This is a genomic window from Streptomyces sp. AP-93, assembly GCF_022808175.1.
In the GTDB taxonomy this organism is placed as follows: domain Bacteria; phylum Actinomycetota; class Actinomycetes; order Streptomycetales; family Streptomycetaceae; genus Streptomyces.
In genome coordinates this window covers 1-226,353 of sequence record NZ_JALGBX010000012.1, presented here as the reverse complement: position 1 = coordinate 226,353, position 226,353 = coordinate 1, and the positions used below count along the sequence as shown (strand labels likewise).

Sequence of the window (226,353 nt, the reverse complement as noted above, 5' to 3'; positions counted from 1 at the left end):
GTCAGGGCGGCGAGAGCGGTGACGGCGGCGCGGCGGCGGGTGGTGGAGGGCGAAGAAGGCATGGCTGTGCTCCTTGACGGGGCTCCTCGCGGGAGGGGCGTGCGCGGCTCGGCGGGAGGCGGGCGGCGGGCCTGCGGCCGAGGGGGCTGGGACGTGCGTGGTGCCGACGGCCTGCGGGGGCTGCGCACGGCCCCGGCTCGGTCAGGCAGGTCAGGCAGGTCAGGCGGCGGTGGTGGCCGTCGGGGCGGTGTCCCAGCCGATCCCCGAGTCACCTGTGGTGGCTGCCGGAGCGACGTCCCAGCCGATGCCGGTGTCACCCGCCGGGGCCGTCGGGGCCGTGTCCCAGCCGATGCTGGTGGTGCCGTCCGCCGCTGCCGCCGTGGTGGTGGCGAGGCCTGTCATCAGCAGGGAGAGCACGGCGGTGGCGAGCAGGGACTTGGTCCGGGACATGGCGGTTCCCCCAGCGAGAGTCAGTGGTTTCGTGGACCGGACCGCCGCGTTTCCGCCGCCCTCCCGGTGAACCAAATCCTGCTCACTCGCCCCGCTCCGGAGAAGGGATTGCGTGTGTCACCAAGCGTCCTGACCTATTGGTGACGTCCGGGCGGTGGCGTCAGAGCCAGCCTCGCTGGGCCGCCTTCAGTCCCGCCTCGAAGCGGCTGCTGGCCTCCAGCCGCTCCATGAGGGCGGCCATCTGCCGCCGTACCGTCCGCATCGAAACGCCCAGGCGCCGGCCCGCCATGTCGTCCGTCATGCCCGAGGCCAGCAGTTTCAGGAGCTCCCGCTCCGCCGGGGTGAGTCCGGTCGCGGACTCCTGCGGCCGGTCCGCGCCGAGCGGTACGGCGGCGCTCCAGGTCTGGTCGAACAGCGCCGCCAGTGAGGCCACGATGCCCGGCTCGCGCGTACACAGCGCGCCCAGGCGGGTGTTGGCCGGGTCGATGGGGACGACGGCGGTCTCACGGTCGAAGAGGAGGAGCCGCGGGGGCAGTACCGGGCAGGTGCGGACCATCCCGCCCTCCCGGGTCATCCACTGGGCGTACGCGTGGGTGGCCGGGTCGTTCCGGGCGCTGTCCTGGTACAGCGTCAGCATGGAGATGCCGCGCCGCAGCGCCTGTTCGTCCAGCGGGCGCGAAGCGTCCAGGCTCGCCTGCGACTGCGCCCCGCCGGGCATCACCGAGAGACACTCCCGGCCGACCTCCTCGGCGAGCACCTCCAGCTTCGCCTGGATCGCGTCCAGCCCCACCAGCCGCTCGGTCCCGTCTCCGTCGGCCGTCCCCGGGCGCAGGTCGGCGTACTCGGCGACCGCGCGGGCCGCCGCGGCCTTGTTCAACTCCAGTTCCCGCTGTCTACGCAGCAGCTCTGTTTCCTGGCGGCGCAGCAGCAGTTCCAGCCCGCGCTCCGGGCTCACGGCCCGCAGGGCGCCCGGTTCGTCGCGGGAGGGGCGGACGAGGGCCAGGTCCGCGAGCTGGTCTAGGCAGGCCCGTACGGTCGCCTCGGGCAGCGCGAGGCGCAGCCCGATCTCGGCCACACCTCCTGTGGGATCGGTGAGGAGTTCCCGGTAGACGTTCTCGGTGTGCGGCTCCAGCCCCAGCATCTCCAGCACGTGCCCAACCCCCCAGATGGACGCTTGCGCAGCAGCTCCCGCGTGCTCGCTGCGCGCGATGGTCTCAGCAGGTCGCGGCCGCGACAAGGAACGTCGTCACCGGCGGCCGGTAATCATCCGGAAGTGGCCGGGTTGGTACGAGCCTTCCGGAAGGTGCCAGGCCGCTTGGTGCCAGGGGTGCGCACTTCCGAGCACCCCCGGGGCCGCGCACGCTGGAACCACCGTGTCCGGCCGGTCGGCTCCTCGGAAGGGAACCCTCATGCGCATGGTCCAGGCATCCTTGCTCCGCATGAACGGCGGCCCCGGTACGGCGAACGAGGCACACATCCTCGACGAACTGCTGTGGGCCCACGCCTCGGCGGACCACCACCTGGAACACCTGCGCGCGCGGCCGGCCCCGTACGGCCTGGGGCTCGTGGTCTTCGTGCGCGCCGACACGGAAGCCCGCGCTCTGGACCGGGCGCACGCACTCCTCGAGGCCGTCCGCCGGCCGCTGCACGCCCTCGGCTACACCGTGGGCACGGCGCCCTCCCCGAACGCCCACGGCTAGGACCTGGCCGGTCGATCACGTGATGACCGCGCGTCGCCGAGGGCGCGCATCCGCCGAGCCCGGAAGGGGGCCGCCTCGGCAGAGTGTCTGCCGGAGCGGCCCCCTTCGGGGTGGTGCGGGTGGTGGGTGACCGGCCGGGGATCCGTGGCCGGTCGGCGGATGATCAGGCGTTGGTCCAGACCGGTGCGGTCTGGCGGGCGATGCCGTAGACGAAGTTGGAGAGGGTGCCGTTCGCGTTCAGCACGATGATGGTGTTGTTGTCCTGGAGGATCACGGACTTGCCCTTGGCGAAGTAGGTCCAGTTGCTCCAGCTGCCGTGCGAGGTCATCTGGACGCCGTACAGACCGTCCTTCTTCACCAGGCGGACCTTCGTGCCGCCCGCGACCTTGTAGACGCCGAGCTTCGGGGAGACGGTGGTGGCACCGGTCCAGCTGTGGATCTCGCCGTCGGCGGTGAGGCGGACGTAGCGCTGGCCGACCTTGCGGACGTCCTGGTAGGCGGTGGCCGCCGGGTGCAGGAAGCCCACGCGCTTGCCGTTCTCGACGATGTGCGAGCTGAAGAGCTGCGGCCCGGCCTTGTAGGTCTTGACGGTCAGGCTGCCGTACTTCGTCGTGGAGTAGAGGCTGCCGGCGGTGTTGCAGTCCTTGGGCAGCTTCGGGAACGCGGTGGCGGTCCACGGCATGTCGCCGCCCTGGGTGCGCTGCTTGAAGACGGGCGCGGTGGACAGCACGCCGTCGATCCGCAGGCCGCTGGCCAGGTCCACCGGCTTGGACTGGTCGACCGTGCCCAGCACCTTGCCGCTCTCGTCGCGCAGCTGCGCCTTGGCGCCGGTGTGGGCGCTGTTGGTCAGCTTGACCGTCAGGCCGGCGAACAGGGACGGGATGACCTTGCTCTGGACGCAGTTCTCGGCGACCACCAGGGTGCGCGCGGGGGAAGCCTGCTGGGCCGGGGAAGAGGCCGCGAAGGCCGTGGCGGGGGCGGCGATCACCGCGCCGATGAGGGCGAGAGCGGTGGTGGTGGCGCGGAGGGCGGTACGCATGACGACTCCTTGGAGCTTTGGTGTGACTGAAGGAGAGCCGTATGCCGTGGTCTCTTCCGGTGGAGGCCGTTGAGTTCGGGCTGCTGGCTGCAGACAGAAAATTAGTGATCTTGTGTGGGTGGAATGGTCCGGTCCGCGTCACAGGCGTGTGACAGACCATCGGGGAGCACCGGCCGTACACACTCCCGCGCCGCCGTGTGGCACGGCACATGCGTGGCGGCGGGGCTACCGTCGAGGTCATGACTGCTGACTCCCTTGACTCCCTGCGCTCCGTCACCGTCGAGCGAACCGGTCCGGGCCTGTTCACCGCGACCAACTCCCGCGGTGACACGATCACCTTCGGCACCGGGTCCGTCGGGGGCTTCACCCCCGTCGAGCTCTTCCTCGCCGCGATCGGCGGCTGCTCCGCGGCCGACGTGGACGTCGCCACCAGCCGGCACGCCGAACCCGGCGAGTTCTCCGTCGCCGTCCACGGGCACAAGGCCGAAGATGCGGGCGGCAACCACATGACCGGCCTCGAGGCCGCCTTCACCGTCCGCTTCCCCCCGGGCGGGGCCGGCGACCGGGCCCGCGCGATCCTGCCGCGCGCCGTAAAGACCTCCCACGACAAGCTCTGCACCGTCAGCCGGACGGTGGAGGCCGGAACCCCGGTCACCGTCAAGGTCGCCGACGTGGACTGACCGTACAACCATGCCGCGGGCGCGTGAGTCTTGCTGCCGGCCGATGTGTGCGGGGCAGGAGCGCCCTTACGGAGGAACTTCATGCGTGTGCGTTGTGCAGTGGCGGCGGCTTTGTGCGCCGCCGTGTCCGCCGGACCGGCCTTCGCGCAGCCCATGGCTGCCTCCGGGGCCGTGCTGCCGGGTGATTTCAACAGCGACGGCTACCCCGACGCGGTGATCGGCGCCGCAGACGGGACCGTGAACGGGGTCGCGGGGGCGGGGTACATGACCACGCTGAACGGGTCGTCCCGTGGTCTGACCACGAGCGGGGGCAAGCTGCTCAGCCGGGCCAACCTTCCCGGGGATCCGCTGCCGGCCGAGAGGTTCGGCTCGGGGCTGGGCAGCTCCGGGGACCTGAACGACGACGGGTACGCGGATCAGGTCGTCATCGCGCAGGGGTCTCCACACATGATGATCGTGTGGGGCGGCAAGAGCGGGCTGTCCGGCGGCACCCGGGTGCGCGGCATCCATCCCCTGATGGTGCGCGTGGCGAAGTCCGACGTGGGCGACATCAACGGCGACGGTCACGCCGACATCGTCGTGGAGGGCGGCTTCGCCGACAGGGCCGGACAAGGCGCGGGCTTGGCTCTGTTGTACGGCCCGTTCAACCGCACCAACGGCTACCCGGCTTCCTCGGCCTTCCACCCCACCCAGAAGAAGGACGGCATCCTGCCCGGGCAGGTCACCATGGGGGACGTCAACCATGACGGCAAGGCCGACGTGGTGGTGCAGGGCATGACGGTCACCGCGGACGGCGCTGCCTCGAAGCAGACGGTCGCCCTCTTCTTGGGGAGCAAGGACGGTCTGGCCTACGCCGGCCAGCCCTTCGGTGAGGTCTACGTCGGCGACATCGCCATCGGAGACCTGAACCGCGACGGCTACGGCGACTTCGTCGGCGGCATGTCCGGTACCGACGGTGTGCCCGGCGGGCTCGGCGGGACCGTCGCCGTCGCCTTCGGCGGCCCGCAGGGGATGAGCACCACGCTGAAGCCCCGGCAGATCACCCAGGACACCCCCGGGGTACCGGGCACGGGCGAGGAATCCGACGCGTTCGGCCGCTCCGTCGCCGTGGGTGACACCGATGGGGACGGGTACGCCGACCTTGCGATCGGGGTCTCGGGAGAGACCGGAACCGACACCACCGCCACCAAGCGCGCGGGCGCGGTGACGATTCTCCGGGGCAGCGCCAGTGGCGTCACGACCGTGGGCGCCCGCAACTTCACGCAGGACTCCGCGGGCGTGCCCGACACTTCGCAGCCCTGGGACCACTTCGGCGCCGTGGTCTCGCTGATCGACGGCAACAGCGATGGCAAGGCGGATCTGGTCGTCGGGGCGTGGCACGACAACAACTACGCCGGGCGGGCCTGGGTTCTGCCGGCGGCGCCCGGCGGCATCACCGGCACCGGCTCCATCAGCTTCACCGGCACGACCTTCGGCGCCCCCGGGGGCCGCGCGTTCTACGGCGCTGCCGTGTCCGACTGACGTCGTGTCATTGCTCGCCGGTCCGGTGGGCCCGTACCTTCGTGCGCCCTGGGCTGTGGTGGCGGTGCTGGTCAGAGGCTGCGGGCGGTGATGTCGCCGTAGGAGGCGGTCGCGTGGATGTCGAGGACGGTGGCGATCGGGGCGGTGGTGGCCGCCGTCCTCAGGCCGGGAGGCCCGCGCGCATGCGGCGGTCTCGGGGGGCCTGGGTGCGTTCCAGGCGGGCGTCCAGGAGGCGGGCCGCCGCGTCGCAGCGGCCGTCCGCCGTCAGCGCGTACAGCAGGGTCTCCTCGACGACCTCGCGCTGCGCCGCGCTTCCGCCGACCCGGCGCAGGACGGGCAGGAGCGCGTCGAGGCCGCGGGCGGCGTCCCGGAAGCGTTCCTCGACGAGCGCGGCGAACGCGTCGCACAGGGGGGCGATGACCTCGCGCTGGACCTCGTCGGCGGCCGCCGCGTGGTCGCGCAGGCGGCGCAGGGCGGCCAGGTCGCCGACGGCGGTGAGGGTGATGGCGCAGTGCAGGGCGGTGAAGGCGGTCGCGGGGCGTTCCAGGATCTCCGCCTCCACCGCGTCCAGGACGTCCGCGACGGGCAGGTCGCCGCGCCAGCTGTCGCTGAGCCGGGCGCGCCACAGCAGCGACCCCGAGTCCACCAGGGCCCGTACGCCGGTCACCCGGGCCGGGGCGAGCTGGGTGAACCAGCGCTTGCGTACGGCGGCCGGGTCGTCGAGGGCCAGTTCGTGCAGGGCGATGTGCCAGGAGAAGTGGGCCCGGTGCACGGCGCCGCGGCCCCGCCCGGCGATCCACCGTTCCAGCCAGTCGCGGCCCTCGCCGTGCGCGCCGGTCTCGTAGTGGACGTGGGCGAGCGCGTGCACGGCGTGCCCGGAGGCGGGCTCCGCGGCCAGGGCGCGGTGGGCGAGTTCGCCGGCCTCGTGCAGGCGGCCCTGCTCCTGGCGAAGGAACGCCAGCAGGGAGGTGTGGAACCAGTGGCCGTCGTAGGCGGAGGAGGTGCGCTCGACCAGGCGCAGCGCGTAGTCGTCGTCGAGGTCGTCGACGCCGGAGAAGGCGATGGTGGGCACGGCGACGGCGAGGGCGAGCACGTCGGCCGGGTACTGCTCCAGGTGCCGTACGAGGGCTGCGTCGCCTCCGTCTCCGTGGACGCGGCGGGTGACGACCTCCACGAAGGAGCGCTCGCGTTCACACGCCCGCTCCCGGGCGCAGCGTTGCGCCTCCGCCAGGGCCCGGGGTACGTCGACGGCGGCTCCGCACTCGTGTCCCAGCAGGGCGAGGGCCGCGTGCCCGACGGCGAAGCCGGGGTCGAGGGCGACCGCGCGGCTGAGGGAGTCCTCGGCGCCCGCGCGGACCTTCAGGATCCGGTCGAGTCCGGTGCGGTAGGCGGCGGCCGCCTCGGCGTGGGTGGACAGGGCGACGCCGTGTCCGTCGAGCGGGCGGCGCGTGTTGCGGCGTCGGGGGACGAGCGGTGCGAGCAGTTGCTGGGCGAGGGCCGCCGCCTGTACGCGGATCTCGGGGATGGCGGTGGTCTCCCATAGCTCGCCGCGGCGCGGGGCGCCGAGGGTGTACAGGGGCAGGCCGGTGGCTCCCTGCTCGTCGAGCAGGCGCCCGTCGAGGGTGGCTACGCCCATGCCGAGCGGGCCGGACACCGCGGCGCCGGCTTCGAACAGGGAGCGCCACACGGGGTCGTCCGGGCGCGGACCCGGCCCTGTGCAGTCGATGACCCAGCCCACGTGCAGGTCGCGCCCGCCGGAGAGCCCGATGTCCAGGGATCCGTCGGAGCGGACGTCGGCGTGGGTGACGGTGCCGGCGTGGACGGCCAGGCGGCGCGAGGTGCGGGCGCGCAGGACGGACTCTCCGGTGGCGGGCGCCATGCGGTGGCGGTGGGTGTTCCACAACGCGCCGTCGCGGGCGAGGAATTCGGCGCGGTCCTCGGGGGTGAGGCGGCTCCACAGGTGCGCGGTGTGCGGGCGCAGGCTGTCGAGCGCGGGACGCCAGTCGCCGTGCAGGCGCACGGCGCGGGCGATGTGGCGGTAGACGGTGCGGCGCAGCTGCTGGAAGGACGTGTCGTAGAGGCCTTCGGGGGCGGGCATGGGGCCGGCCGGGGTCAGGGCGTGCGGCTGGGGCAGCAGGCCGTTGCGGGACACGGCGTGCACCGTGCGGCCGGGGCGTTCGAGGGTGAGGGTGAGGTCGACGGAGGTCAGGCCGGTGCCGACGAGGAGGACGTCGCTGTCGTCGGCGAGGGGACCGTCCAGCGCGCCGGCGTCCCAGGGCGCCGCGATGAAGCGGGCGGCGGCGCGCAGCTGCGCGGGAGCCCAGGCCGCGGTCGGCGCTACGGGGCCGGTGGCCAGGACCGCGACGTCGGCGGCGAGGCGCGTACCGTCGGCGAGCCGGAGGGTCACCCCGCCGGCGGGGGCGCCGGCGACGTGCTCGGCGCGTGTGGTCAGCCGGCGTACGGACACGATCCCGTGCGCGCGGACGACGGCCTGGGCCAGCGTGTCGGCGAGGTAGGCGCCGAAGCGGTGACGGGTCGCGAAGTCGGTGGCGGTGGCGGTGGGTTCGCCGTGGCGGCAGAGCCACCGGGTGAAGTGGCCGGGGTCGTCGGGGTAGCAGCTCATGCCGCCCGCGGGCACGTTGAGGCGGTGCCCGGGGTCCCGGGTGGTGTATGCGGTGCCGCGGCCCGCTTCGGGGGCCGGGTCGACCAGGACCAGGTCGAGGGGGGTCCGGCGGCGCGTGGCCGTCTCACAGAGGTGGACGGCGGTCAGCGTGCCGGCCGCACCCGCACCGACGACGGCCACCGTGTACCGCTTACGGACTGGACTCACGTAGGCCTCCGGCAGTGATCGGCGGCGGGGCCGGTGGAACGGGGCTCCGCCTTCGGGTCGCGCGCACTTTCCCGACCGGGGAGTAGGAAAAGGTGTCGTTAGAGGAATCCCACCCGGCGCTCGAGGACCGCTCGAAGACCGGTCGTCGCAGGCCTGATCCGGAACCGGGGCCCTCTCGCCCGCCGCGCGCCGGGCCGCCGCTCCCGTACTGGTGGCGCGGCGCCTCCGCCGGCTCCCGGCCGGGCGAGCACCGCAGACCGGTGGGGCGGGAGGGGCGGCCCAATGGCCGAAACGCACCGGGGCGTCGCGCGGGTCGGCGGGACGTCTGCTACGCCGGGCCGGTCGGCCGGATGCGTCGGCTCGCTGCGGCCCGCGCTGCGGCCCGCGGTGTGGACGCGGCGGCCGAGGGCCCCGTCGGCGAGGGGATGTGCGGCGGGACATGGCCGCACTCCGCGCCGGTGATGATCGGCGCGGTGAGGGACCCCACCCAGGGGGTCGAGGACGGGCTCGTGTCCACGCGGACGGCCTCGTGTCCAGGCGGACGGCCTCGTGTCCAGGCGGACGGTCAGGCCGTCCGGGGAAGGGGCGCACAAACGCAGCGGCCGTCCCTCAGCGCTTCGTTGCTTGACCCTCGAAGCGTGAGGAACGGCCGCCTGCTCACCGCAGATCAGTACGTCTGGTGACCTGCGAGGTCGTCACGAACTCAGACGGTGGACGGCACGTCGGCCCGGCTCTTCTCGGGCTCGCGCGGCGCCATCTCCTCTTCCGTCAGGCCCGGCCGCCAGAAGCGCGGCCCCAGGTCCAGGGCCAGCGCCGGAACCAGCAGACTGCGTACCAGGAACGTGTCGAGGAGGATGCCGACCGCCACCAGCAGACCCTGCTGCAGTGCGCTCACCGTGGGGATGGCCGCAAGGACGAGGAACGTGGCGGCCAGCACCACGCCCGCCGACGTGATGACACCGCCGGTCACGGTCACCGCGGTGAGGATTCCCTCGCGGTGCCCGCGCAGCCGCACCTCTTCCCGGGCGCGCGTCACCATGAAGATGGTGTAGTCGACGCCCAGTGCGACGAGGAAGATGAAGCCGAACAGCACCAGGCCTCGGTCGATCTTCGCGTGGTCGAGTGCGTGGAACAGCAGCGAGGCCGTGCCGACGGCTGCCGCGAACGACAGCACCACGGACACGAGCAGCACCACCGATGCGATGACCGCCCGCAGCAGGATGAAGAGCATGATCAGCACCACTGCGAGGATCAGCGGGATCAGCAGCTTCTCCTCGGCGCTCTGCCCCTCGGAGACGTCGAGCGCCACCGCGGTCTGGCCCCCGACGACCGCGTCGGCTGCCGGCCCGGTCGAGCCGTCCAGCGCCGTCCTGATGTCCCGGACGGTGTCCTTGGCGGCCGCGGAGTCCGGAGCGTCCTTGAGCACTGCGGTCAGGTGCGTCCAGCCGCCCTTGGCCACCTGGGTGCCGACGGAGGAGACACCGGGCACCTTGGCGATGGTGGCCGCCGCGGATTCGGCCCCGGCGTCGCGGACGTACACATCCGCGGGAGCGGACGAGCCCGCGGGGAAGTGCTTGGCCAGCAGCTGCTGGCCCGTGACCGAGTCGACCTTGCTGGTGAACTGCTCGGCCTGCGTCTGGCCGGTCTGGACGCCGGCAATGCCCAGCGCCATGACGCCCAGCACCAGCGCCGTGCCGACCCACACCGCGCGCGGGCGCCGGCCCACGGCAGCGGCGATCTTCGCCCACTTGCTGTGCCCCTGCGCCGAGTTCGGGTCGTAGCCCGCGGTGACGCGCGGCTTCACGGGCCAGAACACCCAGCGGCCGAGGATCACCAGCAGCGCCGGCAGCAGCGAGGTCATGGCGAAGAACACCAGGACCACACCGATGGCGACGACCGGTCCCAGACCCTTGGTGCTGTTCATGCTGCCGAACACCAGGCACAGCGTCGCGATCGCCACCGTCGCGGCGGAGGCGGCCAGAGCCGGCAGCGAGCCGTTCACGGCCAGCGCCATCGCCGTGTGGCGGTCTTCGTGCCGGTGCAGCTCTTCCCGGTAGCGGGCGATGATGAGCAGGGCGTAGTCGGTGCCCACGCCTACGGACAGCACCATCAGCACGTAGGCGCTCTGACCGTTGACCACCAGCCCCGCGTGCTTGGCGAGGAGGTAGACCACGCCGCTCGCCACCTGGCTGGCCAGCCCCACGGCGATCAGCGGGATCAGCCACAGCACCGGGCTGCGGTAGGTCACGAGCAGCAGCAGCGCCACCACGCCGAGCGCGGCGCCCAGCAGCGCGCCGTCCATGCCGGAGTAGACCTCGGCGAAGTCGCGGATGCTCCCGGCCTCGCCGGTGACCTTGACGTCGAGACCGGCGGGGGCGCCGTCGGCGGTGAGCTTGCCGGCCTCCTCCACCTTGTCGGTGAGCACCTTGTTGTCGCTGGGCGAGGTGCGCAGCGGAACGCTGACGAACGCCGCGACCTTGTCCTCGGAGACCACGGCGGGGGACACCTCGCCGACGGCCACCTTGTCGGCGAGCCCGGCGCGGTCGCTGTCGATCTTGGACAGGTCGGCCTGGGTGAGGCCGCCCTCGCGTGCGTAGACGATGACCGCGGTGCTGGAGTCCTTGTCGGCGAAGTACCGCTCCGCGAGCTGCACCGCCTTGGTCGACTGCGCGCTCGACGGCAGCCAGGTCTCCGGGTCGTTGTCCTGTACGTCTGCCAGGCCGGCGGCCAGCGAGCCACCGATGCCCATGAGCAGGAGCCACAGCACAAGCACGACCCACTTGGAGCGCCGGCCTGCGACGAAGGCGGCGTAGCGGCTCGCAACGGTGGGGGAAGGAGCGGGCGGTGAATCCGTTTCCGTGGGGGATGGTGCCGGGGTCTGGGTCGTCATGTGACTCTCGCTGAGGGTCAGGAGCCGTGGAGCGGGGGCTCGTACGGGACTGGACTTATATAAAGGTTCTTCACCAGAGGGGTGGAGCCCTGGTGGAGCCCCCCTCGAGTTGGCTTGAACCCGGATTCCCGTGCCCTATGGCAGTCCCGTTCTGGCTGATTCCCTACTCGAGTCCTGCCTCCTCGTTGCCGCCGGTCCCGTCGAGCAGACCGTACGACCGGGTGCCGACCGGGTGCCGCGACGGGTGAACGTCGTGGTGCATCGCGCTGGTGGACCGGTCGCCCCTCGGCTGAGCGGTGGTACAGGCACGCTCGAGGCTCCCTTGAGGAATGGCATGGGCACGCTTGAGGCTGCCTAATTTCCGCAGGTCGCCGGAGGGGTCGCGCCGCCGCTCGAAAGCTTGTTCCTGTTCGCCGGTCACATCCGTAGGGCAGGCTCGGTCAGTGTTGTGACGAACGGAAAACACCCCTGAGGGAGCACCCGATGAAGGCTCGTATGCAGAACCCCGCCAAGCTTCTGCCGGACGCCATGAACGGCATTCAGAACCTCTACAAGGCCATGCACCAGGGCGGGGTCGAACCGCGCACGCTGGATCTGGTGCACCTGCGCGCGAGCCAGATCAACGGCTGCAGCGCCTGTGTCCACGGCGGCGTCACGGGCGCCAAGAAGGGCGGGGAGACCGACGAGCGCCTGCACGCCGTCGCCGCCTGGCGCGAGACGCCGTTCTTCTCGGACTCCGAGCGCGCCGCGCTGGCACTGACCGAGGCCGCCACCCGGCTGGCCGACCGCAGCGGGCAGGCCGTGCCGGACGCGATCTGGGACGAGGCCGCCGACCACTTCACGGAGGAGCAGCTCGCCGCGATCATCCTCATGATCGCGACGACGAACTTCTTCAACCGGCTGAACGCCACCATCCAGGAGCCCGCGGGCACCAACTGGGGCTAAGACTTGATCCGCAATTCACCAGAGGGTGAGCTGCGGGTTGCGGCCGGGGCGGTGTCCGGGCTTTCCGGCGTGGTCACGCTTGGGGCGTGGCTCATCCGGGGTTGCTCGGGACCGTCGTCCGGCGGTTCGGGGAGCAGAGGTTCCACGGCGTTGCCGTGGAACTGCCACGCGACCAGCACCGCAAGCGGTGGTCTGGCTCGGTGCGGTTGACTCCCGCAGGGCTTCTTCCAGCCCTTCGGAGAATGTGATCTGTGCGTGCCGGGACGCGGTGGTGTCCAGGTACGCGGTGGTGGGGTCGTCCACGTCGGTGAAGCGGACGAAGGAGGCCAGCGCGGCGGACACGAGGTCGCGTTTCCCGGCGAGGCCGCAGGCGATGCACTTGTGCTCCCGTTCCCGCAGCGACTTGTTTACGCGCTCGCCGCACAGGCAGTGCTGGGACAGGGCCGTGGACCAGGTGGAGGCCCGTACGAGACGACCGCCCGCAGCCGTGCACTCACGCTCCAGAGCTGAGATCAGCAGACCGGGGGTGGTCTGGGAAAGCCGCTTGCCCCACAGCCGGTACCAGGTACGGATGTCGCAGTCCTCGACCACCAGCGTGGGGCCGTGGGCGGCGATGATCTGCCGGGCGAGGAGGCGGGCGCGGTGGCGTCGGTGCTCGGCGGCCGAGGCCGCGGCTTCGGCCTGACGGGCACGCAGTTCCCGGTAGCCGTACGAGATCCGGTCGCGGCGGAACGCCTGCTTCGGCACCCCGTCCGACCGGGCAGAGCGGGCGCCACCGGGAACGGTGACCGCCTTGGGCGTCAGGCCTTTGAGCCGGCAGTTCCGGGCCGCCTACGGCGAGTCTCCGTACGCCTACCTGATGACGCGTCGCATCGAGCGGGCGGCAGCGCTGCTGCGGCGGGGCGACCTCAGCGTCACCGAGGTCTGCTTCGCGGTCGGCTGCGCGTCGCTGGGCACGTTCACCACCCGTTTCACCGAGCTGGTCGGCATGCCGCCCGGTGCCTTCCGGCGCCAGGCGGCGGATGCGGCGGCCGACCATGCCGATGCCGCGGGTGCGGGTGCGGCCCGCGATGCCGGTCCGGCGGTCCAGGTGGAGGGGATGCCGGCGTGCGTGGCGAAGCAGGTCTCGAGACCGGTCAGGAACCGAGAAGCCCGCAGGAGGCCGTCGGCGGCTCCGTCGACGGCTTCGTCGGCGCCGCCGTGGGCCGTCGCGCCACGGTCCTGAAGCCCGCCGCCCAGTCGCCGTGGGGCTGAAGCGTCGTCCTCCAGGCCCCGGACGGGACGATCGAGGGGGGTCCGTACAAGCGCCGCGCCCCGGCCGAGGAGGCCGGCGTCCCCGCCGGCGGCACGGGCCTTCTCACCTGCGGCCGGGGCCACCGCCGCAGCCGCACGGCCCTCTCGGGCGCCGCCGGGGGCGGCAGGCGGTGCAAGCGGGCCGCTAACGGTTCTCGACCGGTTATGCATCGACGCGCTCGAAGCTGCAGACACAGGGCGAGGTGAGATCACCTCCGGTCGGCATGAGGAGTGCGTGATGCTCAAGGTCGTTTCGCGTGACGGCACGACGATCGCTTACGAGAAGTCGGGCGAGGGCCCCCCACTCGTGCTGCTCAACGGTGCGTTCCGCGACCACACGATCTTCTCCGAGCTCGTTCCCGAGCTGGCGCAGCACTGCACCGTGTACGCCTACGACCGCCGCGGGCGCGGCCAGAGCGGTGACGCTCCCGAGTACGCCGTCGAGCGGGAGATCGAGGATCTCCAGGCGGTGATCGAGGAAGCGGGCGGCTCAGCGGCCGTGTTCGCCGGGTCCACGGGCGCGAACCTGGCGATCCAGGCGGCGCTCACGGGCACGCCGATCACCAGGCTGGCGCTCCACGAGCCGTTCTTCCGGGTCGACGGGTTCCCGAAGACCCCGTGGAACGCCGCGCGGACGCTCCAGGTCCTCCTGGAGGGCGACCGGCGCGACGAGGCGGCCGAGTACTTCCTCGGCCCCGTCCTGGGCCTCACCCCCGACACCGTCGCGGAGTGGCGCCGGAGCCCGATCTGGGCCATCAACGAGGCGAACGCGCACACGCTGCTGTACGACGTCACGATCTGCGGCGACTTCACCGTCCCGGCCGGCCCGCTGGCTGGATTCGAGACGCAGGCGCTGGTCCTCAACAGCGACAGCACCAGCGCCTGGCTGCGTGCGGCGGCGCAGGCGACCGCGGCGGCCCTTCCCAACGGCCGGGTCCTCGAACTGCCCGGGTCCTGGCACCGGATCGACATGGACGTGCTCGGCCGGACGCTGATCGAGTTCGCCACCGCCTGAAAGGTCCCGCCAACCCTGCCCGCGCCGACGCCCTGCAGCGCGGGAGACGTGCTCGACCCATCCCTGAAAGTCCGCATCTACCTCCCGGGAGAACACCACCGTGACCACGGCTCACACCCTGGCCGCCCGGTACACCGCGGAGGCGGCCCCGGCCGCCGCCCCCAGCGAGCGCGGCGCCACCGTGTGGCTGACCGGGCTGCCCAGCGCGGGCAAGACCACCCTCGCCTTCACCCTCGCCGAGCGCCTGCGCGCCGAGGGGCACGAGGTCCAGGTGCTCGACGGCGACGAGATACGCGAGTTCCTCTCGGCCGGCCTGGGCTTCACCCGCGAGGACCGGCACACCAACGTACAGCGGATCGGCTTCGTGGCCGGGCTGCTGGCCTCACACGGCGTCAAGACGCTGGTACCGGTCATCGCCCCGTACGCCGAGTCCCGCGCCGCCGTCCGTGCCCGGCACGCCGCCGGCGGCACGCCGTTCCTGGAGATCCACGTGGCCACCCCGGTCACGCTCTGTTCCCAGCGCGACGTGAAGGGCCTGTACGCCAAGCAGGCGGCCGGCGAGATCTCCGGTCTCACGGGCGTCGACGACCCGTACGAGACACCCGAGAGCCCGGAGCTGCGCATCCAGACGCAGGGCCGCTCGGTGGCCGATTCCGCAGCCGAGCTGCACACCTTCCTGACCGAGAGGGGCCTGGCATGACGACCGCGACCCATCGCCTGATCGAGGCGTCGGGGAACCCCTTCGCGCTGACGCACCTGGACTCGCTGGAATCCGAGGCGGTCCACATCTTCCGCGAGGTGGCGGGCGAGTTCGAGAAGCCGGTGGTCCTCTTCTCCGGCGGCAAGGACTCGATCGTCATGCTGCACCTGGCGCTCAAGGCGTTCGCGCCGGCTCCGGTGCCGTTCGTGCTGCTGCACGTCGACACCGGGCACAACTTCCCCGAAGTCATCGAGTACCGGGACCGCACGGTCGCCCAGCACGGCCTGCGCCTGCACGTGGCCTCCGTCCAGGAGTACATCGACGCCGGCAAGCTCACGGAGCGCCCCGACGGCACCCGCAACCCGCTGCAGACCGTCCCCCTCACGGAGGCGATCCAGCAGCACACGTTCGACGCCGTCTTCGGCGGCGGACGCCGCGACGAGGAGAAGGCCCGCGCCAAGGAGCGCGTCTTCTCCCTGCGCAACGAGTTCTCCCAGTGGGACCCGCGCCGCCAGCGCCCCGAGCTGTGGCAGCTCTACAACGGCCGCCACGCGCCGGGCGAGCACGTGCGCGTCTTCCCGCTCTCCAACTGGACCGAGCTGGACGTGTGGCAGTACATCGCCCGCGAGGAGATCGAACTGCCGGACATCTACTTCGCCCACGAACGGGACGTCTTCCTGCGGGGCGGCATGTGGCTGACCGCCGGTGAGTGGGGCGGCCCGAAGAACGGCGAAACGGTCGAGAAGCGGCTCGTCCGCTACCGCACCGTGGGCGACATGTCCTGCACCGGCGCCGTCGACTCCGACGCCGCCACGCTCGACGCGGTGATCGCCGAGATCGCCGTCTCCCGGCTCACCGAACGGGGCGCGACCCGCGCCGACGACAAGATGTCCGAGGCCGCGATGGAAGACCGCAAGCGCGAAGGGTACTTCTAGGGATGACCACAACCACCGAGCAGCTCAGCGCCACGACGCTGCTGCGCTTCGCCACCGCGGGTTCCGTCGACGACGGCAAGTCCACCCTGGTGGGCCGCCTCCTGCACGACTCCAAGTCGGTCCTGGAGGACCAGCTGGAAGCCGTGGAGCGGGTCTCCGCCGACCGCGGCCAGGACGCCCCCGACCTCGCGCTGCTGACCGACGGCCTGCGGGCCGAGCGGGAGCAGGGCATCACCATCGACGTGGCCTACCGCTACTTCGCGACCGCCCGCCGCCGGTTCATCCTGGCCGACACGCCGGGGCACGTGCAGTACACCCGCAACATGGTCACCGGCGCCTCCACCGCCGACCTCGCGGTCGTGCTCGTCGACGCCCGCAACGGCATGGTCGAGCAGACCCGCCGGCACACCGCGGTCGCCGCCCTGCTGCGGGTGCCCCACGTGGTCCTGGCCGTCAACAAGATGGACCTGGTGGGCTACAAGGAGTGCGTCTTCGCGGAGATCGCCGAGGAGTTCACCTCGTACGCCGCCACGCTCGGGATCAAGAACGTCGTGGCGATCCCGCTCTCCGCGCTGGCCGGCGACAACGTCGTCGAGCCGTCCGCCACCATGGACTGGTACGGCGGCCGGACCCTGCTGGAGCACCTGGAGACCGTCCCGGTCGGCAGCGACCCGAGGGAAGAGCCCGCCCGCTTCCCCGTCCAGTACGTGATCCGCCCGCAGACCGCCGACCACCCCGACTACCGGGGCTACGCCGGCCAGATCGCCTCCGGCGTGCTGCGGGTCGGGGACGCCGTCACCATCCTGCCCTCCGGCCACACCACGGCCGTCGCGGGCATCGACGCGCTCGGCACGCAGACGGACGTCGCCTGGGCGCCCCAGTCCGTCACCGTCCGCCTCACCGAGGACATCGACGTCTCGCGCGGCGACCTGATCGCGGCCACGGGCACGGCCGGGGCGCCCACCACGGACATCGAGGCGAGCGTCTGCCACCTCAACGAGCGCCCCCTGCACGTCGGTGCCAAGGTCCTGCTCAAGCACACCACCCGCACCGTGCGCGCCCTGGTCAAGGACATCTCGTACCGGATCGACATCAGCACGCTCGAACGGCGCCCCGGCGCCGAGGGTCTGCAGGTCAACGACATCGGGCACGTCGTGCTGCGCACGGCCGAGCCGCTCGCGCTCGACCCCTACGCCGACAACCGCAGGACGGGCTCGTTCCTGCTGATCGACCCGGCCGACGGCACGACCCTCGCCGCCGGCATGGCGGGCGAGCCCTTCGGGACCGCACGGCCCACGGCCGCGGAAATCAACGAGGAGGACTGGCTCTGATGCACCACCAGACGATCGGGCGGGTGGCCATGGCGGCCGTCGCGGTGACCGCGGCCGCCGGACTGCTGTCGGGCTGCGGCTACGGTGCCAGTGCCGGCGAAGCCCCGGCGGGGCAGACCGCGGGCGTCGTCTCGGGTGCGAAGCTCTCCGCCGACACCGTGAAGATCGGCTACTTCCCGAACCTCACTCACGGGACCGCCCTGGTGGGCCTGCAGGACGGACTGTTCCAGAAGGAGCTGGGATCGACCCGGATCAAGTCCCAGTACTTCAACGCCGGTCCGGCCGAAATCGAGGCGCTCAACGCCGGTTCGATCGACATCGGCTGGATCGGCCCGAACTCGGCGATCAACGGCTACGCCAAGTCGCGCGGCACGTCCCTGCGGATCATCGGCGGCTCGGCCTCCGGCGGTGTCAAGCTGGTGGTCAACCCGGCGAAGATCGGCTCACTGGACGACCTCCGGGGCAAGAAGATCGCCACCCCGCAGCTGGGCGGTACCCAGGACGTCTCCCTGCTCAACTATCTGGCGGGCAAGGGCTACAAGGTGGACCCGGCCTCCGGCGCGGGTGACGTCAATGTGCTCCGTACGGAGAACAAGGTGGTGCCGGAGGCGTACAAGTCCGGCTCCGTCGACGGCGCCTGGGTGCCCGAGCCGACCGCCTCCAGGCTGGTCACGCTCGGCGCGAAGGTCCTGCTGGACGAGAAGTCGCTGTGGCCGGACGGCAAGTTCGTGACCACCAACATCATCGTCTCGCAGAAGTTCCTGACCGCGCACCCCGACGTGGTCGAGGCCGTGCTGCGCGGCGCGGTGGCGGCCAACGCCTTCATCAAGGCCGACCCGGAGAAGGCGAAGGCCGACGCCAACCTGCGGATCAAGGCCGACACGGGCAACGCGCTGCCGCCCGCCATCCTCGACCCCGCGTGGAGCAGCATCGACTTCATCGACGACCCGCTGGCCGCCACCCTGCAGACCGGGGCCGACCACGCGGTCGCCGCGGGCCTGCTCGACAAGCCCGACCTCGCCGGGATCGTCGACCTGACCCTGCTCAACAAGGTACTCGCGGCAGCGGGCCGGCCCGCCGCGGCGGACGCCGGGCTCGGCGTCAAGTGACGACCCGCACCCCGTAGCTCCGCGCAGCGCCCCGTCCACTCCCGCAGGAGGTGTCCGCAATGACCACGGCACTGACCATCCCGAAGTTCGCCCCCGTCGTCGAGACCACGGACGAGTACCCGGCGGTCCGGCTCTCGCACGTCTCCAAGGCCTTCGGCCGCCCCGGTGCGGACTCCGTCGTGCTCGACGACATCAGCCTGGACGTGGCCCCGGGGGAGTTCGTCACCCTGCTCGGCGCTTCCGGCTGTGGCAAATCCACCCTGCTGAACCTGGTGGCGGGGCTCGACGAGCCCAGCACCGGAACCATCGAGGTACCCGGCACCCGGCCGTCGCTGATGTTCCAGGACCACGCGCTGTTCCCGTGGCTGAGCGCGGGTCGCAACATCGAGCTGGCGCTGCGCCTGGCGGGCGTGCCGCGCGAGGAGCGCAGGCCCGAGGCCGAGCGGCTGCTGGAACTGGTCCGCCTCGGCGGCGCGCACCGCAAGCGGGTCCACGAGCTCTCCGGCGGCATGCGCCAGCGCGTGGCCATGGCGCGCGCGCTCGCCCAGGGCAGCACCGTACTGCTGATGGACGAGCCGTTCGCCGCACTGGACGCCATCACCCGGGACGTCCTGCACGAGGAGATCACCCGGATCTGGAACGAGCGCAGGCTCACCGTCCTGTTCGTCACCCACAACGTCAGAGAGGCCGTGCGGCTCGCCCAGCGCGTCGTCCTGCTGTCGTCCCGGCCCGGCCGGATCGCCCGGGAGTGGCGCGTCGACCTGCCGCATTCGCTGCGGGGCGAGTCCCGCGAAGTCGCGGCGCTGTCCACCGAAATCACCGAGCACCTGCGTGGGGAGATCCGCCGCCATGTCCAGCAGCACTGACACCCTGCCCGCGGCGGGCGGCCGCGCCGCCCGCCGCGACGGCGTGGGGACCGGCTTCGACACCCTGGGGGCCGGACTCGACGCGCTGGAGGCCGGCCACGCGCAGCGCGCCCCGTTCAGCCAGGTGCTGAAGAAGAAGGTGCTGCCGCCGATCCTGGGCATCGTGCTGGTCGTCGGTGCCTGGCAGCTCGCTTACAGCCTGCACCTGACCAGCCCCGAAAAGCTGCCGAGCCCGGCAGGCGTGTGGCACTCGCTCACGGTCCTCTGGGACGAGGGCACGCTGTTCTCCATCATCTGGACCAGCCTGTGGCGCGGCGTCTCGGGCTTCCTGGCGGCCGTCGCGATCGGTACACCGATCGGCCTGTTCGTCGCCCAGGTCAAGCCGGTACGGGCCGCCATCGGGCCGGTGCTGGCAGGCCTGCAGTCGCTGCCTTCGGTCGCCTGGGTGCCGGCCGCCGTCATCTGGCTCGGCATCAACAACTCGGCCATGTACGCCGTGATCCTGCTCGGCTCGGTGCCCTCGATCGCCAACGGCCTGATCGCCGGGATCGACCAGGTGCCGCCGCTGACCCTGCGGGCCGGCCGTACGCTCGGTGCGAGCGGTCTGCGCGGCGCCCGGCACGTACTGCTGCCCGGCGCCCTGCCCGGGTACCTGGCCGGGCTGAAGCAGGGCTGGGCGTTCTCCTGGCGGGCGCTGATGGCCGCCGAGCTCATCGCCTCCTCCCCCGAGCTGGGGATCGGCCTCGGCCGCTACCTGCAGAACCAGCGGGAGTTCTCCGACATGCCGGGTGTGATGCTCGGCATCATCCTGATCTTCGTCGTCGGCGTCGCCATCGACCTGCTGTTCTTCAGCCCGCTGGAGCGCCGGGTGCTGCGCAGCCGCGGGCTGCTGGCCGCGCGCTGAGGCGCCCGTCCTCCAGCGGAACTCGACACGGTCCCGATGTCCTGTTGAGCCACGTTGCACAAGATGACGTTGGGCGGTCCCCCTGCGAATGGAGATCGACATGGGCGCGAGGCCCAGGTCCGCTATGCGATCCCTGTGGAAGAAGTTCGGTGAAGGCCTGATGTGGACGGGGTTCGCGTGGCACGGCCTGTATCCCCCCTGCGCATGGAAGGAATCCGCCGCCCTGCCTGCCGGCCGGCCGTACCCGCCACCGCTGTCGGAAGCGGAGCTCGCCCAATGGGCGGCGCTGGTCAGGCAGCTGCAGTAGGCACGACCTGGATCGACTGGAACCGACCACATAGAGAAGGAGGCCAGGGTGGGCAGCGCCAGCTCGGGCATCACGCGTCCCCAGGCACTGATGAAAGACGGCCAGCTGCGACGCGTCCTCGGGCTGTTCCGCCCGTATCGCAGGAAGCTGCTGTCCGTCGTGTTGCTGGTCGCGGGCTCCGCCCTGGTCTCCCTCGTCAACCCGTTCCTGATCCGTGAGGTCATGGACACGGCGCTGCCGCAGGACAGGCTGGGGCTGCTGTCCCTGCTCGCCCTCGGCATGATCTTGGTGTCGGTCACCACCAGCTCGTTCAACGTCTGGCAGACCCACATATCGGCCAAGGTGGGCCAGCTCGTCATGCACGACCTGCGCACGGCGGTGTACGGCCACCTCCAGCGGATGTCGCTGGCCTTCTTCGCCCGTACACGTACCGGCGAAGTGCAGTCGCGCATCGCCAACGACATCGGCGGGATGCAGGTCACCATTACGAGCACCGCCACGGCGCTGCTGTCCGACATCACGATCGTCATCGCCTCGACCACCGCCATGTTCCTGCTCGACTGGCGGCTGACGCTCGCGTCCATGCTCATGCTCCCGGCGTTCGCCCTGGTGAGCCGTCGCGTCGGGAACGAGCGGCGGACCATCACCCGTGACCGGCAGAACCAGCTCGCCGGGCTGTCCTCGACCATGCAGGAGTCGCTGTCGATCAGCGGGATCCTGCTCAGCCACACCATGGGCCGTTCCCGCTCCCTGACCGACGACTTCTCGCGGCAGTCGCGCAAGCTCACCGAAGTCGAGGTGCGCGTCACCACGGCGGGCCTGTGGTACCAGTCCACGATCTGGATCGTCATCGCCTCCATGCCGGCGGTGATCTACTGGGTCACGGGGCTGACCTCGAGCAACGGCCACATGGCCATCTCCATCGGCTCCCTGGTCGCCTTCACGTCCCTCCAGCAGAGCCTGTTCCGCCCGGCGCAGCGGCTGCTGACCGTCGGGATCGAGATCCAGGGCTCTCTCGAGCTGTTCGGCCGCATCTTCGAGTACCTCGACCTGCCCGTCGACATCGCCGAGCCGGCGCGGCCGGTCGAGCCGGCCGCCTTGCGGGGGGAGGTGCGCATGCGGGGGGTCGGCTTCTCCTACGCGGAAACGGACCAGCCGACGCTGGCCGGCGTCGACGTGACCGTCCCCGCGGGCCGCAGCCTCGCGATCGTCGGGGAGACCGGCTCGGGGAAGACCACGCTCAGCTACCTCATCCCGCGGCTGTACGACGTCACGTCCGGTTCCGTCACGATCGACGGGGTCGACGTGCGCGACCTGTCCTTCGACACGCTCACGTCCGCGGTCGGCGTCGTCTCCCAGGAGACGTACCTGTTCCACGCCACGGTCGCGGACAACCTGCGGTTCGCCAAGCCGGACGCGACCGACGAGGAGCTGTTCGCGGCGGCGCGGATCGCCCACATCCACGACTATCTGATGCTCCTGCCCGACGGCTACGACACGGTGGTCGGCGAGCGCGGGTACCGGTTCTCCGGCGGCGAGAAGCAGCGCCTGGCCATCGCCCGCACCATCCTGCGCGACCCGCCGATCCTGGTGCTCGACGAGGCCACCAGTGCCCTGGACACCCAGACCGAGCTGGCCGTTCAGAAGGCCATCGACGCGGCCAGCGTGGGCCGTACCACCATCACGGTCGCCCACCGGCTGTCGACCGTCCGCAACTCGGACGAGATCATCGTGCTGGACCGGGGCCGGGTCTCCGAGCGCGGCACCCACGATGAGCTGCTCCTGCGCGGCGGCCATTACGCGACGCTCATCAACCGGGACAGCGAGCCGATCGCGGTCTGAACTCCTCCCCGGACGGCCCTGTCGAAGGGGCGGGGCCGTCCACCGGCGCCGGTCCGGGGCGGAAGGACACGTCCTAGAGCCGAGCACGAGTTCGACGAGAGCGGCCGCCCCTAGCCTCGGGCGAATGGATCCCACAGCCTCCGAAACGTTTGAGCCATCCGGGCCGGACCGCCGCACGCTGCTGCGTTACGGCACCTTGGCCGGCCTGGGCGCCCTGGTCACCGCGGCCCCCTTCTTCAAGTCGGATGGTGCGGCCGCCGCGACGGCCGGCGGGCCCGAGACCTCCGCGCCCGAGCTGAAGCTGACCAAGTTCCGGGATCCACTGCGGATCCCGCCGGTCATGCGCCCCCGCGACCGCGGCAACCACGACGAGCTGACCGTCCGCATGCGCACCGCCGACGTCACCGTGCACTCGCAGATGCCGCCGGTGAGGATGTGGACGTACGAGGGCGTCTACCCGGGCCCGACGATCAAGACGGTCAGCGGCCGTCCGCTGCGGGTCGTCTGGGAGAACCAGCTCACGGGCAGCATCCCCGTCAGGGCCGTCGACTTCAGCTCGCCCACGGGCCGCTCACCCGACCCGCTCACCAACTACCCCGGCACGGCGGGGACCCAGGTGGTCCCCGGTGTGTCCGACCTGGCGCCGTGGGCCGCGGTGCACCTGCACGGCATGCTGACCGGCGGCGGCAACGACGGCTGGATGGAGAACCTGATAGGTCCGGGCGACGTGCAGCTGTCGGCCTATCCGAACGACCAGGCCGCGACGACGCTCTGGTACCACGACCACACCCACCACGTGAGCCGCTTCAGCGTGTACGCCGGGCTCGCGGGCATGTTCCTCTCCCGCAACGAGGAGGAAGAGGCGCTCGGCCTGCCCGAGGGCGCCCGCGACGTGCCGCTGTTCCTCAGCGACCGCAACTTCGACGTGGACGAGTCCGGGGCCCTGGCCGGCCGGCTGGTCCACAAGGTGGAGATGATCGGCCCGCAGCGCCTCATGCGCACCCACTCGGCCCCCTACACCCTGGTCAACGGGGTGGTCTGGCCGTACCTGGAGGTCGCGCCGCGCTGGTACCGGTTCCGGATCGTCAACGGCGCGAACTCCCGCATGTACCGGCTGATGCTGCTGGCCGACGGTCAGCCCGTCCCCGGGGCGCTGCGGGTGATCGGGACCGACCAGGGTCTGGTCGGCAAGCCGGTGGCCGTCGAGGGGGCGCTCAACCTCTCCCCCGGCGAGCGCGTCGACGTCCTGGTCGACTTCAGCGCGTTCCGGGGACGGGCCCTGAAGCTGGTCAACACGCTGGAGGGCATCACGCCCGGTACCTCCAACAAGCTCAACGACCTGCTGGAGCCCGACGTGATGCAGTTCCGCGTCACGGACCAGAGGCCGTCCAACGGGTTCGTGCTGCCGCAGGCCCTCTCGCCCACGTTCAAGCGGCTCACCCACGACGACCTGCCCCACGACCTCGCCCAGAGGTGGGTGGTCGTGGTCGGTCCCGGCTCGACGAACATTCCCGAGCTGTGGGAGATGGAGGAGGTCGACGCGGCGGGGATCACGTTCCCGTCCGCCGGGATCGTTCAGGTCCAGGACGCCGAGGGCACCGTCAGGACGCTGCGCAGGACGGCGATGGCGTACGACGACGGCAAGACGTTCACTGCCGCGCACGGCAGCGTGGAGATCTGGAGGTACCTCAACCTCGCCGCGTCCCCGCACCCCATGCACATCCACCTGGCGCACTTCCAGGTGCTGTCCCGCGAGAGCTACGACATCACCGGGTTCCACCGGGTCACCCGCGGCTCGTCCAAGCCCATCGCGTTCAAGGCCGCGGGGGTGCTGGAAGCGCACGAGCTCGGGGAGAAGGACGTCATCCGGGTGGGTACGGCCGGCCAGATCACGCCGAACGCCACGCTGGGCGAACTGGTCACCGTGGCGGTCCGGTTCCCTGTCGTCGGCAGGGGCGTCCACCACTGCCACATGCTGGAGCACGAGCAGCACATGGTGCGGCCCCTGGTGGTGTCGCCGGGCGCCCATGTGCAGGCAGCCGCGCAGATGCACGCGGGCGGCCACCACTGACGCACAACAACGCCGTGGGCCCGCGCCGGTGAACGGCGCGGGCCCGCGGGGCGCGCTACGAGCCTCGCCGGCTCAGCCGGCAGGGACCGGCCCGGGGCCGGCGGCGGCCGCCTGGGCTATCCGCCGACGCATCTCCTCGGTGCTGTTGGCGCGCGGGAACTCCTCGTCGGGAACCTCGACCCCGAGGAACGCGCACAGCGGCTCCCACCCCTGCTTCACGTCGTACACGAGGACGTTGTCCGCGCCGAGGGCGCGCACGACGTCCTCGGTGTGCCGGTGGTAGACCTTGATGGCGTGGTCCTTGTCCGAGAACCGGCCGTCGAAGAGGCCGTCCCAGACCAGGGCGTTGACGACGCGGAACAGCCGGGCCTGCCGGGAGCCCGGCTCGGGCGGGTGCTCCGTGGTCCGCAGCGCGAACTGGTACAGCGTGTCGTACGTGCTCTTGTACCAGCCCTCGGCGTCGCGCACCGTGAGGACCACCTTGGTCCCGGGGAGCGCCTCGCTGATCTGCTGGTAGTAGACCGTGGAGGGGCCGTCCACCGCTGAGGCGAAGCCGTCGTACAGCGCGGCCCAGTCGGGGCGCTCGCCGTCGCAGATGATCCGCTCCCACTGGGCGAGGCGCTGCTCGTCGTCGACGATCTGGAACATGTGGAAGCAGGGCCCGAGGCCGAGCCGCTCCAGGGCCACCTGGAGTGATGTGGTGCCGGTCCGGCCCAGGCCGGCGTTGATGAGCTTCAACACGGTGATGGGTCCTCTCCCTCAGCGCCAGACCGCGTCGTCCTGGTGGGTGGCGACGTTCACCCGGTTCCAGAAGTTGACCAGGCTGATGTGCATGACCAGGGCGCCGAGCTGCACGTCCGTGTAGTGCTTGGAGGAGTTCGCCCAGACCTCGTCCGACGGCGCGTTCTGAGCGTCGGTCTGCAGGGTGACGGCTTCGGCCAGCTCCAGGGCGGCGCGCTCGGCGTCGGTGAAGGAGGGCTCGGTCCGCCACGCGTCCACCAGGGGCAGGCGCTTGTCCGCGGGCTCGGTCGGGAAGGTGTAGACCCGGCCGTTGAGCCCGGCGACGCGCAGCCGGATGAAGTCGAGGGTCGACTGCGGCACGCCGACCTTGCCGATGACCTCGGACAGGTCGAGCAGGGGCTGCAGGGCGCCGGGAACGACCAGGGAGGGGTTGCCCATCCGTTGAGCCATCGGGAGTTCTCCTGTGTGATAGCGGTGCGCTGGAAGGTGAGAGGACGTCGGACAGGGCCGTCGGTCGGGGCCGTCGGACAGGGCCGTCAGACCGGGATCGCCTCGATGATCGAGATCGGTGACGCGGTGGGGATCGCCCTGGTGATCTTGAAGCCCGCCCTGGCGAACAGCTCGGTGTACTGCGCGAGGGTGCGGTCCTGGGAGCCGATCATCAGCATCAGCCAGAGGTCGATGGTGTGGCCGATGTGGCGCTCGTTGTTCTCGGGGAGCAGGTACTCGATGCAGAGCAGCTTCCCGTCGGGGCCGATCGCCTCGCGCGCGTTGCGCAGGGCGGTCAGGGCGTCTTCCTCGGAGAAGTTGTGGATGATGCGCTTGTACAGGTACGCATCAGCGCCCTTGGGCAGCTCACCGAGGTAGCTGCCGTGCTCGACGGTGTAGCGGTCCGCGACGCCGGCCTCCTCGAAGAGCGAGGCGGAGTCCACGGTCGCGATCTCGAAGTCGTACAGCACGCCCTTGGCGTCCGGCGCCTGCTGGAGGACGCCCGCCAGGAGGTAGCCGCGGCCGCCGATGACGTCCACGACGGTGCCGAACCGGGAGAAGTCGTAGGCGGCCAGGACCGGGTCGGTCTCCGACTCGGAGACCTTGCCGAACGCCTGGAAGAACGCGGCGGCGTAGGCGTGGTTCGCGTGGAAGAAGTCCAGCGTGCTCATGCCGCGCAGTTTGGGCAGGTTGGCCTCGCCGGTCTGCACGGTGGTGAGCAGGTGGCCCCACTCCTCGTGCAGCAGGGGGTGGCTCATCAGCTGGGCGAACTTCCGCATCGAGTCCTGCGCGTCCTCGCGGAGCTTTTCGGACAGCGGCGTGTTCTCGTACCGGCCGTCCGGACGGACAGCGAAGACTCCGTGGCCGGACAGCGCGCGCAGGATCCGGTGGGTCGCCTGCGGGTCGGCTTCGACCCGCAGGGCGATGTCCCCGGCGGACAGCGGCGCGTCGGCGAGCACGTCCGCGATGCCGAGCCTGGCCGCGACGGAGATCGCCTGGGTGATGACGGCACCCTGAATCAATTCGAGCAGCGCGTAGGAATCCGACTGGTCGCGGACCTCGGCCGATGCGGGCATCGCTTTCCCCTCAGAGTGACTTTCTCGGATTCCAGACCATAGGTCGGCGCTTCTCCCCGCCGCAACCGGCCGAGTTTCTCAGATCATTGACAAGAAGGGTTCAACCGGGGAATTCTCGCGTTTGAACGGAGCCCAGCTCTACTAACACTCGACCGGGAATCCGACCCCGCTTGTCAGGCTGTGCCGACCGCGACCGTGCAGTCGCCTTGAGGAGGCCGACGTTGGCGCACGACACCACGACCCCGGTGGATTTCTGGTTCGACCCGACCTGCCCCTGGGCCTGGATGACATCCCGGTGGGTCCTCGAGGTCGCAGAGCGACGGCCCCTGGAGATCCGCTGGCACATCATGAGCCTGACGGTGCTCAACGAGGGACGTGCGGACCTGGACGAGCGCTGGCACCGGGACCTGGCCCTGCGCATGGAGCCGGTACGGGTCTGCGCCGCCGCCGAGGACGCGTACGGACCCGGGGTGCTGCTCCGGCTCTACACCGAACTCGGCACCCGGTTCCACCTCGGGAAGGCGCCCAAGGAGCGGGCCACTTACGAGGCGGCCCTGGCCGCCTCGGGCCTGGATCCCGCCCTGGCCGGCGCGGCCGGGTCCGACGCGTTCGACGGCGCGGTGCGCGCTTCGCACCACGACGGCATCGCCCGCGTCGGCACCGATGTGGGCACCCCAGTCATCGCCGTGGGGGACGTGGCCTTCTTCGGCCCCGTGGTGACGCCGACCCCGCGGGGGGAGGCCGCGGTGAAGCTCTGGGACGGTGTGCTCGCGGTGGCCCAGACCGACGGGTTCTTCGAGCTCAAGCGCACCCGGACCCGGGACCCGATCTTCGCCTGAGCCCCGGCGTCCGCCACGGCCGGCCCGGGCGTCAGCCGCGGGCCGCGGCCGCCGGGGCGGTCCAGTTGTCCTTCAGCCACGCCTCCACGGAGACCAGGTTCGGCCTGTTCTTGCGCAGTTCGGTCAGGTCGGCCTGGAAACCGTCGCGCTCGAACCAGTCGAACATGTTGGCGAGGTCCGGGCGGCCCGCGCGCAGCGGCTCGATGGGCAGCTGCTGGAAGCGGGTCGGGATGCCGGAGACGGCCTCGAACGCCGCGGCCATCTGCGGCCCGGTCAGCTCCTCGCTGGCGATGTCGACCGTCCGGCCGATCCATTCCTGGGGGTTCTCGAAGGCGTCCGCGGCGAAGGCTCCGATGTCGCTCGGCGCGATGACCTGCACCGAGGTCTCGGGGTCGAGCCACATGGCCAGGACGAGCTCGCCCTGCCTCGGGCGCGGGGCGATGTCCAGGAGGATGTTGTGGAACATCGCCGGCCGCAGCACCGTGACCGGCAGGTCGAGCGTCGCCAGGTACTGCTCGCCCACCAGCTTGCTCTCGAAGTGCGGGACGCGGGTGTCCCGGTCCGCACCGCCGACCGAGCTGTAGACGAAGTGCTTCACGCCGGCCCGCACCGCGGCGTCGGCCACCGCCTTGCCCTGGCGGATCTCGGCCTCGATGCCGCCGGGTCCCCGGAAGGTCTGCACGCTGAAGACGCCGTACGCACCCTCCGTCGCCGCCGCCAGCGAGGCCTCGTCGTCCATGTCACCGCGGACGAGGACCGCGCCCGCCTCCTCCAGCGCCCGCGCCTCGGCCTTCTGCGGGTCGCGGACCAGGGCGCGCACGGAGAAACCGCGCCGCAGCAGGTCGCGGGCGACCTCTCCGCCCTGCCGGCCGGTGCCGCCCGTCACCAGGATCGTCTCTCCAACCGCCACTGTCTGCCTCCATGTCGTGTGCCCGCCGGGCCTCGCCCGGCCCGGCTATCGGGTGTGATGGCCGCGAACGGCCGCGGTCCCTCGCGGGATGGTGACGTTCCGCGCTACCAGGGAACGGGGCCGTCGTCCGCCAGGCACTGGCCCGACGGGCCGGTCTCGTCCAGGGTGGCGAGCCGTACGGCGATCTCCGCGCCCTCGGCGGGGGTCCGGAACCCGCGGTGGTGGTTCATGTCGGTCGCCACCACTCCGGGGAGCGCCGCGTTGACCTTGATCGGGGTCTCCCGCAGCTCCTTCGCGTACGCGAGCGTCACCGCGTTCAGGGCGGTCTTCGAGGACTGGTAGGCGATCATGCTGAGGCCCGCCAGAGGGCCGCTCGGAGCCGATCCCAGGGTCAGCGAGGCCACGTGGCTGGACAGGTTGACGATGCGGCCGGCCGGGGAAAGACGCAGCAGCGGCAGCAGCGCGTGGGTCACGGTGACCACCCCGAACACGTTGGTCTCGAAGACCTCCCGCAGGTCGGCGGCGGTGGCCTCGCTGGGCGTCCCGGTGAAGCCGCCCGCGGTACCGGCGTTGTTCACCAGGATGTCCAGGCGCCCGTACCGCCGCTCGATCTCGCGGGCCGCCTCCTCCACGCAGGCCGGGTCCGTCACGTCGAGCCGGAGCGGCACGGCCGTGATGCCGTCTTGTGCCAGCGCGTCGGCGGCCTGCTTGCCGAGCACCTCGTCCCGGGCGCCGACGAGAACGGTGATCCCCTGCTCGCCGAGTTGCCGCGCGATGGCGAAACCGATGCCCTTGTTGGCGCCCGTGATGAGCGCGACCTTCTCGAACGGCACGTTTTTCCCTTTCGTGAGGTCCGGGTCCGCTGCCCCCGGAACGCCACTTCGCCGGATACGCAGAGGCGGCGAGCGGAACGTCGTGCGCCCGGTTTTCAAGCAATGAATTAATACGTTCACGGTACGAAACGCAAACGCCTGGGCACCTTCGATGATGCCGTCGGAACACTCTGTTCAAATGCGATGAGTCCGCAGTCGAACGGACGGCCTGCGCGCAATTGCGAGAGACGGGCCCGCCTTCTAGGCGTCCTCCACCCGGGTTCCGGGCCGCTCGGCCAGACTGCCCACGCCTGTCTCGGCGCCGACCGTACGGGCCTTACAACGCCGTAACCATGAAGGAGCTGGTGGAATGACTGGGAGCGAACAGGCTCAGGCGAGCGGTAAGCCCCACGTGGTCATCGTCGGTGGCGGGATCTCGGGACTGGCGGCGGCGTTCCACCTGCGGAACGAACCGGTGCGCGTGACGCTCCTCGAGGGCTCGTCCCGGCTGGGCGGAAAGCTGCTGGTCTCCGACGTGGCAGGGGTCGCGGTCGACGAGGGCGCCGAGTCGCTGTACGCCAACCGCAAGAAGACCACCGGCCTGATCAAGGAGGCGGGACTCGGCGAGCAGATCGTGTCGGCGGGCCCCGTCACCGCGTCGGCGATCTGGACCCAGGGCGCGATCAGGCACCAGCCCGACCGTCAGTTCATGGGTGTGCCCTGTGACATGGACGACCTCGCCCGGTCCGGGGTGCTCTCCGCCGAGGGCATGGAGCGGGCGCGGCAGGACCTCGTACTGCCCTCGTTCGACGTGGAGGGCGACCTCTCGGTCGCGTCCTTCGTCGGCGGGCGGTTCGGCCAGGAGGTCGTGGACCGCCTCGTCGAGCCGTTCCTCGCCGGTGTGTTCGCCGGGCGTGCCGCGGACCTGTCGTTCGAAGCCACCCTGACCCCGCTGGCGCGGGCCTCCCGCGATCACATCTCGCTCGCGGACGCGGCCGGCTCGCTGGTGCCGCACCTGCAGGAGGGCGAGAAGCCCCCGCCGGTGAGCGTCGCCACCCTCGAGGGCGGCTTCGGCACGCTGCCCGCGGCGATCATCCAGCAGGTGCTGGACGCCGCGCCGGACACCGCCCTGCGCACCGGGACCACCGTCCGGGAGCTGACGCGCAGCGGTGACGGCTGGCAGGTGACCGTGGGGTCGGCCACCGACCCGGAGGTCATCAACGCCGACGCGGTCATCATCGCCACCCCGGCCGGCCCGACGAGCAGCCTGCTCGCCGGGGTCCCGGGTACGGCCACCGCCGTCTCGGCGCTCACCGAGGTGCCGTACTCCAGCACGGTCATGGTGACGCTCGCCTACCCGAAGACGGCGTTCCCCGGCGGGCTCTCGGGCCGCGGCTACGCCGGTTACCGGGTGCCGGCGGAGGAGGGCAAGGCCGTCAAGGAGGTCACCTTCACCACGGTGAAGTGGCCGCACCTGGCGGGCGAGGTGGAGATCGTGCGCTGCTCGCTCGGACGGTTCGGCGAGGAGCACCTGCTCCAGCGCGACGACGCCGACCTGGTCGCGCTGGCGACGGCCGAGCTCGCCGAGGCCACCGGCGTGACCGGTGTCCCGGTGGCGTCCCGGGTGAGCCGCTGGGAGAGCGCCCTGCCGCAGTACACCGTCGGCCACGTGGACCGCGTGCGGCGGATCCGTGAGACCGTGGCGACCCAGTCCGGACTCGCGGTGTGCGGTGCGGCGTACGACGGCGTGGGCGTCGGTGTCTGCATGATGACCTCGCGCAGGGCCGTCGACCAGATCCTCCCCTTCGTGAAGAAGGCGGCGGCCGCCGCCTCCTCGGTCGCGGTCGGAGTGTGAGCCTCGAATCCACCGGAGTGATCCCGAAGTGGTCACTCCGGTGGATTCGGCATGTGTGCGCCCGGTTTCCGGGCAAGACGAGAAGGGGCCGTGCCCGATCGGGCACGGCCCCTTCTCGTCTTGCCCGTTCCGCGTCGCGGAAGCGGCGGTCAGCGGTCCAGGATCGTGGCGAAGACGTCCGCCAGCTCCTGCTCCGCGTCCGCGCCGGCATCGGTGCTGCGCCAGGCCACGTGCTGGTCGGGGCGGATCAGGAGTGCGCCGGCGCCGGTGATCTGCCGGACGGCCTCCCACCCGCCGTCCACGTCGGCGTACTCGGCGCCGTCGCCGATGCTGACCGCGTTGACCGGGACGGAGAACTTCTCCGCCACGCGGGCGGCCGCCTCGCACCACGCCGCCCCCTCCGGGCCGGTGATCAGCGTGAAGCCGGTCCTGCCCGTCAGGTCGAGGGTGGACAGCCGCTCACCGTCCCTGGTGATCCAGGCGTGCGGCAGCCGGTGGCCGGGGCGCGACGTCGGCGTGTGCTCGTCGCGCATGGGGACGCGGGCCGGGCGCTCGGTGCCGTCGGAGAGGACCGCGCCCTCCTCGTAGGCGAAGCCGATCTCCATCTCGAACGACTGGCAGCCGCCGCGGTGGGTGTGGAACACCTCCAGGGCCCGCGCCCGCACGGTGTCGCCGAGCGGGGACGGGTCGAAGTACGCCGCCAGACGCTGCCCGCGGCGCCCCGCGGGGATGTTGTGGCCGCCGCCGATGGCGTCGATGACCACCTGGTGGTGCTGGGCGGCGGAGACCGCCCAGTCGACGTTCTCGCGGCCGACGGGCCGGCGCTCGTCCTCGTAGGTGTCGATCAGGCTGTCGGGCGCGGTGCCGTTCAGCACCGCGGCCAGCTTCCACGCGATGTTGTGCGCGTCCTGGATGCCGGTGTTGAGGCCGAGGCCCACGGCGGGCGGCTGCTTGTGCGCGGCGTCGCCGGCGATCAGCACCCGGCCGACCCGGTACTTGTCGGCGAGGATCGCGTTCACGATCCAGTCGGTGACCTTGTGCACGGTCACTTCCAGGTCCGGCACCTTCAGCACTTCGCGGATGCGGTCGATGACCGTCTCGTTGTTCCAGCGGCCGGCCGGGCCGGGGGCCATGTGCAGGCCCCACTGCTCGCAGGCCTTGCCCCAGCTCGGACCCATCTCGATGAGGTTGACGGAGAGGTCGGGGTCCTCAGGGCTGAGGTAGTGCGTGATGAGCGTGCCCTCCTCCCACCACTGCGAGAGGTCCGCGGAGAAGTACACGGTGGTGGTGTTGATGTCGCTGGGCGGGCCCTGCATCTCGATGCCGACCTTGTCGCCGACGAAGCGGCCGCCGTCGGCGCCGAGGAGGTACTGCGCCTTGACCGTGATGGTCTCGCCGGTCTCGAGGTTGCGCACCTCGGCGAGGACGTGGTCGCCCTCGTCGGAGAAGTCGATCACCTCGTGGCCGAAGCGGATCCGCCCCGGATTGCGCTGCTCCGCGTGACGGCGCAGGATCGGCTCCAGCCACATCTGCGGCAGCTTCGCGGGCAGTTCCGGCCCGGCCGCCCCGTAGCGCTCCGTCAGTTCGCCACCGCCGAAGGCGTCCATCTCATGGATCTGGCGGGCGTCCAGCGGACCGTCACCGGCGAACGTCGTCGCCCAGCGCACCTTGCCGAACTTGTCCAGCGGCGCCGCCTCAGCGAGGACGTCATCGCGGATCCCGTGCTGGCGGAAGATCTCCATCGTGCGCTGATTGAGGTAGTGCGCCTTCGGCACCCTCGACGTGTCAGCGTGCCGCTCCACCAGCAGGTGGTCGACGCCCTGGTCGGAAAGGAAGACGGAGGCGGACAGGCCACACCCGCCGCCGCCCACGATCAGGACCGGAACCTCGATTGACGTCATGTTCGCCCTTCCAGAATTCAGATGGCTTTTCCCGCACAGCCTGACAACGTCATCCGCAACCCTGGTCAAGGACGACTCGACTCCGGAAGGCCGCCGGCCGGTCACGCGGGTGACCGGCCGGCGGCGTGCCTCGGGGAAGGGGTCCCTCCGGGTCTCCCCGGGGCACCTCCGATGCGCTTTTCAGGTGCTCAGCCGAGCCAGACGCCGTCCTTCATCAGCGTGCGTCCGGACAGCTCGTTGGCCTCCCGCCAGGCCTGGATGCGCCGGGGCAGTAGGCGGAAGTACTGGTAGGGCTGGTCGAGTTCGCGCGGGTCGAACCCGGTCTTGGCCGCGAAGGCGTCGGCCGTGGCGCCCAGTTCGGCGGCGTCCACCGGCTCCGCCTCGCCGTCGACGATCACGACGTCGCGCGTCAGGCCGAGGCCGACGCGCACCCGGCCGTCCGCCAGCAGGTTGCGACCGGTGACGGAACCGCGCGGAGTCGAGACGAGGAAGGCGGTCCCGTCCCAGAGGAACGAGAGGGGGATGAGGTAGGCACCGTCCGAGTCACCCGCCGAAGCGACCCAGAGATCGACGTCGTTCTCCAGCCTCTTGCGAGTGTCCTGCAGCCGCTCTTCGAGCCCACGCGGTGGCAAAGCCGTCATGCTTCCTCCGTCGATGTCGTGGAGAGTCCCCGTCCGAGGAGGTCTCCTCCGGTGTTCGTACGGGCCACCGGCGCGGTGGCCGCGACGGCCGCCAGCGCCCTGACGGCCGCACGCACACCGATCATGTCGTGTGCCCGGTGTACGGCGAAGCGCACGAAGCCGTTGGGCAGGGGCAGGACGCGCACCCGGTGGCCGGCGAGGCGGCCGGCGCATTCCTCCGGGGTCAGCCCGGCGACGCGTGCCATGACCATGTTGGTCGGCCGCGGCGGGTAGATCAGCCCGACGCCGGGCACCGTCTCGAAGCCGGCGGCGAGCGCGGCGGCCGTGGCGTGGTCGGCCGCCAGGTCGGGCAGGCGTTCCAGCGCGACGAGGGCGGGCGCCGCCACGACGCCCGCCTGGTGCATGGAGCCGCCCAGCGCGGCCCTCAGTTCGCGGGCGCGGGCGACGTACGCGCGCGTCCCGCACAGCAGCCCGCCGACCGGCGCGCCGAGCCCCTTGGAGACCGAGAAGGCGACGCTGTCCGCGGGCTCCGCCAGCTCCGCGGGGCGGACTCCGAGCGCCACGGCCGCGTTGGCGAGCCGGGCACCGTCGAGATGGACGTGGGCGCCGTACCGGTGGGCCAGGGCGGCCAGGGCGCGGGTCGCCGCGGCGTCGAGGGCGTTGCCGGAGCGCATCATGCTCGTGTTCTCGAGGCAGACCACGGTGGGCCGGCCGCCCCCGGTGGCGAGCAGCTTGTCCACGGCCTCGAGGTCGGGCAGGCCGTCGGGACGCTGCGCCACCGGCAGCAGCTCGACCCCGGCGAAGCGGCGCAGCCCGTCCGATTCGAGGAAGGCCATGTGGGTGTCTTCGCCGACGACCAGCCGTGGCGCGCGCGGTCCCGGGGAGCCGGCCGCGGCGAGCGGGGCGAGCAGGTTCGCCATGGTGCTGGTGGGCGTGAGCAGCGCGGCCTCGGTGCCGAGCAGCTCGGCCACGCGCGCCTCGAGGAGCGCGACCATGGGGTCGTCCCCGTACACGTCGTCCCCGACCTCGGCCGCGGTCATCGCCGCGCGCATCCGCGCATCCGGCACGGTGCGGGTGTCGCTGCGGAAGTCGAGCCGGGGCAAGTCGAGCCGGGGGGCGTCGGTCCGGGCCATCGCGGCCTACCCCTGCGCCCGGTGGGCCACCCAGACGGCGCGGGGCCTGGTGTAGCCCTCCACCGCGTGGATGCCCAGCTCGCGGCCGTATCCGGACTGGCCGAGCCCCGAGACGCTGACCGTCTCCTCGGTGTCACCCCAGGTGTTGACCCACACCATGCCGGCGCGCAGCGCCCGGCTGAAGCGCTCGACGCGGTGGGCGTCCGAGGTCCACACGGATGCCGACAGGCCGTACGCCGTGTCGTGGGCGAGTGCCAGGGCCTCGGCGTCGGTGTCGAACGCCGCCACGGACAGCACGGGGGCGAAGATCTCCTCGCGCCAGGCGCGGCTGTGGGACGGCGGGCCGTCCAGGATGACCGGGTTGACGAAGAAGCCGCCGCCGAGTTCGTGGCGGATCCCGGCCCGGCCGGGCGGCACGATGACCTTCGCCCCGAGGGTCTCCGCCTCGTCGACCACTTCGGCCGCGCGGTCGACGGCCGCCCGGCTGATCAGCGGGCCGAGGTCGGTGGCGGGGTCCTGCGGCAGGCCCACGCGCAGGGCGGCGGCCAGTTCGGCCACGCGGCCGACGAACTCTGTGTGCACGGCCCGGTCGACGATCAGGCGCGTCCCGGCCACGCACACCTGGCCGGTGTTGCCGGTGAAGCCCGTGACGACCGCGCGGGCGGCTTCGTCGAGGTCGGCGTCGCGGAAGACGACGACGGGGCTCTTGCCGCCGAGCTCCAGTGAGACGGGCTTGAGGCCGTCCGCGCAGCGGCGCGCGACCTCGCGTCCCGCCGCCGTCGAGCCGGTGAAGGAGACCATGCCGACGGCCGGGTGGTCGCACAGCCGTCGCCCGGTGTCGGCTCCGCCGTAGACGGCGGTGAGCACGCCTTCGGGGAGCACTTCGGCGGCGCGCTCGACCAGCCGGCGGGTCGACAGCGGTGTCTCGGGCGCAGGCTTGACGACGATGGTGTTGCCGTACGCGAGCGCCGCGGCGATCTTCCAGACGGCCAGCAGGAGCGGGAAGTTGTTCGGGGCGATGGCCGCGCACACCCCGACCGGCACGCGGTCGCTGTACGTGCGCATGCCGGGGCCGGCCGGGTGGGTCTCGCCGACCGGGTACCGGGCCGCCGCCGCGAACCAGTCGACCACCTGGGCGGCGAATTCGACCTCTCCTGCGGCGCGCGCCGTGGGCTTGCCCGCGTGTCGCTGCTCCAGGGCGGCGAGTGCGTCGCGGTCGTCGCGCAGCAGGGCGGCGAGCTCGCGCAGCCGGCCGGAGCGGTGGGCCGGGGAGGTGTCGGCCCAGCCCTCGTGGAACGCCGACGCCGCCCGGGCCACGGCGTCGCCGACGCCGGTCGCGGACGTGTCCGGTACGTGGTCGAAGCCGCGCCCGGTGGCGGGGTCGAGGATCGCGCGTCCCACCTCGGTCATCCGAGCGTCCCGGCGCGGCCGCCCAGCCGCAGTCCGGCGTCGATCTCGGTGACCAGGCCGAGGAAGGCCTCCCGCCCCAGGCCCGTGCCCGCGCTGCCCAGCAGCCTGAGCTCGTACCCGTCGGGGTGCTGCCACCAGGCGTCGCAGGCTCCGAACTCGGCGTCCGTGTAGCCCAGGTACAGCGGGCGGCCGTCGAGTTCCAGGAGCTCGTCGGTGGCGGGGTGCTTGTCCCGTTGCGGCGGGAACTCCAGGCGCCCGCCTCCGGTGCGCTGGGCCGTCAGGCGCAGCTCGCCGCCGGACGCCGTGGTGTAGACGACGTCCAGCTCGCGGACGGCGGCGCCGTCGCCGAAGGTCGCGGCGCTGTCGGCGTGGTATCCGCCGGCCGACACCGGCACCCCCTGCGCGGCGAGGAAGGCGGTGACTTCCCCGGACGCGACCCAGTCGCCCTCGTGCTCCGTCCCGCGCCGGTGGAAGGAGAAGACTCCGGTGGGCACCGACACCATCTCGGCCGGCTGCCGGGCCCAGTAGCTCAGTTCGGCGAACGGGGTGGCCGGCACCCGCGCCGCCGCCTGCGGTACGGCCGGCCGCAGCGCGGCGAAGAACGCGACGAGCTCGTCGTCGGTGAACTCGCCCTCCAGCACCGAGAGTTCGACCGTGGTACGCAGCATGCGGGCGCCGGCGGCCCGGTGGCCCATGTAGTCGGTGCCGAGCCAGACGACCCTGCCCTCGCCGATCTCGTACGCCCGTGTCTCGCTGCCCCACAGGCACGGGTGGTCCGCGGCGGGGAACGCCCAGTCGTACAGGAACTGCTTCAGGCGCAGCCGCCGTCCGCCGCCGGAGATCTCGGTGCGGTAGCCGGAGGGGTTGGCGTCGGTCCACGGGCTGCGGCCCTCGGCTTCGACGCGTCCGGGGGGCGCCTCGCGCCGGATCGTGCCGGTGCTGGTGTCGCAGCCCCCGGGCAGTTCGGACGGCCGCCACACCACGAAGTTGCACCAGTCCTGGGCGAGCTCCTCCGTGATCACCGGCGGTACCGGGTCAAGATCGGCCGCGCTGTCCAGGGTGTGCCAGCGCCAGTGGGGGACGGGACTGCTCACCATGACTCCTCGTGTCGGTTCGGAGCCCCGCGAGGTGGTCGAGCCAGGCGGAGCTTGAGGCAAGGAACATCCATTCCCCGACGCCCAGTTCGGCGCGGAGCCCGGCCGGCAGCTTCGGCAGCCCGAAGGGGGTGCCGAGCCCGTCGGCCAGGTCGGTCAGCCGGCGGACGTAGTCGGGGTCGGTGGGGGTCGGGAAACCCTGCTTGCGGCGGAGCTGCACCGATTCGGGCAGCAGGTCGGCGAGCGCGGCCTTCAGCAGCCCCTTGTGGGTGCCGGGCTTGTTGCTGTCCTTCAAGTGCTCGGGGCAGCGGAAGGCCAGCTCGGCGAGGGTGACGTCCTGGAAGACGGGCCGGTCCTCCAGGGTGAAGGTCGAGGACGTGGCGTCGACCATGTCGTTGACGTAGACCAGGAACCGCCGCATCAGGTGGTGCCTGCCGCGTTTGAGCGGCGATGCCGTCTTGAGCGCCCGGTACTCGGCCATGGTGCGCTCCCACACCATGTCGGTCACCGTCTTCATGTCGACGTCGAGCTCGTGCGCCATCCACTCGACGAGCCGGGACCAGACCGGGCGTTCGTCGGCGTGGAGGCTGTGCGTCAGGTAGTGGCGTCCGTGGATGAAGGTGGGCGCGTAGGGGTCGACGATGGGGAAGTACCGGCCGGCCTGGTACCCCCAGAACTCGTCGGCTCCGTGTCCCGAGTAGACGACCACCTTCCCGTCGGCGGCGATGGCCCGGTAGAGGTGGTGCATGGCCAGTTCGGCGCCGTGCAGCAGCGGCCGCATCAGCCGGGTGGGCAGGACCGGCAGCAGGTCGGCGGCGGCGTTGCGGTCGAGGTCGAGGACGGTCAGCGGCACGCCCAGGTGCTCGGCGACCTCGGTGGCGTACGTGACGTCGTCGCCCGAGCCGCCGATGCCGTTCTGGTAGCGCATGACGTACGTGTCGACGGGCAGTCCCAGGGCGGTCATGCCCGCGACGATCGCCGTGCTGTCGACGCCGCCGCTGAGCACCGCCGCCCGGGGGACGTCGGACACGGACCGCTGCTGGATCGCCCGGTCGAAGGCGGCCCTGATCTCCTCGGGCTCGATCGGGTCGTCCACCGCCCCGGGATGCCAGTAGCGGTGTTTGGTCGCGCGGGGCCGGTCGATGGCGAGGTACTGGGCGGGCGGCAGGACTTCGATGCCGCGCAGCCAGGTGCGGTCGTCCGCGGCGTCCATCCGGATCCAGGAGCGCAGCAGGAACTCCTCGCGGTCCACCTCGGGGGTGATGAGGCCGGTGCTGAGCAGCACCCCCTGTTCCGAGGCGAACAGCAGGCCGCCGTCGGTGTGGGCGTAGAACAGCGGCTTCACGCCGAAGTGGTCGCGGGCCAGCACCACGCGTCCGGTCCAGGTGTCGTGCCAGGCGAGCGCGAACATGCCGTCCAGCGGCAGCAGCGCGGCGGCCGGATCGCTCTCGCGGCAGACCTGCTGGAGCACGAACTCGGTGTCACAGGTGGTGCGGCGCGGCCACAGCGGCGGCGCGGGCGAACGGGAGCCGTAGACCTCGCCGTTGTGCACCAGGACGATCCGGCCGGTGGGGTCGGTCATCGGCTGGTCGCCGGCGTGGCTGCGATCGCGCACGGCCAGCCGCGTCGCGCAGAGCATGACGGTGCCGCAGGGCGAGACGTACGGGGCGCAGGCCGCCTCGCCGCGGTGCGCCATGGCACCGGTCATGGTCCGGCCGAGCGCGTCCAGCCAGTCGGGATCGCGCCGCCCTTCGAAGCTGATGAAGCCCGCTATGCCGCACATGCGTCACCCTCCGGTTCCCGCTCCCGCCACATCTTCCAGAGCCCCGCCAGAGCCTCGGTGTAGACGTACTCGATCCCTTGGTGCCCGCCCTCGTGCTCCAGGTAGTGGTGGGGGACCCGGTGTGCGTCGAGGGCCGCGTGCAGCGCGCGGGCGCCCCAGTGCATGCCGTACTCGTCGCGCCGGCCGACGCTGAGGTGCAGCAGGCCGAGTCCGGCGAGCCGGCCGGCGTACGCGGGGAGCATCCGTACCGGGTCGTGGGTGAGCCAGCGCTGCCACACCTCGTCGCGGAACACGCCCGTCACGGGGTCGCACGGCAGCGCGTCCGCGGCGGTGGTCCGGGGGTCGTCGGCGTAGCACATGCCCATCGCGATGATGCTCATCGCGACCATGAAGGGGGCATCGATCGGGCCGCTGTCGCGGCGGGCGAGCAGCGCGTCCATGCCGCCGGCCGCCCTGACGGTGTCGAGCGTGCCGGGCAGCAGCGGCAGGTAGCTGTGCTCGAACCCGGCGTCGGGCGAGCAGGCGATCACCGCCCCGAACAGCTCGGAGGTCATGCCCGCGACGAGCGCGCCGTAGCCGCCGCTGGACTTCCCTCCGATGGCGCGCCACTGCGGCTGCGGCCGGGTCGCGAACCGCCGGTCGATCTCGGCGACGACCTCGGCCAGGTAGCCGGCGTACGGGCCGGAGGCGGCGGAGTCGATGTACTGCGAGCCGCCGTAGGCGGTCGTGCAGTCGGGCACGACGAGCAGCGCGGGCGGCACGCGGCCGTCCGCCATCGCCTGGCGGAGGCGGTCGGCGACGGACGCGCCGAAGGCGAGCGCCTTGCCGGCGAGGCTGGGGTGGGCGCCGAACCCTGGCAGCCAGTACACGACCGGGAAGCGCCGGACTCCGTCGTACCCGGGCGGCAGGTGCACCTCGATGCGGCGCCGGTGGGAGTCGCCGAGCGGGTTGCCGCGCAGGCAGGTGCTCTCGTGATCGAGCACGACCAGGTCGCTCATGCCTCGTTCGCCTCCTGCAGCGTGCGCTCCACGTGGCGCGTATAGAAGGACGGGTGGTGGAAGACCGCGGAGAGCAGCAGGCCGTTGCTGGCCCACAGGCCGTAGGAGCTGCCGATCAGGAGGGCGGCGCCGAGCATGGCCTCCAGGGTGCTCGCCGCCATCTCGGTCCAGCCCTCCGCGCCGGTGACGTGGCTGCGGGCGGGGCCCGGGCCGAGCCGGGTCACCCGGTCCGCGACCGGGTCGAGCAGGAAGGAGGTCTCGGTGCCGTCGTCCTCGTGCAGCGAGACGACGTGCCGTCCGGCCCCGTCGTCCAGCGCGTGGTACCAGTAATCGGTCGCCACGAGCCGGTCCAGCAGGTCGCGGAGCAGGTCCTCGGCGCCGCGCGTCTGGCGGCCGTACCGGTCGAGGGAGGCGTCGAACGGTGGCACGGGGGTGGCCGGGTCGAGCGTGATCTCGGAGTAGACCTCGTCGAAGTCGTACGCGTCCGGCGAGACCGGCCCGTCGACCAGGGCGGCCTTGCCGTGCGCCACCTCCATCACCTGGCCGGGGCCCCACAGCAGGCCGTCGCGGCCCAGCTCGTCGAGCCGGCGCAGGGCCTGGGCCGGGGTGAAGGGGAACATCGTCTTGTTGCACCAGGAGTAGTCGCGCTCGCCGTCGCCGCTGATGCGCCAGCCGAACGAGGAGGGCACGGCCACGGTCGCGGGGATCGAGGCGATGTACCGGTCGAAGTTCGCGACGGCGCGGGCGCGGACCGCGTCGGAGTCGGTCAGCGGGCGGCGCTCGGTGAGCACGCCGGGCGGCGAGATGCTGTGCGCGGGGACGAACACGGCGTCGATGCGCGGCGCGTCGTCGCGCCCGAAGGCCGCGACGGTGTCCTCGTGGAGGAGCGCGTCGCCGCACAGCATGACGGCCGCCTCGGCCGTCTGCACCAGCACGCTCATCTCGGGGAACGACACGGCCGAGGGGAACGTCCGCAGGGTCGTCCCGCCCGGGGTGGTGATCGTGTCGCCCGGCGTGACCGGGCGCAGGCGCTCGAAGCCGAAGCGGCGCAGCGTCCAGGAGATCGCCTGGTGTCCGAGTCCCGAGGCGGTCAGCGTCGGCGGCACCGGTCCGGCGGGGTAGACGCAGGTGACCTCGGAGCTCTGGCGCGGGCTGTCGTCGAAGTCCACGTCGGCGCCGTCGGTCAGGCGGAGCAGGGAGGGGAAGTGGTGGTGGTCGTAGTGGTGGTGGCTGAGGACCACGTAGTCGACGCCTTCGTCGAGCACCGTGCGGACCAGGTCGTCCGGCAGCGGCGGGTGGTGTTCCCAGAAGCGGTCCAGGCGCTGGGTGAGCCACGGGTCGAAGAGGATCCGCTCCGTCCCCGTCTCGATGAGGACGGCGGCGTGGCCGAGCGAGGTCAGGCGCATCAGCCGGTCCCCTCGTACACGCAGCGGAAGCCGACCTCCATGTGGCGGTCGGTGATCAGGTCCTTGCCGCGGTAGAACGTGGTGAGGCAGGCGGGCGGCGAGGTGAAGGTGCCGCCGCGCAGCACGTGGAAGGCTTCCTTGCGGTTCATGAAGTCCAGCGGGTGGCGTCCCCTGAAGAAGGGGTCCATGTCCTCGCCGGTGTAGAAGTTGGTCCGGGTCAGCTCCCAGACGTTGCCCGACATCTGCAGGACGCCGTACGGGCTGGCGCCCTCCGCGAGGGCGTCCGCGGCCAGCACGGGGTGGGCGGGGTTCTCCCCCAGCTCGATGGTGACGAGGAGCGCTTCGAGGGAGTCGAGGTCGGCGACGGCCTGGCCGAAAGCCCGTTCGACGTAGTTCACCCGGTCGGGGTCCCAGTCCTCGCCCCACGGGAAGCGGCGGCCGTCCACGCCGCGCGCGGCCTTCTCCCACTGGACCTCGCTGGGCAGCGTGCCGCCGGCCCACTTCGCGAAGGCGTAGGCGTCGTACCAGTCGATGCCCACGACGGGGAGGCCGGGTGCGTTGAAGCGCGGGTCGTGCCAGTGCGCGGGGCGGTGCGAGCCTCCGAGCGGCTGGTCGGGGTGGTCGAACCGGCCGGAGTCGCCCACCTCTTCGAAGAACTCGCGGTAGCGGGCGTTGGTCACGGTGGTGCGGTCGATGAAGAAGGCGGGCACGTCCACAGCGCGCAGCGTGGTGTCGTCCTGCGCCATGCGGAACGCGTCGGGCTGCTCGTCCGCACCGATGATCGCCGGACCGGCCGGCACGAGGGCGACGTCGTCGTTGCGCCGGGGGCGCGTGCGGACGGCATCGACCCGGGCCCGCATGTCCGTGAAGTACTCGTCTTCCAGACGGCGCAGTTCGGCGGGGTCGCGGGTGCCGAAGACGGCGATCAGGGCGCGCTTGGTGAGCGCCGCGCCGCAACCGACGGGCTTGCGCGCCCAGTCGGGGCGGGTGAAGTTGCTGGGCCAGCCGGAGATGCGGATGAGGTCGGGCACGGCGGCGGCGATCCGGTGCTCCGTAATGACCTTGAGCGCGGTGAACGCGACCCAGTCGACCGTGTCGTGCGTCGCGGAGGCCACGGCGGTGTCGGCGGCGGGGTCGCCCGCGTGGTGCGCGGCCAGCAGCCGCACCGCGCCGGCGCGCACGGGCCACTCGGGGTGGGCGACCACGAGGCTCGCCAGCAGCGGTATCCCGTCGGCGGTCCGGCCCTTCTCCTCGGCCAGGTCGACGACGCGCTGCACCGATGCCCAGTAGCGGGCGTCGGTGGAATCGTCGATCTCCAGCAGGTCAGCGGGAACGTCGATGACGCCGGAAACCTGATTGCCTACCATCTCTACCTCTCTCGGACGACGAGCCGCCCGTACGGAATTCTTCCCGTACGGGCGGCTAATTCTCGGCTCAGCGGATTACCACTTGGAGCACTCCTGCTTGGCGTCACGGGTCTCGATGAAGTCACGGTCGCTCATTTTTTCTCCCCCCTTCTGCATAGGCGATTCGAGTGGGTGTTTGCGTGGCCTCTCGGCCTCACGACTCAAACACTGACAGGGCACGGAAGGCACCGCAACGGTGAACCAGGAAAAGAGCATTCCTCGATAACCTGAGGGTAAGTTCATATCGATCTTGACGTTCGGAGAAGGAGGAAAGAATGGTTGACACCGCTTCCCGGGACATACGGGAGAACGGGTTCACACGGCTCCCGGGGCTCGCGGCCGGCGACGCGCTCGTCCGGCTGCGGCGCGCGGTGGGCCGGATCGAGGAGCTCGCCGCCGACCGCACGGCCTCCAGCGGGGAGTTCGTCCTGGAGGCGCCCGGCGTCGGCGGATGGGCAGCCTGGCAGCAGGGCGCCGGCGCCCTCAAAGGGGTGCTGCGGTCGGCCGACCGCATCCATGAGCACGTACCGGAGTTCGACGCCGTGCAGCGCTCGCTGGGCCTGGCCGACGGGCCGGTCGCCCGGGGCGTCGGCGCCCCGGGCGAGCTGGTCAACGCGTTCCTGTGGGCCAAGCCGCCCGTCGTGGGCTCGGCCAAGCCCTGGCACCAGGACATCGCCTTCGCGCCGCCCGGCTTCGGCGCCGGGGAGCACGGCATCGTGACGATCTGGATCGCGCTCGAACCGGCGACCACGCGCAACGGCTGCCTCGAGTTCATCCCCGGTTCCCACGCGCTCGGGCTGTTCCCGCACACCGGGGACCGTGAGCGGCTGCCGGGTGAGGCCCCGCCGGAGAAGGCGGTCGAGCCGCACATCGCGGACGCGCACCTGCCCCGTACGGCCGAACCGGTCGCCGTGCCCCTCGACCCCGGTTCGGCCGTCATGTTCGACGGCCTGGTGGTGCACCGCTCGGCGCCCAACACGACGGCGACGGAGCCCCGTACCGCCGTCAGCTTCGTCTACAAGGTGCCGCGCCCGTCCTGGGCGCGGTGAGAGCCGGCCGCGGCTCCGGTATGACGTTCGACCGCGGCAGATCCTCAGTCGAACGTTGAGTTCCGGTGCTCGCCCCCGCGGTCGAGGGCGTAGAACCCGGTGCCGTCGAGGTGGCGGATGGTGTTCAGGTCGCGCTGCACGACCTCTTCGAGGTCGTGCAGCAGCACCACGATGACCGGGTAGGTGAGGTCGTCGACCGTCCGGCGGATCTGCTGACCGGGCTTCACCGGGGTCAGCAGGGTGCGGAAGCTCTCGAGCCCCTCGATCTCCTCGATGCCGCGGTACTCGCTGAGCACGCCCTCCACCGGCGAGACCATGCCGGCGATCGCGCAGTACTTGCGCACCTCGTACGGGGTTCCGGCGCGGGCGTGGAACCGCTCGGGACGCAGGTACGCGTCGACCGTCCACTCCAGTTGCGACTCGCCGATGCCGAGGCTGGCACCGGCCGGGATGCCGCCGCCGGCTATCCGGGCGCCGACCTCGACCAGGCACGGCCCGGCGGGGGTCATCCTGATCTCCACGTGCGCCGGGCCGTAGTGGATGCCGAGGGCGTCCAGGACCTGGAAGGCGTACTCCCTGAGCGCCTCCACGACCCGCTCCCCCGAATCGATCAGCAGGAGGGCGTCGCAGAGGTCGACGACGCCGTTGGCGCTGACGCGGGTGGTCCGCCAGACGTCGCACAGGTGATGGCGGCCGTCGTGGCTGACGGTGTTCACCATGTACTCGGTGCCCGGAAGGTACTCCTGCGCCACGGCCCCGTTGTTGGGCTGGGAGAAGACGTCGTCGGCGGGGGCCAGGGACAGGAACGCGGCGACGGACTCCTCCGGGGAGTCGCAGAAGGAGACCCCCTGGCTGCCGGCGCTCCGCGGCGGCTTGACGACGACGCGGCCGCCGAGCTCGCGGTGCCAGGCGGCGAGCTCGTCCGCATCGGTGGCCCGCAGCTGACGGGCCGCGCGGAGCCCGGCGGCGCGCACGGTCTCGACCATGAGGTGCTTGTCGCGCCGCGCGGCGCTGAGGCCGGTGCCGTTGCCCGGCAGGCCGAGCCGCTGCGCGAGCAGGTCCGCGAGTTCCACCCCGACCTCGCCGCCCGAGATCACCGCGATCGGCTCGAACGCCGCGACGGCGCCGGCCGTGGCATCGACATCTCCCTCGTGGATGATGTCGGCGATGAAGTCGTCCGGGACGTACGGTGACGCGAGGTATACGAAGGGCACATCGCGCGTGCTCTGCACCCGGACTACGGAACATCCCTGCTTCAGGAATTCCAGAACGAGCGAACGGGCCGCGGCGTAGGCATCGACCATCACGATGCACGGGTTGCTCTGATTGCTCTGATTGCTCTGATCGGCTGCTGTCATGAGTTCAACATAGACAGACCCACCGCTCGCCGAAATCCGTTCAGCTCTGCCATCCTCCGACCCTGGAAGGATGAGTGATGACATCTTATTTCGCGAGTGTTCGCTCGCCGCATATCACGCCCGTATTGCTGTTCGTCAACACGTGCGGCAATTTCCTGGTCCTCGTGGCCCTGTCCACGCACGTGGGATCGACCACCGGGTCGGGACTGCTCGCGGGAGGCGTGCTCAGTGCGCCGTGGTTACCCGCGCTGCTGCTGGCCGCTCCGCTCAACCGGCTGCTCAGCAAGCGTGCCCCCGAAGGCCTCGTCCGGCTGGCCGAGGCGGCGAGCCTGCTGGTGACCGCGGCCGCGCTCCTGGCGCCGGACCGCGCGCTCCTCGTGGTGGCCGCCTCCGTCCTGGTCGCCCGCGGGTTCTTCGAGTCGGTCACCCGCTCGGCCACGTCGGTCGTCCTGCGCAACGTAGTCCCGTCGCAGCGCCTCGACCAGGCCAACACCGTCGCCGAGATCTGCAAGTTGACCGGTGTCAGCGTCGGGGCGGCGCTGGCGGGGCCGGCCGCATCGGTCCTGTCGCTGCGTGGCCTGATCGCGGTGAACGTGGCCACGCTGGCGCTCTCGGCGCTCCTCGCCTGGGCTCTGCCGTCGGCCCCCGGAAAGTCCGTGGCCGACGCCAAGGACGGCGCGGCATCCAAGACCGGTGCACGCCTGCGCGTCCAGGACCCCGTACTGCGCCGGCTCTTCGCCCGCTTCCTCCTGGTGGCGTTCTGGCAGGGATTCCACACGGTGGCCGTCACCGTGATCCCGCTCCACTTGCTGGGAGGCGGAACCCGCCTGGTGGGGGTGTTCGTCGCGGTGTCGGCGGTCGCCATATTCGCCGGCTCGCTCGCCTCCCTGCCCGCCCAGCGGTACCTCGCGCACGTGCCCTCGACCACATGGCTGCTGCTGCCCATGGTGCCCTTGCTGGCGGCGGTGGCGGTCGCCCGGACCGCGGCGACGATCGTGCTGTACGCGCTGTTCCTGGTGCTCTTCGAGGTGGCGTTCGTCCACTACAACAACCGGCTGCTGGCCTCGGCATCCGACGAGGAGCTCCCGTCGGTGGTGACGCTGCGAGCCACGCTGCTGCCCTCGGGCGTGGCGGTGTCCATCCTCGCCATGGGCGCGCTGAGCGACCTGGCGGGCCCGCTGACCGCGGCCTTCGTGGTCGTCGGCATCACGGTCGTGGTCACCGCTGCGACCGCGGACACCGGGCAGGCCCGGAGAAGACGTCTGCGCAGCGCACGGTCGGGACGGAGTCGGCGGCCGGCCTCCGCAACGCGCTGACGGCAGACGACGACGGGCCCCGCATGGTGATCATGCGGGGCCCGTCCGACGTTGGGATCAGACCGTCGGCGGCACCGGGTCCGCGGCCGCCTGGCAGGTGGCGTCGATGCCCCACCACGAGGTGGGACGGGTGCCGTCCCTCAGGTAGTCGCCGACGTGGGTGTTGAGGCAGGCGTTGTTGTTGGCCGACAGCGCCGAGCCGACGTTGTGGCCGCCCAACTCCACGATGAGACGGGAGTTGGGGAACCGGATGCGCATGTCGAGAGCGCCGAACATCCCGTGTGCGTTGTCGTACTGCGGCTGCACCAGCAGGACGTTGACGCTGCTGTTTCCGACCTGCGCCGGGGCCTTGGCCTGCACCGGCCAGAAGGCGCACGGCGCGCTGTACCAGCCGTTGCTCCAGGTCAGGAGGTGGTTCCCGGCGGCGTACTGGCTGGCGAGGGTGGCGCTCCACACCTTCCAGTCCTTCGGCCACGGGCCGTCGGTGCAGTTGACCGCGTTGGTCATCGCGACGCGGTTCTGCTGCGGGAAGCCCGGGGTCGGGGAGTCGGCCCGCAGCGCCGTCGCGTCACCGCGCACCACGAAGTCGGAGAGTATCTTCGCGCGGCTCACCCAGGTCCAGTGGCGGTAGACGACCTGTTCGAAGACGTTCGCCCACTCGCCCGGTCCGATCTTGCCGTCGACCGGCGCCGCGCGGAGGGCGTCCTGGCCCTTGTAGTAGTTCGCCTCGACCGCGTCGGCGGTCGTGCCCAGGTGGTAGACGGAGTCGTACTTGGCGACCCAGGCGAAGAACGTCCCGGCGTTGTGCTCGGACGTGATGGCCTTGGACATCTGGTTCTGGTAGCCCACGCCGCTGGGGCTGGGCACGCTGTCGAGCACCATGCGCTTCACCCGGGTCGGGTACATGGTCGCGTAGACCGAGCCGAGGTAGGCGCCCCAGTCGATGCCGTAGTAGCTGATCTGCTCCTGGCCGAGCGCGATCCGCATCTGGTCGAGGTCGCGCGCGGAGTCCTTGGTGGTGAAGTGGCCCAGCACGTCGCCGTACTTGTCACCACAGCTCTTGGCGTACGCCTTGGCCTTGGCCACGGAGTTCTGCTCGTCCGCGGCGGTCTTCGGCACGGGGTCGGGCAGCATCTGGTTGATGTAGGACGGGTCGCAGACGAGCGCCGGCTCGCTGGCCCCGACGCCGCGGGGGTCGAAGCCGATCCAGTCGTAGGCGGCGCTGACGTCCGGCGCCAGCCCGGTCGTGCCCTTGGCGTACCGGGTGGGCATGTCGCGGCTGATGGGGCCGGGCCACTGGCCGCGGTGCAGCAGCACGACGCCCTTGTACTGGTCGTCGGTGACGGTGTGCTTGGCACGGGTCAGCGCCAGCTTGATCTTCTGGCCGCCGGGCTGGGCGTGGTCGAGCGGGACCTCCACCGAGCCGCATTCCAGGCCCTTGAGCAACGCGCCGAGGTTCGGGTCGGTGTCGGGACACGGCAACCAGGCGATCGTTCCGGCGGCCGTGGCGGCAGCCCCCTCGGCTGCCGCCACGGGGGTGACGGCCGGAACCAACAGGCCGGTCACGATCACCGTAGTGACCAATGCGAGCTTTTTCATGGATTCCCCTTCTGAATGCACGGCGCTCAAAGCGTGGCAAGGGGGTCTTTGAATCGGCTCGAAACCTGCTGGAGCAGCACGAGATCCTGGAGCGAATACGAGACGGACAGCCGATTTACGGGCGTCCGGCGGCGTGCACGAGTGCGTGGTGAAGTCGTTGATCGGGCGTGAAGCCCGCTTCCCATTGCACGCCGACGGCGAAGGGGTGATCCGTGACTTCGATGGCCTCGACGGTCCCGTCCTGCGCCCAGCCGGTGGCGGTGAGGCCGGCACCGAGCCGGTTGACGGCCTGGTGGTGATGGCAGGCCGTCACCGGCGCGTCCTCGTCGAGGACACCGGCGATCCGGCTGCCCGGCTCCAGCTTCAACGGGTGGGGGCCGAGGGTGAAGGACGGCGTGTCCGGGCGGTGGCCGTCGTGGCCCGTGATCTCGGGCAGGTGCTGGTGCAGCGTGCCGCCGTGCAGCACGTTGAGCAGCTGCATGCCGCGGCAGATGCCCAGCACGGGCAGCTCGGCGTCAAGTGCCGCACGGATCAGCGCCAGCTCGGCGCGGTCGGCGTCCGGGGTCATCGCCCGCGTGCCGGGGTGCGGGTCCTCGCCGTACAGCGAGGGGTCCACATCGGGGCCACCGGGGATCAGCAGGCCGTCGATCCGGTCCGCCATGGCCTCGACGCCGGGCAGCAGCGGAAGCAGCAGGGGCGTGCAGCCCGCCGCGGCCAGGAAGGCCAGGTGGGCCTGGAGCGCGAAGCTGACGACCATGTCGTCGCCCTGGAAGGTGACCGGCGCGGTCCGCGCACAGATCCCGATCACCGGCCGCCCCGTGCTCACCGAACCATTCACGAATGATTTCATAACCACCTTCACGGGTTTACGGGTTCAACTGAGGAAAATAGGCAGATGAAACAACCGCTTCCGCGGAGGGCCACCACGGCAATAAAATAGCCGTGCGCGTAAAGCGGCGGCCATCGTTCAAAACCCGGCAGGCCGACGCCTACTGAACGCGATGACCCTCCTGATACCACCGTCGACGCGGTGCCCTCCTGCAGCGCAGGGACGCCTGACGCGCGGCGCGGGGGCACTTCCCCGCCGCACCCGCAGCGGGTGTCCGCCTGACCGGCGGACACCCGCTGTCCTGCGTTTCCAGGAAGCGTCGATCTCTCCTCGACTGCTGCTAGAGCCCCTCCTGCGACGCTCATCGGCAGCGGCAGCAGAGAGGAAGTGAAGGAATGGCTCAGAGCAGCGCGCAGGCCATCTTGATCACGAACGCGTTCGGCTCCGTCGGAACAGAGAGCGCCGACGCGTCGGCCCGCAGCGAATTCGATCTGAAGAACCTCGAGCAGCTTCCCGCCTGCGACGTCCTCGTCAACGCTCTGTCGGCGGGCGTGCTTCTGCGCCGGAGCGGCACGGACGCCGCGCACATCCAGCTTCTCGTCGACGCGGCCGGCTCGACGGAGCTGCCGCCCGTTCTGGTCCAGATCGACGGCTACCGCATCATCGACGGCCTGCACCGGCTGGAAGCCGCCAAGCTGCGCGGCGACAGCAGCATCAAGGCGCGCTTCGTGGACTGTTCGAACTCCGAGGCGCTCGTCATCGCCATGCAGGCGAACGGCTCGCACGGGCTGCCGCTGTCGAAGGCCGACCGGGTGTCCGGAGCCCAGCGCGTCCTGAGTTCCCACCCGGACTGGTCCGACCGTGCCGTCGGCCGCATCACCGGGCTGAGCGCGAAGACGATCGCGTCGATGCGCGAGAAGTCGGGCGAGGGAGCACCGCTCGACGGCAAGCGCATCGGCCAGGACGGCAGGCGGCGTCCGGTGGGCCCGGGCGAGGGCCGTCGGCGGGCCGCCGAGTACATCGCAGCGCACCCGGGCGCCCCGCTCCGTCAGGTCGCCCGGGAGACCGACGTGTCGCTCGGCACGGTCCACGACGTGAGCGCCCGGCTGCGGCGCGGCGAAAGCCCCGAGCGCAACGGCAGCCGGACACCCGACGCGGCGCCGCAGCCCCTGCGATCCGTCCACCCCGCCCACCCCGTGCGGTCCGTACGGCCGGCCGGGGAACCGTCGCGGCCCGCACCGGCGGATCCCGGCGGCGCGGATTCCCGTGGTGCGGGTTCCGGTGGTGCGGGTTCCGGTGGTGCGGGTTCCGGTGGCGCAGCCCTGGTGTCACTGCGGGTGGCACCGACGAGCAGCATCAACAGCGCGCCGCAGCGCAGGAACCGCACCGACGAGATTCCGGCCTGGACGACGGTGGCGGCGAAGATGGCCACCGATCCCGCCGTCCGCTACACCGCGGGCGGCCGGGAGTTCCTCCGCTGGATGCAGCTGCACGCCGCCGAGCCGGACGACGGCTGGCGGGAGCTGATCGACGCGGTTCCGGCCCACTGGCTCGGCGTCATCGCCCCGATCGCCGAGCGCATCGGCAAGGAATGGAGCCTGCTCGCCGAGGGGCTCAAGACCAAGCAGGACACGATGCCGTGAACCGCGGGCACGCCCGTCACGGCACCGGTGCCGCGGACACCAGCCGGAGGTGGCCCGCGGCCTGGCGCCGGCCGTCGGCGCCCTGACCCGGGGCGGTGGAGGGACATCCGGGGGGCGGCACGAAGGTCACCGGGGGCACGAGCTCGGGCAACGCCAGCAGCACCGGCGGATCGGTCGGCCGGCTCGGGCGCAGCCGCACCGCCGCGCTCGTGACGCCGTCGGCGGTCACCGTCACGGGCGTCACGCCGCGCCCCCCGACGAGCGGGGTCCGGCGGGCCGTCCGGTCGGGCCCGAGGGCGTCGGCCACCGCCACCGCGAGCAGGTGCCAAGTCCCCTCGGGGACGTTCTTCAGGGAGTAGCAGGACGGCCGGCCGCTCGGTACGTCGAAGACGGCCGAGGCGACACACGGGTGCTGGACGACGGGCGTGGCGAAGGCGCCCAGGAACACGCGCGCGTTCCCGTGGCCCTCGGGCAGGCTGACGGTTCCGCCGACCGTGCCCTGTCCCGGCTGCGGGACGGACTCCGTTGCCGGGAGGCCCTCACCCCCGTCCCGCGCCTGGCGGCGGAACCGGCTGGGGGACACTCCGACGCTGGCCGTGAAGTAGTTCGTGAACGAGCCGATGCTGTTGTATCCGACCGCGCAGGAAACCTCGGTGATGCTCATCGAGGTCATCTCGATCAGCCGCTTGGCCTCGTGGATGCGGACCGCGGCCAGGAACCGGCCGGGGGTGAGCCCGGTCTCCTCCTTGAACAGCCGCGTGAAATAGAACCGGCTGAGCAGAGCGCTTTCTGCGATCCGTGCAAGGGCCAGGGGCTCACCGTGGTGCTCCCGCATGCACTCGATGGCCCTGTCTACTGCCGTATCCATACGCACCTCACCACGTGTAGGCCGACCAGCAGCCTGACGTGTGCACATCGCGCTCAGCTCGAGCGGCGCTAGCGATCCGGAGCCGCCGGTTCCACGAAGCGCGGCCGTTGCGGAGTCCCCCCTCCCACCGGACTCCGTCCTTCCGCTCGGTGTGACGCTCCAGCACGCCCCGACCGGGGTTCAGGAGTTGGTCGAGAGGAACCCCGGATGCTCGAAGCGTCCGTTCGAGCCGTCATCGACACGACGTCTAAGGGGTCCCATGCCCGTGGAAAGCAACGCTTCGTCAGATGTGCCGTCCGGGCGCCCTCTGAGGATCGCCACGCGCAGCCGCGCCGGCAACTGGACCAAGCCCCCGCGGCGCATCGAAACGTCCGAGTGCATCACCTGCGACACCTGCCTGCGCAGCTGTCCGGAAGAATTCGGCGCGATCTTCGACCGCGGGCTCGACGTCGTGATCATCCCCGAGCTGTGCTCGGGCTGCCCCCGTTGCGTCCTGGAGTGCCCGGTCGACTGCATCTACGTCGACGAGGACTGGACGCCCACCGACGACGCGATGTGGAGCCACATCGCACTCACCGGGGAAGGTGCCGCATGACCGCGCCCGTAGACCGCGAAGGCTCCCGTCGAGCCGCCAACGCCCGCAAGCGCCAGAGCCGGCGGCCCAGCCGCCTGGGCCTGGCGGCCGGCGCGACGCCCAAGCCGGACCGGGTACGCGAGGAGGACGCCGGGTTCCCCGGGCTGCTGGCCCGGGTGTGGCGCAAGGCCTCGGCCGCCGCCGACGTGCGCTCGGCCCTGGACACCCTGCTCACGCTCGACGGACACGTGCCCGCGGAGGTCCAGGCGGGCGGCCTGCGCACCGCGGACGCCGCCGCGCTGAAGGTCGTCGCAGGCCTGTCCGCGGGCGCCCGGGAACCGGCCGGGGCCGTCGCGGACCCTGCGGGCCCCGTGGACCCCGCGGAGGCCACCGTGTTCCTCGGTGAGATCGGTCTGACCACCGGCGGCCGGGTCGTCGTCCGCGTCCCCTCCCAGCAGCCGCTCGCCAAGCAGCACACGCTGGTCGGCGGGGTGCTGCGGGTTCCGTGGACCCAGCGGCACCTGGACGACTACCGGCACGAGGTGACGACGGCTCAGGAGCGCTTCGACCGCTACGCGGCCGACAGCCGCAGCTGGCTGGCGGAGCAGGGGCGCGAGGGCCGCGAGGCGCTGCTGGCGCAGCTGACCGAGGGCGCGCAGCGCACCGCCCCGTTCATGCTCTACATCGAGGACAAGCAGTACACGAACTTCCGCGACACCAACACGGTCGTGGGCAAGACGCTGTGGCCGGGCCACCCCGACTGCGTGTTCGGCAGCCTGGCCGGTCTGCCGGTGGAGCTGTGGTCGGACCACGACGCCCTGCTGGTCGTGGGCATCAGCCTGCTCATCCGCTCGGCCGGGTACGGCCGCATCGAGGAGGCCAACGGCTCGCAGCTCACCCTGGACAACGTGGGCCGGCTGCTGGAGCACACCCGCCGCAACTACAACGGAGCCCTGGGCGGGGAGCGGATCCCCGCGGCCGGTCCCGACGCCGGCCTCGACGCGCTGATGGCCCTGGCCACGGCGCTGGGCGCGCACCGCCCCGAGGTGACCCGCACCGTCCAGCTGTACCGCGAGATCCACGGCGCCCTGATCCACAAGGTGGAGAAAGTCGCGGCCCCGTACGGCGAGGTGGCCGCGGACCGGGACCGGCAGGTCACCGACCACCTGCGCGCCACGCTGCCCGTGACCGGCGACCGGCTGGCCGAGCTGCGGCTCGCCGACGACGCCGACCCGGCCTGGCTGGCCCGGCCCCACGGCGATTTCGGCACCGGTCTGGAGGCGGTCGTGTACGAGGCGGTCGCCGCCACCACCGCCGCGTTCAAGGCCGACTTCTCGATGAGCCGCGGCATCCGGTCGCTGCCGGAGCTGGTCCGCGCGCTGCGCGCGGAGGCCTGGGACGAGATCACCTCCTGGGGCATCACGGACTTCTTCTGCTGCGTGGTCCCCGCGCAGGAGGCCAGGCGGCACTACGGCGACTCGCTCGCCACGCTCGCCGACACCGCCTGGGCGATGTCCTCGCGCATGCAGTACAACTCCTGGCACTTCATCGCCGGCAACCTGCCGCGGACCCAGAAGGTCCTGGAGCGCGACCACTTCGTGCCGCCCACCATCCCCGACATCGCCCACTTCTCCGACCAGCACCACCACGGGCACGTCAACAACATGGTGCGCTTCACGATCCGCAGCCCCCAGTCGGTCGAGGTGTGCGGCCGGCCCTTCAACGGGTTCATGGACCTGCGCATCGTCCGCGCCGACGGCGAGCCGTACACCGAGCAGGAGATGCTCGCGGCGCACCAGGTGGCCGCCTTCATCGCCCGGATGACGCAGCAGGCCGCCGCGCTCGCCGAGCAGGGGGAGCAGGCCGAGGTGACGGCCTTCGACTCGGCCTGGCACTGGGAGTCCGTCACCGGCACCCCGGTCGAGGTGGCCTCCCCGGAGCCGGCCCGGCCCCGGGTCGCCTAGTGCCGGCGCCCCTGGCGCCCCTGACGCCCAGCACCCCGGTCGGCCCCCAGCCAGCCCCCTGTCGGCCTTCTGACGAAAGGACGCTCCCCGTCATGTATTCCAGGTCATGGTCGACCCCTGCCACGGAGGGCAGCGTCGGGAGCCCCGCGTTCGTCGCCGAACACGGGCTGTGGGACGACGCCCGGCTGGCGGCCGCCGAGCAGATCCGGGCGGGGCTGGACGGAATCGACTTCGTCCGTCTGGTGTGGGGCGACCCGCACGGCCTGGTGCGCTCCAAGACGCTGACCGCCCGCACCTTCCGCGGGGTGCTGCGCAACGGCATGAACTACAGCCCCGGCCCGTTCCTGAAGGACACCGCCTGCACCACGGCGGTGGACTACCGGGGCGAGCACGGCACCGGCGTCGACGAGATCGCCGGCCTGGGCAACTTCGTGCTGGTGCCCGACCCGCTGACCTTCCTGGTGCTGCCCGGCGAGGGTGCGCGCACGGCCTGGGTGATCGGCGACGAGTACCTGCGCGACGGCCGCCCCCACCCGCTGTCCTCGCGGCACGTGCTGCACCGGGTGCTGGCCGGGTACGAGGAGCGCGGGCTGACGCCCGTACTCGGCCTGGAGGTCGAGTGGTACCTGGCGCGCCGCCTGGACGACGAGCCGGGCAACGAGGGCAACGGCTTCGGCCTGCAGGGCCCGGCCCCGCGGGTGGCCGCGATGAACGCGGGCTACCAGTTCAACCTGGACGCCGCCTACGACACGGTCGCCCCGGTCACCGACCCGCTGGCCCTCGCCCTGCTCGAACTGGGGCTGCCGGTGCGGTCGATGGAGCACGAGATGGGCCCGGGGCAGGTGGAGACCACGTTCGACCCCATGGCGGCGCTGGACACCGCGGACGCGATGCTGTTCTTCCGCGTCTTCACCAAACGCTGGTGCGCGGCCCGGGGCCTGCACGCCTCGTTCATGTCGCAGCCGGCGATCGCCGGGGCGGACCCGAGCGGCTGGCACCTGAACCAGTCCGTCCTGGAGACCGCCACCGGCCGCAACGTCTTCAGCGCCGAGGGCCTCTCGGCGGGGCTGTCCCCCACGAGCAAGGCGTACGCCGAAGGCCTGCAGGACTGGCTGCGCGACCTGTTCCTGCTGTCGGTGCCCACGGTCAACGGCTACCAGCGCCTGGGCACGCGGCACGCCCTGTCCCCGACCCGGGTGGGCCTGAGCCTGGAGTCGCGCACGGCCATGCTGCGCGTGGTCGGCTCGGGGGCCGGCGCGCACATCGAGAACCGCATCGGCGAGCCGAGCGCGAACCCGTACCTGAACATCGCCGCCCAGCTCTTCGCCGGCCTCGAGGGCCTCGGGGCTTTCGACGGGGCCGCCGGGGGTGCGGCCGACGGGCCCCGCGAGGGCTCCGACACCGTCCCGCAGTCCCTGCGCGAGGCCTTGGAGGCCTTCCGCACCGGGCGCGCGGCCAAGCTGCTCGGCGACCCGCTGGCCATCGTCCTCACCAAGGTCAAGGAGAGCGAGGTGAGCCGCTACGAGGCCTGGGCGCGGGGCGCGTCCCCGGTGCCGGGCCAGGTCACCGAGTGGGAGCAGCGCGAGTACTTCGCGGCCTTCTGACCCCGCCCGGCGCTCCTGCGTCACGACGGCCGGCCCCGCGCCGCCGTCCGCCGGGCCGGAATCCCTCACCGGCCCGCCCCCCTGTTCCACCGTTCCTCCCTCCGACGAAGGCCTGTGATGATCCCCCGTTTCACGCTCCCCGAGATGGCGGCGCTCCTCTCGGACGAATTCCGCTACGAGACCTACGTACGCGTCGAGATCCTCGCCACCGAGGCCCAGGTCAAGCTGGGCCGGGTGCCCGCCGAGGTGCTCGACGACATGCGCCGGGCACCCGTCCCGACGCCGGAGAAGGTCATCGAGATCCAGCGGCAGCGCGACCACGAAGTGCTCTCCTTCCTGGCCGCCTACTGCGAGGACATGCCCGAGTCCTCGGCCCGCTGGGTACACGTCGGCATGACCAGCTACGACCTGGTCGACACCGCCCTCGGGCACATCCTGGCCCGGGCCTGCGACGTGCTGATCGCCGCCGTGAAGCGGCTGCGCAAGGTCCTCACCGACCGGGCCGCCGAGCACTGGGACACCCCGACCGTCGGCCGCACCCACGGCATCCACGCCGAGCCCACCACCTTCGGCCACAAGCTCGGCGGCTTCGCCTTCGCCATCGACCGCTCGCTGGCCCGCCTGGAGGCCGCCCGCGAGGCCGTCGCCGTGGGCACGGTCTCGGGCTCCGTCGGCACGTACGCGCTCATCGACCCGGCCGTGGAGAGTTACGTCTGCCAGGAGCTGGGCCTGGGCATCGAGCCCTGCCCCAGCCAGGTCGTCGCCCGCGACCGGCACGCCCAGCTCGTCCAGGCCGTCGCACTGCTCGGCGCCTGCGTCGAGCAGATCGCCCTGGAGTTCCGGCTGCTCCAGCGCACCGAGGTCCGCGAGGTCGAGGAGCGCCGCACCTGCGCCTACCAGGGCTCCAGCGCCATGCCGCACAAGGCCAACCCGTCCGGCAGCGAGATGCTGGTCGGCCTGGCCCGGCTGCTGCGCGGGTACGCCACCACGGTCCTGGAGGACGTCGCGCTGTGGCACGAGCGGGACATCGCCCACCAGGCGGTGGAGAAGGTCGTGCTGCCCGACGCGCTGACCGTCGCGCACTTCCAGGTCAGCAAGGCCGCGGACATGATCGAGAACCTGTACGTGGACACCGGGCGGATGCGGGCCGGCATCGACCACACCAACGGCCTCGTGTGGAGCTCGTCCGTGCTGGTAGAGCTCCTGGAGCGGGGCGTCGAGCGGGAGCAGGCCTACCGCGCCGTCCAGGCCGCCGCGCGGCGCACCGCCGAGCAGGGCGAGAACTTCGCCGACGCACTGCGCGCGGAGGGCATCGAGACGGCCCCCCGCCGCCCCGAGGACTTCCTCGTCAATCACCACGTCATCCACAACCGGCTGGAGGAGCTGCGCGAGCAGGCGGGCTGAACCGCCGGGCGACCGCACTCCCCCCGCCCCACACCCACCACCGGAGTCAGAGCATGAACTGGGCCGAAAACGCCGCCACCCGCCTGGAGAACGACCACGTCCTGTTGACCCCGCTCGGCGAGGCCGACCGCGAGGGCATCCGCGCCGTGGCCATGGACCCCGACATCTGGCGCTACTTCACGGTCGTCGTCGGCGACGAGGCGGACTTCGAGACGTTCTTCGCCTCGAACCTCGCCGAACACGCGGCCGGCCGCCGCGCCGTCTACGTGATCCGGGACAAGCAGAGCGGCCGGATCGCGGGCAGCATGAGCCTGCTGAGCTTCGCCGAGAAGGACCGCCGGCTGGAGATCGGGGCCTCCTGGCTGGGCCACGACTTCCGCGGCAAGGGCATCAACCACTGGGCGAAGCTGCTGCTGCTCCAGCACTCCTTCGAGGTGCTGGAGGCCGAGCGGGTGGAGTTCAAGACGGACGAGCTCAACGTCCAGGCCCGCAAGGGCCTGCGCAACATCGGCGCCACCGAGGAGGGCACGGCGCGCTCCTACAACTACATGCCGGGCGGGCGCCGCCGCGACGCGGTCTTCTACAGCATCCTGCGCGCCGAGTGGCCGCAGGTGCTGGGCGCCCTCTCCCAGGGCCCGAAGCAGGCGGTTGCCTCCGCATGAGCGTCGCGTACGTCAAGGCCGACGGCACCCCCTTCGAACTGGGCCGCGCCCACGGGGCCGCACTCGCCGGCCCGCTGCGCGCCTTCCTCAGCGACGGCATGGCGCGGCTCGACCACCTCGCCGACGGGCCGCTGACGCTCACGGGGCTGCTGCCGTCGATCTCCGCGTACCGGTCGGAGATCACGGCGGCGGCCCCGGACCTGGCCGAGGAGGTCGCGGGGCTGGCGGCGGGGGCCGGGATCTCCGAGGACAAGGCGTGGCTGCTGCAGCTGCGCCGCGAGGTGATGGGGTACACCGGCATGCCGAGCGCCGGGGACTGCACGGGGTACGCGCGCACCTGGCCGGCGGGCCGACCGGTACTGGCGCAGACGGTGGACCTCAACGCGTACATCGACAGCCACATCGCCGTGCTGTCGCTGGCCCGGGCGGGGGCGCCCCGCCGGGTGACGGTGCTCAGCTTCGCGGGCATGCTCGGCTACCTGGGCATGAACAGCGACGGGCTGGCCATCGGGGTGAACCTGACGACCGACGGCCAGTGGCGGCCGAGCCTCACCCCCTACCTGGCCATCCGTCACCTGCTGGACGGTGCCGGAAGCGTGGACGAGGCCCTGGAGATGCTGGCCGGGCTCACCCTGTCCAGCTCGCGGAACCTGATGCTGTGCGACCGGCGGCGCGCGGTGTACGCCGAGGTGTGCGGGACCGAGCTGCGGGTGACCGAGCCCGCCTCGCGGGAGGCCGCGCACACCAACCACTTCCTGCACGCGGACTTCACCCCGCTCGACCGGCAGTCGGCGCCCGACCGCGTCAACTCCGACGCGCGGCTGGAGGCCGTGACGAAGGGACTGACCCGCATCGGCCCGGTGGCCACGGTGGAGAGGCACTTCTCGGTGCTGTCCCGGCCGCCGGTGTGCATCGCCGACCACGGGATCTACAGCCTGGAGAGGACGGTGGCCTCCGTGGTCATGCTGCCCGGGGTGGGCGAGATGCACCTGCGGGCGGGCGACCCGAACCACGCCGTCACCGAGGTGTTCGCGGTGTAGGGGGCGGGCCGGCGCGGACCGGACCGGCGAGCGGCCGGGCGGACCCTGGACCGGCGCTGCACCAGGATTCGACCGCACACCGCTAGCCTCGGCGCGGCAGGCGGCCGAACCGGTCCCGCCTCGCCACGACCCCCCGGGGGAGGCATGAGTCAGGTTCAGACGCAGGCACTGCCGGAGCACCAGACGTCCGCTCCGCACCCCGAGCACGACGGGCCGCCGGCCCGCGCGCTGGTACGGGAGACGCGGCCGCCGCGCTCCGGATCCCCTGGCGTGTGGCCCCCCGGCCAGCACGCGCTCGGGCAGCACGCGCTCGGCCAGAGGAGCCCCGTCCAGAGCGTGCCCGGACCGGCCGCCCCGGGTCAGACGTCGCTCCCGGGCGGACTCGGCGTGGCCGCCCCCCGGCCGGCGCCCGCGGTCTCCGGCCGGCGCATCCTGATCGTGGGCGCCGATGCCGGGGACGGGCTGTCGCACCAGTTGCGCCGGCACGGCCACACCTCCAGCAGGGCGGCCCACGGCGGCGCGGCCCTGCAGGCCTACGGCAGCGCCGACCTCGTCCTGCTCGACCTCGAACTGCCGGACCTGGACGGGCTGGAGGTGTGCCGGGCGATCCGGTCGGTCAGCCGGGTGCCGCTCATCATCGTCACCTCCCGCGAGTCCGAGATCGACTGCGTCCTCGGGCTCCAGGCGGGCGCGGACGACTACGTCACCAGGCCCTTCGGGGTCCGCGAGCTGATGGCCCGGATCGAGGCCGTCATGCGCCGCACGCAATGGCAGCCGGCGGCCGCCGCGGGCCCGGCCCAGGAGATCCGGCACGGCCGGCTGCGCATCGAGGTCGGCTCCCGCGAGGTGACCGTCGACGGCGCGCCCGTCACCCTCACGCGCAAGGAGTTCGACCTGCTGTGCCTGCTGGCGCAGCATCCCGACACCGTCGTCCCGCGCAGGCAGCTGCTGCAGCAGGTGTGGGGCAACTCCTGGTCGCGGCGCACCGTGGACACCCACGTCAGCAGCGTGCGCGGCAAGCTGGGCAACCCCGGCTGGATCGTCACCGTCCGCGGCGTCGGCTTCCGCCTCGGCACCGTCTGAGTTCGGCACCGTCCGACGCCTCAGCACCGTCTGACGCCTCGCCCCCGCGCCCGCGCCCGTCCTCAGAACACGCAGGCGGTGCGGCCCACCGCCTTCCCGGGCGTCGGCGGCGAGGCGGCCAACGCCCCGTCGCCCGGCGGCCGGTCGGCCGGCGCCCGGTCGGCCAGCGCCCGGTCGACCAGCGGCCCGGCCGCACCGGTGTAACCGGCCGGGTCGAGCAGCGCGGTCAGCTCCGCGGGCGTGAGCACCCCCCGCAGCTCGTCGGACTCCGCCAGTACGTCGGCCAGCGGGCGGGCCGTCTCGGCCGCCCGCAGCGACGCCCGCGTGAGCAGTTCCTTCGCGGCCGCCCTGCCCAGTTTCGGGGCGAGCACGGCGCAGACCCGCTCGGAGACGAGCTGCCCGCCGGTGGCCGCCAGGTTGACCGCCATCCGGCCGGGGCACACGGTGAGCCCGCGGACCAGCTCCACGGCGGTGTGCGCGGCCCCGCCGGTCAGCCGCAGCGCCTCGCGCAGCGGCTGCCACTCGGCGTGCCAGACCCCCGCCGACCGCTCGTCCTCGTGCGGCAGGCACTGCGCGAGTACGGCTGCCAGCGCCGGGACCTGGAGGGCGGCGGAGCGGATCAGCGTCGAAAGCACCGGGTTGCGCTTGTGCGGCATCGCCGAGGAGGCTCCCCGCCCGGCCACCGCCGGCTCGGCCACCTCCCCGATCTCGGTGCGGGCCAGCACCAGCACGTCCGCGGCGATCTTCCCCAGGGCCCCGGTGGTGTGCGCGAGGGCCGCGCCCAGGTCGGCGACCGGCGTGCGCAGCGCGTGCCAGGGGAGCACCGGTGCGGCCAGCCCGGTCTCGTCGGCGAAGGCGGCCACCAGTTCGGCCAGGACGGCCGCGGGGTCGGCGTCGTCGCCCGCGTACTGGAGGTAGCCGGCCAGGGTGCCCGCCGCGCCGCCCAGGGAGACCGGCAGGCCGCCCCCGGCCAGCCGCTCCAGCCGCTCGGCGGATTCCAGGACCAGCTGGCGCCAGCCCGCCGCCTTCAGCCCGAAGGTGGTGGGTACGGCGTGCAGGGCGAGGGTGCGTCCCGCCATCACCGTGTCCCGGTGCTCGGCCGCCAGCCCGGCGAGGGCGTCGGCCACCGCATGGAGGTCCGCGACGATCAGCCGCAGGGCCCGGGTCGCCACCAGCATCGCGCCGGTGTCGAAGACGTCCTGGCTGGTGGAGCCGCGATGCACGTACTCGGCCGCCTCCGGCGAGCGGGCCGCGACCCTCGCAGTGAGCGCCGCGACCAGGGCCACCACCGGATTGGCGGTCTCCCGCGAGGCCAGCGCCAGCTCCCTGGTGTCGAAGTTCGAGGCCCGGGCGGCGGCGGTGATCACGGCGGCCGCCGCGGGCGGGACCGTGCCGCACCGCGCCTGGGCGCGGGCCAGCGCTGCCTCGGCGTCGAGCATCGCCTGGACCCAGGCGTCGTCGGCGACGGCGGCCTCGACGGGCGTGCCGGCCCGGACCGGGGACAGCAGCCCCGTGTCCGGGCAGGTGGTGTGGGCGGCGGTCCGGCTCACGCGACCGCTCCCGCACCCGCGTTGCCGGACAGCGCCGGCCCCGCCGCGACCGCCGGCGCCCCGGGCAGCCGCAGCGCGGGGCGCGGCTCCGGCAGTGCCAGCACCGCCGCCGCGATGGCGTCGGAGTCCTCCAGCGTCACCGAGCCCACGCCCGGCCGGATGCCGGCCGCGGTCACCCAGTGCACGGACTCGGTGGGAACCCCGTACGCGAACCGCCGCAGGTGCGGCACCCCCTGTCCGTAGAGCAGGTGGTACGGGCGCTGCGAGACGGCCAGGCCGCCGGTCTCGTAGGTCGAGCCGTCGGCGCCCGCGATGCGGTGGGTCCGGGCCTGACCGGTGCTCAGCAGCCGGTTCATGAGCGGATCGGCGGTGCGCCGCACGTCGATCTCCGGCAGCCGGGCCTCGATCAGCACCGTGGCCCGCACCCGCAGGTCGGCGATGTCCGAAGAGGTGCCGACGAAGGCCGGGCCCGCGGGGTCGAGGGGGTCGGTGGCCACCCGCAGCCCCGGACCGGTCACGTCGAGGATGCCCGCGTCGATCAGGGCGGCCATCTCCTCGATGCGGGAGGCCGGCGGACCGATCGACAGGAAGGCGTTGAGCGGCGTGTACCAGCGGTCGAGCTCGTCGCGGTGCGAGTCGGCGTCGAGGCCGCCGTGGTCGATCGCCAGGCGCAGCTCGTTGCGCAGGTCCCGCAGCAGGTCCAGGGCCGCTTTGTACGGGCCGCTGACGTTGCCCTCCCGGGCCCGGCGCACGTCCTCGTCGAGGTAGCCGCGCAGCCAGCCGCGGAAGGAGGCCAGCTCCCGGAAGACCTGCTCGCCGTACGGCCGGGCGACCGTGTCCCAGTCCCAGGTCTCCTCGTCGCCGATACCGGCCGCGGTGAGCAGCACGTCCTCGGCCGCGTCCCCCTCCGCCCGCAGGAACGCCTCCGCGAAGGCGGCCACCGCGGCCGGCTCCGCGCGCTGCGCGAGCAGCGTCTCGTAGTAGAGGGTGCGCACTTCCTTGGAGATCAGCGGCCACAGTTCGGCGCCGAAGCGGATCGGCTCCCCGCCGCGGTCCCGGGCGCGCAGGGCCGCAACGAATGCGGTGGTGAGCAGCCGCGGGTGGTAGCGGCCGTGCGCACCCTTCTCGTTCTCGCCGCGCGCCTGGTAGGGCACGCCGCGGCGGGATCCCGCGTACAGCCGTGGTTCGCGGCCCGAGGGGCGGTACACCAGGCGGCCGTCGACGCGCTCGAACAGCCCGCCGCGGGCGTGGGTGAACAGCGCCATGTAGTCGAAGAAGTTCAGGCCCAGGCCGCGCAGCAGCACCGTCTCGCCGGGGGCGACGGTGGACAGGTCGACGTCCGCCGGGTTGCTCGGCGCGATGTAGGTCAGCCCGTGCCGGGCGGCGTACGCGGCGAACTCCCGCTCCCTGTCGGTCGGACGCACCTGTACGTGGCCCTGCGCGAGCACCACCGCGCCCAGGCCCGTCAGCCGGGTGCCGTCCTCCAGGAGCACGGTCTGCGCCCCGGCGGGGCCGGCGCCGGGCTCGGCGTCCTCCAGGGCCACGGCGCGCGAGGCGTGCACGCGGATGGTGGTGTGCGCGGCCGCGCTCGCGGTCACCCGGCCGAACACCCAGGTCAGGTACTGGCCGTACAGGGCGCGGGTGGGGTACGTGTCCGGACCCAGGTCCCGGGCCTCGGCGAGGGTCTCGTCGTCGTACGCCGTGCCCGCTCCGGGCGTCAGCGCGCTGGGGCCCAGCGCCTTGGCCCACTGGTACAGGCTCGGGCCCTCTTCCAGCGGCCCTTCGATGGCCACACTGGCGTCGGTGTAGACCGTGACCTGGCAGGCGACGGTGTTCATCAGGAGGTGCCGGGACTGGGAGGGACGCCAGACCCGGCCGGAGCCCGGTGGGTCCGGTTCCACGATGTGCACGGTCAGCTGGTCCCAGCGGGGGGACCTCCGCTCCTGTGCACAGAGTCGTTCCAGTACGGACAGCCCGCGGGGTCCGGCGCCGACAAGGCACACTTCCATACGTCCGCTACTCACGAAGCACTCCGCTCAGGAGACGGGGGACGGCTGGACCGCGGCGCCGCAGCGTCGGCCCCGCCGGTGTGCCGGCCCGGCCTGCTCCCCGGGGGTCAGGGTGGTGTCCGCCAACGGTCGGTCCCGCCGCTCAACCAGGGCTCGGATTCGAGTGGAAGACCGGTCCTGGACCGGTTTCGGGCGCCTTCCGAAACGGTCGGGAACGCGTGACACGCGAAAGCACCGTTCCTAGCCAGTGTGCAGGAGTGAGTCTTGGACCCACTGGTGCGTACTGGGTGCATCCCGAACGGTTTTGGATGCACTGGGTCCCCGCTTTCTCTTCCCACTCGGCGTCGGCTCTCCGTGGAGCCGGTCCGTTGCGGGTGGGCGGTTTCCGTCACGCCTGCGGGTGCCTGGTGCGGCCTGGGCGGTCCGATGCCCCACACGATCGCTCTGGTCGTGTGGGGGCGGTGCCGTCCGACGCCGGATCGGGTTTCCGAGGGCGCGTCGTCCGATCGCGATGCCTGCGGCATCGTGACGGGACATCTTGCGGCGCGGGGTGACCAGCGGCTTTTGCCAGTGCCGGCCTCCCCACTTGGAGGTGTAGGCCGGGTCGACCGCGACGATGGCGAGGCCGTGTTCGGCGGCCATCGAGACGAGTCGGGCCTTGAGCTTGCCGGTCGGGATCCCGGAGATGAGCTGCCGGAAGCGTTTCCTGCTGCCGTGCTTCTCCCGGGTCTTCTCGGTGGTGAAGTCGAGGTCCTCGATTGCGATGGCGCGGACGCCGGTGTTCTTCGCCCAGTGCAGCAGCCTCGTGATGGCGTGCCGGATCTGGGCGTCCCGGTGATCAGCGGTGCCGGACAGGCTGTAGGGGAAGCGGTGCGGATCGCCGATCGGGTTGCCGTGCGGATCGAGCAGGTAGGCGGCGAAGTGGCCGGCGTTGGTATCGACACCGACCATCCCGTTCGCGCGGGCAGCAGCGAGTGGCACGGTCTGAACGACGGGGCGCTGCCAGGAGGCGGTCAGGTACCAGCGGCCGCGTGTGACGTCCAGGTGGATGCGGTAGGCCACGGCCTGATTCAGCGTGATGCGGTCGGCCCATTCCGCGCCTCGGTGCGCGAACGCGATCCGGCAGGCCAAGACGTACCGCCCGTGCCGACCGTTGGCCAGGTGCGCGAGCGGGGCGGGGAGTTTGATGCTGATCTCGCCGTCGGGGGTGACGCGGATCGTCTCGTTCCCGAACCGCTTCCCGGACTCGCCATCAGCGGCGAGAAACCAGCGTGCGGCTTCCCAGCGGGCACGCCACTGCTCCTCCCTGAGCTGGGCCTCGGCCAGGTTGTGCCGGGTGTTCGCCAGACGCTTCCCACCCCGCACCACCCGGACCCGACCCGCCCGCCAGTCGGCCACACCAGCCGCATGCCGCGCCTCTAGGGCTACGAGACGCCGGGACTTGTTGAACCACTCGCTCCTGGAGCGGTAGCCGCCCGCCGCACGCTTGCTGCCCTTCTCCCCGATGGACAGGGCGAGACGGTGCTTCAGCGTCTTGATACCGGCAGCCAGGTTCTGGATATGCGCGGCCTGGCAGCGGCGGGCGAGTGCCCACTGATCGTGGCTGGCCTTGGTGATCGCCCCGGCGATCCGCGACGAGGATGCCTTCGTCAGCCCCCGCTTCCGGGCCGCCCACGTGTCGGTGGAGTGGTCTGTGCCGTCCGCGCAACGCTGCTTGAGGTCACGGGAAGCCAGGGCGCCCTGATGCGCGCCCACCAGGTGGAGGACTTCCTCGTCCTCGGCAGTCAGGCGCTTGAGGCGGTCGCGTACCGCCACACCGGACGGACCAAGCGCCACAAAGGAGGGAGCGATCGTGCGCAACTTCTTGGCCGACTCAGCCATCTCCGGCCGCCGCCTCCAGCGCCCTGCGCGCCCGGTTCCTTGCGGAACGCTGTCCGTGCAAGGTGGCACAGAATACTGTCAGCCAACTGCCCTCACGGAACCAGCGATACGCACCTTGGGGACGTACACCCCGTACCCTCGCCGACTCCTTGAGATCCATACAGACGACCGTAACGACACTCACCCAAATGGACCATCACTCACAAGAGTGGACCCAAGAACCAACGGTTGCCCACCCCTCGCGTGAGGCGGGGGTGCTCTCGGGGTGCTCTCGGGCCGGACTGCGGGGCGAGCCGTCAGCCCCGCGCGCCGCGGCCCTGGCGGCGGGGCGTCCTCACCGGGGGAACGTCCCTCAGACGGCTCCGAACCAGCGCTCCAGCGCCTCGTGCAGGCCGGCCTCGTCCGGGGCGGCCCAGGCGATGTAGCCGTCGGGGCGGACCAGCAGCGCGTGCGGGGCGTCCGACGTGTACCCCTCGCCCTCGGCCCAGTCGCCGGTGACCGTGTCCACCCGGTCGCCCCAGCGCGCCGCGGTGGCGCGCAGCGCGTCCGCGCCGGCCGCCGCGGGGGTCACGAACAGCACGCCGCGGGCCGGCCCCAGCAGGTCCCGCACGGTGGCGGGGCTGCCGTCGGTGAGCTTGAGCGGGGTGTCGGGGCGCAGCCGCAGGCCGAGCCGCGGATGGCTGCCGGAGCCCATGTCGTAGCGCACGTCGAGGCCGGAGACCTGGCCGGCCAGGTGGCGGGCCACCGCGACGTCCTGGACGAATTCCTGCATGACCGCGCGCAGCGGCTCCATCTCCTCGCCGGAGAGGTAGAGCTTGGTCTGGGCGCGGGTGTTGCGCATGAGCAGTTCCCCGACCGGGTGCCGCTCGGAGTGGAAGGTGTCGAGCAGGCCCTCGGGCGCCCAGCCGTTGAGGGTGGCCGCCAGCTTCCAGCCGAGGTTGACCGCGTCCTGCACGCCCACGCTCATGCCCTGCGCGCCGGCCGGCATGTGGATGTGGGTGGCGTCGCCGGCCAGGAAGATCCGGCCCTTGCGGTACTGGGCGGCCTGGCGGGTGGTGTCGGTGAAGGAGCTGACCCAGCGGACCTCGGCGTCGTGCAGGCGCTCGCCGGTCATGTCCTGCCAGGCGTCGGCGATGGTCTCGAACGTGAGGCCGCTCTTGTCCTCCGGCGGGCGCAGCGACTCGTTGTGGATGACGATCCGGTGGACGCCGTCCTCCAGGTTGAAGGCCATGACCATGCCGCCGGGCACGCGCTCGCCGATGGGGCGCTGGCGTACGTCCGCCCCGACGATGTCGGCCATGTACATCCCGCGGGTGGGCTCCCAGCCGGGGAAGTCGATGCCGGCGAGCCGGCGGACGATGCTGCGCGCCCCGTCGCAGCCGACCAGGTAGCGGGCGCTCTCCTCGCCGCGGCCGGCGGGGCCCTCGTACTCGACGACGATCTCGTCCCCGGTCTCGCGGAAGCCGAGCACCTCGTGTTCGCGGCGGACCTCGACGCCCAGCTCCTTCAGCCAGCCTTCGAGGATCTCCTCGGTGCGGAACTGCGGTATGCCGCGGACGCTGAAGTGGTTGTCGTCCAGCTTGGAGAAGTCGATGTGGACCCCGCCGAAGTGGCCCTGGGCCCATTCGACGTCGCCGAAGCGCTCCAGCAGGCCGCGCTGGTCGAAGACCTCGGCCGCTCGGCGGGTGAAGCCCACGCCGCGGGACTCGCCGCTGGGGGCGGGGAGCTTGTCGAAGACGACGACGTCCACGCCGCCCAGTTTCAGTTCGCCGGCGAGCATCAGCCCGACCGGCCCGGCGCCGACGATGATCGCGCCCTTTGCCATGTCCTACTCCTCAAACATCAAAGCTGCGGGGTGGAGCGGGGTGTCGTGCGGCGGCCGTCAGAGGGCCGCGGGCGCCCCGAACCAACGGGTGAGGGCCGCTTCGAGGTCGTCGCCGGTCGGCGCCGCCCAGGCGATGTAGCCGTCGGGGCGGACCAGCACGGCCTGCGGGGCGTCGTGGTGGTCGGCCTCCTGGTCGGCCCAGGCGCCGGTGACGACGTCCACGCGGCCGGCCCAGCGGGCGGCGAGCTCGGCCGGGCCGCCGTCCCCGCCGGTGACGATGAGCACGCCGCGGCCTGCGTGCAGGAGCTCGGCGACCTTCGTGCGGCTGCCGTCGGCGCGCTCGACGGCTCGGTGCGGGGCCAGGCGCAGCCCCAGGAAGGGGTGTCCCCCGGCGCCCACGTCGTACTTGATGTGCAGGCCGGAGACGCGGCCCGCGAGCCGCCGGGCGGCCTCGGGCAGGGTGACGAGTTCGCGCACGACGGTGCGCAGCGGCTCCATCTCCTCGCCGGCGAGGTACAGCAGCGACATGGAGTGCACGTCGCGCATCAGCTCCTCGCCGATCGGGTGGCGCTCGGCGTGGTAGGTGTCGAGCAGGGACTCCGGGGCCCGGTCCCCGAGCACGGCGGCGAGCTTCCACCCGAGGTTGACGGCGTCCTGGAGGCCGACGCTGACGCCCTGGGCGCCGAGCGGGGCGTGGTCGTGGGCGGAGTCGCCGGCGAGGAAGACGCGGCCCTTGCGGTACTGGGCGGCCAGGCCGGTGGCGTTGGTCAGGGCGCACATCCAGGAGGCGGAGGCGCCGTGGATGTCCTCGCCGGTCAGGCGCTGCCAGGCCTCGGCGAGCTCCGAGAACTCCAGCTCGCCCTCGCCGTGGTGCGGGCGGACGCCGGCCTCGTGGATGACGATGCGGTCCACACCCGGCTCCAGGGTGACGGACAGCACCATGCCGCCGCCCTCGATGCGCTCGCCGATCGGCCGCATGCGCACGTCCGCGCCGACGACGTCGGCCAGGTACATGCCGCGGGTGGCCTCGTCGCCGGGGAAGTCGATGCAGGCCAGGGTGCGCACGGTGGACTTGCCGCCGTCGCAGCCGACGACGTAGGTGCCGGTGGCCTCGGTGTACCCGTCGGGGCCCTGGAAGCCGAGGACCACGCCGTCCTCGGTCTCGGTCAGGGTGGTCAGCTCGTAGCCGCGGCGCACCTCGACGCCGAGCTCGGCGACCCAGGCTCCGAGCGCGTCCTCGGTGACGGACTGGGCCAGGCCCATGACGCCGAAGTGGCTCTCGTCCAGGAGGGAGAAGTCGATGCGGACACCGCCGTAGTGGCCCTGCTTGCCCCAGCGGATGTCGCCGAGCCGGTCGAGCAGCCCGCGCTGGTCGAGGACCTCCGCGGTACGGCTGGTGAATCCGAGGCCGCGCGACTCGCCGCTGGGGGCGGGCAGCTTGTCGTAGACGACGACGTCCGCGCCGCCGAGCCGCAGCTCACCCGCGAGCATCAGACCGACCGGCCCAGCGCCCACGATGATCGCGCTCTTTGCCATTTTCGATTCCTCCATACAGACGGTTGATCAACAGGAAAGAACAGGGGGGTCGCAGGGCGGTGCAGCGGGACCGCAGGATCGCTCAAGCGATCCTTGAGGTCTCTTCCTCACCCGCGCGAGGCGACTGCCGGTGCGCGGTGCGCGGCGGGGCCGCCGCCGGGGCGGTGGGGGGGTCACGGCAGTTCCTTCAGGCCGTGCTCCGTCAGCAGGTCGCGGGCGAGGGCGAGTTCGGCGGCGACGGCGTCGACGAGCTGCTCCGCGGTGCGCGGGCGCAGGGCGGGCGGCAGCGCCTGCCAGGCGTAGGTCTCCACTTCCAGGTGCCCGGTCAGCGCCCGTTCGCCGCCGACCAGGTGGGCCAGCGCCTCGTTCACGACGGGCAGGGTGGTGGTCAGGGGCGCGGCGGGGGTCGCGTGCAGCGGTACGTGGAACAGGGCGCGCCAGGGCCGGATCTCGGGCAGGGCCCCGCCGGCCAGGGCGGGGCCGAGGTCGTCGGTGCCGCGCAGGCCGTCGGCGGCTGGGGTGCGGGTCTGGTGCAGGAACCGGGACTCCCCGCAGGCCGCGAAGTCCGCGAGGGCCGCGCGGACCTCGGGGCGGCCGGGGTGCTCGGCGTGGAGGGCGGCCGACAGCTGGCTCTTGACGACCGGGACGCCGGCCTCGGCCAGGGCGGCGAGCGCGGGCCCCGGCTCCTCGAAGGAGGTGGCCAGGTGGCAGGTGTCGACGCAGATGCCGATCCGGTCGTGGCCGATGGCCCGCAGGGGCGCGATGGCCTCGGCGGTGGTCTCGACGGCGCAGCCGGGTTCGGGTTCCAGGGCGATGCGGATGGAGCGGCCGGTGGCGTCGGCGAGGTCGTCCAGACGGGCGCCGAGGCCGGCCAGGGCCGTCCGGGCGCGGGCGGCGCGCTCGTCGTCGTAGACGGTGCGCCAGGCCAGCGGGAGGGTGGAGATCGTGCCCTCGGCAGCGTCCTCGGGCAGCAGGGCGGCCAGGATCCGGGCGAGGGCGAGGGTGTGCTCGTAGCGCTGGGCCTGGGCCCAGTCCGGGCGGTAGACCCGGTACTTGACCCGTTCGCCGCCGAAGCCCTGGTACGGGTATCCGTTGAGGGTCACGACCTCCAGGCCGCGCCGGTCGAGGTCGCCGCGCAGGGCGGCGAGCGCGCGAGGGCCGGCGTCGAGGGCGCGGACGGCGTCCGCGGCCAGCCACAGCCCGATGCCGAGCCGCTCCAGGCCCAGTCGACGGCGTACCGGCTCGCAGTACGCGCCCAGTTGGGCGAGGAGCCCGTCAAGGGTCTCGGCCGGGTGCACGGTGGTCGAGTACGAGAGGTGGACGGTGGTGCCGTCGCGGTGGCGGAAGCGCACGGGCCTACACCTCGGCGGGGGCGGTGGCCCGCTCGGGCGCGGCGCCGGCCCCGGTCAGCCACACAGCGGTCCGGTCTTCGGCGAGGGGGGGCTCGGTACGAACGGACACGGACGGCCTCCAGGTGCGTCGGACTGCGCAAGGCGATGCCGGGCCAAGGATGCCGAGTACTTCGTCCCGGACGAACCGGTCTCCGGCCCGCGTCGAGCGGCCGCCGAGCAGTTCTGGGCCGGCCGTCCGGCGTCCGCGCCGCTCCAGATGGCTCCAAGTCGCTTTCCAGGGCGGGTCCACTCCCCCTCCCTATGGTGGCGGGACGGGTCCCTTCCGGCGGTTGGGACAGAACTCTCGCTCTTCTGCCATGGAGGAAACTCATGCCCGCTGTGCCGCCCCCCGAAGTCGTCCGCGCCGCGGAGAAGACCCGGGCGGACCTGCAGAAGCAGGTCCGGGAGCTGGCCCCGCCCCCGTTCGCCCTCCTCGAACTGGCCATGGGCTCCATGGTGACCCAGGCCCTGTACGCCGCCGCCGAACTGCGCGTGGCCGAGGCCCTGCAGGCCGGTCCGCGACCGGTCGAAGACCTGGCCGCGGAGGTCGGCGCGAACGCCGAGGCGCTGGGCCGGGTGCTGCGCCTGCTCGCCACCCAGGGCGTGTTCACGCGCCAGGACGACGGCCTCTGGGCGCTGACCCCGATGGCCGACGCGCTGCGCGCCGACCACCCGATGACGATGCGCGACATCTGCGTGCTGATGGGCCACCCGACGCACTGGGACGACTGGAACGGTTTCCTGGAGGCGGTGCGGACCGGCGAGCCGAGCCTGCCGAAGCGCCGTGGAATGGGCGCCTTCGAATACCTCATGCAGAACCCGGAATACGGTGCGGTGTTCATCGGCGGGATGGGGAACATGTCCTCCACCGAGACCGTACCGGTCGTGGCCGCCTACGACTTCTCGCAGTTCGGCACGGTCCTGGACTTCTGCGGGGCCAACGGCGGGCTGCTGGCCGGCATCCTGGGCAGCGCGCCCGAGACCAAGGGCATCCTCTCGGACCCGCGCGTCGCCGGGAACGGCGCCGCGGAGTTCCTGGCGGCGCAGGGCGTAGCGGACCGCGTGGTCCTGGCCGACGGCGACCTGTTCGACCCGATGCCGTCGGGTGCCGACGCGTACGTCCTCAAGCACATCGTGCACGACTGGCCGGAGGAGCAGGCTCTGCAGATCCTGCGGAACGTGCGCGCCGCGATCAAGCCGGGCGGCAAGCTGCTGCTGGTGGAGATGGTGGTCCCGGAGGGCGACGAGCCGCACTCGGGCAAGCTCGTCGACCTGTGGCTGCTGCTGCTCGTGGGCGGCAAGGAGCGCACCCGGTCGCAGTACGCGGAGCTGGTGGCGAAGGCCGGCTTCAAGCTGGAGCGGGTCGTGGAGACCGCCGCGGCCGTCTCGGTCGTGGAGGCCGTCGCGGTCTGACGCACCCCCTGAGCAGCCCCGGTTCCGCGACACCCCCGACGCGGAACCGGGGCTTTCCGCGTGCCACCGGCGCGGCCGTGCACGCCGCAGCCCCCGCCCCGCCGGTCGGCCGGCGGGGCGGGGGCTGCGGCGCTCTGCGGAGGTCAGGCGGAAGCGGCTCCCAGCCACCGCTCCAGTGCGGCCGCGAGTCCTTGCGCGGGCTCGCCGGCCCAGGCGACGTACCCGTCGGGACGGACCAGCAGCGCCGGGACGCCGGCCAGTACGTCCGGGCCGTCGACCGGCTTGGCGGACACGGTGTGCACGTCGAGGCGGCCCTGCCAGCCGGCTGCCGTACGGCGCGCCCCGGCATCGTCGGCGAAGTCGAGCAGCACGGCCCGGCCCGCGTGCAGCAGTCGCGCGGTGCGCTGCTCGCCGTCGGCGCCGACCAGCAGCCGCGGTGGCATCCGGCGGCCGACCAGCGGGTGGGCGTCCTCCCCCGCGCCGAGGTCGTAGGCGATGTCGAGGTGGCTGACCGCTCCGGCCAGGTGCCGCTTGACGTCGTCGTACCGGACCAGTTCGGCGAACAGCTCGCGCAGCGGGTCCGACTCCGCGCCGCCGAGGAAGACGATCCCCTGGGCACGGGTGTTGGCCAACAGGCGGCGGCCGACCGGCCACCGCTCGCAGTGGTAGGTGTCGAGCAGCGCCGCGGGGGCGTCGCCGCGGACCACGGCGGCCAGCTTCCAGCCGAGGTTGGCCGAGTCCTGCACGCCGGTGCTCAGGCCCTGGCCGCCGGCCGGCAGGTGGATGTGCGCGGCGTCGCCGGCCACGAACACCCGGCCCCGCCGGTACTCGGAGGCCTGGCGGGTGGCGTTGGTGAAGGAGGAGACCCAGTCGGCGCCGCCGTGCGAGATGTCCTCGCCGGTGATGCTCTGCCAGGCTTCGGCGACCTCCTCGAAGGTGACGGTCCGCTCGCGGTCGTGCGCCGGGCGGCCGTCGGGGCAGACGATGATCCGGTCCACGCCCTCGGCGAGCGGGGCCGCCATCACCATGCCGTTGTTCAGGCGCTCGCCGAGGAACCGCGGCCGCAGGGCGCAGCCGGTGACGTCGGCGAGGTACATGCCCTGGGTGGCGTCGGTGCCCGGGAACTCCAGGCCGGCCGCCTTGCGGACGCGGCTGGAGCCGCCGTCGGCGCCCACCAGGTACGCGGCGCGCAGCCGCTGCTCGTCGCCCTCGGGCGTACGGACGGTGATCTCGACGTGGTCCCCGTCGAGGAAGCCGTCGGCGAGGGAGACGAAGTCCCAGCCGCGCCGGATCTCGGCGCCGAGTTCGGCGGCCCAGCCCTCCAGCACGGCCTCGGTCTGCCCCTGCGGGATGCCGCGGGCGCCGAAGTGGGCGTCCTCGAGGACGGTGAAGTCGAACTGGGCGCCGCCGAAGTGCCCCACGGGGCTGGTGGCGAGGGTCTCGCCCTGGCCGAACCGGGGCAGCAGCCCGCGCTCGTCGAACACCTCCATGGCACGGGCGGTGAAGCCCAGGCCACGGGACTGCCCGGTCGGCGCCGCCAGCTTCTCGATCACGACGACGCGGGCTCCGCCCAGGCGCAGTTCGCCCGCGAGCATCAGTCCGGTCGGGCCGGCGCCGACGACGATGACGTCGGTGTCCGCCGCGGTCCCTTCGGTCCCTTCCATGGGGGTGTCCTTCCTAGCAGTGAAGATCACTGGAGACTGGGTTGTGAGTGGGTGTGCGGCGGGGTGCGGACGTGCTCGTGGGGACGACCCTCAGGGGGCCGGTGGGCGGGCCGGGCCGAACCAGCGGTCGAGCGCCTCGGCCAGCCCGTCGCCGTACCGGCCCACCCACGCCACGTGGCCGTCGGGCCGTACGAGAACGGCTCCCGGCTCACCGGGGAGCGAGCCGGGCTCCGGGTCGCCGGCGACCGCGGTGACCCGGTCGGCCCAGCCGGCGGGCACCCGTACGCCGGTCCCGCCCACGTCGAGCAGCAGACCGCCGCGGGCGCGCAGCAGCTCGGCAGTGCTGCCGAGTTCGCGCCCGCCGGACCGCACGACGGTGTGCGGCAGCCGGGCGCCGAGCAGCGGGTGCGCGGGGCCGGGCACCGGGTAGCGCACGTCGAGTGCGCTGATCATCCCGGCCAGGTGGGCCCGTACGTCCTCCAGGCCGGTCAGTTCGACCACCAGCTCGCGCAGCGGCTCCACCTCGGGGCCGCCGAGCAGCAGCAGGGCCTGGGCCTGGATGTTGGCCAGGACCTGGCGGCCGATCTCGTGCCGCTCCTCGTGGTACGTGTCGAGGAGGCCCTCGGGAGCCAGCCCGCGCACGGTGAGCGCGAGCTTCCACCCGAGGTTGAAGGCGTCCTGGAGACCGAGGTTCAGGGCCTGGCCGCCGACCGGCATCTGCCGGTGGGCGGCGTCCCCCGCGAACAGGACGCGCCCGTGCCGGTAGGAGGCGAGCTGCCGGGAGGCGTCGCCGAAGGAGTTCACCCACAGCGGGGTACCGCCGCTGATGTCCTCTCCGGTGACCCGCTTCCAGACGGTGGCGACCTCCTCGAACGAGGCGTCCGCGGTGCGCGGGCCGGCCGTAGAGCCGAACTCGTGGACCATGACGCGGGTGACGCCCTCGTCGTTGCGCCAGGCGATGGCCAGGCCCCGTTCCAGGCGCTGGAAACGCCGGTTGGGGATGTCGATGCCGTCGACGTCGGCCCGCAGCAGTTCCCGGCCGGCGTCGTGGCCGGGGAAGTCCACCCCGGTCAGCCGCCGTACGGTGCTGTCCTCGCCGTCGCAGGCGACCAGGTAGCGGGCGCGCAGCCGCAGGACTCCGTCCCGTCCGACGGCCTCGGCCTCGACGTACTCGCCGACCTCGCCGGCGGCGGCCAGTTCGTGGCCGCACCGGATGTCGACGCCGCGCGAGATCGCCCACTCCTCCAGGACCGCCTCGGTCTTGGTCTGCGGCACCTTCCACTGGCCCGGGTGGGTGCTGGGCAGGGAGAGGTCGAGCGGGAGGCCGCCGAAGTGGCCGCGCGGCTCGTTGGGCGCAGTGCCGACGTCGGGCAGCAGGTCCCGCGCGTCGAGGATCTCCATGGTGCGGGCGTGCAGCGTGGAGGCCCGGGACTCGGTGGAGGGGGCGTGGCGCCTCTCGACCACGACCACGTCCACGCCGCCGCGGGCGAGTTCGGCGGCGAGCATCAGGCCGACGGGGCCGGCCCCGACGACGAGCACCTCGGTGTCGAGCCGGTCCGGGCGGCCCGCGCCGCCCGGTGCCGGCTCGGCGCCGCCCGTCACACGGTCGGGCGCCACGCTCAGGAGGCCTTCGACTCGGCGTAGGCCTTCGCGTGCGCGAGGGTGGCGGAGCTGTTGGTGGACAGCGCCGTGTGCACGTACGCGCGGGCGTCGGCGACGGTGGCCTCGTCGCCGAGGATGCGCGCGATGTTCTCCGTGTTGATGGTGACGGTGTGCTGCGAGGACGCGGCGGTGCCCTCGTCGGTCTCGGCGAAGATCCACTCGCCGGTGTGCAGGGTCATCAGCGCCGGCAGGGTGACCTGCTTGTAGGCGATCTTGTCGTGGGGGAAGACCACCCGGTACGACTTGGTGGTGTGCACCGAGCCGTCCTTGGCGCGGGTGTCCATCTCCAGCTCCTGCAGGCCCGGGGTGTCCTCCTCGAGGCGCACCACGGCCACGTGCGGGAGCCGTTCGGCCCACAGCTGGGCCTCGTTGATGAAGTCGAACACGTCCTTGGCGGAGCCCGCGACCTGGACGGTGTCGGTGAACGAGAAGGTCAGCTCCTCGGTCTCCGCGGCGTGCGCCGCCTCGACGTTGACCTTGAGCGCGGCCAGCTCGGAGGTGCTGTTCTTGTCCACCGCCCGCTGGATCCACAGCAGGTCGTGGGGATCGTCGTTGATGGCGCTGTAGTCGTGCAGCAGCCGGACGCGGGACTGCGCCTCGCCGAGCGGCTCGATGATCCAGGTACCGCCCATGTGCTTGACGGGCTCCGCCGGGACCTCCTGGCGGAAGGTGATGCGCAGGCCCTCCGGGTCCAGGGTGCGGCGCGAGGTCCAGTTCTTCGGCTGGCCGTTGGCGGTCGCCCAGATCCGGATCTTCTCCTCGGCGCCCTCGGCCTCGACCCGGTCCACGTGGATGGTGGGCGGGAAGATGCGCGGCCAGTTGGTCACGTCCGCGAGCAACTGGTACACGGCGGCGGCCGGGGCGCCGACGGTGATCTCGTGCTCGACCTCACGCGTGGTCATGGCGGGTTCTCCTCAGGTGGTGTGCGGTGGGTGCGTGGGGGCGGGCCCTGCTAGAAGTTGCCCAGGCCGCCGCAGACGTTGAGCGCCTGCGAGGTGATGGAGGCGGCGGTGTCCGAGGCCAGGTAGCCGACCAGGCCGGCGACCTCCTCCGGGGAGGAGTAGCGGCCGAGCGGGATCTTCGACTGGAACTTCTCGAGGATGGCGTCCTCGGAGGTGTCGTAGGCGGCCGCGTAGCCCTGGCGGACCTTCTGGGCCATCGGGGTCTCGACGTACCCGGGGCAGACGGCGTTGACGGTGATGCCGGTGGGGGCCAGCTCGTTGCCCAGTGCCTTGGTGAAGCCGACGACGCCGTGCTTGGAGGCGGAGTACGGAGCGCCGAGGACGACGCCCTGCTTGCCCGCGGTGGAGGCGATGTTGATGATCCGGCCGCGGTCCTTGCCCCGCATGCCGCCGGTGGTGAGCACGGCGCGGGTGACGCGGAAGACGCTGTTGAGGTTCGTCTCGATGACGTCCTGCCACAGCTCGTCGGCGATGTCGGCGGTCGGTCCGCCGCCGGACCGGCCGGCGTTGTTGACCACGACGTCGACGGTGCCGAAGCGGTCGACGGCGGCCTGGACGAAGGCGTCCACCGAGGCGGTGTCGCGGACGTCGACGACCGCGCCGTCCACGTCCAGGCCCTCGGCCTGGAGCTCCTTGACGGTGGCGGCGATGTTGTCGGCGTTGCGGGCGCCGATGAACACCTTGTGGTTCTGCGAGGCGAGCAGACGCGCCGAGGCGAGGCCGATGCCGCTGGTGGCGCCGGTGACGACGGCGACCTTGGGGGTGGCGTGCTGGGTCATGTCCGGGTCCCTTCAGGCTGCCGTGGCCGGGGCGGCCAGCTGCGTGTTGACGACGTCGATGAAGGTCCGCGGCGTGTGGGCGTCGTTGACGGCTTCCTCGTCGAGGGATATGCCGAACTCGCGCTCGATGAGGCTGCCGGCCTCCAGCAGGGCGAGGGACTCGTAGCCGAGCACGTCGAACTCGGTGTCGAGGATGTCGCCGTCCAGGTCGACGCCCTCGGTCACGCCCGCGGCCTCCTTCAGGATGCGCTTGAGGTCGTCGAGGGTGAACGCCTTGGTGGCCATGGTGGATGTCCCTTTCATCATGATGCTGCGTGGGTGGTGGCGTACGTGCGGACGAGTCCGCCCTACTCGGCGGCGCGCACGACCATGGCGGAGTTGAACCCGCCGCTGCCGCGGGCCAGGACCAGCGCGGTGCGCACCGGTGCCGGGCGCGGCTGGCCCAGGACCAGGTCGAGCGGGTAGTCCGGGCACGGGTCGACGTGCACGGTGGGCGGGATGACCCCGTCGCGGATGGCGAGGAAGGCGGCGGCCAGGTCCAGCGGGGCCGCGCCCGAGTACAGGCGTCCGGTCATCGTCTTGGGCACGGTCACCGGGACGGCCCGGGCTCCGAGGACGGCGCTGATCGCCTCGGCCTCGATGCGGTCCAGCGCGGGGTCGCCGGCGCCGTCCGCGAAGACGACGTCGACGTCGCCGGCGACGGCGCCCGCGTCGGCGAGGGCGAGCTCGATGGCCTTGCGCAGGCCCGGCTCGCGGCCGCTGCCGGGCCTGGGGTCCATCGTCGAGCCGTGGCCGGCGACCTCGCCGTAGATGCGGGCGCCGCGGGCGCGCGCCGCGTCCGCGTCCTCGGTGATGAGGATCGCGCCGCCCTCGCCCGGCACGAAGCCGCGGGCGTCGCGGTCGAAGGGCAGGTAGGCGCGGGCGGGCTCGTCGCTGGTGGACAGCTTGCCGGTGGACAGCTGGGCCACCCAGCCCCACGGGCAGATGGAGGCGTCGACGGCTCCGGTGACGATCAGCGCGGTGCCCTTGCGGATCTGGCGGCGGGCGTGGGCGACGGCGTCGAGGCCGCCGGCTCCCTCGCTGACCACGACGCCGGCCGGGCCCTTCATGCCGTTGCGGATCGAGATCTGCCCGCTGTTGACGGCGTAGAACCAGGCGAAGGACTGGTACGCCGAGACGTACTGGCTGCCCCGGCCCCACAGGTTCTGCAGCTCGCCCTGGCCGAACTCGAAGCCGCCCGCGGCCGAGGCCGTGATGACGCCCATGTCGAACTCGGACATCTGCGCGGGGTCGACGCCCGCGTCCTGCAGCGCCCAGTCCGTGGCCACCAGCGCGAGCCGGGTGACCCGGTCGGTCTGCGGCAGGATGCGCGAGGGCAGGTGGTCCTCGGCGACGAAGCCGGGGACCTCACCCGCCAGACGGGCGGGGTAACTCGACGGGTCGAAGCGGGTGATCCGGCCGATGCCGTTCTTGCCGCCAAGAGTCGCCGACCAGTAGTCCTCGACGCCCAGCCCGTTGGGGGAGGCGATACCGAGGCCGGTGACCACCACCGACGCGGTCATACGAGGCTCCTCTCGGGGCTGGCCAGCACCATGGCGCTCTGGAAGCCGCCGAATCCGCTGCCGACCGTGAGAACCGCGTCGACCAGCTGGTCGCGCGCGTTGACCGGGACGTAGTCGAGGTCGCACTCGGGGTCGGGCGTCGTCAGGTTGGCCGTGGGGGGTACGAGGTCGTACTCCATGGCCAGGGCGGACGCCGCGATCTCGATGGAGCCGATCGCGCCGAGCGAGTGCCCGACCATCGACTTGATGGAGCTGACCGGCGTGCGGTAGGCGTGGTCGCCGAGGCTGCGCTTGAAGGCGGCCGTCTCGTGCCGGTCGTTCTGCTTGGTGCCCGAGCCGTGCGCGTTGATGTAGTCGATCGCCTCGGGGTTCAGGCGGGCCTCGCCGAGGGCGATGTTGATGGCCTCGGACATCTCCAGGCCGTCGGGGCGCAGGCCCGTCATGTGGTACGCGTTGGAGCGCGTGGCGTAGCCGGCGATCTCGGCGTAGATGTGCGCGCCGCGCTTCTTGGCGCTCTCCAGCTCCTCCAGCACGAAGAAGGCGGTGCCCTCGCCCAGCACGAACCCGTTGCGGGTGCCGTCGAAGGGGCGCGAGGCGCGCTGCGGATCGTCGTGGCGGGGGGTGGTGGCCTTGATGGCGTCGAAGCAGGCCATGGTGATCGGGGAGATCGGGGCGTCCGAGGAGCCGGCGATCACCACGTCCGCCGAGCCCTCGCGGACCAGCTCGACGGCGTAGCCGACCGAGTCGAGGCCGGAGGTACAGCCGGTGGAGACCACGGTGGAGGGGCCCTCGGCGCCCACGGCCCAGGCGACCTCGGAGGCGAAGGAGCTCGGCACCATGTGGTTGTAGAGGTGCGGGACCGCGTAGGTGTGGTCGACCAGGTCGAGCCGGCCGCCGTCACTGACGACCCGGTACTCCTCGTCGAGGCCCATCGTGGCGCCGACCGCGGAGCCCACGGTGACGCCGATGCGGTGCGGGTCGATCCCGCCCAGCTCGATGCCGCTGTCGGCGACCGCGCCGCGCGAGGCGACCACCGCGAACTGCGCGGCCCGGTCCAGGCGGCGCACCTCCTGCGCGGTCAGCCCGTGGGCGTACGGGTCGAAGTCGATCTCGGCGGCCACCCGGGAACGGAAGGGCGAGGGGTCGAAGAAGGTGATCCCGCGCGTGGCGGTGCGGCCCTCGCTCAGCAGGTTCCAGAACTTCTCCTTGCCGACACCACCGGGGGCGATCACCTCGATTCCGGTGATGACAACGCGTCGGCGGGTCACGCGGGCGTCTCCCAGCTGTAGAAGCGTGTGGCCATCGCGTCGGCCGGTGAGCGCCAGGTCTTGGGGTCGTAGGCCTCGATGAAGGGCTTGAGGTCCTCGCTGATCCCGACGAAGCGCGGGTCGCCCTTCGCCTGCTCGATCAGCTCGCCGCCGTTGTCCTCGTCGAAGTCCTGGAGGTGGAAGTACAGGCCCCGGTACGAGAACAACTGGCGGCGCCGCGTTCCCATGCGCTGGGGCATGTCCGTCGCGTCGAATTCGGAGAACAGCTTTGCCACATCGGCGGACGAGGCTGCTGCCATCCGGGCGACAATCAACGTGCTGTGCATACGATTTGGCTCCTCAGCGTGTGCGCGGGAGAGCGCGGTGCAGGCGCGGCCTGCGTGGCCTGAATTCGCCACCGACCTCGACGGTCCCGCCTGGCGATAGCGCGCCGCACGGGGGATTCTCGAATTCCGCCGGAGCGGGTGCGCCGCGCGCCTTCTCATGGATGGGGGGCATGTACGCGGGACGCCCGGCTCCCCGAGCGGGGTGCCGGGCGTCCGGGGCATTGCGGTCCCGTCTTGCCGTGGGGAACGCTCCGGTTCACTCGCCGGCGGAGCGGGAGTGCACCACGGTGTACGAGTTGATGTACGGGGCGCCGGAGGAGACGGCGGCGACGCGGTTCTGCGCCTCCTGGCGCGCGGCGGACTGCTGCTCCGAGGCCCGGTCGCGGTAGGCCTCGTAGGCCTCCTTGCTGTCCCACTGCGCGTAGGAGACGACGAACTTTCCGTCCAGACCGCGGGCGCGCAGGCCCTTGAGGACCACGTGCGAGCGGAAGCCGGGGACCTCGGCGAAGAAGTCCTGGCCCTTGCCGAGGGCGTCGATGGCCTCGTCCTGGCCGTCGTCGGTCACGGAGTAGACGCCGAGGACGGTGTAGTCGTCGCGGTGCGGGCCGATCTCGACCTTGCCGCCGAGGGCGTCCGAGGTCAGCGTGTAGGCGACCTCGTTCTGCAGCAGCTTGATCGAGGTGGTGATCTCGCCGAAGACGGGGAGGGTGCGGTGCTTGAACTCCTCGCCCTCGTAGCGCCGCTCCAGGTCCTCGCCGCTGCGCCACTGGATGAAGTTGCAGGTGCCCAGGCTGTCGACGCCCGCGTGCACGGTGCTGTTCATCCAGCCCTCGTACGTCGCCGCGTCGACGATCTTCCGCATCTCCTCGACCAGGCTGTCCTGCTTCTCAGGCGCGTCGGTGGTGAAGAGGTTGAGGACGGTCAGGTGCTTGTCCTCGAGGGAGATGAAAGCCATTTTTGTTCGCTTCCTATGGAGGGTTCGGACGGGCGGGACGGGGCGCGCTCAGTTGGCGGGACCGAACCAGCGGTCGAGAGCGTCGGTGAGGCCTTCGGAGCCGGCGCCTTCGGGCGCGAGCCAGGCGACGTAGCCGTCGGGGCGGACGAGGATGCCGGCCACCGGGGCGTCGCAGTCGGGCTGGTCGGCGCGGACCACCTCGACGCGGTCGGCCCAGCCGGCGGCCGTCTCGCCCAGGCCGTGGTCTGCGCCGATCTCGAGGAGCACGGCGCGCCCGGCGTTCAGCAGCGCGAAGACCGAGGTCTTCTCGCCGTCGACGACGAGGGCCCGGTCGGGCAGGCGCCGGCCGAGCAGCGGGTGGTCGCCCGCGCCGACGTCGTGGCGGATGTCGAGGCCGGTGACCATGCCGACGAGGTGGCGGCGGACCGATTCGTGGTGGTCCACCAGCTCGGCGAAGACCTCGCGCATCGGGGTGATGTCGTCGCCGCCGAGGTAGAGGATGCGCTGGGCGAGCGTGTTGGTCAGGATCCGGGCCCCGACCGGGTGCCGCTCGGCGTGGTAGGTGTCGAGCAGGCCCTCGGGCGCCCGGCCCTGGATGTCCAGGGCGAGCTTCCAGCCGAGGTTCACCGCGTCCTGGACGCCCGCGCTCATGCCCTGCGCACCGATGGGCAGGTGGATGTGGGCGGCGTCGCCGGCCAGGAAGACCCGGCCGCGCCGGTACTCGGCGGCCTGGCGGCTGTTGTCGGTGGTGGAGCTGACCCACAGCGGCGTGGCGCCGCTGATGTCCTCGCCCGTCAGGCGCTGCCAGGCTTCGACCACCTCGTCGAAGGTGATCGCCTCGGGGCTCTTGCGCAGCGGCTCGGCGCTGTCGAAGTAGATGACGCGGCTGCGGTCCGGGCCCATGGGGATGACCATCACCATGCCGCCGGGGACGCGCTCGCCGCTGAAGCGCGGGCGCAGCGGTACGCCGGCCACGTCCGCGAAGCGCAGCTCGAGGGACGGCTCGGTGCCGGGGAAGTCGATGCCGGCGAGCTTGCGCACGATGCTGCGGGCGCCGTCGCAGCCCACCACGTGGCGGGCGCGCAGGGTGAGGGTGCCGTCCGCGCCCTGCGCGGTGACCGTCACACCCTCGTCGTCCTGGGCCAGGCCGGTGACCTCGACGCCGCGGCGGATCTCGGCGCCCAGTTCGCGCGCCCAGCCGCCGAGGATGCCCTCGGTGCGGGCCTGCGGGATGCCGCGGGCGCCGTACGAGCCGCCTTCGATGACCTGGTAGTCGAGCGGGACCCCGCCGAAGTGGCCGACCGGAATGACGCCGACCTCGCCGAAGCGGGCTATCAGGCCGCGCTGGGCGAATTCCTCGATGGTCCGCGCAGAAAAGCCGAGAGCCCGGGATTCCCTAATTGGCTCGGCAAGTTTGTCAAGGACTATCACCGAGGCTCCATTGAGCCTCAGCTCGCCTGCGAGCATGAGTCCGGTGGGCCCGGCTCCCACAACAATGGCATCTACATCAAAGCTGCTCATCCCGCCTCTTCCCACTGGTGTTCGGCTAGTATCGCGAGGGGCCGGGCGGGGCGTAAAGAGCGAGTGATACAGACCTTCGACAAATCAATGACAGAAAAGCGTCGGCAATGTCAGATCTTTGTCAGGCGGGCTTGCCCGGACGGGCCGGGCCGGGCGAATCCTCAGGGATGACCTCCACCGAAATCCTCGAAGAATCCGGCACCGCAAGCCTTCTTGTGGCAGCCCTTTTGAACCGCTATCTGGTCTCCCTCGACGACGAAGAGCTCGACGACGCCTGGGCGGCGGAGCTGTTCACCCCGGACGCGGTGGTGGCCTTCCCGCCGATGAGCCGGCACGAGGGCACCGAGGGCATGGCCGGGTTCCACCGCAAGGCCCTGTCGGCCTTCGCCGCCACGCAGCACCTGGGCTCCCCGGCCGTGGTCGTCCTGGACGGGGACCGGGCCACCCTGCGCGCCAACCTGATCTCCACGCAGGTGCACCACCCGCGCCACGTCCCGCCGCAGGGCGTGCTCGCGCCGCTGTTCACCACCGGCACCTTCGTCAACGGCGAGGCCCTGCGCACCCCCGCCGGGTGGCGGCTGACCCTGCTGTCCTTCCGCCTGCTGTGGGCGGACGGCACTCCCCCGCCGGCCGCGTAGGCGCGCGGTACGGGTGAGCGCGCGGCGCAGGCGGGAAGGCTGCGGCCGCGCGCTCGGGTGTTGCTCAGGGTTGCTCAGGGTTGCTCAGGTGTTGAGGGTCAGTACCCGGTCGACCTCGATCTCGATGACCACCCGGCCGGGCGGGTTCGGCGGCGCCGACCAGTACCGCTTGGCGTACCGCTTGACTCCCTCGGCCACCCGCCCGGGCTCGCGCACCACCGTGCCGGGGCCCTCCAGCGTGACCCAGGCGAAGCCCTGCACCTGGCAGATCGCCACCCGGCCGCCGGGGTCGGCCAGCAGGTTGCGCGCCTTGCGCGAGGAGGCGACGGTCATGACCCGGACGAGGCCGGCCGTGCCGTCCCAGGTGAACCGTACGGGCGCCGTGTGCAGCGTCCCGTCGGGCCTGACGGTGGTGAGCACGCCCACGTGCTCGGGGTCGTTGAGGAACGCCTCGACCGAGGGCGACACCTGCGGTGCGCCGGCGCGCTGCTTCGACAGCGGCATCGATTCCTTCTTTCGCTGGGACCGCCCGACCGGGGCTGGAGCGGAGCTACGCGAGGGGTCGGTTTCCGCTCGGAACCGTCTGGTTCCGGCCATGGGTCGCCCAGGGGGCCGGACCGACGGGGCGGCCGACGGCCGGATCCGCACCCCGTACGGCGAGCCAGACGACACGGCGCAGCCGCGCGACGCGAACGGCCAGGTGAGCGGGGAGGTGGGTGGAGAGCTGAGTGGAGAGCTGGGTGGAGACGGGGTCGGCAAGCCGGTCGACCGGTGGGGTTCCGTAGGACACGGGCTAGTCGATACCGCGGACGATGCTGAACTCCTCGTGGAACTCCGCGTCGTCCTCGTCCGCTCCGGCCAGCCGCAGCGGCGGCGCGACCCCCACCGGGACCAGGCCGAAGAAGTACATCTCGACCTCCCGGAGATCTTGCCTGATGTCGTAGGTGAACATGGGCGGCTCCTTCACGATGAGTCGCCCCACGGTGTCAAGACCCGCTAGGGATCCGCTCGACGTCGGATCGATCACCGATCGAGTGAAGGCGGAAGCGGGCCGCCCGCTGGGCGGCCGAGCCGCGCCGCTGGGCGATCCGCGGCGGCTCGTCCCCTTCGAGGATGGCGAGCACCTGGGCGAGCGTCGTCTCGGCGCTGGTGGCGGGCAGTTCGCGCAGCAGCCGCGCGCAGTGTCCCACCAGGCGGCCCGCATCGGCTGCCGACATCCGGGACCGGTCGTGTGCGGCGGTCAGCGTCAGCGAGCCGTCGGGGCCGCGGTGCGTGAGCAGGGCGACGGGGAAGGCGGTGTGCGCGCCGCTCGCGTACAGCGGCTCGATCCGCACGCCGTGATCGGCCAGCCCGGCGCGCAGCTCCCGCGGCGGGCGCGGCACGCTCCCGACGGCCACCAGGCTCGCCAGCAGCGGCCCGCCGCCCGCGGCCCGGCCGGTCCACTCGTGGATCTGCCCGGCGGAGACCCATTCGTACGCCGCCATGTCCAGCGCGCGGTCGCGCAGCCCCGTCAGCAGGCGCCCCAGCCGGTGCGCCGGATCGACCTGGACGGACATCGGCAGGCAGTTGCGCATCGGCGCGGGCAGCCGCTCAACGGCCTCCAGGGCGATGCCGCGCCCCGAAACGGTGACGCCGAATCCGACCTGCGCGGGGCCGCTGACGCCCGCGCCGCGGTACAGCAGCATCGCCCAGACCGCCTGCAGGGCAGTGGAGTCGGGCATCGCCAGGGCCGCGGCCCAGCGGTGCAGCCGCTCGGCCTCCCGGGCCGACAAGCGCGCCTCGGCGCGGCCGCAGCCGCTCTCCAGGGTGTCCGGGCCGGGCGCGGCGGGCAGCACGGCAGGCGCGCCCTCGGGTACCGTCCGGGTCCAGAACTCCCGTGCCGGGCCCGGGTCCTGGTGCTCCAGCCAGCGCGCCCAGTCGCGGATGTCGGGCCGCCTCTCCCCTCCGGGCAGCGCGCCGCCGGCCAGGTAGGCCCGGTAGAACTCGTCCAGGAGGACGAACACGCTCCAGGCGTCCAGCAGTCCGTGGTGGAAGGTGAGCAGCACGCGCGTGGCGGGGGCGCCGGGCGCCGGGTCGTCGACGAGGGTGACCCGCAGCGGTCCGGGGCCGCGCAGGTCGAAGCCGCGCAGCCGGTCGTGTTCCACCAGCTCGTCCCAGTCGACGCCGCCGGCCCGGTGGTGCACGACCTCGGCGGCGGCCCGGTCGTGCAGGACCACGCGCGGCCACGGCTCCCAGTCGACGGCGGCGCGCAGCACCGTCTCCCGGTCGGTGACGGACTGCCAGGCCGCGGTGAACCGCTCGGTGTCCAGCGGTCCGGTCCAGCGCCAGGACAGCTGCTCCACGTGGCGGCCGGTGCCCCGGTGCTCCAGTGAGTCCAGCAGCAGGTCGTGCTGCCACCAGGTCAGCGGCAGGGCGGAGGCTGCCTGGCGGCCGCCTCGTCCCCGTCCCGTGCGCGGGCGGCTCGACCTGGCCATGCGGTCGCCCTCCTCCGGTCCTGCTCATCCCGTACGGGGCCCGGAACGCCGGACGGCCCGGGGAGCGGGGCGCCCGAGGGCGCGGTACTCCCGGGCCCACCGTGGAGCAACCCGCTGCCGGGCACCTGTCGATGCGCTGACGCGCCTCGAAGTCCGCCGCAGAACGGCTCAAGGCCCGGATCGACCCGGGCCGCAGACCCGGGCCGCAGGTCAGCTCGCGCTCTGGTTCATCGCCGACAGGAACCCCTGGTCGAGCATGGTCCCCACCGACGTGTCGTTCGCGGTGGACAGCCCCGCGTCGTGGCAGGCGGTGCTCAGCAGGTAGCGGCCCATCACCGGGTGCGTGGCGAAGCCCCACTCCCCCCGGGTCGCCGCGCTGCCGTCCGGGGCGTGCAGCCGCGCGCCCCCCGAGCCGGACTCCTGGAAGCCGAACTCCTTGAAGCCCAGCCGCAGCCCCTGCCCGAGTGCCTTGCTGTACGCCTCCTTGAGGGTCCACAGCTTCAGCGCGTACGGGACCCGCTCCGCCTCCGGCATCCCGGCGATCTCCGTCATCTCGGCCGGGGTCAGGATCTGCGCCTCCAGCAGCTCCAGCCGTACGTTGCGGTTGGCCGGCTCCACGTCCACGCCGATCCGGCCCGTGCGGCTGAGCCCGACGGCTATCAGGTCTCCGGTGTGGGACAGGCTCAGCTCGATCTGGTCGAAGCCGCGCAGATAGGGGCGCCCGCCCAGCCGGTAGGCCAGGTCGAGGTACTCGGGCGGGATGCCGAGCGCCGCCGCCGCCGTGTACTTGATGAGCAGCCGGGCGGCCGCGAAGCGGTAGCGCACGGTGGCGTCGGGGGTACGCCGGTAGCGGTCCCAGTCCGGCCCGAGCAGCTCGCGCAGCCGGGGTGTGGTCAGCACGCTGGGCAGCCATTCGCTCCAGGTCGTGTGGACCACCGCGTTGCCGAGCCCGGTCAGGTTCTCCTTCACCCCGTCCCACGGACCGTGCGGCCGCGGCACACGAAGGGGGGCGGCGCATCTCACCTGGTCCATCGTCGTCTCCTGCGTGTAGTGCCGCCCGTCCCGGTCCCGCGGGGCGGACGGCGATCTGGCCGGGGCGTTCGTCCACCGCCCCGACACGTCTGCGGCGCCCTGACCGGAAAGGCGGGTGGTCAAGCGGTCGGCCGGTCGGGCGGGGTCATCGCACGCCTCAGCCCGCCAGCGCCGTCCCGTACAGGTCGAGGCTCCGTCCCTCCCGGCACCGCCCCAGCACTTCACCGAGCACCGAGCCCACCACGCCCTCGGGAAGGTCCGGCACCACCGCCCCCAGCCGCCGTGCGATTCGGCTCAGCGCGAGCACGGCCCAGGCGGGCTCCTCCAGGAACGATCCGGTCCCGGCCTGCCCCTCCCACATGCCGAGCACCGCCGCCGCCGCGAGCACCAGCGCGTACCGGTCGGCCAGCGCGCAGGCCTGCGCGTCGAATCCGGTGCCGCCGGCCGGCGCGCTCAACGCGGCGCACCGCGCCCTCAGCACCCGCAGCTCCGCCACGAACGTCTGCGCGAGCCCCGCCAGCACCGCGTGCGGCGACCCGTCGGCGTACCCGGAGCGCCCCTTCGCCAGCCGGCTCGCCGCGCCGACCAGAGTCGCCGTCAGCAGGTCGTCCGTACCGGAGTGCGCGAGGCGCCGGTGGTCGAACGGGGGCAACGGCGCCCCCGGTTGGAACAGCCCCGCCGGCGGCTCCGGTGTGCGGAACCACGCCGTGCGCGCCAGCGCCGGCAGCTGCGGCACCAGCACCGCCTGGCACACGGCCGTCCCCGCGTGTCCGAGACCGGCCACCGGCAGGTCCCGTACGAGCTTCTGGAAGCCGCCGTACAGCGGCCCGCGGTCGTATCCGCGGGCGCCGAGCACGGTCGCCAGCTCCTCCAGGTCCTCACGCAGCAGGTCCGGCATCGTGTACTTGACCGCGGCGGCCAGCAGGTACGCGTCCTCCGGCAGCAGGCTCATCGCCCGCAGCCCGGTGACGGCCATGCTGTCGCAGGCCAGCAGGTCCGCGAAGACCCCGGCGAGCACCTTCTGCCAGCGGCGGGCTGGCCATCCGTCGGGCCGGTTCTCCACGGCCGCGTGCACGGCCTGGCGCAGCACGCTGTCCACGCCGGCCAGCACCACGCCCGGAATCAGGCAGTGGCTGATCTGGAAGCTGCGCAGGGCCAGCGACACGCCTTCGCCGGCCTCGCCGACCAGTGCCTCGGGCCCCGCGGCCACATCGGCGAATTCGAGTCCGGAGAAGTGCGCGCCGCGCATGCCCGGCATCTCGACCCTGCCGAGCCTGCGCACCTCGCCGGAGGCGGGCGGCTCGGGGCCGAGCAGCAGCACGGAGTGGCTGCGCGGTCCGTCCTCGCTCGCGGTGCGCGCGTACATGACGAAGGCCTCGGCGCGGTGGGCGTTGATGACCACGTCCTTGTGCCCGTTGAGCACCCAGCCGCCGTCCGGTCCGGGCCTCGCCTCGACCTCGTTGCGCAGGATCGCGTTGGCGTGCGCCACCTCGCGGTGCACGATCGTGACCCGGCCGCCGCCGAGGAGGTGCGCGGCCAGCGCCCGGCGCTGCGGCTCGTCCCCCGCGGTCCACACCGCGCAGGCGGCGAAGAGCGAGGTGATGCCGAATCCGTAGCCGAGCGCGAGATCGCGGCGGAACAACGGGCGTAGTACCCGCGCGAGTTCCTCCAGGTCGGTGAGCCGGCCGCCGAGGTCGTACGGGACGAACTCGGCGCCCAGGCCCGCTTCGGCGAGCAGCGCCTCGGTGGCCGCCGGCGCCTCGCGGGCCTCGTCGGCGCGCAGCAGCGCCAGGTGTCCGTGCGGGTTGTCCGGGTCCAGGGGGTCGCCGAGGGCCGCCTCCAGCCGGGCGGCGCGCTCGGACGCGGCGGCGGGCGCCGCCTCACCTTTGTCCCGTACGGGTGCGTGGGTTTCCCGTACGGGGGCCGTGGTGTCCTGGACCGCGGTCACAGGACTCGGACCGAGTCGATGGCGTACTGCGCGGCGTGGCGCAGTACGGACAGGCCTGCCTGGCCCATCGCCTCGCGCAGGTGCCGGCCCGCGGCCACCGCGTCGGTGCCCTCGCCCAGCACGCTCTCGATGTTCTCTTCGCACAGCAGCACGTTGTGCCGGGCCGTCAGGGTCACCCCGGACTCGTCGGGTTCGACCGACCACTCCCCTGTGTGTGCGGTCAGCAGGGGCGAGGTCCGGGTCTGCTTGTAGCAGATGTGCTGGGCGCCCGGGAAGCAGATGCGCACCGATTCGGTGCTGTGCGCGCTGCCGTCGACGGACAGGCTGCCCATGGACAGGACCTGTACGCCCGGCTCGTCCTCGACCAGGTCGAGGCGGTTGACGTGCGGGAGTTCGGCGGGCCAGTCCCGCACCCGGTACAGGAAGTCGAAGACCAGCTCGCTGGGCGCGTTGACCCGTACGGTGTCCTCGAAGGACCACACCAGGTCGTCCAGACGCGTCCAGCGCTCGGCGAGCTCGGCCAGCCGGTCCAGTTGGGCGCGGCTGTTCTCGAGGGTGACCCGCTCGACCCAGGCCACGTCCTCGGGTACGTCCCCGGCGACGGTGAAGGAGTGCTCCAGGGTCACCTTGGCGGCGTACTCGCCCAGCGGCACCACCGTCCACACGCCGCTCATGGACTGCGTGGGCGCGGCGGGCAGGTCATGGGTGAACGCCACGCGCAGCCGCTCCACGTCCAGGTGCCGGCTGGACACCCAGGACTTGACGCTCTCGCCCGCGGTGACCCACATGCGCAGCCGCTCCCGCGTCCCGTCGAAGTCGAGCTGCTCGACGTGGACACAGGGCGCGAAGAACAACGGCCACCGGGTGGCGTCCGCGATCAGCCCGTACATCACTCCGGCCGGGGCCGCCGCGATCACTTCGTGGACCGTGCGGTGCACGCGCGCATCCGACATCTTCCACACCCTCCTCATTGGTACGCCGGCCGGCTCCGACCGGCGGCGTCCGGGCTGCGGGGTCCGGGCTGCGGTGCCGCCGTACCGGCGGGGCTCCGACCCCCGCCCGGCACGGTGCCACCACTGCGCCGGTGCCCTCACACCGGCGAACCCGTCCGCCTGCCGCTGAGGGCCGCCGGCAGACGCTGTCGGGCGGCCCTGGCCGACGGCCGTGCCCAAGACACTGTCCGGAACGGCTCGCAGACCGCACGGGCTTGACTGGAGCGCGGATCGAGCCGCCCGCTGCGTCCGCCTCGATCCGAAGGCCCGGCCTCCCCTTTTGGACGTGCGCCGGCTCGGACGTACCTCGCCCCGGGAGGGTCCGCCCCCTCCGCTTGAGCGGCCCGCGAGCCCGGCCGCCGAGACTCTGCGGGCGGAAGCCCGGGCGGCGTCGAACTGACGCACCACGCCTCCGGCGTCCCGGGGCGGCTCCGTTTCCCCGGCCCGGCTCGCGACCGCCGCTGCCGCCCACCCGGCCACCCCCGTCCTGGTGGGCGGCTCCGGTCTGCGCGCCAGCGGGGTCCGTACGGCGGTTCGGCTCGAGTGGAGCCCCGCTGCACCGCGCCGGGGCATGCACCCGGGATCCACCCGTGTTCCGGCCGTCCGCGTCGGCTCCTCGACCACGGGGGCGCATCGTGACCGCACATCCCGCCCGCCCGCCGGTCGGCGGCCGTACGACCTGGAGGCGACATGCACGCCCTGACACCCTTTGTGCGCGCCGTGTGGGAGGGGTTCATCGCCCTCGGGCGCCTGCATGCCGTGGGACAGATCGGTACGGACGACTGCCCGGCCCCCGGCCCGATGTGGGACGCGCCCCCTCCGGGACACCCGGACCGGATGCGGCCCGATCTGCCGCTGACCCCGCTGGAGCGCCGGCTGCGGCGCGAGCTGAACCGGTCCGCCTGTGCGGACGGACTGGCGTAGCGGCGCCCCCGCCGGCCTCAGGCATCGGCCGGCTCAGGCATCGGCCGGCTCAGGCATCGGCCGGCTCAGACACCGGCCGGCTCAGACACCGGCCGGCTCAGGCACCGGCCGCCCGCAACACCGCGGCCGAGTTGAAGCCGCCCCACCCGCGCGCCAGCACCAGCACGGTCCGCATCCCGGGCAGCTCCCGCGCCGCGCCCGTCACCAGATCCAGCGGGCAGTCCGCGGCGACCCGCCGCGTTCCGGTGGTCGGGGGCACCACCTTGTCGCGCAGCGCGAGCGCCGCCGCCGCCAGGTCCAGCGAGGAACCCCCGGCGCCCAGCCGGCCCGTCATCGACTTGGGCGCGGTCACCGGCACCCCGCACGGCCCGAACAGGGCGGCCAGCGCCTCGGCCTCGGCCCGGTCGGCGGCCCGCTCCCCCGCCCCGTCGGCGAACACCACGTCCACCTGGTCCGGGCTCACCCGGGCGTCGGCCAGCGCGAGTTCGGCGGCCTCCTTGAGCCGCTCCTCCCCGGGCCCGCCGTCGAAGGTCGCCGCGCACCCGGCCACCACGGCGTACCCGCGGACGCCGCGCGCTGCGGCGGCCGCCGCGTCCTCCAGCACCAGCAGCGCGCCGCCCTCACCCACGACATGGCCGCGGGCCTCCGCGTCGAAGGGCAGGTAGGCCCGCGCCGGATCGGGGTGGGTGCTCAGCCGGCCGTCTGCCAGGTGCGCGGCCCAGCCCCAGGGGCAGAGCACCGAGTCGACGCCTCCGGTCACCATGAGGGCCACGCCCTTGCGGATCTCGCGCCGGGCGCGGGCGAGGGTGTCGATCCCGCCCGCCTGCTCGGTGACCACGGCGGAGGCGGGGCCGCGCAGCACGTGCCGGATGGAGATCTCCGCGGTTCCCGCCGCGTGGAACCAGGCGAAGGACTGGTACGCGCTGACGTACTGGGCGCCCTTGCCCCACAGTGCCTCCAGCCCTCGCTGGCCGAACTCGGTGCCGCCCGCGGAGCTGGCCGTGATCACGCCCGCCCGGTGGCCGGGCAGCGCGGCCGGGTCGGCGCCCGAGTCCTCCAGGGCCTCCTTGGCCGCGACCAGGCTCAGGCGGGTGACCCGGTCGGTGGAGGGGAGCAGGCGGCTGGGGATGTGTTCCTCGTCGACGAAGCCGGGGATCTCGCCCGCGATCCGCACCGGGTAGCCGGAGGCGTCGAAGCGGGTGATCGGGCCGATGCCGCTGCGGCCCTCCAGCACGGCGCTCCACCAGGCCTCGGTGCCCAGCCCGTTGGGCGCGGCCACGCCGATGCCGGTGACCAGCGCCCGGCCCGCGGCCAGGCTGCGCACGCCCCCGCTCGCGCTGTTGACGCCGCTCATGCCGTCTCCCGCAGCCGGGGGCGGGTCAGCACGGTGGCGGCGTGGAAGCCGCCGAAGCCGCTGGCGACGCTGAGGACCGTACTGGTGCGCTGCTCGCGGGCGAACAGCGGTGTGTAGTCCAGGTCGCAGGTCGGGTCGGGCTCGTGGAGGTTGGCGGTCGGCGGCACCGTACTGTGCTCGATGGCCAGCACGCTGGCCGCCACGTCCAGGGCCCCGGCGGCGCCGAGCGCGTGTCCGATCATCGATTTGATGGAGCTGACCGGGACGCGCCGGGCGTGGTCGCCCAGTCCCTGCTTGAAGGCGTTCGTCTCGTGCCGGTCGTTGTGCCGGGTGCCGGCCCCGTGCGCGTTGATGTAGTCCACGTCGACCGGGTTCAGCCGCGCCTCGTCGAGTGCCGCCCGGATGGCGTCGGCCATTTCCTGGCCGCCCGGCCGCAGCCCCGTCATGTGGTGCGCGCTGCTGTACGAGGCGAAGCCGGACAGCTCCGCGTACACGCGGGCGCCCCGGCGGCGCGCGTGCTCCAGCTCCTCCAGGATCAGCACGGCCGCGCCCTCGCCGAGCACGAAGCCGTCGCGGGTGCGGTCGAAGGGGCGCGAGGCGGTGGCGGGGTCCTCGTTGCGGGGGCTGGTGAGGCGGATGCGGTCGAAGCAGGCCATGGCGATGGGGGAGATCGGTGCCTCCGCCCCGCCCGCGATCATCACGTCGGCGCTGCCCTCGCGGATCAGCTCGGCGGCGTGCCCGATCGCGTCCAGGCCCGAGGTGCAGCCGCTGGAGATCAGGCTGACCGAGCCCTGCGCGCCGCTGTCGCGGGCCACGGCGGCCGCCAGCGAGCTGGGCACGAAGTAGTCGTAGAGGCACTCGGCGGCCCGGCGGTGGTCGACGGTCCAGGTGCTGCCGAAGTCGCTCAGCAGCGCGTACTGGGTGGCGAGCCCGGTGGCGCAGCCTGCCGCATTGCCCAGACTGACCCCGGTGCGCAGCCGGTTCCCCGCGGCCAGTACGGCGTGCAGGCCGCTGTCGGCCACCGCCTCCCGGGCGCTGACCAGGGCGAACTGGGCGGCCCGGTCCAGGCGTTCGGTGTCGGCGAGGGTGAAGCCGTGCGCGGTGGGGTCGAAGTCGACCTCGGCGGCGACCCGCGAGCGGTAGCTGGAGGCGTCGAAGAGGGTGACGCCCCGGGTGGCGGTACGGCCCGAGGTCAGCAGGGACCAGAAGTTGGCGGTGCCGACGGCTCCGGGGGCCACCACGCCGACCCCGGTGATGACGACGCGCTTCACCGCACACCCCCCGCGCTCGCGCCCGCCGCGGCCCCGGCGGCGGCCGCCGCCTCGTACTCGCGGCAGGCCGCACCGACCAGGGCCGGCAGTACGTCTCCGCCCGCGAAGAAGTGGTCGCCGTCGACGGAGCGTACGGTGATCGGCCCGGTGGTCCACTGCCGCCACTCCTCGAGGGCGGCGGGCACGGCGAGCGGATCGTCGCTGCCCGCGAAGACGAGCAGGGGCAGATCCACGGATCCTCCGGTGACGGGGTCCAGGGCCGCCTGGCGCAGTGCCCGGGCCAGGCGCAGGTCGTCGCGCAGGACGGGCAGCACACTGCGGTGCCACAGCCCGCCGGGGCGGGCGGCGGCTCCCTTGGGCAGCGAGCCGAGGTCGCCCAGGAGGGGCAGCAGCACGTCGTCGGGGAGTTCCGCCGCGGCCACCAGGGCGGCGCTGACGTGCGGCGGCAGGCAGGCGCCCACCGCGAGGAACAGCGGCGCCGGCACCCCGGCGTCCGCCAGCGCCCTGGTGAGCGTGTACGCCACCAGGGCGCCCAGGCTGTGGCCGTACAGCGCGTACGGTCCGGACCGGGCCGCCTCCAGGAGCGGGGGCAGCAGATCCTCCAGGAGCCCTGCGCGCTCGGTGACGCGGGGCTCGCGCCGCCGGCTGTCACGGCCCGGCAGCACCAGCGCCGCGACGTCCACGCCGGGCCCGGCCGCGACGGGCCAGCGACGGTAGCTGGCCACCCCCGCGCCCGCGTGGGCGAGGCAGTGGAGCCGTACCCGCCGCCCCGCCGCCCCCTCTACCGCCGTCAGCGAAGCCATCGGTCGCCCTCCTCCGTGAAGCTGTGCGGGCACGTTCGTCCTACGGCGCCTTCGCGGCCCGAGCCTCACCCGTGGGCCTTGAGTGGTACTCGATTCAGGCTGCGTACAGATCGAAGGTCGAGCTGCGCCGCGGCCCGCAGGCCACGTCCAGGCGCGGGTCGACGGCGAGCATCGCCTGGTGCAGCCGCTGGAGTTGCGGCGAGGGCTCCACGCCGAGCTCGTCGATCAGCCGCTGGCGCATCCGGCGGTAGACGTCGAGCGCGGAGGCCTGCCGGCCCGACCGGTAGAGCGCGACCATGGCCTGCGAGTGCAGCCCTTCGTGCTGGGGGTGGCGGGCGATCAGGTCGGTGAGCTCGGCGATGAGTTCGATGTGCCGGCCCAGCCGCAGGTCGGCGTCGATGCGGCGCTCGCGGGCCACGAGCCGGCTCTCCTCCAGCCGCATCACCTCGATGTCGAGGATCGGGCCGACGCGTACGTCCACCAGCGCGGGACCTTCCCACAGGTCCAGTGCCGCGCGCAGACACTTGGCCAGCCGCTCGTCCTCACCGTCCTCGAACGCCTGCTGCCCCTCCGCCACCAGGCGCTCGTACGTGCGCACGTCGACCGCCTCGGCCGGGACCTGGAGCAGGTAGCCGCCGTACCGGGTGGCGAGCACGTCCTTGGCCGAGCCGGGCGCGTCCGGGCCCATGGCGGTGCCCAGTCTGCGGCGCAGCTGGAGGATGTAGGTCTGAAGCGTGGTCAGCGCGCTCTGCGGCAGGTGGGTGCCCCAGATCTCTTCCATCAGGGTGGGCACGGGCACCACCCTGCCCGGATAGAGCGCGAGCAGCGCCAGGATCTGGCGCGGCTTGCCCGCCGTCGGGACGACCGATATACCGTTGACTTCGACATTCAACGGACCCAGGACCTTGATCTTCATGATTCCCCTCCGCGCCTTGCCGGCCAACGTCGGCAACAAGCCGGTGTTCGAGTTATTCGATACTGTCGCCTTCTGGCCCTTCTTGTCTTTGCCGTCGACGGCGGACGAGGGGCACCTTATCCTTCTCCGACCGTGTCATATGCAGGAATTGAGTGCGTCTTGAGCGCCTCTCCAATGGGACCGCCCCATATCTGCCGAACGAGTTCTCTTTCGGCGCTCTAGGCGGCGCTGCTACGTTTCCGGCCATGCCAACGGATTCGACGGCGCCGAGCGCCGACCCGCTCACCCGCGGGCTGCTGAACCGACTCGCCCGGGACCAGGCGGCAGGCCCGCCCGGGCTGCAGGGCCTGCCCGATCCGAAGACCCTGCTGCGGCTGCTGAGCGCCTGGCACGGGCGCGGGGTACAGGTGGGCTTTCCTGACCTGACCGGCGACCAGCCGTGAAACCGCGAGGCACCTGAATCCCCCTCAAGGAATACTCCACGAATCCCCACATACGGCCGATAAATCCTCCACCGACACCGAGAAGCGCCTAGGATCTGATAAGGACGGAAGGATCCTCGGCCATTTTCGAGTGAATGCCGAGTACGGATCTTCGGCCGCGTACCAGCCGACTCTCCCCGTGCGAGGATGAGATGGAGTTTCGAATCCTGGGCCCCGTCCAGGTCTTCGACGATCGCGCCGATATTCGGATCACACCGGCCGGCGCCAAGCAGCGTGCCCTTTTGGGAACGCTCGCCGTGAAGGCCGGCCAGGTCGTTTCCGCGGACCGGCTCGTGGACGAATTGTGGGGCGAACATCCGCCCGCCAACGCCGCCAATGCCCTGCAGACCCATGTCGCCCGGCTGCGCCGGATGCTGCTGCCCGCACCCGCACTCGCGCCCGGTTCCGGTTCCGGCGGGAGCCACCACGAGTGGCTCGTGACCCGCCCGCTGGGCTACGTACTGCGCCTGGGCGGGGCCGGCACCGACGCCCAGCGCTTCCACCGCCTCATGGCCCGGGGCCGCTCGCTGGCCGCCACCGAACCGGCCCGTTCGGCCGAGGTCCTGCGCGAGGCGCTGGCGCTGTGGCGCGGCCCCGCGCTGGAGGGAGCGGGCCGCGGCACCATCTGCTCGACCGAGGCGTCGCTGCTGGAGGAGAACCGGCTGATCACCCTCGAGACGCTGTACGACGCCTGTCTGCGGGCCGGCCGGGCCGGGGAGGTAGCCGGCGAGCTGGCGGAGCTGACGGCTTCTCACCCGCTGCGTGAACGCTTCTACGAGCTGCTGATGACCGCGCTGGACCAGTGCGGGCGCCAGGCCGAGGCACTGGGCGTCTACGACCGGGCGCGAAGCCGGCTCGTGCACGATCTCGGAGTGGAGCCGGGGCCCGTACTGCGCGGCCGCATGGAGTCGATCCGCCACCGGCAGGCCCCGGCACCCTGGGAAACGGGAGAAGCGCAGGGGGCGGAGGGCATGCACCCGCTGCGCGCCGAGGTGGCCCGGCTGCGCCACCAGGTCGAGGTCCTCAGCCGGCAGCAGCGGGAACTGGCCGACCGCTTCGAGCAGCTGGCCATGGACCGCGCTGCGAGCCGCTGACGGCCGTCCTCGACGCCCCGTACACAGCACTGAAGCCCTTCCCCCGGCCCTCGTTCGAGGGCCGGGGAGAAGGGCTTCGGTGGTCATGTCGCCGGCTGCCGCGAGGCCCGGGCGGTCAGGTCGTCCGCGCGACGAGCCGCCCGCCGCCGGGTCCCGCCGGCGCGGTCACCGGGAGAGCCGTCTTGGGGGGTGCCGCGCTCTCGGGGTGCGCCATCAGGATGGAGCGCTGCAGCCTGCTCAACGCGGCCGAGGGCTCGAGGCCCAGCTCGGAGACGAGCATGGTGCGCAGCCGCTGGTAGACGTTGAGCGCCTCGCCGCGTCGGCCCGAGCGGTGCAGCGCCAGCATGAACTGACCGTGCAGGCTCTCGTGCAGGCTGTACTGCTTGACCAGGACGGTCAGCTCCGACAGCAGCTCGCGGTGGCGGCCCAGTCGCAGATCCGCCTCGATGCGCTGGTCGAGCGCGCACAGGCGCAGCTCCTCCAGGCGCCTGACCTCCGTCTCGATCCGGCTCCCGGCCTGTACGTCGGTGAGCGCGGGACCGGTCCACAGCGAGAGCGCGTCCGCCAGCCGGCGCGCGGCACCCTGGTAGTCGTCGGCGTCCATCGCCCGGTAGCCGGCGCCGGCCCTGCGCTCGAACTCCCGGTAGTCGACGCTTCCGCCCCGGGTCTCCAGCCGGTAGCCGCCGGGGAGGGTGGCCAGGATGTCCTTCGGGGTGCAGCGCTCGTTCTCGCCGTAGGCCAGTGCCACGCCGATGAGCTCGCGCAGTTGCAGGACGTACGTCTGCAACGTGGTGCGCGCACTGCGCGGCGGGGACTTCTCCCACAGTTCCTCGATCAGCGTGGCCACGGGCACCACCTGGTCGGCGTGGAGCGCGAGCAGGGACAGGACCTGCCGCGGCTTGGGTGCCGTCGGTGTGATCGACACCCCGTTCTCATGAACGGACAGCGCACCGAGCACTTCGATGTCCACGTTCTCCCCAAATGTCGCTTGGAGGCCGGTTCGCGGCCTGCGCGTTTTTTTCCCGCGTTTTCCGCTGCCGGGGCCCGGGTGCACAGACAACCGGACCCCTTGATAACAAAACAGCGCAGTCGGTTTGTCAATCCCAGCCAGCCGCCCAGAGGGCCTGGACGTCTATTTCCAGCCACTCTTTGGCTCCACGACCACCCCGGCCGCTCCATCCGTGCGCCCAACGTCCGCTGTTCCCAAGCGAGTCGGTGCATCGATCCACCAGAACGCCGACGAAAGAGGGTCGCGGCGACATGGCCGAAAATATTCCCGGCCGCCACACACAGGTGGCCCCGGCCCCTCGCGTCTTCGCGAAGAGCCGAGGCCACCTTCCACACCTGCCCTCACCCGCCCCCACCTGCTGAAACGTGGTCCGCGGGCCGCCGGGGGCCGGGATTTCATCCAGCAGACGGAAACAGACCGGCTGGTCTGTCCTATTCGCCGGATGATCCTTCCGGTTCCAACGCCGCGAGGCGGTCCCCTGCCGCCAGCGTCGGCAGCAGCAGCTCCCAGAACCGGGTGATCGTGTGCGGCGCGAGCCAGACCTCCTCCCGGGAGCCGAGCACCTCGAAGCCCACGGTCGCGGCCACCACCGCGGTCACGGCGCTCTCCGGCACCACCCCCGGCCGCAGCTCCCCCGTCTTCTCGGCCTCCGTCACAGCCTCCTCGACCCATCGCCGCCACTGCTCGCGCAGCTCACCCGGCGTCACGCGGGCCGTGTCGCCGCACAGCCCGAACCCCGCCCGCAGCACCACGTCGCCGCGCAGCCCCAGGGCGAGCCCGTGGGTCACATCGACCAGGTACTGGAGCCGGCCCGCCCCCTCCCGCGACGCCGCCCCGGCGATGATCCGCAGCCGGTCCAGCGCGGCGCTCTCCACGGCGTCGGCCAGGGCCGCCTTGCTGGCGAAGTGGAAGTGCAGCGCTCCGCTGCTCACTCCGGCCTGTGTGCTGATCATGGAGAGGGACGCCACCGCGAAGCCCTCTCGGTCGAAGATCTCGGCCGCGGAACTGATCAGGCTCTCCCGCGTCCGCACCGCTCGTTCTTGTTTGGCCATCGAGTGCTCCGTTACTGCGGGGGATTGCCGTGCTTGCGGGAGGGCAGGTCCGCGTGTTTGCTGCGGAGCATCGCCAGCGAGCTGATGAGGACCTCGCGGGTCTGGGCCGGGTCGATGACGTCGTCGACGAGGCCTCGCTCGGCCGCGTAGTACGGGTGCATCAGCTCGGCCTTGTACTCCTTGACCATGCGCTCGCGCATCGCCTCGGGGTCCTCGGCCTCGGCGATCTGCCTGCGGAAGATGACGTTGGCGGCGCCCTCGGCGCCCATCACCGCGATCTCGTTGGTGGGCCACGCGTAGGTCAGGTCGGCGCCGATGGACTGGGAGTCCATGACGATGTACGCGCCGCCGTAGGCCTTGCGCAGGATCAGCGAGATCCGCGGCACGGTCGCGTTGCAGTACGCGTACAGCAGCTTCGCGCCGTGGCGGATGATGCCGCCGTGCTCCTGGTCGACGCCCGGCAGGAAGCCGGGCACGTCCAGCAGCGTGATGATCGGGATGTTGAAGGCGTCGCACATCTGGACGAACCGCGCGGCCTTCTCCGAGGCCTCGATGTCGAGCACACCGGCCAGCGACTGCGGCTGATTGGCCACCAGGGCGACCACCTGGCCGCCCAGCCGCCCCAGGGCGCAGATGATGTTGCGCGCCCAGCGCTCGTGGACCTCCAGGTAGTCGCCGTCGTCGACGAGCTCCTCGATCACCTTGGCCATGTCGTACGGGCGGTTGCCGTCGGCCGGAACCAGGTCCAGCAGCACCTCGGTGCGCCGGGTCTGGGGATCCGTGCACGGCACGCACGGCGGGTACTCGCGGTTGTTCTGCGGAAGCATGGAGAGCAGGTAGCGGACCTCGGAGATGCAGGTCTCCTCGTCGTCGTACGCGAAGTGCGCGACGCCCGAGGTGCCGGCGTGCACGTCGGCGCCGCCGAGGCCGTTCTGGGTGATCTCCTCGCCGGTCACCGCGCGGACCACGTCCGGGCCGGTGATGAACATCTGCGAGGTCTCCCGGACCATGAACACGAAGTCCGTCAGCGCCGGGGAGTAGGCCGCGCCGCCCGCGCAGGGGCCCAGCATCACCGAGATCTGCGGGATGACACCCGAGGCCTTGGTGTTGCGCTGGAAGATGCCGCCGTAACCGGCCAGCGCCGAGACGCCCTCCTGGATACGGGCACCCGCACCGTCGTTCAGGGAGACCAGCGGGGCACCGGCCGCGATGGCCATGTCCATGATCTTGTGGATCTTCGTCGCGTGGGCCTCGCCCAGCGCGCCGCCGAAGATCCGGAAGTCGTGCGCGTAGACGAAGACCGTACGGCCCTCGACCCTGCCCCAGCCCGTGATGACACCGTCGGTGTACGGGCGCTTGTCCTCCAGTCCGAAACCGGTCGCCCGGTGCCGGCGCAGCTGCTCCACCTCGTGGAACGAGCCCTCGTCGAGCAGCAGCCCGATGCGCTCACGGGCGGTGAGCTTGCCCTTGGCATGCTGCGCCTCGGTCGCCCTCTCGCTCGGTCCGGCGAGCGCCTGCGCACGGACCGCCTGCAGTTCGGCCACACGCCCGTAAGCGTCCGCCGTCTCCGCAGAGGCCCGAGGAATGTCATTCACAACGGTCACGACACGTCCCTCCCAGGGTGCGGCCCGATCGACGACCCTCACCGTAACAAACCGCTCCTGCGGTTTGTATAACGGGAGCATGGCGGGCACACAAGATCAGCCATGGATTGATGCTGCCTCGCTGGCGCCTACCGCCAGTGATAAGGAGAGCGATAGGCCGCGCTGGACCGCTCGGGTCGCCACGGCGGGACATCGGGCAACTCCTCCCCGCCCGCCTCGTCCCGTTGCGCCATTACCGAGCACAACACGACGGTGAGCGCGGCCAGCTCTTCTTCGCTGACCGACCCGCGCTCGATCCGCAGTTCGAGCTTCCCGGTGTCCGACTCGACCATTGCCCCTCCTCAGGTCTCGGCCACCGTCGGACACCCGGCTCAAGGACCGCTCTCGCCCCGCTTGAGACGTGCTCAGGACCGGTTCATCGACGCCGCCGAAAGACCACGAAGCACTGAACAAACCGTCTGAGCGGGTTTATGGGAGCGGCCGGCCAGAAGCGGAGCGCGTGTGCGGACGCCTTCGTCGACGTCGCTCAAGAACGGCTCGCAGCCTGCTCAACGCAGTTCTGTCCGGCATATGCGTACCAGCGGTCGCCAAAATCGGGGGGACGGCACCCCACCAGGACGAACAGATGAATCGGAGTAAATGGCTCCGCCAATTCTTGGCTGAGGCACATGAGAAACACTAGAGATTAAACCGGTTGGTATATATGTTCCCGGCCAAAGGGCGAATCCAAGCACGACTCCAAAACGCCCTGCCGTGCAGCGTCGTCGCCCTGGGCCGCTCGGACACCCGGTCCCGCGCCTCCAGGAGCACCGCGTCGATCCGTACGCGGCCGAGTCGGCCGCGCCCAGCAGTCCGACGGGGCACGTCGTTCTGCTCGGTGTGCGCGGGTGTGGTGGGGCACGGAAACCGCAGGGACCAACCGAACGGAGTGCACAGATGGACATGGCTGTTTGCCCGTACGCACTGGACGTGGCGGGGCGGGACATCGCGGGTGAGGCCGCGATGCTCCGGGAGCAGGCACCGGCGGTCGAGGTGGAGCTCCCGGGCGGGGTCCGCGCCTGGGCCGTGGTGGGCCAGCAGTACGTCGAGCGCCTGCTGCTCGACCCGCGGGTGTCCAAGGACGCCCGGCGGCACTGGCCGGATTTCGCCGACGGGCGGATAACGCCGGAGTGGCCGCTCTATCCCTGGGTGGCCAACGAGAACATGCTGTTCGCCTACGGCGAGGAGCACGGCCGGCTGCGCCGCCTCGTCGCGGGGGCGTTCACGGCGCGGCGGGCCGCGGCCCTGCGGCCCCGGGTCGAGGAGCTGACCGCCGAGCTGCTCGGCGCACTGGACTCCGTACCGGCCGGCGAGCCCGTCGACCTGCGCTCCGCCTTCGCGGAACTGCTGCCCCCCCAGGTGATATGCGAGCTGTTCGGAGTCGAGCGGGGCGCCGGGCGGGACGCGCTGTCGGCCGCGCTGGGCACCGTGTTCAGCACGACGGTCCCGGCGGACGAGATGGAAGCCGCGCGCATGACGGCCTTCGGGCTGCTGGCCGGGCACGTGGCGGCCAAGCGGGCCGAGCCGGGCGACGACCTGACGTCCTCGCTGATCGAGGCCCGGGACAACGGCGAGGGGCTCACCGAGCCCGAACTGCTCGGCTCTCTCTTCCTGTTGATCGCGGCGGGCCAGGACACCACGTCCACGCTGATCACCAACGCCGTGGGCGCGCTGCTGTCCCGTCCCGCGCAGCTGGCGCACGTACGGGAGGGACGGGCCGGCTGGGAGGACGTGGTCGCCGAGACGATGCGGGTGCACAGCCCCGCGAGCTACTCGCCCATGCGCTTCGCGGTGGAGGACATCGACCTGGACGGGGTCAAGATCCGGCAGGGCGACGCCATCCTCGTCTCCTTCGCGGCCGGCGGCCGCGACCCGGAGCGGTACGGGGCGGACGCCACGGAGTTCGACCTGCTGCGCACCGGGCGCGACACCCTCGGATTCGGCCACGGCGTGCACCGCTGCCTGGGCGCCCCGCTGGCCGTGCTGGAGGCCACCACCGCCCTCGCCGCGCTCTTCGAGCGCTACCCGGACATGACCCTCGGCTGCCCGGACCGGGACCTGAAGCCGCTGCCCACCTTCCTGCTGAACGGCTACGGGGCCCTTCCCGTGGTGCTCCGCCAGGCCTGAGCGGGCGCCGGGCACGGTGTACGGGACAGGGTGGTGACCCGGGCCGCATGCGGCCCGGGGCACCACCCTGTCCCCGACCCGGAGGTCAGAGCGCGAAGCTGCTGCCCGCCTCGGGAACCACCACCTTGCGTATGGAGCCGAAACTGTGGATTTTGGCCGTCGAAGTAGCCGGAATCCATGGAGGGTTGGCGCCGACGGCGGTGCAGGGGGGCCGCTACGAGGGGAACCTCACATGGGTGGCGGACGACGACATCGGCCCGCCCTCGGACCGCTCGGTCTTGTGCCCCTTGCCGCCCGGCGACAGCGTCCGCGCGTCCACGGCCTCCGCCGGCGCCCCCGTCGCGTACAGCCCGTCCGGGGCGGTGTCGCGGTCGTGCGGCAGCAGCCAGAACACCCTCCGGCGAAACGTCCCCGAGGAGCGGGACGGCTTGGCACCCGGCCCCAGCAGCGCGTAGCCGACCATCCGGCCGTCGCGGTGGTACGCGGGCCTGCCGCGCCGGGTCGGCAGCCGGTCCAGGCTCTGTCGGACGTAATCGAGCCGGCTGATGTCCTCGAGCCAGACGAAGTCCACTTCGTGGACGATCTCGTCCTCGGCGATGAGAGCGCTCATGCTGTCTCCTCGTCCGCGAGCAGGCCGATGCCCGGGTAGTACTTGCGCTGGTTCGACAGGATCATTTCCTTGGGCGACGCCAGCCCCACCACCTCACGGACGCGCGCCGCGAAGGCCCGGGAAGAGATCGCCGGGGCCCCCTCATGCTGACACCAGCCCCTGTAGGCCGCGTAGAGCAGCGCCTGCTCCGCCCGCAGGGTCGGCTCGAACCGGCAGGTCTCGCCGATGAAGCGCCCGGTGTGGTCCTCGGTCTCGGCGTACGCCGTGGTCGCGATGCGGACCCGCTCGGGGCCCGAGAGGTCCTTCTCGCCGCCGAGGTAGCGGCGGGCGCCCTCGATCAGCCAGTTGAGGATTCCCGGGCCCTCGTGGGTCACCAGGATGTCCGCCAGGTTGTCGATCTTCCGCTCGTCGGAGACGACCCGCTCGAACGGGATCAGCCGCATGCGCCGCCAGAACGCGAAGCCGCCGGTGCCCACTTCGGGCCGGTGGTTGCCCAGCAGCCACAGCTTGTGCGTCGGCTCGAAGCTGAAGAAGTCCTGACGCATCCGGCGGGCCTTGATGCGGTCGCCGCCCGTGAGCAGCTTGACGCGGGCCTCGTCGAACCGGTCGCCCGGCTTGACCTCGCTGCACACGATGACCCGGCGCCCGTGTAATTCGGCGAGGTCGGTCGGGTGGCCCTCGTACGGCCGCGCCATCAGGAACCCGGGGGGCGCCGCGTCGGCGTAGTCGCCGAGCAGCTTCATCAGCACGTCCAGCAGTACGGACTTGCCGTTCTTGCCGGAGCCGAAGAGGAACGGCATCACCTGCGCGCCGACGTCCCCGGTGACGGAGTAGCCGAGCAGCAGCTGCAGGAAGTCGATCATCTGCGCGCCCTCGGGCCCCTCGCCGAAGGTGTCGGTCAGGAAGCGGTTCCAGCGCGGCGTGGGCATCGGCTGCGGCGCGGCCGACGTGGAGCGGGAGTGGAAGTCCGTCGCGGGTTCGGCGGGGCGGATGTGACCGGTGCGCAGGTCGACGACGCCCGCCGGCGTGCACAGCGCGTACGGATCGGCGTCCAGCAGCGCCGCGTTGAGCACCATGCCCGGGGCGGACTTCGCCTGCGTGAGCATCGCGTTCATCCCGCTGGTGCTGAGCGCGCGGCGGCGGTGCTGCGCGAGCGAGACCGGGGTGTACACCCCCTGGGGGTCGGTGGTGGCGATGCTTTCCGCCAGGTCACCCGCCGCCCACACGACGGTGTCGTCCTCGTCGATCTGCCAGCGGGTGCCGTCCCAGCGGTACCAGCCGATGCCGGGGACGTGCCGGTAGTCGTTGCGGTAGAGCTTGACGAACAGTTTGGCGTTGCCGCGGTCGGTGAGCGTGTCGGGCAGCAGTCCTTGCGCCGTGGCCTCACCGTCGGAGCGCGAGGCACCGCCGGCGCCCGCGCTCCCCGCCTCCCCGGACTTCGCCTGCTCCCCGGACTTCGCCTGTTCCCCGGACTCCCGGGCCGCCGGGACGGGCTGCGCGAGGATCTGCGCGGCGACCGCCTGGACGTCGAAGCCGGACAGCGTGCTCTCGTCGTCCACTCTCATACGCGGCCTCCGGGGGACAGCGGGCGCGACCGACCCGCGTGCAGGCCACCACGGATGATGGCGCGGCAGCGGCCCTCCTGCCCGGGACGGGCGTGCCCGGCCGCCTCCCGCAGGGCCCGCGTGGCAGCGGCCTCGGTCACGTGCCCCGCGGCGACCAGTCCGCCCGCGGTGTACGCGGCCCGGTTCAACTTCTCGGAGAAGGCCGCCCCTTCGGGCACCGCCGCGCACGCGGCGACCTCCGCCAGCACTCCCGCCAGGACCCGCTCCGAGACACCGCGGCCGCCGCCCGCCGCGATGACCGCCTGCCGGGCGCGCGGCGGTACGGGCCGGGGCCCCGCGGCGGCGCGAGCGGGAGCGGCGGGCAGGTGCCCGGTGCGCTCCAGCTCCCGGGCGAGCCAGGACGGCAGGGGGGCGGGTTCCCGGGCGGGTCCCACGGGCCGGTACACGCCCGTGCGGGTCACGGTCCCGGGAGCCACGATGTACCCGCCGCAGGCGCGTACATCGACCTGCCAGGCGAGGGCACGGGCCCCGCCCGAACCGGTGGAGCACTGCCAGCGGCGGCCGTCGTCGGCCCGGTACCAGACGTGCATGCCCCCGGACGGAGTGCGCACGCGCAGGGTCGAGGAGTCGTCCGCCGGGCTGGCGACGCCGCGCAGGGCGGCCAGCACGCCCAGGGTGTGGAATCCGTTGGCCAGTCCGGTCAGGTCGATCCCCGCGGAGATCCCGACGCCGGGCAGCAAACGGTCCCGGTCGGGCAGCTCCCGCTCGTGCGCATCGATGTCGATGACGACCAGGCCCGCGGGCCCGCAGGCCACGCCGACGCCGGGCCGGGGGCGCGCGCCCCACCACTGCGCGATCCGGTCGAAGTCCAGCGTGGCCGCGTGGAAACCGTGACACCAACGGCCCGCCCGCAGACAGTCGCACGCTGCCCGGTCGTGTCCGGACGCACGGCACGCGTCGCAGTTGCCCACTGGCGTCTTGCGGCCCGGGGCGAGAGGGTGGACCGGCCAGCCCTGGCGCGCACACCACTGGGCGACCGCCGCAGCACTCGTGAACTGCCCTGGGTCACTGCGCGAAACCCGTAGCTCAGCTGCCATTACTTCCCCCGTCAGCGACTGAAGCGACTCACGCCCAAAATCACATTAGCGAAACTCTCGTGGGACAAGAGACATATGAGCAGGAACAGCCGTACGCATTCACTCGGCACTCCAGCGACCGAGCGACCCACCGCACAGCGATCGAGGTTCGTTCAGTCGCTGCTGGAGTCGCCCATAAACCCCCAGGTCACAGGCCTTCATAAAGCAGAACAGCGACTGAAGCGACTCAAGGTTGCTATATATGACGCACACACGCACACACGCGCACGCGCCAATGTCTCCATATACTCGGACCTTGAGTCGCTTCAGTCGCTGTCAGGCCCATGCCATCAATCTGACCTGGGGTTTTCCTCATTCCGCACACAGCGACTCAACGGTCGCTGAGTCGCTGCGCTTCAGCTGTTCCCCGTCGAGCCCCTCTGTCCCCGGGCTTGAGCGGGAAACGAGCAGCGACTCACCGCCCCCGTCGGGGTTCCGCTGCCGGGGGTGTGGACACCCCGGCTGGATCCGGCTTCGCCTAAACCCTGGGAAAAACAGCGTAGCCGGTATATTTTCGCTGTCCTACGGTGGCCGGGCGAAGGGGGTACCGCCGTGCGGGAGTCGTGCGCGGTGCGGGCACGGGTCGTGGTGGTCGGGGGAGGTGCCCCGTTCCGGCGGTCCGCTTCCGGACCGCCGGTCATCCGCCGGCGCTCAGGCCGCCTCGCCCGCCGCCTCCGCCGCCGCCTGGGCGGCTTGGGCGGCCTGGGCGGCCGCGGCCTTCTCGTCGCGCAGCCTGACGGCCGCTTCGTACACGCGCTCCGCGCGGTCCGGGGCGAAGTCGAGGCGCACCAGCACCCCGGGCATGGCGATCGCGGTCAGCAGCGTCCGCATCAGGTCGGTCACCCGTTCCACCATGTCCGCGTGCCCGGTCATGATCTTCGAGAGCACCTGGACGCCCGTGAAGCTGCCGGTGAACATCTTGGCGGTGGCCTCGATGTCGACGTGCGGAAGGAGTTCCCCGGACTCCTTCGCACGGGCGAGCACCGCCGTGTTGTGGTTGTTCCAGCCCTGCATGGGGATGCGGCGGTCCAGGCCGTCGATCGGGGAACCCTGGTCCACCGTGAGCCGCACGCTCCCCCGGACCATCGGGTCGCCCTTGTACAGCAGGTGGGCGAGGACCAGCGCCTCGTCCAGGCTCTGCTGCAGGAACAGGTCCGGCTCCGGCACCGGCGGCAGGGCTCCCACCTGTCCGGCCAGCACGGCCTGGGCGAGCTCTTCCTTCGAGGTGAAGTGGAAGTAGAGCGCTCCCTTGGTCAGCCCGGATCTCTTGAGCACCTCGGAGATCGTCGCGGCCTCATAGCCGACCTCGTCGAACAGCTCAGCCGCCGCTACAAGGATCTTCTGCCGTGTACGAATGGCTCGCTCTTGCCGCGCCATACACCCTCCGCTGCCATCCGAGCCAAGAACAAACCGCGAGGTTCGCACTCTCCCCGTGCTCACATGACGTGACCAAGAGGCCACCGTCCGATATCATCCCTGGTCAGTCTAAATCTGACTAGGCCCCCCTGACTATAGCGTCAACATTTCGCGAGAACAAAACCAGGTCACCGGTTTTTACCCCAACCCCCTTGAAAACAAAACCGGTTAGTTCGTATCTTTGCCCCTGCCGCAACCTGTACTTCGGTTCCTGATGGGGGATGGTCCGATGTCCGTACTGACGCTTGGGTACGCGGAAACCTTTCGAAGCAGCGCGGGCGGTGGGGGTGACCACCCCACCACCCAGATCGGCGCTCTGCCTGTTCAGCCGGGCTCGACCAAGCCCGGACCCAGCTCTGCCGCCCAGGAGCTGACCCACCTGCTCTTCGACCGCGACGACCGTGAGCAGGTCCACGGGGGCTGGCGAAGACTCCTCGCCGGCACGCTCTTCCCCTACCTCCCGGACCTGACTCCGGCTGAGCGGACGGCAGTTTCCTACGACCGTCTGCGCCTGGTCAACAGCACCGTCGACGATCCGGCGGCGCTGGCGCACGACGCCCGCCGGCTGGCCGGGCTCCACGAGTGGGCCGGGTTCGTGGACGGCGGCCTGTGCACCCTGGCGAGCATCCACTACAACCTCTTCCTGGGGAGTCTGCTCGACCACGACCGCTACGGACGGGACCTGTCCGCCTTCACCTCGATGGAGCGCGTCGGGACCTTCCTGTGCACCGAGATGGCACACGGCAACGACGTCGCCTCACTGCAGACCGTCGCCGTCTTAGACCGGGCAACCGGCGGTTTCATCCTGAACACACCCCATCCGGGTGCGCGCAAGTTCATGCCCAACACCAGCCTCATCGGCGGCCCGAAGAGCGCCGTGGTGGCGGCGCGGCTCCTCGTCGACGGCGAGGACCAGGGCATCTTCCTGTTCCTGACCCCGCTGAGCGACCACGACGGGCACCTGCCGGGGGTCACCGTCCGCCAGCTGCCGCCCCGCACGGGAACGCCGGTCGACCACTGCCTCACCTCCTTCGACCACGTACGGCTGCCGCGCGAGGCCATGCTGCAGGCCGACCACGGCCGGCTGGACGAGGACGGCACGCTGGCCAGTTCCCTGGGAAACCGGCGCAAGCGCTTCCTGCGCTCCGTCAACCGCGTCACCATGGGCAAGCTCTGTATGAGCGCCGGGACCCTGGGCATGGCACGGTCCGCGCTGGCCATCGCGGTGCGCTATGCACACCACCGGCACGTCGGCGGCCCGAAGTCCGGCCAGCGCATCCCGGTGGTCAGCCACCGCAGCCACCACGGCCGGCTGCTGCACTCCCTCGCGAACGCCTACGCCATGACCTTCCTGCACCGGACGGTGATGGACCGCTTCGTCGCGCACGAGGAAGCGGAGCGCGAGGAGGTGGAGCGCCTGGTCGCCGTCGCCAAGGGCTGGATCACCTGGCACGCGCGGGAGATCACGACCGAGTCCCGCGAACGGTGCGGGGCGCAGGGCCTGTTCCCGGTGAACAGGATCTCGGACCTGCCCGGGAACATAGAGGGCGGGATCACCGCGGAGGGCGACAACCTGGTGATCTGGGTGAAGGCCGCCGCCGAGATGGTCTTCGGGCACCAGGTGGACCCCCTCGCCTCGGACTCCCTGCCGGCCGCCGAACGCGACCTGACGGACCTGCGCTTCCTGCGCGACCTGCTCGCCTCCGTCGAGCGGACCTGGCAGACACGCGCCCGCACGGCGCTGCGCCAGGGCCCTTCCGGGGACCCGGTCGGCCGCTGGAACGCGTCTTCCGGCGCCGCGCTGGAAATGGTCTCCGCCCATGCGGGCCGGCTGGCGGCCGACGCCTTCCTGGAGGCGGCCGGGCAGGCGGCCGAGCCCGCGACCCGCAAGCTGCTCACGAACCTGTGCTGGCTGTTCCTGCTCCAGCAGCTGCGCCAGCACACCGGTGACCTGCTCGCGGAGCAGCGGCTGACGGTGCAGCACGTACTCGGGCTGCACCAGACGATCGACGCCGTCCTCGCGGAGCTCGCCCCGCACATGATGACGCTCGTGGACGCCTTCGACCTGCCGGACGAGTTCCTCGCCGAGGTCCCCATCGCGAACGCGGACTACCTCGACCACTACCGCAAGAGCGCCACCTCCTGACCCGGCCGCCGCGAGTCGCGCCGCCGACTCGCTGCTCGCGGCGCACGGGTGCAGGCGAAAAGGTTCCAGGAACACGGGCTCACCGCCGCCCGGCAGCCCCAGGCTTCGTACTCGATGGACCGGTCCTGTGGGACGTGGCCCGGCTCGACCTGAAGTCTGACCACCGTCCCGGCGTCAGGCTGTGGCTGCCGGCGGCCGGTTGCCCGGCAGCCAGCCCTCGGCGTAGCCGACCGCCTCGGCCAGGTCGAACAGCCGGACTTCCGCGCCGCCCACCCTGCCCCGTACCACCGGGCGCTCCTTCTCGAAGGCCGCGCCCAGCTCCTCGAAGTCGTCCGAGGAGACCGACGTGTCGCGCACCGTGCTCCAGCGTCGGCCCTGCGATGTCATGACCGCGAAGGAGTTGTCGACCCGCGGCGCCGAAATCCGGTATTCGGCCAGGTGAAAGGCCGTGCAGGAGTCGAAGCCCGCGCCCAGCAGCAGGATCCGCGCCCCGGCTTCCTCCAGCCGGGCCAGCGGGCTGCGCTCGTCCATGGTGCAGACCCTCGCCGCCGGCACGCTCCAGGCGCTCGCGGACGTGGGCGGCGGCGCCTGACCAAGCTGGACCTGAGCGACCGGGTGCAGGTCGTGGTCCTGGCGTACGGGACCGGACTGGTCCGCGCGGGTGGCGGCGGGGCGGCGTAGTCCCCCGCCGCTACCATCCCCGCCGGGCCACGGAGGGGGCTAGAAGCGCTGCACGAACTCGCACGTGCTCGGGACGACGGCGTCCAGGGTGGCCGAGTCGGCCAGCAGCATGTCGAAGTCGCCGGAGTTCTCACCGCAGTTGATCCGGTCGAATCCGCCGTTGCGGCTGAGGATGGTGTCGTTGCCACCCCGCCCGTCGAAGGTGAGGGTGGTGCCGGGCGAGGCGTTCCAGCCGTCCGAGTCGGTCAGCCGGTCGGCGCCGCTGCCGCCGATGAGGATGTCGTCGCCCTCGCCGCCGGCGATGTCGCTCGGGATCGTGGTGTTGTTGGTGGCCACGTCGTCGCGGTCGCCCATCGAGGCCTGGATACGGGTCACCCCGCCCGCCGAGCCGCAGCGGACGGTGTTGGGGTTGCCGAACTGGACACAGCCCTGGCCCGGGGTCAGGGGGTTCGCGGCGTCGCTCACCGTGAGGAATCCGCTGCTGACGCTGAAGGTGACGTTGTTCGACTCTCCCGGCAGTGCGGCGAAGTTGATCTGGCTGCCGCTGCGCATCACGAACGCGGGGGCGGCGGACGCGGGGCCGGCGAACGCCAGCGTCAGCGTGAGGGCGGCCAGCGCGGGGGCGGCGACGCGTGCCGTGCGGAGGATGTTCATGGGTGCTGTCCTTCGGTTGCCGAACGCGGACCGGGTCGAGGGTCCGTCGGTCATGAGCGATACCCAGAGCAACCGTCAGTTTCATATCATCTACCCGCAGTTACCTCGTCTGCCGTACACAAGCCCCCTTCCGGCCGCCGCCGAGCGGGCTAGGCGGCTCCGCCCGCGCTCCGATCCGGTGCGCCGTGGAGATCAGCAGATCCACCCGCGTGTCGGTCGTAGAAACGCAGCTCAGACGAGTGAACTGCACCTGCCCAGACAAACGATCAGTCAGCCACGGTCATCGTGGGCGCCGAACGCGTCGGGTCACGGCGTAGGCCGCCACGCCGGCGGCGCCCAGGGCGGCGGCCGTACCCGCGAGCCACGGTGCACGCCCCGGGGCCGGTTCGGCGGCCCGGTCCCGGCATGCGGGGCGGTTCGGGTCGGCGGGGCCAGCCACCCGGTAGCGGGCCCAGACCTCGTCCCTGCCCGCCCAGCGGACCTCGTACAGCCCCGGCCCGGCGTCGCAGCGGATCGTCGCGGTGGCCGTCACGACCGCCTTGGCCCCGCGCATGACGGCCTTGCCGGTGAACCCGGGCGAGGTGAGGGTGTCGCCGTATCCCGCCGACGCGTCCGAGGCCGTCGGCGTCACCTCGTCGCCGGGCCCGAACGTCCGTACGTCCCAGGGCGACTGCGGCCAGGAGCGGCCGGCGGGCCAGTGCTCCTCCGGCTGTTCGGGGGGAAGGGACGCGACCTTCCCGGGGCAGGCCCCGCGCTCGGCCGCGCCGATGTCCGCGACCTCGACGGTCACCCAGGCCTCGCCCCGGGCTCCCTCGGTGGGCCCGCCGGGGCCGGTCTGCCGGACCGGGTAGATCCCCGGAGGGGTGTCGCAGGCCACGGTGGCCACGGCGGTGATGACCCGATCGTTCATCCTCAGCGTCCCGGGTTCGACGAAGATCTCGGAGACCACCCGGTTGCCGTTCTTCCCGGGCAGGGAGGCGGGGAGCGTGAACGTGAGCGGCTCACCGGGGCGCGCGGACAGCCGGGCCCCGGCGGGCAGCGGTGTGGGCTGATCCGCCGTCCGGACCGCGAATGCGCTTCCCGCCGACGGCATCAGGAGCAGCGCCAGCGCGGCGACCCCACCCGCTGCGATCTTCGTCCTGCCCATGTGATCTCTTTTCTCGTCTACCGACGATCTTGCGGCACGGATGGTCCGGCGCTTCAGATTTCGCGCTTCGCGCGGTCACCCCGTACAGAAAGTAGGTTCTTTGAGATCCAGATGGTTCACCGCCTTCGCCGTCGGCGTGATGGCGGCTGCGGTGAGTACCGGTCCCGCGCTCGCCGCGACCGTCTCTCCGAGCGCCACCGCCGAGCCCGGCACCAGCCCGCTGCCGCCGTCGTCCTCCGCCAGGGTCAGCGCCGAAGAGGCGTTCTGGACGGCCGAGCGCATGGCCGCCGCCGTGCCCGTCGACGACGCGCGGGGACGGGGTACGGTCGGCGGGCCGGCCGGCCCGCAGAACCGGACCCTGTCCGCCGCTCCGTCCGGCACCCCGTCCGGCACCTACTTCGACGGCATGCCGATGGTGGGGACCTTCTTCTACCAGGCGTCCAAGGTCGGCAACGCCGACACCTCCTGCACCGGCAGTGTGGTCCGCAGCGCCGGCAAGAAGATGGTGCTCACGGCGGGGCACTGCGCGGACGACATGGCCGAGCCGGCGAACCACGCCATCTTCGTGCCGCAGTACCGACACGGCAAAGCGGCCGGTGCCCAGCCGTTCGGGATCTTCCCGGTCAAGGCCAACGGCGTCTACACAGACCCCCGCTACGAGTCGAACAGCAAGGCCGCCATCTCCGACCTGGACGTCGCCTTCGCCCTGGTCGAGCCGAACGCCAGGGGGAGCGTCGAGAACGTCACGGGGGCGCTGACCTTCACGCCGGGGAGCAGCTACCAGCACGACGTCACCGTCGTCGGCTACCCGTCCGCCTCCAGCGTCAACAAGGGCCACAAGGCCATCCGCTGTGACGTGCCCACCACCCGGCTGGGCGGCTTCCGCCAGATGCAGATGCTGTGCAAGGGCTTCTACGGCGGCGTGTCCGGCGGCCCCTGGATCAAGGACTACAACGCGGCCGCCCGCACCGGCAAGGTCGTCGGGAACACCGGCGGCTACTACGGCGGCGGCAACGACGCCAACGACTCCTGGGTGACGTACGCGCCCGTCTACGGCAAGGACGCGCAGGACCTGTACAACGACGCCAACGCCGGCCGCGATCCCGGCGGCATCTCCCGGCCGCCCTACCAGGGTTCCGCGGACAGCCCCCTGCTGCCCGGTCTCGGAGACCTGTGGACCCATGCCAGGCAGATCGCCTCCGGCGACTTCACCGGCAGTGGCCGCAGCAGCCTGCTCGTCGTCTGGACCGACGGGGAGGTGACCCTCTTCCCGGGTGACGGGAACGGCGGCTTCCTGCCCGAGCGGCGGCTCGCGGCACCGAACGCGGGCTGGAAGCCGGTCGCCACCATCACCGCCGGCGACTTCACCGGCTCCAGCCAGTTCGACCTCATGGTCCGCTGGGACGACGGCCGGATGACCCTGCACGCAGACGTCGGCTCCAACGGCCTGGGATCCGTCTCCGAGATGGCCCCCTCCGGATCCGTCTGGAAGTACGCCACCCAGATCGCCGCCGGACGCTTCAACGCGACCACCTACGTCACCGACCTCATGGTCCGCTGGTCCGACGGCGAGCTCAGCCTCTACACCAACGTCGGCGCCGGCACCCTCGGTCAGGAGTACAGGCTCAAGGACCCCGACGACACCTGGAAGGGCGCCACCCTGCTCACCTCCGGGCAGTTCTCCGGCCATCAGAAGTGGGACCTCATGGTCCGCTGGTCCACCGGCGCGCTCCACAACTACGTCGGCACCACCACCGCTGGCCTGGGCAGTGAGCGGCCCGTCCACGGCCCCAACGGCACCTGGACCCACAGCGTGATCATGACCACCGGTCAGTACACCGGTGACGGCCTCACCAACGACCTCGTCATCCGGTGGAGCGACGGCGAGACCACCATGTACAAGGACACCCGCACCAACGGTCTCGGCACCGAGCGCATGCTCGTCCCGCCGCGGGCCTGACCCGGCCCGGACAGGGGCGTGCACCCGCAGGCCGCTTGTGGGGGAAGAGCGGCCTGCGGGTGGTCGGGGAGCGGCGGCGCGTCAGCCGCGGATCCAGCCGGTGAAGGCCGGGGCCGACAGGACGGTGTCCAGGGTTTCGAGGACCACCGGGGCCCGGGTGTCGTCCGGGGCGGTCAGGGACAGGGTCGCGGAGCGGGTGGTCATCGAGACGGGGACCACCGTCCACGACGCGGGGAGGCAGGACACGAGGCGTACGGCCGTGGTCTCGGGGGCCGCCGAGGACGGGGCCTGCGCGGTCATGCTGATGCTGACCGTCAGATGGGTGGGCATACGGGGCTCCGTAACGTGCCGGGGGTGGACTTCAGCGGGCGGCCGGGGCGGGCGCCGCCGCCGGGACCGGGGCGGGCAGGTAGGGCAGGACGGCCGTGCGGGGCGCGGTCAGTGCGGCCAGGACGCCGGCGGAGCCGGTGGCCAGGTCCGTGGACAGGCGCAGCAGGTGGTCACCGAGGAAGCCGGTGGCGTACGGGTCGTTCTCGTGGGCCACCGCGAACGGTTCCAGGCCGGAGCGGAGTTCGGCCAGCGCCCGAGCAGTGGCCGCCGAGCCGTCGTCCGTGCAGGTCAGCGCGGCGAGGGCGCCGGCGCGGCCGGTGAACAGGCCGCAGGCCGGGTGGAACTGGGACGTGAGGTCGATGAGCAGCGCGTCGTGGACGGCCGTCAGGTACGGGTCCCGGTGCGCGGCGAGGTAGTGGTGGACGGCGATGGCCTGCCCGGCTCCGCCGTGGGCGAGCTGGACCCGGTGCCAGGGGGTGGGCAGCGGCTGCCGGGACAGTTCGAGGTCGTGTACGAGCGCCACGCGGGCGGCGTCGTCCCGGCCGGCGGCGAGCAGGAAGAGGGCCTCGCCGCTGGCTCCGCGGAGCAGGCCGGGGCGTTCTTCCAGGGTGGGGCTGTTGACGAGGGCGGCGGCCAGTTCGCGGGCGGCCGCGTCCTCGCCGAGGTGCAGCAGGGCCAGGCCGACGCCCGCGATGCCGCCGGAGAGGCTGCGGTCGGGGCTGCCGTCGCGCAGGGTGGCGGTGGACAGCAGGTCTTGGGCGCGGTCGAGGAGGGCGGCGGCCTCGTCGGTGCGTCCGAAGTCGTGCAGCACGCAGGCGATGCCGGCCAGTCCGTCGTAGAGGCCCGGGCGCGGGCTGGTGACGGCCCGGGCGGCGTCCGCCAGCCAGTCGAGGTGCGCCGCGGGGACGCTGATCCCGGCGCCGAGCAGGGCCCACAGGACCCCGGCCGCGCCGTTGGCGATGTTGAGGCCGCCGTCGCCGTGCAGGAACTGGTCGGCGTCGCCGGGGAAGAGGCGGTCTTCGCGCTCGGGGGTGGCGCAGGTCAGGATGCCGGTGGCGATGCGCTCGGGGGTGGCCAGCGGGCCGCCGGCGGGCGCCGGGGCGTGTCCGAGGTCGGCGCGGACCTGGTCGGCGTACCCCTCGGGCACCGGGAAGAAGGCGGCGATCTGCGCGAGGAGGTCCTCGGAGCGGTGGCGGGTGAAGGACATCACCGGGGTCAGCGGCAGGAACAGGCTCAGCCGCAGGCAGCCCAGGGCGTAGCGGTCGACGGCGGTGCCGGTGGTGCCGGCGGGGGCGCAGAATCCGGGGGCGCCGATGGCCTGGCCGGTGTGCCCCTCGATGGGGAGGGTGGTCTCCAGGTCGATGAAGGCGACGGTGCCGTCGGGGCGGATCAGGACGTTGTTGGGGTGCAGGTCGCCGAAGACCAGGCCGCGTTCGTGCATGGCGGTGACGGCGGCCTCGATGCGGTCGAGGACGTCCAGGGCCCAGGCGGTGTACTCGGCCACGGGCATGGCGGTGTCGCGGGCGGTGACCGGGTGGAGCAGAGGGTTGCGCTCGGCGGTCTCCTTGGTCAGGGCGTCGCCGTCGACGAACTCCCGTGTCAGGAACCAGTGTTCGGCGCCGCGCCGCCAGTCCAGGACCCGGGGGAACCAGGGCAGTCCGTCGAGGGCGGCCAGCGCGTCGTGTTCGCGGCGCAGCCGCTCCACCGCGTCGGCTCCGGCGTCGTCGAGGCCGGCGTGCGGGCGGCCCTCCTTGACCAGGACCTCGTGTCCGTCGCGGGTGTCGGTGGCGCGGTAGACGCCGCCGCCGTTGGAGAAGTGCAGGGCCTGGGTGATTTTGAAGGGGAAGTCCCCGAGGGAGCCCCCGCGGCTCCGTTCCGCCAGCGCCCGCAGCACGCACGGCGGCAGCTGCAGCCAGGCCGGCGGGCGGAAGGAGGGGCCGCGCACGTCGGGGACGAGGTTGCCGTCGGGGTCCTCGATGCACGGCACGGGGGCGCCGTTCGGGCCGGGGCCCAGCTTCAGCTTGAAGCCTCCGTAGCGCAGGTAGAGGGGGCCCGCGCCCCAGCGCAGGTCGCTGAGGACGGCCGGTCCCGGGCGGCCTTCGAGGAGGGCGTCGAGCTCGGTCAGTACGGTCTCCAGCTCCGCCTCGTCGCGGGGGTAGAGGGTGATGAACTTGCCGCTGCTGCCCCGGTCCCCGTACTTGCTGTTGCGCAGCATCAGCATCGAGGGGCTGGTGAGGAACTTGAAGAGCAGGGAGCGGGAGGTGCAGTACGCGCTCACGATGTCGAGGACCTCGGGGGCCGTCCGCTCGGTCGCCGAGACGTGGATCTTCCAGCCCTGGCCGGGGAGTTCGAGTCCCGGCGGGGTCAGGACCGTCCACTCCCCCATCGGCTCACGGGTCCACCCGGCGGGGGCGTCGGCGGTGGCCGCCGGGAAGGCGTCGGCGCCGGTGATCGCGGCCGGACGGTCGTAGAAGGGGGTGCCGGGCGGGCAGTGGGCAACGTGTCGCAGGGACATGGCGGGCCTCCGTGGGCGGCGTACGGGAGAAGTCAGGGGAGCAGCGGGCCGAGGTAGGAGACGGCGAACCACTTCCAGAGCGGGTGGTCGCCCGCCTGGACCTCGGCGACGCCGGTGCGGTCCGTGCCGTTCGGCGCGGGGGTGGCGGTCACGCGGTGCAGCGGGTACGCCTTCATCTCCAGCCAGGGGCGGTCACTGGCAACGGGGAGCATGGCGGTGACCGGGGCGAGGACGTCGTGGCCGGTGGGTTCGCCGAGGGTGGCGGTGCCGGTCTGCGGCCGGGAGAAGAGGCCGGACCGGCGCAGGGTGACGGTGGTGCCCTCGGTGAGGTCGAAGCCGCCGCCGCCCCGGGGGACGAGGAGGCTGAGGCTGCCGCCCGGTTCGGTGGTGTAGCCGGCCGAGACGGTGGCGGGGATCTGTACGAGGGTGGCGGCCAGGGCCAGTCCGGCGGTGGCGAGCACTCCCGCGGCGGCGATGCGCGAAGGCCGGGCGCCGGCCGAGGCGGCTTCGCGGACCAGGGTGGCGGCGCCCTTGCCGAGGCGCCACAGCAGGTAGCCGAGCGCGCAGACCATCATGCAGGAGCCGGCGATGCCGAGGCGCTGCAGGATCCCGGACCAGAGGGTCAGGGCGGTGGAGACCAGGTACAGCGGGAAGAGCAGGCAGGCGATGCCGTACGGGACGGACCAGCCGCGGCCGGGCAGTTCGCGCTGGTAGCCGCGGCCGCCGAAGACGACGCGGGCGATGGCGCGGCGGGCGTCGGTCATGGCCTTCTCCCGCAGGTGGGAGATGTCCAGGTGGCTCATGAGGGCGAGGTAGCCGTCGAGCTTGACCAGCGGGAGCAGGTTCACCAGGCAGGTCATGTAGTTGACGAGGCCCACCAGCAGCAGGGTCTCGCGGACCGGTCCGGCGGGGACGGCGAGGGCCGCGAGGGCGGCGGTCCCGGCGGCGACGGCCTGGATGGCGATGCCGGCGAGGGCGACCTGGACGCGCTGGCGGGCGCTGGGCAGCCGCCAGCCGTCGGAGACGTCGCAGAAGAAGGCCGGCGACATGTAGAAGAGCATGAAGCCCATCCGGCTGGGCGTGCCGCCGTGATGGGTGAGGACCGCGCCGTGGGCCATCTCGTGGACGGCGGTGGTGGCGACCACGCCGAGCATCACGCAGGCGTACGCCCACAGGGGCATCGGGCGGGAGAGCGCCTCGCCGAGGGTGGCGCCGCTGGCGGCGAGGGCCAGTACGCCCAGCAGGACGACGGCCGCGGCCGCGCCGAGGACGATGCGGTGGCCGAGCGGGCGGACCAGCGGGGCGAGGCGGCGCAGCATCCGCTCGGGCTTGACCAGGGTGAACTGGATGGTCAGGGGGCCGGCGAAGCGGACCCTGGCCGGCTTCTTGACCGGCCGGCCGTCTTCCAGGAGGTCGGAGTCGGCGAGGCTGCGGACCGCGCGGCCGATGTGGCCGGGGGTCCAGGGGGAGCCGAGTTCGGCGGCGAGCTGGTCGTGGTCGCGGCTTCCGTCGAGGAGGCGGACCAGGCGGGCGAGGTCCTCGCCGGTACGGAAGTGCTTGTGCTCCCCGCGCTGGATCACCCAGGGGGCGTCTTCGGTGAGCGGTTCGCGCACGGCCACGTCGTCGGCGGTGCGGGGCCGCTCCAGATCGGGTGCGAAGGCGGTTTTGGCGGACATGGTGGAAGCACCTCGGATCAGGGGGGCGGTGAGGACGTGTCCGGTGGGCCGGGGCCGGACGGACCGGTTCTGCCTGGGGCGCTGGACACGCCCTTACGCGATGTCGCGGGTGCGGACCAGGTGGCGGCCGGCGACCAGGGCGGCGGCGAGCCAGGCGGCGATCACCGCGTACGCCCAGGGCAGCGAGAGCAGGTCCGGCTTCACGTCGCGGTAGACGGAGCTCATCGCGATGGTCAGGAGGTACTTGGAGACCTCGGGGACCAGCCGCTGCAGCCCGGGGTCCACCAGGAGCGTGAGGCCGATCAGGGTGGCGACGGCGCCGGTCTGGTTGCGGACGATCCAGCCGATGAGCGCGCCCCAGGGGGCGGCCAGGGTGCAGCAGGCGAACACGCCGACCAGGATGAGGGCGGTCTCGCCGTCGGCGGCGGCCTCCAGGCCGAAGGGCAGCGGGCCGAGGTAGACGCTCACGGCGCCGAGCGCGGCGGCGATCAGGCCGAAGGCGGCTCCGGCGGCGGTGGCGACGGCGAGCTTCGCGCCGAAGAGGCGGGAGCGGGAGCCGGCCAGGAGCGCGGAGCGGACCATGGTGCCGGAGGCGTAGTCCCGGGTGACGTGGACGGCGCCGAAGACGGCCGCCAGCAGGAACATCATCATCCAGGAACGGGCCACGTCCTGGCCGACGGCCAGGGAGGTGGACCCCTCCGCGATGGCCTTCTCGCCTCCGGAGACGTATCCGAAGGTGGTGATCAGGCACAACCAGGCTCCCGCGAGCGGCAGGGCCCACCAGGCGCGGCCGGTCAGGGCCTTGCGGGTTTCGCCGGCGATGAGGTTACGCACGGGAGTAGTTCCTTTCCGGGGTACGGGTGCCTGCGGCGGCGGTGACGGCGGGAACGGCGGTGGCGGCCGGGTCGACCAGCTCGAAGAAGCGGTCCTCCAGGCGGGCGGCGCCGTGGCCGGTGAGGTCGTCGAGGGTGCCCGCGTAGCGCAGGGAGTGCTGCATGATCACGACGTCGTCGACGGTCTGCTCCAGCTCGGCGAGCTGGTGGCTGGAGACGATGACGGTGCGGCCGCCCAGGGCCAGGGTGCGCAGGGTGGCGCGCAGCCAGCGGATGCCGTCCGGGTCGAGGCCGTTGGCCGGCTCGTCGAGGATGAGGATCTCCGGGTCGGCGAGCAGGGCGGTGGCCAGGGCCAGGCGCTGGCGCATGCCCGTGGAGCAGCCCTTGACCGGGCGGTCGGCGGCGTAGTCGAGGCCGGTGTACTCCATGACCTGGTCGGCGCGGCCGGCGGGCAGGCCCAGCACGGTGCACCAGATGCGCAGTTCGCCGCGGACGGTGGCGCCGGTGACGCCGCCCATGCCGTCCATGCTGACTCCGATGCGGTGGGCCGCGTCGGGGAGTTCGGCGTACGGCTTGCCGAGGATGGTCGCGGTGCCGGCGGTCGGGGTGGCGAGGCCCAGCAGCATCCGCAGGGTGGTGGTCTTGCCGGCGCCGTTGCGGCCCAGGAGGCCGGTGACGCGGCCGGCGCGGATGTCCACGGTCAGGGCGTCGACGGCGCGCAGGCCCTTGTACGTCTTGGTGAGACCGTTCAACGAGACGGCCGGGTCGCTGCTGCTCATCGCTGCCGCGTCCTTTCCGGGGTGTGCCGGGTGTGTGGGTGGTGCGGTGGTTCGGTGGTGCGGTGGTGCCGAGGGCCGGGCCCCGGCCGGGGGTTTCCCGGCCGGGCCCGGTCCGCATCGATCCGTTTCAGGCGCCGCTCACGTGCGTGCGGGGGCGCCGGGGCGGGGATCAGGTGGCGATCGTCACCGTGGAGATGGCGATGCCGATGGACACGCCCTCCCAGAAGCCGGGGGCCTCGAGGCCCTCGAGCTCCTGCAGGCCCAGCTCCAGGCCGTCCTGCGCGACGACCGCGGTGTTGTCGAACTTCTGCTCGCTCATGGCTGTTCTCCTTCTGAGTGATCGGTGACTGACGAGTGGTGCCGTGTGGGTGGTGGGGCTGGATCAGGTGGCGACGATGGAGACGATGGAGATGCCGACGACGACACCGCCGGTCGTCCACCAGCCCGGGGCCTCCATGACCTCGAGCTCCTGGAGACCGAGCTCCAGGTGGTTCACGTCGGCCGCGGGGGCTTCGAACTTCTCGTTCATGACGAACTCCTTCTTTGACGGATGTACGAGGGGTGGAGCGGGTGGCGCTGATCAGGGTCGGATCAGGTCATGACCACCGAGACGAGGGAGATGCCGACGACGACGCCACCGGTCGTCCACCAGCCCGGGGCCTCCATGACCTCGAGCTCCTGGAGACCGAGCTCCAGGTGGTTCACATCGGCGGCAACGTCGAACGTGTTGTTGTCCATGACGGTTTTCCTTATCCGGGAAGCGAGTGGTGCGGTCCCCGCGCCAAGCCGGCGCGGAAGTCTGTGGGTGCGGCGCGGGAGTTCAGGCCGCTTCGCTGAGCAGGGCGTTGACGTCGGCCGCGCGCAGGCCGCCGAGCATCGGGAGGCCCGCGCCCCAGGCCCGTACGGTCCTGCGGGCCACCGCGTCGAGCAGCTGCGGGGTGACGGCGATGTCGCGGACGATGCCCCAGCGGTTCATCAGGGCGCTGATGCCTGCAACCGGCTCGGCGGGCAGCGGGTCGCCGCTGCTGTCGGCCGAGCGGAGCAGTTCCCAGATCCCCCGCAGGCGAGCGGCGGAGCCGAGCCGGGTGTCGCCGGCGAGGACGGCCCGCCACAGGGCCGGCAGGATGGCCGCGACGGCGGTCATCTTGCGGATGCCCAGGGCGCTGGAGAGTTCGTTGGCGATCATCCAGCCCTCGGTGCTGAACAGGTCCCTGCCGTAGCAGAGCCAGGTGGACTGGGTCAGTCCGCTCAGCCGGGCCAGGTCGGTGCGGAGCGTGGCGTCGGGGGCCTGTCCGTCGGCCAGTTGCCGGGCCAGTGCTCCGCCGAGGCGGACCAGCTGGGTGGCGGCGGTCTGGGCGAGGGCGTCCTCGACGGCTCGGTCGGTCAGGTTGCCGACGTAGGGGCCGACGGTGCGGAAGACCGCTTCGAGGGCTCCTTCGATCAGCAGCTCGCCGGGCAGCGTCTCGGTGGCGGCCGGGTCCAGCAGGGCCGCGTCGGGGGCGAGGGCGTCACCCATGACGAGCCGTTTGCCGCTGTTGTGCGGCAGGCAGGCGACCCGGCTGAGTTCGGATCCGGTGCCGACCGTGGTGGGTACGGCGAGCAGCGGGCGGGTGCGGCGGGTGCGCGGGTCCAGGGTGAGCAGTCCGCTGCGGCCCGTGGTGCGCAGGGCCGCGCGGGCCCGCTCGTCCTCGTGGGCCACGGACAGGAGCTTGGCCCGGTCGAGGAGGGCTCCGCCGCCGATGACGGCGACGAGTCCGGCGCCGGCGGTGGCGGCGGCCAGGGCGAGGATCTCGTCCGGGCCTCCGTCTCCGTCGGGGACGATGGTGTGGGTGGTGTGTCCCGCCCGGTCCAGTTCCGCGGTCACCAGGGCGGTGATGCGGGAGTTCGCGACGGCCGGGTCGAGGAGCAGGGCGGTGGCGGGACGGCTCCCCCCTGCCGGGTGGGCGTCGTCGAAGTCCGCCAGCCAGTCGCTGAGCCCTTCGGGGCCGATGAGCAGCCGGGTGGATCCGGACCAGGCGATGTTCACCGCAGTCCTCCGGAGAAGCTTTCGACTCCGGTGCGGACGGCTTCCATGAGGGCGTCGATCTCGGCGTCCGTCGCGGTGAGCGGCGGCATGATCTGGATGCCGTGGACGCCGGCGTGGACGATGGCGCCCGCCGCACGGATGGCGGCGATCAGGTCGAGGACCCGGGCCTGCGGCAGCGGTTCGCCGTCGGCCGTGAGGAGACGGAGGGAGCGGAAGAGGCCGCGGCCGTCGTGGGAGTCGAAGAGGGGGTGTTCGGCGACGAGCCGGTCCAGGTGGGCGCCGAGGGTCTCGGCGGCGCGCCGGCCCCGGGAGACGGCGTCGAGGCGGCGCATCTCCTCGATGGTGGCGATGATCGCGGCGCAGGTGACGGGGGTGCCGGCCTGGGTTTCGCCGTGGGTCAAGGTGGCGTCGGCTTCGCGGAAGGCGTCGGCGATCGTCCGGGAGACGATGACGGCGGCGGCCGCGCAGGTGCCGTTGGTCAGCCCCTTGGAGGTGACCAGCAGGTCGGGGCGTTCGGGCCACAGCTGTGAGGCGAACATCGATCCGGTGCGGCCGAATCCGGTGGCCACCTCGTCGGCGGCGAGCAGGAATCCGTGTTCCTCGCGGAGCCGGAAGAGGGTCTGGAGGTACTCGTCGGTGAGGGGGACGGCGCCGCTGCCGAGGACGGGTTCGATGACGACGGCCGCGATCTGGGAGCCCTGGGCCCGCATCAGCTTCTCGATGTCGGCGGGGTCGTTGGGGGTGACGTGGCGCACCAGGCGCTGGTCGACTCCGTAGAGCTGCTGGCCGAGGTTCTCGCCGGTGAGGGCGAAGCCGCCGAAGGTCAGGCCGTGGTAGCTGCCGCGCAGCCCCACGATGATCTTGCGCTTCTCGGCGCCGCGCAGGGCGTGGTAGTGCCGGGCGGTCTTCATGACCAGGTCGTTGGCCGCGCCGCCGGAGGTGGAGAAGAGGACGCGGGCGAAGTGGTCGGCTCCGCAGAGCTCCACCAGGGCCTCGGCTGCCTGCCGGGCGTAGGGGTGTTCGTAGCGGAAGACGCTCAGGTACGAGGCGTCCAGCAGGGCCTGGTGGCAGGCCTCGGCGATGTGCCGGTTGCCGTGGCCGAGGTTGGCGTTCCACAGGCCCGAGTCGCCGTCGAGGAGTTCGCTGCCGTCGGCGAACCGTACGTACATCCCCTCGGCGGAGACGGCGCAGATGGCGTCGTCGCCGTGGGCGGAGGGCGGGAGCAGGGAGGTCCACAGGGCCGGGTGGCCGTGGTCGGGAGCCTCGTCCTGTCCGGTCAGGGTGGGCAGGGCGGTGGTCATCACAGGGCCTCGGCTTCCAGGAGGACGTCGTGGTGGCGGCCGCCGCCGGGGATGGGCGTGGTGGAGCGGATGTCGAAGCCGGCGGCTTCGAGCTCGGCGACCAGCAGCGGTGCGGGCATCACGCCGATGGTGGTGGTGGCGACGTGGACGGGGCCTTCGGCCGGCGGGTCCGCGGGGATGACGGTGACCGTGCGGGAGCTGTTGCCCGAGGTCCACTGTTCGATCATCCGGTAGGAGCGGCCGGTGATCTCGCCGGGGGCGAGGATCTCGCTCTCGTCGCTGCCGTCGTCGGCGGCGTCCACCTCGACGGTGGTGAGCAGGAACCTGCCGCCGGGCGCCAGGTGTTCCCGTACGCACCGGTAGAGGCCGGGGCGGGCCTCCGGCGGGAGGAGGGAGATGGAGGTGGTGCCGAGGACGACGGCGCCGAAGCGGCGGCCGAGCGAGAAGTCGCTCATGTCGGCCTGGACGGGGGTGCAGCGGCCCCGCAGCGAGGCCGGGGTGGCGGCGAGCCGTTCCCGGAGCAGTCCGATCATGTGGCCGGACAGTTCGAGGGCGGTGACCTCGCGGCCGAGGGCCAGGAAGGGGAAGGTCAGCCGGCCGGAGCCGGCGGCCAGGTCGAGGACCGGGCCGGGGATGCGGCGCAGGGTGGTGAGGAGTTCGCGGACCTCGTGCGGGGTGGTGCCGGCGATGTCGTGGTAGACGGGGGCGCCGGCTTCGTCGTAGAGGTCGCACAGGACGGCCCGGTCTCCGAGTTCGGCGACGGCCTCGGCGGCGCGGCCGGCGAGGCCGGTGCCCGCGGCGGCGGGGCTGAGCAGCATGGCGCCCATCAGCGGGTCGCTCCTTCCGTGGCGGCAGAGGTGGCGGCGGCGGCCCGGGCGGCGGTGCGGGTGGCCGTACGGGGGGCGGCGGACTCGGTGAGGGGCAGTCCGATGCCGGAGAAGTAGGCGGCGACGGCGTCGACGGTGGCCGGGTCGGCGTAGTCGGCGGCGGCCCGGGCGGCGCCGGTGACGAGCAGGGCTTCGGCGGCCTGGGCGGCGCCCGGGGAGAGGGCGATGGTGCGGCGGTCCCCGGGGTGGTGGATCAGGGCCTGTTCGGCGTTGAAGAGCAGCACCGGGGTGTCGCCTGAGGTGTCCTGAGGGGCGGCGTGGGCGGCGAGGGCGGGGACGAGGCGGCCGCCGAAGCCGGAGACGCGGGGCTGTTCGAGGCCTCGGGTGACGGCTTCGCGGATGGCGCCGACGGCGGCCAGGTAGCGGGAGATCCAGGGCCGGGCGGCGAGCTGCTCGCGGCGCAGGTCCTCGTCGAGTACGCCGGCCAGGGCGCCGGTGGAGTCCTCCCAGGCCCGGTGCAGTTCGGCGGCGGGGGCGCCGACGGGGCCGAGGGGTGTGGCGCCGGGGGCGACGCTGACGGAGCCGTCGGCGGCGACGTAGAGGCGCAGGGCCGGGCCGTCGCCGGCGCCGGCGCCGCCGAGGGATCCGAGGTCGGCGAGCTGGACGGAGGGGTGGGTCAGGAAGGCGGAGAACTCGCCGTCGTTCAGGGCCCGGTCGGCGTCCTCCAGGAAGGCCTGGAAGTCGGCTTCCTCGACGATGCGGACCAGGGTGGGTCCGAGGACGGAGAGGTAGGGGGTGATCGAGTAGGCCTGCACCTGGAGGTAGAAGTCGGGGTGCAGTCCGGCCTCCGCGCCGGGTTCGCCCAGCGAGCCCTGCCAGACGATGACCTGGGCGCCGGTGGCCTCGTGCGGCTCGGGCTCTGCGGTCGGTTCGTCCCCGGGGACCAGGACGACGGTGCCGGGGCCGGCCACTCCGCTGCCGAGCAGGGCGTCGAGGTGGGCGGCGTCCTCCAGGACGACCGTCGCGGTGAACGGCGGGCGGGGGGCGAGTGCGGCCAGGGGGCGTCCGGTGCCCCACTGCAAGGCGTGGGCCTTGACCGAAGTGAGTGTCATGAACATGCCTAACGTGAGTGCGTGGGTGGACGCGGGCGCCTGATGACGCGGAGCTGGAGGGGGATCGGCCGGGCGGCCGGAAGTCTGCGGGGGTGCGTGCGGGCAGAGGGTGCCGGCGAGCGGAGGTACGGGAGTGCGGGCACGGGGCCCGGGCCGCCTCGGGTCAGGAGGCCAGTCCGAGGACCGTGAGCAGCGTGCGCAGTTCACGGCTCGCGACCTGGGCGCCGTACAACTGGGCCACGCCCGTGACGTTGAGGACGATCTCGTCGACGCCCGCCTCGCGGAAGGCCTCCAGTTTCGCGAGGAGTTCGGCGGGCTCCCCGTAGAGGAAGGCGTCGCCGGCGACCAGCGCCGCGCCCCGCGCCCTCTCGTCGTCGGCCTGCGAACCGGTGGCGGCGGGGAGTTCGACACCGCCGCGCCGGAGCATGTCCTGGTAGTGCGGTGCCTTCAGGTGGTGCCGGTTGGAGGCGAGGGCGAGGCTTACGGGGTCCCGGTCGGGCGCCGCCAGGGCGATCGGCACCATGGCCACCACCTTGGGCGCCGGCCGGTCCGCGCTCTCGGCGCTCTTGTGCACCTCGGGCACGATCGTGTCGGCCAGGTAGCGGGCCGGGGTGAGCCAGCAGATCGCCGCGTCGGCCACCTCGCCGGCCACTCTCGCCATGCCGGGGCGCAGGACACCGAGCCCGATCTCGACGGGCGGTCCGGGCACCGGCGGGAGCAGCGCCTCCTGGTGCAGGTACTCCCCGTCCAGGAGCGTGTCCGTACCCTCGAGGGCGGCGCGTACGGCGGTCAGGTACTCCCGGGCGGCGGTGAGCGGGCTCCGGTACGGGGCTCCGAGCAGGGCCCTCTGCACCGCGGGGGCTCCCGGCCCGTAGCCGGCGAGGACCGGCGAGCCGGTCACCAGCGCCAGCGAACGGGCTTGGAGGGCGGCCTCCGTGGGGTGGCGCAGCGGCATCAGGGTCACTCCGAGCCCGACGGGGACCCGGAATCCGGCGCCGGCGGCGTGGGCGAAGGCCTGGTGGGTCTCGGTGACCAGGCTCTGTCCCTGCCAGAGGCGTTCGGCCCCGGTCCAGTGGACGAGCCCGGCGAAGGGCAGGAGCTGCTCGGGGCGGCTCGGAACGAAGGGGACGAGCACCGAGTAGGCGGTCATCGGACTTTCTCTCCTTTGTGCTCGAGGGCCGGGAGTTCGTTTCCCGTGAGCCGGATGATTGAAGATCATGAATTCTGAGGACCGGATACCGCGAGGAACGCGAGGGCCTCTCCACCGCGAATTCCAGGAGGAAGATCATTTGATGATCTTTTCCGGAAGGTCCCGGTGGCCGGGTGCGCTAGTCCCAGTTGTAGGTCTCCCGGCCCGGGATGATCACGCAGACCGCGGGGACCGGGAGACCCGCCGGAATCGGCAGGCAGACCTGGGCGGGAGGGGAGGGAACCGGGACCGGGGTGTCGGCGTGCGCGGTGCCGGCACCCGCCAGACCGATAAGAGCGGCGGCGGCGAGAGTGACGCTGAGGCGCTTCATCATGGTGGTTCCCCCTCGTGTGCGGTCCGACCCGGACCCGATGTTTCCTGCTGTCCGGTTCCGGTGGCCTCCGGTGTTTTCCCCGGCGGCTCCTTGTGACCACAACTCTGCCGTTCGAGAACCTTTCGTTCGAGGGCTGTCGCGCGCAGCTTGCTGCGTTGTCCGAGGACACTTACTGCACCGGCCCGGCGCCGGCCCCGTGGGGAACCCGAAAGCGGAATGGATCATTGCCGTAGCCTCAACCCGGGGTAACAGGTAGATCTAGGCCATCTAGTGACAGGCCGACGTGTTGGGGGAATCCATGGCGGAACCGGATCTGGCGTTTCTCGACATCGATCCGGAGGACGAGCGCTTCTACCGCGTCCTGCTCAGGAGCGGCGGCGCCGGGCCCGAACAGTTGGTGCGCCATGCCGATCTGGACGAAGAGGCGGTGCAGGTCCTCCAGCAGCGGGCGATCGGTCTCGGCCTCGCCGCGATGACCGACGGGCTGCTGCGCCCGGCCAGTCCGGCCAAGGCGGTGCAGCAACTGATCGACGCCCGGCTGACCCGGATCCGGCAGGAGCTGGAGAGCAAGGCCGCGGCGGACGCGATCGTGGCCTCGCTGCTCGCGGAGCGGGACGTCGCGACCACCTCCGACGCGATCGCGGGCGCCGACCGGCCGCCCATGGAGCGGCTGGTGGGCATCGAGCAGGTACGGGCCGCCATCGACGAGCTGACGTTCTTCAGCCGGTCGGAGGGCATGACCACCTGGCCCTCGGGGGTGATGCGGCCCGAGATCATCGAGACCTCCCGGCCGGCCGACGCCCGCATCCTGCGGCGCGGCATCCGGATGCGCAGCCTGTTCGGGGCGGCCGCGCTGGACGATCCGGCCACGATGGCGTACCTGCGGGAGCTGGTCGGCAAGGGGGCGGAGGTACGGGTGTCCCGCCTCGACCTGGAGCGCATCCTCATCTTCGACCGGGCGGCGGCGCTGACGCCGATCGACCCCTCCGACAGCAAGCGCGGAGCGCTGCTGACCCGTGAACCGGGCCTGGTGACCACGCTGGTGTCGCTCTTCGACCGGATGTGGGGCCAGGCGCAGGAAATACCGGCGGCGGCGGACGAGGAGGGGCCGGCGGCGGAGGGCGAGCGCCCGACCGAACTGGAGCGCCGGATCCTGGAGTCGCTGTGCACGGCCGACAAGGACGAGAACGGGGCGCGGGACGTGGGGATCTCGGTGCGGACGTACCGCAAGTACGTGGCGACGCTGATGCACCGGCTCGACGCGTCGAACCGGTTCCATGCGGCGCTGCTCGCGCGGGAGCGCGGCTGGATCTGAGCGGGGCGGCCTCGGCGGCCGCCCGGTAAGCACGGAGTCCGCGTCGGAGGTGCTCCCCCTTCGCGGACTCCCGGTAAGACGGCCACGGCTACGCGCGGGACCGCTGCAGCGCGCGGGCGCAGGAGAGCACGCCGACGGCGAGCACACCCATGACCACGTATCGCGCGGTGCCGTCGAACAGCACGGTGGACGAGGCCAGGAGGGCGATCAGCACACCGGTCGTGACGGCGAGCGGGTTCTTCTGGGTCTGGGTCTGGGCCATGGTGGTGGCTCCTTCGGAAGCGGGGATGGCCATTCCACTCTGACAGCGGGTCCCGTCCGCCCGGCCCCGTTACGGGTGCAGCTTCCGGCATCCCGGCTCGCAGCATGCTGCGAGCCGGCCACGGGAAAGCACCCTCACGGCGCGGTCGCCGCGCGCGGTCACTGCACCATGGCGAGCCGGTCCACCAGCAGCTCCACCCTGCGCTCGGCGTCCTGCGGCGGGAGCCGTCGCGCCCGGGTCAAGGTGGCCAGCCCGTGCAGGGCCGCCCAGAACGTCTCGGTGAACAGTCCCGGGTGGACGCCGTCCCCGGCGACCTCTCCGAGGCCGTCCTGCAGGGCGGCGAAGCCGTCCTTCAGAGGTTGCGGGGTGTCCTCGTCCGCGAAGGCCAGGCCGCCGTCGAGCTGGAACATGGCGTCGTAGACCGCCGGGTTGCGTGCGGCGAAGTCGAGGTAGGCGCGGGCGAGGGCGGCGACCCGGGCGCGGGGGCCGTCCGCGGCGGAGGTCGCGGCCCGCAGCGCCGCGGCCATCTCGGTGGCGCCTTCGAGGGCGACGGCGCCGATGATCTCGCGTTTGCCACGGAAGTGGCTGTAGAGGACGGGCTGGCTGTACTCGATGCGCTCGGCGAGCCGGCGGGTGGTGACCGCGTCCCAGCCCTGCTGCTCGGCGAGTTCGCGGGCCGTCGCCACGATGAGGCGTTCGCGCTCCGCCCGTTCGCGCTGCTTGCGTTCCTGTACCGACATAATTGGATCCTAGCACCGCTAGACAACCGAGCGGCAGTAGTACTAGCGTTGCCTCATCACCTAGCAACGCTAGATACCGAGAGGGTCAATCATGCTCAACGCACTCGAGGTCATCACCACCGTGATCGTCGGCGTGATGGTGGGGGTGGAGTTCGCCGTCGCCTTCGTCATGAACCGGATCCTCGACGCCCTCCCGGAGGACAGCGGCCAACTCGGCAAGGCCCACGGGGGCCGGATGCTCGGCGCCGTGATGCCGGTCTGGTACATCACCTCGCTGATCCTCGTCGCGGTCTGGGCCGTCGCCGGATGGGACCACCACGGCACCGGCCTCGTCGTCACCGCCGGCGCGCTGCTGCTCCTCAGCGTGGTCATGTCGCTCCTGCTGCTCGTCCCGATCAACAACCGGAACAAGACGTGGACCCCCGAGAACCGGCCCGCCGACTGGAAGGAGCAGCTCAACCGCTGGGAGCGCTTCCACTACGCCCGCGTCGCCGTCATCATCGGCGCCTTCACCCTGCTCGTCGCCGCCCTCGCCTGAGCCTGCGGTCCCGACCGCCCTCGTACCGCAATCCGTCTGCCAGCGAACTGGGGAGCACCATCATGACGAGGCATCGCCTGACCACCCTGCTGTGCCTGATCGCCGGGGCCGCACCGTTGTTCTTCGGCCTGAACTTCCTGCTCAATCCCGGCGGCGCCGCCAGTGGCTACGGCATCGACCCCTGGCCGACGGGCAACGCGGACGGCTACTTCATCGTCAAGGGCGTGCGCGACATCGCCACGGCGGCCGTCACGTTCCTCCTGCTCGGCCTCGGCCGGCGGCGCATCCTCGGCTGGTCCGTACTGATCAACGCGGTCATACCGGTGGGCGACGCGCTGGCGGTGGTCACACACGGCGGCACCCTGACAACGGCGCTGACCGTGCACATCTCGGCAGCCTCCTTCCTCGTGCTGACCGCCGCCCTCCTGCTGACGGAGCAGCCGCACTCCGCGGGACCCGCCGCTACCGCCGCCCCGTCCCGTAGCTACGTCACTCGATGACCTGCGCCGCCCAGCGGTGAGGCCGCCGCCGGTTTCGAGGGAGACGAAGCCGTGGGCGGTGGCGCGCAGACAGCGGGCCGCGTGGACGGCCGCGGAGTCCTCCAGGCCGTAGGCGCGCAGGGTGGCGAACAGGATGGTGATCAGCCGTTCCCCGGCTTCGGCCGTCCGAGCTTCGGGGTGGGGCTGTGCAGCAGGGCCGCGTACTGGTGGGGGTGGCGCAGGGCGTAGCTGCGCCGCCGCGATGGTGGCGGCGCCGCCCGCGAAGGAGTGGCCGACGATGACGGCCGGTCCGCCGAGGTGCCGGATCAGGGCGAGCAGGTCGCCCGCCACGTCGGTGCGGGTGTACGAGGCCCAGCCGGTGCTCGATGCCCCGTGTCCGCGCAGGTCGGTGGCGGCGACGCGGTACCCGGCGGCGACGAGGAGGAGCGCCGTCTGGGGGTAGGCCGCGCGGTTGTCGCCCATGCCTGGGCGAGCACGATCAGGGGACCCTCGCCCGTGACCTCGTACGCGAGCCGTCCGCCTTCGGTGTTCAGAAACACCCCACGCCGTCACTTCGGGTCACTGTTGAACTTCGCGGCCGACCAGAAGTAGCCGAGGACCGCGAGGCCCAGGCACCAGGCGACCGCGATCCAGCCGTTGTTGCCGATCTCGCTGCCCAGCAGCAGCCCGCGCAGGGTTTCGATGGCCGGGGTGAAGGGCTGGTACTGGGCGATGGGCTGGAACCAGCCCGGCATCCCCTCGACCGGAACGAAAGCACTCGACAGCAGCGGCAGCAGGATCATCGGCAGCGCATTGTTGCTGGCAGCCTCCGCGTTCGGGCTGATCAGCCCCATGCCGACCGCGATCCAGGTGAACGCCAGCGCGAACAACACGAGCAGCCCGAACGCCGCCAGCCACTCCAGGGCCGTCGCGTCCGTGGACCGGAACCCGATGGCCACCCCGACAGCGCCCACCAGCACCACACTCGCGATCGACTGCAGCACGCTGCCGATGACGTGCCCGATGAGCACCGACCCGCGGTGGATCGCCATCGTCCGGAAACGGGCGATGATGCCCTCGGTCATGTCATTGGAGACCGACACCGCCGTACCGATCGTGGTCGAGCCGATCGTCATCAACAGCAGGCCCGGCACAAGGTAGGCGATGTAGTCGGAACGACTGCCGCCACCGATGCCCGCACTCATCACATCACCGAAGATGTAGACGAAGAGCAGCAGGAGCATGATCGGTGTGAGCAGCAGGTTCAAGGTGAGGGACGGGTAGCGCCGGGCGTGCAGGAGGTTGCGGCGCAGCATCGTCGACGAATCACGGACCGCGAGGGACAGGGAACTCATCGGACGTTCTCCTTCGACTGGGCGGGAAGGGTGGCGAGGGTGGACTTGCCGGTGCGGGGGTCGGTGCCGGTCAGGGCGAAGAACACGTCATCGAGATCAGGGGTGTGGACGGTCAGTTCGTCCGCCTCGACGCCGGCGGAGTCCAGCCGGTCGAGGATGGAACGCAGCGCGCGCTGGCTGCCGTCGCTGGGAATCTGCAACGCCAGCGCCTCGTCATCCCGGGCACCCTCGCCCAGCGCGATGACCGCCGACCGGTAGGCCGCCGGGTCAGCGAACCGCAGGCGCACATGCCCACCCGGGATCAGCCGCTTCAACTCCTCGGCACTGCCCTCCGCGGCGATCCTGCCGTCGTTCAGCACCGCGATCCGGTCCGCGAGCTCGTCCGCCTCCTCCAGATACTGGGTGGTCAGGAAGACCGTCACACCGCCGGAGACCAGCTCACGGATGATCTGCCACATGTTGTGCCGCGAACGGGGATCCAGACCGGTCGTCGGCTCGTCGAGAAAGATGATCCGCGGATCACCGACCAGCGTCATCGCAATGTCGAGGCGGCGCTTCATACCGCCCGAGTAAGTCGAAGCAGGCTTCTTCGCCGCCTCCACCAGGTCGAACCGCTCCAGCAGTTCGGCAGTGACCCGCCGCCCCTCCCCCTTCGACAGGTGATGCAGATCCGCCATGAGAAGCATGTTCTCCTCACCAGTGATCAGCCCATCGACGGCGGAGAACTGCCCCGTCACACCGATCGCCGCCCGCACGCCGCCCGGGGAGGCCGCGATGTCGTGGCCCGCGACCTGGGCCTGACCGCCGTCGGCGGTGATGAGCGTGGACAGGATCTTCACGACGGTGGTCTTGCCGGCGCCGTTGGGGCCGAGCAGTGCGAACACGGAACCGGCCGGGATGCTCAGGTCGATGCCGTCGAGAACGGTCTTGTCGCCGTAGGACTTGCGCAGACCGACGGTGGAGACGGCTGCCGGAGACGGGTGACCGACTCCTCGATGTGATGTGGGCATGACAGAAGAAGGCATGAGGCCCTCCATTCGAAGGCTGAAGTGACGGGGAGGGAGAGTCGGGAGGAAGGGACGGTCAGGCCCCGGCGGCGATGGCGCGACGGATGTCGATGTTTCCGTACTTCGTCCGGGCGCGGACCTTGACGGTGTCCGCGCTCGCCTCCGGGCTCCCGGACGCGGTGAGCGTGTTGCGCACCTGGCCCGAGCCCGAGCTGACGTCGAGCCAGGCGGCCGTTCCCTCGCGGACGCCGACCTCGATGGCCCCGTAGGAGGTCTCCAACTCCACGGTGCCGCGGGCGACTTCACCCACCCGCAGGGTGCCGTGGGCGGTCTTGGCGGTGACCGAGTCCTCGGCGCGCCGGATCTCGATGTCACCGTTGGCACCACTCACCCGCAGCTCGCCGATGGCGGCGCCGACGGTCGTGGTGCCGTGCGAGTTCTTCAGGACGGCGGGGCCGTCGACGAATCCGAGGCGCACGCTGCCGGAGCTGGTGGTGATCTCGGCCGCGCCCTCGGCCCGGTCCACGGTGATCGAGCCGTGCGACGCGGTCAGCTTGAGCGGGCCGGTCGTGTCGAGGCGGACGTCGCCGGACGAGGTCTTCACCCGGACCTCGCCGAGCCGGCCCTCGCCGAGCACCTGGGTCCAGGAGCCGGTGGTGTCGACGTGTGAGCCCGTGGGCAGTTCCACCGTCACGTCGACGATGCCGGGGCGGCCGAACGGATTGGACTTGGGCGTCCTGACGGTCAGCACACCGCTGCGGTACGCGACCTCGGTCTGCTCGGCCGCCCGTACGTCCTTGTCCCGCTTCGGGTCCCGGGGCTGCACCGCGACGACGGTGTCGAGGCGGTCGCCCGCGGTGAACTGGATGGAGCCGGCCTCCACGTGTGCGGTGACCGAGATCGCTTCGGAGGTGTCGAAAGAAGGCATGACTGTCCCGTCCTCTTGGGTCTTCCGGGCGTCCCCGCTGGTGGGACGTGGTGTGGGCGAACTGATGCGGTGCGGATGGGGAGCCGGGCGGGGCTAACGCACCCAGCCGGTGAAGCTCTGCCCCACGCTCTGGGACTTCTCCGTCGTACGCGGCCTGGCGCCGCCGTCGACCGCGGCCGACACGGCGCGCACCAGCCAGGCGTTCACCGACAGCCCCTCGCGGCTCGCGGCCTCCTCGGCTCGTGCCTTGAGGTGGGCCGGCAGCCGCAGGTTGACGCGGGCGGTGCCGCCCTCGTCGCCTTCGGCGGACGCATGCGGCGCGAGCGGTTCGGCGTACGCCGCGGCGGCCGGTTCCGCCGCGGGGGCGCGGCCCTCGGCCGCCGCCGGTGTCACCACGAACTCGGGGTCGAGCCCTCGCAGTCGTACGTCGACCGAGCCGGGGGCGAGTTCGAGGGTGATCTCGTCCATCGCGGCGGAGAGCACATTGAGCAGGGTCAGCCGGGTGGCCGACTCCAGGGGAGCGGTGAGCCTCTCGGCCAGCTTGCGGGCTTCGTCGCCGCCGGCCTCGGCGGCGACGGCGAGCTCCTGGCGGAGGGTGGTGACGTAGGGCGTGAGGTCCATGACGCCTAGCATGGCACAGGGATGGCGCCATGTCGAGCCAATCTGGCACCACGCGAGGGACCTGGGTGGATCACCTTTGCAAAACTCCAGGTCAGAGCACATATTCTTGCGGCGCCACAGTGTGTCGGAGCGTGTCGGAGTGACGAAAGACCGCCGGTGGTGGACCTCATGGCGCCAGTGGCGCACGCATGGCGCCAACCTTGAGCCACATTGACGCAGCGCACCCGCGCACCCCGGACCCGGGCCGCACCCCCGGACCCGGGCCGCGCGGACGGGCCTCAGCCGCGCAGGTAGGCCAGGACGGCCAGGACCCTGCGGTGGGTGTCGCCGGCCGGGGGGAGGTCGAGCTTCGCGAGGATGTTGCCGATGTGCTTGCCGACGGCCGCTTCGGAGACCACGAGTTCGGCGGCGATCGCCGTGTTGGACTTGCCTTCGGCGACCAGGCCGAGGACCTCGCGCTCGCGCGCGGAGAGGCGCTCGAGGGGATCACGGCGGCGGCGCAGCAGGTGGCGCACGACCTCGGGGTCGACGACGGTGCCGCCGTCCGCGACCCGGCGCAGGGCGTCGGCGAACTCGGCGACCTGGCCGACGCGGTCCTTGAGGAGGTAGCCGATGCCCGAACCGTCACCGGTGTCGAGGAGGTCGGCGGCGTAGCTGCGCTGCACGTACTGGCTCAGCACCAGGATCGGCAGGGTCGGCTGTTCACCGCGCAGCCAGACGGCGGCCCGCAGGCCCTCGTCGCTGAGGCCGGGCGGCATCCGCACGTCGGTGACGACGATGTCGGGCCGGTGCTCGGCGACGGCCGCCTTCAGGGCCTCGGCGTCGCCGACCGCGGCGACGACCTCGTGCCCGAACCGGCCCAGCAGCCCGATCAGGCCCTCGCGGAGCAGAACGCTGTCCTCGGCCAGCACCACGCGCAGTGCTCGGTCGTCGTGCACGAAATCTCCCTGCTAGGCCGACGGGAAGGCTCGGTCCGGGCCGACAGTCTCGCAGGTCGCGAAGGCCCGCGGCGTACGGAGGCCCTGAGCGGCTCCCGGCAGTCCACGGCCGGACGTCGTCAGGCAGGCGGGAGTGTGACGGCAGGCCCTATGCCGGCGCTTCCCCGGCCCAGGGGATCTCGACGCGCAGCAGGGTGGGGCCGCCCGAAGGGCTGGACAGGGCGAGGCGGCCGTGGAGGACGGAGACGCGGTCGGCGAGGCCGAGCAGGCCGGTGCCCGCGTCGGCCCGGGCGCCGCCCCGGCCGTCGTCCTGGATCTCCATGACCAGCAGGTCGCCGCGGTGCCCGCCGCTGACCCGGGCGCGGGTGGCCCCGCTGTGCTTGGCGACGTTGGCGAGCGCTTCGCACACCACGAAGTACGCGGCCGCCTCCACGGCCTCGGCCGGCCGCTCGGGCAGTTCCACGTCGACGTCCACGGGGATCACCGACCGGTCGGCGGCGTCGTTGACCGCGGCCTCCAGTCCGTGGTCGGCCAGGACCTGCGGGTGGATCCCGTGGATCAGTTCGCGCAGCTCCGCCAGGACCTGGCCCGCCTGCTCGTGGGCCTTGGCGACGAGGTCGGCGCCCGGGCCGGGCGGGACGTCGAGCTTGGCGAGGCCGAGCGTCATGCTCAGCGCGACGAGGCGCTGCTGGGCCCCGTCGTGCAGATCGCGTTCGATGCGTCGGCGCTCCGCTTCGAAGGCGTCCACGAGGCGGACCCGGGAGCGGGTCAGCTCCACGATCTCCGCGCCGAGTTCGGCTTCCTTCGGGGCGATCAGCAGCCGGGTCAGTGCGCCGCGGGCGCCGGCCAGTACGCCCACCCCGTAGCCGCAGGCGACGGCCGCCAGGAGTCCCGCCAGGGAGAAGGCGGCCGCCTGCGGGTAGGAGGTGACCGACCAGACCTTCAGGACGTGGTACTCCGTGCCGCGGCCGACCGTGGCAAGAAGCAACGGCGACAGGATCATGCCAAGTGGCACGGTCACCGCGAGCGCGACCGCGAGCAGTTCCAGCGGCCACAGGACCACCGAGAACACCAGGGCGTACGCCAGCTCCCGCCAAGTGGCCTGCTCCCGGAACCGGGTGGCGGTCCAGGCCCACACCCCGCGGCGGCCCGGCGCCCGGTGCGGATCGGGCGCGGGCTCCTCGTCGACCAGCCGCAGCCGCCGGCGCTCCACCGCCGCCAGCGGCACCCCGACGAGCACGAAGCCCGCCAGCACCGGCAGCCCCACCAGGACGACGGCGAGGACGCCGCCGACCACCACGAGGACGGCCATCGTGACCAGCGCCGCGGCGCCGACGGGCGCGCTGCTGAGCAGATAGGCGGCCGACCGCCAGGGCCAGGGCGACAGCAGGTAGCCGGGCTGGGGCAGGGCCTGCCACACGTTGCGAGAGCGCATGGCCTCACCGTAGAAGACGTTTCCGTCACCGCACCATCCGTCCCGGCCGCCCTCCGGGGGTAGGGCAGGCCCTACCCCCGGAAGTCGGTCCTGTGCTCCTGTGCGGCCTTCGCGCCGCTGGTTGGCTTGGGGCCTGGCCGGACGAACCGGCGGACGAGGCCGGGAGAGACGATGACCACATGGTTTGCCGATCACGCCCTGGTACTGGGGAGTTGGGGCGTGCTGGCCATGGTGCTGTTGCTGCCCGCCCTGGAGGCGGCGATCCCGCTGATCGGGATGCTGATGCCCGGTCAGACCGCGGTGGTGGCGGGCGGGATGCTCGCCTACCACCAGCAGGTTCCGCTGTCCGCGACCATGGTCGCCGCTCTGGTCGGGGCGGTCCTCGGCAACACGGCCGGCTATCTGGCCGGACGGCGCTGGGAACACCGGTTGCTGGACCGGATGCCCCGCCGGCTGCTGAAGCCCCGGCACACCGCCAAGGCGCTCGCACTGGTCGAACGCCACGGCGGCCGGGCCATTCTCATCGGCCGCTTCACCGCCGGACTGCGCACCCTGGTGCCCACGCTGTGCGGAATCTCCGGCATCCCGCTGCGCCGCTACCTCCTGTGGTCGGTGCTGAGCTGCGCGCTGTGGGCCCCCACCTTCGTGCTGATCGGCTTCGCGATCGGCGGCGGCGGACCCCTGTAATTCCGGCCGCTCCCCCACTCGATCCGGCGGCGAGACGGCAGCGAGACAGCAGCGGGACGGCGGTGAGCCCGCGGTGAGACGGCAGTGGGCCGGCCGGCGGCAGGGGCGCTCACGCGGGCAGTCACCTTGCCCCTTCATCGGCCGTCGTACCGGCGTTCGCCGGATGTGGCAGCCTCCTGCCACCGCATCGTCCTGACAGTCCCGATGACCGAGATCCCACTTGACCTGGGCAAAGAATGGTCAGGCCGGGGAGGCCCGGTGACCATCACGCGGTCAGGGGGAAAGTGTGGACTTCCAGATTCTCGGTCCGGTCGAGGCCAGGCGCGGTCAGGAGCGCGTCGGCTTGTCGGGTACCAAAGTGCAGACCGTGCTCGCGGCGCTGCTGCTGGCCCGCGGCCGGGTCGTCTCCGACAGCCGGCTGATCGCCCTGCTGTGGGGGTGGGATCCACCCGCGACGATGCACGCGCAGATCTACACGTACGTCTCCCGGCTGCGAAAGCTCCTGGGCCCCGACGTCGAGCTGGTCCGCCGCCAGCCCGGCTACCTGCTGGACCTGGGCGGCGCGCGGGTGGACGCCGTGGAGTTCGAGCGGCTCGGCCGTACGGGCCGCGAGGCGCTGCGGGACGGCCGCCACGAGCAGGCCGCCGACCTGCTGCGCGACGCACTGGAGCTGTGGCAGGGGCCCGCGCTGGCGAACGTCACCACGCACCTGGCCGAGGCCGAGCTGCCGCAGCTGGAGGAGGCCCGGGCCGCGGTGCTGGAGCACCGGATCGAGGCGGACCTCGAACTGGGCCGCCACCGGCAGCTGGCCGCCGAACTGACCGGCCTGGTATCGGAGTTCCCGCTGCGCGAGCGGCTGCGCGCCCAGCTGATGACGGCGCTGTACCGGTGCGGCCGGCAGGCCGACGCCCTGCGCGCCTACCACCAGGGCCGCAGCGTGCTGGCGGACGAACTGGGCGTGGATCCGGGGGCCATACTGACCTCCACCTACCACGCGGTGCTCAACAGCGAGCTGGACCAGGTACGGGTACCGGCCCAGGCCGTGCGCACCGCCCGTCCGGACGTGCCCGCGATGCTGCCGCCGGACGTCGCGGACTTCAGCGGCCGCACGGGGCAGCTCGCCGATCTCTGCTCCCGCCTCGGCGCGGCCGGGGCCGAGGGGCGCTCCGCGTTCCAGCCGCGCCGACTGCTGCTGACCGGCATGGCCGGCGTGGGCAAGACCGCGCTCGCCGTGCGCGCCGCGCACGCCTGCCGGGAGTCCTTCCCCGACGGGCAGCTGTACGCGGAGCTGAGCCACCCGGACGGTTCGCCGAAGGACCCGGCCAAGATCCTCCTCCAGCTGCTGCGCGCCCTCGGGGAGCCGTCGGCGGTCGCGGGCGGTCCCGGCAGCGACGACATGGACGAACTGGCCAGCCGCTACCGGGCCCGTACGGCCGGCAAGCGGCTGCTGGTGCTGCTCGACAACGCGGCCAGCGACCTCCAGCTCGTACCGCTGCTGCCGACCGGCCCCGAGGCCGCCGTACTGGTGACCGGCCGCAGCTCGCTCGCCGCCGTCAACGGCAGCCACACCATGACGGTCGTGCCCATGGACGAGGCCGACTCGCTGGGCGTGCTCGCCGCCGTCGCCGGACACGAGCGGATTTCGGCCGAACCGGCCGCCGCCCGGGAGCTGGCCTCCCACTGCGCCGGACTGCCGCTCGCCCTGCGCATCGTGGGCGCCCGGCTGGTCGCGCGGCCGCACTGGCCCGCCGCCCGGCTCGCGCACCGGCTGGCGAATCCGGCGACCCGGCTGCACGAACTGCGCTTCGGCGACCTCGATGTGCGGCGGGACCTGGCGGCCTGCGTGTGGCGGCTCGGCGAGATCAGCCGGGCCCTGCTCCCCGAGCTGTCCGTGCTCGGCGCGCACTCCTTCCCCGCGCTCTCCGCGGCCGCTGTGATCGACGTACCGGAGCGGCTCACCGAGGAGGTGCTGGAGGAGCTGGTGGACGTCTCGCTGATGGACATGGCGGGCATCGACACCTGCGGCCGGCCCCGCTACCGCTTCCACCCGCTGGTCCAGCTGTTCGCCGCCTCGATGACCGGGACGCACGGCGCTGCGCCCACCCCCCACGACCCGGTGCCCGTGCCGGTTCCGGGCCCCGTCCGGGCCCGGCTGACGGGTCCGCGCGGTGCCCGCTACCAGCAGCGCGACCTCGCCGGGTAGGGCAGGGCATACCCCAAGACTCCGTGCGGACCCCCTGTGCGGAACCCTGATCGACGATTGAGTGGGACCCATGGAAAAAGATGCGATTCAGCTCCGTTCGGTCACCCGGGCATACGGCTCGGGTGACGGCGCCGTCACCGCCCTCGACGACGTTTCCCTCGTGTTCCCGCGGAGCACGTTCACCGCGGTCATGGGCCCCTCCGGCTCGGGGAAGTCGACCCTGTTGCAGTGTGCCGCGGGTCTGGACCGGCCGACCTCCGGGTCGGTCGTGGTGGGCGGGACCGAACTGACGGGCCTGAGCGAGCGCAAGCTGACACTGCTCCGCCGGGATCGCATCGGCTTCGTCTTCCAGGCCTTCAACCTGCTGCCCGCGCTCACCGCCGAGCAGAACGTGGCGCTGCCGCTGCGCCTCGCCGGCCGCAAGCCCGGCAAGAGGGAGGTGCGGGAGGTACTGGCTCGGGTCGGCCTGGGGGACCGTGCCCGCCACCGCCCGACCGAGATGTCCGGCGGCCAGCAGCAGCGCGTCGCGCTCGCCCGGGCCCTCATCACCCGCCCCGACGTGCTGTTCGGCGACGAGCCCACCGGTGCGCTGGACTCCACCACGAGCCGCGAGGTGCTCACCATGCTGCGCGGCATGGTGGACACCGACGGCCAGACCATCGTCATGGTCACCCACGACCCGGTCGCCGCCTCGTACGCGGACCGGGTGGTCTTCCTCGCCGACGGCCGGGTCAACGGCGAACTGCTGTCTCCGACCGCCGAGGCCGTCGCCTCGCGCATGACGCAGCTGGAGGCCGTCCCGTGCTGAGCGTCGCCCTGCGCACGATGCGGACCCGCTGGGTCACCTTCGTGGGCTCCTTCATCGCACTGGCCCTGGGCGTGGGCCTGCTCGCCACCATGGGCCTCACCCTCGCCTCGACCTTCGACGCGCCCGAGCGCAGCCCGGAGCGGTTCGCGTCCGCGGCCTCGCCCGTGGTCGTCCGCGGCCCGGACACCCTTCGGGTGCCGAGCCCGATCGGCGACCGGGTCAAGCCGCTGACCCAGCCTCCGGGCCTCGACCCGCAGGTGTCCGGGAAGCTGGCGGGCCTCGGCCGGACCACGGTGGACCGCACCTTCGACGTCCACGTGGGAACCGGGCCCAAGGCCCTGGACGGCCACCCGTGGTCGGTGGCCGCGTTCGCCCCGTACCGGCTCCTCGACGGGCGGGCGCCCGCCGCGGACTCCGAGGTCGTCGTCGCCAAGGGCACCGCGAAGACCGGCGACCGCGTCGAGGTCCGGACGGACTCCGGTTCGGCCGCGCGCACCGTGGTGGGCACCGTGAAGTCCACCGGGTTCGAGAACCCGGTGTTCTTCTCCGACGCCGAGGCCGCGCGGCTCTCGCCGCGCATCGACAACATCGTGGTGGACGCGCCCGTGGAGGCCGTCAAGTCCGCCGTCGCGGGCACGGCCGGAGTGCAGGTGCTCTCCGGTGAGAACCGGCGGCTCGCCGACCCGGACCCGGACCGCGAGAAGGAGGCGCTGCTCGGCGTCAACATCCTGATCGGCACCGCGGGCGGCGTCACCACCTTCACCGCCGTCTTCGTCGTCGCCTCGACGTTCGCGTTCGCGGTGGCGCAGCGCCGGCGGGAGTTCGGTCTGCTGCGCACCGCCGGGGCCACCCCCGGTCAGGTGCGGCGGATGGTCTTCGCCGAGGCCACGGTGATCGGCGTACTGGCCTCCGCGGCCGGCTGCGTCCTGGGTGCCTACGGTGCGCCGTACCTGGCCCGGGTGCTGGTGGACAACGAGGTCGCACCGTCCTGGTTCGCCATCAAGGACGCGAGCTGGCCGTACTGGATCGCGTTCTCCACCGGTCTGCTGGTGGCCATGGCCGGCGTGTGGGCGGCGAGCCGCCGGGCCGGCAAGGTGACGCCCGCCGAGGCACTGCGCGACGCGGCGGTCGACACCCGCACGATGACCCCCGGACGCTGGGTGTGGGGCGGCCTGCTGCTCCTCGCGGGGACGTACGTACTGGGTTCGCAGCTCATCTCGGACCCGCAGGACGCCATCCACCGCAAGACGTACACGATCCAGCCGATGTGGTGGATCACCGCGTTCGCCTGCCTGGCCCCCGTGCTGGTGCGTCCGCTGACGCGGCTGCTGGCCTGGCTGCCGGCCCAGTTGCCGGGCGCGGTCGGCATGCTGATGCGGGAGAACGCGGCGTCGTCGGTGCGCCGTACCGCGGCGATCGTGGCGCCGGTACTGGTCGCCGTGGCGCTGGCCGGCTCCCTGCTCGGTGTCACCGGGACCATCAACGAGGCCAAGGCCGCCGAGACGAACTCCCAGCTGAGCGCCGACTACGTGATCTCCTCGGGCGGCGGCATCGACGACCGTTCGGTCGAGCGGGTCAAGGAGGTCGCGGGGGTCACCGCGACGGGCATCGCCTCCAGCGGCATCTACACGATGGAGGACGGCGTCGCCCTCATCCAGGACGAGGCCCGTGCGGTCGACCCGGCGGCGCTGCCGCTGGTCGCCGACCTGCCGGTCATCGCCGGCCGGGCCGCCGACCTGGACGACGGCTCGATCATCGTCACCGACGAGTGGGCGAAGCACACCGTCGGCGAGAGCGTCGACGTCTGGCTGGGAGACGGCAGCAAGACCTCGCTGAAGATCGTGGCGGTGATGCGGACCGGCACGGGCAACAACGGCGTGTACGTCACCCCGCACAACGCTCCGGGGGCCACGGCCTCGCGGATCGACGTGAAGCTGCGGCCGGGAGCCGATGCGGCGGTCGCGGCGGCGGCGCTCAAGGCGGCCGCCGAGCCGTTCGGCGGCAAGGTGCTGACGAAGCAGGAGTGGGAGGAGGCCACGGCGCCGAAGACCAACCGGCAGACCCGGGTGGGCTTCGCGGTGGTCCTGGGCATCGCCCTGCTGTATTCGTGCATCGCGCTCGCCAACACCCTGGTCATGGCCACGGCCGACCGGGTCCGGGACCTGGCGGTGCTGCGGCTCGCCGGCGCGACGAAGGCGCAGGTGCTGCGGCTGGTGGCGGCCGAGTCGCTGATGGTGGTGGTCGTCGGCGGAGCCCTGGGGCTCGCGGTGACCGGGCTGTACCTGTTCGGGGTGTGGGCCTGCCTGGCCGTCATGTCGGTGTGGTCGCCGGTCGCGGTCCCCTGGCAGGCACTCGGGGGGGCACTGGGAGTGTGCGCGCTGCTCGCGGTGACCTTCTCCACGGTGCCGGCCGCGCTCGCCCTGCGGACCCGCCCGGTGGAACTGGCCGGCATGCGCGAGTAGCGCGGCCGGACCGGGAAGACGCGAGGGGAGCCCCACCGGACAGGTGGGGCTCCCCTCGGGGTGCGGCGGGACCGCTGCGCCGCGCGTGCGGGAACCCGCGGGCGCGCGAAAAAGGGCACGAAAAAAGGGCCCGGGAACGGACGTCCGTCAGGCGGACGGCTCCGCCATCGCGACCGCGATCTTCCGCGGTCCGGTGAAGGGCTCGCGACCATGGGCCGCCAGCATGTTGTCCACGATCAGTACGTCGTCACGCTCCCAGTCGAAACGGGTGGACGCGGCCCGGTAGGCGGCCCGCAAGTGGTCCATGACGTCGTCGGGAATGACCCCGCCGTCGCCGTAGTAGGTGTTGGTGGGCAGGTCCTCGTCCTGGAAGATCTCCCGCAGTCCCTCCTGGACGTCGGGGGCGAGCGAGGTGACGTGGAAGAACGTCGCGTGGTTGAACCAGACGGTCTCGCCGGTCACCGGGTGGGTGTGCACGGCCTTGCGCACCGCGGTGGTCCGCAGTCCGCCGTCCGGCCGCCAGTAGGTCTCCAGTCCCTTGCCGCGGCAGTACTCCTCCACGGCGGCCCGGTCCTCGGTGGCGAAGGTCTCCTGCCACGGCACGCCGAAGTCGGCGTGGAAGTTGCGCACCACGCGCCAGCCGCGGCGTTCGAACTCCGCACGTATCGCCGGGTCGATCCCGGCCAGTACCTGCCGGATGTCGGCGAGCGGGGTCGCGCCCCGGGTCAGCGCCGGCTCTATGCAGTAGAAGTACAGCGTCCTGGGCCAGGCGGCCTGGTAGGAGTTCTCGTTGTGCAGGAAGATCTCCTCGTCCGGCGGGTAGTCGGTCGAGGTGTACACCTGCCCCTTGATGGTGCTGCGCGGGGAGGACCGCTCGGCGTAGGTGAGCGGCGGGGTGCCGGAGAAGGCGCGTACGACGCCGTCGAAGCCGTCCACCGATCCGACGCCGAAGCCGCGCAGCAGCACCGCTCCGCGCTCCGTGAGCAGTTGCCGCAGTTTGTCGCGGTGTTCCCCGATGTAGGCGTGGACGTCGGTGTCGGCCGACGGCGCCGTGATCTCGGTGATCGTCATGAGCTGAGGACTCCTTCGTCTACGCGGCGCAGTACGACCGGGCCGGTGCTGCCGGCTTCCTGGGCGACCGCGGCGAACAGCGGGGCGGCGACCGGGAGGTCCTGCACGGTCCAGGTGTCGGGGCCGGAGGGCTCGACGTGGGTGACGGTGACCGGTCCCCGCTCGGTGAGCCGTACGTCGATCGACCGCAGGTCGGTGATGATGCCGACGCCGCAGGCCTTGACGACCGCTTCCTTGCGGGTCCAGCAGCGGAAGAACACCTCGGAGCGGGCCTCGTCCGATCCGGCCGCCGCGAGGCGCTCCAGTTCGGAGTCCGACATCACCAGCGCGGAGGATCCGTGCAGGTCGAGGTGGCGGCTGTCCTCGATGTCGACGCCGACCTGACGGCCTGCGACGACGGCGAGCAGCCAGTGCGGGCCGGACCTGGACAGGTTGAAGTCCAGGCCGGTTTCCGGCCAGTCCACGCGCGGGCGCCCGTGTTCGGGGTGCTCGCAGCGCGGGCAGGGCCTGCGGCCCAGCCGGATCGCGTCGGGCGCCACGTCCAGGTAGCCGGCGAGGATGCGGCGCAGTGCGGCGTGGGCGCTCGCGTAGCGGGCGCCGGCCTGTTCGGACCTGCGCTCGACCACGCGCAGCTCCTGGTCGGACAGCAGCAGCAGGTCGGCCGGGTCCATCTCGTCGGGCGCCCGGCCCTGCCAGATGTGGACGGCGTCGGCCTCGAGGAGGCTCTGGTAGTCGTACTTCACGGTGTTCATGGGCTCAGTCCGACATCGCCACCAGCACGCGGCGGTCGCCCGTGAAGGGCCGGCGGCCGTGTGCGAGCAGCACGTTGTCGATGACCAGGAGATCGCCGGCGCGCCAGTCGACGTCGACGGCGGCTTCCAGGCCCCGGTCCCGGATCTGCAGGACGTACTCGCCGGGGATGGGGCTGCCGTCGGCGAAGGTGACGGTCTGCGGCAGCTCGTCCTCGGGGAGGATCTGGGCGAGGGCCGCCGCGGTGTCGTCGCCGAGCCCGGCCGGGTGCCACTGGTCGGCCTGGTTGAACCAGACCTCGACGCCCGTAACGGGGTGGCGGGTGGTGGAGGGGCGGACGGAGCTGATGCGGATGCCGCCGTCGGCCTTCCACTGCCAGGTGGCGCCGGTGCCGTCGAGGAACGCCTCGACGTCCTGGCGGTTGTTGGTCTCGAAGGTGTCCTGCCAGCTCTTGCCCAGGCCGTAGCCGTCGTGCAGGTTCTGCACGTAGCGCACGCCGCCGGCGAAGGCCTCGCGGACCTCCGGGTCCAGGGCCTGGAGCCATACGGCCGCGTCCAGGACCGGTGTGGCGCCGCCGCCGCCGGGCTGGATCTGGCAGAAGAAGGCCAGCCTGGAGGGCCAGGCGTGTGCGTAGCTCATCTCGTTGTGCATCGAGATGGTGAATTCCTGCGGGTACTCGGTCGAGGTGTAGACGTTGCTGCCGACCTTGGTGCGGGGCGAGTTGCCGTGCACGTAGGCGAGCCGGTTGGGCAGCAGCAGGTCGAAGACGGGATCGAGGGTTTCCCGGGTGACGCCGAAGCCGCGGAAGACCACGGCCTTCTCCGCGGTCAGCAGGGAGCCGAAGTCCTCGCCGAGGGCGGTGAGCCGCTCGGTCAGTTCCTCGGCGCCGCCGATGCCCTCGGTCTCGATCTCCAGCGGTGACCAGGTCTGGGTGGGTGTCATGTGCTCATGCCTCCAGGTCTTTGATGACGTCGGCGACCAGCGCGGCTTCCTGTCGCGCGAGGTAGAAGTGGTCGCCTGGATAGGTACGGAAGTCGAAGGCGCCGGGCGGGGTCAGGTCCGACCAGGCCAGTACGTCATCGCGTACGCAGCCGGGGTCGCCGTCCCCCACGTACGCGGTGACCGGGCAGCTCACGGGCGCCGGCCGGGCCGGCCGGTAGGCCTCGATGAGCCGGAAGTCGGCGCGCAGTGCGGGCAGCAGCAGTTCGCGCAGCTCGGGGATGTCGTAGGCCTCGGATCCCAGGTCGCCCAGCCGTCGGACACCGGCGATCAGGGTTTCGTCGTCCTGCTCGTGCAGCCGGGAGGGCTTCGGGCGGTGCGGTGCGGACCGCCCGGAGACCATCAGCCGGATCGGCCGGACGCCGTAGCGCTCCTGGAGCCGCAGGGTGCTCTCGTACGCGACGGACGCGCCCATGCTGTGTCCGAACAGTGCCAGCGGCTGGTCCAGGAAGTCTCCGAGGGCCCCGGTGACGGCGTCCACGAGGGCGTCCATGTCCTCGAAGCAGGGCTCGGCGAGCCGTTCCTGGCGGCCGGGGTAGCGGACGGCGAGCAGTTCGACTCCGGCCGGCAGCAGCGCGGCCCAGCCGTGGTAGAGCTGCGCGGTGCCGCCCGCGTGCGGGAAGCACACCAGCCGCAGCCGGGCCGGCGGGCCGCCCGGACGCTGGTAGCGGCGGAACCAGACGGCCGCGTCGGCCGGTCGGCCCGGTCGGCCCGGTCGGCCGGGCATGCTCGGTCGGCTCATAGGGGCTTCTCTCCCTTCAGTGCGGGGGCGACGGCGACGACAGCGGCCATGGCCGCCATCACGAGGCCCAGGATCAAGGTGGTGCGGGACGCGCCCCACGCGGTCAGCAGGAGGCCGCCGCCGAGGGCGCCCAGCGCGTTGGTGCCGGAGCCGATCAGGTTGGCCGCGGCGGCCACCCGGCCCTGGAAGGCGTCCGGGGTGGTGCGCACCTGGTAGACGGCGGCGGCGACGTTGAAGACCGCGCCGACGCAGCCGGTGCCGGCGAACAGGGCGCCCAGCAGCAGCGGGTCGCGGGCGAAGGACATCGCGGTGATGAGGACCGCCCACAGTGCCGCGCCGCCGACGAGGATGGCGCGCTGGCTGAACCGGCGCTGCCACCAGCCTCCCCACAGCGCCCCGGCCAGCCCGCCGACACCGCCGATGGCGACGATGACGGCGAGCACGCTCTTGGGCTGGCCCTCCTCCTTGACCAGCAGCACCAGGGCCAGTCCCAGTGCCTGGAAGAGGATGTTGCTGCCCGCGACGAAGCCGAGCGCCGCCCGCAGGAACGGCTCCTTCCACAGCCAGCGCAGTCCCTCGGCTATCTCGCCGCGCAGCTTCCCGCGCGCTCTGGTCCGCTCCTCCTGGAACCGCGTGCGGATCAGCAGCAGCGTGACCAGCGAGGCCAGGTAGGCCACGGCGGAGAACAGGAACGGCGCCCATCGCGTCAGGGACTGGAGGAGGATGCCGCCGGGCTGCCCGAGCATTCCGGCGGCCCGGCCGCGCGCCTCGTTGCGGGACAGCGCGGTGGCGAGGTGGGCGGGGTGGACGACGTTGCGTACGGCGCCGCGTTCGGCGAGCCGGTAGAACACGGTGAAGGTCGCCTCGGTGAACGCCACCGCGGTCAGGTGCGCCACCGAGAACCGGTCCGCCGCCAGCGCCGCCACCACGCTCGCCAGGGCGAGCAGACGGCCGGCCTCGCAGGCCAGCATCACCCGGCGGCGGTCCCAGCGGTCCACGAGTGCTCCCGCCGGGAGCTGCACGAGGAGCAGCGGGAGCAGCGCCGCGAAGGACACCGCCGCCATGGCCATCGGCGAACCGGTGTGCCACAGCACCAGCAGGGGGTAGGCGACGCCGCTGACCCGGGTTCCGAGGAAGGACACCGCGGCGCCGGACCACAGCAGCAGGAAGTCCCGGTTGGTGCGCAGCGGTGGCGGCGCCTCGGGGGGCGCCGCGTTGACGGTGCTCACAGGGTCCGCCCCGCCTCCGGGGGCGTCCCGCCGCGGACCCACTCCAGGACCGCCATGGCGCTGTGCATCTTGTTCTCGGCCTGCTCGAAGGCAATGCTCGCCGGCCCGTCGAGCACCTCGGCGGTGACCTCGTCGCCGCGGTGGGCGGGCAGGTCGTGCATGAAGGCGGCCTTGGGGCTGGTCTCCCACAGCGCGGACGTGACCTGGAACGGGGCGAAGATCTCCCGCCAGTTCGCGTCCGGCTTGCTGGATCCGGTGGTTTGCCAGCGCGTGGTGTAGACGACGTCCAGTGCGCCGGGCAGCTCGTCCATGTCGTGGCGCTCGCGGAAGACGGCGCCGTGGCGGGCGGCCTGTTCGGCCGCCTGCCGGACGAACGGCTCGGCCAGCCCGTAGCCGGGCGGCGTGCGCAGTTCGAACTCGACGCCCGGGAAGCGGGTGAGGGCCAGGGCGAGGGCGGAGGCCGTGTTGTTGCCCTCGCCGACGTACAGGATCCGCAGGCCCGCGATCCGCCCGAAGTGCCGCAGCAGGGTGGTGAGGTCGGTGAGCGCCTGGGTGGGGTGCTCGTCGGCGCTCATGGCGTTGACGACGGCCATGCGGTCCTGGAGGGCCCAGGCCCGCATCTCGGCCGGGTCGCCCGCGGTACGGGCCACCAGTACGTCCAGCATCCTGGACATGACCTTGCCGGTGTCCTCGCTGGTCTCCCCCGTGTTGAGCTGGAGGTCGTCGGGCCCGTACGAGACGATCTGGCCGCCGAGCCGCAGCGCCCCGCTGGAGAAGGCGGTACGGGTACGGGTGGAGGTCTTGCTGAAGTAGACGCCGACGACGTCCCCGTCGAGCGGGCGGGCCCCGCGTGCCGCGCCCGAGGAGAACTGGGCGCCGCGCTCCACGACGGCGCGCAGGTCCTCGTCGCCGAGGTCGTTGATGGAGATCAGGTGGCGGACGGTGGTGGTCACGGCGTTCTCCTCGGTCGGCGCGGGCGGGCGGGACGGCTGGGCCGGGTGGGGCGGATCGATGTGGTCGTCGAGCCACACGAGGGTCATGAGCGCTCCTCGTCGGTGACGACGGGGGCGAGGACGGCCGGGGCGGTGGTGTCCCCGCCGGCCGCGGTGCCCCAGGCGGTGGCGAGGCGGCCGTGCCCGAAGGTGGTGTCCTGGCGGCCGAGGAAGGCCGTCAGGTACTTCACGACGTCCTTGCCGGAGTCGGCGTTGGTGAGCGCGACGAATCCGGTACCGCCGTGCAGCCGGCTGATCGCCATGTTCCAGTAGCCCGCGGGCTCTCCGCCGTGGCCGAACTCCTGGTCGCCGCCGGTGTCGTCGACGATGGTGCCGAGCCCGTAGAAGGTTCCGGGCTCCCCCGCCATGAGCTCCTCGGCGATCTCGCGGGGCAGCAGCGCCCCGGCCTCGCCGAGCAGGGACCGGCGTACGGCCACCGTCAGCCGGCCGATGTCGGCGGCGGTGGTCCACAGGCCTGCGGCTGCCAGGTGGGCCCGGTCCCGCCAGCCGCCGGCGAGCTCGTTGCCCCGGGCGTCGTGCCCGTGGGCGACGGGCAGTTGGGCGGTGAGCGGGAAGGTGGCGGCGAAGCTGCTGTCGCCCATGGAGAGCGGGTCCAGGACCAGGCGGCGCGTCAGCGTCTCGAAGTCCTCGCCGGTGACGTCCTCCAGGAGCTGCTGGAGGACCCAGTAGTGGGTGCTGCTCTTGCGGAACTCGGCGTCCGGCACCAGGTCCCTGCGCACCCGGGGGGTGGCGACCGGCGGCCGCCCCTCCAGCAGGTCGAGGAGGGTCGGGAGCTGCTCGCCGGGCTTGAAGCCGACGCTGCGGTGCCGGGCGAGCCCGGCGCGGTGGCCGAGCAGCTGCCGTACGGTGACGGTTCCCGGAGCCTGTGCGTCGTCGGCCAGGTGCCAGCTGGTGAGGTAGCGGTCGATGTCCTCGTCGAGGTCGATCCGTCCCTCGGCGACCAGCCGCAGTACGGCGACCGCGGTGACGTGCTTGCTGATCGAGCCGACCTGGAACAGGGTCCGGGCGGTGACCGGTTCCCCGGATCCGGCGGCCAGGACGCCGAGGCCGTGGACCTCGGCGACCTCGCCGTCCTGCAGCAGGGCCACGCAGACGCCGGGGACGTGGTGCTCCGCCATGACCTCCTCGATCTCCCGCAGGGGCAGCCCGGTCGCCGGGGCCTGGGGGGCCGCCGGGCCGACGAGCGCCGCCAGTTCGGCGAGCGGTCCCTGTGCCAGCCGGGTCCGGTCGCCGCCCGCGGCCTGCTCCAGCAGGCTCGCCAGCAGTTCCGCGGAGACCTCCACGGTCGCGCCGGCGGCGGGTGCCGGCTCCACCGCCGGTGCGGGGACCGGCGGCGCGGGTTCGGCTGCCGCCGCCGCTGCCTCGGCCGCGTCCTCGTCCACCGCCGCGGCGAGGCCGATGAGGGTGTCGTGCTGGTACATGCGCCAGACGGAGACGGCCAGCCCGGCCTGCCGGGCCGCGGCCAGGACCTTGATCATGAGCAGCGAGTGGCCGCCCAGGTCGAAGAACCGGTCGTGGACGCCGATCTGCTCGACTCCCAGCACCTGGGACCAGATCCCCGCGAGCACCTTCTCGGTTTCGGTGCGGGGCGGCACGAAGGCGTCCTCGGAGCGCAGCGCCGAGCGGTCGGGGGCGGGCAGGGCCCGGCGGTCGACCTTGCCGTTGGCGTTGAGCGGGATCGCGTCCAGGCCGATGACGGCGGACGGGACCATGTAGTCCGGCAGCCGCAGGGCGCAGTACGCGGCCAGCTCGGCCGCGCCGGGCAGTTCCCCGCCGGGAGCGGGTACGGCGTAGGCGACCAGGCGCTTGTCGCCGGGGGCCGGTTCGTGGACCGTGACGACGGCGTCGCGGACGGCCGGGTGGCCGGCCAGGACGGCCTGGACCTCGCCCAGTTCGATGCGGTAGCCGCGGATCTTGACCTGGTCGTCGATCCGGCCGAGGAACTCCACGTTCCCGTCCGGGAGTTGGCGGACCAGGTCGCCGGTCCGGTAGAAGCGGGCACCGGCCGGACCGTAGGGGTCGGGCAGGAAGCGCTCGGCCGTCAGGTCCGGGCGGCCCGCGTAGCCGCGGGCCACGCCCGTCCCGCCGACGTACAGCTCACCGACGACGCCGACCGGGACGGGCTGGAGCAGCGCGTCCAGGACGTACATCGTCATGTTCGGCAGGGGGCTGCCGATCGGGACCACGTCGAGGGAGGTCTCCTCGGTCACCGGGTAGATGCAGGTGCCGACGGAGGCCTCGGTGGGGCCGTACTCGTTGATCAGGCGGCCGGGGCCCAGTACGTCCAGGGAGCGGTTCGCGGTGGTGCCCGGGAGCGCCTCGCCGGCGACGACGATCACACCTGCCAGGGCGTCCGCCTGCTCCGTGGTGAGCTGCTCGGCGAGCACGTCGAGGTGGCCGGGGGTGAGCTTGATGAAGCTGTACGGGGCTCCGGCGAGCAGTTCGGTGCCGAGTTCGCCCGCGGGGGTGTCCTGGGCGACGGTGTGCACGCGCTGTCCGGTGACCAGGGGGGCCCAGAGGTTCGGGACGACCAGGTCGAAGGCGACCGAGGAGAAGAGCGGCGCGCCGCCCGTGCCCTGCGATGCCAGCTCCCGGGCGGCCCAGGCGACGTGGTTGACCAGGCCGCGGTGCGTGACCTCCACGCCCTTGGGCCGGCCCGTGGAACCCGAGGTGAAGATGACGTACGCCAGGCCGTCCAGCTCACCGGCCCGCCGCTCGGGAGCCGTCGCCGGCCGCGCCGCGACCGAGGCGCGGTCGCCCTCGCCGTCGACGAGCACCAGCCCGGCGCCGGTGAACCGCTCCGCGTACCGGTCCTGCGTCAGGGCGGTGTGCGCGCCGGCGCTGTCGAGCATCGAGGCGATGCGGTCCGCCGGGTAGGAGGGGTCGATCGGCACGTACCCGCCGCCGGCCTTCCACACGCCGAGCAGGGAGGCGATCAGCTCCGGACCGCGGTCCAGCAGCACACCCACCCGCGACTCCGCGTCCACGCCCAGCGAACGCAGGTGGTGCGCGTACCGGTTGGCGCGGGCGTCGAGCCCGGCGTAGGTGACGCTCTCGCCGCCGAAAGCGACCGCTACGGCGTCCGGGGTCTTCGCCGCCTGGGCTTCGAAAAGCTCCAGCACCGAGCGGGTCTGCGCCTCGTGGCCGTGGTCGTTCCATTCCACGAGCTGGCGGTGGCGCTCCTCCTGCGGCAGGTACGAGGCCTGCGCGTCACCCGCCGGGTCGGCCGCCATGGCCGTGAGCACCGCCGCGTACAGGGCGGTCAGCCGGTCGGCGGCCTCGGGGGCGAGGGCGTGGGTGTGCGTGGTCATCAGCAGGTAGCCGGCGACCGCCGACACGGCCAGGCCGAACTCGGTGGCGCCTTCGCCGGAGCTGTCGCCGACGTCGACCCGGTCGGTGTCGACGTGGTCGAAGTCCTGGTAGCTGAACCGGACGTCCAGCAGCCGGTCGGTGCCCGCCTCTCGCTGGATCTCCGGCATCGGGAAGCGCCGGTGCTCCCAGATCCCGGCCTCGCGGCCGAAGACCTGCTGGACGAGCTCCTCCCAGGTGCGGGCGGTGCGCTCGAACACGAACGGGAGGGTGTTGAGGTACATGCCGTAGACCTGGTCGGCTCCCGGCGCCTCGGGACGGGCGCTGAACACCAGACCGCTGTGGAAGGACCGCTCCTCGGTGAGGGTGCTCAGCACCTTCAGGTGGGCGGCGAGCAGCACGCTCTTGAGGGAGACGCGGGCCCGGGTGGCCAGTCCCCGCAGTCCCGTCTCCAGGTCGCGCAGCGGTACGGCGACGCGGTACTTGCGGCGCGGCGCGGACAGGTCCCCGGCCCAGGCGGCGGGGAGCGAGAAGCGCGCGTTGGCGCCGACGACGGCCCGCCAGTGGTCGCGGTCGGGGCCGCCCGTGAGGGATTCCTGCTCGGCGGCCACGAAGTCCGCGTAGCGCACCGCGGGGCGCGGCGGCCGGACCCGGTCCAGGCCGTCGCGGACGCGCCGGTACTCCTCCAGGAGTTCCATGAGCAGGGCCCGGTGCGACCACCCCTCGGTGATCGCGTGGCAGACGGTGAGGCCGAGCCGCCAGGCTTCGTCGTCCTCGATGTGTGCCGTCATCCTCAGCAGCGGTGCCCGTTCGAGGTCGAACAGGTCGGCGCGTTCGGCGGCGATGAACTCCTCGACGGCCCGGCGCCGGTCCTCCTCCGGCAGGCCGCGCAGGTCGGTGACGGCGACGGGGATCTCCGCCGTGGCGTGCACGACCTGGAGCGGCTCGGACCAGGCGTCCAGGTGGAAGGAGGTGCGCAGCATCTCGTGGCGCGCGGCGACCTCGGCCGCGGCGGCCCGCAGGGCGTCCGCGGAGAAGGGGGTGTCGTCCTTGATCCGGAACGAGGCGACGTTGTGGTAGGCGTGGGCCTCGCGGTCCGCGAGCATCTCCAGCACCATGCCGAGCTGCACCTGGGTGAGCGGGTACGCGTCGACGGCGTCGGCCGGCAGGCCCGCCCGGTCGGCGGCCCCGACCATCGCGAAGGGCTCGACGGGCACGTCCACCTCGGTCCGGGCGGGGCGCCCGGTCAGGAACTCGCTGAGCTCGGCCACCGTGCGGTGTTCGAACACATCGCGCACGCCCACGTCGAAGCCGGCCTGGCGCAGCGCGCCGACCAGGGCCACGGCCCGGATGGAGTGGCCGCCGAGCTCGAAGAACCCGTCTTCGACGCCGACCCGGTCCAGGCCGAGGACCTGCTGCCAGACCTCGGCGACCCGCTGCTCGGTGACGGTGCGCGGGGCGACGTACCCGTCGGCGTCCTCGCCGGTGTCGCGGTCGGGGGCGGGCAGGGCCTTGCGGTCGACCTTGCCGTTGGCGTTCAGGGGCAGGGCCTCCAGGGCGATGAAGGAGGCGGGGACCATGTAGTCGGGCAGGGTCAGGGCGCAGTACCCGGCCAGGTCGGCCGCGGCCGGAGCCTGGGCTCCCGTCCGGGGCACGTGGTAGGCCACGAGCTGCCTGTCGCCGTCGCCCGCGTCATGGACGGCGACGAACGCGCCGGACAGGTCCGGGTGTTCGGCCAGGACGGCCTGGACCTCACCCAGTTCGATGCGGTAGCCGCGGATCTTGACCTGGTCGTCGACGCGGCCGAGGAACTCCACGTTCCCGTCGGCAGCCCGGCGGACCAGGTCCCCGGTCCGGTAGAAGCGGGAACCGGCCGGACCGTACGGGTCGGGCAGGAAACGCTCCGCCGTCAGGTCCGGACGCCCCGCGTAACCGCGGGCCACACCCGTCCCGCCGACGTACAGCTCACCCACCACGCCGACCGGGACGGGCTGGAGCAGCGCGTCCAGGACGTGCATCGTCATGTTCGGCAGCGGCAGCCCGATCGGCATCACCTCGAAGGCGGCCGTCTCGGGCACCGGGAAGACGCAGGTGCCGACGGAGGCCTCGGTCGGGCCGTACTCGTTGATCAGCCGCGCATCCGGGGCCAGGGCCCGCCAGCGCTCCAGCGTGGTGCGGGTGAAGGCCTCACCGGCGACCACCCACACCGGGGCGAGGTCGCTCGCCTCCTGGGCGGTCAACTGCTGGGCGAGCACGTCCAGATGACCAGGGGTCAGCTTGACGAAGCTGTACGGGCCTCCGGCGACGAGGTGCGCCCCGAGATCGGCCATGTCGGTGTCCTGAGCGACGGTGTGGACCGCCTGCCCGGTGACCAGCGGAGCCCAGAGGTTCGGGACGACCAGGTCGAAAGCCACCGACGAGAACAGCGGCGCACCGCCCGTACCCTGCGCAGCCAGCTCACGCGCAGCCCACGCCACATGATTGACCAGACCCCCATGAGTGACCTCCACGCCCTTCGGCCGACCTGTCGAACCCGAGGTGAAGATGACGTACGCCAGTCCGTCCGGGTCACCGGTCCGGCGCTCGGGAGCCGTCGCCGGGTGTCCGGCGAGCAGCGTGCGGGCGGCGTCGCCGTCGACGCGCACCGGTTCGACGCCGGCGAACCGCTCGGCGTACCGGTCCTGCGTCAGGGCGGCGTGCGCGCCGGCGCTGTCGAGCATCGAGGCGATGCGGTCCGCCGGGTAGGAGGGGTCGATCGGCACGTAGGCGCCGCCCGCCTTCCACACGCCGAGCAGGGAGGCGATCAGCTCGGGACCGCGGTCCAGCAGCACGCCCACCCGCGACTCCGCGTCCACACCCAGGGCGCGCAGGTGGTGCGCGATCCGGTTGGCCCGGACGTCCAGCTCCGCGTAACTCAGCGACTCGCCCTCGTGCAGCACCGCGGTCGCACCCGGCGCCGCCACCACCTGCGCCTCGAACAGCTCCAGCACCGACGCCGTCTGCGCCGGGTACTCCGTGTCGTTCCACTCCACGAGCTGGCGGTGGCGCTCCTCCTGCGGCAGGTACGAGGCCTGCGCGTCACCCGCCGGGTCGGCCGCCATCGCCTCCAGGACCAGGCGCAGCAGGGCCGCGTGCCGGTCGGCCCCGGCGGGGCTCAGCGCGCGCGGGCTGGCGGTCAGGACGAGGTGGCCGATGCGGGCGGAGATGCCGAGCGGGAATTCGGTGGGGCTGTCGTCGATGCTCGCCAGGTAGTCGACCTGGTCGCGGTCGACCTGGTCGAAGTCGTGGTAGCTGAACCGGACGTCGATCAGCCGCTGCCCGTCGCCGAAGTCGCGCTGGATGACGGGCATCGGGAAGGTCCGGTGCGGCCACAGCTCGATCTCGCGGGCGAAGACCTGCCCGACCAGCTCCTGCCAGGTGCGTGCGGTCCGGTCGTAGGCGAACGGCAGCGTGTTGAGGTGCATGCCGTAGACGCGGTCGGAGCCCAGGGCCTCGGGGCGGGCGTTGCAGACCAGGCCGGCGAAGAAGGACTCCTCCTCGGTGAGCATGCTCAGCGTCTTCAGGTGCGCGGTGTGCAGGACGCTCTTGAGCGAGGCCCCGGCCTTGGTGGCCAGGGAACGCAGCCGGTCCTCCAGGTCGTGGAAGGGCACCGCGACCCGGTACGGGCTGCCGGCGGTCTCCCCGGAGTCCGTGACCCAGGCGTCCGGGACGGCGAAGCGGGCGTGGTCCGAGACGATGCCCTGCCAGTAGCCGCGGGTCTCCTCGGAGTCGAGCGCGTCCAGCTCGGCGGCGATGAAGTCGGCGAAGCGGACGGCGGGCCGCGGCTGCTCCGACGGCTCGTCGCCGTCGCGCACGCGCCGGTACTCGCCGAGCACCTCCATCAGGAAGGAGTGGTGGCTCCAGCCGTCCAGGATGGCGTGGCACTCGGTGTTGGTGATCCACCAGCTGCCGTCGTCGACGACGTGGGCGAACAGCCGCAGCAGCGGCGGCTCGGCCAGGTCGAACAGCTCGGCCCGCTCCTGGTCGCCGAAGGCGCGCAGCGAGGCGTGGAGTTCGTCCTCGGTGAGTCCGGTCAGCTCGCGTGCGCCGACCGGCATCACGGCGTCCTCGCGGACGAGCTGGAGCGGCACGGAGTACGTGGTCAGGTCGGCGCAGGTGCGCAGGACGTCGTGGCGGGCGACGACCACGCGGGCCGCCTCGCGCAGTGCGTCGAGGGAGAACGGCACCTCGTCGCGGATCCGGAAGGAGGTGACGTTGTGGTACGGGTGCCGGCCGTCGTCGGTCAGCATCTCGACGATCATGCCGAGCTGTACCTGGGAGAGCGGGTAGGCGTCGGCCAGGCCCTCGGGGAGCCGGGCGCGGTCCGCCTCGGAGAGCAGGGCGAACGGCTCCACCGTGCGGTCCACGTCCTCGGGCGCGGGACGGCCGGTGACCAGTTCGGCCAGCCGGGCCACCGTGCGGTACTCGAAGACGTCGCGGACGGCCAGGTCGTAGCCCTCGGTGCGCAGCCGGCCGACGAGCTTGACGGCGCGGATCGAGTGCCCGCCGAGCTCGAAGAACCCGTCGTCGACGCCGACCTGGTCCAGTCCGAGCACGTCGGCCCAGACCGCGGCGATGCGCTCCTCGACGACGGTACGGGGCGCCACGAACGCGGCGGCGGACCCGACGGCGCCCTGGTCGGGGGCGGGCAGCGCGCGCTTGTCGAGCTTGCCGTTGGTGGTGAGCGGGATGCTGTCCAGGGCGGTGAAGGAGGACGGGACCATGTACTCGGGGAGCGTCGCCGCCACGTGGGCGCGCAGCTCGCCGGGGGCGGCGCCGGAGGCGGCGTCGCGGGCCACGTAATAGGCGGCCAGCGTGCGGTCGCCGGGGGTGTCCTCGCGGACCACGACGACCGCGTCGCGCAGCGCGGGGTGCGCCGCGAGGGCCGTCTCGATCTCACCGAGTTCTATGCGGAAGCCGCGGATCTTGACCTGGTCGTCGATGCGGCCGAGGAACTCCAGGCTGCCGTCGGACAGCCGGCGGGCCAGGTCGCCGCTGCGGTAGAGGCGCGCGCCGGCCGGACCGTAGGGGTCGGGCACGAAGCGTTCGGCGGTCAGGTCGGGGCGGCCGAGGTAGCCGCGGGCCACGCCGGGGCCGCCGACGTGGATCTCGCCGGGGACGCCGATCGGGACGAGCTGTCCGTGCGCGTCCAGGAGGTGGACGGTCAGGTCGCTCAGCGGGTGCCCGATCGGGTTGCCGGACGTGGCGGCCAGGTCGGCGTGGGTGAGGCGGTGGAAGGTGGTGTGCACGGTCGTCTCGGTGATGCCGTACATGTTGAGCAGTGCGGTGCGGTCCAGGCCGCGCCGCTCGACCCACGGCCGCAGTTCGGCGACCTCCAGCTTCTCGCCGGCGAAGACGACGGCGCGCACCGCGAGCCGGTCCACGCGCGGGTCGCCCTCGGCGGCGGCGGAGACCAGGGAGCGGAACGCCGACGGGGTCTGGTTGAGGACCGTGACCCGCTGCTCCACGAGCAGGTCGAGGAACTCCTGCGGGGATCGGGTCACCGCGAAGGGGACGACGATCAGGCGGCCGCCGTTGAGCAGCGCGCCCCACATCTCCCACACGGACACGTCGAAGGCGTAGGAGTGGAAGAGCGGCCACACGTCGCGCTCGTCGAACCCGTAGTGCCGCTGCGCGGAGGTGAGCAGACGCAGCACGTTGGCGTGGGTGAGGGCGACGCCCTTGGGGCGGCCGGTCGAGCCGGAGGTGTAGATGGTGTAGATCAGGTTGTCCGGGCTGCCCGGCACGGCCGGGTCGGTGTCCGGGTGGGCGTCGATCAGGGCGGCGTCGCGGTCGAGCAGGAGCAGCTCGCCGTCGTAGCGGCCGTCGAGGACCGGGGCCTGTGCCGAGGTGGTCACCACGACGGGCGCGGCGGCGTCGGAGGCGATGTAGGCGAGGCGGTCGGCGGGGTTGGCCGGGTCGAGCGGCAGGTAGGCCGCGCCGGACTTCAGCACGCCGAGCAGGGCCGGCATGAGCTCGGTGCCCCGCTCCAGGCAGATGCCGACGAGGGACTCCGGACCGATGCCCTTGGCGCGCAGCACGTGGGCGATGCGGTTGGCGCGGGCGTTGAGCTCGCGGTAGGTCAGCGCGTCGTCCTCGAAGACGACGGCGACCGCGTCGGGGGTCCGGGCCACCTGCTCTTCGAAGGCCTCGTGGACCCGGCGGGTCACCGGCTCGTCGGTCTCGGGACCGCCGGCCAGCACGGCCACCTCCTCGGCGGCGAGGATCGGCAGGCTCCGTACGGGGGCGGCCGGGTCGGCGGTGACGGCGTCGAGCAGCCGCAGCAGGTGCCCGGCCATCCGCTCGATCGTGGAGCGGTCGAACAGGGCCGTCGCGTACTCGAAGTGTCCGCCGAGCGTGCCGTCGGCGGACTCGCGCAGCTGGAGGTCGAGGTCGAACTTGGCGACCCGGCCGCTGCCCTCGTACGGGGTGACGAGGACGTCCGGCAGGTCGAAGCCCGAGGACCGCTCGCCGTGCAGGGTGAAGGAGACCTGGAAGAGCGGGGTGCGCGAGAGGTCTCGCTCGGGCTGGAGCTCCTCCACGAGCCGGGCGAAGGCCAGGTCCTGGTGGTCGTAGGCGTCCAGCACGGTGGACCGGGTACCGGCCAGCAGGTCCGCGAAACCGCGATCGCCGTCCCAGCGGCCCCGCATGACCAGGCTGTTGATGCCGTAGCCGATGAGCTGCTGGAGCTCGGGGCGGCCGCGGCCGGAGACGACGGTGCCGACTGCGATGTCCTCACGGCCCGTCCAGCGGGCGAGCAGGCTCTGGTAGGCGGCGAGGAAGACCATGTAGAGGGTGGCGTCGTGGCGGTGGGCCAGATCGCGGATCCGTGTCGCGAGCTCCGCGGGGACGGTGAACGGCACGGCGTCGCCGGAGCCGTCGCGCAGGGCGGGGCGGGGACGGTCGGTGGGCAGCTCCAGGGGCGTGAGGCCGTCCAGCTGCTGCGTCCAGTAGCCGAGGTGGCGGTCGATGACCTCACCGGTCAGCTCGGAGCGCTGCCAGGCCGCGTAGTCGGCGTACTGCGCCGGCAGCGGGGCCGGCAGGTCCGCCTCGCGGCCGCTCAGGAAGGACCCGTACAGGTCGCTCAGTTCCTGGCTGAAGACGCCGACGGACCAGGCGTCGCAGGCGATGTGGTGGAAGACGACGGACAGGACGTGCTCGTCGTCGGCGAGGCGGATCAGGCGGGCCCGGACCGGCCAGTCGCGGGCCAGGTCGAACGGCGCCCGAAGGCCTTCCTCGACCAGGGCGCGGACGCGGGTCTCCGTTGCGTCCCGGCCGTCCTGACCGTCCTGGCCGGGCAGCTGGTCGACGGTCAGCGGGTAGGGCTGCGGGGCGTCGATGACCTGGACCGGGTCCTCGCCGTCCAGGGTGTAGCGGGTGCGCAGGATCTCGTGCCGGTCCACCAGCGCCTGCCAGGCGCGGCCGAGGGCATCGGTGTCCAGCAGTCCGCGCAGCCGTACCACCAGCGGCACCAGGTACTCGGTGCTGCCCGGGTCGAGGCGGCTGAGGAACCACATCTGCTGCTGCCCGTAGGACAGGGGCAGCGGGCCGAGCCGGTCCGCGGTCGGGATGCCGGTCGCCTTGCGGACGCCCCGGCGTCCGAGAAGTCGGCGGCGCAGCAGTTCCTCGCGCAGCTCGTCGGTGTCCGCGCCGGGCGCGGTCCGTGCGATCTCACCGGTGCTCATGCGTTGCTCTCCTTCACCAGCAGTTCCTCGTCCAGCTCGGAGTCGGTGAGCGCGGCGATCTCCGCCTTGATGCGCTCCTCGACGGTGGCCGCCAGCCTGGCGACCGTGGGTCCTTCGAACACCGTGCGTACGGCGAATCCGATCTCGAACTCCTCCTGGATCCGGGAGATGAGCCGGATCGCGAGGATCGAGTTGCCGCCGGAGTGGAAGAAGTTGTCGTGCGCTCCGACGCGCTCCAGCCCGAGCAGCTCGGTCCAGATCTCGGCCATGCGCTCCTCGACGGGGCCGTCGGGGGCGACGTGGCCGTCCGTGCCGTCTCCGGTGTCCCGGTCGGGTGCGGGCAGGGCCCGGCGGTCGACCTTGCCGTTGGCGTTGAGCGGGATCGCGTCCAGGGCGGTGAACGTGGCCGGGACCATGTAGTCGGGCAGGGTCAGGGCGCAGTACCCGGCCAGTTCCGCCTCGTCCGGCGCACCGGCTCCCGCCCGCGTCACGTGGTAGGCGGCGAGCTGCTTCTCCCCGGTGGGGGTTTCGCGGACCGTGACGAAGGCGTCGTGGACGGCCGGGTGGCCGGCCAGAACGGCTTGGACCTCGCCGAGTTCGATGCGGTAGCCGCGGATCTTGACCTGGTCGTCGATGCGGCCGAGGAACTCCACGTTCCCGTCGGCGGCGCGGCGGACCAGGTCGCCGGTCCGGTAGAAGCGGGTGCCGGGCGGGCCGTAGGGGTCGGGCACGAAGCGTTCGGCGGTCAGGTCCGGCCGGCCGGCGTAGCCGCGGGCCACGCCCGTGCCGCCGACGTACAGCTCGCCGACGACGCCGACCGGGACGGGCTGGAGCAGCGCGTCCAGGACGTGCATCGTCATGTTCGGCAGCGGCAGCCCGATCGGCATCACCTCGAAGGCGGCCGTCTCGGGCACCGGGTAGACGCAGGTGCCGACGGAGGCCTCGGTGGGGCCGTACTCGTTGATCAGGCGGGCGTCGGGGGCCAGAGCCCGCCAGCGCTCCAGGGTGGTGCGGGTGAAGGCCTCACCGGCGACCACCCACACCGGGGCGAGCGCGCTCGCCTCCTCGGCACTCAACTGCTCGGCCAGCACGTCCAGGTGACCGGGGGTCAGCTTGACGAAGCTGTACGGGGCTCCGGCGACGAGGTGCGCGCCGAGTTCGGCCATGTCGGTGTCCTGGGCGACGGTGTGCACCGCCTGCCCGGTGACCAGGGGGGCCCAGAGGTTCGGGACGACCAGGTCGAAGGCGACGGAGGAGAAGAGCGGCGCACCGCCCGTGCCCTGGGAGGCCAGCTCCCGCGCGGCCCACGCCACGTGGTTCACCAGCCCCCCGTGCGTGACCTCCACGCCCTTCGGGCGGCCCGTCGAACCCGAGGTGAAGATGACGTACGCCAGTCCGTCCGGCTCACCGCCCGCACGCTCCGGAGCCGTCGCCGGCCGTGCGTCGACGGAGGGGCGGCCGGCGTCCAGGAGGACCTTGGCTCCGGCCGTCTCCAGGATGGAGGCCACCCGCTCCACCGGGTAGGAGGGGTCGATCGGCACGTAGGCGCCGCCCGCCTTCCACACACCGAGCAGCGAGGCGATCAGCTCCGAACCGCGGTCCAGCAGCACGCCCACCCGCGACTCCGCGTCCACGCCCAGGGCGCGCAGGTGGTGCGCGATCCGGTTGGCGCGGACGTCCAGCTCCGCGTAGCTCAGGGACTCGCCCCCGTGGAGGACCGCGGTCGCGTCCGGCGTCGCGGCGGCCTGGGCCTCGAAGAGCTCCAGCACCGACGCGGTCTGTGCCTCGTACTCCGTGTCGTTCCATTCCACCAGCACCTGCCGGCGCTCCTGCCCGGAGAGCAGTTCCACGGACGCCAGCGGTACGTCGGGGCGGTCGGTGACCTGCTCGGCGAGGCGGACGAAGTGGGTGGCGAGGCGGGCCGCGGTGCTGGTGTCGAAGAGCGCGGTCGCGTACTCCAGTACGCCCTCCAGCGCGCCGTCCGCGGTCTGCCGCATGAAGAGCGACAGGTCGGTCTTGGCCACGTGCCAGGAGGCGGCGAAGGCCTCCATGTCCTCGTCCAGGGTGGCGACGCTGGTCACGCCCTCGCTGTGCAGGTCGAAGGCGACCTGGTAGAGCGGTGTGCGGGAGAGGTCCCGGTCGGGCTGGAGCTCGTCGACGAGGTGCTCGAAGGGCAGCTCCTGGTGGGCGAAGGCCGCCCGGGAGGCGTCCTTGACCCGGTCCAGGGCCTCGGAGAAGCTCACGTCGCCGTCCAGGCCGCAGCGCACCACCAGCGAGTTGAGGAAGAAGCCGACGGTGCCCTCGGTCTCCGGCCGGGCCCGGCCCGCGACCGGGGTGCCGACCGGCACGTCCCACTGTCCGGTGTGCCGTGCGAGGAGCGACGCGAAGACGGTCAGCAGCGTCATGAACGGGGTCGCGCCGTGGGCGCGGCCCAGCTCGGTGAGGCGGTGCGCGAGCGAGGGCTCCAGCCTCACCGGGACGACCGCGCCGTGCGGGTCGCGCTCGGCGGGCCGCGGCCGGTCGGTGGGCAGGTTCAGCGGTGCCAGGCCGGCCAGCGCGGTGCGCCAGTGCTCCAGCTCGGCGCCCACGTACTCCTCGGTGAGCCGTGCGTGCTGCCAGGCGCCGTAGTCGGCGTACTGCACGGCCGGGGCCGCGAGTGCGGGCTCGCGGCCCGCCTCGTAGGCCGCGCACAGCTCGCGCAGTTCGCGCTCCAGGACGACCGTCGACCAGCCGTCGCAGGTGATGTGGTGCAGGGTCAGCAGGACGACGTGGTCCTCGCCCTCGACCCGGGCCAGCAGCACCCGCCACAGCGGGCCCCGCTCCAGGTCGAAGCCCTGCCCGAACTGCTCCTCGAACAGGCGCGGGAGGTCTGCGCGGGCGGTGTCCAGGACCCGCAGGGCGACCCGTCCGGCGGCGGGCGCGTCGATCACCTGGCGCGGCTCGCCGCCGCCGTCCACGTATCGGGTGCGCAGCGATTCGTGACGGGCCGCGAGGGTGTCCAGGGCTCGGCGGACGGTGTCCGCGGAGGTCGCGGCGGGCAGCCGCAGGAAGAGCGGGGCGACCCATTCGGGGCTCGCGGGGTTCATCCGGTCCAGGAACCACATGCGGCGCTGGCCGGAGGACAGCGGCAGTTCCCCGTCCCGGGGCACCGGGCGGATCGCGTCCTCGTCACCGTCCGGCGTCCGGATCAGTTCGGCCTGCGCCGCCACCGTGCTGGCGGCGAACAGGCCGCGCAGCGAGACCTTCTCGCCGGAGGCCGCGCGCAGCCGGGCGGCGAGGCGGGTGAGCTGGAGGGAGGTGCCGCCGAGGGCGAAGAAGTCGTCGTGCGCGCCCACCTTCCCGGTCTTCAGGAGGTCCTCCCACACGTCGGCGACCAGCTGCTCCGTGGCGTCGCGCGGCGCGGTGTACGAGGCGGCGCCGGTGGCCGCGAGCTGCTCGGGGCCGGGCAGGGCCGCCCGGTCGACCTTGCCGTTGGCGGTGAGCGGGAAGGTTTCCAGGACGTGGAAGTACGCGGGCACGTGGCTGTCGGGCAGCCGGTCCCGCAGGAAGGCGCGCAGGTCCTCGGTGGTGAGTGCGGCGCGGGCGGTGAGGTGGGCGGCGAGCCGCTTGCCCTCTCCCTCGCCCTCGGCCGCGTGGGCGGTGACGACGGCGCCGGTGACGTACGGGTGAGAGGCGAGCGCGGACTCGATCTCGCCGGGCTCGATGCGGACGCCGTTCACCTTGACCTGGTGGTCGAGGCGGCCGAGGTACTCCAGGGTCCGGTCCGCGTTCCACCGGACCTGGTCCCCGGTGCGGTAGAGCCGCGAGCCGGCCGGACCGTAGGGGTCGGGCACGAAGCGTTCGGCGGTCAGGTCGGGGCGGCCCAGGTAGCCGCGGGCGACGCCGGGTCCGCCCGCGTACAGCTCGCCCGGGACGCCGATGGGGACAGGGACGCCGGCCGGGTCCAGGACGAGCACCCGCATGCCGGGCAGGGGGCGTCCGATCGGGACGGGGCCGCTGGTGCGCGCCGGGTCGGCGAGCTGGGCGGTGATGTCGATGGCGCATTCGGTGGGCCCGTAGGTGTTCCACACCTCGAGCTCCTCCGGGGCGCGTTCGCGGATGCGGGCGACGAGTTCGAAGTGCAGGGGCTCGCCGGCCGAGAACAGCAGCCGCAGGGCCTTGGCGCCGGCCCAGGCCTCGGCCGGTTCGTCGGCGAGCAGGCGCAGCACCGAGGGCACCACCTGGAGGACGGTCACCTCGTGCTCGGCGACGGCGCGCAGCAGGGCCGAGGGGTCGCGTTCGGCTCCGGCCGGGGCCAGGACGACGGAGCCGCCCGCGACGAGCGGTCCGAAGATCTCCCAGCCCGCCGCGTCGAAGCCGATCGAGGTCTTGTGCAGGATCCGGTCGTCGGGGCCCAGGCCGTGTTCTGCGACCGTCCAGCCGACCCGGTTCGCGAGGCCGGCGTGGGTGACGGCGACCGCCTTGGGCCTGCCCGTGGAACCGGAGGTGAAGATGGCGTAGGCCAGGGAGTCGGGGTCCGTGCCCGGGCCCTGCGGTGCGGTGTCCGGGAGGGCGGCGAGCTCGGCCGCGAGTGCTCCGGTGTCGATGGCCCGGGCTCCGGCCGCCTGCACGGCGGCGGTGAGCGCGGGACCCGCGAGCACGAGCGGCGCGCCCGAGTCCTCGATCAGGCCGGTGAGCCGGGCGTGCGGGTGCCCGGGGTCCAGCGGCACGTACGCGGCGCCCGCCTTCCACACGCCGAGGAGCGCCACGACCAGGCTGACGCCCCGGTCCAGGCTCACCCCCACCACGGTGCCCGGGCCGGCGCCCTGGCCGCGCAGGAAGTGTCCGAGGCGGTTGGCCGCGCGGTCCAGTTCCCGGTAGGTCACGGGCCGCCCGGCATCGAGGACGGCGACGGCGTCCGGTGTCCGGGACGCCTGAACGGCGAAGCGTTCCGGCAGCAGTTCGGCGTTCACGGTTTGCTCCTGTCGAGGACCTGGTCTTGGTGGTTCCGGTGGTGGCGGGGAGGGAGGGGTGTGGGGGGTGTGGCTCCTCGCGGAGCGGAGAAGGAGGAGAAGGCGGAGGAGGCGGAGAAGACAACGGGGGAAGCGGGGGGGAAGGGGGGCGGCCGGGCGGCTCCCCGGGGGGCGGGACGCCGCCCGGCCTCGGGGGTGGCTCAGGCCGCGGCGGACTCGTCGGCCGTGCGCCGGCGCAGAGAGGCCGGGCGCAGGTCGGTCCAGACCTCGGAGATGCGGGCGAGGCAGGTCTCGCGGGGGCCTTCGGTGCCCTCGGCACGCCAGCCCGCGGGCAGGTCGCGGTCGGCCCACCAGATCGAGTACTGCTCTTCGTCGTTGAGCACGACGCGGAAGACGCGCTCGTCGGTCTGCTGGGTGGTCATGGTGGCTCCTTGGCTCGTCTTCGATGGGGTGTGCTGGGTGGTCGCAGGAGGGCGGGGGCGCCCGCCGCCCGGGACGGGTCCGGCCGTGGGGATGCGGCCATCGGGTCCGTCCGTGGGGTGCCGGGCGGCCGGCGTAGGGTCCGGGGGTCGCGGGGGCTGCCCGCGCGGCCGGCTACGCGGGCAGGAAGTCGTCGACGCGGACGCCGAGGCCCAGTTCGCCGGCGCGGCGCGCGGCCATCGCGGCGAGGGCGATGTCGAGGACTCCGAGCCCGAAGGGGGAGTAGACGACGGGCCGGCCGGGCTCGCGGGTGACGGAGGCGGTGCCGCGCAGCAGGGCGCCGATCGGGGCGGCGATGAAGCCGCGGTCGCCGGTGCGCTGTTCGGCCAGGTGCAGCGAGGTGCGCTCGCGGCACACGTGGTCCGCGTCGTCGACCACGTTGACCGCGGCCAGGATCGCCTCGGGGGTCAGGTCCCTGAGCGATACGTGCAGGACGGTCGTGTCCGGGCCGCAGGCGGCCAGGTCCAGGTGCGGCTCGGCCGCGGTGGTGGCCAGCGAGACCAGCCGGTGCTCGCCCAGGGCGGCGGCCAGGTCGGTGACGGGGTGGGCCTTGACGCCGGGCACCTCACGGGCGCACTGCTCGGCGAACGCCTCGGCGCGGGCCGGATCGGTGTCGTAGAGCGCGGCCTCGCGCAGGTCCGGGAGGGCGGCGTCGAGGAACCGGAGGATCTCCAGGTTGATGACGCCGCAGCCGATGAGGAGGACCGAGACGGGCGGGGCGTCGGTGGTCAGTTCGCGGGCGGCCAGTGCCGCGCTGGCGGCGGTGCGCTTCGCGGAGATGACGGCGCCTTCGACGAACGCCACCGGGTGGCCGGTGTCGAGGGAGTTCAGGACGACGGCCGCGCTGGCCCGCTCCAGGCCGGAGTCGATGTTGCCGGGGAAGGAGGAGATCCACTTCATGCCCGCGGCGGGGGCGCCGCCGCCGACGTAGGCCGGCAGGCCGATGATCCGGTCGCGTGCGTGCTCCTCCTCGGGGAACCTCAGGAACACCGAGTGCGGCAGGGAGGTCTTCCCCTCGTCGTGGAGCTTGTAGGCATCCGCGACGAGGTCGATGATCTCCGACTCGCTGCCGGACAGAATTTCCGACACGTCCGCCCGCCGGAGTATCAGCATGGGGTTTCCTCTCGGTCGTATTTCCTTTCTTGGATCGTCGAGTCGGTGGCTATACCAGGCCTATACGTTTCATGCCGCGCCACTGCCCAGGGCCAGCAGGAACGCCAGGTCGTCGGCGTCGACGAGCGACGCCTCGGCGACCGGGGCGGCGGGGTCGTCCAGGCCGGCCCGCAGCAGACGCGCGTAGGTGTCCGCGAACCGCTCGACGGTGGCGGCGTCGAACAGGTCGGTGTTGTACCGCAGGAGCGCGGTGAACCCGGAGGCGCTCTCGAGCACCTCCACCGTCAGGTCGAGCTGGCCCTCCTGCTGCGGGACGTCGCACAGCTCCAGGCGCAGTCCGCGGTGCTCCACGGGGCCCTGGAAGAGGCCCGGGACGGGCAGTCGGTCGGCGGCGACCGAGGTGAAGGACACCTTGAACAGTTCGCCCCGGCCGATGAGTTCGAGCGGGTACGCGATGTGGGACATGCCGCGCAGCAGCTGCAGGTGCGCGCCGTGCGCCAGCTCCCCGAGGGAGGTCGACGGGCCGATCCCCGCGGTGACCGGCAGGGCGTTGACGTAGTAGCCCACGGCTTCGCGGGTGCCCGGCTGCAGGCGGGTGGTGGCCGGGCAGCCGATGAGGAAGCGGGGGCCGCTCCCCGATCTGTACAGGGCGGCCTGGAAGGCGCCGAGCAGCCATGCGAAGGGGGTCAGCCGGGATTCCTTGGCGGCGGCGCGCAGCCGCGCCGCGTCGTCCTCGTGCAGACGCAGTTCGTGGGTGGCTCCGTTGAGGGTGCGCCAGGCGGGCCGGGGCCGGTCGGCCGGCAGGGTCGCCAGGGGGACGTCCGCACACACCTCGCGCCAGTAGTCGGCGGCGCGCAGGCCGCGCGGGGAGCCGGCCAGGCGCCGCTCGGCCGCCACGTACTCGTCCCAGGTCGCCTCCAGCGGCGGCCAGTCCGGGCGGGTGCCCGCCGCGGCGGCCTCGTACGCGTGGAGCAGGTCGCGTACGAGGATCCACTGCGAGGTGGCGTCGCTGACGATGTGGTGGGTGGCGGTGAGCAGCACCGCGTCGTCCGGGGCGCGGCGCAGCAGCACCGCGCGGAACGCCCCTTCGGAGGCGAGCCGGAAGGGTTCCTCGCCGGCCCTCCGGGCGAGGTCGAAGAGGGCCTCGTCGTCGGCTCCGGGGACGTCCCGCACGTCGAGGCGCACCTCGTCCGCCGGCACGGTCCGCCGGACCGGCCGGCCGTCGTCGCGGGCGTCCTCGCCGTGGCCGTCCCCGTCCCCGTCCGCGGGGAAGCGGGAGCGGAGCAGCTCGTGACGTTCCACGAGGAAGGTCAGCGCCCGCCGCAGCGCACCGGTGTCGAGCGCGGTGCGGATCCGGACGGCGAGGACGACGTTGTAGGCCGGGCTCTGCGGATCGAGCTGGTGGGCCAGCCACAGGCCCTCCTGGCCGGCGGACATCAGCATGGGGTTCAGTCCTTCCAGAGGTGGGATATCTCTCCGAAGTTGCGCTGCACCCACGCGTCGGAATAGATGGTGTCGAGATAGCGGTCTCCCCCGTCGGGGAAGATGAGTACGCAGTTCGATCCTTCGGGAACGCGGTCCCGGAACCTCTGGAGGGCCGCGACGGTGGCTCCGGAGGAGCCCCCGGCGAGGATGGCCTCACGGCCCACCAGCCGGCGGCAGGCCGCCACGCAGTCGACGTCGGAGACGTGCACGATCTCGTCGGGTGCGTCCGGGTCCATGAGCGGCGGCACGACGGACGCGCCGTGCCCGGGGATGAGCCGCTGTGTCGGCTCCAGACCGAAGATGGCGCTGCCCAGCGCGTCCACCGCGACGACCTTGGTGTCCAGGCCGGCCTTGCGGATGTGGTCGGCGCAGCCGCGCAGGGTCCCGAAGGTGCTCACCGAGGCGAAGAGGAAGTCGACCTGCCCGTCCAGGGCGTCGTCGATCTCCCGCATGGTGACTTCGTGGGCGCGCGGGTTGAGCGGGTTGGCGTACTGGTTGGGCCAGTAGGCGTGCGGGACCGTCGCGACCAGTTCGCGCACCCGCCGCAGGCGCATCGGCAGGTACTCGCCGGTGGCCCGGTCCCGTTCGGTGATGACCTCCACCTCGGCCCCGAAGGCCGCGAGGATGGCGAGGTTCTGCTCGGTGGTCTTGCCGTCGACCACGCAGATGAAGCGGAACCCGAAGTAGCGGCAGATCTGGGCGAGCCCGACCGCGAGGTTCCCGGAGCTGGACTCGACGACGACCGACCGGCCCGGTTCCAGCTCTCCGCTGCTCACCGCGTCGATGAGCATGCGCAGTGCGGACCGGTCCTTGATGCTGCCGCCGGGGTTGAACCGCTCCACCTTGGCGAAGACCCGGGAGCCGAATCCCGGGAGCAGGCTCTTCAGTTCGACCAGGGGAGTGTTCCCTATGGTCGCCAGGATCCCTTGGTACGGTTTACGGCCTTCGCTGTTCACAGCCGCTCCAATTCGCCCGCCAGATAGACGGTGATGGCATCGACCGTGGGGTGGTCCCAGGCCATGGTCGGTTCCACGAGGAGACCGAACCGGTCCTCCACGTCGCCGCACAGGGTCAGCGCGTAGACGGAGTCCAGCCCGATCTCGACGAGATGGGCGGTGGCGTCGATCTGGCTCACGGGGCACTCGAGGAAGTAGGCGACGCGGTGGACGAGCCAGTCGCGGATCTCCTGCGGATCCGCCTTGGTGGTTGCTGCGACGGTGACTTCGGACATGGTGCGGCTCCTTTGTGAGGCGGAGGGCGGAGGCGAGGGGGGCGGAGGAGGGGGGAGGCGGAAGGGGGGAGGGAACGGCGGAGAGGGAACGGGGCCGTGGGAGGCCGGGTCACGGCCGGGTGAGCCGCCCGCGGTTCAGGTCGTACGTGAGCCCGTGGTCGAACCGCTCGTCGATCTCCCCGGCCAGCCGGTCGGTGACCTCCCGCTCCAGGGGCCCCGGGCGCAGCCCCATCCGGCCGGCGAGGCGGTGCAGGGCGCCGATGACCCAGGCCGGGTCGGCCGTGAAGCCCTCGCCGTGGCGGTACGTGCCCAGGCAGGCGGCGGCGGCCAGCAGGTAGGTGTAGCGCTCGGCGAGGACGAAGCCCCGGCGGCCGGCGATCACGGTGCGGTCCCGGGGCGGCAGGGCGGCCGCCCGGCGGCCCAGGTCCCGCAGCTCGTCGGCGAACATCCGGGCCAGTGCGTCGACCCGCGGGTCCTCGTAGGAGGCGGACAGCAGCCGGGTGAGGCTGTCGCGGCCCCGGGAGTTGAGCTCCAGGCGGCCGAGGTCGAGCGGCGGCAGGGCGGCGCCGGGCCGGAACAGCGCTTCGGGGGGCTGTTCCCCGGTGGTGTCCGGCCAGGCGCGCTCGGCCATGCGGGGCAGTTGCGGCACGATCGTGGCCAGGCACACGGCGCTGCCCGCGTGCGCGAGGGCGACCACGGGCAGGTCGCGGGCGGCCTTCTGGAAGATGGCGTACGGGCCCTCGCGCAGGTAGCTGCGGGCGCCGAGCAGGACCGACAGCCGGTAGGAGGAGTCCTGGAGGAGCTTGGGCACCAGGTACTTCACGGCGGCCGACTGGATGCTGGTCTCCTCGGGCAGCAGGTGCAGCGAGCGCGCCCCGACCGTGGCGAGCGCGTCGCAGACCAGCAGGTCGAGGAAGCTCGCGATGAGGGTGGCCCGCGCGTGCGGCAGCCCGGCGACCGGCCGCCCGTAGAGGATCCGGTCGCGGGCGAAGCCCACGACGGTGCGCAGCTGGGTGTCTCCGACGCCGACGACCATGCCGGGCAGCACGCTGCGGGTGACCTGGAAGGCGCGCAGCACGGTCTCCGTCGCACCTCCGCTCTCGCCGACGACGGCATCGGCCGGGACCGGGCACCGGTCGAAGTCGACACCGCCGAGGAGGCAGCCGCGCACCCCCGAGGTGGGGTAGCGGCGATCCCGGCGCATCCGGTCGGGCGGCAGCGAGGTCAGGTCCACCAGGAGGTGGGATTGGCTGCGGCTGCCGGGCCGGTCGTCGGTGCGTGCGAACAGCAGGGCCGCCTCGGCGCGGGAGACGTTGTTGACGAGCTGTTTGCCGCCGTCCAGGACGAGGCCGGCGCCGTCGGCCGAGGGCGTGGCGCTGAGCGTGGTGCGGGAGAAGTCGCTGCCGTGCGCCAGCTCGGTGTACGCGGCGACGATGCGGCCGCCGGACGCGAGCAGGCCGGCGACCCGGCGCTGCTGCTCGGCGCTGCCCGAGGCCCAGACGGGCAGGGCGGCGATGAAGCTGGTGATGCCGTAGCCGATGCCGAGCGCGCAGTCCCGGCGGAACACGGCGCGCATCAGGTGGGCCAGGCCGTCGGCGCGGTCCAGGCGGCCGCCGAGGGCCGTGGGCACGAACTCGGAGCCCAGCCCGTAGTCCGCCAGCATCCGTTCACCGGCGGCGAGCAGCTCGCCGCGTTCGTCGGCGGCCAGTACGGCGGCGTGCCCCAGCGGGTTGGCGGGGTCGAGGGGGTTCCCGAGCCGTCGTTCCAGGTCGGCGATCCGGTCGGCGGTGGGGACCGCCTCGGCGGGCGGCGCTGCCACGGGGGTGAGGGCGGTGGTCATCGTGCCTGCTCCTGGTTCGCGTCGGCGTCGGTGCGGCCGCTCTCGGCCAGTGCGCAGGTCAGCAGCGAGAACAGCAGCCCGCCGTCGTGCTGGGCGCGCAGGATCGGCAGCAGCCGGTCCAGTGCGGGCCCGTCCGCGTCGTCGAGGTCCGCCTCGCCGGTGAGCCTGCGCAGCAGCCGGGCCAGTACGGCCTCCAGCCAGGCGCCTTCCGTCCAGAGCCCGCCCGTCACGGGGCCGGTGTCGGGGGCGCTGTGCAGCCACAGGTGCAGGCTCGCGGCGGCGGCGTACAGGACGCAGTAGCGGCCGGCGAGGTCGAAGGCGTGCTCGGGGACGTCGCGGGCGGACGGGCGGTATGCGGCGAGCTCGGCGTGCAGTTCGTCGGCGAGCAGCCGCAGCCGGCTCGCCTGGGCGGCGACGGCGGCGGGGGCCTCGCCCCGCTCGGCGCGGCGCAGGACGGCCTCGACGGCTTCGGGCAGGCTCTGCACGACGCTGCAGCCGGACCGTGAGTACAGGGTGAGCAGGCCCGGGTCCAGCTCGGGCGTGGGGCCGTCGAGCCGTGCGGCCCCCTCGACCCCGGGCCGGTCGGCGAGGCCGGCGCGGTAGCCCCGTACCAGCATCGGGAAGTGGTTGATCAGGGAGTTGAGGTTGACGACGGTGCTGCCGTCGAAGATGCCGACGATGCGGTGGTTGCGCTCGATCTCCTGGAAGGTGCCCTCGGCGTGGTCCTCGACGAGCATCGCGCGGGCGCCGAGCACCTGGCGCAGCGCGGCGATCGCCTGGTCGGCGACGGTGGGCACCAGGTACTTCACGATGGCGGACACGGCGCTCTGCTCCGCCGTCAGCGTGTGGATCGAGCGGGTGGCGACCAGACTGACCGCCTCGGCCGCGAGCAGGTCGGCGTACGCCTCCGTGAGGGTGCGCGCCGCGTGCGGCAGGTCGGCGAGGCGCCGGCCGTACAGCTCGTGGGCGCCGGCGAAGCCGACGGCGATCCGCAGGGCCTGGTCGGCCATGCCGAGCGACATCGCCGAGCAGAGGGTGCGGGTGATCTGGAAGCCCTTGAGGATGATCTCCAGGCCCGATCCCTCGGCGCCGATCCGTGCGTCGAGGGGCACTTCGGCCGCGTCGAAGGCGATGCCGCTGATGTCCGCGCCGCGCACGCCGTGGGTGGCGACCGCGTCGAGGTGGTGCCAGCTGCCGGGCGCCAGTTCCTTCTTGTCGGCGAGCAGCAGGCTGAACCCGCGGGCTCCGCCGTCCGGGTCGGTCCGCGCCAGGACGCAGACGACCTCGGACCGGGTGGCGTTGTTGATCAGCCACTTCTCCCCGTCGAGGCGGTAGCCGCCGGGGGTGCGCACCGCCGCCAGTTCGCCGGCCAGCAAGTCGCTGCCGTGGGACTGTTCGGTGAGCGCGAGCGCGACGACCGCGCCCGCGTTGACCCGGGAGGCCAGCCTGCCCGCCTGTTCGGGGGTGCCCGCCACCCAGGCGGACACCGCCCCGAGGTAGGTCTTGATGTGGGCGAGCGCCACGGTGAAGTCGCGGCGGCCGAGGGTGCGGATGATCTGGAGGAGTTCCTCGCTGCTGCGCAGCGCTCCGCCGTGGGCGGCCGGGGCGAACCAGCGCGGCAGACCCATCACGTCGAGTGCGGCGCAGATCTCGTCGGGGAAGGCTTCGGCCCGGTCGAGTTCCGCGCACCGTGCGAAGGAGAACGCCAGGCTGCTGTCGCCCGGGTCGCCGAGGAGCCGTTCGAGTTGTTCGGTGAGGGCGAGCGGCCGCCGGGCGGCCGTCTCGGGGAGGGTCAGCTCCATCAGCGGTGCACTGCCTCTCGGTTCGTGGCCGGCAGGGGAGCGGACGCGGCCGGCTGTGCGAAGGCCGCCGCCAGCTGCGCGTCCAGTTCGGCGTGTACGGGAGCCAGCCCGCCCTGTTCGAAGAGCTGCCGCATGCGGGTGCGCTGGATCTTCCCGCTGGTGGTGCGGCGCACCTGGCCGACGCGTACGAGGACGATGCCGCCGACGCGGACCCCCAGTACGGCCGAGAGCCGGGACTTCGCGCCGCGGGCCAGGGCGCGCAGCTCGTCAGCGCCGAGCCCGCGGGCCCGCAGCTCCTGTACGACGACGATCTCCTCGTGCGCGCCGGGCCGTACCGAGAACACGGCGGCGGGCAGCTCCGCGAACGCCTTGTCCAGGGCCCGGACCTCGCGTTCGATGTCGTGCGGGTACAGGTTCCGGCCGTGCACGATGATCATTTCCTTGAGGCGGCCCGTGACGTACAGCTCGCCGGCGTCCAGTGCGCCCAGGTCCCCGGTCCGCAGGAAGCCGCCCTCGCCGGAGGCGGTCACCGCGCCGAACGCCTGCGCCGTCTGTTCCGGACGCCGCCAGTACCCGTGCGCGACGGAGTCGCCGCGGATCCAGATCTCGCCGACCTGCCCGTCGGGCAGTTCCCGCGCGGTGCCCGGGTCCACGATGCGTACGTCCAGGTCCCGCACGATGCCGCTGCTGACCAGGTCCTGGGCGGGCTCGCCCGGTTCCGCGGGGGTCAGGGAACCCGCGGCGAGCCCGTCCGCGGACACGCGCAGCACCACGGGGGCGCTGTCCGCCCGGGTGCCGGACACGTACAGCGTGGTCTCCGCCATGCCGTAGCCGGGCAGCAGTGCCTCGGTCCGGAAGCCCGCGGGCGCGAAGCGCTTCGCGAAGCGTGCCAGGGTGCCCGCGTCGACCGGCTCGGCGCCGTTGCAGGCGTACCGCCAGCGCGACAGGTCGAGTCCGGCGATCTGCTCGTCGCTCAGGAGGCGGGAGCACAGGTCGTAGGCGAAGTTCGGCGCGCAGCTCACGTCGGCGCCGTACTGGTCGATGAGCCGGAGCCAGCTCACGGGGCGCTTGAGGAACTCGGTGGGCGACATCAGCACCGCGGTGCCCCCGAGGTGGAGCGGGGTCAGCATCATCGCGATGAGGCCCATGTCGTGGTAGGCGGGCAGCCAGCTGCACCAGGTCATGCCGGAGTGCCAGCCGTGACTGCGGCGCATCAGGCCGATGTTGTGGACGAGCGCCCCGTGCGGGACCATCACGCCCTTGGGATCGCTGGTCGAGCCCGAGGTGTACTGGAGGAACGCCAGTGTCCCGGCGTCGGCGGCGAAGGGCTCCAGGTCCCGGCCGTCCGCCGTGAGCGCCTCGGCGAGCGTCTCCTCCGCCAGTACCAGGCGTGCCCCGCTGTCCGCGGCGATGCCGTCGGTACGGGCCTCCTGCTGGCTGTGCCCGCCCTGCGCGGGCACGGGCACCGGCACGACGCCGGCGTAGAGGCAGCCCAGGAACGCCTGGATGAACCCGGTGCCGGGGAAGAAGGACAGCAGGGCCCGGTCCCCCGGTTCGGCTCGGTCGGCGAGCCATCGCGCGACGGAGCGGGCCGCGGCGTCCAGCGCCTCGTAGCTGAGTTCCTCCCGGTCCTCTCCCGCGCAGAACCGTACGGCGGTGCGCCGCGGTGTCTCCATGACTCTGCGCCGGAAAGCGCCTACGAACCCCTCGAAGCCGGCCACGCCCAACTCCCCACCCTCTTGGTCCACTCGGTCCAGGTCCAAACCGGCCCACATGTCCGGATCGCGGTCGGCACCGCCCGCCCACCCTGCGCAGCGCCCCTATGTCGCCCCTATACGCCCCGGGGGGCCGCAGCAGGGGTCTCGAAAGGCGGCCGCGAAGCCGCCGGAGAATGCCGAAGAGCCGCCGCGCACCGTCGGGGGACGTCGCCGCGCGGCGGCCTCGGTGGTGCGGCCGGCGTCAGCCGCACCCGCCCGCGTGGCCGTCGTCGACCGACGAGCCGGTGGGCAGCCCCAGAGCCTGTCCCGATCCCGGGGAGGGGACGGTGACGGCGTCGGGGGTGGTCGTGGGGGCCGGGTCCGCGCCCGCCGGGTCCGCGCCCGCCGGGTCGGCGAGCACCGCCCCGGCGAAGGCCGGCAGCCGGTCCAGACCCCAGTACTTGTCGTAGCCGCGGACGAAGAAGGGGACTCCGAAGACCCCGTCGCGCTCCACTGACAGCAGGGCCCGCAGGCCCTGTGCCCGGGCGTCCGGGTCGTCGGGCGCGCCCGACAGTTCGGCCGGGTCGATCCCCAGGGCCGGGCCGAACGAGCCGATCACCTCGGGATCGCAGATGTCCAGGCCCTCCTGCCAGCGGGCGCTCGCGGCCCGGGCGATGAACTCGGCGCCCTTGCCGTGGCGGAGGGCCACCCAGTAGCCGAGGTGGGCGGGCTCCCACCAGGGCGCGCGGTCCACCGGCCAGGCGAAGTCGAGTCCGCGGTCCGCGGCGAGGCGCTTGACGTCCTGCAGGATGTACAGGTGCTTGGCCCGTGACATGGCCGTGTACGGGAACGAACCCCCGGCATCCGCCAGCAGTTTGGCGCTCGTCTCGTCCGGCTCGCAGAAGGGGATCCACTCCAGCCGGGCGGCCAGTTCCGGGTGGTCCTCCATCAGGTCCCGGTAGGCCAGCCACGAGTAGGGGCTGCGCAGCGAGAAGTAGAACTTGGGCCGCTTGACCGCCTTGGGACGCCGGGCCCCGCTCACAGCTCGATGCCGCCGTCCACCTGGAGGACCTGTCCCGTGATGTAGCCGGCCTGGTCCGACACCAGGAACGCCACCAGGGCGGCCACGTCCTCGGGCTGTCCGAAGCGGCGCAGCGGGATCTTGCCGATCATGTCCTTGGCGGCCTTCTCCGTGAGGACGGCGGTCATGTCGGTCTCGATGAAGCCCGGCGCGACCGCGTTGGCACGGATCCCGTGCCGGCCCGCCTCCTTGGCCAGCGACCGGGTGAAGCCGAGGATCCCGGCCTTGGAGGCGGAGTAGTTGGTCTGCCCGGCGTTGCCGGCGACGCCGGCGACCGAGGAGATGGTGACCACGGCGCCGCCGCGCCGCTTCATCATGGGGAAGACCACGGAACGGATCACGTTGTACGTGCCGTCCAGGTTGGTCCGTACGACCGCGTCCCAGTCCTCGTCGGGCATCAGCACCAGCGGGTTGTCCCGGGTGATGCCCGCGGAGGTCACGACGGCGTCCACCGGGCCCAGACCGTCCTCCACCGCCTCGACGAAGGCCTTGACCTCGGCCCGGTCGGTGACGTCGACCTTGCGGGCCAGGGCCCGGCGGCCGAGCGCCTCGACCTCCTTGACCACCAGCGCCGCCGACTGCTCGTCGGAGCGGTAGCAGAAGCCGATGTCGTAGCCCTCGCTCGCCAGCCGGGCCACGACGGCCCGGCCGATGCCGCGGGAGCCTCCGGTGACCAGGGCGATCCTGGCGGACCCGGTGTCCTGCTCGGTCGTCGCGTTCATGGTGTCGTCCCCTCTCAGACGCTCTGGCCGGCGGGCAGCAGCTCGGTGACGTCGCGCAGGGCGACGACGAAGGTTTGGAAGCTCATCACCGGGCGGCCGCCGGCCAGCGTCTCGCCGGCCAGGATCGCCGTGTCATCGACCGCGCGGACCAGCCGGACCCGGTGCTCCAGGACCTCGCCGGGGTGGACCCGGCCGGAGATCTCGACGCCGTTGATGGCGCCCGCGAGCTCGACCTTTCCGGCCAGCACGTCCGGGTTGGGCTGCTCCCACACCGACAGCAGGACCGCCGCCTGCGCCCAGGACTCGATGACCAGGGCGTTCGGGTAGGCGTAGGCGGAGGCCGGGGCGTCCGCCGGGAGGGCCGCGTAGCAGGGCTCGTTGCCCGATACGGCCTTGTAGGCGGTCAGGTGCTCGCCCGGTACCACCTCGCCGACCCGGTCCACGAGCAGGATCGGCGTGCGGTGCGGGATGGTGGACTTGATCCGGTCGACACCGAACTCCTGTGCCTGCGTACTCATTTGGCGTGCTCCTTGCGGTATCGCAGTCGGATGTCGGCGATCTTGCCGCGGTTGGTGGCGAGGGATCCCTTGGCCACCAGCCCGTCCTCGGTCTCGGTGATCGCGGCTTCCACGAAGACCCGGTCGCCCGGGTACACGGGCTGGTGGAAGCGGCAGCGGTCCATGGCGGTCAGTTCGACCTGGGTGGTGGGCTCCGCCCAGTGGCGGACCGTACGGTCCACGGCCTCCACCAGGTACACGCCGGGCAGCACCGGGAAGCCCGGGTAGTGCCCGGCGATCACCGGGTCCCGCTCGTCCGCGGTGAAGGCGGACGCCGCGCCGCCGCTGTTGCTGCGCAGCAGCTCGACCTCCCCGTACAGGGCCACGGCGGCGCTCACTGCGAGGATCCGAGCTTGCTCGCGAGCAGCTGGTAGGTGCCCTCCAGGGTGGTGATCGCGGCGAGCTCGGTCTCCTTCATCTTCACGCCGTACTCCCGCTCCAGGCGCACGGTGATCTCCAGGGCCATCAGCGAGTCGACGTCGAGGTCGTCCGTGAAGTGCGCGGTGTCGGTCACCTCGGCCGGGTCGAGGTCCAGGACGTCGGCGACGAGGAGGCGCAGCTCCTCACGGTCGAGCGTGACGGCGGTGGTGTTGGTCATGACGGTCCATCCTTTGTCGTGGTGGGGGCGGTGCGGTGGGTCGCTCCGCTTCGGTGGCGGGCGTTCACGCGGCGGCGGATCCCAGGCGCAGCAGGCTGCATCCGGCGGTGCCGTCGGGGTCCACGGAAGTGACGAGGGCCAGTCCGCCGTCGCCTTCGCCGACGGCGAGCGCGGAGGCGAGCTGGAAGGCGGCCGAGGCGGCCGTCGCGTCGCCCAGCAGGCGGCGCAGCCGAAGCCGGTGCGGCTCCAGGGGGCCCAGTACCTCGGTCAGGGCGGCTTCCTCGCGGGCGCCGAGCGGTCCGCCCGCGTCGGACGGCACCACCAGGGTGACGTCGGCGATCTCGACGCCGGCCTCCTTGAGCACCTCGGTGACCGCCCGGGCGACGGCCCGCTGGGCGCCCTCCGGCTCGGGGAAGGCGATGAAGCGGGAGCCGAGCACGGTGGCGAGGGCGGGCCGGCCGTTGGCGGCGGCGCGGGCGGCGGGCTCCAGCAGGAACAGTGCGCAGCCCTCGCCGAGCGGTCCGGCCGGCTGCCTGCCCGCGCCCGAACGGGCGTGGTACTCCAGCCAGCTGCGGGCCACGGAGAACTCCTCCACCGCACCGACCAGGACGGCTTCGGCGTGGCCCTGCTTGAGCAGCCGTGCCGCGTAGTTGAGGGCCAGCAGTCCGGTGAGCGCACCGCCCGAGATGGTGGTGTTGGGGCCCTTGAGGGTGTGCCAGATGGCGCTCTGCCCGGCCGCGCGGTTCATCACCGTGTTGGGGAAGAGCGCGGGGTCGACGTGGAAGGGCTTGTCGCCGGTCAGCGAGTCGCGGGTGAAGTCCATGATGCTCTGGACGCTGCCGTGGCCGGTGCCGAGCACCATGCCGACGGCCTCGGGCCGGTCGTCGGCGAGGCCGGGGCCGGCCGTCTCCAGGAGCATTCCGGCGGTCGCGACGGCCAGGCCGGTGGCCCGGTCCATCGACCGGGTGCCCTTGCGGCCGAGCACCGTCTTGATGTCGAAGCCGGGGACGATCCCCGCCCGGTCGTACGGGCCGTTGCCGCGGACCTGTTCGTCGAGCGGTGCGACCGCTTCCCGGCCGGCCCGCACTCCTTCGGTGAACGCGGCCGCTCCCAGCCCGTAGGGCGACGCGGTCGCCCATCCGGATACCACCAGCGCCCCGCCGTCCACGGTGGCGGGTGCGTCCGTTGCGGTCATCGTTGTACTCCTGACGTCTCGGTCGCCGCGCGAGCGGCGTAAGGGGGGCCGACGGGCCGGTGCCTCGGAAGGAGGCCGGTGCCTCAGCGGGAGGCGGGTCTCTCAGAGGGAGGCGGGTGCGCCCCAGGCGCCCGCTGCCGCGTGCAGTTCGGCGCCGTCGACGCCGATGGTGTTGCCGCTGATCCAGGAGGAGTCGGTGCGGGAGAGCAGGGCCACGGCGTCGGCGACGTCCTCGGGCCGGGTGAGCCGGCCGTGCGGGTTGTTCTGGCCGGCCTTGGCCACGTAGTCGGCGTGCTCGGGGATGCGCTGGAGGGCGGGGGTGACGGTGGTGCCGGCCCGCAGTGCGTTGACCGCGATGCCCTGCGGCGCCAGCTCGCAGGCGAGCTGGCGCACATGGGACTCCAGCGCGCTCTTGGCGGCCGACACCGATCCGTAGCTGGGCAGCGCCTGGGAGGTCCCCGCGCTGGTCAGGGCGAAGATCTTGCCGCCGGGGCGGAGCAGTCCGGCCTCCACCAGGTCCTGCGTCCAGTAGACGAGGCTGTTCGCCATCACGTCGAGGGTCATCTCCAGCTGGCGGGAGGAGACCGGGCGGTCCCAGCCCTCGCGGGGCAGGAACGGCACCAGCGTGCCGAAGGCCAGCGAGTGCACCAGGATGTGGACGCCGCCGGTGTGCGCGGTCAGTTCGGCCAGGTCCGGTACGACCTGTTCGCGGGTGGCGCGGCGGGCGGCGTTGGCGTTGTAGAAGTGCGCCTGGACGCCGTTGGAGCGGATCTCCTCCTGGAGGGCGGCGACCTCCTCGTCGCGCGAGGCGGTGTCGAAGTGCACGCCGGCCACGTTGACGCCTTCGCGGGCGAGGCCCAGGGCGATGGCCCGCCCGATGCCGCTCGATACGCCGAGGACCAGGCACCAGGTGCCCTCGAGGGACTTCAGCATGGGGGTATCTCCTTGTCTACGAGGGCGAAGGCGACGTGCCCTTCGCAGGTCGCGGTCACGAGCAGCCGGTCGGGGGCCGCTCCGGTGAGCATCCGGGCCAGGTGGAGCGCGGGTCCCAGGCAGCCGGCACCGGCCGGCGAGACGCTGCCGGGGGCCGGCGGGGTCCCCTCCCCGAGCGCCTCGGAGACGGCCTCGGCGACGGCGGCGGCCGCGGCCGATCCGTCGAGTACGTAGTGGACGCGCGGGACGGGTGCGCCGGCCTCCAGGAGGCCGGCGAGGGTGCGCCGGGTCAGCGCGGCCAGCCTGCGCCGGCCGTCCGGTTCCGCGAGGGCCCGCGGCGGCGCGAACAGCGAGGCGGTCCGGCAGACACCGTGCACCCGGGCCCCGCGTGAGCGGGCCGCGGCCGGGCGCTCCAGCACCAGTGCCACGGAGCCCTGTTCGGCGCCGCCGCCCGGTCCCCGGGGGGCCTGCTCGCAGGCCCCGACCACGAGCGTGTCGGCGCGGCCGGCGGCCAGCGCGCGGGCTCCCGCCTGCACCGCTTCCAGGGCCGCGGTCCGCGGGGAGCCCACGGTGAGGGCGAAGCCCTTCAGGTCCTGTTCGGCGGCCGGCCGGCTGCCGAGCACGTTGACGGCGAAGTAGGGGGCGAGGGCCGGTCCGAGGCCGTCGGCGCCCGTCTCGGCCACGGTGCGGTCCATGCTGTCGAACAGGTCGGCGAGGCCGCCGTTGGTGGCGAGTACGAGGCCGCGGCGCGCGGGCGGCGCGGGGTCCGGCCCGCCGCGGTCGGCGACCGCGGCGCGGACCGAGGCCAGCAGGTACTGGGCTCCGGACGGGAGGTACTTGAAGCCGCGCGGCCCGAGTCTGGTGCGGTGGTCGAACCAGCCGGCCGTGCCGTCACCTGCCCCGGCCCCGACTCCGGCCCCGGCCGCGTCTTCGGGGACGACGACCCCGATGCCGGTGACCGCCAGGTCCGTGGTCCGCACCGGGGCGGGCGGGCTCCGCAGGGCGGTGCTCATGCGGCCTCCTCCAGGACGAGAGAGGCGTTGTTGCCCCCGAAGGCGTAGGCGTTGACCAGCACCCGGCGCGCTCCGGCCGGCAGCGCCGTCGCCGAGCCACCCGGCAGCCGTACCTCGCACTGCTCGTCCGGGTCCTCGACGGGCACGTTCGGCGGGATGCTGCCGTGCCGCAGGATCAGCGCGGCGGCGACCGCGCCGAGGGCGGCGGACGCGCCGCCCGCGTGGCCCAGGAGCGCCTTCAGGCTGTAGAGCGGGAGGTCCGCCGCGGCCGCCCCGAACACCCGGTGCAGCACGCGGCTCTCGATCACGTCGTTGAGCTGGGTGCCGGTGCCGTGCGGGATCACGCAGCCCACGGGCCCGGCGTCCGGGCCGACGGCTTCGCGCATGGCCCGTTCGATCTGCTCGCCCTCGGACTCCGGCGCGGTGGGGTGGCCTGCGTCGCAGCTCCAGCCCGCGCCGGTGAGGCGCAGCGCGGACCGGGCGCCCCGGGCCGCGGCGTGCGCCGCGGACTCCAGGACGAGCAGGCCCGCGCCCTCGGCGAAGACCGTCCCGGCGCGCTGCCGGTCGAAGGGGCGGCAGCGCACCGGATCGACCGCGCCGAGCCGGTTGAAGCAGCCGAGCGCGACCCGCGAGTAGGCGTCCGAGCCGCCGGCGAGCACCACGTCGGCCTCGCCGGAGCGGATCAGGTCCGCGGCGGCGCCCAGGGCGTAGCCGCCCGCGGCGCAGGCGTTGGCGATCTCGTGCGCGGTACCGAACAGGCCCAGTTCCGCGGCGACCTGCGAGGCGAGGCGGAAGGGCGGCCGCCACGTGCCGTCGGCGCCGCGGCCGCGTTCGTTCAGTCCGGGCTCGCCCATGCAGCTGCCGAGCACGACGGCGCTGCCGGCCGGCAGCCCGTCGTGGAGCCCCGCGTCGGCCAGCGCCTCGCGGGCCGCCGTGAGGGCGAAGCCCGACGCGCGGGTTTCGGGGTCGGCCTGGCCGGCCGACCGGTCGGGCACCAGGTTGATCAGCGGACGGTCCATCCGGGCGTGCGGGTCCGCCGGCCGGTCCGGCAGACGGACACCGGCCGCCGTCATGGCCCGCCACAGCGCGTCGGTGCCGTTTCCGTGGCACGTGACGGCGCCGATCCCGGTGACCACGACCTCGTGGGTCATGCCGACCGGCCCTCCAGCGCGGCGTTCATCCGGTCGTCGAAGTTCACCAGGCTCCAGTCGCGGCGGTTCTCGATCACCGCGTAGCCGTGCGTGATGAGCCCGGTGGACGTCTGCAGGAGCTTGCCGTCGCGCACCACGTAGGTGTCCATGCGGGAGGTGTAGGTGATCCCCTTGAAGATCTCCTCGACGGTGAAGACCGTGTAGAGGTCCTCCTCCATGCGGGCCTCGTCCAGGACGGTGATCCGCGAGTGCGGCACGACCGGGATCCAGTTCTGCTCGTCGAGCAGGGTCTTGATGGACACGCCGCGGTCGGCGACGAACCGGTCCTTGGCCTCCTCCATCATCCGCAGGTAGCCGGACATCTGCATGCGCTCGGTGTAGTGGCAGTACCAGTACGGGATGCGGAACTTCCAGGCGTAGGCGTTCTTGCCCGCGGTGAGCTCCTTGACCAGGTCGTCCGCGTTCACGTCGGCGTCCGGGGTTCCGGGCTCCCAGGCGGGAACGGCGCCGAGCCGCTCGACGGCGTACGGGGCGAGGGTGGCCGGCACCGGCTCGCCACCGCCGCCGCGCGGGTCGTGGCGCAGCTGGACGCGGACGGTGGAGGTGACGGCCTTGAGCAGCGTCTCGCGCTGGACCTGGAGGACGACGGAGAAGAGCAGCTCGCCGTCCTTGGCCTTGCGGGCCGGCTTGACCTCGGCGATCGCCACGTCGTCGATGTGGAAGGCGTGCAGGATGCGGGTGTCGATGTCGACGATGTCGACGCACAGTCCGTAGACCTCGTAGAGCGTGCCCGGGGGCAGGCCGCCGGAGCGCAGGTGGTTGTTGACCGCCTCCTCCACCAGGTAGTTGACGTGCTTGAAGCCGATCCAGGTGCAGATGTTGGAGCCCTCGTAGCGGGGGCGGATCTCCAGCCGGCTGGGGGTCAGCAGGTCCGGGGAGGTGTTGAGGGACGCGGTCACGGTCAACTCCGTACGTAGCGGGAAGGGTCGGTGAGGGTGGTGCCGGGGCGTCCGGCGGTGAAGGAGCGCACCGCTTGCGCGAAGCGGTCGGGGTGCTCGGCCATCGGGAAGTGACCGCAGTCCTCGAAGACGTCGAGGACCGCGTCCGCGAGGGAACCCGCCTGCGCGCGTGCGTCGTCCGGCGGGGCCGCGAAGTCCCGGTCGCCCGCGACGACGAGCACCGGCAGGCCGAGTGCGGTCAGGTCGGTGAAGGGGCTGCGCAGGTAGGCGTCGAAGAACCGCATCCAGCCGTAGGGGCCGATCCGGTCCCGTACCCGCACGGCCATGGCTTCCACCAGGTCGGGCGGGAGCCGGTCGCCGGCGGTGACGCGCAGTCCCTCTTCGAGGATGCGGTGGAAGCCGTTGAGGTAGTAGGAGAGGGTCTCCCAGTCGAAGTCCGCCGGCGCAGGCCGGTGGAACGGGGCGACCAGGACGGCCGCGGCGGGCAGCTCCGGGCCGCCTGCCGCGAGCACCTCCAGGGAGATGTTCGCCGCGAAGGAGTGGGCGATCAGGACGTCCGCGCCGCCCGGTACGGCGGCGAGGGCCGCCCGCACCCACGGCGAGGGGTCCACCGCGTGGCTCCACCGGGTGTCCCCGGCCGGGCTCCACGGCAGTTCCGCCTCCCACACCTCCAGCGACGGGCCGGCCCGTTCGGTGAACGGGCCCCACACCGAGGTGCTGCCGGCCAGTCCGTGCAGCAGCAGGACGCGCCGCGCCGCCGCTCCGCCGGGCTTGCGCAGCCGCACCACCGGCTCCGGTCCGGTGTGGGGCGCGGCGGCACTCACCGCGGGTCCGCGGCGACCGGGGCCAGGATGAGCGCGGCCGCCGCGTCGTCGTGGGGGGCCTCGCCGGTTCCCGCGGTGGCGAGCACCAGGCCCCGGCCGTCCTGTGCGGCCAGCCAGGCTGCGCCGGCGGCGGCCTGCAGGACGCCCAGCGCGCCGGAGGACGAGCCGAGCCGGGCCGTCAGGTCGGAGGTGACGGCCGCGTGGTCCGGGCCGTCACCACCGTCCGGCCGGGCGGCAGCGGCGCGCTCGGGGACGTACCAGAGGCCGACCCGGCCCGGCGCGGCCCCGCGGACCGCGGCGGTGGCCGCCTCCCGGTCGGCGCGCCGGGCGTACGGACCGACTTCTGCCAGGGGCCTGGCGCCGCGGGCCCGCGCCGACTCGGCGGATTCGATCACGAGCGCCGCCGCTCCGTCGAACGGACCGGGGTCGGGCGCCGTCCCCGCTGCCGGGGTTGCGTCCGCTCCGGCGTCCAGCAGTTCCCGGACGGCGGAGTTGTCGGGCTCCACGCCGACCACCAGCACCCGCTCCAGCCGGCCGGACTCCAGCAGCAGCCGGGCCCAGCCGATCGCGTCGAGCCCGGAGGTCGGACCGTTGCACAGGGTGAGGTTCGCGCCGCGCAGGCCGTGGGTGATGGCCAGCCAGGAGGCGACGACGTTGCTGGAGGTGGCCGGCAGCATCATCGGGCTGGTCCCGATGTAGGTCTCCGCGGCGATGGTGCGCACCGTCTCGGTGACGGTGTCCACGTTGCCGTAGTTGGTGCTGACCACGACCCCGAAGGAGTCGCCGGGCACCGCCAGCACGTCCGGTCCGTCGAGCAGTCCGGCCGCTTCCAGCGCGTCGCGGCCCGCGATGAGGCCGAGCTTGGTCGCCCGGTCCTTGTAGCGCAGGCCCCGACCGGTCAGCCGGGACACCGGGTCGGTCCGGTCGCCGTCCGTGACGGCTCCCGGGAGCAGTCCGGCCGGCCCGTCCACCCCGCGAAGCGCGGTGCCGAGCCCGGTGATGACGACAGCGGTCACGGCCCGTCCACCTTCTCCACGATGGCCACGGCGTTGAGTCCGCCGAAGCCGAACGAATTGATCTGGGCCATCCGCAGGTCCGTCTCCGGCCGTGCCGCCTCGCCCGTGACCAGCCGGAAGCCCTCGACCGCGGCCACCGGGTCGTCGAGCCCGACGATCGGCGGGACGATCCGCTCCCGCATCGCGTCCACCGCCGCGACCAGGCTGTGCAGCCCGGACGCGCCGGCGGTGTGACCGGTCATCGACTTGATCGCCGTCATGTAGGGCGACGGTTCGATCCCGGCGAACACCGCGCTCAGCGCCTCGGACTCGGCCTCGTCGTTGAGCGGGGTACCGGTGCCGTGCAGCATCAGGAGGTCGACGTCGGCCGGGTCGATCCCGGCCCGCCGGTGGGCTTCGCGCACCGCCGTGGCGATGCTCTTGGCCTCGGGGGCGGAGGGGTGGTGGGCGTCGCAGTTGACCGCGACACCCCGTACCCGGGCGTGCACCCGGGCCCCTTCCGCGGGACCGTCCGACTCCCGCCGCAGGACGACGGCGACCGCGCCCTCCCCCTGCAGCATGCCGCGCCGCGCCCGGTCGAAGGGCCGGACCCGGTCCGGCGCCTCGGGGTAGCAGCGGTCGAGGAGCCCGTACGTGGACTCGGTGATGGTGTCCACGCCCGCGACCACGACGGTGTCCGCGTGCCCGAGCTCCAGCAGGTCCGTGGCGAGCGCCAGGGTGTACAGCGACGCGGAGCAGGCGTTGGCGACGGTGTGCGTGTCGGCCGCGCCGAACCGGCGCCGCAGCATGGTGCCGAAGTGCAGGTCGGCCGGGTCGAACGGGATGCCGTCGCGGGCGGCCAGTTCGACCGAGCGCAGCTCCCGCAGCGTGGTGCCGACCAGGACGGGAATCCCGGACAGGTCCTCACCGATCGAGGCGTCGGCGACGGCGGCCGCGACCGCCTGCTCCAGCCACCGCGTGGCGCGCAGCGGCTCGTCGACGCCGGGCGCCGGCCGGTCGTCTATCTCGTAGGCGACCTGGGCACGGAACTTCGAGCGGTCGTAGCCCCGCAGTTCGCCCAGTCCGCTGCGCCCCGCGGCGAGGGATCCGAAGATCTCCCCGACGCTGCCGCCGATGCTGGCGACGGCGCCCATGCCGGTGATGATCCAGCTCATGCGGCGCTCCGGTACTTGCCGAGGATGAGGACCGCGTTGTTGCCGCCGAACGCCAGGGCGTTGTTCTGGACGATTTCGAGGTCGGCCTCGCGGGCCTCGTTGGGTACGCAGTCCACGCCGCATTCGGGGTCGGTGACGTGGTGGTTGATGGTGGGCGGGATGAAGCCCTCGGTCAGGGCGATGGCGCAGGCCGCCGCGGCGACGGCGCTGGCCGCCCCCATGCTGTGGCCGATCATCGATTTGATGGAGATCGTCCGCGGCATGGCGTCCTCGCCGAAGACCTTCCGGATCGCTCCGGCCTCGGTGATGTCGTTGGCCTTGGTGCCGGTGCCGTGCGCGGAGACGAAGTCGATCTGGTCCGCCGTCACGCCCGCGTTGCGGTGGGCGATCTCGATGGTGCGGGCGATGCTGTCGCGGTCCGGTGCGACCGCGTGGTGTGCGTCGCAGGCCAGTCCGTAGCCCAGCACCTCGGCGTAGATCCGTGCACCCCGGGCGAGTGCGGAGTCCAGGCTCTCCATGACGAGGATGCCCGCGCCCTCACCGGTGAGGATGCCCTGCCGGTCCCGGTCGAACGGCTGGCACACGTCGGGTGCGATGGTTCCCAGCCGGTAGAACCCCGTGAAGGTCTTGCGGCACAGGGCATCGGCTCCCCCGCACAGCGCGATGTCCACGTCGCCGCTGCGCAGCGCGTCGTACCCGTAGCCGACCGCGTAGTTGCCCGCCGCGCATGCGGTCGGGATCGTGACGGCCTCCACGTCTTCCAGGGCCAGATCGCGGACGATCCCGGAGGAGAGCCGGCCCGCGGGGATCCGGCGGGCGACCGCCGGGGCGTACTCCTCCGGTCCGCCGTCGAGCCCCACCGCGACCAGGTGGTCCAGGTCCCGGGATTCACCGTCGGTGGTTCCGACGGACACCAGGGACCGCAGGGCCCGTACGTCCTCGTCGGCCAGTCCCGCGTCCGCCAGCGCCATGCGCGCCGCGGCCACGGAGAACTGGCTGGCCCGTCCCAGTTCCTCCGGGTCCACCCGGTGCAGCCACTGGGCCGGGTCGAAGTCGGTGACCTCGCACGCGTTGGCGTGTGCGAATCCTTCCGTGTCGAAGGCCGTGATCGGCTTCACGCCGCTGCGGCCTTCCTTGAGCCCGGCCGCGAACGCGTCGACGCCGATGCCGATGCTGGTGACGACCCCGAGTCCGGTGATGACCACCCGGCGTCGGGGTGCGCCGGGGCCTGGCAAAGCTGTGTTCATGGACAATCACCCATCTAACGCACTGCGGACGGGATGCGGGTCAGTTGCCGGCCGCGGCCTCGGCGACCACGACGTACACGCCGGCCAGGTTGACCATCCGCGCCAGCTCGCCCTGCTCGATCGTCACGTGCTGGGTGCGCTCCAGGGCAGCGAGGATCTCGATCGCGCGGAGCGAGTCCGCGTCGTGGTCCTCCTTGAAGAGGCTGGTCTCGGTGACCTCGTCCTCTTCGATTTCGAGGATGTCGCAGACGATCTCCTTGATCTCCTGCTTCTGGGCAGCATCAAGGCCGGACGTCAGGTTCACGTTGCTCATGTCGACTCCACACGTGTGATCGGGGCATACGAAGTCCCGTGACTCCGTCTTCCGTTCGGTGGGTCGACTTTGCGATCCGGGGCTATACGAGCCCTATACGTGTCCCAGGTCCGCGTCCTGCCGGCTTCCCAGCCAGCCGAGTTCCACGGCGCGCAGCCCGGCCTGGAAACGGCTCCGCGCGCCGAGGCGGGCCATCAGGTCGGCGGTGATGCGGCGGCAGGTGCGGACGGAGACGCCGAGCTTGCGCGCCACCACCTCGTCCGTGTAGCCCTCGCCGAGGAGTTGGAGCACGGTCTGCTCCTGGCCGGAGAGCTCGCCGTGCTCGGTCTCCCTGCGGTGGGGCCGTCCTCCGCTGATCGGGGCGGCCTTCTCCCACACCTGCTCGAACAGGTTGCACAGGGTGGCCATGATGCCGGGTCCGCGGAACACCAGTGCCCCGGCGGCCGAGACCTCGGGGTCGATGGGGATGACCGCGCGGGCGCGGTCGTAGATGAGCATGCGGGGCGGCAGCATGGCTGTGGTGCGCACGTGTGCACCGCGTTCGGCCAGTCCGCGGGCGTGGTCGACGGAGGCCGGGTCGTTGTAGATGCTGTCGAGGTAGACGGTGCGCATCTCGACGCCGCGTTCCAGCATCAGTTCGTTGACGGGGCGGCTGGCGCTGCGGTGCGAGGAGGTCAGGCCGCCGCCGGGATGGAAGGACATCATGGTGTGCTCGCACTCATTGGCGAGCTCCTCGATGCGGCAGCGGATCTCGTCGATGCCGACGAGACGCTCGACGTCGGTGCGGCGGCGTTCTTCCTGCGCGGCGGCGTACTCGTCGATGAGGCGTGAGACTTCGACGCGGCTTTCCGCGATTTCCTGCTGCCGGCGCTGGAATTCCGACTCGCGGCGCACGAGCAGCGCCTGCAAGCCGACCTCCGGCCCCACGAGAAGAATGCGCGTGTTGTCCTCGGGTGAGCAACGGATCAGCGACAGACGCTCGCATTCATCCAGCGCCTCGCGCACCTTTTCGAGGGGCCATTTCAGGAATTGAGCAAGTTCCGCCGGGGTGAACTCCGGATGTCGGAGCAACACACGGTAAGCCTCGGCCACATGACATGCGACCCCGAGGGGTTCCAGCACAGTAACCCCCCCGAGTCAGAACCGTGACTACGCGATTATGCGTAGATGCCAGGGCGTTCGCAATATCGATCTCACGAACTCACGGGTAACCGATCCATGCCGGGGAAAACACGAAAAAGGTCTGCCTCCGAACCTTTGTCTCGGCCGGTCGTGACGACCGGCCGTGACCGCCGCCGGTTGACCTGGCGGGGCCGCTTCAGCCGACGGGCTCCCTGCGCCGACATGCCGATGGCCCGACCGTGACATCGGTCGGGCTCCGGGCAACACGCTTCGCGCAAGCGCCGGGTCGGGGGCGGACTTCACCCGACCCGGCCGCTCGGGTGGTCACCGGTCACGCGACCGGTGACCACCGGGACGTACTAGGACCAGCCGTTGTCGTCCTTGGTCGGAGGGGGCGTGGCCGCGGCCGTCACCGTGACGGTGGGCGACCCGCCGTCGGCGAGGACCCCGGTGGTCGTGGGGGCCGCCGGGTGGGCCGTAGCGGCCGCGGCGCCGGCGAGAACGGCGACGGTGAGGGCGAAGGCGGCGAAACCAGCACGAACGACGTTGGCCTGCATGGAATGAATCCCCCTGGATCGGCTGACTGGACTGGTTCTCTGTACCGGTCGGCCTCCCCGCCTTCCGGTGATCCGATTCTTGCCGCCGACCACCCGCTCCAACAGGCAACACCCCTGTCAGGGTCCTGCTCTGGCAAGGTGCTGTCACCGGATCAAGCCACTCCGAATATGCGTGTACCGGCCGGTGTAGGCCGGGCAGAGACCGCTCGGCTATTCCTGCCAGGCATGACCGTGCTCATCGAATCCCCCCAAGTGACCGAGGTCCCCCAAGCCCTCCGCCCCTCGCTGCGGACCAGGACCGCCGAACTCGACTCCGTTCACGAGCTGGCCCGGGGCGGCCCCGGGTCCCAGGCCACCGAGCGGCAGCACGCCAAGGGCAAGCTGACCGTCCGGGAACGGATCGACCTGCTCTTCGACCCCGGCTCCTTCACCGAGGTCGAACCCCTGCGCCGGCACCGCGCCACCGGTTTCGGCCTGGAGGACAAGCGCCCCTACACCGACGGCGTCGTCGCCGGCTGGGGCACCGTGGACGGCCGTACCGTCTTCGCCTACGCCCACGACTTCCGCATCTTCGGCGGCGCGCTCGGGGAGGCCCACGCCGAGAAGATCCACAAGGTGATGGACCTCGCCGAGTCCGCCGGGGCCCCGCTGGTCTCCCTCAACGACGGTGCGGGCGCCCGCATCCAGGAAGGCGTCACCGCCCTCGCCGGCTACGGCGGCATCTTCCGCCGCAACACCCGCGCCTCCGGCGTCATCCCGCAGATCTCCGTCATGCTCGGCCCCTGCGCCGGGGGCGCCGCGTACTCCCCGGCCCTCACCGACTTCGTCTTCATGGTCCGCGAGACCTCACAGATGTTCATCACGGGCCCCGACGTCGTCCAGGCCGTCACCGGCGAGAAGATCAGCCAGAACGGCCTCGGCGGCGCCGACGTCCACGCCACCGTGTCGGGCGTCGCCCACTTCGCCTACGACGACGAGGAGAGCTGCATCGCCGACGTACGCCACCTGCTGTCGCTGCTGCCCTCCAACAACCGCGAGGTCCCCCCGTACGAGCCCACGGGCGACCCGGCCGACCGGCTCTGCGAGTCCCTGCTCGACCTCGTCCCGGCCGACCCCACGCACTCCTACGACATGCGCGCCGTGATCTCGGAACTCGTCGACGACGGAGAGCACTTCGAGGTCCACGAGCAGTGGGCGACCAACATCATCTGCACCCTCGCCCGGATCGACGGCCACACCGTCGCCCTCGTCGCCAACCAGCCCTCCGCCATGGCCGGCGTCCTCGACATCAACGCCTCGGAGAAGGCTGCGCGCTTCGTCCAGCTCTGCGACGCCTTCAACATCCCGATCGTCACCCTGCTCGACGTCCCGGGCTTCCTGCCCGGCAAGGACCAGGAGCACGGGGGCATCATCCGGCACGGCGCCAAGCTGCTGTACGCGTACTGCAACGCCACCGTCCCGCGCGTCCAGCTCATCCTGCGCAAGGCCTACGGCGGCGCGTACATCGTCATGGACTCGCGCTCCATCGGCGCCGACCTGTCCTTCGCCTGGCCGGCCAACGAGATCGCCGTCATGGGCGCGGAGGGCGCCGCGGGCGTCATCTTCCGGCGCGAGATCGCCGCCTCCGATCGTCCCGAGAGCGTGCGCGCCCAGCGGATCGAGGAGTACCGCCAGGAGTTGATGCACCCGTACTACGCGGCCGAACGCGGTCTCGTCGACGACGTCATCGACCCGCGCAGCACCCGGTCCGTCCTGGCCCGGTCCCTGGCCATGCTCCGCACCAAACACGCCGACCTTCCGCACCGCAAGCACGGAAACCCGCCCCAGTAGGCCCGCCGTGGATCACTCCGACCCCCTCTTCACCGTGCTGCGCGGCGTCCCCGACGCCGCCGAACTCGCGGCCCTCACGGCCGTCCTCCTCTCCCGTTCCCCCGCCGCCGGCCCCCCGGCCCCTCCCCCGCGCCGCGCCCCCTGGATCCGGCCGCACCGGCACGTCGCCGCCGGCTCCTGGGTCCGTGCCGCCGGCCCCTGAGGGCCGGCGGTCCCGGGCGCTCAGCCGTTGCCGGCGGTCCGCCGCGCGTGCTGGCGGGCCGCCTTCGGCCCGTCGGTGCTCGCCGGTGTTCGTCGGTCCCGTCCCCTACGTGGGCACGGCCTCGCGCATGGTCCGGTAGCCGCGCGGGGTGAGGCCGTACCGGTCGCGGGAGGTGGAAGGGCCGGGTCAGCAGGAGGCGGTACGGGCGGCTGGTGTCGCAGCAGATGATCTGCGGGCCGCTCGCCCGGCCCCGGCGGCCGTCCTGGTGGACGTGGATCTCGCCGGCCAGCGCCCGGAACACCCGCAGCGACTCGGAGGGGTCGGGGCGGATGTGGCGGCCGGGGCGTACCGCCTCGTGGAAGAGGGCGTCCGCATCACGATCGGCACCCCGGACGCGAACGACCGTCTCCTGAAAACGGCGACCGCCTGGCACCAGTGACCACGGGCTCAGCCGCTGATGACCCTCAGCCGGGCGGCCGGCTGCTCACGCTCCGCCTCGATCGTCGGGGTCAGCCGGAAGACCCGCACCGGGCCGACGCTGTCCACCTCTTCGAGCCACCCAAGAGCCTCCAGCTCCTTGCGCGTCCGAGAAAACACCGGGGCGCTCATACCCGCGGTCTCGGCGAGCTCGGTGGCCTTGATCCAGACCGACCCGTCCGGCCGCTGCTCAGAGGCTGCGTACAGCATGACGACGATCCGCTGGTTCGGGTTCAGGACGCGTCCCGTGCGCTTGAGGACGTACAGCACGTCCTCACTGCGGTGGACCTTCATGTCGCGTCTCCCTTGATCTTCCTGCGTTCACGGTCGCCCGGCTTCGGGATGCGCATTTCCGGGGGATTCCAGTCGGAAACCGCCTCACGATGTTCGAAGCCCGTCCCGATGAACGCAAGGTACGGGGTCGTTCGGTAGAACGTCGTACGGCCGATCCCGCCGGACTCGACCAGCAGGCGAGCACCCTTGAGGACCTTGATGGCCCTCGACAGCGCGTCAGGACTCATGTCGAGCTCTGATGCGACGGCCACGCCGGTCATCTGAACTGGCCCCTGTCGCTCCTCCGTCGCGAACCAGTACCAGACCAGCACGCGGAACTCACGGTCACTCAGTCCCGAAGCACCGGAGGCAAGCTGACGGCCTCGCCGGATCCCGACGTTGATGTGAGGTCCGTCGAAGGCGTACGGGGCACGGGGGACTTCTTTGCTCATTGCTAATAAAGTTCGACTCCGGATCCCCCACCTATCCACCCAGTCAATAATGTGCACATAGCTAACCAACCCGTTCTCAGGATCGGGTAACCCGCTTCCAGGATCGGGTTACCCGATCCCAGGATCGGGTTGTGGTCGACGTTTATGCAGGTCAAGAGGGTGCGGGGGCTGCGCGTTCTTAATACATGGAAAGGTAGTGAGTACCTGCCGGCCCTGGTCGGCGGCTGCTCGCCCTGTCGCTCCGCGCCAGCGCTCCCAGGTTGGGTCCACCGCAGGGACCCCGCTGCACGGATCGTCGTGGTCACTGCCCGAAACAAGCAGCAGCGTGGCTGGCACCGGCTGGGGCTGAGCGAATCCGTGGGCGCCGGTGACCGAGGTGACGGGCTTCGTCTGGGCACACCTTCTGTGGCCGGGGTTCAGGATGGGGGCGGATGCGTTGCCCTCATGGCCGGCTTCCTGGTCGTGGTCGCGACCGTGGATCGCCCGGGACACCGCGCGGAGTCATCGCGATCGACGGTGGAGGCAGTCCCTTCCGGCTTCGGTCAGGTGACCGGCCTCATCGAAACGACGTACCGGCGGCTCAAGCAAAGGCCCCTGTGGGAACCGAACGACAGGTGCGTCCCGCAGGACCGGAGACCAGCGCAAAGACCTGAGAAGGCCAGGATCGACGCCGGACTCGTTCCTGCGTGTGCACGAGAAGGAGCGGCGCTGTGGCGCGACGGGGGCCTCTCTGTCACGCCAAGACGACGCACCCCCGCCGTTCCAGCTCGCTGAGGAGCGGTAGGGAGCGATCGACCTCGTTCCACCGTAGATCCAGCTTCTCCAGCGATGGCATCTCGGCGAGCCAGTCGGGCAGCCGGCAGAGGCGGTTGCTCCGCAGGTCGATCTGACGTAGCCGGCGGAGGCCGGCCAGCGACTCCGGCACCCCGGCCAGGGAGTTCTCGCGTAGGTCCAGGTGTCGTAGTTCGTGCAGCTCGGCGGCCGACGAGGGCAATCGCTCGATCGAGTTCCCTCGGAGCCACAGTTCGCGCAGGCTGCGGAGCTCGCCGATGGCATCGGGCAAGGTGGTGAGTCGGTTGTGCTGCGCCCTGAACTCAATGAGGCTGCCCATCCCACCGATGGTCTCCGGCAGGGTGGTGAGGGAGTTCTCGCCCACGTTGAGGTAACGCAACCTGGTCAGGTTTCCCACAGAGTCCGGAAGCCGCGTCAGCCGGTTGTCGTGCAGGTAGAGGCAGTCGCTGAGCCCTGCCAGCTTGCCGAGTTCTTCGGGCACCGAGGTCAGCGCGTTGTGGCCCAGGTCCAGGGTATTCAGCTGGTGAAGCTGACAGATTTCCGGCGAGAGGGACGTCAGCCCGTTGTCCGCGAGGATCAGCACGTGGAGCCCGGTCTCATGCCAGACCGACTCGGGTACCTCTCCGAGCTCTCGACGCCACAAGTTCAGCGTGTACCTCACGACCATCCCCCTTCGCCAACAGCCCCGGACTCGATTCTCGCTCGGCCCAGATGCGGTCAGTAACGGTGGGCGATGCAGTCGATGACCTCCCTGGCGCCCTGTCGGAGGAGGGCGGCCGCACCCTGCATCCGGCGTGCGGGCACTACTCCGCACCACAGACGGCATCAGCCACCGTGCTGCTTGCCTGAGAGGGAAGCCCCCCTCGGCCTGCCCCCGGATATCCGACCCGTACCGACGAAGCGAGCACCGGCGCCAACACGCAAAAGTCACACCGGCTGGGAGAATTTGCCCCAGCGCACTGGGACAACCCACTAGGCGGCGTGACGACTTCCCCCTTGAGTGAGGACGGAACCCACGCACATGGCGCGTCCCCAGCCCATCCGTCGAGCGTCAGGCGCGCAGCCTCCGCTCGTCCCCGTCTCCGACACCGGCGAGGAGTTCAGGGAGACGCTGACCGAGAAGTTCGCGGACCTCATCGGGAAGACCCCGGTGCGGGGCCGGCCGGTCCAGCAGGTCGACGTCAGTGTCCGGGTCACACAGCGGGCCCCGCACGAGATGTACGGGACGGTCGGCTTCAGCGCCGTCAGCAACGAGTTCCTCAGCGAGGTCCTCGCCGTCCTCATGGGTCCGCCCCGGGGTCCTCTTCGTGAATCCCCTGATCGGCTTCATGGGCAACGGGGATCGTCGGCAGGAGATTCTGGCTAAGCTGCGGCAAGGGACCCCAGAGGGCGCGTTTCCCCTGCTCAACGCCCCACCCGCCCCACGAAGCACGCAGCTGGAACTCGGTCCGGACCAGGAGGAGGCATCATGCTGATCCAGGCGACCTTCGGGCACGGAATGCTCCACAAGCTGGAGCTCTCCCGCGGCGCCCAAGACCTTCTGAGCGCGCTGGTCGACCTCCAGGAGCCGGGCGGCGAGGTCCGGATGTCCCAGCAGGAACTCGCGGCTCGCGTGGGCCTCAGCAAGAACGCCGCGTCGACCGCTATGGCCTCACTGGTCGACCGACACCTCGTCCTGCGGCCGGAGCACAGCTACCGCACGTACATCTTGCATCCCGACATCGCGGGCTACGAGACCGTCGAAGCCCTCGTGGCCGCGGTACGGGAAGCAGCCCGCAGCATCCAGAACGGCACGCTCGGCGAACCGTCGGCCCCCCACTACGAAACCGCGCCTCCCAAGAGGCAGCACCGAGAACTCCGCGCCGTCAGCGGCGCGTAGCCACCGCCGGCATCCGCTCAGCCCGGTCAAGAACCCGACGCACAGTCCCAATCGGCAAGGGAGGCGGCGAAGGCCTGGTCCGCCTCAGGCGACTTCCAGCTTCGGACGGCCGGTCGCAGTGGGCGGGGCCTGATGGTACGTCGGCAGCTTCAGGTTGAGGAGGTCCCCCGCCTGGATGCGGACCAAGGCCTCACGGAAGGCAACCTCCATGGTCTCGGGGTTCTCGTACTTCGCCGCGAGCGGGTGGAGCCGGTACGAGTTGCCTTTGCGCTCCTCGCTGCGCGGTCTGAGCACGATGTTCAGCTCGCACAGGGGCGCCATGAGCGCGCTGACGGCCTGGGGCGTGACCCCGTACTCGGCCGCCATGTCCTTCTGGCGGACCGGGAGCACTCCTCCGAAGTCACTGCGGGAGACGAGGTACTGGAGGAACTTGACGGCAGCCCCCGAGAGAGGCAGGGCCCAGATGCGCTCCGCGATGATCGGGGACATGACGTTAGCCATGGGACAGCCTTCCTCTGGAGCAGATACCCGCACGGGGGACCGGCGGCACGCTCACCCGGTACGCCGCCTTCCGCGAGCAGTCTGTTCGATGACGACGCCGAGGTCGAGCTCCTCCTGATGGATGCCTTGCGGACCCACCGAGTGGGGGAACCTCCCGGTGTCGTGGTCGTGGCGCTCGGCAATCTCGGCAAGCACCTGCTGCTGAGCCGTGCTGTTGCCGTGGAACCACAGGCGCACGTTGATCTGGATGCGGCCGTTGCCAGCCTTCTCGACCCAGTTGTAGCCGCACAGCGCCTGCACGGCGCGGTTGACCGTGGACCGCGTGATCATCTTGCCGCCCTTCTGCACGGCGATCCTGTTCAGCCCGTCTGTGATCTCCTGCTGGGTGTACTGGGCGATACCGGTCCCCGGCACCTGCCCGCCGGCCACGAAAAGGAAGACGCAGAGCTGGGACTTGGTGATGCTGTTCGCGACGGCGAGCTGAGCCAGCAGCTGCGTGAACCAGTTGCTCGCCAGGCTGTAGCCAGTGTCTCCGGCCATGTCGTGGACGGCTTTCGGCTCCGGCACGTACTCGAAGTGGACTCCCGTAAGCCGACGGCGCCCCCCGGAGTCAGCGGCCTGCGCCGCCTGCTCCCCAAGCTGTTGTCCCAGGACGGCCAGGATGTCTCCGTACTCCGCTTCCTCTCCCGCGAGCGTGGGAGCAGGAACGGTCCGGGGCCCGCGCTGCCGATGACGGGCGGGCGGATCAGGTGCCACAGAGCCTCCTCGTTGCTCAGACGGTCCGAGGCTATCCAGAAAATCAACGTGTAGTTGTCTTTTGGCGCACAGGCGCAGCAGAAGTCACCCCTGAGAGTGCCCGGTTCGACCGGGGCAGCCGCCCAAAACTCAAGAGTGCATGGAGTTTCCTCGCAACACAGCGCCCAAAAAGTCCACAACTGCTTGTCTTTCACATGCCCACACCGGCCCATCGGCGCGCCGGCGACCTTCTGACCTGCATCGATGGGAGATCGATCGCCGTCGCCAGAAAATCCACTGGGACTTGATTTTCCCGCGAAATGTGCTCGCCAGCGCTACATTTCGAAGCTCCAAATGTGTCCTGGGGGACACATCCCACCCAACAAACCAGCAGGTCAGAGGCTTAAGTTCGCGGCGCCCCTCTTACTAAGAGCAACCTGGCCGACGGCAGCAACGGGCACCGTCTTCCCCCCGCAGTGACCCGGGCCCCGAACACCTTCCGTCTGACCCACCGACAACGGGCGGCTGACATCCGGTCTCCCTCCCCCGGACATCAACCGACACACCGTCACCCCCTCCGGCCCGTACCTCCGTTCGGACCCGCATCCCCCCTCCTCAGCCCGATCCGTGATGTGTCGTCTTTACTCCACGCCCCTCATGCCCAGTGAGGGCGCCCAGCGCCCGAGGGGTGCCCCGGCGACCGTCAGGGAGCTGGGGCAGGGCGTGAGGGGGAGCGGGTCCAGGGCGCCCGAGCGCCTGGCGAGGGGGTCTGGGGGGCGAGTAGCCCCCCATCCCGCGGCCGGTCCAGCGCGGCCAGGCGCTGGCGGGGTCCAGGGGCTGGCCCCTGGGATCCACGGTCCGCGGCCGAGGACGTACGAGAACCCTGATCGGGGACTCCTCGTCCCGGTGACGGCGACAGCCTTCAGGCGGCCGGCCGACAAGAACCGCGAGCGGGCCACCGTGGAGGACATACGAACGAGGCGGCGCACTCCGACGTGTTGTCGGGGTACGCCGCCTTGGGGCGGAGCGGGGGTGCGGGAGGGGGCCTGTGCTGCCTCGGCCGCTACTTCGGGTCACTGTTGAACTTCGCGGCCGACCAGAAGTAGCCGAGGACCGCGAGGCCCAGGCACCAGGCGACCGCGATCCAGCCGTTGTTGCCGATCTCGCTGCCCAGCAGCAGCCCGCGCAGGGTTTCGATGGCCGGGGTGAAGGGCTGGTACTGGGCGATGGGCTGGAACCAGCCCGGCATCCCCTCGACCGGAACGAAAGCACTCGACAGCAGCGGCAGCAGGATCATCGGCAGCGCATTGTTGCTGGCAGCCTCCGCGTTCGGGCTGATCAGCCCCATGCCGACCGCGATCCAGGTGAACGCCAGCGCGAACAACACGAGCAGCCCGAACGCCGCCAGCCACTCCAGGGCCGTGGCGTTCGTGGAGCGGAACCCGATGGCCACGGCGACGGCTCCGACGAGGACCACGCTCGCGATCGACTGCAGCACGCTGCCGATGACGTGCCCGATGAGCACCGCACCACGGTGGATCGCCATCGTCCGGAAACGGGCGATGATGCCCTCGGTCATGTCGTTGGAGACCGACACCGCGGTGCCGATCGTCGTACTCCCGATGGTCATCAGCAGCAGGCCCGGCACGAGGTAGGCGATGTAGTCGGAGCGGCCGCCGCCGCCGATGCCCGCGCTCATCACATCTCCGAAGATGTAGACGAACAACAGCAGGAGCATGATCGGCGTGAGCAGCAGGTTCAGCGTCAGCGACGGGTAGCGGCGGGCGTGCAGGAGGTTGCGGCGCAGCATCGTCGACGAATCACGGACCGCAAGGGACAGGGAACTCATCGGACGTTCTCCTTGGACTGGCTGGGGAGGGTGGAAGAGCCGGGGCGGGAGTCGGTGCCGGTCAGGGCGAAGAACACGTCATCGAGATCAGGCGTGTGCACGGTCAGCTCGTCCGCCTCGACGCCGGCCGAGTCCAGCCGGTCGAGGATCGAGCGCAGCGCACGCTGGCTGCCGTCGCTGGGAATCTGCAACGCCAGCGCCTCGTCATCCCGGCTGACCTCGCCGAGTACCGCGATGGCGGACCGGTAGGCGGCCGGGTCGGAGAACCGCAGGCGCACATGCCCACCCGGGATCATCCGCTTCAACTCCTCGGCACTGCCCTCCGCGGCGATCTTTCCGTCGTTCAACACCGCGATACGGTCCGCGAGTTCATCCGCCTCCTCCAGATACTGCGTGGTCAGGAAGACCGTCACACCGCCGGTGACCAGCTCACGGATGATCTGCCACATGTTGTGCCGCGAACGGGGATCCAGACCGGTCGTCGGCTCGTCGAGAAAGATGATCCGCGGATCACCGACCAGCGTCATCGCAATGTCGAGGCGGCGCTTCATACCGCCCGAGTAAGTCGAAGCAGGCTTCTTCGCCGCCTCCACCAGGTCGAACCGCTCCAGCAACTCGGCAGTGACCCGCCGCCCCTCCCCCTTCGGCAGGTGATGCAGATCCGCCATGAGAAGCATGTTCTCCTCACCAGTGATCAGCCCATCCACCGCCGAGAACTGCCCCGTCACACCGATCGCGGCGCGGGCCGCCCGCGGGTCGGCGGCCAGGTCGTGGCCGCCGACCCGGATCTCGCCGGAGGCGGGATCGGGAGAGACAAGGGTGGAGAGGATCTTGACGGCGGTGGTCTTGCCCGCACCGTTCGGGCCGAGCAGGGAGAAGACGGTTCCTTCGGGGACGGCCAGGTCGATGCCGTCGAGGACGGTCTTGTCGCCGTAGGACTTGCGCAGCCCGTTCGCCGTGATGGCCAAGGTGGTCATGAGGAATGCTCCTTTACGGATGTCAGAGGCTGCGGGCGGTGATGTCGCCGTAGGCGGTGGTCGCGTGGATGGCGAGGGCGGCGGCGCCGTCGGCGTTGTGCAGGGCGTTGTGGATCCGGCCGAGGGAGGTGCCGGCCTCGAGGGTGGCGCTGACCCCGCGGGCGGCGCCGACCGAGATCTCGCCGTACTCGGTGCGCAGTTCGACCGTGCCGCGCAGGGCCTCGGTGATGCGCAGGTCGCCCTTCTGGGTGCTGATCCGGGCGGGGCCGCCCAGGCGGCCGATCGAGACGTCGCCGGCCGCGAGGGTCAGCTGGGCGCTCGCGGCCTCATCGAGCTTCACCGAGCCCTGCGCGCCCTCGAAGAGGACGTCACCGAGGCGTCCGACGCCCCGGAGTTCGGCGCTGGCCGCCTTCACCTCGACGCGGGAGCCGGCGGGCAGCTGGACGGTCACCTCGATGGAACCGGAGGCGCCCAGGTACTGGTTCTTCACCGAGGCCTCGATCCGCAGGACCCCGTCGGCGTACTCGACCCGGGTCTGCTCGGCCGCCTTCACGTCGCGGCCCTTCGAGGCGTCGGCGGGCCGGACCTCGACCGCGGTGTCCGCGCGGTCCGCGGCGATGAAGCGGACGATGCCGGCGGGGATGTCCAGAACGGTGGAGATCGGGGCGGTGGTGGCGAACTTCTGCATGATCTTCTCCTGCGACTCGTTGTTTCCGATGAGGGAAAAGCTACGTTGCTTTCCAATCCTCGGCAAGCAGTTCGTTGCGATGAACCTCAATATGTGCAGGTCAGAGCCATTCAATCGTTGCGAAAGCCTGAAATCAAATGCAACGACCGCACGGCGTTGCGTTGCAATGAGATGGAAGTGAACGCTATACTGGGGGCACGACAACCCACGAAGGAGACCGCGATGCCGGGAGGCAGGCTCACCCAGCAGGAACGCCAGCAGATCGCCCTGGGAGTGGCTGACGGCCTCGCCTACGCGGAGATCGCCAGGCAGCTGGACCGACCGACCTCGACCATCACGCGCGAGGTCATGCGCAACGGCGGTCCCGGCGCATACCGCGCCGACCTGGCCCACCGCGCCACCGAAGCCCGTGCGCACCGGCGCAAGCAACCCGTGCCCCGCGGACCGCAGGCGGCCCCGCAGGCCTACGGACGGGACGCCGAGGCCGTGCGCGCCTACGGGGAGGTGTTCACCACCGTCATGATGGCTTCGGGCATGCCCGGCATGGCGGCCCGGGTGATGGCCTGCCTCAACCTCACCGACACGGGCAGCCTCACCGCGTCGGAACTCGTCCAGCGCCTCCAGGTCAGCCCGGCGTCCGTGTCGAAGTCGATCACGTTCCTGGAGGAGCAGGGCCTCGTCCGCCGGGAACGCGGGGAAGGCCGCCGCGAGCGCTACGTCGTCGACGACGACATCTGGTACCAGTCGATGATGGCCAGCGCCCGCTCCGCCGCCCAGATCGTCGAGACGGCACGGCAGGGCGTCGCCGTCCTCGGCGCCGGCACCCCGGCCGGCACCCGCATGGAGAACATCGCCCGCTTCCTCGACTTCGTCTCCGAGAGCATCGCCCGCGCCGCCGAACAGGCCCGCGAGATCCTCCACACGAAACCGGAAGCACCCTCGGACGCCGCCGAACCGAGTGCGGACCGCGGCTGAGGACGACTGAGGACGACCGAGGACGCACACCGCGGGAGGACTCACACCTGTGCCGAAAGAAATTTCGCAGGGACCGATGAGTTTCCCGGGGGACCATGGTCTTAGATCATGAAAGGTGCGCCGCGGCAGCCACGCAAGTGGTCGCGGGGGCGCGCCGGACGGACCGCCGAGAGCCCGACACGAGATTCCGAGGAACCCCCGATGCGCACCCTGATCAGCTCCGCCTTCATCTCCCTCGACGGCGTCATGGAGGCCCCGGGCGGCGAGCCCGGGTACCGCAACTCCGGCTGGACCTTCAAGAACATCGAGTTCCTGCCCGAGGCGTTCGAGATCAAGGGCCGGGAGCAGAAGGAAGCCTCCGCGATGCTCCTGGGCCGGACCAGCTACGAGGCGTTCAGCCCGGTGTGGCCCGGCATGGAGGACTTCGCCGACTACAAGGAGATGCCCAAGTACGTCGTCTCCACCACCCTCACCGAGGACGACCTTGTGTCGAACTGGGGCGAGACCTCGATCCTGCGCTCGCTCGACGAGGTCGCCGCGCTGAAGGAGACCGAGGGCGGCCCGATCATCGTCCACGGCAGCGCCACCCTGAACCTGGCCCTCTCCGACGCCGGCCTGATCGACCGCTACCACCTGCTGGTCTTCCCGCTGCTGCTCGGCGCGGGCAAGCGGCTCTTCAGCGCCACCGACAAGGACGCGCAGAAGCTGAAGCTCGTCGAGCACGAGGCGTACGCCAACGGCCTGCAGCTGAACATCTTGGACGTCGTCCGCTGACCCGCGCCCGTACCCCCTGGCCCGGATCGACCAGATCCTGGCCCGCTCGGGCAGCGTGAACCACGTCCGTACGCTCCCCGCCACCCCCAGCGATCACCTGCCCCTCACCGCCGACATCCGGTTCGATTAACGTACGTTCATGACTGAATTCGTACTGGTGGCAGGCACCTGGCTGGGAGCGTCGGCATGGGACGAGGTGGCCGCCGAACTGCGCACCGCACTGCGCACCACGGGCGGCGGCGACCACGAGGTCCACGCGTTGACCCTGTCCGGCCTCGCGGACAAGCAGGGCGTCGCGGCCGGCCAGCAGACGCACGTCACGGACATAGTCGACGCCATCGACGGGCTCGGTCTGCGCGATGTGGTCCTGGTGGGCCACAGTTACGCCGGCATCCCGGTCGGCCAGGCCGCCGAGCGGATCGGCGCCCGCCTGAACCGGGTGGTCTTCGTCGACGCCAACGTCCCCACCCACAACGGCTCCTTCGTCTCCGCCTGGCCCGAGGGCCGCTCGGCCGTGGAGTCCTCCATCGCGGCGAACAACGGCTTCTGGCCACCCCAGCAGGCCGCCGACTACGAGGGCCAGGGCCTCACCTCCGAACAGATCGCCAGGCTCCTCGCGGACGCGACCCCGCACCCGGGCGCCACGCTCACCGAGCCGGCCGTACTGACCCACCCGCTCGCCGAGCTCCCCGCGACCTACGTCAAATGCCTGCTGGACGGCGCCGAACCCCACCCCGACGTGGCGGAGCTCCTGTCCACCGGCCCGGACTGGCAGCTGGTCACCCTGGACACGGGCCACTGGCCGATGTTCTCCGCCCCCTCCGCCCTGGCCCGCGTCCTCCTCGACGCCGCCGCCCAGGACACCCCGCCGCCGGCTTCCGCCCTCCGCATCCACCCGGTGCACGCCGCCTCCGAAGCGGCCCTGCACGACTGGCAGCACGTCCACAACACGGTCATCCCGACGGCCGTCCTCTCCCTCGAAGAGATACGGGAACGCTCCGCGCGCCACGTCCTGCACATCGCCCACCTCGGCGACACCCTCGTCGGATGCACGACGGTCCGACCCCCCACCGCCGGCTCCACGACCGCCACCGTGATCGCGCGCGTCCTTCCCACCCACCGGGGACGGGGTTTCGGCCGGGACCTGTACGCATACGCCCTCGCCCAGGCACGGGCCCTGGGCGCCGAGGTGATCGAGACCGTGGTCCTCGCCTCCAACCCGGAGGGCCTCACCTTCGCGCGACGAGCCGGCTTCACCGAAGTCGACCGCTACGTCCTCCCCGGCGACACCGTGCCCTTCATAGACCTGCGCCTCACGTGAGCGTCGACTGGGTCCGCCTCGAACTCACGGTCCGCACCTTCGACTCCGCCCGGTTCACGCGGTACGTCGACCGGTGCCGCGCGGCGGGCTTCAGCTTCACGACCCTCGCCCGACTCGGCGACGCAGAGGACGAGCGCCGCAGGCTCTACGACCTGAACAAGGAATGCTCGGCCGATATCCCCGAGCGAGGCGCCTTCCACTCCTACGACGCCTACACACGCCTACGCTTCGCAACGCCCTCCTACGACCCGGCCGGCATCATCGTCGCCCGGGACGAGGACGGCACGTGGATCGGCATGGCGGCGACCTCCCTCCATCTCGCCGACGGCTTCGCCTTCAACGAGATGACCGGCGTCCGCGCCTCCTACCGGGGCCGCGGCATCTCCCTCGCCATGAAGACCCTCGGCATCGCCTTCGCCGACCACCGCGGAGCCCCCGTCATCCGCACGATGCACCACCCCGCGAACACCGCGGCCATCGCCATGAACCGAACCCTCGGCTACGTGGACAGGCCCTAGGCCGGGCCCCGTCGCCGCCGGGAGACGGCGACGCCTGCGAGGCAGACCGCACCGCCGAGCAGGGTCAGCGCGGCCGGGATCTCATCGAGGGCGATCCAGGCGATGAGCACCACGACGGCGGGCACCGCGTAGGTGGTCGCGCCCATCTTCCCCGCGGTGGTCCGCGACAGCGCGTACGTCCAGGTGGTGAAGGCGAGCGCGGTCGGGAAGAGCCCCAGGTAAAGCATGTTGAGGACGGCGTCGAGCGGGGCCCCGGGAAGCTGGTCGACGAGCTGCCCGACGAACGGCAGGGTGACGGCCGTACCGACGAAGCAGCCGTACGTGGTCACCTGGATCGGGCTCGCGTACGCCAGCGCCGGCTTCTGCGCGACCACCCCGGCTCCGTACGTGAGCGCGGCGACCAGGCAGAGGAGGACCCCTCCCAGCGAGGCGGTCCCACCGTTCGAGGTGGACAGTCCGACCAGCACCGCTCCGGCGAAGGAGACCGCCATGCCCGCCAACAGCATGGGCGGGAAACCCTCCTTCAACAGCCAGCCGCTGAGCAGAGCGATCACGATCGGGCCGATGTTGACGATCATGGCCGCGGTGCCGGCGTCCACGAGCTGCTCGCCCCAGTTCAGCGTCACCATGTAGAGACCGAACCAGAGCACCCCGGAGACCAGGATCCCGGGCCACGCCTGCTTCGGCGGCGGTGGCACCCGTTTGAGGACCAATACCAGCCCGAGCGCGGCCGAGGCTGTCAGCAAGCGTCCGAACGCCAGCGCTCCGGGCCCGAAGTGCGCCGCCGCCGAGCGGATGGAAACGAACGCGGAGGCCCACAGCACGACGGTCACTCCGGCGGCTATCAGCGCCCGCCGGTCGGTCCTGACCTGATCAGACGTCTTGTCCATGCGAGCAAGCTACCGGCCCCGCCCGAAAGGCCCGCTGCCCTTTTCCGGGCGCCCCCTACGCTCCGCCCGCGCCGAGACACATACTGTCAGGCGTCGCCCAGCAGCAGCTTCTTCTGCGGCTTGCCCATCGCGTTGCGCGGAATCGCCGCCACGAACCGCACCTCGCGCGGCCGCTTGTGCACCGACAGGTGCGCGGCGACGAAGTCCGTCAGTTCCGGACCCGTGACGCCCTCGGCGACCACGAAGGCCACGATCCGCTGCCCGAGATCCGCGTCCGGCAGCCCCACCACCGCCGCCTCGCTCACCTTGGGGTGATCCAGCAGAGCGTTCTCGATCTCGCCGGCGCCGATCCGGTACCCGCCCGACTTGATCATGTCGATGGAGGCCCGGCCGACGATCCGGTGGACTCCGTCGGCCTCGTCGACGGCCGCGATGTCGCCCGTACGGAACCACCCGTCCTCGGTATAGGCGGCCGCCGTCGCCTCGGGCCGGCCCAGGTACCCGGAGAACAGCGTCGGCCCGCTCACCTGCAGCTCGCCGATCTCGGCGCCCGCCTCGGCCACGATCCGCGTACGGACGCCCCGGATCGGAGTACCGACCGTTCCGGGCCGCACCGCCCCGCCCGCGCGCCCGCTGACGGTGATCAGCGTCTCGGTCATCCCGTACCGCTCCACGGGCCGCAGCCCGGTCAGTCGCTCCAGGTCCCGGAAGACCGGCGCGGGCAGCGCGGCACTGCCGGAGACGAGCAGCCGGGCCCCGCCCAGCGCGGCGGCGGCCGCCGGCGCCCCGGCGATACGGGACCACACGGTCGGCACCCCGAAGTACAGGCTGCCCCCGGCCTCCGCGTAGGCCTCGGGGGTGGGCCGCCCGGTGTGCACGAGACGGCTGCCGGTCCGCAGCGCTCCGAGCACCCCGAGAACGAGCCCGTGCACATGGAACAGCGGCAGCCCGTGCACGAGGGTGTCCTCGGCGCTCCACTGCCAGGCTTCGGCGAGGGCGTCGAGATCGGCGGCCACGGCCTCGGCGGTGAGGACGACGCCCTTGGGCGGCCCGGTGGTCCCGGAGGTGTAAAGAATCAGCGCCGGCCGCCCGGGGCCCGCCACCACCCCCGCACCCGCGCCCCCGTCTCCACGCCGTTCGAAGTCCACGTCGACGAGCACCGCGCCGGAGTCCCGCAGGATGTGCTCCCGCTCGGCGGGCCCCGCGTCGGGCGGCAGCGGTACGAAGGGCACCCCGGCCAGCAGCCCGCCGACGACGGCGGCAACGGTCTCCAGCGAGGCCGTCGCGGTCACCGCGAAGGCGGGCGCCCCGGCGACATCGGCAGCCACGGCACGCGCCGCACCGAGCAGCTCCTCATAGGAGGCATCCCGCCCGGCCACCCGCAGGGCATCGGGCCTGTCTCCGTACACCCCGGTAAGCGCGGTCAGCACTGGTCCCCCCACGGAGTCCGATCACCCATCAACCGCCCCACCCTACGACCACCCCCACCCACCCCAGCCCCACCAAGGTCTCCCCACCCCAACCCACAAAGGTCCGCCCACCCCAACCCCACCGGCGCTTGCCCACCATTGCCCCACCAGCGCCTGCCCACCCCAGCCCCGCCGGCGTTTGAGGCGCAGGGTCCGGGGCGGAGCCCCGGGAGCCCGGGCGCAGCCCGGGCTCCCAGCGGTCCGGGCGCAGCCCGGGGAACGGAGGAAGGGCGGGTAGGGGACACCCCCGCGCAGCGGCACCCCGACCCGCACCCAGCCCCCTACCTCAACCCATCAGCGCATCAGCGCATCAGCGCGTCAACCCATCAGCGCGTCAGCGCATCAGATCAACCCCTGCGCCAACATCGCGTCAGCGACCCGCTCAAACCCAGCGATGTTCGCCCCGGCCACATAGTCCCCGGCGGAGCCGTACCGCTCGGCGGTCGCGTACGACACCGCATGGATGTCCCGCATGATCCCCGCCAGCTCCGCCTCGACCCGCTCCGCGCTCCACGCCACGCGCCCCGCGTTCTGCGCCATCTCCAGCGCGCTCACCGCGACCCCGCCCGCGTTCGCCGCCTTGCCGGGCCCGAAGGACACCCCGGCCGCCTGCAGCAGGTGCACCGCCTCCGGCGTGGTCGGCATGTTCGCGCCCTCCGACACCGCCCTGACCCCGTTGGCGATCAGCGTCCGCGCGTCATCGGCGTTCAGCTCGTTCTGCGTGGCCGACGGGAAGGCCACCTCCGCCGCCACGTCCCACACCCGGCCGCCCGGCACGAACCGCGCCGACGGCCCGCGACGCTGCGCGTACTCGCTCACGCGCCCGCGCTCGACCTCCTTGATCTGCTTCAGCAGCGCGAGATCGATGCCCTTCTCATCCACCACGTAGCCCTGCGAGTCGGACGCGGTCAGCGGGTTCGCCCCCAGCTGCTGCAGCTTCTCGATCGTGTACAGCGCCACGTTGCCCGAACCGGAGACAACGGCCGTCAGCCCGTCGAGCGACAGCCCCTTGACCGCCAGCATCTCGGCGGCGAACAGCACGCTGCCGTAGCCCGTGGCCTCCGGGCGGATCAACGAGCCGCCCCAGCCCTGGCCCTTGCCGGTCAGGACGCCGGCCTCCCAGCGGTTGGTGATGCGCCGGTACTGACCGAACAGATAGCCGATCTCACGCCCGCCGACACCGATGTCACCCGCCGGAACGTCCGTGTGCTCACCGATATGACGGTAGAGCTCGGTCATGAAGGACTGGCAGAACCGCATGACCTCGGCACCGGACCTGCCACGCGGGTCGAAGTCGCTGCCGCCCTTGCCGCCGCCGATGCCGAGCCCGGTCAGCGCGTTCTTGAAGATCTGCTCGAAGCCGAGGAACTTCACGACGCCGATGTCCACGGACGGGTGGAAGCGCAGGCCGCCCTTGTACGGGCCCAGCGCGCTGTTGAATTCGACGCGGTAGCCACGGTTGACGTGGACGCGACCACGGTCGTCCTGCCACGGCACCCGGAAGATGATCTGCCGCTCCGGCTCGGTGAGCCGCTCCAGCAGGGCCACACCCGGTTCCGCGTATTCGGGACGTGCCGCGAAAACGGGGGCCAGGGTGTCCAGGACCTCCCGTACGGCCTGGTGGAACTCGGGCTGGGCGGGGTTGCGGCGCTCGATGTCGCCGCGCAGCGCGTCCAGCCGGCCCTGCGGGTCCTTGGGGTCCGTCACGGTCTGTTCCTCCTGGTGTCTACGCCGGGACCGGCTCCGAGATGCGGCTCGGAGCTCCGGACCAGACTTCCGCATCGCGGAATCCATTATCCGAACACAGCCCCAGCCGGAGGGTACCCCGCCCGCCGACCACGACCACGAGCCTTTCCGGCCTGCTCGGCTCGGCCCCTACTCCACCGTGGACCACTCGGCTCCCACTCCACCATGGACAGAACCAGGAGGAAGGACATAGACAGGCCGTATGGACATCGCACGGCTCGCCGCCCTCGTTGCCGCGACGCTCACCACGGGCCTGATGGCCGGCCTCTTCTTCGCCTTCGACGTCTCGGTGATGCCGGCCCTCAAACGCTCCGACGACCGGACCCTCATCTCCGTCATGCAGCGCGTGAACACCTCCATCATCAATGGCTGGTTCATGCTGGCCTTCCTGGGCGCGCTCCTCTTCACCGGCCTCGCCCTGGCCCTCCACCTGCCCGCCGGCGAGCACGCGCCGCTCCCCGCGCTGGCGGGCGCCCTCGTCCTCTACGTGCTCGCCGTCGCGGTCACCGGCCGGGTGAACATCCCGCTCAACAACGCCCTGGAGGCGGCCGGCCCCGCCGAGCGGATCGCCGATCCGGCCGCCGTGCGCGCGGCGTTCGAGACGAAGTGGGTACCCGCCAACCGCTGGCGCACCGCCCTGTGCACGGCCGCCCTGGCCTGCCAGTCCTGGGCCCTCCTGGCGACCGCCGCCTAGCCCGTCAGCGGCCGGCCCCGGCCGCCGACGCCGACGCCGCCCCTGTCGCCCGCCCGTACAGTACGAGCGCCCGCGCCAGGGCGGTCAGCGCCGCCGCGCAGAGCAGGGTGCGCACGATGTTCGCCGTCTCCCAGGTGCCCTTGAACTTCTCGACGGCCGAGAAGTCGGTCAGCTCCGCTGCGTCACCCAAGTCGGCGAGCTCGTTGTTGAGCGGGATGTTGACCGCGAAGGTGACGACGAGCACGACGAGGTACGCCGCCGCGGCCACCGCGGCCCACAGAGCGACCGCACGGCGCCCCGCCTTCGCCTCGACGAACGCCGCGGCGAAGGCGGCGAGCAGCGCGACGACGAAGACCGTCCCGAAGAGCGGGTTGCCGTCGATGACGGCGTTGAAGCTCTGCATCGCCGTGACGTACGTACGGTCGTCGGTCTTCGCCAGTCCCGGCATCACCGAGACGTCGAAGGCGAAGAACAGCCCAGCCATCAGGCCGACCAGTACGGTCGACAGCACGAGCAGTGCGGTGGAGAGTCTGGTGCCGGTGGATCCCATCAGCTGTGCCCCCGTAAGTCCGAAACCCGAAACCCGAAACCCGAAATCCGAAACGCGGGAGGCTCCCACCGCCCCCCGACGGCTGTTGATCGTGCCACCACCCCCGCCATCGGGCCAGTGAACCTCCGGTGCCGCACCCAGCCCCCGCCAACCCACATGTAACGCACACGTAGGCTGCGCGAATGAGCACACCCGTCAAGTCCCTCCGCACGTCCCTCCGCCTCGCCCCGGTCACCCCCGACAACTTCGCCACCGTCAGCGCACTGTCGGTCCGCCCCGACCAGGAGCACCTCGTCTCCCCGGTCGCGAAGTCACTGGCGGAGGCCGACGCCCACGGGGAGACGGCCTGGCCCCGGGCGATCGTCGACGGCGACGAGGTCGTCGGCTTCGTGATGGCCTTCCTCGACATCGCCTGGAACCCGGCCGAGGACCCCCACGACATCCGCTCCGGCCTCTGGCGCCTGAACATATCGGCCGCCCACCAGTCCAAGGGCTACGGCCGCTTCGCGGTCACGGCGGTCATCGCCGAACTCCGCCGCCGGGGCGCCTCCCACGCCTACGTCACCTGGCACCCGGGCCCCGGCACCCCCGAACCCTTCTACCTCTCCCTCGGCTTCCGCCCGACGGGCGAACAGAGCGACGGCGAAACGGTGGGCGTCCTGGACCTCCGGGCCCCCTGACCTCCTGCCCCCTCTGCCCCCTACCCCGCGGCCGCCGCCCCCGCCCCCGCCCCCGCCCCCGCCCGGTACTCCCGCGGGCTGACCCCCCGTACCCGCTTGAAGGCGGTCGAGAGCGCGAACGCCGAGCTGTAGCCGACCCGGTGGGCGGCCGCGGCGAGCGTCGTGGACGGGTCGCGCAGCAGGTCAGCCGCCAGGGCCAGCCGCCAGCCCGTCAGATACGACATCGGGGGTTCGCCGACCAGCTCGGTGAAGCGGCGGGCCAACGCGGCCCGCGAGACGCCGACTTTGCGGGCCAGCGACTCCACGGTCCAGCCGTACGCGGGGTTCTCGTGCAGCAGCCGCAGCGCCGGACCGGTGACCGGGTCGTTCTCGGCGCCGCCCCGCTCCGCGAGCCAGCCGCGTACGACGCCGATCAGCAGCAGGTCCAGCAGCCGGTTCAGAACGAGCTCCTGGGCCGGCTCCGTACGGGAGATCTCGACGCCCAGCAGCCCGACCAGCGTCGGGTCCACCGGGCCGACCAGCACCGGCGGAAGCGCGGTGAGCAGGCGGCTGCCGATCTCGCCCGGGTCCTGGTAGGTGCCGCTCAGCAGCACCGCCGAGCCTTCCGCCGCGCCCCACGTCCGTACTCCCAGGGCCATGGAGTCGGACACGTCCTCCCCGCCGTCCACCCTGCTGCACCGCTGGTCCGGACCCACTCTGATCTGCGGGGGCGTGTCCTGGGCGTCGGCGAGGGTGTACGGACCCGGTCCCCGCACCAGGACCGCCTCACCCGGCGCGACGAGCACCGGCTCGCCCCCGTCCGGCAGCAGCCACGCCGATCCGTGCACCATCGTCATCACCGACAGCGGGGCCCGGTCCTCGATCCGGACCGACCAGGGCGGGTCGAACGCGCACTTGATGAGGAAGGCGGATTTGGCTTTGGGGCCTTCGAGCAGAGCCGTCAGCGTGTCCATCGGCCCATTCTCCCCACCCGGTCCCCGCCCGCCCACTCCCCGCCCGCCGACTCCCCACTCGGCCACTCCCCAACCGCCCACTCTCGAACGGCCCATCGCCTACACGTCCCAGACTCCACGGGCCGCCGCCTCCCGCGCGAAGTCCGCGAAGTCCCGCGGCCCCCGGCCCAGCACTTCCTCGACCCCGTCCACCAGGTGCGCGTTGCGCCCGTCCGTGATCAGGGTGAACAGGTCCACGAACTCCTCCGGCAGCCCGTTCTCCCGCAGCACCTCCCGGTAGGCCTCGGCCGAGACCGGGACGTACGAGATCTCGCGCCCGGTCGCCTTCGACAGCTCGGCCGCGATCTCGGAGAAGCTGAGCAGCCGCGGGCCGGAGAGCTCGTACGTCCGGCCGATGTGCCGATCGTCGGTCAGCGCGGCCACCACCACGTCGGCGATGTCATCGACGTCGACGAACGGCTCGACGGAGTCGCCCGTCGGCAGGGCGATCTCGCCGGCGAGCACCGGCTCCAGGAAGAAGCTCTCGTCGAAGTTCTGGTTGAACCAGGCCGCGCGCACCACGGTCCAGTCGGCACCGGACTCCTTCAGCGCCTCCTCGCTCCGCTGCGCCGCCTCTTCGCCGCGCCCCGAGAGCAGCACCAGTCGGCGCACCCCGGCGGCCACCGCCACCCGGGCGAAGGCTCCGACCTGCTCGGCGGCGCCGGGGAAGCCGAGGTCGGGGTAGTACGTGACGTACGCGCGGTCCACGCCCTCAAGGGCCGGTCCCCAGCCCTCGGGCTCGTTCCAGTCGAAGGCCGGCTCACCGGAGCGCGACCCGATGCGGACCGGACGGCCCAGGGCGGTGAGCTTCTCCGCCACGCGCCGGCCCGTCTTGCCCGTGCCGCCGATGACCAGCGTGCGGAGGTCGGTGTCGTTCTGCGTCTGCTGCGTTGTCTTCGTCATGGGGACCAGTCAACTCCCCCGGCATGAGACGGAACATCGCCGAGAAGCTCAGCCGCATACGCGTGCGTCCACAAGCCCTCGCCCACTCCTCCGGGCGGCTCCCCCTACCGCCCGTCGAGCGTGTGCTTCACGAGCGCGTTGGCGTGCCCGTGCCCGATCCCGTGCTCGCTCTTGAGCCAGGCGACGAGTTCCATGTGCTTGGTCAGCGGCGAGGCGCGGATGAGCTCCTGCCACTCCGCGACCGGACGGCCGTACTTCTTCTCGATGGAGGGGAAGTAACTGGCGGGGCCCTTCACCGGCTCGCTCATGACGGTCCTCTTCCTCACGTGCCTGACGTTCCTGCGGTCGGCATACGAAAGGTAGACCCGGACCTCCGCGAAAACTCATCGGCCCCGCCGCGAAAATGTCGGATGATCTCCGCATGATGTGGACCGAGCGCACCGTCACCCGAGCCGGTGTCCGCTTGACCTGCCGCGACTGGAACTCCCACCACCCCTCATCCGCGCCCCCCGTCGTCCTCCTCCACGGCCTCGCGGGCCACGCGGGCGAATGGGACGCTGCCGCCGCACACCTGGCCCCGCACCACCGCGTGGTGGCGGTGGACCAGCGGGGTCACGGAGCCAGCGAGCGCCGTCCCGCCGACGTCTCCCGCGCCGCGTACGTGGCGGACGTGCGGGCCGTCTGCGAACAGCTCGGCGTGCACCGCCCGGTGCTGGTGGGCCAGTCGCTCGGCGGCCACACCGCGATGCTCACCGCCGCCGCCCACCCGGACCTCGTACGGGGCCTCGTGCTGGTCGAGGCGGGCGCCGCCCGCGCCGACCCGGGCACTCCGGACGAGATCGGCGGCTGGCTGGGCTCCTGGCCGCTCCCGTTCCCCACCCTCGCCGAGGCGCGCACCTTCCTCACCGGTCAGGGGCTGAACGGCGATGCCTGGGCAGCGGGCCTGGAGCAGCGCGCGGAGGGCTGGTACCCGCGCTTCGAGCGCTCGGTGATGGTCGCGGCCATCACCGAGAACAGCACCCGCGACTGGTGGCCGCAGTGGCGTGCGGTCCGGTGTCCGACCCTGCTGGTCATCGGGGAGAAGGGCATCGTCCCGCCCGAGGAGTCCATCCGGATGCTCGAGTCTGCCGACCCGGCCGACCCAGCCGACCCGTCCACCCTGACAACGGCGGTCTCCGTCCCTGGCTCCGGCCACGACGTCCACCTGGACCGCCCCGCCGTCCTGCACGCCCTGCTGTCAGCGTTCCTCACGGAGTTCCGGCCGGAGTTCCGGCAACCGGGTGGCCGTAGTGACCCACGTTCGGCGACGTCGTTCACCAGGACATGATCAAGCGCATCGTCACCACGGCCCTCATCGCAGGTACCGCGGCCCTCGCCGTCGCCGCCCCCGCCATGGCCGCCGAGCCTCCACTCGCCGACGCCGTCACCAGCACCGTCGCAGACGCCCCCCGGGACACCCAGGACATCACGGGCCTGGTGCCCGGCCAGGCCGGCGACGACCTGACCGACTTCTCGGGCGCCTTCGACGCGTTCACCGCGGGCAACGCCCGGCAGACCGTCTCCAACGGCTGACCCACACGCTCACCCCGGCCCCCAGGACCCCCGGACCGACCCCGGTCCGGGGGTCCGTCACGTCCCGGTACCTCGAGTACGCCACCCGCGCCCCAACCGCGCCTACGGTGCGTACCGCGACCTCGGTCAATCACAGGCCAAGCAATATGATCACATTGCGGTATGACCACGACGAAGACCCTCTACCTGCTCTGCTCCGCCGCCCCGCCCGTCTTCGACGTGGCCCGTGTCATCGAGGACGCCCAGTCCCGGGGCTGGGACGTCTGCCTCGGCCTCACCCCCACCGCCGCCCACTGGCTGTCCGGCAGCCTCGACGGTCTCGCCGCGCTCACCGGCCACCCCGTCCGCTGGCAGTACAAACTGCCCGGGGAGCCCGACGTGTGGCCGACGGCCGACGCCCTGCTCTTCGCCCCGGCCACGTTCAACTCCGTCAACGCCTGGGCCCTCGGTCTGACCGACCGGTTCGTCGTCGGGGTCGTCGCCGAGGCCATCGGCAAGGGCACCCCCGTCGTCGCCATGCCCTGCGCCAACGCCGCCCTCGCCGCCCACCCGCAGTTCGACCAGTCCCTGGCCGTCCTGCGCGCCGCCGGCGTCTCGGTCCTCTTCGGCGAGGGCGGATTCGTCCCCGGCCCGGCCGGCCCGGACGCCCCGGCACACTTCCCCTGGGCTGCGGCCCTGGACGAGGTGGACCGCACCACGGCGTCCGCCGCCTAGGGCCGCCGCTACTCCCCCGTGGTCCCGTCGATCGCCTCGCGCAGCAGGTCCGCGTGCCCGTTGTGCCGGGCGTACTCCTCGATCATGTGGGCCAGTACGTAGTGCAGGGAGTACTTCTGGTCCCCGTAGGAGCCGGTCACGTCCAGGGACTCGGCCGCGTCCACGATCTCCCGCGAGCGCGCGCAGGTGTCCTCCCACATCTTGAACGACCCGGCGACATCGGCGTCGTCCACGTGGAACTCGGTCCACTCCCCCGCCTCGTTCTTCGGGAAGTACCCGCGCACGTCCTCGCCGCCCACGACGTTGCGGAACCAGCCGCGCTCCACCTCCGCGAGATGCCGTACCAGCCCGAGCAGACTCAGCCCCGACGGAGCCACCGCCCTGCGCCGCAGCTGCTCGTCCGACAGGCCGGCGCACTTCATCATCAGGGTGTCCCGCTGCCACTGGAGAACGCTGGTCAAGGTGGCCCGTTCGTCGCCCACCAGCACGGGCGGGGTCCGCTGTTCGTCGATCATCGGATGATGATCGCAACCCTACGGCGGCCCTGGCGCGGCCATTTCACATCCCGGACACCGCGTCCACGGGCCGACCCGCCAGCCCGGCCACCTTCTCCGGGTTCACCTGCAACCGCAGGTTCACGACCCGCCCGTCCACCACGTCCAGGTCGTAGGTCACCGCCGCACACGCGGCTCCCCCGTACACGAACACCACCGACTCCTCCCCGTTGACCCGCGCGGACTCCAGGGTCACCGCCTGCAGCGACGGCTTGGCCAGCATCCCCAGCAGCCAGCGCGCCACGTGGTCGGCCCCGTGCAGCGGCCGCCGGGCCGCCGTCACCTTGCCGCCGCCGTCCGACCAGGCCGTCACCTCGGGGGCGAGCAGCTCCATCACCGCGTTCAGGTCCCCGCCCGCACACGCCGCCAGGAACCGCCGGGTCACCTCACCGCGCTGCCCCGGCTCGGTGGCGAACCGCGGCCGCCGGGCCTGTACATGGGCCCGTGCCCGGTGCCCGGTCTGCCGTACGGTCGCCTCCGCGCGGTCCAGCACCCCCGCCACCTCCGCGTACGAGTACCCGAACACCTCCCGCAGCACGAACACGGCGCGCTCCAGCGGGCTCAGACTCTCCAGCACCACCGGCATCGCGGTCGACACCGTCTCGGCCATCTCCGCCGCCTCCGCACCATCGGCCACGGTCGGCAGGGTCTCGGTCAGCAGCGGCTCGGGCAGCCACGGCCCGATGTAGGTCTCACGGGCGGCGCGGGCGGAAGTGAGCCGGTTCAAGGACAGATTGGTGACCGTGCGCACCAGATAGGCCCGCGGGTTGAGGACCGCCGACCGGTCCGCGCGGTCCCAGCTCAGCCACGCGTCCTGAAGGACGTCCTCGGCGTCGACGACGCTGCCGAGCATCCGATAGGCGACATCGAACAGCAGCCGCCGATGGGCGGTGAAGGGACCGAGCGCATCGAAGGAAGCTCCCGGGAGGTGCTCAGCAGTGCTCACAAACGATCATGCTGCCGCCGCCCCCGCGGCTTCCGCAAGCGCACCCGCCCCGGCCGCGCTGCTCGCGTACGTCGGAGCCCAGCCCAGCTCACGCCCGGCCTTGGCGTTGGACAGCCGCAGGTCCGTTCCCATGATGGTGTGTGCGAGCGGAGCCGCCTTCAGCACCCACATCGGTACGGTCATCGGCGCGGGCGCCCCGAACGCCGCGGCCACCGCCCGCATGTGCGCCTCCCACCCCAGCGGCTCGTCGTCGACGATGTTGTACGCCTGCCCCGGCCGCCCCGACTCCACGCCGCCCACCACGGCGCTCGCCGCATCGGCCACGTCGACCCAGCTCAGCGCCCGCCCCTTGGCCGCCACCACGGGCAGGGCACGCTTGCGCAGCATCGGCAGCACGTGGACATCGGTGATACCGGCCCCGTAGAACAGGCCGAAGCGCAGGCTCACTCCCTCGATCCCGTCCGCGGTGAAGGCCAGCTCCTCCTTCGTCCGCATCGCGCCCACGTGCCGCTCCAGCCAGACGTTCGCCCCCTGCGGCCCGAAGCCGTCGTCCTCGCCGAGCACGGCCCCGCCGTGGTCCCCGTACCCGTAGCCGAACATCATCGACTCCACGACGAACCGCCGCGCCCCGGTCTCCCGCGCGGCGGCCAGCAGGTTGACGGTCCCCTCCGTGCGCAGGGCGTTCGTCCCCGCCATGTCCTGGTGCCGGGCCATGGTCTTCCCCGACAGTGCCGTGGCCGCGTGCACCACCACGTCGAAGCCGAGCCCGTCGACGGCGCGCAGCAGGCCCTCACGGTCGAGCAGGTCGGCCCGTACGTCCATCCCGGCGCCCCGGCCGAGACCGGCGACCTCGTGCCCGGCCGCGCGCAGAGCCCGTACCGCCTGCTGCCCCAGAACCCCGCTCGCACCCGCCAGCAGAACCTTCATGGCCGTCTCCTTCTTCTTCGCTCGCTCTTCGCTCTGTCATCCATGGGACAGACGGGAGGCCCGGAACGTGACACGGCACCAAAGCGACCTGGGTCACAGGGAGCGGAAGAAGGCCCGGACGTCATCCACCAGCAGCTCCGGAACCTCCATCGCGGGGAAGTGCCCGCCCTTCTCGTACGAGGTCCAGCGCACGATGCGGTCGGTCCGCGCAGCGATGTGCCGCAGCGGCACGAAGTTGTCCCGGGGGAAGTCGGCGAGCGCGGTCGGGGTGCTCGACACCTCGGGCGCCGCGCCCTGGTATTCGGCGTGGGCACGCTCGTAGTAGATGCGGGCGGCGGAGCCGGCGGTCCCGGTCAGCCAGTACAGCGTCACGTTGGTCAGCATCTGATCGCGGTCCACGGGGCTGCGCGGGTCCGCCCACTCCGTGAACTTCTCGCCGATCCACGCGAGCAGCCCGACCGGCGAGTCGTTCAGCCCGTACGCGAGCGTCTGCGGCCGGGTCGCCTGGATGTCGGCGTAGCCCTGCCGCTCCCGCGCCCAGACCCGGTAGCGTTCCCAGGAGGCGAGCGTGCGCTCTCGCTCGGCCGGGCTCAGCGCGGCCAGCTCCTCCGGCCGGGGCTCGGCGGTGGCCCCGCCGCCCGGGAGCAGGTTCAGGTGCACCCCGCGCACGTTCCCCGGCCGGATCCGCCCCAGCTCCCGCGAGACAGCGGCGCCCCAGTCGCCGCCCTGGACCCCGTACTCCTCGTACCCGAGCCTCTCCATCAGCACGCCGAAGGCCCGCGCGACCCGCTTGAACTCCCACCCCCGCTCGGTGGTCGGCCCGGACAGGGCGAAGCCGGGGATGTGCGGCAGCACCAGATGGAAGGCGTCACCTGGATCCCCACCGTGCGCCCGCGGATCCGTCAGCGGACCGGCGACCTTCTGGAACTCCACGAAGGAACCCGGCCAGCCGTGGGTCATGAGCAGCGGCGTCGCGCCCGGCTCGGGCGACCGCAGGTGCGCGAAGTGCACCCGTGCCCCGTCGATGACGGTGGTGTACTGCGGCCATTCGTTCAACCGCGCCTCGGCGGCCCGCCAGTCGTAGCCGGTCCGCCAGTACCCCGCGAGCTCACGGAGCTCCCCGAGCGGCATCCCGTACGCCCGGCCCGCCCCCGGCAACTCATCGGGCCACCTCGCCAGCTCCAGCCGCCGCCCCAGATCGTCCAACTCCGACTGCGCCACGTCCAGCCGGAACGGCGCCGCCCACTGCCCCACACCACTCATGCCCTCACCCCTTCCACCCACTGCCGACCACACCCACCCCCACCCCGTTAACGCCGTTAACGCCCACCCCTCCACCAAGCCCGACCCCCCTCCGGCGTTAACGCCGTTAATGCCCCGCCCCACCACCACGCCCCACGCCCCACGCCCCACGCCCCACGCCCCTAAGCGTTAACGGCGTTAATGCCCCCGCCCCCACCACCGAGACGCACGTACCTCCGGCGTTAACGCCGTTAATGCCCCGCGCCCGCCCCACGGCCCACGCCACCGATGCCTAGGCCCCGCCGGCGTTAACGCCGTTAATGCCTCGCGCGCCGCACCGTCGACGCTCTCACCCCACCACCGAGGCGTTAACGCCGTTAATGCCTGACTAACCCCGCCCGCCCACCCGCTCCGCCACCAGCAGCCCGAGCCCGTCGAGGATCCGCTCCAACCCGAAGTCCAGCGCCTGGTCCTGCCCGCCTGCCTCCGCCACAGAGGCCAACGCGGCCCCGAGCGCCGGGTACTTCTCCCCGTGCACCCGCATCACCTCCCCGAGCACCGACGTCAGCTGCGCGTCCGGCCCCTCCCCCGCGGCCCCGCCCGCCACCGCACGCTCCTGCTCCGCGATCCCGCGTACGTGCCCCGACACCAGCACCACCGCGTCGATCGCCTCGGCCCCCGTCAGCCCGCACCCGTCGAGCGCGGCGAGTGCCCGCTCCATCCACCCGACCTCGACCGGCCCCATCACCCGCGCCCCGACCGTCGCCTCCAACAGCCACGGATGCGCCCGGAATCCGGCCAGCAGCTCCCGCGCCCACGCCGCGAGCCGCTCACGCCAGCCCTCCCCCACCGGACGGCCGTCCAGTACCGAGGAGTCCGGCATCGCGGCCTCCACCATCAGCGAGACCAGTTCCGCCTTGCCCGGCACGTACCGGTACAACGCCATCTTCGTGACGGCCAGCCGCCCGGCAACTCCCTGCATCGATACCCCGGCCAGCCCCTCGGCGTCCGCGAGGGCGACCCCCGCGCCGGCGATTCCCTCCAGCGTGAGCCCCCGTTTGGGCCCGCGCGCGGGCTTCACCGGCGGCCCCCAGAGCAGCCGCACGGCCGCGCCCCACTGCTCGTCCGCGTCCGTCATCGGATCCCCTCGCACTCCACCCACCACAAAACTGCGTCTACCGTACACGTTAACGGCGTTAATGCCGGCCCGGCGTTAACGCCACCCCTCACCCACCCCTCACCCACCCACCTCCCCACCTGCCTTCCCCGCTCCCCGCGTTAACGCCGTTAATGATCCACTTCCATAAAAAGTACTGGTCGACTGGTTTTCTTCAGGACCATCTGCCTAGATTGGACCTGGCCGAATCACGGTGACCACTCCCCGGTTCCGCCCAACTACCGCGACCCCGAGGAGAACCCGCATGGCCAGGGCCAGACAGGAACGAGCCGAGATCACCCGGCAGGCGATCCTCGACGGCGCGGCCATCGCCTTCGACCGGACCGGTTTTCACGGCACCAGCCTGACCGACGTCGTCGGACACGCCGGCGTCACCAAGGGAGCCCTGTACTTCCACTTCTCGTCCAAGGAAGCCATCGCCCGGACCTTGATGGACGAGCAGTTCCAGATCTCCGAGGGTCTGCCCGCCATCGTGGAGCCGGGTCTCCAGACCGCCATCGACCTGACCCACCGGATGGCGTTCGGCCTCCGTTCCAACGTCCGGGTCCGCGCCGGTATCCGCCTGGTCATCGAGTTCGGCTCCTTCACCGACCCGGACCCGAGCCCGTACAACACCTGGATCGACACCTGCCATAGCTGCCTGGCACCGGCCCAGGAGCGCGGCGACGTCCTGCCCTCGGTCGACACCCACAGCCTGTCGACCATGCTCGTCGCCGCCTTCTCCGGCATCCAGGTGACCTCGCACGTACGTACCGGCCGCACGGACCTGCACGCCCGGGTCGTCGACCTGTGGAACTTCCTGCTCCCGGGGATCGTGCCCGCGGAGCGCATCTCCCGCTTCGACCCGGCCGGCTCGCCCGAGTGCCGCTCCGAACTGGGCCTGTCGGCCACGGCCTCCGTTCCGGCCTCAGGCTCTACTCCGGCCACGGACTCCTCCCCGGCCACAACCACCTGACGACGCGTCCAGGGCGGCCTCGCACACGCCGTGGTGAACCACGGGGGTGCTCGCCACGGCGCGTGCGGGGCCGCCCTGTCCCAACACCCCGCCCCCGCCTCGAAGGCGATTCCGGGGCCGATCCACACCACTTCGTTAGCAAAACTCAAGCGTGGCGCCCACAACCTCCCTTGAACGTTAGTAAAGTCCCTCGCATGACTTCACCCTCGTCACCGAGCGACCGTGAGAAGGTCGTCTCCAAACTCCCTCCGTGGCTGCGCCAGGAGCTCAAGATCCGCACCGCCCAGCTGCGGGTGGACATCCAGGACGCCGTCCACCAGGGCATCGCCCACTGGAGCGCGCTCGCCTCCTCCCCCTCCCCCGTCGACACCTCCGGTGCCGAATCCTTCTCCACCTGGCTGCCCGCCGGCCAGTGGGAGTCCTTCCGCACCGACTCCAAGCACCGCGGCGTCTCCCTCATCCAGGGACTCGCCCAAGCCGTCTCCCTCTGGCTGGAGATGAACCCGGCCCCCACCGTGAAGCGGCCCTCGGTCGTCCGCCGCATCGTGGTGTGCAACCAGAAGGGCGGTGTCGGCAAGACCGCCATCACCGCCGGCACCGCCGAGGCCCTCGCCGAGGACCCCGACAGCCTCCACCCGGTCCGCGTGGCCCGCCAACTGGTCCGTCTGTCGGCCGTCGAGGACAGCGACGAGACGGAGGCCATCGCATCCGCCGCATCCGCCCCGCCGGTCGACCTGGAAGACCTGCCCGGCCTCGGCATGCGCGTCCTGCTCGTCGACTTCGACCCCCAGGGCCACCTCACCAAGCAGCTCGGCCGGCAGCCGCTGCCCATCGGCGGCGACAGCCTCACCTGCCACATGGCGGGTGAGGCCAAGGGCCCCCTCGCCGACCTGATCGTCCCCATCCCGGACGAGCGCTTCGGCGACCGCCTCCACATCCTCCCGGCCTGTACGGACGCGTTCCTCCTCGACGTCCGCCTCTCCACGGTCCGGGCCCGCGAGGCCGCGCTCGAACGGGCCCTCGCCCCCGTCGAGGCCGACTACGACGTCATCCTCATCGACTGCCCGCCGAGCCTCGGCCTCAGCATGGACGCCGCCATCTACTACGGCCGCCGCCGCGACGCCGAACAGCCGGGAGCCTCCGGCGCGCTGATCGTGGTCCAGGCGGAGGACTCCTCGGCGGACGCCTACGACCTCCTCACCTCCCAGATCAACGACCTCCGCGACGACCTCAGCCTCGACATCGACTACCTCGGTCTCGTCGTCAACCTCTACGACGGCCGGCGCGGCTACATCGCGACCTCCTCCCTCCAGGCCTGGATGGACATAAAGGATCCGCGCGTGGTGGCCATCGTCCCCGACCTCAAGGAACAGCGCGAAGCAGTCCGCGTGAAGCAGCCGCTGTTCGTCTACGCACCCAAGGGCGAGCAGGCGGTCGCCCTGCGTGCCCTCGCAAGGGAGATCTCATGAGCAAGGCCGACAAACTCGGAGTCTCGAGCTCCTTCGCCCGCGCCCAGCCCGTAGGCGTCAGTTCCCGCCGCGCGGCCATCGCCGAAGCCACCGGCGCCCCCACCTCCGGTGTGGTCCCTCCCTCGGAGGTGCCGATCGAGGCCCTCGCCCACAACCCCTTCAACCTCCGCGAGGACCTCACCGAAATCCACGAGCTGGCCGCGTCCCTGACGACCCGGGGTCAGCTACAGCCCCTGGCGGTCGCCACCCGCATGGCCTTCATGGAGGCGCACCCCGGCAACACGGACGGCCTGGGCCGCGCCCCGTACGTGGTCATCGACGGCAACCGCCGCCTGGCGGCGGCCCAGCGCGCCGGCCTTCGCACCATGCAGATCCACGTCAACGACTCCCTCGCCTCCTCGGCGGCGGACATCCTGGAGTCGGCGCTCATCGCCAACGTCCACCGCGTCGACGTCGCGCCCATGGACCAGGCCCGCGCCCTGCAGCAGCTCGTCGAGGTCCACGGCTCACAGGCCCAGGTCGCCAAGCGCCTCGACAAGACCCCGGCCTGGGTCTCCCAGCGCCTGACCCTCCTGAACCTCACCCCGGAACTCCAGGACAAGGTGGAGACCGGCGAACTCAAGGTGGAACCGGCCCGCCGCATCGGCCGCCTCCCCCAGGAGGACCAGGCCTCCGCGGCAGAGGAAGCCGTTAACGCCGTTAACCCCCCGCGCCAACGCACCCGCCCCACCCCGGCCCCCGAGCCGTCCCCTTCCCCTTCCCCTTCCCCTTCCCCTTCCCCTTCCCCTTCCCCCTCGCCCTCGTCCTCCCCCCGCCGCATCACCATCACGGCGGACTCCCCGGACACCATCGCGGACGCCCTCACCGCCCACCTCACCCCGGACGACTTGAAGGCAGTAACGGAACTCCTCCTGACCCGCATCTAACCCAAACCAACCCCGACCCCACCCGACACGAAGGGGGCGTTGGCCCGGTCGGACCACCACGCCCCCACGTGTGTTTCACGTGCGTTCCATGGTGCGGTTCGCATAAGCTGCGCCTGGAGGTGCCCATGCCCAACGCGCACGAAAACGAACAGACCACGCTCTTCGCCGCGGTCGATGCCCTTTTGGAAGAGGCCGCGGCACAGGACGCCCTCCCGCACCCGGACGAGCGCAAGCGCCTCCGTGAGGCCGCGGGCCTGAGCCAGGACCAGATCGCCCAGGCCCTGGCCGTCCGCCGCGAAACGGTCACCTCCTGGGAAACCGGCCGCACGGCCCCCCGTCCCCCCAAACGCGCCGCCTACGCCCGCCTCCTCAACGGCCTGGCAGACCGCCACGGCATTAACGCCGTTAACGCCCCGCAGGGCACCGAACCCACCCCCCGTGGCGAAGCCGCACCCGTTAACGGCGTTAACGCCGTTAACCCCACCCCCCACGCAGGGGACGCCGGCCCGCAGACCGCAACCCCGCACCCGGGGCCTGGGGCGGAGCCCCAGTTTCGGGAAGGGGCGGGGAGGGGAACAGCCCCGCAGGGCCCCACCCACCCACACCCCCGAACCCCCCGCACGGGTGCCCCCACCAAGACCGCCTCCCCCCTCCCCCCAGAGGGCAACGGCCCCCTGGCCGTACTGGACGGCACAGGAAAGGCCCACGCCGCCCGAGGCGCAGTCCTCACACCCCCCACCACCCTCCCGGCCCTCATCGAATGGGCCCTCACCCCCGCCGCCGACCTCCGTTCCCCCCGCCTCCACCACAACGGCAAGGACGGCGACCCCCTCCTCGTCCTCACCCCCGCCGCCACCGAGGCACTCGGACTCCCCCTGGTTCTCGAAGACCGCCGCGGCCTCCGCCTCCCCGACGACCACCCGGTCATCAAGCAGCTCACCAAATCGAAATGGCAGCTGACCCGCCGCGGCTTCGGCCCCTGGCCCCGCATCTACCGCCCCGCCACCCCCACCACCGGCCGCCAGTGCGTCCAGCTCGCGATCCTCCCCTGGGGCGCCCTCGACCCCCGCGCCTGGGGCGAGCACACCGCGGACCTCCCCGCACCAGAACTCGCCGAGCTGCTCACCTCGTACGCGACCCGCGTCCTCACCCCCCGCGGCTCCACCGCCGTCTCGGGCCTGGAGCTGATGACGGCGCTGCGGCCGCCCACCCGCGCCGCCCGCGACGCGTCCACGAACACCTGGGTCTCCGCCCCGGTCCCCGGCTCCCTCACCCGCCCCGTCGATCCCGCTCCCCCGGAGGCCCCCGACGAGCACCCGGTCGTCGCGGCCCTCTACCCCCGCTCCCACCAGCGCACGCCGGACCAGGTCCTCGACGAAGAGGCGTACGACTGGATCCGCGACCCGCAGCTCCTCACCGACGCCGAGTGCACCCGCACCCACGCCGTCGGCATCGACGTGAACATGGCCTTCGCCGCCGCCGCCAACCGCCTCCTCGTCGGCACCGGCCCCGCGGTCCACACCGACGGCCCCCGCTTCGACCCGAAGTTCCCCGGCTGCTGGCTCGCCGACCTCTCCGCCGAAGCCGCCGCCCTGGACCCCCGCCTCCCCAGCCCCTTCACCCCGCACGGCCGCCCGCCCACCGGCCCCGCCTGGTACGCCACGCCGACCCTCGCCTACGCCCAGGAGCTCGGCCTCACCGTCCAGCCCACCGAAGCCTGGCTCCGCCCGGACCATGGCCCGTACCTCGACGCCTGGTACACCCGCCTGCGCGACGCGTACATGGCGACGATGGCCGAACTCGGCGTCCACACGTCCCTCACGGACGCCGCCTTCCTCCAAGCAATGGCGGAGTGCAAGGGCGACCCCGACCACCCCCTCCCCCAGACAGCGGTCCTCTCCGCAATCAAGTCCACCGTCAAGGGCGGCATCGGCAAGCTCCGCGAACGCCCGCAGGGCGCCGGCTACCGCCCCGGCGAAAGCTGGCCCGCCCTCGAACGCCCCACCTGGCGCCCCGACATCCGCGCCGCCGTCATCTCCACCGCCCGCGTCAACATGCACCGCAAGATGCAGAAGCTCGCGACAGCGGCCGGCCTCTACCCCATCGCCGTCCTCTCCGACTGCGCCGTCTACCTCTCGGACGGCCCCAGCCCCCTCGACTTCCTCCCCCGCACCCCCGAGGGCAAGCCCCTGCCCGGCGGCTTCCGCCTGGGCGTCAGCCCCGGCATGGTCAAGCACGAGGGCACGCAACCCCTCCTCTGGGCCGTTCAACTCCTCGACGAACGCCACAACCCCGCCCGCCACATCAAGGGCCACGACGCCGCGGCCGACGGAGAGTAAGAGCCACCCATGTCCGAGATCAGCGACAGCCTCGACCGCGCCGACGAGCAGAACTTCACCCGCCCCATCCCCAAGTCGGCGGGCGCCCAGATCCGGTACCTCGTCAAACAGCTCAAATCGACCAAGGCCGTAGCGGACCTCCTCGCCATCTCCCGGCGCACGGTGGAGCGCTACGTGAAGGACCAGATCAAGCAGCCCAAACCTGCTCTCTCCGCCCGCCTGGAGCGCGAGGTACGCCGCCGCTGGCAGCCCCTCGTCCGCAAGCGGGCCCGCGCCAAGGCCGCGAAGCAGACCGGCCTCGTGATCGAGACCCGCGCCCGCTTCGGCTTCAGCGCCGCCCCCGGTACGACCGACGACGGACGGATGCGCCGCATCACCCAGCACCTCCCGCCGGAGTACGCCTCCCGCCTCTTCACCGCCCATGAGGCCGGAGCCACCGAAGCCCAGCTCCGCGGCATCACCGCCGAAGGGCTCCAGGAGATCTACTTCAAGGACCACGGCGCCCGCGCCCAGGGCCTCCTCGTCGAGTTCACCGACATCGACTACGTAGAGCTCAACTTCTAAGCCGCCGGGCCGCTGAGGGCCGACTCACGACCGCCCTGCCCCGCGAACCCCCAGACGCCCCCCTGAGCCCCTCAGAAACCACAAAGGGCCCCGGACTGCTCCGGGGCCCCCGCAAGCCCCTGAGCACCCCTCAGAAGCCCTACAAACACCATCCACTCAGCCAACCGCGTGCAGCGCCCTACGCCGCTTCGATTCAGCCGCCTTCTTCGCGTCGGCCTGAGCCGCCCGCTTCTTGCGCTGCTCGGCGAGCTGGTCCTGATACGCCGCCACCGCCCGGTGGTAGCTGGCCACATAGCCCCGCGCGTCCAGCCGCTCCTCCGAGTCCATCTCGTTCACGGCCGCGACCGCGTCCTCGAACGAGGTGTACCCGGCGAGCATCGGGTTGATCTGGTAGACCCCGTTCCGGATCTTCCTGACCAGCTTCGCCAGCTCCAGGCTCCGCAGCGCGGCGTTCACGCTCGGCCGGCTCAGGTCCAGCATCCCGCCGACCGTCGCCTGGTCGATGAGGATCCGCCCGCCCGGCTCACTGAGCGAACGCAGCTTCAGCAGTACCCGGTACGCCGCCGGCGGCAGGTCGAGGTCGGAGAGCAGCCCGTCGGCGTTGACCGCAGCGAATCGCAAGGTGCTCACTGAGCCGTCCCTTCTCCCGTGCGCTTCGTCCGGCTCACCCGACGCGCAGCGCGCTCTCTTGCCCGTTCGGCCCGCAGTTCCGCGATGGCCTGCCTCATGTGGTCCAGCGAGGGGAAGCGCACCAAGTCCGGCAGGCTCGTATCGCTACGAATCTGCGAGATGGTGCCGTGCTGCTCCACCTTCACGAACTCACCCGTCATCTCGGTACCCGGGATGAACTCCGCCACCCGGTAACTGTAGGGCGGGTTGAACTGATACACACCCCGCCGCACCTTGAAGACGATCCCATGAGACATCACCGTGTGCAGAGCTTCCGACGTCTTCGTCCGGCTGACATCCAGGATGGTAGCCATCTCCTCCTGGGTAAGTGGAATCCGCCCCCCCGCCCGCTGACAGGCAATGAGCAGCAGGATCAGCCGCAGAGGCAGCGCTTCCCTGAAGTACTGGGCGATGACGAGGAAGAACTCGAGGCTGTCCATCGAGAACGCATTCGGCTGATTCTCGGTCCCGTAGAACTCCAGCGGCTTGCGCTCGCCGTCCAGGGTCAGCTTCCGCGTCGGGTACCGCTTCGCGAGGCTGTCCAGATCCTTGACCGGAGCCAGGGGCTGACTCCACGCGGAGATCGCGTCGTCCACCGGCAGATCGGGACGCGGGGCCCCTACCGGATTGCCCCGGCGGCGCTGTGGCTCTGATGACACGAGGCTGCTCTCCACTCCGTTGATCTGCGGAGATCAGTATGTCAACAAGGGTGACACAAGTGTCACGCTCGTTGACGTTCGGCGTGTCTTGTGTCCCCTCACAGGTGACATATCTCAGCCACACCACTCCCCGAGCCCCCTCCCGACGCTCCCCCGCCAACCCCACCCGCCCCGCCACCAGTTAGCCGGCACATCTCCCCCCATACGTCAGCCCCCCTGACGTTTTAGCGCATATTACGTCAGCACCAATGACATTTTGCAGCCGTTGTGTCCCCCTAGCAGCGACACAACCCCCGAGATATGTCCCTCCTGAGGGGACATATCTTTTCCACCGCACCCCATCTGACCTGCGACAACGCATCTCCGTACCTTCTATAGGCCGGTGGTCGCTCCCGCCCAGGCCTTGAACGCCGTCCCAACCGGCACGTAAGACCCGCCTGACGCCCCAAAAAACAAGCTCCTCCGAACCTCTCTAACCCCCCATCACAACCCCCTACCCCCAGCCACAGCCCCGCAGAATCTGACTGATTCCCATCTCTATCCACGCCAAATTTTGAATCAGCCCCCTCGCCCAACCCTTAACGCCGTTAACATCCTCAACCCCCACCCCCGTTAACGCCGTTAAGACCCACACCCGAAACCCCAGCTCAAGAGCCCCCAGACCAACCCACATCACCCAACGTTCCAAGAATCTCCCTTCACTACTGCGAAGACCACACCTCGTCTCAAGGAACATCCCCAAACCCACAACGAACGCCTGTGGCTGATTCCAATCAGCCCAGAGCAGGCTCAGCGAAACTGCTTCAGCTCAAAACCAGGAGGCCTTCCACACTTCTAAGAAGCACCGGTCTCCAGCCCTGGAGCGAAGGACAGGCCAACCCTCAAGCCAAGGAGAAAGGCACCTACTCAAAGAGCCGGCCCAAGGGCTTCAGAAGCGGCCTGGGGCCAAGCACAGCAGTAGTCGTTCCAAGGCCCAGCGAGCACCGCTTCCGTACTTCAGCGATCAGTTGACCCCTAGCCTCGAACGAGGCCTACCTCCCCAAAAGGACACCCTGGCGCTCGAATCGGCTTGCTTGCGCACAGCCCTTCTGTCAGCCCAGTGATGGCATTGACGCCCTAACCCCGAAACCAAACGCAGGCACACTTCTCCCGAAAGAAAAGGCCTTGGGCTGCAAAGCTGCCCTCCGCCTGAGCGTAGCGAAGGTGTTTCATCCCCAGCGCGCAGGGCTGGGAAGCTCACTGCGGGCCGTTGGCCCCAGGCCCGGAGCGAAGCGAGGGGCCGCCTCCTCCGAGGGGAGGCCCTAGCCCACGAAGCGGTCCGCCCGAACGCAGCAAAGGCGCTCGTTTCCCCAACGCCCAGCGCTGGGGAGACCCTCTGAGGGCCAACAGCCCCAGGCACGGAGCGAAGCGGAGTGCTACCTCCCGAAAGGGGAGGCTCTAGCCCGCGAAGCGGGCCACCCGAGCGCAGCGAGGACGTTCCCCTTCCCAAGCGCGCAGCGCTTGGGAAGGTCCCTGGGGGCTGTTGCCCCCAGCCCGGAGCGAAGCGGAGGGCTACCTCCCCGAAGGGGAGGCCCTGGCCCGCGAAGCGGGCCCGCCCGAGC

Annotated in this window: 200 protein-coding genes and 5 pseudogenes (1 of these 205 only partly in view); 62 read left to right on the top strand and 143 right to left on the bottom strand. The window is 72.1% G+C overall.

What is annotated here, in order from left to right; translation table 11 throughout:
• The 3 genes from MTF69_RS21510 to MTF69_RS21500 all read right to left on the bottom strand — a co-directional run.
• Positions 1-62 carry the beginning of a CHAP domain-containing protein gene (locus MTF69_RS21510; RefSeq protein ID WP_243336624.1) on the bottom strand. 1,234 nt of this gene lie to the left of the window's left edge, so the window shows 62 of its 1,296 coding nt (coding positions 1-62); the start codon lies at positions 60-62; its stop codon lies off the left edge, out of view.
• A 157-nt stretch (positions 63-219) separates the two neighbouring features.
• The gene (locus MTF69_RS21505; protein ID WP_243336622.1) at positions 220-450 is read right to left on the bottom strand and encodes a hypothetical protein; all 231 of its coding nucleotides are present in this window, start codon (positions 448-450) and stop codon (positions 220-222) included.
• Positions 451-610: 160 nt separating this feature from the next.
• Complete coding sequence (locus MTF69_RS21500; protein WP_243336620.1) at positions 611-1,600, bottom strand: LuxR family transcriptional regulator; 990 nt, start codon at positions 1,598-1,600, stop codon at positions 611-613.
• Positions 1,601-1,865: 265 nt separating this feature from the next.
• Here MTF69_RS21500 and MTF69_RS21495 point away from each other — a divergent pair, with 265 nt between their 5' ends.
• A complete protein-coding gene (locus MTF69_RS21495) occupies positions 1,866-2,150 on the top strand; it encodes a hypothetical protein (protein WP_243336617.1) in 285 nt (94 codons plus the stop codon).
• A gap of 163 nt (positions 2,151-2,313) precedes the next feature.
• Here the strand turns inward: MTF69_RS21495 and MTF69_RS21490 are convergent, their stop codons facing one another.
• Positions 2,314-3,189 (bottom strand): hypothetical protein, encoded by an 876-nt coding sequence (locus MTF69_RS21490; RefSeq protein ID WP_243336615.1) that lies wholly within the window; start codon positions 3,187-3,189, stop codon positions 2,314-2,316.
• A 239-nt stretch (positions 3,190-3,428) separates the two neighbouring features.
• On the opposite strand from MTF69_RS21490, the gene MTF69_RS21485 reads away from it, so the two are divergent.
• Complete coding sequence (locus MTF69_RS21485; protein ID WP_243336613.1) at positions 3,429-3,869, top strand: OsmC family protein; 441 nt, start codon at positions 3,429-3,431, stop codon at positions 3,867-3,869.
• Between the two features lie 81 nt (positions 3,870-3,950).
• Positions 3,951-5,390, top strand: coding sequence for an FG-GAP and VCBS repeat-containing protein (locus MTF69_RS21480; protein WP_243336610.1), 1,440 nt, complete (start codon positions 3,951-3,953; stop codon positions 5,388-5,390).
• A gap of 160 nt (positions 5,391-5,550) precedes the next feature.
• Here MTF69_RS21480 and MTF69_RS21475 read toward each other — a convergent pair whose 3' ends face one another.
• The 3 genes from MTF69_RS21475 to MTF69_RS21465 form a co-directional block, all read right to left on the bottom strand.
• On the bottom strand, positions 5,551-8,220 hold the full coding sequence (locus MTF69_RS21475; RefSeq protein WP_243336608.1) for an FAD/NAD(P)-binding protein: 2,670 nt from the start codon (positions 8,218-8,220) through the stop codon (positions 5,551-5,553).
• A 703-nt stretch (positions 8,221-8,923) separates the two neighbouring features.
• Positions 8,924-11,110, bottom strand: coding sequence for an MMPL family transporter (locus tag MTF69_RS21470; RefSeq protein ID WP_243336605.1), 2,187 nt, complete (start codon positions 11,108-11,110; stop codon positions 8,924-8,926).
• A 163-nt stretch (positions 11,111-11,273) separates the two neighbouring features.
• Positions 11,274-11,531, bottom strand: a complete 258-nt coding sequence (locus tag MTF69_RS21465; protein ID WP_243336603.1) for a hypothetical protein — start codon at positions 11,529-11,531, stop codon at positions 11,274-11,276.
• Between the two features lie 62 nt (positions 11,532-11,593).
• On the opposite strand from MTF69_RS21465, the gene MTF69_RS21460 reads away from it, so the two are divergent.
• A complete protein-coding gene (locus MTF69_RS21460; protein ID WP_243336601.1) occupies positions 11,594-12,055 on the top strand; it encodes a carboxymuconolactone decarboxylase family protein in 462 nt (153 codons plus the stop codon).
• 15 nt (positions 12,056-12,070) lie between these two features.
• Here MTF69_RS21460 and MTF69_RS21455 read toward each other — a convergent pair whose 3' ends face one another.
• On the bottom strand, positions 12,071-12,802 hold the full coding sequence (locus tag MTF69_RS21455; protein WP_243336599.1) for a transposase: 732 nt from the start codon (positions 12,800-12,802) through the stop codon (positions 12,071-12,073).
• 37 nt (positions 12,803-12,839) lie between these two features.
• On the opposite strand from MTF69_RS21455, the gene MTF69_RS21450 reads away from it, so the two are divergent.
• The 10 genes from MTF69_RS21450 (at position 12,840) to MTF69_RS21405 (ending at position 24,428) form a co-directional block, all read left to right on the top strand.
• Positions 12,840-13,280, top strand: coding sequence for a helix-turn-helix transcriptional regulator (locus MTF69_RS21450; protein WP_243336597.1), 441 nt, complete (start codon positions 12,840-12,842; stop codon positions 13,278-13,280).
• A gap of 306 nt (positions 13,281-13,586) precedes the next feature.
• A complete protein-coding gene (locus MTF69_RS21445) occupies positions 13,587-14,363 on the top strand; it encodes an alpha/beta fold hydrolase (protein ID WP_243336595.1) in 777 nt (258 codons plus the stop codon).
• 118 nt (positions 14,364-14,481) lie between these two features.
• Complete coding sequence (gene cysC / locus MTF69_RS21440; RefSeq protein ID WP_243336696.1) at positions 14,482-15,063, top strand: adenylyl-sulfate kinase; 582 nt, start codon at positions 14,482-14,484, stop codon at positions 15,061-15,063.
• On the top strand, positions 15,060-15,998 hold the full coding sequence (gene cysD, locus MTF69_RS21435; protein WP_243336593.1) for a sulfate adenylyltransferase subunit CysD: 939 nt from the start codon (positions 15,060-15,062) through the stop codon (positions 15,996-15,998). Before cysC ends, cysD begins: the two co-directional genes overlap by 4 nt.
• Before the next feature lie 2 nt (positions 15,999-16,000).
• On the top strand, positions 16,001-17,329 hold the full coding sequence (locus MTF69_RS21430) for a sulfate adenylyltransferase subunit 1 (RefSeq protein ID WP_243336591.1): 1,329 nt from the start codon (positions 16,001-16,003) through the stop codon (positions 17,327-17,329).
• Complete coding sequence (locus tag MTF69_RS21425) at positions 17,329-18,438, top strand: aliphatic sulfonate ABC transporter substrate-binding protein (protein ID WP_374323492.1); 1,110 nt, start codon at positions 17,329-17,331, stop codon at positions 18,436-18,438. The genes MTF69_RS21430 and MTF69_RS21425 overlap by 1 nt, the downstream gene beginning before the upstream one ends.
• Before the next feature lie 59 nt (positions 18,439-18,497).
• The gene (locus MTF69_RS21420) at positions 18,498-19,304 is read left to right on the top strand and encodes an ABC transporter ATP-binding protein (RefSeq protein ID WP_243336590.1); all 807 of its coding nucleotides are present in this window, start codon (positions 18,498-18,500) and stop codon (positions 19,302-19,304) included.
• Complete coding sequence (locus MTF69_RS21415; protein WP_243336589.1) at positions 19,288-20,208, top strand: ABC transporter permease; 921 nt, start codon at positions 19,288-19,290, stop codon at positions 20,206-20,208. The genes MTF69_RS21420 and MTF69_RS21415 overlap by 17 nt, the downstream gene beginning before the upstream one ends.
• 397 nt (positions 20,209-20,605) lie before the next feature.
• Positions 20,606-22,357 (top strand): ABC transporter ATP-binding protein, encoded by a 1,752-nt coding sequence (locus MTF69_RS21410; RefSeq protein WP_243336692.1) that lies wholly within the window; start codon positions 20,606-20,608, stop codon positions 22,355-22,357.
• Between the two features lie 124 nt (positions 22,358-22,481).
• A complete protein-coding gene (locus tag MTF69_RS21405; RefSeq protein WP_243336587.1) occupies positions 22,482-24,428 on the top strand; it encodes a multicopper oxidase family protein in 1,947 nt (648 codons plus the stop codon).
• A gap of 72 nt (positions 24,429-24,500) precedes the next feature.
• Here the strand turns inward: MTF69_RS21405 and MTF69_RS21400 are convergent, their stop codons facing one another.
• From MTF69_RS21400 to MTF69_RS21390, 3 genes are all read right to left on the bottom strand, one after another.
• Positions 24,501-25,169 carry a sulfotransferase family protein gene (locus MTF69_RS21400; RefSeq protein WP_243336585.1) on the bottom strand — a complete coding sequence of 223 codons (669 nt, stop codon included), beginning with the start codon at positions 25,167-25,169 and terminating at the stop codon, positions 24,501-24,503.
• An 18-nt stretch (positions 25,170-25,187) separates the two neighbouring features.
• Positions 25,188-25,619, bottom strand: coding sequence for a carboxymuconolactone decarboxylase family protein (locus MTF69_RS21395; protein WP_243336583.1), 432 nt, complete (start codon positions 25,617-25,619; stop codon positions 25,188-25,190).
• Between the two features lie 86 nt (positions 25,620-25,705).
• Complete coding sequence (locus MTF69_RS21390) at positions 25,706-26,734, bottom strand: acetylserotonin O-methyltransferase (RefSeq protein ID WP_243336580.1); 1,029 nt, start codon at positions 26,732-26,734, stop codon at positions 25,706-25,708.
• A gap of 221 nt (positions 26,735-26,955) precedes the next feature.
• Here MTF69_RS21390 and MTF69_RS21385 point away from each other — a divergent pair, with 221 nt between their 5' ends.
• Entirely contained in the window at positions 26,956-27,573 is a 618-nt protein-coding gene (locus MTF69_RS21385) for a disulfide bond formation protein DsbA (RefSeq protein ID WP_374323488.1), read from the top strand.
• Positions 27,574-27,604: 31 nt separating this feature from the next.
• Here the strand turns inward: MTF69_RS21385 and MTF69_RS21380 are convergent, their stop codons facing one another.
• Together MTF69_RS21380 and MTF69_RS21375 are read right to left on the bottom strand one after the other, a co-directional pair.
• Positions 27,605-28,483, bottom strand: coding sequence for an NmrA/HSCARG family protein (locus MTF69_RS21380; protein ID WP_243336578.1), 879 nt, complete (start codon positions 28,481-28,483; stop codon positions 27,605-27,607).
• Positions 28,484-28,587: 104 nt separating this feature from the next.
• Complete coding sequence (locus tag MTF69_RS21375; protein ID WP_243336576.1) at positions 28,588-29,316, bottom strand: SDR family oxidoreductase; 729 nt, start codon at positions 29,314-29,316, stop codon at positions 28,588-28,590.
• Between the two features lie 349 nt (positions 29,317-29,665).
• Between MTF69_RS21375 and hemG the strand changes: the two genes are divergently transcribed.
• Complete coding sequence (gene hemG / locus MTF69_RS21370; protein WP_243336574.1) at positions 29,666-31,150, top strand: protoporphyrinogen oxidase; 1,485 nt, start codon at positions 29,666-29,668, stop codon at positions 31,148-31,150.
• A 149-nt stretch (positions 31,151-31,299) separates the two neighbouring features.
• Here the strand turns inward: hemG and MTF69_RS21365 are convergent, their stop codons facing one another.
• From MTF69_RS21365 to MTF69_RS21320, 9 genes are all read right to left on the bottom strand, one after another.
• The gene (locus tag MTF69_RS21365) at positions 31,300-33,051 is read right to left on the bottom strand and encodes an FAD-dependent monooxygenase (protein ID WP_243336572.1); all 1,752 of its coding nucleotides are present in this window, start codon (positions 33,049-33,051) and stop codon (positions 31,300-31,302) included.
• A gap of 188 nt (positions 33,052-33,239) precedes the next feature.
• Positions 33,240-33,692: a pyridoxamine 5'-phosphate oxidase family protein gene (locus MTF69_RS21360; RefSeq protein ID WP_243336569.1), complete on the bottom strand. Its 453-nt coding sequence runs from the start codon at positions 33,690-33,692 to the stop codon at positions 33,240-33,242.
• Positions 33,689-34,825 carry a threonine aldolase family protein gene (locus MTF69_RS21355; protein WP_243336567.1) on the bottom strand — a complete coding sequence of 379 codons (1,137 nt, stop codon included), beginning with the start codon at positions 34,823-34,825 and terminating at the stop codon, positions 33,689-33,691. The genes MTF69_RS21360 and MTF69_RS21355 overlap by 4 nt, the downstream gene beginning before the upstream one ends.
• 6 nt (positions 34,826-34,831) lie before the next feature.
• Positions 34,832-36,235 (bottom strand): aldehyde dehydrogenase, encoded by a 1,404-nt coding sequence (locus MTF69_RS21350; protein ID WP_243336564.1) that lies wholly within the window; start codon positions 36,233-36,235, stop codon positions 34,832-34,834.
• A complete protein-coding gene (locus MTF69_RS21345) occupies positions 36,232-37,332 on the bottom strand; it encodes a hypothetical protein (RefSeq protein WP_243336562.1) in 1,101 nt (366 codons plus the stop codon). Before MTF69_RS21345 ends, MTF69_RS21350 begins: the two co-directional genes overlap by 4 nt.
• Complete coding sequence (locus MTF69_RS21340) at positions 37,271-39,112, bottom strand: asparagine synthetase B (RefSeq protein WP_243336560.1); 1,842 nt, start codon at positions 39,110-39,112, stop codon at positions 37,271-37,273. The genes MTF69_RS21345 and MTF69_RS21340 overlap by 62 nt, the downstream gene beginning before the upstream one ends.
• A complete protein-coding gene (locus MTF69_RS21335; protein WP_243336688.1) occupies positions 39,100-40,110 on the bottom strand; it encodes an alpha/beta hydrolase-fold protein in 1,011 nt (336 codons plus the stop codon). The genes MTF69_RS21340 and MTF69_RS21335 overlap by 13 nt, the downstream gene beginning before the upstream one ends.
• Positions 40,107-41,516, bottom strand: a complete 1,410-nt coding sequence (locus tag MTF69_RS42935) for an MBL fold metallo-hydrolase (RefSeq protein ID WP_279346031.1) — start codon at positions 41,514-41,516, stop codon at positions 40,107-40,109. Before MTF69_RS42935 ends, MTF69_RS21335 begins: the two co-directional genes overlap by 4 nt.
• Positions 41,516-42,883, bottom strand: coding sequence for an SUMF1/EgtB/PvdO family nonheme iron enzyme (locus tag MTF69_RS21320; protein ID WP_243336557.1), 1,368 nt, complete (start codon positions 42,881-42,883; stop codon positions 41,516-41,518). The genes MTF69_RS42935 and MTF69_RS21320 overlap by 1 nt, the downstream gene beginning before the upstream one ends.
• A gap of 314 nt (positions 42,884-43,197) precedes the next feature.
• Here MTF69_RS21320 and MTF69_RS21315 point away from each other — a divergent pair, with 314 nt between their 5' ends.
• Complete coding sequence (locus MTF69_RS21315) at positions 43,198-43,971, top strand: phytanoyl-CoA dioxygenase family protein (protein ID WP_243336555.1); 774 nt, start codon at positions 43,198-43,200, stop codon at positions 43,969-43,971.
• A 44-nt stretch (positions 43,972-44,015) separates the two neighbouring features.
• Here MTF69_RS21315 and MTF69_RS21310 read toward each other — a convergent pair whose 3' ends face one another.
• Positions 44,016-45,329, bottom strand: a complete 1,314-nt coding sequence (locus MTF69_RS21310; protein ID WP_243336553.1) for an ATP-grasp domain-containing protein — start codon at positions 45,327-45,329, stop codon at positions 44,016-44,018.
• Positions 45,330-45,454: 125 nt separating this feature from the next.
• Between MTF69_RS21310 and MTF69_RS21305 the strand changes: the two genes are divergently transcribed.
• Complete coding sequence (locus tag MTF69_RS21305; RefSeq protein ID WP_243336551.1) at positions 45,455-46,645, top strand: MFS transporter; 1,191 nt, start codon at positions 45,455-45,457, stop codon at positions 46,643-46,645.
• Positions 46,646-46,702: 57 nt separating this feature from the next.
• On the opposite strand, the gene MTF69_RS21300 is transcribed toward MTF69_RS21305, so the two are convergent.
• Both MTF69_RS21300 and MTF69_RS21295 read right to left on the bottom strand, forming a co-directional pair.
• The gene (locus tag MTF69_RS21300; protein ID WP_243336550.1) at positions 46,703-48,244 is read right to left on the bottom strand and encodes an alpha/beta fold hydrolase; all 1,542 of its coding nucleotides are present in this window, start codon (positions 48,242-48,244) and stop codon (positions 46,703-46,705) included.
• Positions 48,245-48,359: 115 nt separating this feature from the next.
• Positions 48,360-49,082 carry a gamma-glutamyl-gamma-aminobutyrate hydrolase family protein gene (locus MTF69_RS21295; protein WP_243336549.1) on the bottom strand — a complete coding sequence of 241 codons (723 nt, stop codon included), beginning with the start codon at positions 49,080-49,082 and terminating at the stop codon, positions 48,360-48,362.
• A gap of 386 nt (positions 49,083-49,468) precedes the next feature.
• On the opposite strand from MTF69_RS21295, the gene MTF69_RS21290 reads away from it, so the two are divergent.
• The gene (locus MTF69_RS21290) at positions 49,469-50,716 is read left to right on the top strand and encodes a ParB N-terminal domain-containing protein (protein WP_243336546.1); all 1,248 of its coding nucleotides are present in this window, start codon (positions 49,469-49,471) and stop codon (positions 50,714-50,716) included.
• 16 nt (positions 50,717-50,732) lie between these two features.
• Here the strand turns inward: MTF69_RS21290 and MTF69_RS21285 are convergent, their stop codons facing one another.
• Positions 50,733-51,584, bottom strand: a complete 852-nt coding sequence (locus MTF69_RS21285; protein ID WP_243336545.1) for a helix-turn-helix transcriptional regulator — start codon at positions 51,582-51,584, stop codon at positions 50,733-50,735.
• A 265-nt stretch (positions 51,585-51,849) separates the two neighbouring features.
• Here MTF69_RS21285 and MTF69_RS21280 point away from each other — a divergent pair, with 265 nt between their 5' ends.
• From MTF69_RS21280 to MTF69_RS21250, 7 genes are all read left to right on the top strand, one after another.
• Positions 51,850-52,179, top strand: coding sequence for a 4Fe-4S dicluster-binding protein (locus tag MTF69_RS21280; RefSeq protein WP_243336542.1), 330 nt, complete (start codon positions 51,850-51,852; stop codon positions 52,177-52,179).
• Positions 52,176-54,122, top strand: a complete 1,947-nt coding sequence (locus MTF69_RS21275) for a hypothetical protein (protein ID WP_243336540.1) — start codon at positions 52,176-52,178, stop codon at positions 54,120-54,122. The genes MTF69_RS21280 and MTF69_RS21275 overlap by 4 nt, the downstream gene beginning before the upstream one ends.
• Before the next feature lie 92 nt (positions 54,123-54,214).
• Positions 54,215-55,726: a glutamine synthetase family protein gene (locus MTF69_RS21270; protein ID WP_243336538.1), complete on the top strand. Its 1,512-nt coding sequence runs from the start codon at positions 54,215-54,217 to the stop codon at positions 55,724-55,726.
• A 117-nt stretch (positions 55,727-55,843) separates the two neighbouring features.
• Positions 55,844-57,130, top strand: a complete 1,287-nt coding sequence (purB, locus tag MTF69_RS21265) for an adenylosuccinate lyase (protein WP_243336536.1) — start codon at positions 55,844-55,846, stop codon at positions 57,128-57,130.
• Between the two features lie 53 nt (positions 57,131-57,183).
• A complete protein-coding gene (locus tag MTF69_RS21260) occupies positions 57,184-57,792 on the top strand; it encodes a GNAT family N-acetyltransferase (RefSeq protein ID WP_243336535.1) in 609 nt (202 codons plus the stop codon).
• Positions 57,789-58,832: a C45 family peptidase gene (locus tag MTF69_RS21255; RefSeq protein WP_243336533.1), complete on the top strand. Its 1,044-nt coding sequence runs from the start codon at positions 57,789-57,791 to the stop codon at positions 58,830-58,832. The genes MTF69_RS21260 and MTF69_RS21255 overlap by 4 nt, the downstream gene beginning before the upstream one ends.
• Positions 58,833-58,976: 144 nt before the next feature.
• Complete coding sequence (locus MTF69_RS21250) at positions 58,977-59,915, top strand: response regulator transcription factor (RefSeq protein ID WP_374323484.1); 939 nt, start codon at positions 58,977-58,979, stop codon at positions 59,913-59,915.
• Positions 59,916-59,977: 62 nt separating this feature from the next.
• Here MTF69_RS21250 and pcaB read toward each other — a convergent pair whose 3' ends face one another.
• The 6 genes from pcaB to eboE all read right to left on the bottom strand — a co-directional run bounded on the left by pcaB (position 59,978) and on the right by eboE (position 70,068).
• The gene (gene pcaB / locus MTF69_RS21245) at positions 59,978-61,465 is read right to left on the bottom strand and encodes a 3-carboxy-cis,cis-muconate cycloisomerase (protein WP_243336532.1); all 1,488 of its coding nucleotides are present in this window, start codon (positions 61,463-61,465) and stop codon (positions 59,978-59,980) included.
• The gene (locus tag MTF69_RS21240) at positions 61,462-63,489 is read right to left on the bottom strand and encodes an FAD/NAD(P)-binding protein (RefSeq protein WP_374323482.1); all 2,028 of its coding nucleotides are present in this window, start codon (positions 63,487-63,489) and stop codon (positions 61,462-61,464) included. The genes pcaB and MTF69_RS21240 overlap by 4 nt, the downstream gene beginning before the upstream one ends.
• Before the next feature lie 225 nt (positions 63,490-63,714).
• Entirely contained in the window at positions 63,715-65,355 is a 1,641-nt protein-coding gene (locus MTF69_RS21235; RefSeq protein ID WP_243336528.1) for a transposase, read from the bottom strand.
• A 352-nt stretch (positions 65,356-65,707) separates the two neighbouring features.
• Positions 65,708-67,180: an FAD-dependent monooxygenase gene (locus MTF69_RS21230; RefSeq protein WP_243336527.1), complete on the bottom strand. Its 1,473-nt coding sequence runs from the start codon at positions 67,178-67,180 to the stop codon at positions 65,708-65,710.
• A 57-nt stretch (positions 67,181-67,237) separates the two neighbouring features.
• Positions 67,238-68,716, bottom strand: a complete 1,479-nt coding sequence (locus MTF69_RS21225; protein WP_243336525.1) for an FAD-dependent monooxygenase — start codon at positions 68,714-68,716, stop codon at positions 67,238-67,240.
• A 173-nt stretch (positions 68,717-68,889) separates the two neighbouring features.
• The gene (gene eboE, locus MTF69_RS21220; protein WP_243336523.1) at positions 68,890-70,068 is read right to left on the bottom strand and encodes a metabolite traffic protein EboE; all 1,179 of its coding nucleotides are present in this window, start codon (positions 70,066-70,068) and stop codon (positions 68,890-68,892) included.
• A 369-nt stretch (positions 70,069-70,437) separates the two neighbouring features.
• Here eboE and MTF69_RS21215 point away from each other — a divergent pair, with 369 nt between their 5' ends.
• Positions 70,438-71,520 carry an acetylserotonin O-methyltransferase gene (locus MTF69_RS21215; protein ID WP_243336521.1) on the top strand — a complete coding sequence of 361 codons (1,083 nt, stop codon included), beginning with the start codon at positions 70,438-70,440 and terminating at the stop codon, positions 71,518-71,520.
• A 143-nt stretch (positions 71,521-71,663) separates the two neighbouring features.
• On the opposite strand, the gene MTF69_RS21210 is transcribed toward MTF69_RS21215, so the two are convergent.
• The 10 genes from MTF69_RS21210 to MTF69_RS21165 all read right to left on the bottom strand — a co-directional run bounded on the left by MTF69_RS21210 (position 71,664) and on the right by MTF69_RS21165 (position 82,219).
• Complete coding sequence (locus MTF69_RS21210; protein ID WP_243336520.1) at positions 71,664-73,184, bottom strand: FAD-dependent monooxygenase; 1,521 nt, start codon at positions 73,182-73,184, stop codon at positions 71,664-71,666.
• Between the two features lie 90 nt (positions 73,185-73,274).
• Complete coding sequence (locus MTF69_RS21205) at positions 73,275-74,801, bottom strand: FAD-dependent oxidoreductase (protein ID WP_308401436.1); 1,527 nt, start codon at positions 74,799-74,801, stop codon at positions 73,275-73,277.
• 2 nt (positions 74,802-74,803) lie between these two features.
• Positions 74,804-75,748, bottom strand: a complete 945-nt coding sequence (locus tag MTF69_RS21200) for an aromatase/cyclase (protein ID WP_243336519.1) — start codon at positions 75,746-75,748, stop codon at positions 74,804-74,806.
• Between the two features lie 50 nt (positions 75,749-75,798).
• Entirely contained in the window at positions 75,799-76,587 is a 789-nt protein-coding gene (fabG, locus tag MTF69_RS21195) for a 3-oxoacyl-ACP reductase FabG (RefSeq protein ID WP_243336518.1), read from the bottom strand.
• Positions 76,588-76,599: 12 nt separating this feature from the next.
• Positions 76,600-76,872: an acyl carrier protein gene (locus MTF69_RS21190; protein ID WP_243336517.1), complete on the bottom strand. Its 273-nt coding sequence runs from the start codon at positions 76,870-76,872 to the stop codon at positions 76,600-76,602.
• 62 nt (positions 76,873-76,934) lie between these two features.
• Positions 76,935-78,149 carry a ketosynthase chain-length factor gene (locus MTF69_RS21185; protein WP_243336516.1) on the bottom strand — a complete coding sequence of 405 codons (1,215 nt, stop codon included), beginning with the start codon at positions 78,147-78,149 and terminating at the stop codon, positions 76,935-76,937.
• Positions 78,146-79,417 carry a beta-ketoacyl synthase gene (locus MTF69_RS21180; RefSeq protein WP_243336515.1) on the bottom strand — a complete coding sequence of 424 codons (1,272 nt, stop codon included), beginning with the start codon at positions 79,415-79,417 and terminating at the stop codon, positions 78,146-78,148. Before MTF69_RS21180 ends, MTF69_RS21185 begins: the two co-directional genes overlap by 4 nt.
• Complete coding sequence (locus MTF69_RS21175; protein ID WP_243336514.1) at positions 79,414-79,743, bottom strand: TcmI family type II polyketide cyclase; 330 nt, start codon at positions 79,741-79,743, stop codon at positions 79,414-79,416. Before MTF69_RS21175 ends, MTF69_RS21180 begins: the two co-directional genes overlap by 4 nt.
• Positions 79,744-79,999: 256 nt before the next feature.
• A complete protein-coding gene (locus MTF69_RS21170) occupies positions 80,000-80,698 on the bottom strand; it encodes an antibiotic biosynthesis monooxygenase (protein ID WP_243336513.1) in 699 nt (232 codons plus the stop codon).
• 48 nt (positions 80,699-80,746) lie between these two features.
• Positions 80,747-82,219, bottom strand: coding sequence for an FAD-dependent monooxygenase (locus MTF69_RS21165; RefSeq protein WP_279346029.1), 1,473 nt, complete (start codon positions 82,217-82,219; stop codon positions 80,747-80,749).
• A gap of 167 nt (positions 82,220-82,386) precedes the next feature.
• On the opposite strand from MTF69_RS21165, the gene MTF69_RS21160 reads away from it, so the two are divergent.
• Positions 82,387-82,857, top strand: a complete 471-nt coding sequence (locus MTF69_RS21160; RefSeq protein ID WP_243336512.1) for a nuclear transport factor 2 family protein — start codon at positions 82,387-82,389, stop codon at positions 82,855-82,857.
• An 84-nt stretch (positions 82,858-82,941) separates the two neighbouring features.
• Here the strand turns inward: MTF69_RS21160 and MTF69_RS21155 are convergent, their stop codons facing one another.
• The 7 genes from MTF69_RS21155 to MTF69_RS21125 form a co-directional block, all read right to left on the bottom strand.
• Positions 82,942-83,361, bottom strand: a complete 420-nt coding sequence (locus MTF69_RS21155; RefSeq protein WP_243336511.1) for a pyridoxamine 5'-phosphate oxidase family protein — start codon at positions 83,359-83,361, stop codon at positions 82,942-82,944.
• A gap of 46 nt (positions 83,362-83,407) precedes the next feature.
• Positions 83,408-83,647, bottom strand: coding sequence for a hypothetical protein (locus MTF69_RS21150; RefSeq protein ID WP_243336510.1), 240 nt, complete (start codon positions 83,645-83,647; stop codon positions 83,408-83,410).
• Between the two features lie 3 nt (positions 83,648-83,650).
• On the bottom strand, positions 83,651-83,809 hold the full coding sequence (locus MTF69_RS21145) for a hypothetical protein (RefSeq protein WP_243336509.1): 159 nt from the start codon (positions 83,807-83,809) through the stop codon (positions 83,651-83,653).
• A gap of 34 nt (positions 83,810-83,843) precedes the next feature.
• Positions 83,844-85,331 (bottom strand): condensation domain-containing protein, encoded by a 1,488-nt coding sequence (locus tag MTF69_RS21140; RefSeq protein WP_243336508.1) that lies wholly within the window; start codon positions 85,329-85,331, stop codon positions 83,844-83,846.
• Positions 85,332-85,541: 210 nt separating this feature from the next.
• Positions 85,542-86,363: a 4'-phosphopantetheinyl transferase superfamily protein gene (locus MTF69_RS21135; RefSeq protein ID WP_243336507.1), complete on the bottom strand. Its 822-nt coding sequence runs from the start codon at positions 86,361-86,363 to the stop codon at positions 85,542-85,544.
• Positions 86,364-86,520: 157 nt separating this feature from the next.
• A complete protein-coding gene (locus MTF69_RS21130; protein ID WP_243336506.1) occupies positions 86,521-88,311 on the bottom strand; it encodes an acyl-CoA dehydrogenase in 1,791 nt (596 codons plus the stop codon).
• A complete protein-coding gene (locus tag MTF69_RS21125) occupies positions 88,308-89,264 on the bottom strand; it encodes an aromatase/cyclase (RefSeq protein ID WP_243336505.1) in 957 nt (318 codons plus the stop codon). Before MTF69_RS21125 ends, MTF69_RS21130 begins: the two co-directional genes overlap by 4 nt.
• Positions 89,265-89,993: 729 nt before the next feature.
• Between MTF69_RS21125 and MTF69_RS21120 the strand changes: the two genes are divergently transcribed.
• The gene (locus MTF69_RS21120; protein WP_243336504.1) at positions 89,994-90,227 is read left to right on the top strand and encodes a DUF6059 family protein; all 234 of its coding nucleotides are present in this window, start codon (positions 89,994-89,996) and stop codon (positions 90,225-90,227) included.
• 97 nt (positions 90,228-90,324) lie between these two features.
• On the opposite strand, the gene MTF69_RS21115 is transcribed toward MTF69_RS21120, so the two are convergent.
• From MTF69_RS21115 to MTF69_RS21100, 4 genes are all read right to left on the bottom strand, one after another.
• Positions 90,325-91,581: a beta-ketoacyl synthase N-terminal-like domain-containing protein gene (locus tag MTF69_RS21115; RefSeq protein ID WP_243336503.1), complete on the bottom strand. Its 1,257-nt coding sequence runs from the start codon at positions 91,579-91,581 to the stop codon at positions 90,325-90,327.
• Entirely contained in the window at positions 91,578-92,852 is a 1,275-nt protein-coding gene (locus MTF69_RS21110; protein ID WP_243336502.1) for a beta-ketoacyl synthase, read from the bottom strand. Before MTF69_RS21110 ends, MTF69_RS21115 begins: the two co-directional genes overlap by 4 nt.
• Positions 92,849-93,655: a thioesterase II family protein gene (locus MTF69_RS21105; protein ID WP_243336501.1), complete on the bottom strand. Its 807-nt coding sequence runs from the start codon at positions 93,653-93,655 to the stop codon at positions 92,849-92,851. The genes MTF69_RS21110 and MTF69_RS21105 overlap by 4 nt, the downstream gene beginning before the upstream one ends.
• Positions 93,656-93,749: 94 nt before the next feature.
• Positions 93,750-94,571 carry an AfsR/SARP family transcriptional regulator gene (locus tag MTF69_RS21100; protein WP_243336500.1) on the bottom strand — a complete coding sequence of 274 codons (822 nt, stop codon included), beginning with the start codon at positions 94,569-94,571 and terminating at the stop codon, positions 93,750-93,752.
• Positions 94,572-94,816: 245 nt separating this feature from the next.
• On the opposite strand from MTF69_RS21100, the gene MTF69_RS21095 reads away from it, so the two are divergent.
• Together MTF69_RS21095 and MTF69_RS21090 are read left to right on the top strand one after the other, a co-directional pair.
• On the top strand, positions 94,817-95,014 hold the full coding sequence (locus tag MTF69_RS21095; RefSeq protein WP_243336499.1) for a hypothetical protein: 198 nt from the start codon (positions 94,817-94,819) through the stop codon (positions 95,012-95,014).
• Between the two features lie 191 nt (positions 95,015-95,205).
• Positions 95,206-96,147, top strand: coding sequence for an AfsR/SARP family transcriptional regulator (locus MTF69_RS21090; protein WP_243336498.1), 942 nt, complete (start codon positions 95,206-95,208; stop codon positions 96,145-96,147).
• Positions 96,148-96,262: 115 nt separating this feature from the next.
• On the opposite strand, the gene MTF69_RS21085 is transcribed toward MTF69_RS21090, so the two are convergent.
• From MTF69_RS21085 to MTF69_RS21070, 4 genes are all read right to left on the bottom strand, one after another.
• Positions 96,263-97,117 carry an AfsR/SARP family transcriptional regulator gene (locus MTF69_RS21085; protein WP_243336497.1) on the bottom strand — a complete coding sequence of 285 codons (855 nt, stop codon included), beginning with the start codon at positions 97,115-97,117 and terminating at the stop codon, positions 96,263-96,265.
• A gap of 470 nt (positions 97,118-97,587) precedes the next feature.
• Positions 97,588-98,208 carry a ScbR family autoregulator-binding transcription factor gene (locus MTF69_RS21080; RefSeq protein WP_243336496.1) on the bottom strand — a complete coding sequence of 207 codons (621 nt, stop codon included), beginning with the start codon at positions 98,206-98,208 and terminating at the stop codon, positions 97,588-97,590.
• Positions 98,209-98,219: 11 nt separating this feature from the next.
• Positions 98,220-99,812, bottom strand: a complete 1,593-nt coding sequence (locus MTF69_RS21075) for an acyl-CoA carboxylase subunit beta (protein ID WP_243336495.1) — start codon at positions 99,810-99,812, stop codon at positions 98,220-98,222.
• Positions 99,813-99,940: 128 nt separating this feature from the next.
• Positions 99,941-100,144, bottom strand: a complete 204-nt coding sequence (locus MTF69_RS21070; RefSeq protein WP_243336494.1) for an acyl-CoA carboxylase subunit epsilon — start codon at positions 100,142-100,144, stop codon at positions 99,941-99,943.
• 604 nt (positions 100,145-100,748) lie between these two features.
• On the opposite strand from MTF69_RS21070, the gene MTF69_RS21065 reads away from it, so the two are divergent.
• Positions 100,749-101,978, top strand: coding sequence for a cytochrome P450 (locus MTF69_RS21065; RefSeq protein ID WP_243336493.1), 1,230 nt, complete (start codon positions 100,749-100,751; stop codon positions 101,976-101,978).
• Positions 101,979-102,192: 214 nt separating this feature from the next.
• Here MTF69_RS21065 and MTF69_RS21060 read toward each other — a convergent pair whose 3' ends face one another.
• The 4 genes from MTF69_RS21060 to MTF69_RS21045 form a co-directional block, all read right to left on the bottom strand.
• On the bottom strand, positions 102,193-102,588 hold the full coding sequence (locus MTF69_RS21060) for a DUF6009 family protein (protein ID WP_243336492.1): 396 nt from the start codon (positions 102,586-102,588) through the stop codon (positions 102,193-102,195).
• Positions 102,585-104,153, bottom strand: a complete 1,569-nt coding sequence (locus MTF69_RS21055) for a phage/plasmid primase, P4 family (RefSeq protein ID WP_243336491.1) — start codon at positions 104,151-104,153, stop codon at positions 102,585-102,587. The genes MTF69_RS21060 and MTF69_RS21055 overlap by 4 nt, the downstream gene beginning before the upstream one ends.
• A complete protein-coding gene (locus MTF69_RS21050; protein ID WP_243336490.1) occupies positions 104,150-105,250 on the bottom strand; it encodes a bifunctional DNA primase/polymerase in 1,101 nt (366 codons plus the stop codon). The genes MTF69_RS21055 and MTF69_RS21050 overlap by 4 nt, the downstream gene beginning before the upstream one ends.
• Positions 105,251-105,940: 690 nt before the next feature.
• Positions 105,941-106,666 carry a ScbR family autoregulator-binding transcription factor gene (locus tag MTF69_RS21045; RefSeq protein WP_243336489.1) on the bottom strand — a complete coding sequence of 242 codons (726 nt, stop codon included), beginning with the start codon at positions 106,664-106,666 and terminating at the stop codon, positions 105,941-105,943.
• Positions 106,667-106,934: 268 nt separating this feature from the next.
• Between MTF69_RS21045 and MTF69_RS21040 the strand changes: the two genes are divergently transcribed.
• Positions 106,935-108,851 carry an acyl-CoA dehydrogenase gene (locus MTF69_RS21040; RefSeq protein ID WP_243336488.1) on the top strand — a complete coding sequence of 639 codons (1,917 nt, stop codon included), beginning with the start codon at positions 106,935-106,937 and terminating at the stop codon, positions 108,849-108,851.
• Positions 108,852-109,025: 174 nt separating this feature from the next.
• Here MTF69_RS21040 and MTF69_RS21035 read toward each other — a convergent pair.
• Positions 109,026-109,448, bottom strand: a pseudogene (locus tag MTF69_RS21035) (AAC(3) family N-acetyltransferase); the annotation flags it as partial.
• Between MTF69_RS21035 and MTF69_RS21030 the strand changes: the two are divergent.
• A pseudogene (locus tag MTF69_RS21030) lies at positions 109,434-109,532 on the top strand (DNA-binding response regulator); the annotation flags it as partial. The pseudogenes MTF69_RS21035 and MTF69_RS21030 overlap by 15 nt on opposite strands.
• A 39-nt stretch (positions 109,533-109,571) precedes the next feature.
• On the opposite strand, the gene MTF69_RS21025 reads toward MTF69_RS21030, so the two are convergent.
• Entirely contained in the window at positions 109,572-110,186 is a 615-nt protein-coding gene (locus MTF69_RS21025; RefSeq protein ID WP_243336487.1) for a hypothetical protein, read from the bottom strand.
• A 280-nt stretch (positions 110,187-110,466) separates the two neighbouring features.
• Positions 110,467-111,333 carry a hypothetical protein gene (locus tag MTF69_RS21020; protein WP_243336486.1) on the bottom strand — a complete coding sequence of 289 codons (867 nt, stop codon included), beginning with the start codon at positions 111,331-111,333 and terminating at the stop codon, positions 110,467-110,469.
• Positions 111,334-111,433: 100 nt separating this feature from the next.
• Here MTF69_RS21020 and MTF69_RS21015 point away from each other — a divergent pair, with 100 nt between their 5' ends.
• On the top strand, positions 111,434-113,293 hold the full coding sequence (locus MTF69_RS21015) for a serine protease (RefSeq protein ID WP_243336485.1): 1,860 nt from the start codon (positions 111,434-111,436) through the stop codon (positions 113,291-113,293).
• Between the two features lie 81 nt (positions 113,294-113,374).
• On the opposite strand, the gene MTF69_RS21010 is transcribed toward MTF69_RS21015, so the two are convergent.
• The 14 genes from MTF69_RS21010 to MTF69_RS20945 all read right to left on the bottom strand — a co-directional run bounded on the left by MTF69_RS21010 (position 113,375) and on the right by MTF69_RS20945 (position 126,215).
• Positions 113,375-113,623, bottom strand: a complete 249-nt coding sequence (locus tag MTF69_RS21010; RefSeq protein ID WP_243336484.1) for a hypothetical protein — start codon at positions 113,621-113,623, stop codon at positions 113,375-113,377.
• A 31-nt stretch (positions 113,624-113,654) separates the two neighbouring features.
• Positions 113,655-116,138, bottom strand: coding sequence for a class III lanthionine synthetase LanKC (lanKC, locus tag MTF69_RS21005; protein ID WP_243336483.1), 2,484 nt, complete (start codon positions 116,136-116,138; stop codon positions 113,655-113,657).
• Positions 116,139-116,170: 32 nt separating this feature from the next.
• Entirely contained in the window at positions 116,171-117,814 is a 1,644-nt protein-coding gene (mpaP, locus tag MTF69_RS21000) for a daptide biosynthesis intramembrane metalloprotease (RefSeq protein WP_243336482.1), read from the bottom strand.
• A 93-nt stretch (positions 117,815-117,907) separates the two neighbouring features.
• Positions 117,908-118,648 (bottom strand): ABC transporter permease, encoded by a 741-nt coding sequence (locus MTF69_RS20995; RefSeq protein ID WP_243336481.1) that lies wholly within the window; start codon positions 118,646-118,648, stop codon positions 117,908-117,910.
• Positions 118,641-119,426, bottom strand: coding sequence for an ABC transporter ATP-binding protein (locus MTF69_RS20990; RefSeq protein WP_243336480.1), 786 nt, complete (start codon positions 119,424-119,426; stop codon positions 118,641-118,643). The genes MTF69_RS20995 and MTF69_RS20990 overlap by 8 nt, the downstream gene beginning before the upstream one ends.
• A gap of 169 nt (positions 119,427-119,595) precedes the next feature.
• Positions 119,596-119,745 (bottom strand): daptide-type RiPP, encoded by a 150-nt coding sequence (locus MTF69_RS20985; protein WP_243336479.1) that lies wholly within the window; start codon positions 119,743-119,745, stop codon positions 119,596-119,598.
• A 63-nt stretch (positions 119,746-119,808) separates the two neighbouring features.
• On the bottom strand, positions 119,809-119,955 hold the full coding sequence (locus tag MTF69_RS20980) for a daptide-type RiPP (protein WP_243336478.1): 147 nt from the start codon (positions 119,953-119,955) through the stop codon (positions 119,809-119,811).
• A 62-nt stretch (positions 119,956-120,017) separates the two neighbouring features.
• Positions 120,018-120,164, bottom strand: coding sequence for a daptide-type RiPP (locus MTF69_RS20975; protein WP_243336477.1), 147 nt, complete (start codon positions 120,162-120,164; stop codon positions 120,018-120,020).
• Positions 120,165-120,246: 82 nt separating this feature from the next.
• Entirely contained in the window at positions 120,247-121,452 is a 1,206-nt protein-coding gene (mpaC, locus tag MTF69_RS20970) for a daptide-type RiPP biosynthesis dehydogenase (RefSeq protein WP_243336476.1), read from the bottom strand.
• The gene (gene mpaD / locus MTF69_RS20965) at positions 121,449-122,753 is read right to left on the bottom strand and encodes a daptide-type RiPP biosynthesis aminotransferase (RefSeq protein ID WP_243336475.1); all 1,305 of its coding nucleotides are present in this window, start codon (positions 122,751-122,753) and stop codon (positions 121,449-121,451) included. Before mpaD ends, mpaC begins: the two co-directional genes overlap by 4 nt.
• Positions 122,753-123,580: a daptide-type RiPP biosynthesis methyltransferase gene (gene mpaM, locus MTF69_RS20960; RefSeq protein WP_243336474.1), complete on the bottom strand. Its 828-nt coding sequence runs from the start codon at positions 123,578-123,580 to the stop codon at positions 122,753-122,755. Before mpaM ends, mpaD begins: the two co-directional genes overlap by 1 nt.
• Complete coding sequence (gene mpaB / locus MTF69_RS20955) at positions 123,580-124,692, bottom strand: daptide biosynthesis RiPP recognition protein (protein WP_243336473.1); 1,113 nt, start codon at positions 124,690-124,692, stop codon at positions 123,580-123,582. The genes mpaM and mpaB overlap by 1 nt, the downstream gene beginning before the upstream one ends.
• A gap of 163 nt (positions 124,693-124,855) precedes the next feature.
• Entirely contained in the window at positions 124,856-125,842 is a 987-nt protein-coding gene (locus MTF69_RS20950) for an LLM class flavin-dependent oxidoreductase (RefSeq protein WP_243336472.1), read from the bottom strand.
• Between the two features lie 178 nt (positions 125,843-126,020).
• Entirely contained in the window at positions 126,021-126,215 is a 195-nt protein-coding gene (locus MTF69_RS20945; RefSeq protein ID WP_243336471.1) for a hypothetical protein, read from the bottom strand.
• Between the two features lie 298 nt (positions 126,216-126,513).
• Between MTF69_RS20945 and MTF69_RS20940 the strand changes: the two genes are divergently transcribed.
• Positions 126,514-127,530 (top strand): helix-turn-helix transcriptional regulator, encoded by a 1,017-nt coding sequence (locus tag MTF69_RS20940; protein WP_243336470.1) that lies wholly within the window; start codon positions 126,514-126,516, stop codon positions 127,528-127,530.
• 88 nt (positions 127,531-127,618) lie between these two features.
• Here the strand turns inward: MTF69_RS20940 and MTF69_RS20935 are convergent, their stop codons facing one another.
• Positions 127,619-127,792, bottom strand: coding sequence for a hypothetical protein (locus MTF69_RS20935; protein WP_243336469.1), 174 nt, complete (start codon positions 127,790-127,792; stop codon positions 127,619-127,621).
• Positions 127,793-127,950: 158 nt separating this feature from the next.
• Positions 127,951-128,532, bottom strand: coding sequence for a TetR/AcrR family transcriptional regulator (locus tag MTF69_RS20930; RefSeq protein ID WP_243336468.1), 582 nt, complete (start codon positions 128,530-128,532; stop codon positions 127,951-127,953).
• A gap of 91 nt (positions 128,533-128,623) precedes the next feature.
• Between MTF69_RS20930 and MTF69_RS20925 the strand changes: the two genes are divergently transcribed.
• Together MTF69_RS20925 and MTF69_RS20920 are read left to right on the top strand one after the other, a co-directional pair.
• Positions 128,624-129,070 carry a DUF1772 domain-containing protein gene (locus MTF69_RS20925; protein WP_243336467.1) on the top strand — a complete coding sequence of 149 codons (447 nt, stop codon included), beginning with the start codon at positions 128,624-128,626 and terminating at the stop codon, positions 129,068-129,070.
• A 62-nt stretch (positions 129,071-129,132) separates the two neighbouring features.
• Positions 129,133-129,570: a DUF4267 domain-containing protein gene (locus MTF69_RS20920; RefSeq protein WP_243336466.1), complete on the top strand. Its 438-nt coding sequence runs from the start codon at positions 129,133-129,135 to the stop codon at positions 129,568-129,570.
• A gap of 72 nt (positions 129,571-129,642) precedes the next feature.
• Here MTF69_RS20920 and MTF69_RS43765 read toward each other — a convergent pair.
• The 8 genes and pseudogenes from MTF69_RS43765 to MTF69_RS20885 all read right to left on the bottom strand — a co-directional run.
• A pseudogene (locus MTF69_RS43765) lies at positions 129,643-129,705 on the bottom strand (TetR/AcrR family transcriptional regulator); the annotation flags it as partial.
• A gap of 42 nt (positions 129,706-129,747) precedes the next feature.
• Positions 129,748-130,109, bottom strand: a pseudogene (locus tag MTF69_RS20915) (alpha/beta fold hydrolase); the annotation flags it as partial.
• Positions 130,110-130,118: 9 nt separating this feature from the next.
• Positions 130,119-130,904 carry an ABC transporter permease gene (locus tag MTF69_RS20910; RefSeq protein WP_243336465.1) on the bottom strand — a complete coding sequence of 262 codons (786 nt, stop codon included), beginning with the start codon at positions 130,902-130,904 and terminating at the stop codon, positions 130,119-130,121.
• Positions 130,901-131,929, bottom strand: coding sequence for an ATP-binding cassette domain-containing protein (locus tag MTF69_RS20905; RefSeq protein WP_374323467.1), 1,029 nt, complete (start codon positions 131,927-131,929; stop codon positions 130,901-130,903). The genes MTF69_RS20910 and MTF69_RS20905 overlap by 4 nt, the downstream gene beginning before the upstream one ends.
• Positions 131,930-131,987: 58 nt before the next feature.
• Positions 131,988-132,839 carry a DUF4097 family beta strand repeat-containing protein gene (locus MTF69_RS20900; protein ID WP_243336464.1) on the bottom strand — a complete coding sequence of 284 codons (852 nt, stop codon included), beginning with the start codon at positions 132,837-132,839 and terminating at the stop codon, positions 131,988-131,990.
• 93 nt (positions 132,840-132,932) lie between these two features.
• Entirely contained in the window at positions 132,933-133,460 is a 528-nt protein-coding gene (locus MTF69_RS20895; RefSeq protein ID WP_243336463.1) for a toxin-antitoxin system HicB family antitoxin, read from the bottom strand.
• Positions 133,461-133,738: 278 nt separating this feature from the next.
• Positions 133,739-134,371, bottom strand: a complete 633-nt coding sequence (locus tag MTF69_RS20890) for a LuxR C-terminal-related transcriptional regulator (RefSeq protein ID WP_374323506.1) — start codon at positions 134,369-134,371, stop codon at positions 133,739-133,741.
• Between the two features lie 175 nt (positions 134,372-134,546).
• Positions 134,547-135,833 (bottom strand): sensor domain-containing protein, encoded by a 1,287-nt coding sequence (locus MTF69_RS20885; RefSeq protein ID WP_243336461.1) that lies wholly within the window; start codon positions 135,831-135,833, stop codon positions 134,547-134,549.
• Positions 135,834-136,004: 171 nt separating this feature from the next.
• Here MTF69_RS20885 and MTF69_RS20880 point away from each other — a divergent pair, with 171 nt between their 5' ends.
• The 4 genes from MTF69_RS20880 (at position 136,005) to MTF69_RS20865 (ending at position 141,993) form a co-directional block, all read left to right on the top strand.
• Entirely contained in the window at positions 136,005-136,520 is a 516-nt protein-coding gene (locus tag MTF69_RS20880; RefSeq protein WP_243336460.1) for a DedA family protein, read from the top strand.
• A 343-nt stretch (positions 136,521-136,863) separates the two neighbouring features.
• Positions 136,864-138,723, top strand: coding sequence for an AfsR/SARP family transcriptional regulator (locus tag MTF69_RS20875; protein ID WP_243336459.1), 1,860 nt, complete (start codon positions 136,864-136,866; stop codon positions 138,721-138,723).
• A gap of 70 nt (positions 138,724-138,793) precedes the next feature.
• The gene (locus MTF69_RS20870) at positions 138,794-139,531 is read left to right on the top strand and encodes an ABC transporter ATP-binding protein (protein ID WP_243336458.1); all 738 of its coding nucleotides are present in this window, start codon (positions 138,794-138,796) and stop codon (positions 139,529-139,531) included.
• The gene (locus MTF69_RS20865; protein WP_243336457.1) at positions 139,525-141,993 is read left to right on the top strand and encodes an FtsX-like permease family protein; all 2,469 of its coding nucleotides are present in this window, start codon (positions 139,525-139,527) and stop codon (positions 141,991-141,993) included. Before MTF69_RS20870 ends, MTF69_RS20865 begins: the two co-directional genes overlap by 7 nt.
• Positions 141,994-142,140: 147 nt before the next feature.
• Here MTF69_RS20865 and MTF69_RS20860 read toward each other — a convergent pair whose 3' ends face one another.
• From MTF69_RS20860 to MTF69_RS20700, 33 genes are all read right to left on the bottom strand, one after another.
• Entirely contained in the window at positions 142,141-143,064 is a 924-nt protein-coding gene (locus MTF69_RS20860) for a TauD/TfdA family dioxygenase (protein WP_243336456.1), read from the bottom strand.
• On the bottom strand, positions 143,061-143,816 hold the full coding sequence (locus MTF69_RS20855; RefSeq protein ID WP_243336455.1) for a 4'-phosphopantetheinyl transferase superfamily protein: 756 nt from the start codon (positions 143,814-143,816) through the stop codon (positions 143,061-143,063). The genes MTF69_RS20860 and MTF69_RS20855 overlap by 4 nt, the downstream gene beginning before the upstream one ends.
• A gap of 4 nt (positions 143,817-143,820) precedes the next feature.
• Positions 143,821-144,756, bottom strand: a complete 936-nt coding sequence (locus tag MTF69_RS20850) for a TauD/TfdA family dioxygenase (protein WP_243336454.1) — start codon at positions 144,754-144,756, stop codon at positions 143,821-143,823.
• A 4-nt stretch (positions 144,757-144,760) separates the two neighbouring features.
• Entirely contained in the window at positions 144,761-145,555 is a 795-nt protein-coding gene (locus tag MTF69_RS20845; RefSeq protein WP_243336453.1) for a thioesterase II family protein, read from the bottom strand.
• A complete protein-coding gene (locus MTF69_RS20840) occupies positions 145,552-146,784 on the bottom strand; it encodes an MFS transporter (RefSeq protein WP_243336452.1) in 1,233 nt (410 codons plus the stop codon). Before MTF69_RS20840 ends, MTF69_RS20845 begins: the two co-directional genes overlap by 4 nt.
• Complete coding sequence (locus tag MTF69_RS20835; protein WP_243336451.1) at positions 146,781-147,824, bottom strand: ornithine carbamoyltransferase; 1,044 nt, start codon at positions 147,822-147,824, stop codon at positions 146,781-146,783. The genes MTF69_RS20840 and MTF69_RS20835 overlap by 4 nt, the downstream gene beginning before the upstream one ends.
• Positions 147,821-158,830 carry a non-ribosomal peptide synthetase gene (locus MTF69_RS20830; protein ID WP_243336450.1) on the bottom strand — a complete coding sequence of 3,670 codons (11,010 nt, stop codon included), beginning with the start codon at positions 158,828-158,830 and terminating at the stop codon, positions 147,821-147,823. Before MTF69_RS20830 ends, MTF69_RS20835 begins: the two co-directional genes overlap by 4 nt.
• A complete protein-coding gene (locus MTF69_RS20825) occupies positions 158,827-163,782 on the bottom strand; it encodes a non-ribosomal peptide synthetase (protein WP_243336449.1) in 4,956 nt (1,651 codons plus the stop codon). Before MTF69_RS20825 ends, MTF69_RS20830 begins: the two co-directional genes overlap by 4 nt.
• A gap of 200 nt (positions 163,783-163,982) precedes the next feature.
• Positions 163,983-164,204: an MbtH family NRPS accessory protein gene (locus MTF69_RS20820; RefSeq protein ID WP_243336448.1), complete on the bottom strand. Its 222-nt coding sequence runs from the start codon at positions 164,202-164,204 to the stop codon at positions 163,983-163,985.
• A gap of 172 nt (positions 164,205-164,376) precedes the next feature.
• Positions 164,377-165,375, bottom strand: coding sequence for a 2,3-diaminopropionate biosynthesis protein SbnB (gene sbnB / locus MTF69_RS20815; RefSeq protein WP_243336447.1), 999 nt, complete (start codon positions 165,373-165,375; stop codon positions 164,377-164,379).
• A 69-nt stretch (positions 165,376-165,444) separates the two neighbouring features.
• The gene (locus tag MTF69_RS20810) at positions 165,445-166,818 is read right to left on the bottom strand and encodes a condensation domain-containing protein (RefSeq protein ID WP_243336446.1); all 1,374 of its coding nucleotides are present in this window, start codon (positions 166,816-166,818) and stop codon (positions 165,445-165,447) included.
• 5 nt (positions 166,819-166,823) lie between these two features.
• Positions 166,824-167,816 (bottom strand): 2,3-diaminopropionate biosynthesis protein SbnA, encoded by a 993-nt coding sequence (gene sbnA, locus MTF69_RS20805; protein WP_243336445.1) that lies wholly within the window; start codon positions 167,814-167,816, stop codon positions 166,824-166,826.
• Complete coding sequence (locus MTF69_RS20800; RefSeq protein WP_243336444.1) at positions 167,813-168,091, bottom strand: acyl carrier protein; 279 nt, start codon at positions 168,089-168,091, stop codon at positions 167,813-167,815. Before MTF69_RS20800 ends, sbnA begins: the two co-directional genes overlap by 4 nt.
• Before the next feature lie 109 nt (positions 168,092-168,200).
• The gene (locus MTF69_RS20795; RefSeq protein ID WP_243336443.1) at positions 168,201-169,931 is read right to left on the bottom strand and encodes an acyl-CoA dehydrogenase; all 1,731 of its coding nucleotides are present in this window, start codon (positions 169,929-169,931) and stop codon (positions 168,201-168,203) included.
• Positions 169,928-171,733, bottom strand: a complete 1,806-nt coding sequence (locus tag MTF69_RS20790) for an acyl-CoA dehydrogenase family protein (protein WP_243336442.1) — start codon at positions 171,731-171,733, stop codon at positions 169,928-169,930. The genes MTF69_RS20795 and MTF69_RS20790 overlap by 4 nt, the downstream gene beginning before the upstream one ends.
• Positions 171,733-173,454: a fatty acyl-AMP ligase gene (locus tag MTF69_RS20785; protein ID WP_374323460.1), complete on the bottom strand. Its 1,722-nt coding sequence runs from the start codon at positions 173,452-173,454 to the stop codon at positions 171,733-171,735. Before MTF69_RS20785 ends, MTF69_RS20790 begins: the two co-directional genes overlap by 1 nt.
• A gap of 238 nt (positions 173,455-173,692) precedes the next feature.
• Entirely contained in the window at positions 173,693-174,472 is a 780-nt protein-coding gene (locus MTF69_RS20780; RefSeq protein ID WP_243336440.1) for a 2-hydroxychromene-2-carboxylate isomerase, read from the bottom strand.
• Positions 174,469-175,233 (bottom strand): 3-oxoacyl-[acyl-carrier-protein] reductase, encoded by a 765-nt coding sequence (gene fabG, locus MTF69_RS20775; protein WP_243336439.1) that lies wholly within the window; start codon positions 175,231-175,233, stop codon positions 174,469-174,471. The genes MTF69_RS20780 and fabG (MTF69_RS20775) overlap by 4 nt, the downstream gene beginning before the upstream one ends.
• A 14-nt stretch (positions 175,234-175,247) precedes the next feature.
• Positions 175,248-175,751 (bottom strand): 3-hydroxyacyl-ACP dehydratase FabZ family protein, encoded by a 504-nt coding sequence (locus MTF69_RS20770; protein WP_243336438.1) that lies wholly within the window; start codon positions 175,749-175,751, stop codon positions 175,248-175,250.
• The gene (locus tag MTF69_RS20765; RefSeq protein WP_243336437.1) at positions 175,748-176,128 is read right to left on the bottom strand and encodes a 3-hydroxyacyl-ACP dehydratase FabZ family protein; all 381 of its coding nucleotides are present in this window, start codon (positions 176,126-176,128) and stop codon (positions 175,748-175,750) included. The genes MTF69_RS20770 and MTF69_RS20765 overlap by 4 nt, the downstream gene beginning before the upstream one ends.
• Positions 176,125-176,388, bottom strand: coding sequence for an acyl carrier protein (locus MTF69_RS20760; RefSeq protein ID WP_243336436.1), 264 nt, complete (start codon positions 176,386-176,388; stop codon positions 176,125-176,127). The genes MTF69_RS20765 and MTF69_RS20760 overlap by 4 nt, the downstream gene beginning before the upstream one ends.
• Before the next feature lie 64 nt (positions 176,389-176,452).
• The gene (locus tag MTF69_RS20755; RefSeq protein ID WP_243336435.1) at positions 176,453-177,583 is read right to left on the bottom strand and encodes a beta-ketoacyl synthase N-terminal-like domain-containing protein; all 1,131 of its coding nucleotides are present in this window, start codon (positions 177,581-177,583) and stop codon (positions 176,453-176,455) included.
• Between the two features lie 102 nt (positions 177,584-177,685).
• Entirely contained in the window at positions 177,686-178,516 is an 831-nt protein-coding gene (locus MTF69_RS20750) for an enoyl-ACP reductase (RefSeq protein ID WP_243336434.1), read from the bottom strand.
• Complete coding sequence (locus MTF69_RS20745; RefSeq protein ID WP_243336433.1) at positions 178,510-179,529, bottom strand: beta-ketoacyl synthase N-terminal-like domain-containing protein; 1,020 nt, start codon at positions 179,527-179,529, stop codon at positions 178,510-178,512. The genes MTF69_RS20750 and MTF69_RS20745 overlap by 7 nt, the downstream gene beginning before the upstream one ends.
• Positions 179,526-180,680 (bottom strand): beta-ketoacyl synthase N-terminal-like domain-containing protein, encoded by a 1,155-nt coding sequence (locus MTF69_RS20740; RefSeq protein ID WP_243336432.1) that lies wholly within the window; start codon positions 180,678-180,680, stop codon positions 179,526-179,528. Before MTF69_RS20740 ends, MTF69_RS20745 begins: the two co-directional genes overlap by 4 nt.
• On the bottom strand, positions 180,677-181,645 hold the full coding sequence (locus MTF69_RS20735; RefSeq protein WP_374323456.1) for a hypothetical protein: 969 nt from the start codon (positions 181,643-181,645) through the stop codon (positions 180,677-180,679). The genes MTF69_RS20740 and MTF69_RS20735 overlap by 4 nt, the downstream gene beginning before the upstream one ends.
• Positions 181,642-182,463, bottom strand: a complete 822-nt coding sequence (locus tag MTF69_RS20730; protein WP_243336430.1) for an alpha/beta fold hydrolase — start codon at positions 182,461-182,463, stop codon at positions 181,642-181,644. Before MTF69_RS20730 ends, MTF69_RS20735 begins: the two co-directional genes overlap by 4 nt.
• A complete protein-coding gene (locus MTF69_RS20725; protein ID WP_243336429.1) occupies positions 182,460-183,479 on the bottom strand; it encodes a beta-ketoacyl synthase N-terminal-like domain-containing protein in 1,020 nt (339 codons plus the stop codon). Before MTF69_RS20725 ends, MTF69_RS20730 begins: the two co-directional genes overlap by 4 nt.
• Positions 183,476-184,633 carry a beta-ketoacyl synthase gene (locus tag MTF69_RS20720; RefSeq protein WP_243336428.1) on the bottom strand — a complete coding sequence of 386 codons (1,158 nt, stop codon included), beginning with the start codon at positions 184,631-184,633 and terminating at the stop codon, positions 183,476-183,478. Before MTF69_RS20720 ends, MTF69_RS20725 begins: the two co-directional genes overlap by 4 nt.
• Positions 184,630-185,880, bottom strand: coding sequence for a beta-ketoacyl synthase (locus MTF69_RS20715; RefSeq protein ID WP_243336427.1), 1,251 nt, complete (start codon positions 185,878-185,880; stop codon positions 184,630-184,632). The genes MTF69_RS20720 and MTF69_RS20715 overlap by 4 nt, the downstream gene beginning before the upstream one ends.
• A 40-nt stretch (positions 185,881-185,920) precedes the next feature.
• Positions 185,921-186,193, bottom strand: a complete 273-nt coding sequence (locus MTF69_RS20710; protein WP_243336426.1) for an acyl carrier protein — start codon at positions 186,191-186,193, stop codon at positions 185,921-185,923.
• A gap of 93 nt (positions 186,194-186,286) precedes the next feature.
• Positions 186,287-187,267, bottom strand: coding sequence for a LuxR C-terminal-related transcriptional regulator (locus tag MTF69_RS20705; protein WP_243336425.1), 981 nt, complete (start codon positions 187,265-187,267; stop codon positions 186,287-186,289).
• Positions 187,268-187,674: 407 nt separating this feature from the next.
• On the bottom strand, positions 187,675-187,872 hold the full coding sequence (locus MTF69_RS20700; RefSeq protein ID WP_243336424.1) for a hypothetical protein: 198 nt from the start codon (positions 187,870-187,872) through the stop codon (positions 187,675-187,677).
• Positions 187,873-188,097: 225 nt separating this feature from the next.
• Here MTF69_RS20700 and MTF69_RS20695 point away from each other — a divergent pair, with 225 nt between their 5' ends.
• From MTF69_RS20695 to MTF69_RS20685, 3 genes are all read left to right on the top strand, one after another.
• On the top strand, positions 188,098-189,702 hold the full coding sequence (locus tag MTF69_RS20695) for an acyl-CoA carboxylase subunit beta (RefSeq protein ID WP_243336423.1): 1,605 nt from the start codon (positions 188,098-188,100) through the stop codon (positions 189,700-189,702).
• A 7-nt stretch (positions 189,703-189,709) separates the two neighbouring features.
• A complete protein-coding gene (locus MTF69_RS20690; protein ID WP_243336422.1) occupies positions 189,710-189,904 on the top strand; it encodes an acyl-CoA carboxylase subunit epsilon in 195 nt (64 codons plus the stop codon).
• 172 nt (positions 189,905-190,076) lie between these two features.
• A complete protein-coding gene (locus MTF69_RS20685; protein WP_243336421.1) occupies positions 190,077-190,343 on the top strand; it encodes a hypothetical protein in 267 nt (88 codons plus the stop codon).
• 8 nt (positions 190,344-190,351) lie between these two features.
• Here the strand turns inward: MTF69_RS20685 and MTF69_RS20680 are convergent, their stop codons facing one another.
• The 3 genes from MTF69_RS20680 to MTF69_RS20670 all read right to left on the bottom strand — a co-directional run bounded on the left by MTF69_RS20680 (position 190,352) and on the right by MTF69_RS20670 (position 192,481).
• Positions 190,352-190,675 (bottom strand): replication initiation protein, RepL2, encoded by a 324-nt coding sequence (locus tag MTF69_RS20680; protein WP_243336420.1) that lies wholly within the window; start codon positions 190,673-190,675, stop codon positions 190,352-190,354.
• Positions 190,672-190,986, bottom strand: coding sequence for a winged helix-turn-helix domain-containing protein (locus MTF69_RS20675; protein ID WP_243336419.1), 315 nt, complete (start codon positions 190,984-190,986; stop codon positions 190,672-190,674). Before MTF69_RS20675 ends, MTF69_RS20680 begins: the two co-directional genes overlap by 4 nt.
• An 853-nt stretch (positions 190,987-191,839) precedes the next feature.
• On the bottom strand, positions 191,840-192,481 hold the full coding sequence (locus MTF69_RS20670; RefSeq protein ID WP_308401435.1) for a leucine-rich repeat domain-containing protein: 642 nt from the start codon (positions 192,479-192,481) through the stop codon (positions 191,840-191,842).
• Between the two features lie 438 nt (positions 192,482-192,919).
• On the opposite strand from MTF69_RS20670, the gene MTF69_RS20665 reads away from it, so the two are divergent.
• Together MTF69_RS20665 and MTF69_RS20660 are read left to right on the top strand one after the other, a co-directional pair.
• The gene (locus MTF69_RS20665) at positions 192,920-193,264 is read left to right on the top strand and encodes a hypothetical protein (protein ID WP_243336417.1); all 345 of its coding nucleotides are present in this window, start codon (positions 192,920-192,922) and stop codon (positions 193,262-193,264) included.
• A gap of 102 nt (positions 193,265-193,366) precedes the next feature.
• Positions 193,367-193,777, top strand: coding sequence for a winged helix-turn-helix domain-containing protein (locus tag MTF69_RS20660; RefSeq protein ID WP_243336416.1), 411 nt, complete (start codon positions 193,367-193,369; stop codon positions 193,775-193,777).
• 84 nt (positions 193,778-193,861) lie between these two features.
• On the opposite strand, the gene MTF69_RS20655 is transcribed toward MTF69_RS20660, so the two are convergent.
• The 5 genes from MTF69_RS20655 to MTF69_RS20635 form a co-directional block, all read right to left on the bottom strand.
• Positions 193,862-194,278 carry a hypothetical protein gene (locus tag MTF69_RS20655; protein WP_243336415.1) on the bottom strand — a complete coding sequence of 139 codons (417 nt, stop codon included), beginning with the start codon at positions 194,276-194,278 and terminating at the stop codon, positions 193,862-193,864.
• A 51-nt stretch (positions 194,279-194,329) separates the two neighbouring features.
• A complete protein-coding gene (locus tag MTF69_RS20650) occupies positions 194,330-195,034 on the bottom strand; it encodes a hypothetical protein (protein ID WP_243336414.1) in 705 nt (234 codons plus the stop codon).
• Positions 195,035-196,076: 1,042 nt separating this feature from the next.
• Positions 196,077-196,862 (bottom strand): ABC transporter permease, encoded by a 786-nt coding sequence (locus MTF69_RS20645; protein ID WP_243336413.1) that lies wholly within the window; start codon positions 196,860-196,862, stop codon positions 196,077-196,079.
• Positions 196,859-197,839, bottom strand: a complete 981-nt coding sequence (locus MTF69_RS20640; protein ID WP_243336412.1) for an ATP-binding cassette domain-containing protein — start codon at positions 197,837-197,839, stop codon at positions 196,859-196,861. Before MTF69_RS20640 ends, MTF69_RS20645 begins: the two co-directional genes overlap by 4 nt.
• A 22-nt stretch (positions 197,840-197,861) precedes the next feature.
• Positions 197,862-198,527 carry a DUF4097 family beta strand repeat-containing protein gene (locus tag MTF69_RS20635; protein WP_243336411.1) on the bottom strand — a complete coding sequence of 222 codons (666 nt, stop codon included), beginning with the start codon at positions 198,525-198,527 and terminating at the stop codon, positions 197,862-197,864.
• A 222-nt stretch (positions 198,528-198,749) separates the two neighbouring features.
• Between MTF69_RS20635 and MTF69_RS20630 the strand changes: the two genes are divergently transcribed.
• The 5 genes and pseudogenes from MTF69_RS20630 (at position 198,750) to MTF69_RS20605 (ending at position 202,115) form a co-directional block, all read left to right on the top strand.
• Positions 198,750-199,502, top strand: coding sequence for a helix-turn-helix domain-containing protein (locus MTF69_RS20630; protein ID WP_243336410.1), 753 nt, complete (start codon positions 198,750-198,752; stop codon positions 199,500-199,502).
• Between the two features lie 201 nt (positions 199,503-199,703).
• The gene (locus MTF69_RS20625; RefSeq protein WP_243336409.1) at positions 199,704-200,276 is read left to right on the top strand and encodes a dihydrofolate reductase family protein; all 573 of its coding nucleotides are present in this window, start codon (positions 199,704-199,706) and stop codon (positions 200,274-200,276) included.
• 139 nt (positions 200,277-200,415) lie between these two features.
• Positions 200,416-201,135: pseudogene (locus MTF69_RS20615) on the top strand (alpha/beta fold hydrolase); the annotation flags it as partial.
• 30 nt (positions 201,136-201,165) lie between these two features.
• Positions 201,166-201,597 (top strand): GNAT family N-acetyltransferase, encoded by a 432-nt coding sequence (locus tag MTF69_RS20610; RefSeq protein ID WP_243336676.1) that lies wholly within the window; start codon positions 201,166-201,168, stop codon positions 201,595-201,597.
• Positions 201,594-202,115: a GNAT family N-acetyltransferase gene (locus MTF69_RS20605; protein ID WP_243336408.1), complete on the top strand. Its 522-nt coding sequence runs from the start codon at positions 201,594-201,596 to the stop codon at positions 202,113-202,115. The genes MTF69_RS20610 and MTF69_RS20605 overlap by 4 nt, the downstream gene beginning before the upstream one ends.
• Here the strand turns inward: MTF69_RS20605 and MTF69_RS20600 are convergent.
• From MTF69_RS20600 to gdhA, 3 genes are all read right to left on the bottom strand, one after another.
• Positions 202,112-203,005, bottom strand: coding sequence for a DMT family transporter (locus MTF69_RS20600; protein ID WP_243336407.1), 894 nt, complete (start codon positions 203,003-203,005; stop codon positions 202,112-202,114). The two genes, MTF69_RS20605 and MTF69_RS20600, sit on opposite strands and share 4 nt — an antisense overlap.
• Positions 203,006-203,091: 86 nt before the next feature.
• A complete protein-coding gene (locus MTF69_RS20595; protein ID WP_243336406.1) occupies positions 203,092-204,435 on the bottom strand; it encodes an AMP-binding protein in 1,344 nt (447 codons plus the stop codon).
• Positions 204,436-204,816: 381 nt separating this feature from the next.
• Positions 204,817-206,181: an NADP-specific glutamate dehydrogenase gene (gdhA, locus tag MTF69_RS20590; RefSeq protein ID WP_243336405.1), complete on the bottom strand. Its 1,365-nt coding sequence runs from the start codon at positions 206,179-206,181 to the stop codon at positions 204,817-204,819.
• Positions 206,182-206,422: 241 nt separating this feature from the next.
• On the opposite strand from gdhA, the gene MTF69_RS20585 reads away from it, so the two are divergent.
• Complete coding sequence (locus MTF69_RS20585; RefSeq protein ID WP_243336404.1) at positions 206,423-206,914, top strand: DUF1772 domain-containing protein; 492 nt, start codon at positions 206,423-206,425, stop codon at positions 206,912-206,914.
• Between the two features lie 4 nt (positions 206,915-206,918).
• Here the strand turns inward: MTF69_RS20585 and MTF69_RS20580 are convergent, their stop codons facing one another.
• Complete coding sequence (locus MTF69_RS20580; protein WP_243336403.1) at positions 206,919-207,464, bottom strand: DUF1772 domain-containing protein; 546 nt, start codon at positions 207,462-207,464, stop codon at positions 206,919-206,921.
• A gap of 182 nt (positions 207,465-207,646) precedes the next feature.
• Here MTF69_RS20580 and MTF69_RS20575 point away from each other — a divergent pair, with 182 nt between their 5' ends.
• Positions 207,647-208,144, top strand: a complete 498-nt coding sequence (locus MTF69_RS20575) for a GNAT family N-acetyltransferase (RefSeq protein WP_243336402.1) — start codon at positions 207,647-207,649, stop codon at positions 208,142-208,144.
• Between the two features lie 20 nt (positions 208,145-208,164).
• Here the strand turns inward: MTF69_RS20575 and MTF69_RS20570 are convergent, their stop codons facing one another.
• The 3 genes from MTF69_RS20570 to MTF69_RS20560 form a co-directional block, all read right to left on the bottom strand.
• Positions 208,165-209,097: an AraC family transcriptional regulator gene (locus MTF69_RS20570; protein WP_243336401.1), complete on the bottom strand. Its 933-nt coding sequence runs from the start codon at positions 209,095-209,097 to the stop codon at positions 208,165-208,167.
• A 99-nt stretch (positions 209,098-209,196) separates the two neighbouring features.
• Positions 209,197-210,039 (bottom strand): NAD(P)H-binding protein, encoded by an 843-nt coding sequence (locus MTF69_RS20565; RefSeq protein ID WP_243336400.1) that lies wholly within the window; start codon positions 210,037-210,039, stop codon positions 209,197-209,199.
• Between the two features lie 104 nt (positions 210,040-210,143).
• Entirely contained in the window at positions 210,144-210,347 is a 204-nt protein-coding gene (locus MTF69_RS20560) for a DUF4287 domain-containing protein (protein WP_243336399.1), read from the bottom strand.
• Between the two features lie 113 nt (positions 210,348-210,460).
• Between MTF69_RS20560 and MTF69_RS20555 the strand changes: the two genes are divergently transcribed.
• The 3 genes from MTF69_RS20555 to MTF69_RS20545 all read left to right on the top strand — a co-directional run bounded on the left by MTF69_RS20555 (position 210,461) and on the right by MTF69_RS20545 (position 212,325).
• The gene (locus tag MTF69_RS20555; RefSeq protein WP_243336398.1) at positions 210,461-211,366 is read left to right on the top strand and encodes an alpha/beta fold hydrolase; all 906 of its coding nucleotides are present in this window, start codon (positions 210,461-210,463) and stop codon (positions 211,364-211,366) included.
• Positions 211,363-211,611: a hypothetical protein gene (locus MTF69_RS20550; protein ID WP_243336397.1), complete on the top strand. Its 249-nt coding sequence runs from the start codon at positions 211,363-211,365 to the stop codon at positions 211,609-211,611. The genes MTF69_RS20555 and MTF69_RS20550 overlap by 4 nt, the downstream gene beginning before the upstream one ends.
• A 162-nt stretch (positions 211,612-211,773) precedes the next feature.
• Positions 211,774-212,325: a flavoprotein gene (locus tag MTF69_RS20545; protein ID WP_243336396.1), complete on the top strand. Its 552-nt coding sequence runs from the start codon at positions 211,774-211,776 to the stop codon at positions 212,323-212,325.
• A gap of 8 nt (positions 212,326-212,333) precedes the next feature.
• Here the strand turns inward: MTF69_RS20545 and MTF69_RS20540 are convergent, their stop codons facing one another.
• The 5 genes from MTF69_RS20540 to MTF69_RS20520 all read right to left on the bottom strand — a co-directional run bounded on the left by MTF69_RS20540 (position 212,334) and on the right by MTF69_RS20520 (position 217,132).
• Entirely contained in the window at positions 212,334-212,840 is a 507-nt protein-coding gene (locus MTF69_RS20540; protein WP_243336395.1) for a DinB family protein, read from the bottom strand.
• A 43-nt stretch (positions 212,841-212,883) separates the two neighbouring features.
• On the bottom strand, positions 212,884-213,825 hold the full coding sequence (gene sigJ / locus MTF69_RS20535) for an RNA polymerase sigma factor SigJ (protein ID WP_308401434.1): 942 nt from the start codon (positions 213,823-213,825) through the stop codon (positions 212,884-212,886).
• 6 nt (positions 213,826-213,831) lie between these two features.
• Entirely contained in the window at positions 213,832-214,752 is a 921-nt protein-coding gene (locus MTF69_RS20530; RefSeq protein ID WP_243336394.1) for an NAD(P)-dependent oxidoreductase, read from the bottom strand.
• Positions 214,753-214,845: 93 nt separating this feature from the next.
• Positions 214,846-216,015: an epoxide hydrolase family protein gene (locus MTF69_RS20525; protein WP_243336393.1), complete on the bottom strand. Its 1,170-nt coding sequence runs from the start codon at positions 216,013-216,015 to the stop codon at positions 214,846-214,848.
• Between the two features lie 367 nt (positions 216,016-216,382).
• Complete coding sequence (locus MTF69_RS20520) at positions 216,383-217,132, bottom strand: TetR/AcrR family transcriptional regulator (protein WP_243336392.1); 750 nt, start codon at positions 217,130-217,132, stop codon at positions 216,383-216,385.
• Between the two features lie 283 nt (positions 217,133-217,415).
• Between MTF69_RS20520 and MTF69_RS20515 the strand changes: the two genes are divergently transcribed.
• The 5 genes from MTF69_RS20515 (at position 217,416) to MTF69_RS20495 (ending at position 223,424) form a co-directional block, all read left to right on the top strand.
• Positions 217,416-218,126, top strand: a complete 711-nt coding sequence (locus MTF69_RS20515; RefSeq protein ID WP_243336391.1) for a ScbR family autoregulator-binding transcription factor — start codon at positions 217,416-217,418, stop codon at positions 218,124-218,126.
• Between the two features lie 194 nt (positions 218,127-218,320).
• Complete coding sequence (locus tag MTF69_RS20510) at positions 218,321-219,595, top strand: ParA family protein (protein WP_243336390.1); 1,275 nt, start codon at positions 218,321-218,323, stop codon at positions 219,593-219,595.
• The gene (locus MTF69_RS20505) at positions 219,592-220,521 is read left to right on the top strand and encodes a ParB/RepB/Spo0J family partition protein (protein ID WP_243336389.1); all 930 of its coding nucleotides are present in this window, start codon (positions 219,592-219,594) and stop codon (positions 220,519-220,521) included. Before MTF69_RS20510 ends, MTF69_RS20505 begins: the two co-directional genes overlap by 4 nt.
• Before the next feature lie 125 nt (positions 220,522-220,646).
• Positions 220,647-222,860, top strand: coding sequence for a helix-turn-helix transcriptional regulator (locus MTF69_RS20500; protein ID WP_243336388.1), 2,214 nt, complete (start codon positions 220,647-220,649; stop codon positions 222,858-222,860).
• A 9-nt stretch (positions 222,861-222,869) separates the two neighbouring features.
• Positions 222,870-223,424: an XRE family transcriptional regulator gene (locus MTF69_RS20495; RefSeq protein WP_243336387.1), complete on the top strand. Its 555-nt coding sequence runs from the start codon at positions 222,870-222,872 to the stop codon at positions 223,422-223,424.
• 156 nt (positions 223,425-223,580) lie between these two features.
• Here the strand turns inward: MTF69_RS20495 and MTF69_RS20490 are convergent, their stop codons facing one another.
• Both MTF69_RS20490 and MTF69_RS20485 read right to left on the bottom strand, forming a co-directional pair.
• Positions 223,581-224,054 carry a MarR family transcriptional regulator gene (locus MTF69_RS20490; protein WP_243336386.1) on the bottom strand — a complete coding sequence of 158 codons (474 nt, stop codon included), beginning with the start codon at positions 224,052-224,054 and terminating at the stop codon, positions 223,581-223,583.
• A complete protein-coding gene (locus MTF69_RS20485) occupies positions 224,051-224,689 on the bottom strand; it encodes a hypothetical protein (protein ID WP_239516702.1) in 639 nt (212 codons plus the stop codon). Before MTF69_RS20485 ends, MTF69_RS20490 begins: the two co-directional genes overlap by 4 nt.
• Between the last annotated feature and the right edge of the window lie 1,664 nt (positions 224,690-226,353).

Bases quoted from the DNA above. Each gene is read 5' to 3' on its own strand.
- MTF69_RS20950 (WP_243336472.1), bottom strand. From the start codon at position 125,842: ATGACCGCCTACTCGGTGCTCGTCCCCTTCGTTCCGAGCCGCCCCGAG.
- MTF69_RS21170 (WP_243336513.1), bottom strand. From the start codon at position 80,698: ATGGCTTTCATCTCCCTCGAGGACAAGCACCTGACCGTCCTCAACCTC.
- MTF69_RS21490 (WP_243336615.1), bottom strand. From the start codon at position 3,189: ATGCGTACCGCCCTCCGCGCCACCACCACCGCTCTCGCCCTCATCGGC.
- MTF69_RS21080 (WP_243336496.1), bottom strand. From the start codon at position 98,208: ATGGCCAAACAAGAACGAGCGGTGCGGACGCGGGAGAGCCTGATCAGT.
- MTF69_RS21230 (WP_243336527.1), bottom strand. From the start codon at position 67,180: ATGGCAAAGGGCGCGATCATCGTCGGCGCCGGGCCGGTCGGGCTGATG.
- MTF69_RS21185 (WP_243336516.1), bottom strand. From the start codon at position 78,149: ATGACCGCGTCGGTGGTGGTCACCGGCCTCGGTATCGCCTCCCCCAAC.
- MTF69_RS20885 (WP_243336461.1), bottom strand. From the start codon at position 135,833: ATGCGCTCTCGCAACGTGTGGCAGGCCCTGCCCCAGCCCGGCTACCTG.
- MTF69_RS21260 (WP_243336535.1), top strand. From the start codon at position 57,184: ATGAACTGGGCCGAAAACGCCGCCACCCGCCTGGAGAACGACCACGTC.
- MTF69_RS20755 (WP_243336435.1), bottom strand. From the start codon at position 177,583: ATGACCGCAACGGACGCACCCGCCACCGTGGACGGCGGGGCGCTGGTG.
- MTF69_RS20720 (WP_243336428.1), bottom strand. From the start codon at position 184,633: ATGAGCTGGATCATCACCGGCATGGGCGCCGTCGCCAGCATCGGCGGC.
- MTF69_RS20695 (WP_243336423.1), top strand. From the start codon at position 188,098: ATGACCGTGCTCATCGAATCCCCCCAAGTGACCGAGGTCCCCCAAGCC.
- MTF69_RS21010 (WP_243336484.1), bottom strand. From the start codon at position 113,623: ATGCCCACCCATCTGACGGTCAGCATCAGCATGACCGCGCAGGCCCCG.
- MTF69_RS20575 (WP_243336402.1), top strand. From the start codon at position 207,647: ATGAGCACACCCGTCAAGTCCCTCCGCACGTCCCTCCGCCTCGCCCCG.
- MTF69_RS21235 (WP_243336528.1), bottom strand. From the start codon at position 65,355: ATGGCTGAGTCGGCCAAGAAGTTGCGCACGATCGCTCCCTCCTTTGTG.
- MTF69_RS21420 (WP_243336590.1), top strand. From the start codon at position 18,498: ATGACCACGGCACTGACCATCCCGAAGTTCGCCCCCGTCGTCGAGACC.
- MTF69_RS21335 (WP_243336688.1), bottom strand. From the start codon at position 40,110: ATGAGCGACCTGGTCGTGCTCGATCACGAGAGCACCTGCCTGCGCGGC.
- MTF69_RS20975 (WP_243336477.1), bottom strand. From the start codon at position 120,164: ATGGACAACAACACGTTCGACGTTGCCGCCGATGTGAACCACCTGGAG.
- MTF69_RS20580 (WP_243336403.1), bottom strand. From the start codon at position 207,464: ATGGGATCCACCGGCACCAGACTCTCCACCGCACTGCTCGTGCTGTCG.
- MTF69_RS21225 (WP_243336525.1), bottom strand. From the start codon at position 68,716: ATGGCAAAGAGCGCGATCATCGTGGGCGCTGGGCCGGTCGGTCTGATG.
- MTF69_RS21100 (WP_243336500.1), bottom strand. From the start codon at position 94,571: ATGAAGATCAAGGTCCTGGGTCCGTTGAATGTCGAAGTCAACGGTATA.
- fabG (WP_243336439.1), bottom strand. From the start codon at position 175,233: ATGAACGCGACGACCGAGCAGGACACCGGGTCCGCCAGGATCGCCCTG.
- MTF69_RS21190 (WP_243336517.1), bottom strand. From the start codon at position 76,872: ATGGCCACCAAGGCGTTCACCCTCGACGACCTCAAGCGCATCCTGAAG.
- MTF69_RS20770 (WP_243336438.1), bottom strand. From the start codon at position 175,751: ATGAGTACGCAGGCACAGGAGTTCGGTGTCGACCGGATCAAGTCCACC.
- MTF69_RS20505 (WP_243336389.1), top strand. From the start codon at position 219,592: ATGAGCAAGGCCGACAAACTCGGAGTCTCGAGCTCCTTCGCCCGCGCC.
- MTF69_RS20930 (WP_243336468.1), bottom strand. From the start codon at position 128,532: ATGTCGGTACAGGAACGCAAGCAGCGCGAACGGGCGGAGCGCGAACGC.
- MTF69_RS21275 (WP_243336540.1), top strand. From the start codon at position 52,176: ATGACCGCGCCCGTAGACCGCGAAGGCTCCCGTCGAGCCGCCAACGCC.
- MTF69_RS20585 (WP_243336404.1), top strand. From the start codon at position 206,423: ATGGACATCGCACGGCTCGCCGCCCTCGTTGCCGCGACGCTCACCACG.
- MTF69_RS20920 (WP_243336466.1), top strand. From the start codon at position 129,133: ATGACGAGGCATCGCCTGACCACCCTGCTGTGCCTGATCGCCGGGGCC.
- MTF69_RS20745 (WP_243336433.1), bottom strand. From the start codon at position 179,529: ATGAGCACCGCCCTGCGGAGCCCGCCCGCCCCGGTGCGGACCACGGAC.
- MTF69_RS21395 (WP_243336583.1), bottom strand. From the start codon at position 25,619: ATGGCTCAACGGATGGGCAACCCCTCCCTGGTCGTTCCCGGCGCCCTG.
- MTF69_RS21290 (WP_243336546.1), top strand. From the start codon at position 49,469: ATGGCTCAGAGCAGCGCGCAGGCCATCTTGATCACGAACGCGTTCGGC.
- MTF69_RS21430 (WP_243336591.1), top strand. From the start codon at position 16,001: ATGACCACAACCACCGAGCAGCTCAGCGCCACGACGCTGCTGCGCTTC.
- MTF69_RS20740 (WP_243336432.1), bottom strand. From the start codon at position 180,680: ATGACCCACGAGGTCGTGGTCACCGGGATCGGCGCCGTCACGTGCCAC.
- MTF69_RS20635 (WP_243336411.1), bottom strand. From the start codon at position 198,527: ATGCAGAAGTTCGCCACCACCGCCCCGATCTCCACCGTTCTGGACATC.
- MTF69_RS20750 (WP_243336434.1), bottom strand. From the start codon at position 178,516: ATGCTGAAGTCCCTCGAGGGCACCTGGTGCCTGGTCCTCGGCGTATCG.
- MTF69_RS20905 (WP_374323467.1), bottom strand. From the start codon at position 131,929: ATGCCTTCTTCTGTCATGCCCACATCACATCGAGGAGTCGGTCACCCG.
- hemG (WP_243336574.1), top strand. From the start codon at position 29,666: ATGACTGGGAGCGAACAGGCTCAGGCGAGCGGTAAGCCCCACGTGGTC.
- MTF69_RS20510 (WP_243336390.1), top strand. From the start codon at position 218,321: ATGACTTCACCCTCGTCACCGAGCGACCGTGAGAAGGTCGTCTCCAAA.
- MTF69_RS20545 (WP_243336396.1), top strand. From the start codon at position 211,774: ATGACCACGACGAAGACCCTCTACCTGCTCTGCTCCGCCGCCCCGCCC.
- MTF69_RS20555 (WP_243336398.1), top strand. From the start codon at position 210,461: ATGATGTGGACCGAGCGCACCGTCACCCGAGCCGGTGTCCGCTTGACC.
- MTF69_RS20945 (WP_243336471.1), bottom strand. From the start codon at position 126,215: ATGATGAAGCGCCTCAGCGTCACTCTCGCCGCCGCCGCTCTTATCGGT.
- cysD (WP_243336593.1), top strand. From the start codon at position 15,060: ATGACGACCGCGACCCATCGCCTGATCGAGGCGTCGGGGAACCCCTTC.
- MTF69_RS21285 (WP_243336545.1), bottom strand. From the start codon at position 51,584: ATGGATACGGCAGTAGACAGGGCCATCGAGTGCATGCGGGAGCACCAC.
- MTF69_RS20570 (WP_243336401.1), bottom strand. From the start codon at position 209,097: ATGGACACGCTGACGGCTCTGCTCGAAGGCCCCAAAGCCAAATCCGCC.
- MTF69_RS20495 (WP_243336387.1), top strand. From the start codon at position 222,870: ATGTCCGAGATCAGCGACAGCCTCGACCGCGCCGACGAGCAGAACTTC.
- MTF69_RS20760 (WP_243336436.1), bottom strand. From the start codon at position 176,388: ATGACCAACACCACCGCCGTCACGCTCGACCGTGAGGAGCTGCGCCTC.
- MTF69_RS20980 (WP_243336478.1), bottom strand. From the start codon at position 119,955: ATGAACGAGAAGTTCGAAGCCCCCGCGGCCGACGTGAACCACCTGGAG.
- MTF69_RS20860 (WP_243336456.1), bottom strand. From the start codon at position 143,064: ATGACGATCACCGAGATCACGGCGCCGTCGGCCGACACCGACGTCCAC.
- MTF69_RS20790 (WP_243336442.1), bottom strand. From the start codon at position 171,733: ATGGAGCTGACCCTCCCCGAGACGGCCGCCCGGCGGCCGCTCGCCCTC.
- mpaM (WP_243336474.1), bottom strand. From the start codon at position 123,580: ATGGGCGCCATGCTGCTCAGCCCCGCCGCCGCGGGCACCGGCCTCGCC.
- MTF69_RS21345 (WP_243336562.1), bottom strand. From the start codon at position 37,332: ATGGTGAGCAGTCCCGTCCCCCACTGGCGCTGGCACACCCTGGACAGC.
- MTF69_RS21415 (WP_243336589.1), top strand. From the start codon at position 19,288: ATGTCCAGCAGCACTGACACCCTGCCCGCGGCGGGCGGCCGCGCCGCC.
- MTF69_RS21410 (WP_243336692.1), top strand. From the start codon at position 20,606: ATGAAAGACGGCCAGCTGCGACGCGTCCTCGGGCTGTTCCGCCCGTAT.
- MTF69_RS20795 (WP_243336443.1), bottom strand. From the start codon at position 169,931: ATGACCACCGCCCTCACCCCCGTGGCAGCGCCGCCCGCCGAGGCGGTC.
- mpaB (WP_243336473.1), bottom strand. From the start codon at position 124,692: ATGACACTCACTTCGGTCAAGGCCCACGCCTTGCAGTGGGGCACCGGA.
- MTF69_RS20530 (WP_243336394.1), bottom strand. From the start codon at position 214,752: ATGAAGGTTCTGCTGGCGGGTGCGAGCGGGGTTCTGGGGCAGCAGGCG.
- MTF69_RS20600 (WP_243336407.1), bottom strand. From the start codon at position 203,005: ATGGACAAGACGTCTGATCAGGTCAGGACCGACCGGCGGGCGCTGATA.
- MTF69_RS20625 (WP_243336409.1), top strand. From the start codon at position 199,704: ATGCGCACCCTGATCAGCTCCGCCTTCATCTCCCTCGACGGCGTCATG.
- MTF69_RS20525 (WP_243336393.1), bottom strand. From the start codon at position 216,015: ATGAGTGGTGTGGGGCAGTGGGCGGCGCCGTTCCGGCTGGACGTGGCG.
- MTF69_RS21155 (WP_243336511.1), bottom strand. From the start codon at position 83,361: ATGCCGCTGTCGAAGCAGCGCGCCGGCGCACCGCAGGTGTCGCCCTCG.
- MTF69_RS20715 (WP_243336427.1), bottom strand. From the start codon at position 185,880: ATGAACACAGCTTTGCCAGGCCCCGGCGCACCCCGACGCCGGGTGGTC.
- MTF69_RS21070 (WP_243336494.1), bottom strand. From the start codon at position 100,144: ATGGTCGAGTCGGACACCGGGAAGCTCGAACTGCGGATCGAGCGCGGG.
- MTF69_RS21050 (WP_243336490.1), bottom strand. From the start codon at position 105,250: ATGGCAGCTGAGCTACGGGTTTCGCGCAGTGACCCAGGGCAGTTCACG.
- MTF69_RS20520 (WP_243336392.1), bottom strand. From the start codon at position 217,132: ATGACGGACGCGGACGAGCAGTGGGGCGCGGCCGTGCGGCTGCTCTGG.
- MTF69_RS21270 (WP_243336538.1), top strand. From the start codon at position 54,215: ATGTATTCCAGGTCATGGTCGACCCCTGCCACGGAGGGCAGCGTCGGG.
- MTF69_RS21315 (WP_243336555.1), top strand. From the start codon at position 43,198: ATGGTTGACACCGCTTCCCGGGACATACGGGAGAACGGGTTCACACGG.
- MTF69_RS21060 (WP_243336492.1), bottom strand. From the start codon at position 102,588: ATGAGCGCTCTCATCGCCGAGGACGAGATCGTCCACGAAGTGGACTTC.
- MTF69_RS20910 (WP_243336465.1), bottom strand. From the start codon at position 130,904: ATGAGTTCCCTGTCCCTCGCGGTCCGTGATTCGTCGACGATGCTGCGC.
- MTF69_RS20900 (WP_243336464.1), bottom strand. From the start codon at position 132,839: ATGCCTTCTTTCGACACCTCCGAAGCGATCTCGGTCACCGCACACGTG.
- MTF69_RS20640 (WP_243336412.1), bottom strand. From the start codon at position 197,839: ATGACCACCTTGGCCATCACGGCGAACGGGCTGCGCAAGTCCTACGGC.
- MTF69_RS21425 (WP_374323492.1), top strand. From the start codon at position 17,329: ATGCACCACCAGACGATCGGGCGGGTGGCCATGGCGGCCGTCGCGGTG.
- MTF69_RS21145 (WP_243336509.1), bottom strand. From the start codon at position 83,809: ATGTTCACCTACGACATCAGGCAAGATCTCCGGGAGGTCGAGATGTAC.
- mpaD (WP_243336475.1), bottom strand. From the start codon at position 122,753: ATGACCACCGCCCTGCCCACCCTGACCGGACAGGACGAGGCTCCCGAC.
- MTF69_RS21025 (WP_243336487.1), bottom strand. From the start codon at position 110,186: ATGAACATCCTCCGCACGGCACGCGTCGCCGCCCCCGCGCTGGCCGCC.
- MTF69_RS21350 (WP_243336564.1), bottom strand. From the start codon at position 36,235: ATGACCGAGGTGGGACGCGCGATCCTCGACCCCGCCACCGGGCGCGGC.
- MTF69_RS20550 (WP_243336397.1), top strand. From the start codon at position 211,363: ATGATCAAGCGCATCGTCACCACGGCCCTCATCGCAGGTACCGCGGCC.
- MTF69_RS21390 (WP_243336580.1), bottom strand. From the start codon at position 26,734: ATGCCCGCATCGGCCGAGGTCCGCGACCAGTCGGATTCCTACGCGCTG.
- MTF69_RS20935 (WP_243336469.1), bottom strand. From the start codon at position 127,792: ATGGCCCAGACCCAGACCCAGAAGAACCCGCTCGCCGTCACGACCGGT.
- MTF69_RS21200 (WP_243336519.1), bottom strand. From the start codon at position 75,748: ATGACCACGCGTGAGGTCGAGCACGAGATCACCGTCGGCGCCCCGGCC.
- MTF69_RS21495 (WP_243336617.1), top strand. From the start codon at position 1,866: ATGGTCCAGGCATCCTTGCTCCGCATGAACGGCGGCCCCGGTACGGCG.
- MTF69_RS21020 (WP_243336486.1), bottom strand. From the start codon at position 111,333: ATGGGCAGGACGAAGATCGCAGCGGGTGGGGTCGCCGCGCTGGCGCTG.
- MTF69_RS21355 (WP_243336567.1), bottom strand. From the start codon at position 34,825: ATGGCCCGGACCGACGCCCCCCGGCTCGACTTGCCCCGGCTCGACTTC.
- MTF69_RS20820 (WP_243336448.1), bottom strand. From the start codon at position 164,204: ATGACCACCCAGCAGACCGACGAGCGCGTCTTCCGCGTCGTGCTCAAC.
- MTF69_RS21470 (WP_243336605.1), bottom strand. From the start codon at position 11,110: ATGACGACCCAGACCCCGGCACCATCCCCCACGGAAACGGATTCACCG.
- MTF69_RS21340 (WP_243336560.1), bottom strand. From the start codon at position 39,112: ATGTGCGGCATAGCGGGCTTCATCAGCTTCGAAGGGCGGCGCGATCCC.
- MTF69_RS21090 (WP_243336498.1), top strand. From the start codon at position 95,206: ATGGAGTTTCGAATCCTGGGCCCCGTCCAGGTCTTCGACGATCGCGCC.
- MTF69_RS20850 (WP_243336454.1), bottom strand. From the start codon at position 144,756: ATGACACCCACCCAGACCTGGTCACCGCTGGAGATCGAGACCGAGGGC.
- MTF69_RS20700 (WP_243336424.1), bottom strand. From the start codon at position 187,872: ATGCAGGCCAACGTCGTTCGTGCTGGTTTCGCCGCCTTCGCCCTCACC.
- MTF69_RS21040 (WP_243336488.1), top strand. From the start codon at position 106,935: ATGTCCGTACTGACGCTTGGGTACGCGGAAACCTTTCGAAGCAGCGCG.
- MTF69_RS21215 (WP_243336521.1), top strand. From the start codon at position 70,438: ATGCCCGCTGTGCCGCCCCCCGAAGTCGTCCGCGCCGCGGAGAAGACC.
- MTF69_RS20845 (WP_243336453.1), bottom strand. From the start codon at position 145,555: ATGAGCCGACCGAGCATGCCCGGCCGACCGGGCCGACCGGGCCGACCG.
- MTF69_RS20880 (WP_243336460.1), top strand. From the start codon at position 136,005: ATGACCACATGGTTTGCCGATCACGCCCTGGTACTGGGGAGTTGGGGC.
- fabG (WP_243336518.1), bottom strand. From the start codon at position 76,587: ATGACCCAGCACGCCACCCCCAAGGTCGCCGTCGTCACCGGCGCCACC.
- MTF69_RS21105 (WP_243336501.1), bottom strand. From the start codon at position 93,655: ATGGCTTCGCTGACGGCGGTAGAGGGGGCGGCGGGGCGGCGGGTACGG.
- MTF69_RS20680 (WP_243336420.1), bottom strand. From the start codon at position 190,675: ATGAAGGTCCACCGCAGTGAGGACGTGCTGTACGTCCTCAAGCGCACG.
- MTF69_RS21460 (WP_243336601.1), top strand. From the start codon at position 11,594: ATGAAGGCTCGTATGCAGAACCCCGCCAAGCTTCTGCCGGACGCCATG.
- MTF69_RS21300 (WP_243336550.1), bottom strand. From the start codon at position 48,244: ATGAAAAAGCTCGCATTGGTCACTACGGTGATCGTGACCGGCCTGTTG.
- MTF69_RS20895 (WP_243336463.1), bottom strand. From the start codon at position 133,460: ATGGACCTCACGCCCTACGTCACCACCCTCCGCCAGGAGCTCGCCGTC.
- MTF69_RS20660 (WP_243336416.1), top strand. From the start codon at position 193,367: ATGCTGATCCAGGCGACCTTCGGGCACGGAATGCTCCACAAGCTGGAG.
- MTF69_RS21445 (WP_243336595.1), top strand. From the start codon at position 13,587: ATGCTCAAGGTCGTTTCGCGTGACGGCACGACGATCGCTTACGAGAAG.
- MTF69_RS21115 (WP_243336503.1), bottom strand. From the start codon at position 91,581: ATGAGCGGCGTCAACAGCGCGAGCGGGGGCGTGCGCAGCCTGGCCGCG.
- MTF69_RS20515 (WP_243336391.1), top strand. From the start codon at position 217,416: ATGGCCAGGGCCAGACAGGAACGAGCCGAGATCACCCGGCAGGCGATC.
- MTF69_RS21135 (WP_243336507.1), bottom strand. From the start codon at position 86,363: ATGGACCAGGTGAGATGCGCCGCCCCCCTTCGTGTGCCGCGGCCGCAC.
- MTF69_RS21480 (WP_243336610.1), top strand. From the start codon at position 3,951: ATGCGTGTGCGTTGTGCAGTGGCGGCGGCTTTGTGCGCCGCCGTGTCC.
- mpaP (WP_243336482.1), bottom strand. From the start codon at position 117,814: ATGTCCGCCAAAACCGCCTTCGCACCCGATCTGGAGCGGCCCCGCACC.
- MTF69_RS21140 (WP_243336508.1), bottom strand. From the start codon at position 85,331: ATGGCCAGGTCGAGCCGCCCGCGCACGGGACGGGGACGAGGCGGCCGC.
- MTF69_RS21320 (WP_243336557.1), bottom strand. From the start codon at position 42,883: ATGGTAGGCAATCAGGTTTCCGGCGTCATCGACGTTCCCGCTGACCTG.
- MTF69_RS20830 (WP_243336450.1), bottom strand. From the start codon at position 158,830: ATGAGCACCGGTGAGATCGCACGGACCGCGCCCGGCGCGGACACCGAC.
- MTF69_RS20645 (WP_243336413.1), bottom strand. From the start codon at position 196,862: ATGAGTTCCCTGTCCCTTGCGGTCCGTGATTCGTCGACGATGCTGCGC.
- MTF69_RS21405 (WP_243336587.1), top strand. From the start codon at position 22,482: ATGGATCCCACAGCCTCCGAAACGTTTGAGCCATCCGGGCCGGACCGC.
- MTF69_RS20835 (WP_243336451.1), bottom strand. From the start codon at position 147,824: ATGACCCTCGTGTGGCTCGACGACCACATCGATCCGCCCCACCCGGCC.
- MTF69_RS20870 (WP_243336458.1), top strand. From the start codon at position 138,794: ATGGAAAAAGATGCGATTCAGCTCCGTTCGGTCACCCGGGCATACGGC.
- MTF69_RS21095 (WP_243336499.1), top strand. From the start codon at position 94,817: ATGCCAACGGATTCGACGGCGCCGAGCGCCGACCCGCTCACCCGCGGG.
- MTF69_RS20655 (WP_243336415.1), bottom strand. From the start codon at position 194,278: ATGGCTAACGTCATGTCCCCGATCATCGCGGAGCGCATCTGGGCCCTG.
- MTF69_RS21505 (WP_243336622.1), bottom strand. From the start codon at position 450: ATGTCCCGGACCAAGTCCCTGCTCGCCACCGCCGTGCTCTCCCTGCTG.
- lanKC (WP_243336483.1), bottom strand. From the start codon at position 116,138: ATGTCCCTGCGACACGTTGCCCACTGCCCGCCCGGCACCCCCTTCTAC.
- MTF69_RS20925 (WP_243336467.1), top strand. From the start codon at position 128,624: ATGCTCAACGCACTCGAGGTCATCACCACCGTGATCGTCGGCGTGATG.
- MTF69_RS20500 (WP_243336388.1), top strand. From the start codon at position 220,647: ATGCCCAACGCGCACGAAAACGAACAGACCACGCTCTTCGCCGCGGTC.
- MTF69_RS20565 (WP_243336400.1), bottom strand. From the start codon at position 210,039: ATGACGAAGACAACGCAGCAGACGCAGAACGACACCGACCTCCGCACG.
- MTF69_RS21055 (WP_243336491.1), bottom strand. From the start codon at position 104,153: ATGAGAGTGGACGACGAGAGCACGCTGTCCGGCTTCGACGTCCAGGCG.
- MTF69_RS21210 (WP_243336520.1), bottom strand. From the start codon at position 73,184: ATGGAAGGGACCGAAGGGACCGCGGCGGACACCGACGTCATCGTCGTC.
- purB (WP_243336536.1), top strand. From the start codon at position 55,844: ATGATCCCCCGTTTCACGCTCCCCGAGATGGCGGCGCTCCTCTCGGAC.
- MTF69_RS20540 (WP_243336395.1), bottom strand. From the start codon at position 212,840: ATGATCGACGAACAGCGGACCCCGCCCGTGCTGGTGGGCGACGAACGG.
- MTF69_RS20990 (WP_243336480.1), bottom strand. From the start codon at position 119,426: ATGAGCAGCAGCGACCCGGCCGTCTCGTTGAACGGTCTCACCAAGACG.
- MTF69_RS21160 (WP_243336512.1), top strand. From the start codon at position 82,387: ATGACCTCCACCGAAATCCTCGAAGAATCCGGCACCGCAAGCCTTCTT.
- MTF69_RS20800 (WP_243336444.1), bottom strand. From the start codon at position 168,091: ATGTCCGAAGTCACCGTCGCAGCAACCACCAAGGCGGATCCGCAGGAG.
- sbnB (WP_243336447.1), bottom strand. From the start codon at position 165,375: ATGCTGATACTCCGGCGGGCGGACGTGTCGGAAATTCTGTCCGGCAGC.
- MTF69_RS20940 (WP_243336470.1), top strand. From the start codon at position 126,514: ATGGCGGAACCGGATCTGGCGTTTCTCGACATCGATCCGGAGGACGAG.
- MTF69_RS21065 (WP_243336493.1), top strand. From the start codon at position 100,749: ATGGACATGGCTGTTTGCCCGTACGCACTGGACGTGGCGGGGCGGGAC.
- MTF69_RS21250 (WP_374323484.1), top strand. From the start codon at position 58,977: ATGAGTCAGGTTCAGACGCAGGCACTGCCGGAGCACCAGACGTCCGCT.
- MTF69_RS21125 (WP_243336505.1), bottom strand. From the start codon at position 89,264: ATGTCGGATGCGCGCGTGCACCGCACGGTCCACGAAGTGATCGCGGCG.
- MTF69_RS20630 (WP_243336410.1), top strand. From the start codon at position 198,750: ATGCCGGGAGGCAGGCTCACCCAGCAGGAACGCCAGCAGATCGCCCTG.
- MTF69_RS21255 (WP_243336533.1), top strand. From the start codon at position 57,789: ATGAGCGTCGCGTACGTCAAGGCCGACGGCACCCCCTTCGAACTGGGC.
- MTF69_RS20855 (WP_243336455.1), bottom strand. From the start codon at position 143,816: ATGAACACCGTGAAGTACGACTACCAGAGCCTCCTCGAGGCCGACGCC.
- MTF69_RS21485 (WP_243336613.1), top strand. From the start codon at position 3,429: ATGACTGCTGACTCCCTTGACTCCCTGCGCTCCGTCACCGTCGAGCGA.
- MTF69_RS21360 (WP_243336569.1), bottom strand. From the start codon at position 33,692: ATGACGGCTTTGCCACCGCGTGGGCTCGAAGAGCGGCTGCAGGACACT.
- MTF69_RS20985 (WP_243336479.1), bottom strand. From the start codon at position 119,745: ATGAGCGAGCAGAAGTTCGACAACACCGCGGTCGTCGCGCAGGACGGC.
- MTF69_RS21175 (WP_243336514.1), bottom strand. From the start codon at position 79,743: ATGCACAGCACGTTGATTGTCGCCCGGATGGCAGCAGCCTCGTCCGCC.
- MTF69_RS42935 (WP_279346031.1), bottom strand. From the start codon at position 41,516: ATGCGCCTGACCTCGCTCGGCCACGCCGCCGTCCTCATCGAGACGGGG.
- MTF69_RS21120 (WP_243336504.1), top strand. From the start codon at position 89,994: ATGCACGCCCTGACACCCTTTGTGCGCGCCGTGTGGGAGGGGTTCATC.
- MTF69_RS21165 (WP_279346029.1), bottom strand. From the start codon at position 82,219: ATGAGCAGCTTTGATGTAGATGCCATTGTTGTGGGAGCCGGGCCCACC.
- MTF69_RS20710 (WP_243336426.1), bottom strand. From the start codon at position 186,193: ATGAGCAACGTGAACCTGACGTCCGGCCTTGATGCTGCCCAGAAGCAG.
- MTF69_RS21045 (WP_243336489.1), bottom strand. From the start codon at position 106,666: ATGGCGCGGCAAGAGCGAGCCATTCGTACACGGCAGAAGATCCTTGTA.
- MTF69_RS20560 (WP_243336399.1), bottom strand. From the start codon at position 210,347: ATGAGCGAGCCGGTGAAGGGCCCCGCCAGTTACTTCCCCTCCATCGAG.
- MTF69_RS21310 (WP_243336553.1), bottom strand. From the start codon at position 45,329: ATGACAGCAGCCGATCAGAGCAATCAGAGCAATCAGAGCAACCCGTGC.
- MTF69_RS20665 (WP_243336417.1), top strand. From the start codon at position 192,920: ATGGCGCGTCCCCAGCCCATCCGTCGAGCGTCAGGCGCGCAGCCTCCG.
- MTF69_RS21365 (WP_243336572.1), bottom strand. From the start codon at position 33,051: ATGACGTCAATCGAGGTTCCGGTCCTGATCGTGGGCGGCGGCGGGTGT.
- MTF69_RS20810 (WP_243336446.1), bottom strand. From the start codon at position 166,818: ATGCTGATGTCCGCCGGCCAGGAGGGCCTGTGGCTGGCCCACCAGCTC.